The organism is Phytomonospora endophytica, assembly GCF_014202425.1.
Lineage (GTDB): Bacteria > Actinomycetota > Actinomycetes > Mycobacteriales > Micromonosporaceae > Phytomonospora > Phytomonospora endophytica.
In genome coordinates this window covers 123,772-352,719 of sequence record NZ_JACHGT010000004.1, presented here as the reverse complement: position 1 = coordinate 352,719, position 228,948 = coordinate 123,772, and the positions used below count along the sequence as shown (strand labels likewise).

Below are 228,948 nucleotides of genomic sequence, written 5' to 3'. Positions count from 1 at the left end.
CAATTCGGATGCCCCGCCCCATCCCGGTTCCTATCCTCAAGGAGACAGCGAACCGCCGTGAACAGGAAGAAGGACCGTGAACACGTCTCCAGCAGTCATCGCGCTCGGCACCCGGATCGAGGCGACCGTGGCCGCCGCGATCCGACGCGCCCTCCCCGGAACCGAGCCGATCGATCCGCTGGTCCGACGCGGCGAACGGACCGACTTCCAGGCGAACGCGGCCCTCGCGCTGGCCAGGTCCGCCGGACGGCCCCCACGCGAACTCGCCGCCGCCATCACCGCCGAGATCACCCCGGACGGCCCGATCGAGACCGCCGAGGTCTCCGGGCCGGCCTTTGTGAACCTGACCCTCGCCGACGCCGAACTGTGGCGCCAGACCGCCCTGCGCCTCGACGCCGGGCTAGGACTGCCCGCGCCCTACGCCGGAACCGTCACCGTCGTCGACTACTCCGCGCCGAACGTCGCCAAGCGGATGCACGTCGGGCACCTGCGGTCGACCGTCATCGGCGACACGCTCGTCAAGCTGCTGGAATCCCTCGGCGGCACGGTGATCCGGCAGAACCACATCGGCGACTGGGGCACCCAGTTCGGGATGCTCATCCAGTACCTGGACGAGCATCCCGGGACCGCGTGGCACGGCACCGCCGACATCGCCGTCCTCGACGGGCTGTACCGGTCGGCCGCCGCGCACTTCGCCGCCGACGCGGCCTTCGCCGACCGGGCCAGGTCGCGGGTGGTCGCCCTACAGGCCGGAGACGAGGCGACCCTAGCGGTCTGGCGCGACCTGGTGGCGGTGTCCCTGGCCGCCTTCAACAAGATCTACCGGCGACTCGACGTGAGTCTGTCCGATGTGGACCTTGACGGCGAGTCCGTCTACAACCCGCATCTCGACGACGTCGTCGCCGAACTGACCGACGCCGGCATCGCGGTGGAGTCGCAGGGCGCGCTGTGCGTCTTCGACGAGCGCTTCACCGGACCCGAGGGCAACCCGATCCCGCTGATCCTCCGCAAGAGCGACGGCGGATACGGGTACGCGACCACCGACATGGCCACCCTGCGGCACCGGGTCCGCGAGCTGAAGGCAACGCGGATGCTCTACCTGACCGACGCCCGCCAGGCCCTGCACTTCGCGCAGGTCTTCGCCGCCGGACGGCGGGCGGGCTGGATCGACGCGTCGCACGAGGTCGTCCACGTCCCCTTCGGGACCGTCCTCGGCGCCGACGGCAGGCCCTTCAAGACCCGCTCGGGCGACACCGTCGCCCTGACCGGTCTCCTCGACGCCGCCGTCGCCGGAGCGCGGGCCGTCGTCGCGGCGAAGAACCCGGATCTCGACGGTGCCGCACTCGACCGGATCGCCGCTTCCACCGGGATCGGGGCGGTGAAGTACGCCGACCTGTCGACCGCCCGCACCACCGACTACCGCTTCGACATCGAGCGGATGGTGTCCCTCAACGGCGACACCGGCGTCTACCTCCAGTACGCGCACGCCCGGCTCGCCTCAATCCTGCGCAAGGCGGGCGAGGGCGAGACGATCGTGGACGAGAAGGCCCCGGTGAACACGTCGGAGCGCGCGCTGGTCCTGCGCCTCGACGAGTACGCCGCCGTGCTCGCCGAGGCCGCCGCGCTCAACGAACCACACCGGATCGCCACCTATCTGTTCGGGCTGGCGAAGGTGTTCAGCTCCTTCTTCGACCGCAGTCCGGTGCTCAAGGCCGAGACGGCCGCGCTGCGCGGGAACCGTCTCGCGCTGGTGCGGCTCACCCGGCTGACCCTCCACCATGGACTGTCGCTGCTGGGGATCGACGCGCCGGAACGGATGTAGACGCACGCCCCGCCACGGCCTGCCCCGCGAAGACCACGAAACCCGGGAGCAGCACCGCCGTGGCCGGGACCAGCGTTCCGATCGCGGTGGCGACGCCCGCCGCCGCCACGGCGGCCGGCACGGTCCACCACGCGGTGGTCGCGATCCGCGCGCTCGCGCGGATCGCGTCCCGCCAGCGGCCGTCGTGGACGGCGACGGTGAGCAGTGCCAGGCCGGCGAAGGCCACGGCAATCCCCGCCGTCACCGCCGCCACGGCCTTCCCTCCGGGCAGGGCACCGCTTCCGGCGACCCGCAGATTCACGAACAGGAGCGCTTCCACCGCGAGGAACACCGCCACGGCGACCGCACCGGCCGGGACGCCTCGCGCGAAGGCGCGCACGAACCACCCGAGCGCCGGGTAGGTGCCGTGCTCCCGCCGGTGCCGGATCGCCGCGCCGGCGGTGGCCAGCGCGGATCCGGCGGTGACCACCGGCAGCGCGCACACCGTCACGGCGATGCCGACGAGCGCGAGGTCGGCGGCGTCGCGCAGGTGCTCGCGCCAGTCGGCGCGGGGTGGGGCGGCGGCGTCCATCGTCAGCCCTTCAGTCCGGTCGTGTTGATGCCCTGCACCAGGAAGCGCTGGAAGGCCAGGAAGAACAGGAACACCGGGGCCAGCGAGAGCACCGACATCGCCAGCATCGGCCCGATCGAGGTCTGCCCGCCGGAGTCGATGAACAGCCGCAGTCCGATGGGGACGGTGTAGCTGTCGGGGCTGGGCAGGTAGACCAGCTGGGTGAAGAAGTCGTTCCAGGTCCAGATGAAGGAGAAGATCGCCGTCGTGACCAGCGCCGGTCGCGACAGCGGCAGGATCACGTACCGGAACACCCCGAAGGGCGAGCACCCGTCGATGCGGGCGGCGTCGTCGAGGTCACGCGGGATGCCGCGCATGAACTGGACCATGAGGAACACGAAGAAGGCCTCGGTGGCCAGCAGTTTCGGCACGATCAGCGGCAGCGGCGAGTCGACCCAGCCGAAAGACTCGAACAGGACGTACTGCGGGATCACCAGGACGTGCCCGGGGAGCAGGAGCGTCGCGATCATGACGGAGAACCACACGCCCCGGCCGCGGAAGCGCAGGCGCGCGAAGGCGTACGCGGTGACCAGGCAGGAGGCGGCGTTGGCGACGACGGTGGCCAGCGCGATGAGGGTGCTGTTGAGGAAGAAGCGGCCGAAGCTCAGGCTCTCGCTGAAGTTCCAGCCCTCGGTGTAGTTGGCCCAGGTGACGTCGGTGGGCCACACCGAGATGTTGCTGGCCAGTTCGGTCGGGGACTTGAGCGAGGAGCCGAGGACCCACAGCAGCGGGTAGAGGACGACGGCGAGGACCGCGACGAGCACGGTGATGCGAACGGCTCCGGTGAGGCGGGGCGCGCGGGGTCCGGGCCGGCGGGCGGCTTCGGCGGTGGTGGCGGTCATCGTCCGTCTCCGTCGGCGTAGTGGACCCAGAAGCGGCCGGTGCTGAAGAACAGCGCGGTGATCGCGCCGATCGCGAGCAGGAAGACCCAGGCGAGCGCGGACGCGTAGCCCATCTTGAACTCGGTGAATCCCTGCGTGTAGAGGTGCAGGGTGTAGAGCATGGTCGCGCCGACCGGCCCGCCGGTGCCGTCGCTGACGACGTAGGCGGAGGTGAAGCCCTGGAAGCCGTTGATGGTCTCCAGGACGAGGTTGAAGAAGATGACCGGCGACAGCATGGGCAGCGTGATGTGCCAGAAGCGGCGGAGTGGTCCGGCGCCGTCGACCTCGGCGGCCTCGTAGAGCTCGGTGGGGACCTGTTTGAGTCCGGCGAGGAAGATGACCATGGGGGCGCCGAACTGCCAGATCGCCAGCACCATCAGGGTCTCCAGGGCCCAGTCGGGGTCGTTGACCCAGGGCTGCCCGGTGATGCCGAAGATGTCGAGGAAGGCGTTGAAGGACCCGTCGCGGCTGAAGATGGCGCGCCAGACGAGGGCGAGGGCGACGCTGCCGCCGAGGAGCGACGGCAGGTAGAACAGGGCGCGGAACAGCCCGGTGCCGCGGCGTTCCCGGTTGAGGAGCATCGCGACGCCGAGGGCGGCGGCGAGTTTGAGCGGGACGGCGACCAGCGCGAAGGTGAGGGTGACACCGACGGATTTCCAGAAGACGGGGTCCTGGGTGAACATCCGCTCGTAGTTGTCGAGGCCGACCCAGCTGATCTGGTCCCAGTCGGACAGGACGTCGAAGTTCGTGAAGCTGAGGTAGAGCGACAGCAGCATCGGGGCGGCGGTGATGGCCAGCAGCCCGAGGAGCCACGGGGTGAGGAAGACGTGGGCGGCGCGGCCTTCGGCGCGGCGGCGGGCGTCGGCCGGTTTCCGGCGGGCGGGGACGCTCGTCCGGGCACGGCCGGGCGGCGGGGCGGTGGAGACCGCCATGCGGGTGTCCTTTCGCAAGGGTCGGCGGGTCCCGGTCCGTCCACAGGGGATGGACCGGGACCCGTGGCCTCAGCCCGACAGGGCGGCGGTGGCCTCGGTGAAGAACTGCGCGGCGGCGTCGGCGGGCGTCGCCGTCCCGTAGGTCACCGATTCGGCGATGTCGCGCAGGGTGTTGCGCAGGCCGGAGTGGCCTTTCGGCGGCGGCGCGGGCGCCGGGCCGAACTTGTCGGCCATCCCGTTCTCGAAGACGAAGGTGGCCTTCGCGTAGGGGTCGGTCTGCGCGGACTCGACGGCGGCGCGGGTGGCCTTGTTGGGCGGCAGACCCCGGTCGGTGCCGAGGATGGCGCCGGCCTCCGGGTCGTTGGTGAGGAAGTTGATGATGTCGGCGACGACCTCGGGGTGGTCGGTGGCGCGCGAACCGGCCCAGTAGGTCGACGCGCGGGCCCACTGCCCCTTGAGGTCACCGGGGTAGGGCACCATGGCCAGCTCGTTCTCGGTGGCCTTGCCCAGCTCGGCGAGCTGGTTGGACCACATGAACGACGTCGCGGCCTTGCCGGACACGACGAGCTGGGTGTCGACGCTGCCGGTGACGGCCTCGTGGACGACGTCGGCGGGCGGCGTCGCGCCCTTCTCCCGGGCCTGCTGCCAGAGGGTGAACCAGGCGGTCAGGTCCTCCTGCGTGAAAGCGAGCTGGGTTCCGTTGTAGAACTCCTTGCCCTGCGCGCGGAGCCAGAGCCACAGCGCCTTGTAGTCGCTGCTGGGGTCCATCGTGCCGTAGTACTCGCCGCCGGACTTCTCGGTGACCGAGGCGGCCCAGGTGATGTACTCGTCGTAGGTCCAGCCCTCTTTCGGTTCGTCGACGCCGAGCTCGGCGAGCTTGGTCTTGTCGTAGATGACGGCCGGGGTGTTCTCGCCGGTGGCGACGGCGACCTGCTTGCCGTCGATCTGCCCGTAGGCGGTCAGGCCCTCGTAGTGGTTGGACAGGTCGAGCTTCTTGCTCGCGACGTAGGGGGTGAGGTCGAGGGTGACGTTGCGTCCGGCGTACTCGGCGAGGCCGTTGTCGTCGATCTGGAAGATGTCGGGGGCATTGCCGCCGCCCGCGATCGTGGCGAGCTTGTCGTAGTACCCGTCGAAGGTCTGCCAGGTGGCGTTGATCTTCACGTCGGGGTGCTTCGACTGGTAGAGGTCGAGCGCCTGCTGGGTCATGGTGGCGCGGGCGTCGCCGCCCCACCAGAAGAACTCGACGGTCGTGCCCTCGTCCTCGCCGGAGCAGGCGGCCGCGCCGAGAACCAGTGGCACGGCGACGATCGCGGCCGTTAAGGCCTGCCGGAGGCGTCGCCCCGGGGAGGTACGTTGGGCTGGCGCGGGCCGGGCGGCGCGCGGGTGGGGATCGGTGGACTGCATGGGGTCGGTAGCTCCTTGATCTAGGTCGCCGCCCCACCTCGCGGCTCGGCCGCGGCACCATCGGTGCCGTCCACGGCCGGGGGCGCGGCCGCATGGCCGTGCGGCGGCGTCCTCGGCGGTGGCGCGGAGGTGGAGTCTCGGACGATCAGTTCGGTCTGCAAGGACACTTGGGCGGTTGTCCGGCGGTCGTCGCCGTGCTGGAGAAGCATGTCGACGGCGGCCCGTCCGGCGGCCGCGGTGGGGGTGGCCACCGTGGTGAGGCGGGGGCGGGTCACGCGGCCGAGGATGGTGTCGTCGACCCCTATGACGCTGACGTCGGCGGGGACGCGGGTCCCTAGCCGGTCGAGGCCTTCGATGAGGCCGATCGCCATGAGGTCGTTGTAGGTGAGGACGGCGGTGGCACCGCTGCCGACGACGTGCTCGGCGGCGGCGATCCCGCCCTCCTCGGTGGGCTGGTTGGGTCCGGTGACGGTGAGGCGGACGCCGGAGCGGGCGGCGGCCTGGGTGGCGGCCCGCCGCTGTTCGCGGCTGGTCCACGACCCGCGCGGCCCGGTGAGCAGCGCGATGTCGCGGTGGCCGTCGGCGACGAGGTGGTCGATGGCCAGGCCGGCGCCCTGGGCGACGTCCATGGTCACCGAGGGCAGCCCCGGTACGCGGCGGTTGACGAGCACGAGCGGCACCTCGCGGGCGAGCTGCTCGATCGCGCCGTTGTTGAGGCGCGGGCTGCACAGGACGATCCCGTCGACCTGTTTGGACAGCGCCTGAACCAGTTCGGCCTCGACGAGGGGATCCTCGTCGGTCTCGGCGACGAACACGTGGTGGTCGCGCATCCGGGCCTGGCTCTCGGCGGCCTTGATGAGCGGTGGGAAGAAGGGGTTGGCGATGTCGGCGACGATCAGGCCGATGTTGTGCGTACGGCCGGTGATCAGGGCCCGCGCGGCCCGGTTGGGCCGGTAGCCGAGTTCCTCGGCGGTGCTGAGGACCTTGGCGCGGGTCTCGGCGTGCACCAGGTGCGGGGCGGAGAACGCGCGGGAGACGGTGGAGATGTGCACTCCCGCGGCGCGCGCCACGTCCCGGATGGTCACTGCCACGTCGCAGACCTGCTTCCTCGATGTCCCTTGTGGATGGTGGTGGTGGTGCTTCTGGAGACATTTATGCAAACGATTGCCGTCGTGTCAACAGGTTCGGTTACCGCGATGTTGCCGATCGAGACGCCAACAGCGGTGAAAAGCGATCGTTTCGGGCAATGGAATTCGACCTGTTGACTCGCTCCGGGGCCGCCGCTAGCTTTGGCTGCAAACGTTTGCCGTCCAACGGAGACGCCATGACCCCGCCGAAATCCACCGGGCGGCGCCGCTACGCCCTGGTGGGCACCGGATCCCGCGCGGAGATGTTCACCCGCTCCATCGCCGTCGACCACGCCGACTCCGCCGAGCTCGTCGGACTCGCCGACACCAACCCCGCGCGGCTCGCCGCGCACCACCGCCGCCTCGAAGGCCTCGGCGCGCCTCCGGCCGCGCTGTACCCGGCCGAGCGGTTCGCACGGATGCTCGACGAGACCCGCGCCGACGCGGTCGTCGTGACCACGGTGGACAGCACGCACGACGAGTACATCCTCGCCGCGCTGGCCGCCGGGCTCGACGTGGTCACCGAGAAGCCGATGACCGTCGACGCCGAACGCTGCCGCCGGATCCTCGCCGCCGACACCGGGGCGCGGGTGCGCGTGGCCTTCAACTACCGCTTCAACCCCGTCCACGAGCGCGTCCGGACCCTCCTCGCCGACGGTGTGATCGGCGAGATCGGCTCGGTGCACTTCGAGTGGCTGCTGGACGTCCGGCACGGCGCCGACTACTTCCGCCGCTGGCACCGCGACAAGGCCAGCTCCGGCGGACTGCTCGTGCACAAGTCGGGCCACCACTTCGACCTGGTCAACTGGTGGCTCGGCGCGCGACCGGAGCACGTCTACGCGCGCGGCCGCCTGTTCTTCTACGGAGAGAACGGTTCCAGGCGCGGCCTCGACCGCGGCTACGTGCGCGCCCACGGCGCGCCGGAGGCCGCCGGGGACCCCTTCGCGCTGCGCCTCGCCGAGAGCCCCGGCCTCGCCGCGCTGTACCTGGGCGCCGAGGAGCACGACGGGTATCTGCGCGACCGCAACGTCTTCGCGCCCGGAGTGTCCATCGAGGACGACATGTCCGTGCTGGTCGGCTACGACACCGGCGCGACCATGACCTACCACCTGACGGCCTACTCCCCCTGGGAGGGCTACCGGGTGATGTTCAACGGCAGCGCCGGGCGCCTCGAACTGGAGGTCGTGGAGAACGACCACGTGGACCCGGTCGCGGCCGGTGGTGTGAAGGGCGCGGCCTTGCACGGCGCCGAGGCGTCCGCCGAGGCCGGTGGCGCCCGCCTGACCCTGCACCGCTTCTGGCGCCCACCGGAGACCCTCGACCTGCCCGACCGCCCGCGCACCGGCCACGGCGGCGCCGACGCCCGCATGGCCGCCGTGCTCTTCGGCGGTGCCACCGACCCGCTGGACCGCTCGGCGACCTCCCGCGACGGCGCCGACGCGCTCCTGACCGGCCTGGCCGCCAACGCGTCCATCGCCTCCGGCGAGGCCGTGGCCGTCGCCGGACTGCTCGCCTGACGCCCCATCCCGAGGAGCCCGCATGCCCCACCCCGACCTGCTGTTCCCGCCCGACCGGGAAGTCCGCGCGATCGCCCGCGAGCTGTTCGCGCTCACCCGCGACCTGCCGCTGATCTGCCCCCACGGCCACGTCGACCCGGCCCTCATCGCCGACGACGCGCCTTTCGGCGATCCCGCGCGGTTGTTCGTCGTACCCGACCACTACGTGACCAGAATGCTGCTGAGCCAAGGCATCCCGCCCGCCGAACTGGGCGTCCCGAGCGTGGACGGCACGACCGTGCAGGCCGACGGCCGCAAGATCTGGCACCTGCTGGCGGCGAACTGGCACCTCTTCCGGGGCACGCCCTCGCGGCTGTGGCTGGAGCAGACCTTCGCCGACGTCTTCGGCGTCGAGACACCGCTGTCGCCCGACACCGCCGACGACGTCTACGACCTGCTCAGCGAGCGCCTCGCCGAACCCGCCTACCGGCCCCGGGCGCTGTTCACCCGCTTCGGCATCGAGACGCTCGCGACCACCGAGTCCCCTTTGGACGACCTGTCCGCGCACGCCCGGCTGGCGGCGGAGGGCTGGGGCGGACCGGGGGGCCGGGTCATCACGACCTTCCGCCCCGACGACGTCGTCGACCTGGAATGGGCGGGCTGGGCCGAACGGGTCGAGCGGCTGGGCGAGGTCGCCGGTGCGGACACCTCCACGTTCACCGGTTACCTCACGGCCCTCCGGTCGCGGCGGGAGGCCTTCATCGCCGCCGGTGCCACCTCCAGCGACCACGGGCACCCGACGGCCGCCACCGCCGACCTCGGCCCCGAGGGCGCCGCCGCCGTGTTCGAGCGGGGTCTGCACGGTACGGCCACCGCCGCCGACGCCGAGTCCTTCCGCGCACACATGATCCTGGAGTTCGCCCGGATGTCCATCGAGGACGGTCTGGTGATGCAGCTCCACCCCGGCTCCGTCCGCAACCACAACCGCTGGCTGCACGCCACGCACGGCCGCGACGTCGGCGGCGACATCCCCCAGGCCACCGACTACGTCCGCGGCCTGGAACCGCTGCTCTCCCGGCACGGCAACGATCCCCGCCTGCGCGTGGTCGTCTACACCCTCGACGAGACCACCTTCAGCCGCGAGATCGCGCCATTGGCCGGTGGCTACGCGTCCGTCTACATCGGAGCGCCGTGGTGGTTCCTGGACTCCCCCGACGGCCTGCGCCGCTTCCGGGAGGCCGTGACCGACACCGCCGGGTTCTACAACACCGCCGGGTTCGTCGACGACACCCGCGCCTTCTGCTCGATCCCCGTCCGCCACGCCATCGCCCGCCGTGTCGACGCCGCCCACTGCGCCCGCCTGGTCGCCGAGCACCGGCTCGACGCCGACGAGGCCGCCGAGACCGTCGTCGACCTCGCCTACCGCCTGCCCCGCCGCATCTTCCGCCTCGACAGGAGCGCCGCGTGACCACCCGCATCACCGCCGTCGACGTCCACGACGTCCGTTTCCCGACCGCCGCCGAGGCCGACGGGTCCGACGCGATCAACCGCGGCGACTACTCGGCGACCTACGTCGAGCTGCGCACCGACGGCGGGCCCACCGGCTCGGGCCTGACCTTCACCAACGGGCGCGGCAACGAACTCACCGTCGGCGCGGTGCGGGCACTGGCGCACCACGTCGAAGGCCGCACCGTCGAGGAGATATTCGCCGCGCCGGTGGACTTCTGGCGCTCCCTGACCGCCGACCCGCAACTGCGCTGGCTCGGCCCCGAGAAGGGCGTCATCCACATGGCCGCCGGGGCCGTCGTCAACGCCGTCTGGGACCTGCGCGCCCGCCTCGCCGAACGCCCGCTGTGGCGGCTGCTCGCCGAGATGCCCGCCGAGGAACTCGTGGCCGCGATCGACTTCCGGCACATCTCCGACGCGCTCACCCCGGCCGAGGCCCTCGCCATCCTCACCGAGGGCGAGAAGGGCCTCGACGAACGTCTCGATCAGCTGCGGAAGCAAGGATTCCCGGCGTACACGACCTCCGTCGGCTGGCTCGGCTACCCCGACGACAAGGTTCGCGAACTCACCCGCGCGGCCGTCGCCGAGGGCTGGACCGCGGTGAAGATGAAGGTCGGCGGCCCCGTCGACGACGACGTCCGCCGTGCCGGGATCATCCGCGCGGAGATCGGCCCCGACGCGCTGCTCATGATGGACGCCAACCAGGTCTGGGACGTCGACGAGGCGGTCGCCAACATGGCGCGCCTGCGGCCCTTCGACCCCTACTGGATCGAGGAGCCGACCCACGCCGACGACGTCCTCGGCCACGCCCGCGTCGCCGAGGCGGTCGCGCCGATCCGCGTCGCCACCGGCGAAGTGGCCGCCAACCGCGTCATCTTCAAGCAGCTCCTCCAGGCCGGCGCGATCGGCGTCTGCCAGGTCGACGCCTGCCGCGTCGGCGGCGTCAACGAGGTGCTGTCGATCCTGCTGCTCGCGGCGAAGTTCGGTGTCCCGGTGTGCCCGCACGCCGGCGGGGTCGGGCTGTGCGAGTACGTCCAGCACCTCGCGATCTTCGACTTCCTGCGCGTCGGGCGCTCCCTCGACGGCCGCATGATCGAGTACGTCGACCACCTGCACGAGCACTTCACCGACCCGGTCCGGGTGGAGGAAGGCCGCTACCGGCTGCCGGACAAGCCCGGCTACAGCGTCGAGATGCGCCCGGAATCGATCGCCCGCTTCGGCTTCCCGGACGGCCCGGCATGGCGGTGAACCGGCTCGGCCTCGCCGCGCTCGCCCGGATACCCGCCGAGGCCCGCCCCCGGGTGACCCCGGGCGACGCCGGCACCGGCATCGTCCACATCGGACTCGGCGCCTTCTACCGGGCGCACCAGGCCGTCTACACCGAGGCCGCGATGGCCGCGGCGGGCGGGGACTGGGGCACCGTCGCCGTAGCGCCCCGCTCGCGACCGGTCGCCGACGCCGTCAACGCCCAGGACGGCCTGTTCACCGTCACCGAGCTGTCGGCCGACGGCGAGCGCACCCGCGTGGTCGGGTCGGTCAACGCCGCCCGCCACCTGCCCGACGACCCGGACGGGATCGTCGCGCTGCTGGCCGACCCGGCCGTCGGGATCGTCACCTTGACCGTCACCGAGAAGGCCTACGGCGACCAGGCCGCGATCCCCGGTCTGCTGGCGCGCGGGCTCACCGCGCGCGCCCGGACCGGCGCGCCCCTGGCGGTCGTCAGCTGCGACAACCTGCCCGGCAACGGCGGGCGGCTGCGGGCGGCCGTGCTCCGGCGGCTCGCGCTGTCGGACGCCGCCGACCAGGTGCTGGACTGGATCGACGGGCACGTCGCCTTCCCCGCCACGGCCGTCGACCGGATCGTCCCCGCCTCGACCGAGGCGACCTACCGCCGCGTCGCCGACACCCTCGGCGTCACCGACGGCGCCGCCGTCGACGCCGAGCCCTACGCGCAGTGGGTCCTCCAGGACCGCTTCCCCGCCGGACGGCCCGCCTGGGAACTCGCCGGCGCCGTCCTCACCGACGACGTGACGCCCTGGGAGGACCTGAAGCTGCGCACCCTCAACGGCGTGCACTCCACCCTCGCCTACCTGGGGGCGCTGGCCGGGTGCGACACGATCGCCGAAACCCTTTCCCTGCCTGGGATGGAGGCGACGATGCGACGGTTGATCGCCGAGGACGTCGCGCCCGGCCTGACCCCGCCGCCCGGCGTGTCCGCCGTGGACTACGGCGAGGAGGTCCTGGCCCGCTTCGCCAACCCCGGCATCGCCCACCGGACCATCCAGATCGCCATGGACGGCAGCCAGAAGCTCCCGCAGCGGATCCTGCGCACGATCACGGAACGCCGGGCCACCGGCGGCCGGCCGGTGTGGGCGGCGCTGTCCGTCGCGGCCTGGATCCGTTACACCGCCGGCACCTCCGACACCGGTGAGCCGCTCGTCCTCGACGATCCCCTGGCCGGGGCGATCACCGACGCGCTCGCCTCGGCGAACGGCTCGACCGCCGCGGCGGTCGAGGCGGTGTTCGGCCTGCGCGAGATCTTCCCGGCCGCACTCGCCGAGGACTCCGAGGTCCGCGAGCTCGTCGCCGACTGGCTCGGCCGCCTCGCCCGGCACGGCGCCGCCGACGTGGTGCGGGGGTCGGCATGACCCTTCCCTCGATCGCCGTCATCGGCGCGGGCGGCCACGGGCTGTGGCACCGCCGCCGGATCGCCGCACGCGCGGACAGGATCCGCCTGGCGGGACTGTGCGACGTCGCGCCCGTCCGCGCCGAGCCCGACGCCCCGATCCCCGACGGGACACCGGTCTTCAGCGATCACCGCGAACTGCTGGAGTCCATCCGGCCCGACATCGTCGTGGTCTGCACGCCCCCGCACACGCATCTGGCCATCGCCGCCGACGCGCTGCGCGCGGGCGCCGACCTCCTGCTGGAGAAACCGCCGGTCACCTCGCTCGCCGAACACCGCGAACTGGCCGGGCTGCTCGCCGGGACCGGCCGCGCGTGCCAGGTGAACTTCCAGGCCCTCGGGTCGCCGGTGCCCGAGCTGCTGCGCGCGGCGGTCGCCGACGGCGGGCTCGGTGAGATCCGCTCGATCGGCGTGGCGGGCGCGTGGCGCCGGCCCGACGAGTACTACCGTCGCTCCCCGTGGGCGGGGAGGTCCACGATGGACGGTCGCCCGGCGCTCGACGGCGCGCTGGCCAATCCCTTCGCGCACGCGGTGATGCAGGCGCTGGCAGTCGGTGAGGCCGTCGCGGGCCCCGGTCTTCCCGTAGGCGTCGAGGTCGAGCGCTACCGGGCGCGCGAGATCGAGGTGGACGACACGGCCTGCCTGCGCCTGACCCTCCGCGGCGGGCCGACGATCACGGTCGCGGTCACCCTGTGCGGCGAGGAGGCCAAGATCGAAGGCGGCATCACCGTGCGCGGCACCGGCGGCGAGGCCTTCTACGAGTACCCGACCGACCGCCTCGCCCTCCCGGGCCGGCCGGCCGCGACCGTCGCGGGCCGCGTCGACCTGCTCGACGACCTGCTCGACCACCGCGCGAACGGAACCGCCCTGCGGGCTCCGTTCGCGCGCACCGAACCGTTCACGGCCGTCATCGAGTCCGTCGTCGCCGCGCCGGTCGTGCGGATCCCCGACGGATACGTCCGGCGGGACGGCCCCTACGTCACCGTCGACGGCGTCAACTCCGTCGTCGAGGCCGCCGCCGCGAACGCGGCGCTGTTCAGCGAACTCCCCGCCCCCTGGGCGATCCGTTAAGGAGGCAGCACATGCGCAGGTACAAACTGGCCGACCTCACCGGCAACGGCGACGGCCCCGTCTTCGCCCCCGTCGTCGCGGGGCACCTCGTCGAGCGCGGCGGGGTCAGCTCCTACGGCCACGGGGAGCGCACGCACCCCGAGGGCTTCCACACCCACGACGTGCCAGAGGTCTTCTGCGTGCTCCAGGGCAGCGGGCTGGTCGAGATCGACGGCGCCACCACCCCCTTCGAGGCCGGTGACGTGCTGGTGATCGAACCCGGCGAGGACCACCATCTGATCAGCCTCGGCGAGGTGCCGCTGGTCCACGCGTGGCTGCACCTGCGCGCGGCCTGAGCGGCCGGTGCAACACGGCGGTCCACATAAGACGGACATCGCGGGGTGAACCGGGAGCAAGACAGCCGGTCGGCCCGTCCCTGTCCGGATTCGCTGCAATAATCCTGCAAATGGGCACCATTGACACTATTTCGTCAGTATTACAACCTGGTCGCAGAGGACATCACACCCGAGAAGGGACGATTCCCATGACCACACGACGCAAACGCGTACCGGCGTTAATCGGCGCGGCGATCCTGGCCGCCTCCGGCATGTTCGTCTCCGCCGAGGCCGGCGCGCGGACGGTGGAACCGGCCGCCGTGACACCCATGGCCGAGACCAGCCCGACCGGCTGGGCGAGCCAGAACGGCGGCACCACCGGCGGTGCCGGCGGCTCCACGGTCACCGTGTCGACCGCGAGCGCGCTGACGGCGGCGCTCAAGCAGAGCGGCAGGCTCATCATCCGCGTGTCGGGAACGATCAACATCTCCGGCATGAACGACGTGACGAGCAACAAGAGCGTGCTCGGCAACAGCGGCGCCACGATCACCGGCGGCGGTCTCGACGTCGACGGCGCGAACAACGTCATCATCCGCAACATCACCTTCCGCGGCTGGGCCGACGACGCGATCAACGTCCAGGACGCCTCGAAGAACGTGTGGATCGACCACAACACGTTCACCGACGGCTATGACGGTGCCGTGGACATCAAGCGCGGCTCGGACTTCGCGACGGTGTCGTGGAACCGCGTCTACGACCACGACAAGACGATGCTGCTCGGCCACAGTGACGGCAACGGATCCCAGGACATCGGCCACCTGCGGGTCTCCTACCACCACAACTGGTTCGACGGCACGACCCAGCGGCACCCGCGCGTGCGCTTCGGCAACCCGGTGCACGTCTACAACAACTACTACTCCGGCAACAGCGGCTACGGCGTGGCGACCACCTGCAACGCGGGCGTCCTCGTCGAGGGCAACTACTTCGAGAACGTCGACGAGCCGACGCATGTCGGTGAGGGCAGCTCGCCCGACGGCAACCTCGTGTTCCGCAACAACACCTCGGTGAACTCCGGGGCGCCGGAGACGCGCGGCTCGGTCGCGTCGATCCCCTACGGCTACACGCTGGACCCCTCGGCGAACGTCAAGGGCATCGTCACCGGCGGCGCCGGCGCGAACAAGATCAGCGTCTAGCGGCCGGGCCGGCGCGGTTGGGCGCGGCGGGCCGGTGGAACCGGCCTCCTCTCGGGGAGGCCGGTTCCTCCGCGTCACAGCAGGGTGCGCCAGTAGTCCCAGAACTCGACGCCGACGAGCGCCACGATCAGCAGGTACCAGACGACGAGCACCAGACTGTGGAAGCGCGCGATGCCCTCCACCGCCCGGCGCCAGGAGGACGGCACCGGGATGACGCCGGTGGTGAGGTTGTGCAGGGTCGTGTACCAGAACACCGGGATCGTCACGGTCCACACGACCATGCAGTACGGGCACAGCGCCCCGATCCGGTACAGGCTCTGGAAGATCAGCCAGTGCACGAAGACGACGCCGAAGGTCGCGCCGAGCTGGAGACCGAGCATGAACCAGCGGGGCGGGCGGGCGCCCGCGAGCAGTACGACGCCGACGGTGAGGACCACGGCGAACCCGGCGACGCCCAGCAGCGGGTTGGGGAAACCGAAGACCTCGGCCTGCGGGGTCTTCATCACCGAACCGCAGGACAGGATCGGGTTGATGCTGCACGACGGGCTGTACGACGGGTCCTTGAGCAGTGCGATCTTCTCGACCGTCAGCACGAACGCGGCCAGCAGGCCGAGCGCTCCCCCGCCGGTCAGGACCCACGGCAGAGCCCGCGAGACCGGCCTCACGAGGCCAGCGCCTTGTCGATGCGTTCCTTCAGCGAGTCGTAGGACGGGCCGTCGACCGGCTCGCCGTTGAGGTAGACCGTCGGGGTCCGGTCGACGCCGAGCGAGATGCCGTCGTCCTGGTCCTTCTGCACGCGGGCCGCGGTCGCCGGGTCGGCGAAGGCCGTCTTGAAGGCGTCCATGTCGAGACCGAGTTCGGTGGCGAAGCCGAAGAAGACCTCGTCCTGCGGGGACTGCTGCTCGCCCCAGCTCGCCTGGGTCTCGAACATCCTGGTGTACATCTCCTCGAACCTCCCCTGCGCGGCGGCGGCCTCGACGGCCCGCGCGGCGGGTTCGCCGTTGGCGTGGCCGGGCAGCGGGAAGTAGCGGACGACGAAGGTGATGCGCCCGTCGTAGTCGGCCCGCAGCCGCTCCATCTCCGGGTACAGCGCCCCGCAGGCCTCGCACTCGAAGTCGAGGAACTCGACGAGCGTGGCCTTCCCGTCGGCGGCGGTGGAGAGCTTGTGGCTGTCGGGACGCACGAGACGCTCGTCCTGGGCGTCGGTCGCGGCCGCCGGGTTCTCACCGCTTCCCGACAGGTAGACGGTGACACCGATCGCCACGAGCGCGGCCACGATCAGGCCGATGGTCATCTTCAGGTTGGTGCTCATCCCCCGCTTCGGCGGCGGGGCCGGCGCCTTCGCGGGCGCGGGCGGACGGGTCCTCTTGCCACCCGCCGGGCGGGTGTTCCTGCTCTTCTTCTTAGCCATTGGCGTGCCTGTCTGTGAGCGCGGTCGGCCTACACCCGGCGGCGTCGGGCCGGCGGGCGCGCGAAGTGGAACAGGGTCGGCCTACGTCCGCCAGACGCACAGCACGGCGAGCAGGCGGCCGGTCTCGGCCGCGGTGAGCCGCTCGGCGGGCATCGGGACGGCCCGGACCGCGAAACGGTCGGGGCCTTCGGCGGTGTGCGCGTCGCCGTCGGCGAGATCGGCGCCGGTGAAGGCACCGCCGAGGGCCCGCGCGGAATGCTCGGGATAGTCGGGATGCGGCAGGCAGGGGGCGTCGGAGTCGGGCTGCGACGCCGACACGGTGGGCGCGGGGTGCGCCACGGCCTCGCCGGTGTGCACCGAACCGAGGACGACGGCCGCGAGCAGGGCCAGCAGCAGGACGGCAAGGCGAAGCGGCGACCCGCCGGTCGCTCGCGCGCCACGCCTGGTGCTCACGGCGGCAAGGTTACCGGGCCGGGCGGAGTAACGTCGCAGCCCGGTAACGTCGCCGTTCATGACCCTCGCGCGTTCGCTGCTGCTGTTCGTGCTCGCGGCCTTCCTGGAGATCGGCGGCGCGTGGCTGGTGTGGCAGGGGTGGCGGGAGCATCGCGGGCTGTGGTGGATCGCGGCGGGCGTCGCCGCGCTGGGGGCCTACGGGTTCGTGGCCGCGTTCCAGCCCGACGCGAACTTCGGGCGGATCCTCGCCGCCTACGGCGGGGTGTTCGTGGCCGGTTCGCTGGGGTGGGCGATGGTCGTCGACAGGTTCCGGCCGGACCGCTACGACGTGATCGGGGCCGCGATCTGCCTGGTCGGCGTCGTGGTGATCATGTACGCGCCGCGCGGCTGAGGGCCCCGGTGGATCGTCACCGGAACCCCCGTGACGGTGTCAGCAGCCGCGCACGCCGAAGGCGAGGAACTGCGCCTTCTCCCGGCTGTCGAAGTTGTCGTCGGCGGCGATCACCAGGCTGCACTCGCCCGTGAGCAGGCGCGGTCCCCAGGCCATGGCCTCCAGGTTCTGCTGCGGTCCGTCGAGGACGCCGAAGTCGTAGACGAGCCGCTTCGACACCGGCGTGTAGCCGCCGTCGGCGAGACTGTCGCGGTCGAGGACGTCGTCGGCGCCGCGCAGGTCGAACTCGTAGAGCTTCGTGCGGTAGTTCACGCCCTCGATCCAGGAGCGCTCAAGCGCGAGGAAGCGGTTCTCGTCGATGGAGAGGATCTCCGAGACGCCGCTGTCGGTGATACCGCCGCCCGGGATCGGCGCGGCGGGCAGGGCGTCGATCTCGTAGGCGTACTGCGCCCGGATCCGGTGGAAGCGGTCCCAGACGGTGATGCGCGTCGTCGCGCCCTTCTCGACGGTGGGCATGGGGCCGTCCTCGTAGACCGGGTCCTCGTTGGCGGCGACGATGCGCGTCGCGGTGAAGGTCAGGGCCTCGATGCCGGTGTTGCGGCGGGTGCCGCTGTCGGTCTCGGTGAGGTGGATGTTCTCCGGCAGCGGAAGCTCCGCGAGGTACCCGCCGGACTTCGTCGCCCACCGGATCGACTGCTGCGACAGGGGCAGCGTCGGGCGCGCCTCGTCGGGCCGGTCGCCCTCCTGCGCCCACAGCAGCTGCCGCGACCACGGGTCGAGGCGCAGCGACTCCGGGTCGACGGTGAACTCCTTGCCGAAGCCGGGGTAGGGCTCGCCCGCGGCGTCGAGGAAGGTCTTGACGTCCTCGACGCGCACGCCCTTGAACGCGCCGGTCAGGGGGTCGATGTCGACGCGGCCGGTGTAGAAGCGCGCGGGGTTGTAGCGCCAGCGGTCGTCGGAGATGAAGTACCAGGTGCCGGTCAGCGGGTCGCGGTCCATTCCGGAGAAACCGCCGACGACGGTCCCCTTCAGGTCGAGCTTGTGCGGGACGACGTGCTCACCGAGGAAGCGCGTGACGCGCAGGGCGGCCTCGGTCTCACCGGCGGTCGCGGGCGGTGCCTGGGCGCCCGCCACCGCCGTGGTCAAGCCGAGCAGCGCGGCGGCGGTCGCCACGGATTTCTTCCAGCACGAGGTCATGGGCATCCCGTTTCCGAAGTGGACGTATCGGTCGATCGACCGCAAGAATGAGACAGGATGCGTGCGCGAATGTCCAGTTTCATGACCTCGTGTCGCGTATGACCGTTCGAAGAGGTGATGGCGCGGGGGCCGCGAGGCGCGACGGCACAAACCCGCCGGCCACCGGCGAGCGGGCGCCGCCGCTCACCGCTCGGCGCGGCACCTGCCCGGATCACACCCCACCGCCCGCGCGCGGTCACCGCGTCTCGCCGCGCCCGGCGTGGGGTCCGCCCGGGCTCACGGCGCCGCCGCCCATGAGCTGTGAAAGCGCGCATCCGCCGGGTCGGCGAGCGGGCGTGCCGCTCATGACCGTTCGGCGACACCCACCACGCCTCACCGCGCGCCCGCACGCGTCCCCGGTCATCCGAAACCGTCCATTGCTCGCCGTTCAGCGCGGTCCCCCGCAACACCCTCCCGAGCCCGCGGCCCCGCCCTCGATCGAGGCCGCCGTTCGCTCCACCTCGCTGAGGATCCGCGCGCGCTCGACGGCGCCGATGAGTCGTCCGCGTGTCACGACGGCGTGGATCCGCCGGGTGTTGGCGATGTCGGCGAGCGGGTCGCCGTCGAGCACGACCAGGTCGGCGGCCCTGCCTTTGGCGATGGTGCCGAGGCGGTCGCCCAGCCCGAGGAAGCGGGCGGGCTCGACCGTCGCGGCCCGGATGGCCCGGAGCGGTGACAGTCCCGCCGCGACGAGTTCGGCGAGTTCGTCGTGGACGCCGAAGCCCGGGTAGACGTAGGGGACGTCGCCGCCGTCGGTTCCGGCCAGGATCGGCACGCCCGCCTCGGACATCGCGTGCACGAAGCGGCGGCGAAAGTCGAGCAGGCCGTGCCACTCGGCGGCCTCGGCGGGGGTGCGGGCGTCGACGAAGAGGTCGCGGAAGGCCTGGGCCCAGTAGGCCGTGAGCGCGGCGGGCAGGTACTTCAGGCGGGGGTCGGCGGTGTCGACCTCGGCCGGGCGGTCCATGACGCGGCTGACGACGAGGGTCGGGACCATGCGCGTTCCGCTTCGGCGAAGCCGCGAGAACAGCCGGGCCGCCTTCCCGTGGCTGTAGCTCGCGGCGGCGATCATCTCGGCTCGGTGGACGCGGCGGACCCAGCCGGGGAGGTCGCCCGGCTCCCCCGGCTCGGCGAGGACGCGCTCGATCTCCTCGGCGCGGGTGGCCGCCGGATAGGAGATCGAGTAGAAGTGCTCGACACTGCGCTGCCCGGACCAGGCGGCGTGGTCGAGGGGGACGGTGTCGGGACAGTGCCCGGCGAAGGGGATGCGCCGTCGGCGGGACTCGTCGGCGATGACGTCGAAGAGGTCCCGGGGCAGGCCGGAGTAGATCTTCACGAAGTCCGCGCCGCCGTCGGCGGCCTCGCGGACGGCGGCGCGCGCCTCGGCCTCGGTGGTGACGACGGTGAAGAAGTCGGGGTGGCCGGTGGTCGCGGCGCCGTCGACGATGCGGCTGGCGATGACCGATCTCGGGCCGAGCATCGCACCGGCCTCGATCCGCTCGCGCCACTCGTGGAGGTGGGGCATGCCGAACAGTTCGCGGACGGTGGTGACGCCGTTGGCGATGTTCAGCGCCGGTGAGATCCCCGGGTGCTCGCCGCTGTGGGCGTGGCTGTCGATGAGTCCGGGGATGACGTGTTTGCCGGTGGCGTCGAGGATCCGGGCGCCGCGCGGGACGCGGACCTCGGCGCGGCGGCCGACGGCGAGGACGCGGTCGCCCTGGAGGAGGAGGGTGCGGTCGGGAAGGGCGCCGGGGGCGATCCCGTCGATGAGGGTCGCGCCGGTGATGGCGAGGACGGGCGTGTCTGCGGCGGCCGCCGGGGGCGCGGTGGCGGCCAGCGCGGCGCCTCCGGCGATGACGGCACCGCGCAGAACGGTGCGGCGGGTCAGGTTGCTCACGAGGTCTCCTCCGTCGGGGGTGACTTCGATTCTTGGTTCCGGGAAGGCCGTCGGCGCCGTCCCGCCGCACGATCTTCGGACTACCACCGGGGACGTAGCGCGGGTGCGGCTACGTCCGCCGGCGTAGGCGAGCCCGGCCGGTGGGACCGGCCGGGCTCGCTCTCCGTGGGGCGAGACGTCAGTGGCTCGCGCCCGCGGCGGCCGGCTCGGCCGGGACCGTCTCCGCGGCCGGCCGTGGTCGACGGAGGGTCAGGGCGGCGATGACGGCTCCGGCGAGGGCGATTGCTCCGGCCACGACGAAGGCGGTGGTGAAGCCTTCGGTCAGCGCGGCCTTGTCGCCCAGTTCGGCGCCGCCGCGCGAGGTCGCGACGGCCGTCATGACCGCCAGGCCGAGCGCGGAGCCGACCTGGTAGGTCGTGTTCACGATCCCGGAGGCGAGCCCGCCCTCCTCGGGGGCGACGCCGCCGATCGCCGCGAGCATCGCCGGGATGAACACCAGGGACATCCCGACCGCCGAGACCAGAGAACCGGGCAGGACGTCGGCGAGGAAGGACCCGTTCGGGTCGGCCGTCGCGAGGATCCCGAGGCCCGCGGCGAGCGCGACGAGTCCGGTGACGATCAGCGGCTTGGTGCCGAAGCGGCCGATGAGGCGGCCGGTCACGGCCGTCATCAGCAGCATCATGAACGCGGTCATGGGGACCAGGGCGGCGCCCGAGGCGAAGGCCCCGAAGCCGAGGACCTGCTGGACGTAGAGGTTCAGGAAGTACCACATCGGGATCCAGGCGGCTCCGAGCAGCGCCATGGCGACGTTGGCCGCCGCCAGGTTCGGGGTGCGCCAGACCTTCAGCGGCATCAGGGGCGAGCGCACGAAGCGCTGGAGGAGCACGAAGCCGAGCAGCAGGACCAGCGCGGCGCCGAGCTGGACGAGCGTCGCCGAGGAGCCCCAGCCGCGTTCGGGGGCCTGGACGACGGCGTAGACGGCGAGGGCGAGTCCGGCGGTCACGGCGAGGGCGCCGGCGATGTCCATTCCGGTGCGGCGGCCGGGGACGCGGGGCAGGACCTTCGGGGTGACGAGCAGGGTGACGACGCCGATCGGCACGTAGATGATGAAGACCCAGGGCCAGCTGAGCCATTCGGTGATCACGCCGCCGAGGAACACCCCGGCCGTGCCGCCCGCCGGAGCCGCGGCTCCGTACCAGGCCATGGCCTTGGGCAGTTCGGACGGCTGCCCGGCGAACAGCACCATCAGCAGGGTCATCGCGGCGGGTGCGATGAGGGCGGCGCCGACGCCCTGGATCCCGCGTCCGATGATCTCGGCGACCGGGCCGGTGGCGGCCGCGGCGACGATCGATCCGGCGGTGAGGGCGATCCAGCCGGCGGCGAAGACGCGGCGGGCGCCCCACAGGTCGGAGAGCCGGCCGCCGAGGAGGAGCAGTCCGCCGAACACGACGGCGTAGGCGTTGAAGACCCACTGCAGGCCGCTCGGGGTGAACCCGAGTTCGCGCTGCATCTCGGGCAGGGCCACCGCGATGATCGAGGTGTCCATGATGACCATGAACTGGGCGAGCGCGAGCACGGCGAGTGCCAACCAGCGCCGGGGATCGGGGGACATGACGACTCCTTCGACTTGCGTTTCAGATACCCCTAGGGGGTAGTGCGCGATGGACCGTAACATACCCCCTGCGGGTATGCAAGGGACGCACCCCGGCCGCTTCCGGGAAACAAACCCGTACATAATGGACAGATGTCCGGCGACGTTCTCCCGAAACCCGAGCCCAGCGGCGGTATCGACCGGGGCCTCGTCGCCGCGGCGGCACTGGTGGTCGTCGTCGCCGGGATGAAGTCCGCGGCGGGCATCGTCGCGCCGGTCGCCCTGGCGCTGGTGCTGGTCGTGGCACTGAGTCCGGTGCAGAGCGCGCTGATCCGGCGCGGCTGGCCGTGGTGGCTCAGTTCACTGGTGCTGCTGCTGGTGATCTACGGCTGCTTCGGCGCCTGCGTCTACGTTCTCGTCGTCTCGGTGGGCCGGCTGTCCGACCTCGTCCCCGTCTACACCGAACGCGCCCAGGACCTCATCACCGCGACCACCACCTGGCTCGCCGAACAGGGCGTCGACGCCGACCAGCTCCAGACCGCGGTGTCCGGGCTCGACCCGAACCGTCTCGTCGACGTGTTCACGACGGTCGCCGGCTCGGCGGTGTCGGTCCTGTCGAACCTGCTGTTCATCCTCGGCCTGCTGCTGTTCATGGGCATCGACGCCGCCGGGTTCCCGACCCGCCTCGACCGCCTCGCGCCCGAACGCCCGGCACTGGTCACCGCCCTGCGCGAGTTCGCCCGCGGCACCCGCAAGTACCTGATCGTCGCCACCGTCTTCGGGTTGATCGTCGCCGTCCTCGACGGGCTGGCGCTGTGGGCGCTCGGGGTGCCGCTGCCGCTGCTGTGGGCGCTGGTCGCGTTCATCACCAACTACATCCCCAACATCGGCTTCATCATCGGCCTCGTCCCGCCCGCGCTGCTCGGCCTGCTCGACGGCGGCTGGCAGACGATGGTGTGGGTCGTGGTCCTCTACTCGCTGTTCAACTTCGTGATCCAGTCGGTGATCCAGCCGAAGGTCACCGGCGACAGCGTCGGACTGTCGGTGACGCTGACCTTCCTGGCGCTGGTGTTCTGGGCCTGGGTCATCGGCGGTCTCGGCGCGATCCTCGCCGTGCCGCTCACCCTGCTGGTCAAGGCCCTCCTCGTCGACGCGACGCCCTCCACGCGCTGGGCGAACCACCTTCTCGCGGCCCACCCGCTTCCGGACACCAAGGACTGACGCCCGCGGCGGTTATCGTTGCCCGACCTCTGGAGGAGCCCATGACCGCACGCACCCTCGACCTCGCCGGACACCGCGCCACCCGGATGGGTTTCGGCGCCATGCGCCTGCCGACCGAGCCCGGCGACACCCGCGCGGCCTCGATCGCGCTGCTCCGGCGGGTCGTCGAGCTGGGCGTGACGGTCGTCGACACCGCGCACATGTACGGGTGGGGCGCCAACGAGGAGCTGGTCGCCGAGGCTCTGCACCCTTACCCGGAAGGGCTGCTGGTGACCACGAAGACGGGTGTCGAGCGACGGCCCGACCTCCCCGACGGCGCGATCTACAACGGAAGCGAGCGCTTCCTGCGCGCCCAGGTCGACGAGGCCCTGCGCCGCCTGCGCGCCGAACGGATCGACCTCCTCCAGCTGCACCGGATCGACCCCGAAATCCCCGTGGCCGAACAGGCCGGAACCCTGCGCGACCTGCGCGACGAGGGCAAGATCGGCCACATCGGACTGTCCGAAGTCGACGTCGAGCAGCTCACCGAGGCGCGCGCGACCGTCGAGATCGCCAGTGTGCAGAACCGCTACAACGTCCTCGACCGCGAACACGAGGCCGTCCTCGACGCCTGCACCGCCGAAGGCATCGCCTTCCTCCCGTGGCGGCCCGTCGCGGCCGGGAACACCGGCGCCGCCGCGCCGATCGCCGAGGTCGCCGCCGAACTGGACGCCACCCCGACCCAGGTCAGCCTCGCCTGGCTGCTGCGGCACTCGCCGGTCATGCTCCCGATCCCCGGCACCGCCTCGCCGGCCCATCTGGCGGAGAACGTCGCGGCCGCCGACCTCGAACTGAGCGACGAGCAGTACCTGCGCCTCAGCGGAGTCGGATAACCCGCTGGCCCACCGGGGACGGTCCTGCCATCATCGCCGCATGACCGATCCCCTGATCACCGGCGCGCGCGAGCTGTGGACGGAGCTGGCCGGCGCGCCCGTGCGCTTCACCGCAGGCCGCGTCAACGTCGCCGTGTCACCGGATTCGCTGCTGTGCCCGCCCGGCTGGGCCGGTCTCGTGACCATCGGGGACGCCGCCGTCGCGACCGCCCCCGACGAGACGAGCGCCGCCCGGCTCGTCGCGAGCCTCGCCGCCCTGCCGCTCGCGTCGGTCACCGACGCCGCCGCGATCACCCGCGTCCTCGACGTCGCCGACGTGCTCGGCCCGGCCGCGCTCGCCTACACCGCGGCCGAGCCACCACCGTCCACCGTGGAGGAACTCGCGCCGGGCGATGCGGCCGTCGTCGCCCTCGAAGACCTCGCGGGGGACGACGAGGCCGGTGAGGCGAGCCTCGACGAGGTCACCTCGCCGGTCTTCGCCATCCGCCGCGACGGCGCCGTCGCCGCCGCCTCCGGCTACCGAGTCTGGGCCGGCCGCGCCGCGCACATCGGCGTGCTCACCGCCCCCGAGTGGCGCGGAAAGGGCCTGGCCAAAGCCGTCGGCGCCGCGTCGACCGCGCACGCGCTGGCCGCCGGGCTGCTCCCCCAGTGGCGCGCGCGGATCACGCCGTCGCGCCGGGTCGCCCTGGCCATCGGCTTCCGCGAACTCGGCACCCAGCTGAGCGTCCGGCTCGGTTCCGGCGCGCCCGGCGCCTAACATCGGCGGCATGACCGCATCCCGCGCCGCCGCCGAGCGCTTCCTGCACGCCGAGGCCCGCCTGATCGAGCGACGCCTGTTCGAGACGCACTTCCAGGGCGGGCCGCCGTCGGCGGTCGCCGACGCCCTGCGCGGATACCAGAACCCCGACGGCGGCTTCGGGCACGGACTCGAACCGGACACGCGCTGCCCGGCGAGTCTCCCGATCTACACCGAGGTGGCCCTGCGCACCCTCGCCGAGGCCGGCGCCGAGGCGCCCGAGCTCATCGGCCGCGCCTGCGACCACCTCGCCAGGGTCGCCGACGAGGAGGGCGCCGTCCCGCTCGCCTTCCCCGTCATCGAGGACTACCCGAGGGCCGATCACTGGTCGGAGTGGACCTACGCGCCCGACGTCAACCCGACCGCCGGACTCGCCGGCCAGCTGTACCGGCTCGGCGTCGAGCACCCGTGGCTCGACAAGGCCGCCGACTACACCCGGCGGCGCCTCGACGCGCCGCCTCCCGACGGCGTGCACTCGATCTGGGAACTGCTGATCTTCTGCGAGCACGCCCCCGACGTCGCCCCGGGCCGCGCCGAGACCCTCCTGGACCACCTCAGGAACCAGGACATGTTCCACCTCGACCCGGAGACCCCCGGCTACGGACTGTCCCCATTGGACATCGCCCCGAGTCCGGACTCCGCCTGGCACGAGGCCTTCACCGACGCGCAGATCGGCGGCCACCTCGACGCCCTCGCCGCCGGGCAGCAGGCCGACGGCGGCTGGCCGATCACCTGGACCGCGCCGAGCGAGGCGGCCCTCCTGGAGTGGCGCGGAGTCGTCACCCTCAACGCCCTGCGGGTGCTCGACGCGTACGGCCGCCTGTAGGACGCGACACGGCGAGCGCGACGTGTCCACAATGGAGGTACGGCGGGCCTTCCGCCGCCCGTCGCCGACGTTGAGGGCACGGTGTGGCGTGCAGGATCCCCACGCGACGTGCGCCTCGACCGGGCGCGCCGGGAACTCCTCGCCGCCGAACCGTTCGGCACCACCGTCACCGCCGTCGCACACCGGTGAGGCTTCGCCCGTCTGGAGGAGCGACCGCCGCTCCGTCACGGTCGACTACCTGAGGTGGTGACCGGGCCGCGTCAGCCCGCCAGGATCGCCGCGTGCTCGTCGTTGCCCAGCTCGCGGGCGATCTCCAGGGGCGTGCGGCCGGTCAGTCCCTCGCGGAAGCTCGCCGGGTCGGGCAGCCGCACCTCCCGGCCGGCACCGGCCTCCAGCAGCAGGCGGACCCGTTCGGGATCGTCCCCGGCGGCCGCGCAGTGCAGCGGGGCCACACCGTCGGCCGAGAGGACGTCGACGTCACGGGCGGCGGCGATCAGGAGCCGCAGGATCTCCACGCCGCCTTCGCCGGCGGCCTTGTGCAGCGGGGTGGGTTTCCTGGTTCCGGGAAGGTGCCCGTACGCGCAGCCGCGGCACGGATCGGCACCGGCGGCGAGCAGTGCGCGCACCACGTCGGCGCTTCCCTTGACCGCGCTCAGCAGCGGACTCCAACGGTCGGCGGGGTCGGGGTCGGCACCAGCGGCCAGAAGCTGCCCGACCACGTCGACGATCCCTTCCCCGTGCCGGTGTGAGACCCGGCCGAACGGGCTCCCGAATCCGGTTCGCGCGTTGGGGTTCGCCCCGGCCGCCAGCAGGACCCGGACGATCCCGGGAACGGCCGCCACGGTCTCCGGGAACGGGGACGAGAAGCCTTCGAGGGCGGCGGCCAGCGGCGTATCGCCCGCCATGAGGCGGAGGTACCGGAACCGTTCCCGTTCGCCGTAGCGGTGCAGCGCCGCCGCGTCCTGGTCCAGTGGCACCTCCAGACCGGCCCCCGCCTCGATCAGGAGACGCACCGCCTCAGGTGAACGCGACGCGAGAGCCGCGAGGTGCAGCGGCGTCGGCTCACCGGCCTTCACCGGCCACAACCACGCGCCGGCGGCGATTCCGGCCTTGACGGCCTCGACGTCGCCGGTGGCACAGGCGCGCGGGAAGTCGTACTTCTTCGGCAGCGGACGCTTCGACTTGAGCCCGGCGAGCCGCTCCGACAGCGGTTTCGCCCAGAACGGCCCGTTCCGGAAGCCCTTGCCCTCCCTGGCGATCACGGGGTCGTCGGTGCCGGCGGCCGCGTCCAGGTCGAGGATCCAGCGGGCACCGTATTCGAGGCGGGCGACGGCGAACCACGCCCGTTTCTCGCCGAACACCTCCGCATCGACCTCGGACGTTTCGGGGAGGCGCAGCGCGTACTCACCGGAATCCTTGGTGATCACGACATGCCCGGCCGGCCACTCGACGGCCGCCAGCGCCAGCACCGACGGCGGCAGCACGCGTGTCCCGAGCGGCGTCTCGACCTTCACGTCGGCGAGCTCGACGGCGATAGGCGGGCGGGCCTTCAGGCGGCGGAGCTCGGCGAGGACTGCGGCGGAGAGGTGGGGTGCGGCCATCCGCGCATCCTACGAGGCGGTATCCACAGTGGACTATCCGGCGACGCCCGTCAGCGCGAAGAACTCCTGCCGCGAGCGACCGTCCTCCCGGAGCGCGCCTTTCAGCGCCGAGGTGACCGTCCGCGATCCGGTGGCGCGCACCCCTCGCAGCGACATGCACATGTGCTCGGCCTCGATCACCACGCCGACGCCCACGGGGGCGAGGTACTCCTGGAGCCAGTCGGCGACCTGTTTCGTCAGGCGCTCCTGGACCTGGAAGTCGCGGGCGAACAACTCGACGACGCGCGCCAGCTTCGACAGGCCGAGGATGCGCTCGCCGGGCAGGTAGCCGACGTGCGCGACACCGTGGAACGGCAGCATGTGGTGCATGCACAAGGACTGCATCGGGATGTCGCGCGCGAGGACCAGCTCGTCGTAGCCCTCGTCGTTGGGGAAGGTCGTCAGGTTGAACTCGCGCGGGGTGAGCATCTCGGCGTAGGCGTCGGCGACGCGCCTTGGCGTGTCGGCGAGATGCTCGGAGCCCGGGTCGCGGCCGAGCGCGACGAGCAGGTCGGCGACCGCGCGCTGGGCGGCGGCGAAGTCGATGTCCTCGCGCCCGGCCCCGGGCGGCCGGGCGGTGGGGAGTTCGGAAACGCGCACGACGGGCTCCTTCTATAGACAACAGATGCTAACGTTAGAAGCCCATGGAGGATCCGGTCAAGGGAGTTGAGTCGCAGAACATGGCCGCCGAGTCCCGCACCGAGCGCGTCGCCGCCATCGCCGCGCTCGACGAACCCAACCGCCGCCGCCTCTACGACTACGTCGCCGGGCAGGACGGCCCGGTCGGCCGCGACGAGGCCGCCGAGGCGACGGGCCTGGCCCGCGCCACCGCGGCCTTCCACCTTGACCGCATGGTCACCGACGGTCTGCTCGACGTCGTCTACGAACGCCGCTCGGGACGCACCGGCCCCGGCGCCGGCCGCCCGGCGAAGCTCTACCGGCGCTCGCCGGAGGAGATCGCGGTGTCCCTCCCCGACCGCCGGTACCAGCTCGTCGGCAACCTGCTCGCCGACGCGATCGCCGAGGCCGAGACCGGTGGCGGCTCCCCTCGCGCGGCCCTCGACCGGCACGCCCACCGAGCGGGCGTCGCGTACGGCCTCGCCGCGCGCTCCAGCGGGACCGGTCCGGTCCCGATCGCCGAGGCGCTGGCCGGTCTGGGCTTCGAACCGCGAGCCGAGAACGACTCCATCGTGCTCGCGAACTGCCCCTTCCACGCCCTCGCCCAGCGCCACACCGCGATGGTCTGCGGCATGAACCTCCGCCTGCTCGACGGCGTCCTCGAAGGACTGTCCGCGACCGGCCTCGCCGCCCGGCTCGACCCCGGGCCGGGGCGCTGCTGCGTGCGGATCGGGCCGGGGGCGCCCGGCTAGGCGAGCACCGAGAACTCCCCGGCGGCCCAGCGCAGGAGGAAGTCCCAGGCGTCGTCGGGGATGCGGTGGCGAGGCACCCGCGCGATATCGGCGGGATCGAGCGCGCCCGCGGCGGACCGGCGGCGCAACCGGATGAGTTCCGCGGCGACTGAGGGCCTGATGAGGTCGGGATCCACGCGCTCGTTCTCGGCCGCCAGTTCGAGATACGGAAGCAGATAGACCAGTTGCGCGCCGAGCGGCGCACCCCCAAGGTTCACGAGACTTCTGAAATAGAACAGGAAGTACTCGAAAAAGTTGTACTCGGTGAGATCCCTTCGCTCCGGTTCGACCGACAGCCACGGTGTCGGCAGGCGCATGAAGGCGGTACGGAATGTCGTCGGGAACTGAGCGTGGAGTTCAATGACGCACGGCTCGGTGACCCCGAACTGTTCGCGCCATTGATACAGCGGCTCCGGACCGAACTCTCTGAGAATCTCGGCCGGGGGCTTGTGTGGAAGGAGAAGAACAGGATGCCGCCGCATCCAGGACGTATAGTTCGCGCGCTGTGAAGGAGACAGACCGTCGATGAGACGTCGGTGGATGTCACAGTCCAACGCCGAGTCGCTCAGCAGCCACAGGTAGAACCCATCGCCGGAGTCGACGCACGCGAGCACCCGCTCCATGACGCGTGCGCGGGCATACTCCTGATTGCCCTCCAGACTGTTCCTCAGGAGCAATGCGAGAGGCGAGTCGGCCTTGTTCGAGAGTGGACTGTAGAACGGAGTCCGGACCTCGATAGACCGTGAGGCCGAACATACGAGCGCCTCGTCGACCAGCCGTTTGATGAGGGCGGGCGAGGCGACGATCTCCCCGCAGACCCGGGCGGCGAAGGCGCACAACGCCACCTTGCCATCGGCGTCCTCGACCTCGGCGAGTTCCTCCAGGCAGAGCTCCAGGATCGCGTCGGCACCGCCGTCCCGGTTGCGTTCCATCAGCTGGACGGCCAGCGGCGCCACGACCGTCCACGGCCCGTCGTCGATGTGCGGGCGCAGCACCTTCCAGACCTCCTCCGGCGTGGTGTGATGTCGCACCAGGTACTCGGCGGCGAAGTACTCCATGAAGGTCCGGTGGGCGAAACCGTAGATCTGCTCGGTGCTCGTCGAGCCGACCGCCTCCAGGACCCAGGCGCGGCCGATGCAGAATTCCAGGAACTCCTCGGCGGTGTCGCGGGCGTCGTCCTCGTCGAGGCCCTTGCCGCGAAGGTGCTCGGCCAGGAGCGTCACCACCTCCCAATGCGGCAACTCCGAGGCGCCCTCACCGGTGAACATGTGCCACGCGAGGGCCTGGATCCCGCCCCGGACGCGCCCGTGGAACCGCCGCGGCGTGCCGCCGACACCGCGCATGCCGTCCCAGCGTTCGAAGACCATCAGGGCGCACTTCTCGTACACCTGGACGCGGTTCTGGGGAATGTACTGCTCGGCCGAGTACATCGCGCACAGCAGCGAGAGCAGTAAGGCGTTCCGGCGAAGGTCGGTGATGGACGCGCTCTCGGTCAAGAAGGCCGCCCGGACTCGGTCGCGATCACCGGGGAGGTGGCTCTCGTCGAGCGCGAACCAGTTCTCGGCGTAGGACTCCACATCGGCGTCGGAGAGCGGCTGGATCAGCAGGGTCTCGAACATCGTGTGCGACAGGGGCGCCTCGGTGTATCCGACCCGGCGCGAGGTGACCACGATCGGCACCGAGGGGTACAGCGTGGCGAAGGACTCCGCCAGCTGGACGACCCTCGACCGGATGGCCACGTCGGTGAGTTCGTCGAGCCCGTCGAGGATCACCAGTGCCCGGCCGTTGAGCAGCAGGTACTCGACGGACTCGGCGGTGATGTCCACATTGTACGGTTCGCGGGCGAGCGCGATCAGATGGTCGATCAGCCGGAGCTTCCCGCTCCGGAGGGACTCGGAAATGTCCCGCAGCACCAGCCGGAACGGCACCACCGGCGAGTCGGGCGAAGCCGCCAGGTCGTGGGCGAGTTTGGCGGTCAGCGTCGACTTCCCGGCCCCCGGGTCGCCGAGGACGACCGTCCGGCATCCCGGGTACAGCAGGTCCCGCACCGTCACCGGTTCCCGGTATTCGTCGTCGTCGGCCTTGGCCTGCAGCGACGGCTCCACGTACAACCGTTCCCAGGGAACGGATCTGTTCTCCCCGGTGTGCGGCAATCGCATGGTCTGGTGCAGCCCGGCGACCGAGGCCCGCAGCTTCCCGGCGACCCGGTGGATGTCGGCGAGTGGCCCCAGACCCGCCAGCAGTTCGCCGTTGCGGACGGCGGCGGCCGCGACGTGGGCCGCGGCGGAGAGCATGCCCGAGTCGCCGGGCAGCGACGGCACTCCGGCCATCGCCTCGTGGCAGGCCAGGGTCAGGGCGTCGCACACGATGTCGGTCAGCGCGAACACCTCGGCCGTGGGAAGCGCGAGGGCGTGCCGCAGCCCGTGGCGGATCTCGTCCCGGACCGCGGCCGCGGCTTCCGTCCGGTGCTTCGCGCTCTGCGTGAAGGCGACGGTCAGGTGCAGGGCGATCTGACCGAAGTCGGGCGAGGCGAGGTAGTCCGACAGGGCGACGGCTCGCGGACCGGCCAGGTCGGCGATCGCCTGTTCCGCCATGACGCGGTCGGCGAGCGCGCGGACGTCGTCGCGAAGCCGCTTACGGCGGTGGGCGACGGTGGCCCGCCTGCTCAGCCAGCCGATCGCGTTGCCCGCCGCCTTGTCGATCTGGCCATCGAGTCCCACGACCACGGCTCTCCCCCTGTCTCATGTGGACACCGGGGTCAAGGGTAGGCCGTGCCCGCCCTTACTCCACCCCCACCAGATGCCATCCCGAGGCCTGCCGCCGCTGCGCCCAGTACCGCGCGAAGTGGCCGCCCGCGTCGATCAGCGCGGCCGGGGCGCCGATCTCGCGGACCTTCCCGCCTTCGAGGAACACGACCTGGTCGGCGCCGATGATGGTGTCGAGCCGGTGGGCGATGATCACCGTCGCGCGGTGCCGGGCGGTGGACGCCAGCGCCGCCACGACCGCCTGTTCGTTGCCGGTGTCCAGGGCGCTGGTCACCTCGTCGAGCAGCAGCAGTGGCGCGTCCTTCAGCAGCGCGCGGGCCAGTCCGACGCGCTGGCGTTCGCCGCCCGACAGGGTGGCGCCGCCTTCGCCGACGCGTGTCGACCAGCCTTCGGGCAGGCGCGCGACGACCTCGTCGAGCCCCGCGCGGGTCGCCGCCGAGGCGAGCGCGTCGTCGTCGGCGTCGCGGCGGCCGAGGAGGACGTTGTCGCGCAGGGTCCCCTCGAAGAGGTAGACGTTCTGGTGGACGACGGCGTAGTGCCCGGCCAGGTCGAGCGGGTCGTGGGAGCGCACGGACCTCCCGTGGATCCGCACGGTCCCCGCATCGGTGTCGTGGAGGCGGGCGGCGAGGGCGAGCAGGGTGCTCTTGCCGGATCCGGACGGCCCGACGATGGCCGTGGTGCCGCCGCGCGCGACGGTGAAGGACACGCCGTCGACGGCCGGGCGGTCGGCGCCGTCGTAGGTGAAGGAGACGTCGTCGAAGGCGAGGACGGGCGCGTCGACGGCGGGCGCCGGGTCGTCGTCCACCGGCAGCACCGGCGCGTCGAGGACGCCGACGACGCGGTCGATCGTGCCGCGCAGGGACGAGACGGCCTGGGCGAGGTCGCCGAAGGTGGTGAAGGGTTCCAGGAAGCGGACCGCGACGACGATCAGCGCGACCAGTGCGGCCCCGGTCAGCGTCCCGTCGAGGAAAAGCGCGGCCGCGGTCGAGGCCAGCGCCAGCAGCGTCAGTTGCGAGGCCACGCCGAACAGCAGGTGCCCCGGGACGCCGAAACCCAGCAGCCGCAGGGCCGCCCGCCGCTGGCGGGCCAGTGCGCCGCCGAGCGCCGATCCGCTCGGCCCGGCGCGACCGGCGGCCCGCAGGGCGGCCTGGTGCTGGGCGAGTTCGACGATGCGGGTGGCGACCTCGTCGGAGGCGCGGGCGTAGGCGTCGTCGGCGGCCCGGGAGAAGGCGCCCGAGGCCCACAGCGCGCCGAGCAGGAGCGGGACGGCGAGCAGCGCGGCGGCGGCGAGGGGCCAGGCGACGAAGGCGAGCCCGGCACCGATCAGCAGCGGTGTGAGGAACGCGTTGGCCATGGGGGTGATGAGGTAGGCCATGCCCTGGCAGATCTCGCGCCCGGCGGAGGTGAGCGCGCGACGGGCCTCGACGCGGCGGTCGGCGTCGAGCCAGGTGAGCGGGACGCGTTCGAGGCGGTCGAGGACGCGCGTCTCGGCGGTGCGCAGGATCTTCATGCCGATGTCGAAACCGCTGCGGTAGAGGCGGATCTCGACGATCCAGCCGACCAGGATCGTCCCGCTGAGCAGCCCCAGCCACGGCAGCGCCTCGCGCGGTTCGCCGGAGAACAGGCCGGTCAGCAGGGGGATCAGCGTGAGGGTCGCCGCGGCCCGGAACACCGCGCCCAGGAACAGGAGCAGCAGGTGAACGGTGGTCGCGCGCCGGTCGCCGGCGAGGGTGATGAGACGTCGGATCACGCGTGGGCCTCCTGCTCGCGCGTCGCGCCCGCCGCCGTCCACAGCTCCCGGTAGAGGCCGGGACGGGCGACGAGCTCGGGGTGGGTGCCGTACTGGACGAGGCGGCCACCGTCGAGGACGGCGATCGCGTCGGCGTCGGTGACGGTGTGCAGCCGGTGGGCGATGACCAGGACCGTGCGCCCGGCGATGAGCCGGGACAGCGCGCGCTGGACCTGGAACTCCGACTCGGGGTCGGCGAAGGCGGTGGCCTCGTCGAGGACGAGGACCTTCGGGTCGGCGAGGATCGCGCGGGCGATCTGGAGCCGCTGCTCCTCCCCGCCCGACAGGCGGGCGGCGCGGCCGAGGACGGTGTCGTAGCCGTCGGGGAGACGCTCGACGCGTTCGTGGATGAGGGCGGCCCGCGCGGCGGCCTCGATCTCGGCGTCGGTGGCGCCGGGACGCGCGAGGGCGATGTTGTCGCGGACGCTGGCGTCGAGCACCGAGACCTGCTGGAAGACGAAGCCGACGGTCGCGTAGAGCTCCTCTGTGGACAGTGCCCGCAGGTCGGTGCCGTCGATCGTGATCGCGCCCGCGGTGACGTCGTGGAAACGGGCGAGCAGGGCGGCCAGCGTCGACTTGCCCGCGCCCGACGGGCCGACGAGGGCGGTGACGGTCCCGGGCCGCAGCTCGATGTCCACATCGGACACGACGGGATGTCCCGGCTTGTACGCGAAGGACACCGAGGCGAAGCGCACCGACCGTCCGCCACCGACCGCCGGGAGCACACCGGGTGTGTCTTCGGCGGCCAACTCGGGTTCGGTGAGGACGAGCCCGATGCGCCGGGCCGCCGCGACGGCCTCGCGCAGACTCCCCAGCCCGTAGCCGATGGCCAGGAGCTGGGTGCTGAAGGTGACGCCGAGCAGCAGGAACGGCAACAGGTCCACAGGGGACATCACGCCGGCGATGACCAGGCCGGTCCCGGCGGCGGCGATCACCAGCAGCGAGGTCGACGGACGGGTCACCAGGTCGGTGGCCGTCCGGCGGCCGAGAAGCGGGCGCTGCCAGCCTTCCAGGAAGGCGGCGTGCTTTTCGAGGGTGGCGCGGAGCCTCCCGCCGGGGCCGAGGTCGTAGGCGCGGACGACCGGCAGACCGTCAAGGTAGGCGATCGCCTCCGACCCGGCCCGCGCGGTCCACTCCACGGCCGCCGGGATCGCCGCCGAGGACGCCGAGACCATGCGGGCGGTGAGGATCCCGAAGACGGCGAGCGGGATCAGCAGGACCGTCGCCAGCAGCGGCTCGACGGCGAAGAGGTAGCCGAGAACGGCGAGCGGCGTGACGACCGCAGCGACGACGTCGAGGACGGCGTGGGTGACGAGGTAGTGGAGGTTCGCGGCGTCGTCGGCGACGGCCTGCTTGACCCGGCCCGAGGAGCGTTCGGTGAACCAGCCGAGCGGCAACCGCGGCAGTTTCGCCACGATGGCCGTGCGGACCTCGTGGCCGAAGCGCGCGTCGAGGACGTGCATGGCCGTGATGAGCAGCAGCGCGAGGACCGTCCCGGAGAGGAACAGGACGAGCGCGAGCAGGCCGAGCCCGCGAAGGGCGCGCTCGTCGGCGTCTCCCGACAGCACCCGGCGGCACAGTTCGACGAGGACGACGAAAGGCGCCAGCTGGAGCAACGACACGACCGCCTGCACGGCACCGGCCAGGATGAGGCGGCCTTTCAGCGGCGCGAGGAGGGTGGACCCGGCGCGGGAACGCCAGCCCTCGCGCGGCTTCGGGGTCTCGGCCGGGATCGCCTCGGTGCGCGGCGACGGAACGGCGGGCGTCTCGGCGTCGTGCTTCGTGCCCATCGCGCGGCCGCGCATCCAGTAGGCCTGCGCGTGGATCTCCGAACGCGGGAAACCGAACTCCTTGAGCCGGCCGCGGACCCGGCGGGTCGCCGCCGACTCGGCCGTCACCCACGCGTACCAGTTCGACCAGTCGCGCTCACCGAGCGCGTCGGCGAGGGCGGCGGGGTCGCCGGTCTGCGGGACCCACGTGACCCGCATGCCCGGGTGGGGCGTCATGGGGATGTCGACGTCGTCGTCGTGCGAGCGTTCGAGGAGCACCTCGACGGGCACGTCGTCGGGCAGGACCGCGAGAACGCTGTTGAGCGCCGGGATCGCGGCGGTGTCTCCGATGAGGACGTAGCCGTCGGGGACGGGATCGCCGACGGCGAACTTGGTGGACCCGTAGCGGCTGGCGGTGATCCGCTCGCCGGGCTCGACCGACGCCGCCCAGGTCACGGCGGGGCCCGACGCGTGCATGGCGAATTCGAGGGTGATCGTGCCGGCGGCCTCGTCGGGGGCGACGATCGTGTAGCCGCGCTGGTGGTGACGGCCGGGCTTGGCGGCGTCGGGCACCCACAGACGCAGGTACCCGGCCGTCTCGAAGGGCCGGTCGAAGAGGGTCGGCGCGGAGAACACGATCCGGCGGTAGTGGCGCGTGAGGTCCTCGACCGACAGGACTTCGAGGACGTGGTCGCCGGCGCCGAGGGCTTTGAGCATGGCGCCCTGGAACCCGCGCGCCATCAGGACTCCCGCCCGTCGGCGGCGGCACGGGCGGCGGTGATCACGTCGCCGAGCGGGCGCCCGGGCGGCAACGCGGTGACCAGCCCGTCGACGGTCGCGGTCAGGACGATCGCGAAGAACTCGCCGGGCCCGAGGACGGGCACGCCGACGTGCGCCTCCTTGAGCAGTGGGTCTGCCATGACGACCTCCGAGGTGTCGGCGGCCAGTTCGGCCGCGGCGTCGATGTCCTCGGCGTGCGCGAGGATCCCTTCCTCGCCCACCACGAGCCCGATCGCCACCGACGCGACGGAGCCGCACAGGCCCGCGGCCGCGCTCGGGTCGTAGCCGCGCGAGGTGAGCGCGACGACCTCGGCCGCCTGGAGCTTCGCGCCCGAGGGGCCGCGCGGGAAGCTCAGCTGGAGGTAGCGCGCGCTGCCGGGGTGGGCGAGCAGGAAGGCCCGCAGTCGCAGCGCGAAGGAGACGAGGTGCTCGCGCACCGAGTCGGCCGGGTCGTCGGGGAGCTCGCACCCGGCGAGGACGGCCTCGCCGATGAGCCGCTCAAGGGCGACGCGACCGGGGACGAGCCGGTAGACGGCGGCGGCGGAGACACCGAGCTCGTCGGCGAGGGCCTGGACACTGAGCCGATGAAGGCCGAGGGCGAGACCGGCGCGCACGATGTCGTCGAGGTCGAACTGGGGGCGCCGACCGCCAATGCGGGGATTGCCTGCCACTGCCACCTTGCACCTTCCCGGATAGGTTAGGCATGCCTTAGTTATGGCGCATAAGTTAGCACCGCCGCCGGGGAGCGGGGAAGGGGGTGGGCGGGGTGGGTGTTCGAGTTTTGCGACGCCCGTCCCGCACGCTCCCGCCGGGTCGCCGGGTCGCCGGGTCGCCGGGTCGCCGGGTCGCCGGGTCGCCGGGTCGCCGGGTCGCCGGGTCGCCGACGCACGCAACCATCCCCCACCCGGAATCGGCCTCACGTTCGCGCGGCGAAGTCGCGAGGGTGCGGCAGGACGAACGCGCGTTGCGGGCCTTTCGTCGTGGGCACCCCGGCCTCACCGCCGCATCTCGCACCTGAGACTCGGGAAACCGCGCTCACCTGCCGTCGCGCGGGCGGCCGCGGATCCGCCGGCCAACCGCGCGTTCGCCACTGAGCTTCGCCGTCGCACGAGCGTGAAGAGCCGGGCGGCTTCGCCGTTCCGCTTCGCCGTCGCACGAGCGCGAAGAGCCCGCCGGCCTCGTTCGGCCTCGTCCCGCCTCGCCCCATGCGCGGCGACCCCGGAGACGGAGCCGCACTTCCGGCCCCACGAAGCGCCCGCGAGTTCGCCACACCTCGCCGCCGCGGGAGGACGCGAACCCGGACGCGTCCGCACACGCGGTCGCCCCGCGCAAGTCCCCACCCCGCACGCCCCGTCGCCCCGCGCAAGTCCCCACCCCGCACGCCCCGTCGCCCCGTCGCCCCGCACGACCTCACCAGCCCAAACACCCCAATCCCTACCCCAACCCCCTCCCCTCAGGTGACGTTTAGCCCATATTCTTGACTCATTCCAAAAAATGGAGAAGACTGCCACTCGTGACCACGACTCTGGACTTCGAGCAGATGCTGCGTGGCGCGGCGCTGCGCGTCACCCGTCCACGGGTGGCGGTCCTGAGCGCCGTGCACGCGTTGTCGCACGCCGACACCGAGGCCATCATCGGCGTCGCGCGTCAGGACCTCCCGAAGGTCTCCCACCAGGCCGTCTACGACTCGCTCAACGCGCTGGCCGCCGCCGGCCTGGTCCGTCGCATCCAGCCGCCCGGCTCCGTCGCCCGCTACGAGGCGCGCGTCGGCGACAACCACCACCACGTCGTCTGCCGGTCCTGCGGGCGCATCGCCGACGTCGACTGCGCCGTCGGCCACGCGCCCTGCCTGACCGCTTCCGATGACGCCGGCTTCACCATCGACGAAGCCGAGGTCATCTACTGGGGGTACTGCTTCGACTGCTCCCCCGAAGGCAAGACCTGATCCGCACCAGATCCGTCAAGTCCCGGAAGGAAAACGATGTCCGAGAACCACGATGCCATCATCCACGACGCGGAGGCGGGCGCCGAGTCCCGCTGCCCCGTCGCGCACGGGCGAGCACCACTGCCGGTGCAGGGCGGCGGTAATCGCGGCTGGTGGCCGAACCAGCTCAACCTGAGGCTCCTGGCCAAGAACCCGGCCGTGGCCAACCCGCTCGGTGCGGACTTCGACTACGCCGCGGCCTTCAAGACCCTCGACCTCCCGACCGTCAAGCGGGACATCGCCGAGGTCCTGACGACCTCGCAGGACTGGTGGCCGGCCGACTTCGGTCACTACGGCCCCTTCATGATCCGCATGGCCTGGCACAGCGCAGGCACGTACCGCGTCCACGACGGCCGCGGCGGCGCCGGCGCCGGTCAGCAGCGCTTCGCGCCGCTGAACAGCTGGCCCGACAACGGCAACCTGGACAAGGCCCGCCGCCTGCTGTGGCCGGTCAAGCAGAAGTACGGCCAGGCGCTGTCCTGGGCCGACCTGATGGTCCTCGCCGGGAACGTGTCCCTTGAGTCGATGGGCTTCAAGACCTTCGGCTTCGCCGGCGGCCGCGCCGACGTGTGGGAGCCCGACGAGGACGTCTACTGGGGCCCGGAGACCACCTGGCTCGGCGACGCCCGTTACACCGGCGACCGCGAGCTGGAGAACCCCCTCGCCGCCGTCCAGATGGGCCTCATCTACGTCAACCCGGAGGGCCCGAACGGCAACCCGGACCCGATCGCGGCGGCCCGCGACATCCGCGAGACGTTCCGCCGCATGGCGATGAACGACGAGGAGACCGTCGCGCTGATCGCCGGCGGTCACACCTTCGGCAAGACGCACGGCGCCGGTCCGGCCGACAACGTCGGCGCCGAGCCCGAGGGCGCGTCGCTTGAGGAGCAGGGCCTGGGCTGGAAGAGCACCTACGGGACCGGCAAGGGCGGCGACGCCATCACCAGCGGCCTGGAAGGCATCTGGACGAACACGCCGATCACCTGGGACAACAGCTTCTTCGACATCCTCTTCGGCTACGAGTGGGAACTGTTCGAGAGCCCGGCGGGCGCCAGCCAGTGGCGCCCGAAGGACGGCGCGGGCGCTGGCACCGTCCCCGACGCGCACGACCCGTCGAAGACGCACGCGCCGACGATGCTCACCACCGACCTGTCGCTGCGTTTCGACCCGGCCTACGAGCAGATCTCGCGCCGTTTCCACGCCGACCCGCAGGCCTTCGCCGACGCCTTCGCCCGCGCGTGGTTCAAGCTGACCCACCGCGACATGGGCCCGATCAACCGCTACCTCGGCCCGGAGGTCCCGGCCGAGGAGCTCGTCTGGCAGGACCCGATCCCGGCCGCGACCGGTGAGGTCATCGACGCCGCCGACGTCGCCGACCTGAAGGCCCGCGTCCTCGCCACCGGCCTCACCACGGCCCAGCTGGTGAAGACGGCGTGGGCGGCGGCCTCCTCCTTCCGCGGCAGCGACAAGCGGGGCGGCGCCAACGGCGCACGCATCCGCCTCGAACCGCAGAACGGCTGGGAGGTCAACGAACCCGACGAGCTCGCCGTCGTACTGCGCGGCCTCGAAGGCGTCCGCGACGCCTTCAACGCCGCCGGCGGCCGCCAGGTCTCGCTCGCCGACCTGATCGTCCTCGCCGGTTCGGTGGCGGTCGAGCAGGCCGCCGCGAGCGCCGGACACGACGTCGAGGTCCCGTTCACGCCGGGCCGCACCGACGCCTCGCAGGAGCGGACCGACGTCGAGTCCTTCGCCGCGATGGAGCCGTCCGTCGACGGTTTCCGCAACTACCTCGGCAAGGGCCACACCGTTCCGGCGGAGTTCCTGCTCGTCGACAAGGCGAACCTGCTGACGCTGAGCGCGCCGGAGATGACCGTCCTCATCGGCGGTCTGCGCGTCCTCGGCGCCAACCACCAGGGTTCGCGCCTGGGCGTGCTGACCGACCGGCCCGGAACGCTGACCAACGACTTCTTCGTCAACCTGCTCGACATGGGCACGACGTGGAAGCCGGCCACCGAGGACGCGGAGACCTTCGAGGCCCGCGACGCCGGTGGTGACGTCAAGTGGACCGGCAGCCGCGTCGACCTCGTCTTCGGCTCGAACTCCGAGCTGCGGGCGGTCGCCGAGGTGTACGCCGCCGACGACGCCAAGGACAAGTTCGTCGCCGACTTCGTGGCGGCGTGGGTCAAGGTCATGGACCTCGACCGCTACGACCTGGTCTAGCCACACCCGACCCCGGCGGCCCGGGATCGTCCACAACGGACGGTCCCGGGCCGCCGCCGTCGTCCGTCATCGACGACGGGGCGACGTTCCACGGCCCCGTCTGACGGTGGCCGGGTCGTGATCCCTCTGGTGGATAGAACGTTCGGGGATCCGCCCGCGGGTGATGGGACGCGTCGATGGTCGAGGTTCTGGACAGCGCCGCCCCCGGCCGCGTCGGGCCGTTCCGGCTGACCGGGAGGCTCGGCCGGGGCACCATGGGCACCGTCTACCTGGGCCGCTCGCCCGGCGGGCGGCTCGTCGCGGTGAAGGTCGTGTCGCCCGGGCTCGCCGCGAACGCCGAATTCCGCCGCCGTTTCGCCCACGAGGTCGCCGCCACGCGGACGGTCGGCGGTTTCCACACCGCCGAGGTCGTCGGCGCCGAGGCCGAGGCCGAGATCCCCTGGCCGGCCACCGCCTACATTCCGGGCCCGACCCTCCAGCAGGCCGTCGAGACCCAAGGACCGCTCCCCCACCCGGCGGTCCTCGTCCTCGCCGCCGGGCTCGCCGAGGCCCTCGCCGCCGTCCACGCGCGCGGGGTCGTGCACGGGGATCTCAAGTCCACCAACGTGATCCTCGGCGAGGACGGGCCGCGCGTCGTCGACTTCGGCATCGCCAACGCCATGGAGACCACGAACCTCTCGACCACCCTGCACGACTCGGCGGTGTTCCTGTCCCCCGAGCAGATTCGCGGCCTGCCCGCCGGGCCCGCGACCGACGTGTTCTCCTTCGGTTGCGTCATCGCCTTCGCCGCCACCGGGCGCCACCCTTTCGGTACGGGCACACCGATCGAGGTCCTGCGCCGGGTCCTCACCGCCGAACCCGGCCTGTCCGGTCTCCCGGCTCCCCTCGCGCGGCTCGTGAAAGTCTGCCTGGCCGGGGAACCCGCCGCCCAGCCCGGCCTCGCCGCGATCCTTCGCGGCCTGTCGCGGCCGATCCCGCGAGGCGTTCCGTGGCTGCCGCCCAAGGTCGCCGAGATGGTCGCCGACCGCCGGGTCGCCTCCGCCCGGCGCGCCCCGGGACGGCGCGGGCTGCTCACCGCCGGTCTCGCCGTCGCGGCGGCGGCCGTGTCGGTGCCGCTGGGCGCCGCGCTCGCCTCGCGGCAGGCGGCGTCGCTCGTCCCCGGCACCGCGAAACCCGGCGGCCCCGCGCTGGTCCCCCTCGCCACCCTCGACCTGGACTCGCCGGACACCACGACCGCCCTCGCCTTCAGCCGCGACGGCAAGACGCTCGCCGTCAGCGTCGAGGAGGGCGTGAGCGTGTGGGACATCCCGTCCCGGACGAAGAAGGCCGTCCACCGGGTCACGGGCTCGCGCGGCCCCATCGGGACGGTCGCCTTCGCCCCCGACGGCACCCTCGCCGCCGGGTTCGGTGCCTTCGAGGGCCTCGCCATGGACATCGGCGCGATCGCGCTGTCGGACCCCTCCGGGGAACCGATCGCCATCCTCAAGACGGCCAGCGACGACAGGGTCTCCCTCGACCCGATGGGCGAGGTGTCGTTCAGCGCCGACGGCGGCCTCGTCGCCGGGGGCCGCAGCGGACCCGAAGGCATCGGCAAGGTGGTGGTCTGGGACGTCGCGACACACGAGCAGGTGCGGGAACTGATCGTCGGCGCCCACAAGGGCGGCGACACCGCGGCCGTGCGCAGCGCCGTCCTCAGCCCGGACGGCGGGACCCTCGTGGCGGGCTGGGGCGCCGGCCTGTTCGGCGGGCTCGCGTTCTGGGACCTGCCCTCCTACAAGGGCCTGGAAACCCCCGAAATGGACACCGGCGCCTTGGGGGCGACCGGGCTGTCGTTCACCGCCGACGGTACGAAACTCGCCGTCGCCTACGGCGGTGTCGGGGTCTGGGACGTCGCGGCCCGCACCCTCGCGGTCGAACTCTTCCCCGCCGGGAACATGACGACCCAGTACCAGTCGGTGAGCATCACGCCCGACGGGAAGACCGTCGCGGCCAGCTTCGCCGGCCGAGGCGGCGCCCTGGCACTGTGGGACGTGGCCTCCGGCGAGAGCCTCGGCACCTACACGGCGGGCCGCTCCGGCGGCGGCGAGCTCGCGTTCAGCCCGGACGGCCGGACCCTGGCCGGTCTCGCCGGCTCCGCCGAGCTGCGGCCGATCGTCGAGCTGTGGACGGTCGCGTGATGGAGGCGCTGGGCGCCGACGACCCTCGCGACGCCGGTCCGTATCCGCTGCTCGCGCGCCTCGGCCGGGGCGGCATGGGCCAGGTGTTCCTGGGACGGTCGCCGGGCGGGCGGCTGGTCGCGGTGAAGATCGTGCACCGGACCCTCGCGGGTGATCCGGAGTTCCGGCGGCGCTTCGCCCTCGAAGTCGACGCCGCCCGCAGGGTCGGCGGCTTCTACACCGCCCAGGTCGTCGACGCCGGGACCGACGCCGACCCGCCGTGGCTGGTGACGGCCTACATCCCGGGCCCGTCGCTCCAGGAGGCCGTGGCCGCACACGGCCCACTGCCGCCGGACGTGATCCGCGTGCTCGGTTCCGGCCTCGCCGAAGGTCTCGCGGCCGTGCACGCGAGCGCGATCGTGCACCGGGATCTCAAGCCCGCCAACGTCCTCATCGCCGAGGACGGCCCTCGCGTCATCGACTTCGGCATCGCACGCGCCCTCGACGCCGTGCACCACTCGACGCTCGTCAGCGGCACCGCCGGGTTCATGTCGCCCGAGCAGGCCCTCGGCGAAACGACCGGCCCGCCCGGCGACGTGTTCTCGCTCGGCTGCGTGCTGGCCTTCGCCGCGACCGGCCGCGGACCGTTCGGCACGGGCCGTCCCGCCGCGCTGGCCTACCGGGTCGTCTACCGGGAACCCGACCTGTCCGGCATGCCCGCCGAGCTGCTGCCGCTGATGCGCGAATGCCTGGCGAAGGATCCGGCCGCGCGGCCGTCGCTGGCCGATGTCCTCGCCCGTCTCGGCGGGGAAGACGCGATCTGGCCGCCGCCCGCCCTGGGCGCGATGATCAGCGAGCGGCGGCGGGTACCGGTCCCGGTCCGGCGCGGACCGTCCCGGGCCACGCGCGTCGCCGTCGCGCCGGCTCGCCGAGCGGCAGTCCGGTCGTCCGCGGTGACGAGCCCTGCGACGTCCTCGACGCCGAGGTCATCGACGCCAACAGGCTCGTCGACACCGGAACGCCCGGCGGCTTCGAGAACGACGGCGTCGCCGTCACGAGCTGCCGGTGGACCCCGGCGCAGTTCGGCGACAACGAGATGCGGTACACGCTCCTCTACGCCTCCGCCGAGGTCGAGGTCGTCTCCGGCCTGCACCCGTACACCACCGACCTCACCGGGCTCCCCGCTCAGACGAACGCGAAGACGAGCGCCGAGGAGTCGCTCTGCCTGATCTCGTGGCGGAACTCGCGCGGGGTGGTGCTGGTGCTCGCCGACCAGTGCGGCGCGAACTCGGGGAACATCTGCGACCTGGCGGCCGACTTCGCGCGCTCGGTCGCCGGGAAGGTGCCGCTGTAGTGGGGCCGCCCCGGCTTCACACCGGGGCGGCGGATCGGTCAGTAGTAGTCCCACACGACCGGCCGGGCCTTGTAGAAGCAGCCCGCCGGGCGCAGCTTGCGCTCGGCCCTGGCGTTTCCGGTGTAGAAGTCGACGACGTGCGTCTGGTACTTCTCCTGGCAACGCTGGGCCGGTGCGCCCATGCCGTTCGTCCGGCAGGGCCGCGTCTCGGCGACCTCGCCGCCCCGGTCGCCGACCGACTTCACGCAGGAGCCGCCCTTCGGGCCCCTGACGACCTTGAAGCGGGAGTCGCCGGCGTACTTGTCGAAGGTGTAGAGCCTGTTGTGGTCGGTGACCCAGAACCCGTGCCGCGCCGATCCGCGATCGGGTGCGAGGTCGTGGCCGCCCTGGAAGCCCTTGACGGTGAGCATCCTGCCGACCTTCCGCAAGTCGTCGACGAGGATGTCGTACTGGAACAGCCCGTTGTACCCGACCGCCCAGAGCCGGCCGTCGCTGTAGAGGACGCCGTGGGCGCTCGCCACCTTCTTGCACTTCGGCTTCTTGACGCCGACCGGGTAGTAGATGACGTATCCCTTGGAGTCCGCGACGACGTACTGGCCGCCGTCGCGCACGCCCGGCACGCGCGGGATGAGCTCGATGGAGTGCGGGTTGTGCTCCTTCCCGCAGCCGCTTCGGCGGGTGTCTGCCGACCACACGAGATCCCCGCCGGGGTAGGTGAACGCGCCGACCATGCCCCCGCCGGCGGAGACCAGGACGACCTGGTCGCCATTGGGCGCGATGCGCGTCTTGACGTCGGTGACATGCCCCCAGCCGTATTCGCCGGGGATGTCCAGCGTCCACGCCGCGGCGGCGTCGGTCCGCCAGTCGGCGTCTCGCTTGAGGAACTGGATCTTCTGTCCGTCGTACCCGTTGCCGCGCGGCCCCTGGTCGACCACGGCGATGAGGTCGACGGCCGCCTCGGGCACCGCCGTGGCGGGCGCCGGTCCTTCGGCGCGCACGGCGAGCGGGACGGTCAGTGTGGCCAGGACGAGTGCGGCCGTGGCGATGATCGGCCCGAACGCTTTCCTTCTCTGCATGGAGGATCCCTCCGGAGATCGGCGGCTCTCCCGGGACCCGGCGTGAGTGGTGAACCCTTTGCCCAGCCCCCGATGGCGCCACCGAGGTCCCGTGGCCGCGTGGGCTCACGCTAAGCCGGGCGGGCTTGATCGTGCCGCCCCACCGGACACAGTGGACGGACGACGCACGGGGGCGGAAACCGCCCGCGCGGCACGGTGAAGATCATCGCCTCTATGGTGTCGGCATGACGAAGGTGGCACTGGTGACGGGTTCGGCCTCGGGGATCGGCGCGGCGACCGCACGCAGGCTGGCCGCCGACGGGATGACCGTCGTGGTGCACTCAAGGTCGAGTCGCGAGGCCGGCGAGGCACTGGCCGCCGAACTCGGCGGCACCTACCTCCAGGCCGACCTCGCCGACGACGGCGAGGCCGCCGGGCTCGTCCCGCGCGCGCTCGACGCGCACGGCCGCCTCGACGTGCTGGTCAACAACGCCGGCATCAGCCGGCCCGTGCCGCACGCCGAACTCGGCGCCCTCGGCGCCGCCGACTGGCGCGAGATCCTCGACGTCAACCTGATCGCCCCCTGGCTGTTGTGCACGGCCGCCCTCCCGGCGTTGCGCGAGTCGCGGGGCTGCGTCGTCAACGTGACCAGTCACGCCGGCGTCCGCCCGAAAGGCAGCTCGGTCGCCTACGCGGCCAGTAAGGCCGCGCTGAACCACGTCACCAGGCTGCTCGCCGCCGCCCTGGGACCCGAGGTGCGCGTCAACGCCGTCGCCCCCGGCCTCGTCGACACGCCCATGACCGCCGACTGGACCGCCGCGCAGGAGCTGTGGAAGACCACGAGCCCGATGCGCCGGGCCGCGCGGCCCGGTGACGTCGCCGATCTGATCGCGATGCTCGTCGGCCACGACTACGTCACCGGCGAGGTCGTCCTCCTCGACGGCGGCCTCAACCTGCGCTAGCCCTCCGGTTTGAGCAGCCCCTGGTTGTAGGCCTCCGCGACCGCCGCCGCCCGGTCGGAGACGCCGAGTTTGGCGTAGATGTTGAGCAGGTGGCTCTTCACCGTCGCCTCGGTGATGAACAACCGGGCCGCCGCCTCGCGGTTGGTGTTGCCCGACGCGACGAGCCCGAGGACCTCCAGTTCGCGCGCGCTCAGCAGCCGCCGGGCGGGCGCCTTGACCCGGTTCATCAGCCACGACGCGACCGAGGGCGAGAGCACGGTCTCGCCCTTCGCGGCGGCCCGCGCGGCCCGCAGCAGCTCCTCGCGCGGCGAGTCCTTCAGCAGGTACCCGGTCGCTCCCGCCTCGATCGCGGGCAGCACGTGCGCGTCGGTGTCGTAGGTGGTCAGGACGAGCACGCGCGCGGTCACGCCGAGCCGGGCGAGTTCGTTGATCGCGGTGAGCCCGTCCATGCCGGGCATGCGCAGGTCCATCAGGATCACGTCGGGCGCCAGGGCGCGGGCCATGCGGACGGCCTCGGCGCCGTCGGCGGCCTCGCCGAGGACCTCGAAGCCGGGCGCGGAGGCGAACATGCCGCGCAGGCCGTCGCGAACGATCGGGTGATCGTCGGCGATGAGCAGGCGGATCGGGTGATCGTCGGTCATCGGTGGCTTCCGCTCGGCGAGGTGGGGATGTGGGCCGAGATCCCGGTGCCCGCCCCGGGCTCGGATTCCAGGAGAAGGGTTCCCGACAGGCCTTCGACACGTTGCCGCATGATCATCAGACCGTAGCCGCCGGGGCCGGTGCGGCCGGTCGCGGCGGGGTCGAAGCCGCGGCCGTCGTCGCGGACGTCGAGGGCGATCCCGTCCTCCAGGTAGGACAGGGTCACCCCGGCCCTGGTCGCACCGGCGTGCCTGGCGACGTTGGCGAGCGCCTCCTGCGCCGTCCGCAGCAGGACGGCCTCGGCGTCGGCGGTCATCGGGCGGACGGTGCCGGTCGTGGTCATCTGGACGTCGAGGCCGTGGAGAGCGGCGCAGCGGGCGGCGAGGCCGGCGAGCGCGTCGGCGAGCCGCGCGGTCTCCAGTTGCTCGGGGCGCAGGGCGTGGACGGAGCGCCGGGCCTCCGAGAGGCTCTCGCGTGCGAGGCCTTTGACGGCTTCGAAGGGGCCGTGCCATTCCTCGGGTACCTCGCGGGCGCCTTCGGCGGCCTGGAGCTGGGTGATGATACCGATGAGGCCCTGGGTGACGGTGTCGTGGATCTCGCGGGCCATGCGGCGGCGTTCGTCGAGGGCACCTGTCTCCCTGGCCTGGAGAAGGAGCCGGTCGTGCAGTTCGGCGTTCTCGGCGAGGGCGGCGGCGAGGAGGCGGTTCATGCGGCCGAGTTCGCCGCGTTCGCGCTCGTCGGCGCGCAGGAACCACGCCAGGCCGACCATGATGACGATGTTGCCGACGATGATGACGGCGTGGATCGCCGGTCCGGCCGGCCCGGGTTCGTCCACATTGGACGCCATGGCGAGTCCGGCGACGACGGCGACGGCCGCCACGGCGGGCATCCGCCACGGCCAGGGAAGTACGGCGAAGGCGCAGATGTAGGGCGCGGTGGTGAAGAAGCCGAAGGTGGGGTCGCGTGCCACCAGGACGGCGGTGAGGGCCAGGAGCCCGGCGAAGTACGCGCCCATGACCGCCGGGCGGTCCCACCAGCCGGGCCGCAGCGTGAACATGCCGAGCATCCACGCCGCCGTGAGCGCGCACAGGCCGAGGGAGGCGAGCGGCGAGGTGCCTTCGGGCGGGTTGATCACGGTGGTGAAGACCGCGAGAACGGCCAGCACGGTGTAGGGCACGACGGTGACCAGCAGGTGCGGCGGCCGTTCTCGCTGCTCTTCCACGTCGCTCACCTCACTGCCAACGGAACCAGCGGACGGAGACGGCCGCGCAGGCCACGGTATACGCGGCGAGGGTCAGCACGGGCTGCGCGGAGGGGAAACCGCCCTCGTAGGCCTCCTGGAACGCGCGCATTCCGGCACCGAGGGGCGTGTAGTGGCTCACGTCGCGCAGCCACGGCGGCATCTGGGTGATCGGGATCCACAGCCCGGCGAAGAACATCATCGGGAAGTACAGGACCGTCCCGAAGGCCGTGGCCTGGCTGCGGCCGGGTGCGAGGGCGGTCAGGACCAGGCCGATCGAGAGCAGGGCGGCGGTGACCAGCGCCCACCCGGCGAGGAAGGCCGGGAGGCTGCCGGGCAGTCGTACGCCGAAGGCGATCCCGGCGACGGCGAGCACCAGGACGGCGGCGGCGACGGCGATCGCCAGGTTGGCGGCGAGCTGGGCGGCCAGGACGCGGACGGGGCCGACGGGGGTGGTCCGCATCCGTCGCAGGACGCCGTTCTCGCGGTACCCGGCGAGGGCGTTGGGCATGGCGATGAGGGCGAGCACGGCGAGGTTGAACAAGACGATGACGGGGACGTAGATCTCGAAGGTCGACAGGCCTCCGTTGACCTCCTGCGGTTCGCGCAGGGAGGGCACGTTGCCCAGGACGACCAGGAGAACGAGCGGGAAACCCACGCCCCACAGCGGCCCGACCTTCTCGCGGAGGGCCAGTTTCAGTTCGATGGTGACGAGGCGCCAGGTGGCCACGGCCCTACTTCCCTTCGGTCTCGTGCCGGGTCAACGCGACGAAGGCGTCTTCCAGGCTCGCCTGCTCCACGCGCAGGCGCTGCGCGACGATGCCCTGACGCGCGAGGAGCGCGCTGACGGCGTTGAGCGCGTCCTCGTCGCCGTCGACGGTGATCCGCTCGCCGTCGCGGGTGACGGCCGCGACTTCGGGCAGGGCGGTGAGGAGGCGGTCGTCGAGCGGTGCCGACGGCCGGAAGCTGACGCGCTGGCCCATTCCGGCCCGCTCGGTGAGCCCGGCCGGGGTGTCGACGGTGACGACACGACCGGCGTCGATGAGCGCCAGGCGGTCGCAGAGCCGTTCGGCCTCCTCCATGAAGTGGGTGACCAGCACGATCGTCACGCCGCGGGCGCGCACGGCCTCGATGAGGTCCCAGGTGTCGCGGCGGGCCTGCGGGTCGAGGCCGGTGGTGAGCTCGTCGAGGACCGCGATCCGCGGGTTGCCGACGAGCGCCAGCGCGATCGACAGGCGCTGTTTCTGGCCGCCGGAGAGCTTCCCGTAGCGGGTCTTGGCCTTGGCGGTGAGGCCGAGCGAGTCCATCAGGCCGCGCCAGTCGGCGGCGGTGTCGTAGAAGGAGGCGTAGAGCTCCAGGGCCTCGGCGACCCGCAGGCGCTCGGGCAGCTGCCCGTCCTGGAGCTGGACGCCGACGCTCCGGGTCACCTCGGCCCGGTCGCGCGCCGGGTCGAGGCCGAGCACCCGGATGTCGCCCCCGTCGGGGGTGCGGATGCCTTCGAGGCATTCGACGGTGGTGGTCTTCCCGGCGCCGTTGGGGCCGAGGATCCCGAAGATCTCGCCCTCCTCGACGGACAGGGAGACGTCGTGGACGGCGACGTGGTCGCCGTAGCGCTTGTGGAGGTTGCGTACCTCGATGACGGACGGCATGACGTCCTCTCAGATCGGTCGGCTGGACAGGTTCCAGCCTCGCGATCCGGGCGCGGATCCGGCAGTCCCCGGCCGACGGGAACACCGCTTCGGGCGGTGGAGAGGCGTACTGCGCCGGGTGACGGCGGGGATCAGCCGATCGGCGGGTTCGACAAACGGGACAACGTCCCGTATCTTTGAACCGGGACACCGTCCCACTTACTGGAGAGGACGACCACCGTGCACACCATCGTTTCCGCCAGGCCCGTCGTACTGCCCTCCCCCGGCCGCGGCGAGGATCTCCAGGCGCGGGTCACCGCCCCCGTCACCGGCCGCGACCTGCCCGTCATCGTCTTCTCGCACGGCTTCGGCTGGTCGATGGACGGCTACGCCCCCTTGGCCGACCACTGGGCCGCGCACGGCTTCGCCGTGATCCAGCCGACCCACCTGGACTCGCGCACGCTGAACCTCGCTCCGGACGATCCCCGCACGCCCGAGATCTGGCGCTTCCGCGTCGACGACCTCATCGGCGCCATCGACGGGCTCGACGCGCTCGAAGCCGCCGTGCCCGGTCTCGCGGGCCGCCTCGACCCGACGCGTGTCGCCGTCGCCGGGCACTCCTGGGGCGGCCAGTCGGCGAGCATGCTCCTCGGCGCCCGCGTCGCCGGTGAACCCGGCGACCGCACCGACAAACGCGTCACGGCCGGCGTCCTGCTGGCCGCACCGGGAAGCGGCGACGAGCTCACTCCCTTCGCCACCGAGCACCTCCCCTTCATGAAGCCCGACTTCGCGCACATGACGACACCGGCCCTTGTCGTCGCCGGAGACCACGACCAGTCCCACCTCACGACCCGCGGCCCCGACTGGTTCACCGATCCCTACACCCTCGGCGCGGGCCCGAAGGCGCTGCTGACCCTGTTCGGGGCCGAACACTCCCTCGGCGGCATCGTCGGCACGACCGTCACCGAGACCACCGACGAGAACCCCGCCCGCGTGACCCTGCTGCAAAAGCTGACGACGGCCTACCTGCGGACCGCGCTGGGCGTCGACGAGGAGGCGTGGCCGACGGCCCGGAAGGAGCTGGCCGCCGAGACCGAACCGCTCGGGAGCATCACGGCGAAGTGACCGGGCCCGCGCGCTAGCCCTCGTCGGCCGCGTCGACCGCCAGCAGGGCCAGCTGCACCCGGTTGTTCAGCCCGAGCTTCATCAGTGAACGCGACACGTGCGCCTTCACCGTCGCCACGCTCATCCCGAGCCCCCGCGCGATCTCGGCGTTCGACTCGCCGCGGCCCACGGCCGCGGCGACGTCGCGTTCCCGGCCGGTGAGGGCGTCGAGCGCCGTGCGGGCACCGGTGCGCCTCGCGTCGCCGGGCTCGGCGTCGAGCCGGGCGATGAGGCGGCGGGTCACCGTCGGCGACAGCATCGGCTCCCCCGCCGCGACCCGCCGGATCGCGTCGACGATCCGCTCCGGCGGGGTGTCCTTGAGCAGGAAACCCCCCGCACCCGCCCGCAACGCGCGCAGGACGTGCTCGTCGGCGTCGAAGGTCGTCAAGACCAGGACCTCGGGCGCGCCGTCCCGCGACCGCAGCAGCTCGGTGGCGGCGAGCCCGTCGAGTCGCGGCATGCGGATGTCCATGAGCACGACGTCCGGCGCGAACTCGGCGACCGCACCCTCCACGCGGGTCCCGTCGGCGACCTCGCCGACCACCACGAAGTCGGGCACCACCGACAGGAGCATCGTCAGCGCACCCCGCACGAGCGGGTCGTCGTCGACGATGAGGACGCGCACGGGACTCATGACGGCCACGGTAGCCACACGTGGACGCGGAAATCGCCGTCGTCGGGACCATGGGCGAGTCGCCCGCCGGCCAGGAGCACGCGCTCGCCGAGCCCGACGAGTCCCGTACCGGTCCCGGGGATGGCGGTGACGGCGCCGGGAGCGGGCAGCGGGTTGCGGACCTCCACGGTCAGCCCGCTTCCGGCGCTCCCGTCGATGACGACCGCGACCGGGCGGCCCGGCGCGTGCTTCCGCGCGTTCGTCAAGGCCTCACGGACGACCTGGTACACCGCCCGCCCGGCGCGTTCCGGGACCGCCTCGGCGTCGATGACGCGGTCGTCGAGCCGCACCTCGGCGCCCGCCGACCGCGACTCCTCCACCAGCGTGGGGACGTCGGTGAGGCGCGGCTGGGCGGTGACGGCGTCCTCGTCGTGGTCGTCGCGCAGGACCACGATCACGTCCCGCAGGTCTTCGAGGGCCTGGTGCGCCCCGGCCCGGATCACCCGCGCGGCCCCCGACACGCTGTCGGCGGCGTCGGCCGACCCGTACTCCAGAGCGCCCGCCTGGAGGCTGAGCAGGGACAGGCGGTGGGCGAGCACGTCGTGCATCTCGCGGGCGATCCGCTCACGTTCCAGCCGGCGCACCCGCGCGGCCCGCTCCCGCTGTTCGGCCTCGGCGCGCCGGGCGCGCTCGGCGAGGGACAGCATGAGCTGCCGCCGCGCCCGCGCGAACATCCCCCACGCCAGCAGGGTCAGCGCGGCCAGCGCGTTCACCAGCACCCACGCCGTGAGCGGCAGGAAGGTCACCGGCCGCAGCAGGTGACGGACCGCCGCGGCGGGCACGGCGAGCGCGCAGACCGCGGCGGCGAGCGGGAAACGCCGGTACAGGGCGACGGTGTACATCGCGACGCCCGCCGCGATCGCCGCCGCCGGGGCGACGGCCGAGGCGAGGACGGTGACCACGCCGACCGGCACCGGCCACCCACGCCGGAACCAGAGGGCGGCGCAGGCCGCGGTCGCGCCCGCCGCGTCGGCCGCGAAAGCCCAGCCGGGCGCGGGCGGCACCGAGACGAGGTCGCCGGTGAGCGCGAGGACCGCGACGGCGGCGGCGACCACGAGGCAGCCGACGTCGAGGGCCCAGTCGCGGCTCGTGCGCGGGCCGGGCCCGCCTTCGCCGTCGGCGTCGAGCGGCGGCGCGAGCCACGGGTGATGGGCGGCGGTCATGATCGGACCCTAACCCCGCAGGGGCCCGCGCGACCCCCTACCAAAGTCGCTCGCGCGCCCGACTTAGGAGACGCCGCCGAGGGGCTTCCGGCGGACGCGGCCGGGCCCCTGAGCGGCCGAGACTCGGGACATGACCGCATCTTCACCCGGGCCCTTGCGGGGGGTCGTGGCGGCGCTGTTCACCAGCGTCGGACTGAGCGTGCTCTTCGCCGTGTCGACCGTCGTCTTCCACGACCGGATCACGGCCTTCCAGGTCGCGCGGGGCGCGGGTGAGGAGGCCGAGGTCTCGGCCTTCCAGGTCGCGCGGGGCGCGGGTGAGGAGGCCGAGGTCTCGGCCTCGATCTGGATCCGCGCGGGCCTCGTCGTCGTCCCGGCGCTGCTGTACCTGTGGATGGCGCGACGCCTGCGGCAGGGCAGCCGTCGCGCCTACCTGCGCGTGCGGGTGCTGGCGGCGGTGGGTGCGGTCGCCGTCGGCTACCTCATCGCCTCCGGGCAATACCCGGTCTGGCTGCGTGTCGTGCAGGCCGCCCAGTTCGCCGCGCTCCTGGCGCTGTTGTTCCTGGTGACCCGGCCGGAGGTGCGCGCACTGTTCCCGAAGCGGCCCCGGCCGCCGGGCGGCGACCGGCGGGCCGCGCTCGTCCTGGTGGTCCTCGCGCCGGTCGTCGCCGAGGTCACGCTCGGTTCGACGCCGGTGTCGAGGATCTGGCTGCTGCTGTTGTGGCTGCCCATCTACGGTGCGGGCGTCCTGCTCATCCGCGAACTCGCGCGGCGGTCGGGCACCGGGTGGGCCGGGATCCTCGTCCTCGGTCTCGCCTACGGGATCGTCGAGGAGGGCATCGCTCTCCAGGCGCTGTCGAGCCCGACGCTGTACGGCGCCGGCGACTGGGCGCCCCGGCTGCTCGGCCTCAACAGCGCGTACACCGAGGTCATGCTCCCGTACCACGCCGTGTTCAGCGTCGCGATCCCGATCCTGCTGACCGAGCTGATGTTCCCGGCGTCCCGGTCGGCCCCCTACCTGCGCCGGGGCGGTCTCATCGCCACGGCGGTCACGGCCGTCCTCGGCGTCGGTCTCCTGCGGCTGGCGGTGCCGCCGAGCGAGGATCCCGGCTACACGATCCCCGCGCCGGTACTGATCGGCTGCGTCCTGGCCGTCGCCGCCCTCGGCCTGCTCGCGCTGGCCGTGCTCCCCCGTCGCGCGCCTCGGCCGCCGTCGCCCGGCCGTGCCCCGGGACCGTGGTGGCTCGCCGCCTTCGGCCTCGTCTCGGTCCTCGGTTTCCTCGTTCTGCTCTACCCCTTCGCCGGTGCCGGGCGCTCCGCCTTCACCCACGGCGACTGGACCTACCTGCCCATGGCGGCCGCCGCGCTCCTGGCCGTCGTCGCGGCTCTGCTGATCGGCCGCTGGTCGCGTACACGCGACTGGAACGACCGCCACAGCCTCGCCCTGGCGGCCGGTGCGCTCGTCGCGCACACCGCCTTCGGCGCCGTCACCATCCCCGACACGACCCTCGACCTGCTCGGCCTCATCGCCCTCGGCGCGGCCATGGTCGCCGGGCTCGTGTCACTCGCACGCACGATCACCAGGAGGAAGCACATGTTCGGACGCGGGAAGAACAAGAACGAGGCCTGGACCGGTGTGGTCGCGGAGAAGAAGCGCTCCTCGCCCGACGGCCAGAACATGTACCACCACGTGCTGGTCCGCACCGACGACGGGCAGGTCAAGGACGTGCGGGTCAAGGGCAGGCTGTGGCGGACCCTGGAGGTCGGCGACCGGCTCCGCAAGGTCGCGGGCGAGACCCAGCCGGGCAAGGCCTAGGCGTTGCCGACACTCTCGCGGTAGGCCTCCGCCCAGTCGAAGAGGATCTTGTGCCAGTCGTCCGGCGAGTTCGACGAGTACCAGTGGCCGGTCAGGACGACGCCGGCGAGCCGGGCCATCCCGATCGCGGTGAGCCGGTCCTCGACGTAGCCGCCGAGCGAGTACTCGGCCGCCGGGGGTTTCCGGTGCGGGCTGTTCGGGTCGAGGTCGAGGGGGATGCCGGGCGCGGTCTGGGCGAGCTCGCGCGTGACCTGGGCGGCGCGGTCCTGGTTCCTGATCCACTTCGACCACATGTGGCGTTCGATGATGCGCGCGACGTCCTCGGCCGAGCGCATCATGCTGATGCCCGAGGAGGTGCGTTCGAGGTCCTTGAAGTGGCGCTCGTAGGCCGCTTCCTGGGACTTCGGATCGAAGGAGGTCCACGCCTCCGGGGCCATGGCGTCGAGTCCGGCGCGCCTTCTGCCGAAGGCGCCTTCGATGCCCTGGCGTTTGGCGGCGAGGGCTTCGAGGTTGCTCGTCAGGAAGGCGACCGGGCTGGTGATCGCCGCCGGTCCCGCGGAGCCCTCGGCGGCCTCCGGGCTCGCGCCGGGGCCGCCCGCCGGGGCGGGGGTGTCGGGAAGTTTCCCGCTCTTCGCCGTCTCGGCGGCCCGGTTCGTCGCGTAGACGTTGGCGCTGCCTTGCGCGGCGGTGTTCAGCGGGTTCTCGGCGACCTCGACGAACCGCTCGATCTTCGAGGTCGAGACGCCCAGGGCGCCGAGCCCTTTCGTCAGCGCCCATTCGAGACCGGCGGAGACGCCGACGGTGGCCATGAGCATCATGACCTGGACGGCCAGGGCGTCGGCCTGGGCCTGTTCCTGCTGGGCGGTGGTGAAGCCGGTGGTGGCGGCCTCGATGCCGCCGCTCATGCGGTGGATGACCTGCTCGTAGTCGGCGAACTTCTCGCCGAAGCGGGCGCGCCAGCGCGCGTCGACCTCCAGGGCCGCGACGCGCTTGGCCTGGACGGCCTGCTGCTGGGCGAGCGCGGCCTGCTGCTGTTCGACGGCGGCGAGGCGGTCGCCGACGCTCGGTTTCTTCGGCGCACGCTGGACACGCAGCGGTACCGCGACTCCCGCCGACGGCTGAAGGCCGCCCGCGTTGATGAGGGCGGTGACGGCCCGGTTCCCGGCCGTGCGCTGGAGATCGAGCACCGTCGGCGGTGCCGGCTCGGAGGACTTCGGCGCCTTGGACGACGCGGGCACCTTCGCCGCGACGGGCCGCGAACTCGCCGGGGCCACGGCCCGCGTCCGACTTTTGAGCAAGGTCATGACGATCCCCACCTCCACGCACGTGCGCCGCGTCCCACCACCGCGCACGTCCCGGACACCGGTGAGGCCCGTCACGTCACCGGATCCGACAGGCCCCCGTCGAGAATGGAACGCCCGGAGACGACGCGCCGGAGCGTACGGGCGGTCGCACGGGCAACGCGGACTGCCCGAAAGGGCAGGGGACGAGCGAAAGGCGGTGGCGCCCGTCTCCGGCGCCCGGGACGATATCGCGGTGGACGATGTCGCGCGGCGGCTCCGGGCCTGTGAGCTGCGCTGGAACCTCGAAGGCTCGCGGGGCTTGGACGGGGGATGCCGCGCGGACGTCTTCGCCGCCGGGGTGGCCGGCGGTGGTGGCGGTGAGGTCGTGGTCAAGCTGGTGAATCCGCCGACGGAGGCGCGGGCGGAGGCGGCGGCGCTGTCCGCGTTCGCGCAGACAGGAGCCGTCGTGCGTCTCATCGACGGCGACTTCACCGTCGGAGCGCTGCTGCTGGAGCGAATCCGGCCGGGAACGCCGCTGCCGGCCGGCAACGACGAGGAGGCCACCGAGGTCGCGGCCGACCTGCTGACGAAGCTGCATCGGGCCGCCGTGCCCACGTCGTTCCCGTTCGCCACCCTCGCGGAGACCTACCCCGCGCGTGAGGCGCAGGCACTCACCGACAACGCCTTCGAACGACGAGCCAGAGCCGAACCCGAGCGCGGAAAGGCCGGGCTCGTGCGGCTCGCCGCCGCCGGGTCCACCGCCATGGAACTCTGCGCCGGCACGGACCGGCCCGTGCTGCTCCACGGCGACTTCGTCGACAAGAACATCCTCCGGACCCGAGACGGCCACCTGGCCGTCGACCCGTCGCCCCAGACCGGCGACCCGCACTGCGACATCGGCTTCTTCGCGGCCTACCACCCACCCGCGACCGCGATCCTCCAGCGCGCCGGCGCGATCGCCGCACGGATGGGACTGGACGGCCACCGCGCCCGGCGGTGGGCGTCGGTCTGGACGGTCCACCAAAGCTGCCAGGCATGGCGGGTGGACCAAGGGGCGCTGGACGCGGCGTTGGACGGCGGCCGCTTCGACGGCTTCCTATGACGGGGGCCCGAACCCGGCGCGCTCCACGTCCGTCTCGATCCGGCGAAGAATCCCCGCGCGAAAGGCCTTCGGGACAGCGGGCCACACCGGCGTCGATCCACAGTAGACGTCATTCCGGCCCCTCCACCCGGCCGGGATCCGCACGCCGGCCCGCCCGGCCTTCCAGGCGGGTTCGCCAGGCCACCGGCCCCGACCGTCTCCCCCGAAACCCGGCGACGCCGACACACCTGCTCGCCGACCGCCACACACCGACCGGGTCACCCCGGCAAGCCACTCGCGAAACGACGAAACCGCCTCGACATCGCATCCAGCGACGTCGGGGCGGTCATATGTTCGTGCAGGTCAGGGCGTATTGGTGAGTAGGGTGGGCGGGACTCGAACCCGCGACCCAAGGATTATGAGTCCTCTGCTCTAACCAGCTGAGCTACCACCCCTGGCGAAATGGCAGTGTCTCATAGCGGCGAGGGGCACCGCGCCGAGGCGCCGTCGACCCGCGAACTCGCTGGTCGCGCGGGGGTGTGGTCTGTCGATCCGCGCTTTTCACGTTCGCGCATGCCGTGTACCTCGTGCATTGACCAGCACGATGATCACCGTCGCGATCGCTGAGGCGGCCGCTGCGGCGAGGAACGTCGCGCCCAGGCCGGCCCTGGCTCCGATCAGGCCTCCGACGCTCGCGCCGAGGACTCCGCCGGCGGCGCGGGTGGCCAGGAAGACGCTCGTCCCGTACCCGATCCTCGGGCCGGCGAGATCCTGTACGAGCGCCATGCCGACGCCGACAACGGATGCGATGACGAAGGCGCCCGCCAGCTGAAGCAACGCCAGCTGCCAGAGCCGGTCGGCGACCGCCAGCAGCAGCATCTCGACGACGGCCACGACGGCCCCGGCCGCGACGACCCGGCCGGTCCCCCAGCGCCCCGCTGCCACCCCGCACAGCGGCATCAGCACGAGTTCGGCGACAGGCGCTATCGCCAGGACAGCGATCATGTGCGCGAGCGGAATCGCCAGGTCTTCGGTGGCACGCAGCAACAGGAACGATCCGCGGACGACCGGAGCCGTCGTCACCAGGATCAGCGCCGCGGCGATCCAGTACAGGTGGCTTGGGCGTGGTGGGGCCGGTGCCACGTTCTTGGGCGCGTCGGGCCGGCCGTCTCCGGGCGCCCGCGTCGGCGTCGATCGCCGTCGGCGTACGTATGCGAGCGCCGATGCGAGGTACAGGACACCGAAGGCGGTGATGCTGAGCCTGGTGTCGACGAGCGCGAGCAGGCCGGCGACCACGACCGGGCCGACTATGTATCCGAAGGAGTAGGCGGTGCGCAGCGTCGAAACGATGGCGGGCCGAGCGGAGTCCGGCAGGCCGGTGACGGCTTCACGTCCGTAGGCGAGCAGCTGTGCGTTGGTCGTGTCCACGAAGGTGAAGAAGGCCACGCCGACGATGAGCAGGCCGGCGAAGTCGCCGACGAACTGCACCGCCACGAAACCGATGAACACCCAGACGGTGGCGAGTACGGCGAACGGTCTCCGGTCGGCGAACTGGTCGGTGACGCGACCGGCGACCAGGCCGATCGGGATCGATATCAGAGTGACGACGGTGACATAGACGCCGACGTCGGCGGTGTCGGCACGCAATTCCCTGACGGCGAATACCGGAATGAGAGAAACCAGTGCCGAAACGGCACTCCCCGCGAGTAACAGCCCTCCGAACAGGCCCCTGAGGCTCCTTTGCCGCCAAACAACGTTGAAATGCTCGACGAGCTGCCGCATGAAGGTCCGGTCTACTTGTTCGACTGTCACGCCGCTGTTCCCCCCGTTTGTCATCGACCAACGAACCATCGAGTTCGAGCTCGGCGCAGTTTGCCATGGCGCCTTGAAGGGCACAACCGCCGAGACCGGATCCGGCCATCCTCAACGGCGACCACGGGGTGTTCGGTCGAGATCCGATCAGTGCTCAGAACCATCGAGAGACAACTCAGGTGATCTACAACACATCGTTCACGGGAGGTTCATGTTCTACGATGGCTGCTCAACTTTCGCGTGCCCGTGCCCATTTTGGAGTGCCCTTTGCCTATGTCAGAAGCAGAGCACGATGTGAACTGTGCACATCCGCGAACGAATGTCCGCGCCCGGCGCCCAACGTGGCGCGTCGGCCATTCATGCGATTTAACGATACGGCAGCAACTCATCATCCGAATGCTCGCGCGGGACTGGACTGATCGACGTATAGCCGGTGGACTCGGCATCAGCGATCGTCAGGTTCGCCGGGACATCAACACCCTTTGCCGCCTGTTCGGCGCTACCGGGCGCATCCAGCTGGTGGGCAAGGCGGTCCTGTTCGGCGCGGTCCCGCCGACGGTGTTCGTCACCTGATCAACGAAAGTGGGAGAACATGAACGACACCCCGATGCACAGCGTCGCCATGGTCGGCGTCGTTGAACGGGACGGACGTGTGCTCTGCATCGAGCGCATGGACAACGGTCGCTGGGAGCCGCCCGCGGGGGTCCTCGAACTCGACGAGACCTTCGAGACAGGTGTGGAACGCGAGGTCCTGGAAGAGACCGGCGTGGCGGTGAAAGCCCTGTGGATCACCGGCGTCCACAAGGAGTTCGGGCACCCCAAGCGGCCGGTGACCATGATCTGGAGGTGCGAGTACGTCGGCGGCGAGGCCACGCCGACGGAAGAGGCCAGGACCGCGGCGTGGCTGACCCGCGACGAAGTCCAGCGCCTCGTCCGTCCGGCCCACGCCATCCGCATCCTTGACGCCCTGGAAGCTCCAGGCCAGGCCGGTCCCCGCATCGTTTACCACGACGGGAACCGGCCGCTGGAGGATCCCGTGCCGCGGTGAGCCGCGGTGGCGGACGGTCAGCCGTCCGCCACCGCCAACGGCGGCACGAGTCCGGAGCGAACCCGGGACTTTCGGGCGTAGTCGGCGCCCAGGGACAGGCCTCGTCCAAGCCAGCCGACGTTCGCGTCGCCGAGCCGGTCGAGCGTTCGCACGGGAAGAGTCCGCTTGAGTGCGCCGACCAGCAGTGAGCGCAGGGCCAACTCGACGACTTCTCCATCCACGCGCGGCGCACGCCCATAGGAGGCGAAGACCTCGTACCCGGAGAACACCGCCGTGAGCCACGCATGGAACAGATGGGCCGGCGACAGGTCGCGGCGAAGCTCGACCACTTCGGAGAAGACCTCGTCCATGAACCTTTCGGACATCGTCTCCCTGGTCTCTTCGAGCACACGCAGGCAGTCAACGCCGCTCCGCAGTTCGAACTCCGCGATCCCGGGTCTCGGCGCGGCCACGGCCGAGGACAGCGTCTCCAGCGGCAGGTAGGGGAGGCACCCGAAGCGCACCACGTCGACGTTCGTGAGTGACTCGGCCGACACCTTTCCGGGATACACCGCCGCCCGCCGGGGTCCCTGGTCGAGGTTTCTCCGCCACAGGCTGTCGACCATCGGCTCGTCATGCTGGACGAGGCACGGCACGGTCGTCAACGCGACCTCCCCGCGCATCCTGAGGAACTCGAACAGCGCCCCGGAGTCGCGGTCGTCGGGGTGCCGCGGCAGGTAGTCGAGGAAGTCGGCGATCATCGCCGTCGGCATCACCACGGCCACGGCGACCACCGACCGGTCCGAGACGGGAGCCCAGTCCGCCTCGGAGTAGGCCGCGAGCCGGATCGCGGCGCCGCTCCGGTTGGTCCACTCGTTCCACACGTTGAAGACGCGTTCGGGCTGGAGCCGCACGGCCGCGGTCAGAGCCTCCTCGAACCCGTCGGGGACGGTGATGTCGTCCTGTACGACCAGGTGGTGCGTCGCCGACGGGTCATGCGCACGCCAGGCGAGGCGAGCGGTTCGCATCGCCGACGGTGGCGCGTCCGGTTCGGGATCGAACACGACCCGCGCGTCGAAGCAGGCGAGCCGTTCGGCGACCCGCTCGGCGGCGTCCTTGCGGCTCGGATGGGCCATGACGGCCACCGAGATCACCGGAGAGGCCGGGTTCTCAGCACTCATCACAGCACCTCCACCGCTGTACCGGCGCGCATTTTGTTCCGGCTGTCGAGAACGTATTCGGCGTGCGTGGACACCACATCCAGGTCGAAGCTGTCGTGGTCGGTCAGCAGTATCACGGCATCGGCGGCCGCGATCTCCCCGGCGCTGAAGTCGGTGCGGCGGGTTCCGTCGTCCTGCGGGAGTTCGTCCACGTGCGGATCGATGATCCTGACTTCAGCGCCCATCGCGACGAGCCGTTCGGCGATCCGCAGCGACGGCGATTCCCGCGCGTCGCCGGTGTTCTTCTTGTATGCCATGCCGAGCAGCAGGATCCGTGATCCCTTCACCGGTTTCCCGCGGCTGTTCAGTCCGGTGGTCAGGCGGCTGACGAGGTAGTCGGGCATCTGCCGGTTGATCTCGCTGGCGAGCTCCACCAACCGAAAGGCCCTGCCGGTGGACCTCCGCACGCTCCAGGACAGGTAGGTCGGGTCGACCGGAATGCAATGTCCGCCGACGCCCGGACCGGGCACGAAGCGCGTGAAGCCGTAGGGCTTGGTCGCCGCGGCGTCGATGGCCTCCCAGACGTCGACGCCGAGGTCGCGGGTGAAGGTGGCGAGTTCGTTGACCAGGGCGATGTTGACCAGCCGGAAGGTGTTCTCCAGCAGCTTCGCCAGCTCGGCGACACGGGGCGAGGCCACCGAGACGGTCTTGTGCACGATCGTGTCGTAGAACGCCTGGATCGCCTGGAGGGACGACTCGTTCACGCCCGAGACGATTTTGGGAGTGTTCTCGAACTGCCAGCTCGCGTTACCGGGATCGATGCGCTCGGGGCTGTGCCCGAGATGAAAATCGTGCCCCGCCCGGCAACCGGAGATCCGTTCCAGCAGGGGCGCGACGATGTCGTCGGTCGTGCCCGGGTAGGTCGTCGACTCCAGGACCACCGTCGCGCCGGGCCGCAAATGCTCGCCGAGCATCGAAGTCGCGTGCTCGACGAAGGTCAGGTCGGGTACTCCTGCACGCAGCGGGGTCGGCACGGTGATGACGGCGATGTCGAAACCGGCCGCCGCACCTGAGTCGGCGCTGGGCTCGAACCGGCCGGAGGCCAGTGCCGCGGCCAGTCGCTCCGCTGGGACGTCTTCGATGTAGGACTCGCCTGCCCGCAGGCGAGTCACGCGTGTCTCGTTGATGTCGTAGCCGATGACGTGATAGCCCGCCTCCACGGCGCGTACGGCCAGAGGCAGTCCCACATACCCTTGCCCGACGATGAGGACACGCCTGGGTTCTTTCATTCTTTCCCCCATAAGATCGTTGTGAGTGCCGTCGAGCGGGGTTCAGGACTCGCGGAGCGAGTCGGCGACGCGCCGAACGATCGTCGGCAGGTCCGTGGCCGGTTCCCATCCGGTTAGTTCACGGACCAGGTCGATGGACGGCTGCCGGCGCATGAAGTCGACGTAGTCGGTGGCATGCGCTTCGCGGTATCCGATCCGGCGGATCCGCGCCGCCGTGCCGGCCCCTTTCACCGCGGCCTCGGCGAGTTCGTTGATGGACACCGGTAGACGGCTGCCGACGTTGACGATCAGCGGTTCGCCGTTCTTGAGCGCGCCCAAGCGGACCATCGCGTCGGCGGCCTCGCCCACGTCGCAGAAGGTGCGGGTCTGCTCGCCGGTCCCGTAAACGGTCACGTCCTCGCCCGAGAGGGCCTGTTTGACCAGGCTCGGCATGACCATCCCGATCGTGTCGAGCTGACGCGGTCCGGCGATGTTGAACAGCCGCACGATCACCGGCGCGGGCCACGTCCCGGACGACTGCTCCAAGCAGTAGAGCTCGCTCAGGCGCTTGCTGCGCGGATAGCTGTCCCGTGCTTCTTCCCCGGAGAACTCCGGGATGGGCAGGCCCTCATGCTGCGGGCTCGCGGCTTCGCGCCCGTAGACCTCCGAGGTGCTGACCAGTACGAGCCGTGCCTTGGCGCTCACAGCGGCATCGACGACGTTGCGGCCGCCCACCCAGTTGGTCTCCATGGTCCCGGCCGGATCGCGTAGCACACGAGGCACACCGACGACGGCGGCGAGGTGGTAGACCGCTTCGGACTCGGCCGCCAGGCGATGCACCAACGACTCGTCGAGAACGGAGCCCTTGAGGAACCGGAAGCGCTCATGCCCGGTGAGGCCGTCGAGGTTGGACCGCCGCCCGCAGGACAGGTCGTCCAACGCCGTCACGTCCGCACCGGAAGCGACCAGTGCTTCGCACAGGTGCGAGCCGATGAAGCCAGCGCCGCCGGTGACGAGTACGCGCGCGCTCGATACCGACTCCACCGAGCCGTGTGCCTGCTGTCCCATGAATCCCCCGGCCTTCGTCGTTGTCGTGCTACAGCTTCACGACTCAGAGTGTTGAAGAACAAGGCTTTCGGCCGGATCCGGCCCCCGATGTCCCGATGTGGACGATGATCCTGACCGTTCTGGCCGGTGGGTGCGCTGAGCCGACCGCCGGTCTCCACCTGCCCGCCGAGTTCGTTGTTCGGAAGCACGCGAGCACTTCTCCGGCGGACGCGGTCGCCCGGCGAGGGTTGCGGACGGCCGCCGTCGGCGTCCGCAACCGGTGCCGGCGGGCGTCTCGTCGGCGTGTCGGATCCCGGACTTTTCCCTTGTCGGGCCCCCACCGCGTGTCATACGTGATTCTGAGGGACCGTGGGGTCCGGGACGCGGGGGTTCGTGATGCGCGGCAAGTCGAAGAGCGCGTGGCTCGGCTGGACGCAGGCGCTTGAGGCGGCCGCGGACTGGATCGAGTCCGCCTACCTGGAGGAGCCCGCCAGCTGGCCGACGTACGCCGGCTCGCCGCATCCGTCGGTCTGGGGCGGCACCGTCGACGGGGTCCGCGCCTACGTCGCCTTAAACAAGGTCGATGATCCCCAGGTCCACATGCGCGCGGTGGATCCTTCGCGGGCCATCGACTGGATCATGTCGCAGCAGTTGCCGGACGGCAGTTTCCCCAGCGTCGAGTTCCAGTTCGCCGGGGTGGAGTCCACGGCGTGGCCGCTGATCCTGTTCCGCGAGTGCCGCCTCCAGAAGCACCGGCCCGACGTCACCAGCGCGCTGACGTACCTGGAGGGGTGCGTGCAGCTCCAGGAGGGCGGCTGGGTCTCGACCACACCGAAGGACGGCACCTTCCCGCGTGTCATGCCGACGGCGTTGTGCCTGTGGGCCTTCTCCGTCTGGGGCCACGAGGAGAAGATGCGCCTCAAGATGATCGAGTACCTCTTCAGCATCCAGGACACCAAGTCACACGGCTGGGGCGTCTCGGCGAACTCCGTCCCGACCCCGGCGTCGACGGCGCAGGTGATCTGCGCCCTGCGCGCGGCGAACGTGCCGGTCTCCTTGCTGGAGAGCGCGATCGAGTACCTGATCGACGAGCAGGGCGGCGACGGCGGCTGGCCCGTCAGCGTCGACGAATGGCACACGACGACGGCACCGGGCACCATCCGCTGCTACAACGCCGGCACCGCCTGGGGTCTCTACGCTCTCGCCGGTCTGCCGCTGCGAAAGACGAAGGTCGCGTGCGCCAAGGCCGCCGACCACCTCGCGCGCACCCAGACGGCCTGGCCGGACGGCGACGCCGCCGACCGTGGCTCCTGGTCACTGAACAACGGCTCGAACGTTCGCCACATCTGGCTCGCCTCGCAGAACGTCCTGGCCTTCGACCGCTGGATCAGCAGTCTCGGTCACGGCGCCGCCACCGCCGAGATCGACCGGCTCTACAACGGGCTCTACCTCATCACGCGATGGTCGATCAACAGCGCCGCGACGATCGTCACGGCCGGTCTCGCCGTCATCGTCCTCGCGCCCTATCTCCAGGACGTCGTCACCGCGATCGGCATCAACTGGGACTCCGTCCGCGACAACCTCGTGGCCGGCGGGCTGATCGCGATCGCCACCGGCGTCCTGTCGTGGATCGCCCGTATCGTCGGCGACCGGATCGCGCGGCGACGCTGACCCGCTGAGCGCCGCGCGCGGACTCGCGCACGGCGCTCAGGGGCCCGTCAGTGCGCGTAGACCTCGAACTCGGAGATCTGGGCGGCGGGCCAGCCCGTGTTGCCGGTGAAGGTCAAGACCAGTTCGCGGGCGGAGACGGCCGAAAACGTGATGGTGACGGCGTTTCCGGTCGCGGGGTCGAAGCTGTGGTCGGTGGCCGCCAACAGAGGCGTGCCGTCGACGGTGAGGGCGATCGTCTGTGTGCGGGTTCCCCAGCCGTCCGGGAGTTTCAGCACGATACGGCCGACGGTGAAGTCCCGGCCGAGGTCGACGCCGAGGGTCTGCGGGAAGGCCCCGTTGGCGCTCTCGAAGTAGGTGCCCTGGTCACCGTCGACGACGTTCGACGGCGGCAGCCACCAGCCCGCCGTGGAACTCGCCGTGGCGGTGCGGCCCAGGGCGAGGTTGCCGTCGGGGTCGAAGCCGATCCCGGTGAGGCCGACGACGTAGGGACCGGCCGGTGAGGTCGTTTCGAGGACCATGCGGCCCTGGAAGAACCCCGCGGTGACCGGCGCGAATCCGATGAGGACGGTGCAGTTCGCGCCGACCGCGATGGTCGGGCAGGTGCCGCCGAGGACGGTGAAGCCCGCCGGTGGGCGGATCGCGGTGACCTCGACGGGATCGGGGCCGGGGTTGGTGACCGTCAGCGGCAAGGTCGCCGACTCGCCGAGAGAGTGGAAGCCGAAGTCGAGCCCCGCGGCCGGGGCGAGTTCCAGCTGCCCGGCGGCGGGAAGACCGCACGTGCTCGTGCCCCAGCCGATGTTGCCCTTGCCGCGGGTGAGGGCGAAGCCGTCGCCGCAGGTGTGGACGCCCGCCTCGCCGAGACCCCCGGCCACGACGCGGCTGAAGCTCGCCGCGCCCGTCGCCTGGACCTGGACGGCGAAGGAGCCCGCCCCGAGGATTGCCACGCGATCGACGGTGACGCCGGTGATGTCGCCACCGTAGAACTGCACGCCCGCGTAGGAGGAGTCGATCAGGCGCTCGCCTTCGACGCGGATCGCGCCGGTCATGGGCGCGTCGGCGGCCCAGAACCAGATCGCGCCGATCTGGACGGGGTCGTTGGGCACGAGCGATCCGGCGCGCACCAACAGGTTCCACGACAGCGTCGTGGTACCGGCCAGGGGCACCGAACCGAAGCGGTTGGCGACGTGGATCCCGCCGCCCTGCGTGACGCTGTCGGCGGCGATGTTGCCGGTCACGATGTTGTCGTGGCCGCCATAGACGGCGAAGGCGTTGGCCAGCAGGGGAAGTACCACGGTGTTGCGGGTGAAGGCGTTGTGGTGGTCGGCGTTGCGGTCCGACCACATCGCCATGCCGTCGTCGCCGGTGTTGCGCACGAAGGTGTCGCGGATCGTGGTCCGGCTCACTCCATTGTGGAGGTTGATGCCGTCGGCCCAGACGTTCTTGATGCGCGCGCGGCTGACCGTGAGCCCTTCCGAGGGCCCGTCGAACCACATGCCGACCTTGGTGTGCTCGATCCACACGTTGTCGATCGTGGACGCACCGCCGAAGGATCCGCCGAAACCGCTGTCGGCGATCGTGTCGTCCCGAACGGTCGTCTCGCCGAACACGGCGAAGTCCGACAGGTGCACGTTCGTGCTCGGGTCGGGGGCGTCGGTGCCGAAGACGCCGACGCCCGGCCCGGTCAGCACCGTCCGCCACGGTCCGGCGCCGCGCACGGTCACCTCGTCGACGCGGAGTTTGCCTCCGACGCGGTACCTCCCGGGCGGGATCCACAGCCCTGTCGCGCTGTCGCGGGCGGCGTCGATCGCGGCCTGGATCGCCTGCAGGGACTCGGTTCCGCCGCTCGGGTCGGCGCCGAAGTCGGTCGCGTCCAGGTAGCCGGCGGGCTGCGACGGCGCCGGGCCGACGGTCTCGAAGTCGGCGAGGTCCAGCACGGTCGGCGCTACCGCCTCGAAGCGAACGCGGGTCCCGGCAGGGAGTGTGCGGGGGAACATCACGCGCGCGTCGTCGAAGAAGTGGTGAGCCCCGCCGTCGGCCGGGTCGTTGGTGAAGGGGAACAGTCCGTAGGCGTGCGCGTAGGCCGACGTCAAGGCCAGGCCGGGACCGGCGCGCCCGTCGATCCGCGTGCGCAGCGTCGTCTCCCGGCCGTCCTGAATGGAGTAACGCACGTCGACGGCATCGGCCGTGCGGGCGAGGACGAACTCGACGTACTCGCCCGGGTCGAGCGCGACCGCGCGGCGGCCGGAGGCCTCGGCGGCGAGGTGGGTGTAGGCGCGGTCCGGGCCGAGGACGGCACCGGTCGTCCGCGCGTGTTCGGCCTCGTACTCGGTGAAGGGGACGGCGGCGCCGACGTCGGCGGGCAGTGGCAGGGCCGTGCCCGGAAGGCTGGGAATCGTGACGCGCGGGGGCGCGGCGTCGGCCGTCGCGGGGACGGCGGCGAGCGCGGCGCTCACCGCCGCCACCGCGGCGAGGCGGGCGAGGGTTCGGTTTCGCATGTGGGCTCCGTAAGGGCGTGCGGATGCCGGGCGCCCCCGGTGGGAGGGCGCCCGGGACGCGGTCACCAGCCGGTGTTGCCTGGTCCGCGGTCGATCGTGTAGCCGGTCTGGTTGTTGAGGCCGCCAGAGACGGCGCCGGTGACGGTGACGTACTCGAAGCGGGCGCCGCCGCTCGCGCGAATGTCGATGCCGTAGGTCCCCGCGCCGGTCACGGTCACGCGCTGGAAGGTGACGTTGGTGATCGTCCGGTCGCGTTCGAGGAGGATCGCCTGGTAGGTGCTGTCGTTGACGACGAGGTCCCGGATCACGATCGGTGCGGTCATGTCCCTCGCCTCGGCGTAGATCCAGACCGCGCCGAGGTTACGGTTCCAGTCGTTGTTGCGGCCTCCGGTGCGGGTCAGCGTGTTGCGCTGGACCGTCGTCGTCCCGGCGAAGGGCAGTGCGGCGTGCCAGGTGCTGACGATGACGCCCGAGGCGGTGTAGACGGTGTCGGAGAACAGGTTGTCCTCGATGCGGTTGTCGGTGCCGCCGTAGATCGCCGACGTGTTCGCCAGCATCGGCAGTGTCGCGGTGTTGAAGGTGAAGGCGGTGTTGACGACCGGCGCCGACTGCGACCACATCGCCAGCGCGTCATCGCCGGTGTTGCGCAGGACGCTCTGCTCGACCCGGCTGTCGCGGACACCGTTGTTGAGGTTGACGCCGTCGGCGAAGGTGTCGCGGATCCGCACGGCCGCCAGGTAGAGGCCGTTGGTGTTCCCCCTGGCCCACAGGCCGACCTTGGAGTGTTCGATCCACACGTTGTGGATCAGTGAGCCCGAGCCGAACTCGCCCTCCATGGCCGCGTCGGTGGTGACCACGCCGTCGGGGTCGCGGTGGCGGACGTCGCCGGCGAAGGTGAAGTCGGCGAGCTGGACGTTGCCGCCGACGGCGTAGAACCCGCCACGGCCGTTGTTGCCGCGCAGGGTCGCGTGCCACATGCCGGCGCCGCGGATCGCGACGTTGTCGACGTCGACGCGCGCGGTCAGATCGAAGGTCCCGGAAGGGATCCAGACGCTCTTGCCCTGCGACCTGGCGGCGCTGATCGCCGAACGGATCGCGCCGGTGTCGTCGCCTCCGCCGGAGACGGCGCCGTAGGCGGTGATGTCGAGGGCGCCCGCGGGCGGTGTGTAGGCGGCTTCGACGGTCTCGGTGTCGAGGAGGTCGACGGTGATCGGCGTCGCGGTTTCGTTCTGGAGCCGAAAGACCGTCCCGATCGGGTACGTGGCGGCCAGTTTGGCGCGGGTCTCGTCGTAGAAGCGGTGGGCCCCGCCGAGGCCGGGGTCGTTGGGGAAGGGGTAGTCGCCGTAGACCCAGCTGTAGGCGGAGGTGAGCTGGAGGTCCGTGACCTTGGTTCCGTTGGCGTACAGGGCGAGTGGCGCGGTGATCCCGGTCCCGGCGGCGTTGTCGGGGATGGAGTGGCGCACGACGACGGAGTTGGCGGGGGCGGTGAGGGTGAACTGGGTGTACTTCCCGGCGTTGTCGAGGCGGACCGCGCGGCGGCCGGAGGACTCCGAGGCGATGGTGCGGTACGTACGGTCCGGGCCGATGAGCGTGCCGTTGGTGGATCCGTTCTCGGCCTCGTACTCGGTGTACGGGACGGTGGCGCCTCGCGCGGCGAGCGCGGCACCGCCCGCGACGGTCACGTTGTCGAGCGCGACACCGCCGCTGTCGCCGCTGTCGTACTGGAAGGCGACGAGGTTGACGCCCGAGCGCAGGGCGAGGTTCTGGCTCGCGGTGAGCCAGCCGGTGCCCGCGGGAAGGACGATCTGGCCGGTCTTGCGGCCGTTGACGTGGACGCTGAGGGTCTTGGCCGAGCCGGTCGTGTTGCCGTACCGGACGGTCACGGCCGTGGTCTTCGCGCCGGGAACGTTGACGGTGCGGATGACGCGGGCGCCGACCGTGGTGAAGCCGGTGACGTAGCCCGAGCCGCCGTAGCCGCCGATGGAGGTCGCGACCGCCGGGCCGCCCGCGCGGAAGGCGGTTTCGAGTTCGTAGACCTGCCCGCCGGGCGGCGGTTCGCTCGGGCTGGGCGAGCCGGTGGGGCTCGGTGCGTCGGCGACGACGGTGATGTTGTCGAGGTTGACGTTGCCGGAGTCGGTGGTGTCGAAGCGGTAGGCGATCGTGTTGGCGCCGGAGGTTAGGGAGACCGTCTCGGCGGCGGTCCCCCAAGTGTCCCAATGGGACGTCGGCGGGAGGAGGATCTGCCGGGCGCGTGTTCCGTTGACGTACAGCGACAGCGTCATCGTGGCGCCGGTTCCGTTGGCGTAGCGCAAGGTCGTGGTCGCCTGACCGGCGACGGCGCTCACGGTGAAGGTCGTGGCGGCCGCGCCCTTGTTGCCGTCGGTGTATCCGCCGACGAAGCCGCTTCCGGTGTAGCCGGGGTGATCGGTGGCGACGACGGCGCCGCCGGACAGGGACGCCGATTCGGCCTCGTGGGTTCCGGCCGGTGGTGCGGCGATGTCGGTGACGGTGAGGCTGTCGAGGTTGACGTTGCCGGAGTCGCCGGAATCGAAGCGATAGGCGACGCTGCCGCGGCCGGCCGGGAGGGTGACGGTCTCGTCGCGGGCGGCCCAGGTGTCCCAGTTCGCCGTGGCGGGAAGTGCGACCTGTCGGACGCGGGTTCCGTTGACGTACAGGGAAAGCGACATCTGCGCGGTCGTGCCGTTGGCGTAGCGCAGGGACAGCCGGTGTGAACCGGCGGCCGCGGTGCTGACGGCGAAGGTCGTGGCCGCGGCACCCCGGTTGGCGTCGGTGTATCCACCGACGAAGCCGCTCCCGCTGTAGCCGGAGTGGTCGGAGGCGACGACGGCGCCGCCGGACAGGGACGCCGATTCGGCCTGGTACACCGTCGATCCGGCGAGGGCCGTGTTGGCGACGAGGAGGGCGCCGGCGGTGACGGCCGCTAAAGCGGCGGCCGCGAGGACGAACCGGGTGCGCCGGGCGGGTGGGGTCGGGGTGGGGCGAAGGTCGGTCGATGCCTTGCCGCTGCTCATGTGCGGTCCCTTCGGTGCACGCCGACGTCGGCGAAACGGCCGTTGCGTCCTTGTTTCGCATGAGTTGCGCGGGCGTCACGGCCATGCGGCGTTGGCAGAAGGATAGGGAGAGTAGGGCAGGAAGTCCAGAACCGATTGCAAGAAAGCTACTTGATGGAGTCTGGTTTCTAGCAGTCGCCTGAAATTCAGGCATTCGAGCGCGGTGGCGGACCGGTCGTCTCGCGGACGATGAGTTCCGGCTCGAAGAGGAGTCCACCCGCCTGATCGCCGCGGCCCGCGAGCAGGCCGGCCAGCGCCGCCACGGCGGCCGAGGCGATCGCGGCGACCGGCTGCCGCAGCGTCGTCAAGGGCGGATCGGTGACGGGCATGTACGCGGAGTCGTCGAAGCCGATGACCGACACGTCGCGCGGGACGTCGAGGCCGCGCCGGCGGACGGCGCGGATCGCGCCGAGCGCGAGCGCGTCGCTGGCGCACACCAGGGCCGTGACCCGCGCGTCGAGGAGTCGCGCGGCGGTCGCGCGGCCGCCTTCGGCGGTGAACATCGCGTGCGCGACGGGCATGCCGGGCAGGCGGGCGGTGAAGGCGGCGACCTTGCGGTCGGAGGGGGCGTGGCCGTCAGGTCCGGCGACGAGGCCGATCCGCCGGTGCCCCAGGTCGGCGAGGTGGGCGAGGGCCCTGCCGACGGCGTCGGCGTCGTCCACGGCGACCGTCGCCGCGCCGGAGTGGCCGTCGGCGGCGTTGACCAGCACCACGGGCATCCCGCGGTCGGTCAGGGTGCGGCGATGCTCCGGACCGGCGTCGGCGAGGCTGCCGCCGATGAAGATGACGCCGCCGGTGCCGTGCGCGAGCAGCAGCTCGATGTGGTCGGCCTCGGAGATGCCGTCGGGGGTGCGGGCGCACAGCAACGGAACCAGGCCGCGCCGGACGAGCGCGGCCGCGATGAGGTCGGCGAATGCGGGAAAGATCGGGTTGCGCAGGTCGGGGACGACCAGGCCGATGAGGCTTCCCGGCTCGGCGCGGGCGGCGGCGGGACGCCGGTACCCGAGCACGTCGAGGGCGGTCAGCACGGCGTCGCGGCTCCGGGCGGAGGTGCCGGTCCGTCCATTGAGGACACGACTCACGGTCGCGCTGCTGACGCCCGCGAGCTCGGCCACCTCTTCGAGTCGTGTCGTCATGCGCAGAGCCTAGCCGTCTTCGCAAAAACCGAACAGGGCATGCAAAGTTTTGGACAGAATGGCTAGACTGCCGCCATGGCAAGCAATCTGGCCGCTGTCGCCGCTCGCGCGGGGGTCAGCCAGTCGACGGTCTCGCGGGTCCTCAACGCCCGGCCGGGCATCTCACCGACGACGCGGGCCGCGGTCCTGGCCGCCCTCGCCGATCTCGGCTACGAGCGGCCGGTCAAGCTGCGCGAGGGGCGCGCGCGGCTCGTCGGCCTCGTCCTGCCCGCGCTCAGCGCCCCGGCGGCGGCGTTGACCGAGGTCGTCTCCGGGGCCCTCGCCCGGCGCGGTTTCGCGCCCGTCCTGTGCACCGGCGCGGGCGAGACCTTGAGCGAGGAGGCCTACACCGAGCTGCTGTTCGCCCAGGCGGTGTCGGGCGCGGTGTTCCTCGGCGGCGGTTACCAGTTCGCCGACGGCCGCGACGAGCCCTACCGGCGACTCGCCGAGCGCGGCCTGCCCACCGTGCTGCTCAACGCCGGTGACCTCGCCGTGCCGCTGCCTCATGTGTCCATTGAGGACGGTCACGCGGCCGGGCTCGCCCGGGAACACCTGACGGCGCTCGGACACCGCGACATCGGCCTCCTGCTCGGCCCCGAGACCCACCTGCCGTCACGACGGTGGCTGGCCGCGCACCGGGCCGCCTTCAGCGGTGCGGCCTGGCCGGAACTGGTGACCCGGACCGAACTCACCGCCGAGGACGGGCAGGCCGCCGCCACGCGTCTGGTCGCGGCGGGGGCCACCGCGCTGGTCTGCGCCGATCACGCGCTCACGATGGGCGCCGTCCGCGCGGCCCGCCGGCTCGGCCTGTCCGTGCCCCGCGACGTCTCGCTGATCGGCTTCGACGACGACCCGGCGCTGACCCACACCGAGCCGCCGTTGACGACCCTGCGCCGGCCGGTGGAGGCCATGGGCCGGGCGGTGGTATCGCTGCTCCTCGAACGGATCGGCGGTCTGCGCGGCGGTACCGAGGAGATGCTGTTCGACGCCGAACTGGTGGTCCGGGCGTCGACGGGGGCGCCGCGGCGGGCGAGCGACTGAACGGCCGCTTCGTCCACTGTGGATCGACGGTGTCAGCTGTCGCCGTCGTCTTCCCACCGGTCGATGCGGTCGGTGAGCGAAGGCAGTCCGCCGGGCTTGTCGGCCCAGCCGTCCGGGTCGCCGCAAACCCCTGCCGCACAAGCCCCACGGCACGCGACGAGGGTCCATCCCCGGTCTTCACCCACGGCGACCTCGTCGGCGCGGCCGTCACGGACGTCACGCCGGCAGCCGACGCACATCAGTCCGTAGGCCATCTCTTCGGTGAGGGTGGCCGGCACCGCCGTGGGGCGCGTGAGCATGGGCTTCGTTCTTCCGTGCGAGGAAGCGGGGTTGAGCCGAAGTCTCGCACAGCGGGATCGGCGTTGTCAGCCCTCAGATGTCGCGGTCCGTTCTCAGGTGGGTCACGTTATGAGCAGGAGTGCGCCGATCACCGGCATCCCCGCGCCCGTCGCCTGCGGCGCTCGGCCCGGCCGCGCGTGACGCCCCTGTCCCGCCGCGTCAGTAGGCTCCGTTCTCGATCGCCTTGTCGACGTTGGCCTGGTGCTCGGCCTCGGTGACCGCGAAGGCCGAGTTGCCCTCCTTGTCGATCTTCACGAAGTAGAGCCAGGGACCGTCCTCGGGCGCGAAGGCGGCGTCGAGGGCGGCCTTGCCGGGGTTGCCGATCGGGCCCGGGGGCAGGCCGAGGTTCCCGTAGGTCTGGTACGGGTTGTCGGGGTCGTGGTTCTCCTCGTCGGTGAGGTTGTCCTTGCGTTTCTCACCGTTGAGCTCGCGCCAGTAGTTGGTGGTCGAGTCCATGTTGAGGAAGGGCGGGTCCCAGATCTCGGGGTCGAGGCGGTTCCAGATGACCCGGGAGATCTTGCCGAAGTCCTTCTCGATCCCCTCGCCCTGGATGATCGAGGCGATGATCAGGGCCTCGTAGGGGGCGACGTTCTTCTCCTCGGCGAGGTCGCGCAGGCCGTCGGCGTCGGCGACGGCCATGAACTTGGTGACCATCTCCCGCAGCATCTCGGCCGGTTTCATGTCCTCGTTGAGCTCGTAGGTCGCCGGGTAGAGGAAGCCCTCAAGGCCCTTGGCGGCCTTCTTGCCGTCGGCCCGGGTGTACCAGGAGGGGTCGATGCCCAGCTCCTCGGTGTCCTTGGCGGCGTCCTCGAAGTCCTCGACGGGGATGTCGAACTTCTTCGACAGCTCCTTGTAGATCCGGAAGGTCTGCCAGCCCTCCTTGACGATGAACCCGTCGACGACACGGCTCTCGGGTTTCAAGAGGAGGTCGAGCGCGGCCTTCCCCGACATCTGCTTGCGCAGCTTGTACGTGCCCGGGCCGATACTCGTCGCCTGAGGGTTGCTCATCGTGGCGTTGACGAAGGCGCCGGGACTCTTGACCACGTCGTTCTCGAAGAGGACGTCGGCGATGTCGCTGAGGTTCGCGTCGGGCTCGACGGTCACCAGCACCTCGCCGGTGCCTTCACCCTCGTAGTCGGGCGCGGTGTCGGTGAGCTTGCCGTAGACGACCCAGCCACCGACGAGGAGACCGGCGCCCAGTACGAGGACCAGGGTCAGGATCAGTCCCGTACGGCGCTTCTTCTTACGGCGGTGGCCACGCGGCCGTCGCTCGCCCGGTCGCGGGCGCCGAGAGTCGCCGTGCACGGACATGATGTCCTCCCCAGTGTGCGCGCGATGCTTCGACCGCCGAGGCCGCTTCGCCCCTGTCGGAAAACTCGCCAACACCGTACTCCGCCGGCGCCTGTACGGGGGCGACTACTTTCCGCCCGCTCAGGTCCGCGCGCGGGGACGGTCCCGGCCGGTTCGGTGGAACCGGCCGGGACCGCCGGTGTCAGCCGACCTTGGTGAGTTTCCACCGCTGGTTGGCCCCGGTGCCGCAGGTCCACTGGATGAGCTGGACGGCGTCGGCGGTGGAGCCGCCGGGGACGTCCAGGCACTTGCCGCTGTTGACCGACACGACACGGTAGACGCCCGCCGTGCCGGTCGCCTCGAACTTCCACTTCTGGTTGTTCGCGCCGGACGCGCAGGTCCATTGCGCGATGAGCGCGTTGTCGGCGGTCGAGGCGCCCGTGACGTCGAGGCACTTGCCGCTGTGCTGGGCCGTCACGGTGAAGGTGCCGTTGCCGGCGTCGGTCAGTTTCCACTTCTGGTTGGCGCCACCGGTCGCGGGCCACTGGACGACCTGCGCGCCGTCGGCCGAGGAGTTCCCGGAGACGTCGGCGAGCTTGCCGCTGTGCTCGGCGGTCAGCGTGTAGACGCCGCCGTTCTGCGGGCCGCCGCTACCCGGCACGCCGACACCGGCGCCGTTGAAGGTGAAGGAGTCCAGGTCGAAGGGCGATCCGCCCGAGGACTTGAACACGGCGTAGAGGGTGCCGCTGACGCCCGGGTCGGTGATCGGTACGGAGGGCAGGGTGACGTAGTTGTCCCAGCCGCCCGTACTGGGGATCGTCTGGCTCGCGACCAGCGTTCCGGTGGGCGAGCCGGCGCGCAGTTCGATCGAACCGGCGTTGTTGTTGGGCGTGGACACCCGGAACGCCACGGAGGTGATGTTCTTGAGGTTCACCGGGTTGACGGCGATCCAGTCGTTGTTGGAGATGTCGCCGATGCGTTTGCCGTTCTCGGCGCCGCTCTGCTCCACGACGCGGATGCCGGACTGGGCGGAGAAGTACTCGGCCTGTTTGTGCTTGGGCTGGAGGGTGATCGTCGTGGTGCCCTGGAGGCCGCCGTTGTCGGTGTAGTCGGCGGAGATGACGTAGTAGGTGTTGGCGTCGGCGTCGTGCCCGGATGCGCTGGTCGGGACCGTGCCGGTGCAGCCGGTGAACTGGCCGGTGTCGTGGCTGTGGCTGTCGTGGCCCAGCGCGGTGGTGACCTTCACGCGGGAGCAGTCGACCGTGCCGTCCTCGGGGTCGGTGACGTTCACCGTGTAGGTCAGGTTGTCGCCGAAGGTGAGGAAGCCGCCGTTGGGCGGGTTGGCGAAGGTCACGCTGGGACGCGTGTTGCCGACGGTGATGGGAACGGTCATGCTGCCCGTCTTGCCGCCGGGGTCCTTGACGGTCAGCCGGGCCGTGTAGTTGCCGTTGGCGGTGTAGGTGTGCGCGGGGTTGGCGCTGGTCGAGGTGCCGCCGTCACCGAAGTCCCACGCGTAGGTGAGCGGGTCGCCGTCGGGATCGCCGGAGCCCGCGGAGGAGAAGGTGACGGGCAGCGGCGCCTTGCCCGAGTCCGGACTCGCGGCCGCCCTGGCCAGTGGGGCGCGGTTGCCCGCGACGTAGTCGATCCGGTAGATCCCGTCGTCGGTGTTGGAGTGGCCGTAGCCGATTCCCCATTCGGCGAGGTACATGGCGCCGTCGGGACCGAACTTCATGTCGATCGGCGCGCGCAGGTTCAGCTGCGGCACGAAGGGGTTGATCTTCAGCAGACCGCCGCCCGCGTCGAGCTTGAACTCCTTGACGTAGTTGCGGCTCCATTCGTAGTAGAACGGGGTCTTGTCGAAGTAGGCCGGGAACTTCCGCTCCGAGGAGCTGGCCGCGTCGTAGTGGTAGAACGGGCCGCCCATCGGCGCCGACCCGCCGCCGCCGTCGAGTTCGGGGAACTCCGCCGAGGCGTGGTAGGTGTACCAGGTCGTCGCGGGTTTGGCCGCCGGGAGGCTGGTCAGTCCGGTGTTGTTGGGCGAGTTGTTGACCGGCGCGGTGCAGTTGAACTTGGCGCCCGAGACGCCGGTGGCGAAGTCGTAGTCGTTGAAGGGCGTATTGGCGCCGACGCAGTACGGCCAGCCGAAGAAGCCGGGTCCCTTGATGAGGTTCCATTCGACGGTGCCTTCGGGCCCGCGGTTCGGGTTGGGGCCGCCGGCGTCGGGTCCGTAGTCGCCGAGCGAGATCCAGCCGGTGGTCTTGTCGACGGAGAAGCGGAAGGGGTTGCGGAAGCCCATCGCGTAGATCTCGGGACGGGTCTTCGCCGTGCCCGGCGCGAAGAGGTTGCCCGACGGGACGGTGTACGTGCCGTCGGCCTGCGGGTGAATCCGCAGGATCTTGCCGCGCAGGTCGTTGGTGTTGGCCGAGGAGCGCTGGGCGTCGAAGTGCTCGCGGCCGGGCCGCTCGTCGATCGGCGCGTACCCGTCGGAGGCGAAGGGGTTGGTGTCGTCGCCGGGTCCGATGTAGAGGTTCCCGGCGGGACCGAAGGCGAGATAGCCGCCGGTGTGGCCGGGCTCGTCGACGTTCCGGTAGGCCGGGATGTCGATGACCTTCTTCTCGCTGGCCATGTCGAGGGTGTCGTCGGTCTTGACGGTGAAGCGCGAGACCCGGTTGACCTCGGCGGTGCCGGCCGGTGAGTAGCTCACGTAGACCCAGCGGTTGGTGGTGAACGCGGGGTCGAGCGCGATCCCGATGCCGCCGTCCTCACCGCCGTCGTAGACGTTCAGCACGGCGGCGGTGTGCGTCTCCGGCACACCGGCGTGGTCGTGGATGACGTGCACCGAACCCGATCGCGAGATGTAGAAGACCTTCCCGTCGGGCGCGACGTCGAGGGCCATCGGCTGGTCGGGGGCGCCGTCGAGGGTCACCTTCTGGAAGCGGCTGGCGACCGTGCCGCCGCAGTCGCCGGCCTCGTTACCGGCGGCCCACTTGATGCCGCCGAGCACGTGCTTCTTGAAGCCGTCCTCGGTGTAGGACGCCGCCTCGTGGCCCATCGCCGTGGCCCAGACCTTGCCGCCCTCGGCGTTGCGGCACCAGGAGATCGGGTGGTCGGCGCCCATTTTGGACGGTCCGGCGTCATAGGTGGTCTCGTCGGCGGTGACCAGCACGTGCGCGTCCCCGCGGAAGTTCCGGTCGAAGTTGTACCACTCCTCGGTCCGCACCCAGCGGTCCGGCAGATCCCTTGTGGACGGATGCGCCCTGTCGGCGACCTTCGCCGTTCCCTGGAGGGTCGAGGAGTGCGCGGTCATGTGCGCGCCGCCCATGAGGATCTGGTCCCACCACGGGAACTGGGACTCGATGTTCATGTCGGTGGTGTTGTGGATCGCGACGATCCCGCGGCCACCGCGCACGTAGGCCTGGGCGGCGGCGCGCTGGGCGTCGGTGTCCCAGACCATGCCGGAGTTCTGCATCATGACGATCGCGTCGAAGGACGCCAGGCCCGCGGTGCTGAAGATCGCCGAGTCCTCGCTCTTGACGACCTCGAAGTTGCTGGCCGCCGCGAGCTGCTCGACCATGGTGATCCCGGCCGGGATCGAGGTGTGCCGGTATGCGCCGGCGGCGGTCTTGGTGAACAGCAGCACCTTGAACGCGGGCGCCGCCTGGGCGGGGGTCGCGGGGAGGAACAGCAGTGCCAGCAGCAGCGCCGCCGCCGTGGACAGGACTCTGCTGGCTAAAGGTCTGCGCATGGGGTGGATTCCTTTCGGGGGACGGGTTCGCCGTCCCGGTCGAGAACGTCTCGACCGGGAGGGCGGGCCGCTAGGGTGGCGGCATGAAAATCAGCCTCGGGCGGGCCCTGTCGTGGCGGATGGGACGGCATTTCCTGCTCGGCGGAGCCACGTCGGCCGAGGAGGCCGTCGGCAGGCTCGGCGCCGTGGGCGCCCACTCCGGCGACCCGGAACTCGCCGTGCGGAGAAGGCTCGCCGACTCCACACCGGGTGAGGTCGAGCGGGCGCTGGATGCGGGCCGGCTGATGAAGACCTTCGCCTTCCGCGGTGCCACCCACCTGATGGCGCCACAGGACGCCGGTCGCTACCTGGCCCTGCGGGCCGCCGGGCGGCAGTGGGAACTCCCGAGCTGGGTGGACCACTACAAGGTCGAGCCTCGGCAGTGGCCCGCGCTGCGCGAGATCGTCCGCGGCCTGGTCGCCGACGGTCCGATCACCGTCGGTGAACTCGCCGACGGGGTCGCCGGGCATGCCGCCTTCGCGCACCTCGGCCCGGAGTTCACCGCGCCGAGCCAGACCTTCCTCAAACCCTTCGCCTGGCAGGGCGACCTCTGCTTCGGGCCGGTCCGGAACGGACACGCGACCTTCCAGTCGCCGAACGCGAGCCCACACTGGAGCGGTGTCCCCGAGCTCGACGAGGCAGGCCGGTACGCCGTCGCCGCCTACTTCGACGCCTACGGACCCGCGACCCGCGAGCACGTGCACTACTGGCTCGGCGGCGGTCTGAGCGCCGGGCGCAAACGGATCGACCGCTGGCTCGACGAACTCAAGGCCGAGCTCGCCGACATCACCGTCGACGGCGAGTCGATGCTGTTCCCCGTCCGGCACCTCGACGCCCTCTCCGGGCAGGCCGCGACCACGGCCGTGACGCTCCTCCCCGGCCACGACCAGTGGGTGCTCGGTTCCGGCACCGCCGACGAGCGGATCGTGCCCGCCGGGCGCCGGGCCGTGGTGACGCGCGGAGCCGGCCTCGTCCTGTCCGCCGGTGTCGTCAGCGGTACCTGGAAGGGCCGTGCGGGCACCCTCACCGTGTCCTGGTTCGCCGAGGCGGGCGAACCGCCCGGGACCGCGATCGAGGCGGAGGCGGACCGGCTCGCGGGACTCCTCGGCGGACGGCTCGACCTCGGTGTCGACGTCGTCTGAGATGGCTGGAACGGGCCTGCTCCCCGGGTTCACCGCGGAAGCGCGCGTCGGCCGCCGTCGGCGCCGACCTTCGTGGATTCGCATGCTCATGGCTTCAGAGGCGGGGACGCCGAAGGTTCCGGTCCCGCCCGCGTCGCGGGCGGGACCGGATCACTAGGGCAGCGTCCAGCGCTGGCCGGCCGCGGCCGCGCAGGTCGAGATCACCAGCTGGGTGCCGTCGGCGGTGGCGCCCCCGGCGGCGGTGAGGCAGCGACCGGACTGCGGGTTGCGCAGGGTCCCGTCGGCCTGGACCGCCCAGTTCTGCGCGCCGGTTCCGTTGCAGGTCCACAGCTGCACCTTCGTGCCTTCGGCGGTGGCGCCGCCGGCGACGTCGAGGCACTTGCCGACGGCCGTGAGCGCCTGGCCGGTCACGGTCCACCGCTGGGCGGCCGAACCGTTGCAGGTCCACAGCTGGATCTTCGTCCCGTCGGCGGTGGCACCGGCGTTGACGTCGACGCATTTGCCGCCGACGCCGACGATCGGTCCCGGCCCGCCGCCGGGCGGGGAGCCGCGCACGAGGGTCAGGTCGTCGACGTCGAAGGTGCCGCCCGTGAAGACCAGGTACAGGTTCTGCACGCCCGCCGGGACGCCCGACAGGTTCGCGGTCACGTCCTGATAGGACTCCCAGCCGCCGGTGTTGCCGACGGTCGCGGTGCCGAGCAGCGTCCCGGTCGGCGAACCGATCCGGACCTGCACGCCGCCACCGGCCGTCGCACCCGGCGACGCGACCCGCAACCGCACCCGGTTCACGCCGGTCAGGTCGACGCCGTTGTAGGCCGCCCAGTCACCGGGATCGACGTAACCGAGCACCATTCCGTTGTGCGCCGGGGTGTGCGGGTAGGTCTGCACACCGCTCGCCGCCGACCAGTTCTCGGCCTGGACCGTCACGTCGGCGGCGCCGCCGAGCTCCTTGAGCCGGATATTGCGGAACTGCGCGTCGTCACCGGTCCCGTGGTTCTGGATGCCGACGTGGCCCTGCTGGAGCGAGCGCACCGGGTCGGTGTTGGTGAAGTCGTTGATCCGCACGCCGTTGAGGAACACCTGGAGGCGCTCGCCTTCGACGAGGATCTCGAAGGTGTTCCACTCCCCCGGCGGGTTGAGCGCGGCGTCGCGGGCGGCGATGTCGGCGGCCTTGAAGCCGTAGACGGATCCGGTGGTCCGGTCGGGGCTGTCGGTGGCGTCGATCTGGATCTCGTAGCCGTTGCCGACCGCCGAGTTCGGATCCGACGAGGCCGGAAAGCCCACGAAGACGCCGGAGTTGTCGTCGCCGGGCAGCCGCCAGTCGAGTTTCAGCGAGTACGCACGCAGCTCTTTGGCGCTGTACCAGAGCATTCCCATCCCGCCGGTCGCGGTGAGCGTGCCGTCGGTGTTGGTGAAGGAGCCCGGCCCGGCCTGCGACCAGCCGGTCGTCGCACCGTTGTAGAGGGTGGTGTAGCCGTTCTCCGGACGGCAGTCGGCCTTCGCCCGGCCGGAGGCGTAGCGCAGGCCGCCGAGCAGGAGCTGCCGGAACGCGGGTTCGGCGTAGGAGGCCTGGGTGTGGCCGCCGCCGGTGTAGAACGAGCGGCCGCCCTGGTAGGTCTTGCACCACACGTGCGGGTGATCGGCGCCCATGGAGCCGCCGCCGTAGGAGGATTCGTCCAATGTGGCCAGTACGCGGGCGGAGCCGCGCGGGTTGGTCTGGAAGTTGTACCACTCGTCGGTGCGCGCCAGGCTCGCGCCGAGGTGCGCCGTCGCCGGGTGCGCACGGTTCTCGACCCTGGTCGTCGCCTGCTGGATCGCCGGATGGGAGGCGAACCAGGCGCCGACGAGTTCGCCGTAGAACGGCCACGAGTACTCGGTGTCGGCGGCGGCGTGCACGCCGACATAGCCGCCGCCCGCTCGGATGTAGCCCTCGAACGCGCTCTGCTGCGCCGCGTCGAGGACGTCGCCGGTGGTGTTGAGGAAGACGACGGCCTCGTACCCGGCGAGGTTCGCGGCCGTGAACCGGGCGGCGTCCTCGGTCGCGGTGACGGTGAAGTTGTTCGCGGCCCCCAGATCACGGACGGCCTGGGTCCCGACCGCGATCGAGTCGTGCCGGAAACCGGCCGTCTTGCTGAAGACCAGCACGTCATAGGCCGGATCGGCGGCCCGCGCGGCGGAGGGCACGGTGAGCACGGCGAAGGCCGTGATCGCGGTGGTCAGGATGCGAAGCGGGGTTCTCACGGCATGCTCCATTTCTGGTTGGCGTTGCCGGTGCAGTCCCAGATGGCGAGCTGGGTGCCGTTGGCGGTGTTGCTTCCGGGCACGTCGAGGCAGCGGCCGGACTGCGGGTTGCGAAGGGTGCCGTCGGCTTGGGCGACCCAGTTCTGGGCGCCGGTTCCGTTGCAGGTCCACAGCTGCACCTTGGTGCCGTTGGCGGTGGCGCCGCCGGCGACGTCCATGCATTTGCCGAGGGCCTTGAGGGTCTGGCCGGTGACGGTCCACTGTTGCGCGCCGGTGCCGTTGCAGTCGTAGAGCTGCACCTTCGTGCCGTCGGCGGTGGCGGCGCCGGCGACGTCGACGCACTTGGCGGCCAGCCCCTTGATCGGGCCGGTCCCGCCGCTGCCGCCGCCGAAGGTGAAGGAGTCGACGTCGAACAGGGCGCCGGTGCCTCCGGTGAACACCAGATAGAGGGTCGTGGTTCCGGCCGGGACGTTCGACAGCGTCCCGGTGACGTTGGTGAACACCTCCCAGCCGCCGGTGACCGGAACGGCCGCCGACCCGATCAGCGTCCCCGTCGGGGATCCGGCGCGCAGTTGCAGCGTGCCGCCGACACCGCCGGAGGAGACCCGGGCGCTGAAGGCCGTGCCGTTGGTCAGGGCGTAGGGGCTGAACGAGACCCAGTCGCCGTTGTGGATGTCGCCGACGGTCTGGCCTCCCTCGGCGGTCGCCTTGGTGATCCGGCTGACGCCGTTCGAGGCGCCGTAGTGCTCGGCCTGCCGGTGCCGCGTCTGGGTGATGTGCTGGGTGTGGGTGGTCAGCGGCGGCTGTCCGTTGGCGCCGTTGTCGGTGTACTCGGCGTCCCAGACGCCGAAGATGTTCGCGGCGGAGTCGTGCTCGCCGTCGACCGGGACCGTGATGGATCCGGTGCAGCCGTTCTTGGAGCTGATCGGGTGACCGTGCTGGTCGTGGCCGAGGATGTAGGTCATCTTGACCCGTGCGCAGTCGATCGACGTGTCCTCTGGATCGGTCACGGTGATGGAGTACGGGACGGTGTCGCCGAAGGAGAAGGGCGCTCCGTTGGCCGGGAGGTTCACCTTGACCGTCGGGGCGGTGTTGCCGACCGTGATGATCACGTTCGCCGAACCGGTGTTCCCGGCGGGATCGCGGACGGTGAGGGTCGCGGTGTACTGGCCGTTGGCGGTGTAGGTCTTCGACGGGTTCGCCGCCGTGGAACTCGTGCCGTCGCCGAAGGTCCACGCGTAGGTGAGTGCCCCGCCCTCGGGGTCGGCCGAACCGGCCGAGGAGAAGGTGACGGCGAGCGGGCCGATGCCGGATGTCTTGCTGGCCGAGGCTTTCGCGACGGGGGCGCGGTCGGCGCCGGCGATGTACTCGATCCGGTAGAGCGCGGAGTTCTGGTCGCCGTTGAAGTAGCCGGTGCCGTAGTCGAGGACGTACAGGGCTCCGTCGGGACCGAAGGCGCTGTCGATGATCTGTGTGCCGGACCAGGGGAAGCTCGCGATCTCGCCGGGCGAGCCGTCGGCCTGCACGTCGATCGGTTTGATCCATTTGCGGCCGAACTCCGTGGCGAAGAAGTGCCCGTCGAGGTCGGCGGGAAACTTCACCGGGGAGGTGGAGGCCGCGTCGTGGCGGTAGACCGGTCCCGCCATGGGCGACTCGGATCCGCCGCCGAACTCGGGTGGCGAACCGGCGTCCCCGCCGTAGCGGATCCACGAGGGTTTCGCGGCCGGGAGTGTCGCGGCGCCGGTGTTGCGGAAGGAGTTGTTGGCCGGGCCGCCGGCGCAGTTGAACTTCGGGCCGGTGGTGCCGGTGGCGAAGTTCCACTCGTTGTAGACCTCGGCCGCGGAGTTCGTGCCGGTGCAGTAGGGCCAGCCGTAGTTCCCGGTGGAGGTCACCCGGTCGAACTCGACCTGCCCGGACGGGCCGCGGTTGGCGTCGCTCGCCCCGGCGTCGGGTCCGTAGTCTCCGATGTAGACGGTGCCGGTGGCCTTGTCGACGCTCATCCGGAACGGGTTGCGGAAGCCCATCGCGTAGATCTCGGGGCGGGTCTTGGCGGTGCCCGGCGCGAAGAGGTTGCCCGCCGGGATGCCGTAGGTGCCGTCGGCGTTGACCTTGATGCGCAGCAGTTTCCCGCGCAGGTCGTTGGTGTTGCCGGCGGAGCGCTGGGCCTCGTAGGCCGGGTTGCGGTTGGTGCGCTCGTCGATCGGGGCGTAGCCGGCCGAGTCGAAGGGGTTGGTGTCGTCGCCGGTGGTCAGGTAGAGGTTCCCGGCGGCGTCGAAGTCGATGTCGCCGCCGACGTGGCAGCACATGCCGCGGTCGGTCGGGACGGACAGGACGATCTTCTCGCTGCCGGTGTTGAGGGTCCAGTCGGCGTTGAGGGTGAAGCGGCTGAGCCTGTTGTGTCCCTGCCACGCCGACCAGTCGGTGCCGGTCGCCGGGGCGTCACCGGCCGGTGTGGACAGTGGCGGGGCGTAGAACAGGTACACGGCACGGTTGGTGGCGAAGCCGGGGTCGACGCCGACGCCTTGCAGGCCTTCCTCGTCGTGCGTGTACACCGGGAGGGTGCCGATCGTGGTGGTCGTGCCGGCGGCGTCGGTGCGGCGGAGTTTTCCGTCGCGGGCCGTGTGCAGGACGGACCGGTCGGGGAGCACGGCCATCGACATCGGCTCGCCCATCTCGGCGACGCCGCGGGCCAGCTCGACCTGCTGGTAGTCGGCGGGGTCGATGACCTCGTGCGCCTGGGCGGGTCCGGGTCCGGCCACGGCGACCGTGGCGGCGAACGCGACGACCGCCGCTGTGGCTAAGCGCCGGCGGGGGAATGGAGACATGGAGGGGACCTCATCTCTTGGGGCGTTGCAGTGGCCGGTCAGGACCACTGTTCGAACGTGATCTCGCTGGCCAGCACGGCCGCTCCCGCGACACCGGCCCGGGGGCCGAGTTCGGACAGGATGACCGGCAGGTTGCCGGTGGCGAGGGGCAGCGAACGGCGGTAGACGACGCTGCGGATCTCGGCGAGGAGGATGTGGCCGAGCTGGGCGAGTCCCCCGCCGATGACGATCATCGACGGGTTGGCGAAGCTGACGAGCCCGGCGAGGACGGAGCCGACGAGGCGGCCGCCTTCGCGGATGAGCTGGACGCAGGCGGCGTCGCCTTCGGTGGCGCCGTCGGCGACGTCGCGGGCGGTGACCGCGCCGTGGGCGGCCAGTCGTTCGGCGAGCGCGGGCGAGTTGCCCGACCGTGCCGCGGCGGTGGCCGCCGCGGCGAGCGCGGCGCCGCCGAACAGGGCCTCCAGGCAGCCGACGTTGCCGCACCGGCAGGTGGGTCCGTGGGCGGTGACCTGGATGTGGCCGATGTCGCCGGCGCAGCCGTCGATGCCGCGGTAGACGTCGCCGCCGATGATGATGCCGCAGCCGATGCCGGTGCCGAGCTTGACGAAGAACATGTCGTCGACGGAGTCGGCGACGCCGCCGTGGCGTTCGCCGATGGCCATGATGTTGACGTCGTTGTCGACGACGGCCGGGCAGCCGTGTTCGCGGGCGAGGAGTTCGCGGACGGGGTAGCCGTCCCAGCCGGGCATGATCGGCGGTGAGACCGGGACGCCGTCGCGGAAACTGACCGGGCCGGGGACGCCGAGTCCGACGCCGTCGAGGTGTTCGTAGACGCCGTCGGATCTGGCTTTGGCGAGGAGTTCGCCGATCCGGGCGAGGACGGGCTTGGGGCCTTTGCGGAGGTCGGCGGCCTCGGTGTAGGCGGCGACGGGTTCGAGGCGGCCGTTGGTGATCTCGATGTCGAGGGAGGTCGCGCCGAGGTCGACGGCGGCGAAGCGTAACCGCGGGTTGAGTTCCACGAGGGTGGATCGCCTGCCGCCGCGGGACTTCGCCGGTCCGGCCTCGGTGATCTGTTCGGCGGCGATCAGGCGGTTGAGTTCGCCGAGCAGTCGCGGGCGGGGGACTTCGAGGCGGTCGGCGAGCTGCGCGCGGGACAGGGGGCCGGAGTCGCGCAGTTGCCTTAAGACGCGGACGTGCAGGGGGTCCCAGAGGTGCCGGGCGGTGCTCATGGGGATCTCCGACCTTTGTGGGCGGTCAGGTGTCACGGGGTTGTGACGGAGATGTTACGAGCTTTGAAAGATCGACACCATGGCTTCGCGAAGAATCGCGAGAACTTTTGTCGGGACGGACAGAAGTGGGGTCATGTCGCGCGCGGACAGCCGAGTAGAAGACGGCGAGGACGGCGGCGTCGCCGAGGCCCGTCGTCGCCGGTGGGGGTCGGTCGAGTCCCGGCCGATCGACGCTGATCTCCTGCCCGGCCGACTGGCCCGGAGTACGTCAGGTCGTGACGCGCCCGCACACCCAGCCCTCGACTCGCAGCCGCTGTCCGGCGCGGACGCCGTGCGGTAGGTCGCCGTGGGCGGCGACGACGTCGAAGTCGCCGCCGAGCCCGGCCATGGTGATGTGATGGAAGGGGACGCCGAAGAGCCGGGTGCGGCGGACCTCCGCGCTCGTCACGGTTCCGGTGGCGAGGACGGAGGCCGTCGGCGGGTCGGAGAACTGTCCGATGGGGATGAGGGCCCGGTCGGCGAGCGGGAACGCGTCGTCGGGGTCGGGGTCCGTCTCGACGCTCTCCGCCACGAAGGTCAGGTGGGCGGTCGACGGTTCGCCGAGGCGATGCGCGTACGGCCGGGAGGCCGCCACGAGAAGGGGGTAGATCATCTCCCCTTCCTCGTGCACTTCGATGGCCAGGAGGTCGCAGCCGGGGCACTCGGCGTCGGGGACGACGGCCGTGGGCACGACCGTCTGGGTGCCGCCTCCGGTGAACTGCGGTGTGGCGCAGGGTTCGCGGCGGCGGCCGAAGCGGCTGCGGACCATCAGGTCGACGCCCGCGCCGCTCGGGTCGCGCCAGTTCGCCGTGCGGGTGCCGCGACCGGAGCGGGTCCAGTCGCGAGCCTCGGCGAACACACGGGCCAGGGTCGCCGCGAAGGTCTCCCCGTTGCCCGCTGGAAGGCCCATCGCGGTGAAGTGGTCGCCCATGTCGCTCCTCGTGATCGCCGGTCCGGCGTCGGAGTCTACGGCGCCCGCTCCCCCACCGTCACATGGTTATCACCACGTTCCCCCGCGCGCGGTGCGTCAGCATCCGCGCGACCGCGGCGGGCGTCTCGTCGAGGGGGTAGACGCCGTCGACGACGGCTTTGACGGCTCCGGTGCCGAGCAGTTCGGCGACCGCCGCGAGGTGGTCGCGGCCCATTCCGGTGTGCACCGGGCGGACGTCGGTGCGGCCCATACCGATAAGGCTGGCCCTGGCGATGCGGGGCAGGCCGGCGAGGACCGCGTTGCCGGTGTCGCCGACGCTGTTGGGGAGCAGCCGCCCGCCCGGAGCGAGGGCCTTGGCGGTGCGGGAGGGCGGATGGTTGAGGACGTTGTCGAGGATGACGTCGTACTTCCCGGATCCCCGCGTGAAGTCGGTCGCGGTGTAGTCGATCGTGTCGTCGGCGCCGAGGGAGCGGACGAAGTCGGTGTTCTTCGGCCCGCACACGGCGGTGACGTGGCCGCCGAGGTGCTTGGCGATCTGCACGGCGAAGGTGCCGACGCCGCCGGAGGCCCCGTTGATGAGCACGCGCGTCCCCTCGCCGACACCGCCGACGTCGCGCATGGCGGTCAGCGCGGTCAGTCCCGACATGACCGAGGCGGCGGCCTCCTCGAAGGTCACACCGGCGGGCTTGGGCACGAAGGCGCTCGCCGGGGCGACGGTGTACTCGGCGAATGCTCCGTGCTTCACCGCGAGGTTCCCGTTCCACAGCGACCCGAAGACCTCGTCGCCGGGCGCGAGTGCGGTGACGCCTTCGCCGACGGCCTCGACGACGCCCGCGACGTCGCTGCCGCGGACGGGCGTCCCGGGCCCGCGCAGCCCGGATTTCAGGCGGAGCACGTAGGGCACTCCGGTGACGGTGAGCCAATCGGGGGTGTTGACGCTGCTGGCGCGCATCCGGACGAGCACCTGGCCGGGCTCGGGTTCGGGCCGTGGCGTCGTGCTGATGGTGAGCACGTCCTCGGGAGCTCCGTAGCGGCTCTGGACGACGGCTCGCATGGTCGGGGCGTGGGTGGGCATGTGGGCGGCCCTCCTAGATGATCCTTATCTTGTAAGGTGACTAATTGCAAGACTAGCCTTAGCTTGTAAGGCTGTCAATGGGCGCGACGGGGCACGACCCGGTGATCAAGGAGGTCAGGCGGTGCGGAGGCGTTCCAGGCCGTCGAGGATCAGGTCGAGACCGAACTCGAACTCCGCCTGGCCGTCACACCAGCCGAGCGTGGATCCGGGATCCTCGTGCGCGATCTCCGACAGCATCCCCGCCAGGTACGGCAGTTCGGCGGCCATCGGCCCGAGCTGGTCGGCGTCGGCGGGCGCGGGCCCGCCGTCGGGCTCGAACAGCTCCTGGGCGAAACCGAGCGCCCGGCTCCCGAGCGTGTGCAGCGCCCGGTGGACCAGGTCGTAGGAACAGCCGCCGCGGCGCATGATCCCGGCGACCTCGTCGAGGTAGCGGATCACCGCCGGGTCGGCCGACCGGCGCGACGCGAAGACCTGCGGCGCCCAGGGATGCCGGAGCATGACCTGCCGGGCGGCCAGCACCTTCCCCCGCAGCGCGGCCCGCCAGTCCTCCTCGGCGGGCGGCCCGTCGAGGGCGGCGACGGTGTCGCGGACCTCCCCCATGACGACCTCGACGACACCGTCGAGCAGGGCCTCCTTGTTGGCGACGTGGTGGTACAGCGACATCGCCTCGACCCCGAAGAGTTCGGCCAGCCGGCGCATCGTCAGTGACTCCAGCCCGGCCGCGTCGGCCAGGCCGACGGCCGCGCGCAGCACCCGCTCCCTGCTCAGCGGGACCGGCTCGGCACCCGCCGCGGTCCGTTTCGCCACTGCGCCCACTCCTTCACCCCGGCCTGTCGGTACACGGTAAGTCTCGCCGAGGCCGGGCCGCGACCGTTCGGCCGCCTCGGCGGAAGCGGGGCGGGCCGTAGTAGACGCCGTCGGGGAGTTCGGCGAGGGCGGGGCGCACCGGGTCGCGGTGAGCGCGCCCGGGTGAGCATGGGCTCAAGCCCGGCGCGCGGGTCGGCGCCGACGAGAGCGCCTCCGGGCTCGTGCCCGTCGGCCAGGGCGGTGATCGAGCCCCACGAACTCGGCCGCCGCGGACGGCCCGCGACGAAGGTCGCGGGCCGTCCGGTGCCTACTTCAGGCCGTAGGAACGGATGGCGGTCTGGACGGAGGTGTTCCCGTCGGCGTCGACCGTGCTGATACGCGTCGACACACCGGTCGCGCCCCTGGGGTGCACCAGCGCCGACACGGCGGTGTCGCCGAAGAGCTTCGACGGCACCTTCTTCCAGGTCTTCCCGTCGTCGTAGGAGACCTCGAAGGTCAGCGACTTCACGGCGGGCTGGCCGGGGTTGTTCGGCTGGATCCTCATCGACACCACCTGCGGCAGCTTCGCCTTGGCGTAGCCGTCACGGACCCCGGAGGCGTTGAGCCGCACCAGGTTGACGGACGGATCCAGCCGCTCGCCGACCGGCGCCCCGCTGAACCCGAACTCCACGGTGGACTTCGTGCCGATGTCGCTCCAGGGGACGTCCCGCTCCATCTCGCAGGTGAAGGTGAAGTCTCCCGACAGTCCCGGCGGGATCTCGAAACGGTTGGTCCCGGCGTACGGGGTGTCGAGCACCGTCTCACCGTTGGCGGACAGGACGATACGGCTGTCCGGGAAGCCGTTCCAGTAGGCCGTCCCCAGGTCCGGGCCGCTGAACATGCCCAGGTCGACGTAGATGAACTGCCTCGACATCCGCACGCCGAGCTCGGAACCGAAGCCGGCCCCGAGCGGCGCCTTGTTCCAGTTCATCACCGAGGACGTTCCGGCGGTCACCACGTGCGTCTGGTTCTGCTCCTCCCAGGTCAGGAAGTCGGAGCTGTGGAAACTCAGCCCGGATCCCCATTGGCCCGGCGTGTAATGGATCCGGTAGGTCCCGGGAGCCGTTCGCAGCGTCCGGATGCCGCTCCCGTTACGGCCCGACCCCAGGTACACCTCGGACTTCTCCGCGCCCTGGCCGTGGATCACGTGCTCGACGACGCCCAGATCGGACTCGTCGTAGGACAGCGCCAGACCGTCGGGCAGCGGGCCCTCACGCCTTTCCGCGAGGTAGAACTCGCCCTCATCGGCGGCGAAGAGCTGCCACACGTCCAGCCTGGTCGACAGGTTCGACGAACCCGGCAGCAAGCGGATCCGGAACTCGCCGAGCGACATGTTCGCGCCGATCCCGCTGTGCGGGTCCTCGGTCGCGCCAAGCCTCAACTCGACGTCGGCGGCCTCCTGCACCTCGCCCTCGGCGAAGGTGACGTCGGTGGTCACCTCTCCGGCGGAGGCGGCGTCGAAGGCCACCGTCATGTCGGCGTGGACCTCCGCCGCCTTGTCGGTGAAGGAGGCGATCGGTGTGTCGGTGCCGTCGGAGCTCAGGGTCACGTAGGCGAACGCGTAACGACCCGGGGTCAGCCGCGCGTACGGCGTCCCGTCCGGCCGGTAGTCCCAGGTGCTGCCCCGCTCGTCGGTGTCGAGGTTCCAGTAGGTGACGTCGCCGTATTCGAGCGTCTCGCCGTCGGCGAGGGTGGACGGGAAGTCGACCGTGTACAGCTCCGGCTCGGTGCTGGCACCCACGGCGGTCCGCAGGGTCGCGGTCCCGTCGGTGGCGACCAGTTCGGCGCCGAAGTTGCCGTAACCGCGTGCGGGGTCGGGGTCGTAGGACACCGACACCGTCGCGTTTCCGCCCGCCGGGACCGTCACCTGTGGACGGTCGACGGTGAAGCCCTCGGCACCCGTGAGGGTGACCGCGAGTGTGACGTCGGCGTCGCCGTCGTTGGTGTAGGTGACGTCCTTGACGACCGTCTCCTGGTCCTGCGGGTGCTTGAACAGCCCGAAGGACAGCGAACCGTCGGCATAGACCTCCTGGGCGACACCGCGGCCGACGTCAAGCCGTCCCGCGCCCTCCTGGAAGGAGTCGAGGGCGTCAAGGCCCTTGGCGGAGCCGACGAGCGCGTCCTTCAGCCGTTCGGCCGTCCAGTCCGGGTGCCGCTGCTTGAGCAGCGCGACCGCGCCCGTCACGTGCGGGGTCGCCATGGACGTGCCGTCGTAGGCGACGTAGAGCTCGCCCTCGGCACCGGTTCCGGCGGCCTGGGCGGCGGTGATCGCGCTGCCCGGGGCGACCAGGTCGGGCTTCATCGTGTAGTCGTAGGCCGGGCCCTGGCTGGAGAAGTCCGAGAACTCGTCGGACTTGGTCACGCTGCCAACGGTCAGCGCCGACGGTGACACACCGGGGCTGTCGATGCCGCCGCCGTAGTTGTTGCCGGCGGCGATCACGAACAGGGTCCCGGTCTCGGCGGTGAGGCGTTCGACGGCCTCCACGGTGGGGTCGCCCTCGAAGGGCGATCCGCCGATGCTGATGTTGACCACGGACGCGCCCTGGGCCGCGGCCCATTCCATGCCCTCGATCATGTCGCTGTAGGTGCAGTAACCGTCGCTGGTGCAGACCTTGCCGACGATCACGTTCGCGCCGGGCGCGACGCCCTTGTACCTGCCCGCCGACCCGGCGCCGGTGCCCGCCGCGATCGAGGTGACGTGCGTGCCGTGCCCGGCGCGGTCGACGGCGTCGGCCTCGTCGGTGAAGTTCTCGGCCTTGGTGACCCGGTCGACGAGGTCGGGGTGGGTGGGATCCCAGCCGCTGTCGAGGACCGCGATGGTCACGCCGGTGCCGTCGTACCCGGCCTCCCACGCGGCGGGCGCACCGATCTGCGGCACGCTCTGGTCGAGGGTCAGCCGCGCCTTGCCGTCCAGGACGATCCTGGTCGCGCCCGAGCGGGCTCCGGCGCCGCTCATCGAGCTCCACAGCGCCGGGAGCTCGGCCCCCGCGACCACCGAGGCGGTCGCGTCGACGCTGTCCAGGCGGGTGCCCCCGGCGAGGGCCGAACGCGAGGCCGCGCCCCCGGAGACGATGAGGGGCAGTTCGTCGCGATCGGCGTAGCCGTCGCGGATCAGGCCCGTGACGTCGAACAGCCGACGGTCGACGCGCCCGTCGCGCATCGCCTCGACGGCGTCGTTCGGGACGACGTACAACGCATCGCCGTCGGCGAACCGCCGGTGGCCGATGTTCTCGCGGCCTGTCGCCGCGGCGAAGTCCGTCGTCCCGTCGGCGGCGACGGTCACCCGGTCGCCGGTCACGAGGGTGACGATGTGGCCGCGCCCGTCGGCGGGCGGTACGGCGCTGGTGGCGCCGCCCGGGTCGCCGGGATCGGCGATCACCGCCGGGGCCGTGCTCAACAGCAGCGCGGCCGTGGCCGCGCCGCCGACGATCAGTCGCATGGTTCTTCTCACGTCGATCCAACTCCCGCTGGTCCGGTGTGTCCTATGCGGACAGACCTCTGTGGACAGTCCAGAGGCCTGTCCCGAATACGAGTCCGGACGGGCGAAAGGTTACGGCGGAGACCGAAACCGAAGTGGCGGGTTCCGGCCACGACGCCTTCGGACAGGCGCTCACACGTGGGTCTCGGAGACGTCGATCCGCTGGTCGAAGGCCACGGCCTCGGTCGCCGGAGTCCAGTTCCGGTAGGAGATCCGGCCTTCGGCGTCGCGCGGGGGATCGCCGCCCGCGACGGGCCGCAGGGTCGACTCGCCCGACAACTCGACCAGCAGCGCCCGCGTCCGGCCGGGGTGAAGGCCGATCTCGAAGGTCACCGGCACCGCCGGTTCCGGTGCACCGCCGGCGATCGCGACCTCCGGCGGCAGGACGGCGACGGTGTGACGGCCGGGCGGCAGCCGGTACCACCAGGTCGCCCACGACGCCCTGTGGGCGTGACCGTCGATGCGCGGCCTCGGCGGGCCTAGCCAGGCGTGCGGGTTCCCGGCGAGGGCCTCCCCGGTACGGATGCCGTGCCGGAGCCGGAAACGCAGGAGGAGGCCGCCGTGTTCGGGTCCGGGATCGGGGAGGTCGCCTGGGGTGTCGCCGAGGAACCAGCCGTCGGTGAACCGGTGAGGCGCGCCCGCCAGGCAGGCGCGGTACCGCCGGTCGGCTCGCGCGCGGTATCGGTTCCACACCGGGGGAAGCGCGACCGCGACCGCGACGAGGGCGAGCGGGGTCCACCCGTCCGGCGGGTACCCGGCGCGGGTGAAGGCCGCCAGGGCCGCCATGAGCCCGCCGAACGCGAGCAGCCACGGCCGGGTGGTGGCGCCGACCTCGCGAACCGGCGCGGGCCCGAAGGTCCCGACGGTGCCCCAGTTGCGGGGTGCGGCGTATTCGAGTTCGACGACCGTTCCGGCCGCCACGTGCGCGATACGGGCGCCCTCGGCGCGTTCCTCGCGGACCTCGACGAGATGCGCGCCCGGCTCGACGACGGCGATCATCCGCCCCCAACCGTGCCAGAGCGGCCGTCCGTCGACGCCGACGTTGCGCGCCGGCTCGGGGTACCGGCGGTCCCAGCGGCCGCCGTAGCGCGTCCGCACGGCGATGCCGCCCTTCCCCGCCGGGAGTCGCGGCGCCGGACGGTCCTCGGGCCACTCCAGGACCGGGACCGCCGGGTCGGCGAAAGGCGCGGCGGGGTCGACGCCGGCGAACCTCACCGGCCGGGATCCAGGCCGTTTTCGATGTCCTCACCGGACATGCCGCTCCCCGGCGTGCCGATGTCGTTGACACCGGCGGCACCGACGGTCCCCGCCATGGGCATGTAGTTCTTCCAGTCTTTGAGCCACCTGCCGAGGGCCTTGCCCATGTCGCCGACGTCGGGGGTCTTGAGTGCCGAGATCGCCCGGTAGTTCTTGGCGACGTTGTCCTTGACGAACCCGGGCAGGACTTCGCGCAGGACCCGGCCGATCCTGTTGAGGAACTCCACGACGCGGTCGATGATCCGCACGGCCCGCGAGCAGTTCGTGGTGGCGTGCAGCGTCGTCACCGTCGCGGCACCGGCGGTCGAGCCGCCGAAGGTGACTCCGGCGGCGGCCAGCGCCGCCGTCCAGGTGATGATCAGCCACTCCACGAACTGCGCGATGAGGCCGATGATGATCTGCTGGGCCGCGCTCATCAGCGAGGCGAGGATGTTGAGCAGCGAGGAGACCTTCACGGCCTCACCCCCGCTGGCCTCGATGGCCTCGCCGAACTCTTCGAGGCGGGCCTTGGCGGCGTCGGCGTCCTTGCCCTCCCAGCCGATCAGCCCGTCGGCGGCCGCCTGCCGCACGGCCTCGCCGAGCGGGACCAGCGCGGCACCGATCCGGTTCCACCTCCCGGTGAACTCGCCCATGCGCTCGTAGTTGCCGGTGACCAAGCTCAACGCGTCTTCGAGGGGCTGGATCACGTCGATGAGGAACGCCAGGCCCGCCGACAGCAGCCAGTTGACGGGGTCGCCCGCGAAGGCGACGGCGTTGCCGCCGAACTCGGCGACGCCCATGGTCAGGGCCTTGATGTCGCCGTCGACGGCGCCGTCGTACATGTTCGTCGCGGCGCCCGACAGCGGGATGTTGCCGGCGTAGTTGGAATCCCAGGCGTCGGTGACGCCGAGATTCCCGTGGTAGGTGCCGTCGGCGGCGGGATCGTCGCCGACGTACGCGTCGTCTTCGTCGCCCATCATCTTCCGTTCAGGTCGTCGAGGAAGCGTTCGAAGGCCGCGGCCATCTCCTGGTCGAGCCGCTCATAGTTCTCCGCGGCGTTCGTGACGACGCGGGCCTGGCTCTCCAGGGCGTCGCCGATCATGCGGATGTGCTCGCGGGCCTCCTCGGCCTTCGGGTCGTAGCAGAGCTTGAGGATCCGCCCAAGGCCGACGCCCCACACGTCAAGGCCGGGATCGGCCTGCTCAGCGAGGCGCTCGATGTCGGCGGCGCTGTTCTTCAAGGTCTGGAGCACCTCGCCGACGGCCTTGATCTCGCCGGGCGGTGCGGTGATGCCGTCCCCCATGTGGTCCTCCCTGAGGTGCCGCGTGCGCGGCCGGTCGTGGTGGGTTCGCGGATCAGGAGCGGGGGTGGTCGCGATCGTCGGCCGCGTCCCGCAGCTCGGCCGGGATCGACTCGCCGACCAAGGCCCTGACGTCGAAGGAGTGTTCGATCCTCGCGGCGATGTCGGCCGTCTTCAGCGCGTGCGCGGCCTGGGCCCGGTGAATCGCCGAGACGATGGACCGGCCGAGCCGCGACGGGGAGCGCGTCGCGCCGTCGTCGAAGTCGAGCTTCACGACCACTCCGGCGTCGTCGATCTCGGCGCGGACCGAGCCGTCCTCGGAGCGGCCCTCCGACGTGCGGTCGCCGGCCTCTTCGCGGGCGGCGGCGTAGACGGCGAGGATCTCGTCGTTGCGGGCGCGCATCCTCTCCAGGTGCGCGAGCATCGCGTCGACGTCGGGCCACTGCCGCAGCGGCCGCCGGTGGCCCTCCGGCGGTCCCGTCACGGCGTCTCCCCGCGGTTCTCCGCGCGCATGCGGCGGATCTCGTCGAGAGAGGGCAGCGCGGAGGTGTCGGCGACGGGAACGCCGCCCATGAGTTCGGCCAGGCTCTCCCGCAGCTCGCGGCTCATCCGCGCCGAGGCCGTCCGCAAGCACTCGACGACCAGCTCGCCGAGTTCGGCGGCGGAGTACCTCGCGGCCCGGCCGGTGATGTCGACGTCGTGTACGGCGCCGTTGGGCCCCACCGTCACCTTGACCGCGAAGTCCTCACTGGACAGTTCCGTGCGCGCCTCGGTCACCAGCCGGCGGACCTGCTCGGCACGAGCGGAGACGTCGTCACCGAAGCCGCTCACGGGCGCTCACCATCCTCTCGTGCCATCCACCATGGACCTGCCCTTCGGCAGGCGGACCGGGACCTGGAATCGCTGTGTCCGATGTGGACCTGTGGCATGCGGGCACCTTCGATCGACGGTCCGCGACCTGTCTCGCGGAAACCGTGCCGACCAGACTTCCCGGCTCACCTGTCTCGACCCTGCCGGTCGCTTCCCCACCTTGTCAACGGCGAGGAGGAGACCCTGACGCGATCCTTACGCGGTCGGCGCTTCCCCGGTCAGGAGCAGTGCCGCACCCGCCGGGATCACCGAGCCCGGCATGGTTCCGGTCACCGGCAGCGACGGGACCGGAGGCGCGCCGGCGGGCGGGTTGGGCGGATTCCCCGGCGGCGGGGGCGACGCGAGCGGCGGCCGGTGGTCCTCGACCTCACCGCCGCCGCCGGACACCTGCGGCGTCGTCGACGAGATCCCGCGCGGACCGTCCCGGCACCCGGACTCGCCCGCTCGTGAACAAAAGCCACCCAACGGACATATCCTGACCGTAGGAGCACCTGGATCCGGTGCCGCCGGTCCGGCGACGCCGACGAGCGGGAGGAACGGGCCGATGAGCGGAGAGAACACGGCACGCGGCTGGTCGATCGGCGGCATGGCCCTCGGCGCGAGCCTCATGCTCATGATCGGCGCGTGGCAGGCCCTCGCGGGCATCGCCGCGATCGCCGAGGACGACGTCTTCGTCCAGGTCGAGGACTACGTCTTCCGCTTCGACCTGACCACCTGGGGCTGGATCCACCTGATCGTCGGCGTGCTGGTCATCGCGACCGCCGCCTTCGTCCTCATCGGACAGTCCTGGGCGCGGTGGGTCGCGATCGGGCTGGCCGTCGTCTCGGCGACGGCACAGTTCCTCTGGCTGCCTTACCAGCCGGCCTGGTCGATGGTCATCATCGCCATCGACGTGTTCGTGATCTGGTCGCTGATCCAGGTCGAGAGCGACTCCCTTGACACCCGTGGCACGCGCGGGACGGCGTGGTCGGAGGTCGACCCGCAGGCCACGACGGCCGGGCACACCAACCCCCGCCACGCGGGTGCGACGACGGCGGCCCCCGAGCGGACCGAGAGCGAGGCCTAGGCGCCCCAGTCCCAGCCGGTGATCGTGTCGCGCATCAACCGCGCGGCGGTCGACAGGTGCGCGCCCGTCGCCCATTGCAGCGTCAGGACGCGACGGCATGCGGGATCGTCGACGGCGATCCACGCGACGAGCGAGCGGGTGTCGGTGCGGCGGGCCATGTCGGGGATGAGGCCGACGCCGATCCCCGCGGCGATCATGTAGGCGACGGCACCCGGTTCGTCGCCTTCGCAGACGATCCTCGGCATCAGGTCCCGGCTGGCGAAGAGCCGGTCGAGGACCCGCCGCTGCCAGTGCCCCACGCGGGAACTGACGAAGGACAGCCCGGCGAGCTCCTCGACGGCCACCGAGGTGCGGGCGGCGATCGGATGGTCGTGCGGCGCGCAGAGCCACACCGGCTCGTCCATCAACTGCACCCCTTCCAGGCCCTCGCCGGGGATCGGCTGGGAGGCGATGCACAGGTCGACGTCCTGCGCCCGCAGCGCGCGTCCCATCTCCTCTCCGGTCATCTGGTGCAGCACGACGTCACCGGCGGGATGGGCGCGTTTGTAGGCGGTGAGCGGCCCGGCGATGGTGAAGAGGGTCTCCGAGGCCAGCCGCACGGTGCCGATCCCTTCACCGACGGCCTCGGTGACGGCCCGCCGTCCCGCGTCGAGCTCGCCGAGGGAGCGTTCGACGTGCCCGCGGAAGAGCCGCCCGGCCTCGTTGAGGCGGAGCCGCCCGCCGCGGTCGAAGAGTGGTGCGCCGAGCTCGTTCTCCAGCCTGGCGATGGTGCGGCTCAGGGACGGCTGGGCGACGCGCAGTTCCTCGGCGGCGCGGCTGAGGTGCTCCAGGCGCGCGACCACGAGGAACTGCCGGAGGGAGTGCAGGTCCATCATGCCTCCCAAGACATAACAGCATTGCGATATTGGTCTTCGACACGATAGCCCACCGGTCATAGCATCGGGGCGTTCGGCAATCGAGGAGTAGGGAGAACGCCCCATGGTCACCGCGGTGAACGACACCCGCGCGGCCGCGACCCGTCCCGCACCGCGGACGCGGCCGTCCGGTTGGGTCCTTCGGTCCCTGACCGCCGCCCATCTGCTCGCCATCGTGGGACAGCCGGTCTTCGCCGGCGTGTACCTCAGCGGCGACTTCGACGGCCTTCGCCTGCACGCGCTCGGCGCCGACGTCGTGTTCTACATCGGCATCGCGCAGCTCATCGCGGCGATCGTGGTCTGGGTCCGGCTCGGCCTCGCCTGGCCTTTCGCCGCCTCGCTGGTGGTGCTGGCGGCCGAGACCGTGCAGTACCTCGCCGGGATGGAGGGCGCGCTGTGGCTGCACCTCCCGCTCGGTGTGCTGACCGTCGCCGGGATCGCGCTGCTGTTCGTCGCGGTGTGGCGGCGGCCGCTGGCCCGCCCGGTGAAGCCGGAGGCGGGCGATGAGTGAGGGCCGTGGACTGTCGCGGCGTCGCGTGCTGGGCATCGGCGGCGCGCTCGGGCTGACGGCGGCGGGCTGGCTCGGCGCCTCGGCGGCGCTGTCGAACCGCCCGCCGGTGACCGGCGGGGAACTGCGCAGCGCCGTACCGCTGCCGCCCGCTTTTCAGGTGCCCCTGCCCATCCCCCGCGTGCTGACGCCGGTCGACACCGCCGGCGGGGTCGACCGTTACGCCATCACGCAGCGCGCCACGACGGCCGAGATCCTGCCGGGCGTCTCCACTCCACTGTGGACCTACGAGGGGACCTTCCCCGGCCCGACGATCGAGTCGCGTCGCGGCCGCCCGGTCACCGTGACCCACCGCAACCTGCTGCCCGTGCCGACGGTCGTGCACCTCCACGGCGGACACACCCCCGCCGACTCCGACGGCTATCCCACCGACCTGGTGATCCCCGAGAGCTGGGGGAACTCCGTCCACACCGGACACGACGGGCACGTCATGCACGACCCGCGGGCCGTCACCAGCGACCTGACCCGCGACTACACCTTCCCGATGAACCAGCGGCCGACGCTGCTCTGGTACCACGACCACCGGATGGACTTCACCGCTCCGGCGATCTGGCGCGGCCTCGCCGGGATGCACATCGTGCGCGACGACGCCGAGGACGCGCTCGGACTGCCCGCCGGGCCGCGCGAGCTGCCGCTGATGATCGCCGACCGCGCCTTCGCCGCCGACGGAAGCCTCGACTACCCGTCGATCGACCGCACCCTGCGCACGAAGCCCGGCGTCGAGGACCCGTACGTCGCGGGCGTGCTCGGCGACGTCATCCTCGTCAACGGCGCGCCCTGGCCGGTGTGCGAGGTCGACGCGGCCCGCTACCGGCTGCGGATCCTCAACGCCTCCAACGCCCGGCACTACGAACTGGAGGCGGTCACCGAGGACGGGCGGCGGCTGGACCTCGTCCAGATCGGCGCCGATCAGGGCCTGCTCGCCGCGCCGATCACCCACGCGACCCTGCCCATGGCGCCCGCCGAACGCCACGACCTGGTCGTGGACTTCGCCGGAGTGCCGGTCGGCGGTCTCGTCAGGCTCGTCAACCGGCTGGGTTCGGGCCGGACCGCCGAGGTGATGGCCTTCCGGGTCGCACGCGAGGCCGCCGACGACAGCCGCGTCCCGGACGTACTGTCCACCGACCTCCCGGAGTGGAACCGGTCGCAGGCCGTGCGAGTGCGCGACCTGTCCTTCCGCGCGGGGCGGATGGGCGACGGCCACGGCTGGCTGATCGACGGGCGGCCCTTCGACCCCGCCCGCACCGACGTCACCGTCCGGCTCGGCGACGTCGAGGTGTGGCGGCTCATCGCCGACGTGCACCACCCGGTCCACCTGCACCTGGTCGGCTTCCGTGTGCTGTCGCGCGGCGGCGGGGCGCCCCTGCCGCACGACGCGGGCCTGAAGGACACGGTCTCGCTGCGGCCCGGCGAGTCGGCCGAGATCATCACCCGCTTCGACGGGTACCGCGGCCGCTTCCTGTTCCACTGCCACAACGCCGAACACGAGGACATGGGGATGATGGCCAACCTCGAAGTGGTCTGAGGACGGCGTCGAGGCCGCGCCGACCCGATCGGCACGGCCTCGCCACATCCCGCGGCTAACCCACTCCGGTGAACAGCCGCTCCAGCTTCCGCGACATCCACTCCCCCGCGACGACCGCCTCGCCGCCGCCCTCGACCGGCTTGATCACGGCGTCGTGGTCGGGCAGGTAGAAGAACGGGATCGACACCCGCGACGAGGCGGCGTGCTCCGGCGGCGGGTTGACGACCCGGTGCATCGTCGACACCCAGCGCCCGCCGGTCCACAGCGCCATCAGGTCGCCGATGTTGACCACGAAACTGCCCGGGATCGCCGCCACGTCACGCCATTCACCCGCGGCGCCGCGCACCTGGAGCCCCGAGCGGTCGTCCTCCTGGTACAGCACGGTGAGGCCGCCGAAGTCGGTGTGCGGGCCGCGCCGCAACTGTCCCGGAAGCGGCGGGCGGGTCTGCGGGTAGTAGTAGTTCGCGGCGACCGAGGAGCCGTGGCGGCCGAAGCTCGACGCGAAGAACTCCTCGTCGAGCCCGAGCGCCAGCGCCGACAGGCGCATCAGGTCGGCGGCGAGCGCGGTGACGGCGTCCATGTACTCCCACCACACGTCCTTGAACTCCGCCGAGGGCCAGACGTTGGCCAGCGTCCAGGTCGCCCAGGCGTCGCCGAGCGCGGCGCGTTCGGCGTCGGGGAGTTCGCCGGTGACGTGCGCGGCGAAGACCTCGCACAGGTCGGGTGGGGTGTCCTCGCCGATGCTGGCGGCGGTGCTGCCGCCGAGGCGCCGGAAGCCCGAGACGCCGGGCCGGTTGGCGACGAGATCCTTGCCGGCGTCGGGCAGCAGGAAGAAGGACCGGGTCACGGTGTACATGCGGGTGACGAGTTCGGCGGCCACGCCGTGGCCGACGATGACGTAGAAGCCGGAGGTCGCGCAGGCTTCGCCGATGGTGGCGGCGAGCGCGGCACGGCCTTCGGGGGTGTCGCGTGTGGACAGGTCGATGACGGGGACGTAGTTGGGCATGGGTGTCTCCTCAGGAACGGGTGTTGCGGGACAGTGCGGTGACGGCGAGCGCGGCGGCGGTGAGGACGCCGGTGGCGGCCCACATCGCGACGGCGTAGCCGTCGACGGTCGCTGCGGTGGGTGCGGCGCCGTCGTCGAGCCGGGCGGCGGTGACGCCGAGGGCGATGGAGTTGAGTAGGGCGGTGCCGAGCGCGGCGCCGAGTTGCTGGACGGCGTTGTAGGCGGCCGAGGCGATTCCGGCGTCTTCGGGGCCGGCGACGTCGGCGGTGACGAGGTTCGTCGCGGCGGCGAGGAGGCAGCCGAGGCCGAGGCCGGTGAGGACCTGGGCGGGGAGGAGCCGGGTGGCGAAGGCGCCGGTGCCGTCGGCGCCCAGGCGGGTGAGGACGAGGGTTCCGGCGGCGGCGAGGAGGAGGCTGCCGGTGATGAGCGTGGCCGGGGCGAGGCGGATCCGGGCGAGGAGGGTGGATCCGGCGATGGCGGCGACGGCGTTGACGAGGAGCGTCAGTCCGGCCTGCACGGCGGTGTAGCCGAGGATCGTCTGCGTGTAATAGCTGACGAAGAGGTAGAAGCCGAACATCGCGAGGAACATCAGCGCCACCGACACCAGTGCCGTCGCGCGGGCGCGGTGGGCGGGGATGCGGGGTGGGAGGAGGGGGTGCCGTGTCTTTCGCTGCACGACGGCGAAGGCCGCGAGGAGCGCGACGCCTCCGGCGAGCAGGGCGAGGACGGGCGGGTCGGTCCAGCCGCGGGCTTCGGCACGGGTGAAGCCGTAGACGAGGGCGACGAAGCCGGTCGCGCTGAGCACGACGCCGGGCACGTCGAGGTTCCGGAGGCTTCCGGCGGGCCGGTCGCGGGCGATGAGCGGTGTCCCGAGGAGCGCGAGCGCGGCCATGGGGACGTTGATGTAGAGGCACCAGCGCCAGTCGGCGTACTGGGTGAGCAGTCCTCCGGCGACGACGCCTAGTGCGGCTCCGCCCGCGCCGACGCCGGCGAAGACCCCGAAGGCGCGGCCGCGTTCGCGGGCGGTGGTGAAGGTGAGGGTCAGCAGGGAGAGGGCGGCGGGGGCGAGGAGGGCGGCGAAGACGCCCTGGGCGGCGCGGGCGGCGATGAGGGTTCCGGCGTTCCCGGCGGCGCCGCCGAGTCCGGAGGCGAGGGCGAAGCCGATGAGCCCGAGAGTGAAGGCGCGGCGGTGGCCGAGGGCGGCGCAGACGCGGCCGCCGAGGAGGAGCAGGCCGCCGAAGGCGAGGGCGTAGGCGGTGACGACCCAGTGCCGGTCGGCGTCGGCCATGCCGAGTTCGTGCTGGGCCGAGGGCAGCGCGATGTTCACGATCGTGGCGTCGAGCACGACCATGAGCTGGGCGAGGCCGACGACGGGGAGGGTCCACCAGCGGCGGGCGGTGGCCGGGGGCGGTGCTGCGGTCAACACGCGAGACCTTTCTCGAACATTGGTCTAGTGACTCGAACGTTGTTCTAGAAAGGGGAAGCTAGCACACCCGCGGGCGCCGGCCCGGGCTCCGCGAGCCCCGCCCCGGTCGCTTTCCGGGCCCTAGAACCGGGCTTTCACCAGCACTTTCAGGCATCGGTGAGACCTGGGACACAGCGGAACGCCGACCGGGTCGCGCGCCGGGCCGGTGATACCTTGGCCTCGTCCGGAGGCGATCACGGCAGCGCGGAGGTGAAGGCCATCGCCGGCAACGACTCCCCCACGGCCGTCGGCGCCGTCTGGCTGCGTCCCGCGCGCGGACGCAAGGGCGAACCGCCGCTGACGCGCGCGCGGATCGTCGAGGCCGCCGTCGCCCTCCTCGACGAGGAGGGCATCGAGCGGCTGACGATGCGGCGGCTCGGCGAACGCCTCGACGCCGGCGCGACGACCCTCTACTGGCACGTCGCGACCAAGGACGACGTCGTCGACCTCGCCGTCGACGCGATCTTCGACGAGGCCCGGGTTCCCGAGCCGACCGGCGGGCCGCGCGAGGACATCACCGCGCTGCTCGGCGCATGGCGCGCGGCGCTGCTGCGGCACCCGTGGTCGGCGGGCCTGCCCGCGCGGCGGCGGCCGCTGATCGGCCCGAACTTCCTGGCCTGGATGGAGTTCCTCCAGTCGGCGCTGCTGCGCACCGGACTGTCCACCGTGGACCTCAACGCCGCGACGTGGGCGCTGTACAACCACGTCATGGGTTCGGCCTCGACGCAGGCGAGCCTGCGACTGTCCCCCGAGGAGATCGCGGCGGGACGGGAATACCTGGCCGCCGAGGCCGGGCGCTTCCCGACCGTCGCCGCCCACGACTACATCGCCGACGTCGACTGGGACGGCGCCTTCACCGCCGGTCTGGACTTTCTCCTCGACGGGATCGGGGCGCGGGCGCGGGGCTAGCCCGTGACCTGCGGGACGACGTTTCCGGTGATCACCTGTACGGATGACCCCGCGCGCCTCACCGCCGAACGGACATCGCGCCGGCCCGCCGAACCCGGTAACGTCGGCTGCGCGACGGCTTGCCATTCGCAAGCGCGGCATGGGGGCCGTCGTCCGCGCAGGGCCGGTCGCTGGAAGAATCGGGGCATGGTGATGAACGAGGGGTTGCCGACCATCGGTGAAGTGGCGCTCGACGAGAGCGGCCTCAACAAGGTCTACGAAGTCCGCGGCCACGACCTCGGCCGCGTCGAGATCTACCGCATCGGATCCCTCGGTTTCCCGCTCCACGTCGCGACCGTGGAAGGCGTCGACGCCAAGCCCGAGTGGTCCGTCCACAACGGCTACCCGCTCTCACCGGCCGACCGCGACGAACTGCTGACCAAGACCGCCGAACTCTGGCGCAAGACCCGGGACTGACGGCGGCCGCCGGGGTCCACAGGGGACGCCGACGGCCGGTGCGCGCGGCTCAGCCGCGCAGGCGCACGGGCAGGGCGTCGAGCCGGCGTCCCTGGATCCCGCCGATGCCCGACACCCGCAGCTCGCCGTAGGGACCGTCGAGCCGGGCCTTCGGATGGTCGGCGGCGAGCACCGCCGCGACCGCGTTCAGCTCCAGTACGGCCAGCCGCGCACCGACGCAGAAGTGCGGTCCCGCGCCGAAGGTGAGGTCCGGGCCGGAGCCGGGCACCGCGTTGACGCCCTGGATGTCCACCAGGACCGGGGATCGCGCGGGGATCGGCACGCCTCCGAGCTCGACGTCGTCGGCCGTGTAACGCCACAGCGTGTAGGGCGCCGGCGGATGGTCGCGCAGGGTCGCCTCCGCCAGACCCGCCGTCTCCACGGGATCGGGGCCGAGCAGGCGGGCGACGTGGAAACCCAGCGAGGCGTCGGTCGTGAGCTGCCCGGCGAAGATCAGCCCGAACAGGTGATAGTGCAGCTGCTGCGGGGTGGTGCCCTCCGGCACGCGTTCGCGCAGTTCGGCGGCGAAGCCGTCGGCGTCGCCGCCCAGTCCCGCCGCCGCGAGTTCGGCGAGGGCGCCGATCGCGGCCGCCTGGCCGCCGGGCTCCGTGGAGAACATGCGGCGGCAGCCGTCGACCGCCCGGTCGACGAGGTCGAGCGGAATCCCGAGCAGGTCGAGCAGCACCGTCAGCGGATAGCGGGTGGTGAACCCGGCCATCAGGTCGACGACGGGCTCCCCTTCGGCGAGTTCGGCCAGGAGCCGCCGGGCGATGGCGTGGACGCGGCCGGACCACGCCTCCATCCGCCGCATCGACAGCAAAGGCGCGTGGGCCTTGCGCAATGCACCGTGCTCAGATCCGTCCAATGTGGTTAGTGAGGGCTGGTCGGCGGCGGTCGCCTCCAGTCCCGCCGTGACCGGATCCCAGCGCGGGGGCGCGAAGGCGGGATCCTTGACCAGCCGCGAGTCGGTCAGGACGCGGCGGGCCAGGGCGGGATCGGTAACGATCCAGGCCGGTCCCCCGGCCGGGGTCTCGGCCCGCACGAGCGGCCCGGCGGCGCGCATGGCGTCGCGGACATGGTCGGGCTCGGTGAGGCCGCGCACGGTCGGGGCGAAAGGCCGGAGGTGACTGACGTCAGGTGCCTGCACTGCTTCTCCTCGGGAGTCAAGTGGGGAACCCCCGAACTGTGCCGGTAGAAGCGGCCACCGGCTGTCCGCTTCTCATGATGGAATCACGCCATGGCGGACACCTCGGGACGGCTGCTGCTCCTGCTGTCGCTGCTCCAGTCACGGCGGGACTGGCCCGGACCGGCGCTCGCCGAGCGGCTCGGCGTGAGCGCCCGGACCATGCGGCGCGACGTCGACCGGTTGCGCGAACTCGGCTATCCCGTGAGCGTCCGCAAGGGACCCGGCGGCCACTACCGGCTCGACGCCGGTGCCCGCCTGCCGCCGCTGCTCTTCGACGACGAGCAGGCCGTCGCGATCGCGCTGGCCCTCCAGACCGCGCCGACGACCGTCGCGGGGACCGCCGAGGCCGCCGCCCGCGCCCTGGCCACGATTCGGCAGGTGCTGCCGCCGAGGCTGCGGCGGCGGACCGAGGCGATCGCGGTCACCGCGCTGTGGAACCCCTGGGACCTCGCCGGACCCGAGGTCGACGCCGGCGTGCTGCTCGCCCTCGGTGAGGCCGTGCGCGGCAGGCAGGTCGTGCGCCTCGACGAGGGCCCGCACCGGTGGCGCGTCGAGCCGCATCACCTGGTGGTGTGGAAGGGGCGCTGGCACCTGCTGGCCTTCGACCTCGACGGCGGGGAGTGGCGGACCTTCCGCGTCGACCGGCTGGTCCCGTGTCTCCCCACCGGGCCGGGTTTCGGCGAGCGCGCGGTGCCCGGCGGCGACCTCGGCGGGTTCCTCGCCGCGCGGGCCGATCCCGGTGACCCGCCGGAGCACTGGCCGTGCCGTGGCGAGGTGCTGCTCGACGCGCCCGCCGCGCTGATCGCGCGCTGGGCACCGGGCGGGGCGGTCGTGGAGGCGCTGGGGCCACGGCGATGCAGGCTGATACTCGGCGCGTGGTCGTGGGCCGGGCTGGCGGGACTGATCGGCACCTTCGATCGCGCGATCGAGGTGGTCGGGCCGCCGGAGCTCGCGGAGGCCTTCGGCGTACTGGGCCGCCGTTTCACGGCCGCGGGGACGGCACCGTGACGGCGCCGTCCCCGGCCGGGATCAGCCGACGGCGACCGGTTCCGGCCTCTCCTCGGCGACCGTGGCGCGGCGGCGGCGCAGCCCGAGCGTCACCAGTAGCCCGACGACCATTCCGGCGGCGGTGAGCAGGACGACGAAGGCCTGCCCGTCGGCGGTCGCCGTACGCAGCGCCTCGCCGGTGCGGCCCTCGGTGCCGAGGTCGGCGAGGACGGTGAACACCGCGAGGCCGATGGCGTTGCCGATGTTGAGGGTGGTCGAGGCGATCCCGTTGGCGACGCCCTGTTCGTGGGCGGCGGTGCCGGTCGCGGCGGCGATCCACATCCCCGTCCACACGATGCCCTGCCCGACACCGCCGACGACGAGTCCCGGCACGAGCGAGCCGTAACCGGCGCCGGCGTCGAAACCGAAGGCCGTCACGACCGTGCCGACGGCGCCGACCCCGAAGCCGAGGAGCAGCGTCGCGCGTGTCCCGAGGCGGGCGGTGAGGCGCTCGCCGAGCTGGGTGCCCGCCGCGATCGCCAGTGACGGCACGAGGAAGGCCATTCCGGTTTCCAGGGCGCTGTATCCGTGGACGCCCTGCATGAGCATGGTCAGGAAGTAGGGCAGGACGCCGAAGGTCGCCATGAAGACGAAGGTGACGGTCATGCCGACCGTCAGGTTCGGGTTGCCGAAGAGGCGGAAGGGCATCACCGGGTCGGCGCTGCGGGACTCGATGAGCGCGAAGACCGCGAGCAGCGCCACCGACAGCGCGAAGGCGCCGAGGATCAGCGGGCTCCCCCAGCCCAGTTCGGGTCCTTCGACGAGACCGAAGACCAGGAGGGTCGCGCCCCCGGTGACGGTGAGGGTCCCGGGCAGGTCGAAGCGGCGGCGGGCGGCGCGGGCCGGGTCGCGCGGGATGATCAAGAGCGCGACCAGCGCGGCGATCCCGGCGACGGGCACGTTGACGAAGAACACCGCGGGCCAGCCGAAGTGCTCGGTGAGCATGCCGCCGAGCAGTGCGCCGATCGTCAGGCCGCTGGCGCCCGCGCCTCCCCAGACCGCCAGCGCGCGGTTGCGTCGCGGGCCCTCCTCGAAGAGCGTGTTGATCAGCGACAGGGTCGCCGGGAGCAGCAGCGCTCCGCCGAGGCCCTGCACGGCCCTGGCGATGATGATCAGGGCCGGGTCGCCGGCCAGGCCGCCCGCGAGGGACGAGACGGCGTAGAGCGCGAGCGCGGCGACGAAGACGCGGCGGCGGCCGAGGAGGTCGGCGGCACGCCCGCCGAAGAGGAGGAAGCCGCCGGCGAAGACGACGTAGACGCTGACGACGAGCTGGCGGGTCTGACCGGGGAAGCCCAGATCGGCGCCGATCTCGGGGAGCGCGACGAAGACGATGTTGAGGTCGAGGGCGTAGATCAGCTGGGCGAGGGCGAGCAGCGCGAGTACCCGGCCGAGGCGGCGGGGCGGGGTGGCGGTAGGCACGAGAGGACTCCGGTTCCTGAGGATGATCGTACGTATCTTTACGTACAGTCGTACCGTCCGGCAAGCGCGCCGCCCCGTAACGAGCGTCACGAGGGGATCGTCAGAGCACGTCAGGGGTCATTGTTGGAATGTCGCGGTACATTGGCGGCATGACCTTCCGCCACCCGGAGCGCGACCAGATCTCCGTTGAGGGAGTCCTGTCGGCGCTGAGCAACCCCACGCGCCTGGCCGCCGTCGGGATCCTCGACGGCGGAGGCGAGCTCAACTGCGGCGAGGTGCTGAAGATCCTCGGTGTCTCGGCGAAGTCGACGATGACCCACCACTGGCGGGTCCTGCGCGACAGCGGCGTCATCTGGCAGCGCCCGTCGGGCCGCGAGTACCTGCTGACGCTGCGACGGGAAGACCTCGACGCCCGCTACCCGGGACTGCTCGACATCGTCCTGGCCGGCGCGCGGACCGACGCGGGCTAGACCCCGCGCGGCTCGCAGTGGTCGCGCAGGGCGGGTGCGGCGAGGGCGCGGAAGAGGAAGACGCCGACGATCGCCGGGGGAAGCGAGCCGAGCAGCCAGGAGCCGACGCTCGGGAGAACGTAGGAGAGGTTCCAGCGCGGGGTACCGACCACGTTGAGCAGGTCGGTGAGGTCGAGAAGTCCGTAGAACGCCGAGAGGACCACGAAACCGGCGTAACCGAAGGAGGCGAGCCGGGCCCGGGCCGACCCGCGACGGACCCCGCGCGCCAGCAGGAGCAGCAGCACGGTGAACACCAGTCCGGCGAGGGCATGGACCGCGAAGCCCACGACCTCGTCCTTGAGCACCACCGGGACCCGCGTACCCAGCAACAGCCAGGCGATCCCGAGGAATCCCAGCGCCTCCATCCCCGCCAGAACCCGCAGCAGGACCGGCGCGGTACCCGGCACGGCAGTGGTCGCCGGCGGGTCGAGACCGGGTTCGGGTTCGAAGGACACGACGAGCTCGGACATGGGCGCTCCAGGACGGGCGGTGCGGGCCGGGCAAAGCTACCAGCGCAAGATCATCACTCCGCGCGATACCCTTGCGCAGGCAGTCCACTGTGGATCATGACGAGGGCGGCGGTCCCCCTGAAGAGTGACGGCCACACCCCCGCTGAGCCGGGTAAACGCTTACATCCGGGTTTCGGCGCACCCTTTCGGCCATCACCCGCCGCAGCGTCTTGTGATCAATCGGTCGACGTTATGTAATGGGCCGAGGTGGGTCTTCGCGTAAGGGGTGGCAATCGTGACGACGACTCCGGCGCAGACGTTCGTGCTCGGCCGTTTGGTGGAACAGGCCGCGATCGGCGAACTTCTCGGCGCCCCGCACCGGGGCCCGTCGGGGCTGATCCTGTCCGGAGAGGCGGGGATCGGCAAGACGACGCTGTGGAATCTCGCCGTCGACCGCGCCCGCGCCGCCGGACTGCGCGTCCTCGCCGCCCGGCCCGGCGCCGCCGAGGGGCAACTGTCCTTCGCGGGCCTCTTCGACCTCCTCGACCCCTGCTGGGACGAGGTCCGCGGCTCGCTCCCCGCGCCACAGCGGGACGCCCTCGACGTGGTCCTGCTGCGCTCGGGCCCGCGCGAGACGCCGGTCGATCCGCGCACGGTCGGCGTCGCCTCCCTGTCGGTCCTGCGGACCCTGACCCAGCGCGGGCCGACGGTCCTCGCCGTCGACGACCTCCAGTGGCTCGACCGGTCGAGCCTCCAGGCCATCGAGTATGCGCTGCGCCGGGTGTCCACCGAGCCGCTGATCCTGCTCGCCTCGGTGCGGGCCGCGACACCCGACGCCGCCCCCATCGGCCTGTCCGACACGCGCTTCGACCTGACCCGCATCCAGCTCGGGCCGCTCGGCCTCGCCGAACTGCACCGCCTCGTCCGGCTGCGCGCCGGGCTGGAACTGTCGCGGCCGGTACTCACCCACATGCACCAGATCTGCGGCGGGAACCCGCTCTTCGCGCTGGAGACCGCGGCCCGCCTGCGCAGGGAGGCCCCGTCCTCCCCCGCCGCGCGGCTCCCGGCGCCCCGGAGCGTCACCGACCTCATCGGCGAGCGGGTCGCGGCCCTGCCCGCCGACACGCGTGCGGCGCTGCTCTACGTCGCCGCCCTCGCGCAACCGTCCACGAGGGACGTCCGGGCGGCGATGGCCGTGCCCGACGGGGAGATCTCCCCGCTCGCCGCCGCCGAGGAGGCCGGGCTCATCGAGGCCCGCGACGGCCGCGTCGCCTTCAGCCACCCCCTGTTCGCCACCGCCGTCTACGCCGAGGCGTCCAGTGAACGGGTGCAGGACGTCCACCGGCGACTGTCCGACGTGGTCGCCGACGACGAGGCCCGCGCCTGGCATCTCGCGCTGGCCGCCGACGGCTTCGACGAGTCCCTGGCCGCGCCCCTCGACAAGGCCGCCGAGCGCGCCCTGGCCAGAGGCGCGCCCGCCAGAGCGGCGCAGCTGTGGGAGATGGCCGCCTTCCACACCCCCGCACGCGACGAACCGACCCGGCAGCGGCGCCTCACCCAGCAGGCCCGCTGCCTCTTCACGGCGGGCGACACCGGCACCGCCCGCGGGATCCTGGAACGCGCGGTCACCGGGATGCCGCCGGGCCGTGTGAAGGCCGGCGCCCTGTCGGCCCTCGCCGAGATCCTCTTCTACGAGGGCAGCACCGTCGAGGCCGCCTCGACCTGCCGTGAGGCCCTCGACGTCACCGGCGGCGACCCCGTCATGGAGGCCACGCTGCACCTGCGGCTCGCGTGGTTCAGCACCCACGACTCGGCGACCCAGACCACCAGCTCCCGTAAGGCACTGGCGATCCTGCGCGAACAGGGCCCGGCCGCCGACCCGGAACTGCTGGCGCTGGCGCTGGCCGTCACGGCCATGTACCGCATGATGAGCGGCGGCGGCCTGTCGCACGAGGACGTCACCGAGGCCGCCCGGCTGTTTCCGGTCTCCTCCCCACGCACCTGGGCCGGTTCGTGGGCGTGGACCGCGATCGCCGACTGGGCCCGCTACTTCCACCCCCACCGCGCCCGCGAACTCTTCGAGGCCCGCTACCACTGGACCGCCGAACGCGGCGACGAGCAGCAGGGCCACATGCTGATGCTGCTGTCGGAACTCGACTGCTGGCTCGGCGACTGGCGCTCGGCCCGCGAACGCGCGGTGACCGCGCTGGAGCTGCTGGAGCAGACCGGGCAACGCCGCTGGTGCGGGTTCTGCCTCTACGCGCTGGCCCTCATCGAGGCGCACCTCGGCGACGTCCCGGCCGCCCGCGGGCACGCCTCGCGCGGCCTGGCGCTCGCCGACGCCGGCGACGACCCCTATGTCGCCGTCCTGCACCTCCAGGTCCTGGGTTTCATCGAGCTGTCGACGGGCCAGGCCGCGCAGGCCGTGACCTATCTCGACCGGGCGGGCGGCCTGGTCGCGCGCATGGGCATCGCCGACCCGGCCCGCTTCTCCTTCCACGGCGACCAGGTCGAGGCGCTGATCGCCACCGGCGAGCTCGACACCGCCGCCGCCCGGCTGCGCGAACTGGCCGACCGGCACGCCGCCGCGCCCCGGCCCGCGCTGACCATCGCGCTGGGCCGCTCGCGGGCGCTGCTGCTGCTCGCCACCGGTGACGCGCCCGCCGCCGAGGCGGCGATCGAGGCGACCCTCGCCGAGCAGGCGGGCGTCCCGATGCCCTTCGAGCTGGCGCGCAGCCTGCTGGTCAAAGGCTGCGTCCTGCGCGCCCGCAAGCAGAAGAAGGCCGCGCGGGAGGCGCTGCTGTCGGCGCAGGAGATCTTCACCCGCCTCGGGGCGGTGCTGTGGTCGCGGCGGACCGCCGACGAGCTGAGCCGCTGCGGGCAGCGCCACTTCCCGCCACTGGAACTGACCCCGACCGAGGCGCGGATCGCCGCGCTGGTGATCGGCGGGATGACCAACCGGGAGGTCGCGGCGACCGCGCACGTCAGCGTCAAGACCGTCGAGGCGAACCTGAGCAGCGTCTACCGCAAACTCGGCATCCGCGGCCGGGTCGAGCTGATCACGCACGAGCGCGCCCCCGCGGTGGACCGCCGCCCTTGACGCGGCAGACCCTAGGGTTATCCCCGATTCCTCGCCCCCGCCGAGGGTGTTGCCTGGTGATGACGGGTCACGGTGGTGCCGGAACCTCATCACCGTGGCCCGTCTTCGAAGCCGGATCGCTTGGGGAGGCGGGCATGCGCGGGGCCGACGTGACACGACGCGCCCGCGCTCGCACGTCGACGTGGCTGCACGGCGGCCTGCACCCCGACCGCACCGGCTACCACCCGGCCGCGGCCCCGCTGGCGCCACCGCGACTGCCCGACGACCTGACCCCGGGCGAGCGGCGCCTCGTCATCGGGCTCCTCGACGGGCGGCTGCTGCGCACCGAGGTCTACGGCGACGACGGCGGCGACCGGGCCGCGCTGCCGTACCTGATCACCGAGCACCGCTACGGCGTCACGCGCGGGCCGGACGGCGTCCCCCGGGTCCACCCGCTGGAGACGGTCACGACCCACGTGGAACGCGCGGGCGCCGACCCCGATCCCCGCGTGGTGCACGATCTCGTCCTCGCCGTCGACGAGCACGGCACGGTCGTGTCCTCGGCCCGGATCGGCTATCCGCGGCTCATCCCGAAACAGCCCGGGCAGGAGACCCTGCACGTCCTGCTCACCGAGAACCGGCCCGCCGAGGACGGGCAGGGCCCGCTCGCCGAGACCCTCCGCTTCGAACTGACCGGCCTGCGCCCGCCGCCGGGGCGCCGCTTCACCGTCGCCGAACTGCGCGAGGCCGCCGCGTCGGCCGCCTTCGTGCCCTTCGAGGGCACGGCCCGGCCCGACCGCGCGCGGCTGCGGCTGATCGGGCACCGCCGGATCCGCTACTGGAACGACGACTTCACCGGACCGCTCCCGCTCGGCCACGCCGGGTCGGCCGCCCTCGTCCACGGGGTGTGGGACCTCGCGCTGACGCCCGGACTGCTGACCGGCGTGTTCGGCGGCCGCGTCGACGTCGCGGACCTCGACGCGGCCGGCTACCTCCACGACGACGCCGGCTGCTGGATCCCCTCGGACGCCGACGCCCCCGGCCGGCCCGGCCGGGACGCCCCGCTCGCATCGGGTACGCGGGTCGACCACGACCCGCTCGGCCGGGTCGTGCGCACCGAACACCCCGACGGCACCGTGTCCGAAGTGGACCACCACGCCTGGCGCCGCGAACACTGGGACGCCTGCGACACCGTGCTCGCCTCACGCTGGTACGCCGACCGGGGCGCGCCCGACCCCCTCACCGACGAACCGGCCAACCCCGAGGTGCGCGCCGCCTGGCTCGCCGCCCACCACGCCGACACCCCGTCGACCACGCACCTCGACCCGCTGGGCCGCGCGGTGATCGAGGTCGTCGACGCCGACGGACTCGACCAGTTCGCCACGCACCTGCGCCTCGACGCCAACGGGCACGTCCGCGATGTCGTCGACGCGCGCGGGGTGACCGCCCTGACCAGGGATGTGGACCTCCTCGGCCGTGAACTGCGGGTCGTCACCCCTGACACCGGTGAAAGACTCACCTTCCCGGACGCCGCGGGCCGCCCCGCTCAGACCTGGTACGGCGGCACCATGGTCCGGCGCGTCTTCGACGCCGACGGACGCCGGCGCGCGACCTGGGTCCACCGTGGCGCGACGGCCGTGCTCGCCGAGTTCTTCGTGCACGCCGACGGCGACCACCGCGACCGTCCGCTGTTCGTCTTCGACGGCGCCGGGATGGTCCGGCTCGGCCCACACGGCTTCACTCGCAGACTCACCGCCGACCACCGGGCCCCACCCGACTGGAGCGTCCTCGACGGGCTGCCCGCCGCCGAGGTCGAACGGGCCGCCGAAGAACTGCTCGACCCCCACGCGTACGCGCTGGAAACGATTCAGGACGGCCGTGCGCTGCGGATCCGCTGCCCGGACGGCACCCTCATCGACCGGCGCCGGGACGAGTCCGGGCGCCTGCTGTCGGTCACCCGGACCCCGCCGGAGCACGACCTGCCGGTGCCGGTCCTGACCGGGATCACCCGCGACCCCGCCGGGCGCCCGGTGCTCATCGCCTACGGCGACGGGACGGTCGTCCGCCGCGCCTACGACCCGCTCGGCGCGCTCGTCGCCGACGGTTCCGCCCGCTACGGCTACGACGCCCTCGGCCGCCTGCTGCGCGCCGAGTCGCCCGCCGGGATCCTCTGCCGCTCCTACGATCCGGTCGGCAATCCACTGTCGACCGTGCACACCGGGCCCCTCGGCGGGGCGCCCCGGATCGTGCGTTTCCACCATGCCGAGGACCCCGAGACCGGCGACCCGCTGTCCAACCGGGTCGTCGCGCACAGCTCCCCCGCCGACCCGGAGGGCGTCTTCTCCGCGCTCTTCGAGTACGACGACCGCGGCAACATGACCGAGCTGCCGCACCTGCCGGGCGCGGTCGTGTCCTGGGACCACGACGGGTATCCGGAGCGGATCGACTTCGCCGACGGGCGCGTCGCCCACTACGCCCACGATCCCGACGGAACGAGGGTTCGCGCCACCGTCGAGCACCCCGACGGCACCCTCGACGAACGCGTCCACATCGGAGACTGGACCCTCCGCCGCACCACCCGCGACGGGGTCCTCGTCGCCGAGAGCCGCCGCCTCGACCTCGTCGACGGCGACGATCACTTCGGAGTGGTCGAACTCACCGACGGCGCCGTCGCGCCCGAAGGCCGCGTGGCCGACCCGGAGACCGGTCTGGAGTACAGGGGCTGCCGCCTGCTCGCGCCCTGGCTCGGCCGGAGCCTCTCCCCCGGCTACGCGCACACCGGTCCGGTCGCCCCCGCCTGGCCACCGGGCCGGTGAGCGGGGCGGCCTCGTGCCGCCCCGCTCCACCTCCGCCGCGCTAAACCAGCGCGGCGAAGAACTTCCGCACGTCCCCGACCAGCAGCTCCGGCACCTCCAGCGCGGCGAAGTGCCCGCCGTCGGCGAACTCCGACCAGTGCCGCAGCATCGGCTGCGCCTTCCGTGACACCGACTCCACCGGGAGGATGATGTCGTGGGCGAAGACGGCCATGCCCAGCGGCGCCGGGCACGGCACCGTCCCGGCCGGTCCGCCCGACTCGAAGGTCAGGCGCGCCGAGGAGCCACCCGTGCCGAAGAACCAGTGCATCGACACCAGTGTCAGCAGAGTGTCGTCGGACAGCGGCGTCCGCGGGTCGGTCCAGTCCTTGACCTTGTCGGCGATCCAGGTCAGCTGCCCGACCGGCGAGTCGGCGAGGCTGTAGCCGATCGTCTGCGGGCGGGTGGCCTGGAGCCGCATGTAGCCGGGGAAGGCCGCGACGAACGCGCGGATGTGCTCGACCCGGCGGATCTCCTCGGCGGTGAAGCCGTCGGTGTCGTCGACCGGCCGGTGCGGCAGGTAGTTGACGTGCACGCCGATCACCGCGTCGGGAGCGGTGACGGCGAGCAGCTGCGAGATGCCCGAGCCCCAGTCGCCGCCCTGCGCGCCGTAGCGCTCGTACCCGAGCCGCGACATCAGCTCGGCGAAGGCACCGGCGACGCGGGCGTTGCTCCAGCCGCGCTCGCGGGTCGGGCCGGACGGACCGAACCCGGGGATGGACGGGATGACCAGGTGGAAGGCGGGCGCGTCCGTGCCGCCGTGGGCGCGGGGATCGGACAGTGGGCCGATGACGTCGAGGAACTCCACGATCGAACCGGGCCAGCCGTGGGTCAGGATCAGGGGCGTGGCGTCCGGCTCGGGCGAACGGACGTGCAGGAAGTGGACGGTGGCGCCGTCGATCTCGGTGACGAACTGGGGATGGGCGTTGACGCGGGCCTCCTGGGCGCGCCAGTCGTATCCGTCGGCCCAGTACTCCGCGAGACGGCGGGCGGTCGCGAGGCCGATGCCGTAGTCGTCACCGGCGTCGTCGACCTCGTCGGTCCAGCGTGTGCGTGCGAGGCGGGCGCGCAGCTCGTCGATGTCGGCCTGGGGAATCTCGATGCGGTAGGGGCGGATCTCGGGGTGGGTCACGGCGTCCTCCATTATTGTTGGCATGGCCAACGATAACAGCAGTCGTTGGCCATGCCAACGATCAATAGACTGGATCCCATGGACTCCACCGACGACACCCCGCCGGCCTCCCTGCGCCGCCTCTCGTCGTGGCTGGTCAGCCAGACCGCCGCGCAGGCACAGCGCATCATCAACGAGAGGCTGGCCACGGCCGGCGCACGGCGGTACCACTACTCGGTGCTCTCCGCCCTCGCCGAGTACGGCGCGATGAGCCAGGCAGCGCTCGGCCGCCACTGCCACCTCGACCGCAGCGACGTCGCCGCGCTCGTCGCCGAACTCGGCGGACAGGGCCGCATCGACCGCGAACCCGACCCCGCCGACCGCCGCCGCAACATCGTGACGATCACCGCGGCGGGCGAGCGCTTCCTCGCCGAACTCGCCGCGCTGGTCGCCGAAGGCCAGGACGAGCTGCTCGCACCCTTGGACGCCGGGGAGCGCGAGCAGTTGTCGGGACTTCTGGGCAGGGTGGTGACCCACCACGCCGAACAGCGGGGGTACGGCTGGTAGGGGATCCCTACGAGACCGCGTCCGCGACCTTGCGCGCCAGCGACTCGTGCTGCGCGTAGGCGTCGGGGAAGGCCGAGATCTGCACGGCCTGCGCGGCGTAGGTCAGGGCCATGTCCTCCCAGCCCGCCACGCCCTTGAGGCCGTCGTAGAAGGCCCGCGCCGAACTCTCCGGCGTCATGATCTCCTCGACGGTGCCCCAGGTGCCCGAGGCGCGCTGCTGGAACAGCCCGACCGAGTCGTGGTCGGCGCCGGTGCCCTGGTGGGGGTAGTCGAGCGACTCGGGCACGACGTAGCTGGCCAGGTTGAGCAGCCGGGACTCCTGCATCGCCGTCATCACCGCGATGATCCACGCCCGCTTCGGCAGGCCCATGTCCTGCCCGACGCGGACGATGGTCACCGCGTTCTTCATCTGCTTCGCGCTGAGCCCGGCGACCGGCGACGGCACCTTCTGCTTGTCGTCAGCCTTCTTCGGTGTGGGGGTCGGCGCCTTCGTCGTCGGGTCCGCGGGCTCTTCACGGGGCGCCGAGCGCGAGGCCTCGTCGAGGATCGTCGCGATGTCCTGCGCCGACAGGCGCGCGGTCTGCGCGGCGGGCGTGGTCGCCGCGAGGGCGGGCACGTGGACGACGCCGGTGGCGGCGACGACGACCGCTCCGGTCATCGCGAGGTGCGCGATCCGGCGGCGCTGGTCGAGCGCGGTGTCCACACCGATCGCGAAGGCGCCGCGGGCGTACTCGGCCGGATTGGTCCACCACCGTTCGTCGTTGGCCCGGTGACGTCCCGCCGCCGCGCGATGGCGGCCCGGGGCGGGACGGGGGTGGTCACCGGCTGTCCCGCTGTCGGCGAACTGGAGCCGTCGGGGGCCGGTTCCGTTGTCTCTGGCGTTTGACACCGCCCCAACCTAGGCGGTGGAAACGCAGGTCACAGGGACAGGAAGTGCGACACAGATATTGATGATTCTCTATGTGTCCTGCTAGTCGGCCGCGAGTCGGGAATGTCGGGCCTCACGTGTTTCACCCCTTCGAGTGCCCGTCGCGTGACGGCTCGACTGCTTTGTGTTCCCACGTACGAGTGACGGCGCCGGTACTTTCGGCCAATACCTTTCGGCGCATGAGCCCTATGTGATCCGGGCCACACCGAGGGGGCGGAACCCCCATCCGGGTCCCCGGGCGCTCCGTATCGTCGTGATCATGCGCCTCAGCACCGTCATCCTCCCGATCCACCGCTGGACCGAGGGCCGCGCGGTCTGGCGCCGCGCCGAGGAGCTCGGCTTTCACGCCGCCTACACCTACGACCACCTCTCCTGGCGGAGCTTCGTCGACGGCCCCTGGTTCGGCACGATCCCGACCCTCACCGCCGCGGCCACCGCCACCGAGCGGATCCGGCTGGGCACGATGGTCGCCTCGCCGAACTTCCGCCACCCGGTCACCTTCGCCAAAGACCTCATGACCCTCGACGACGTCTCCGGCGGCCGCCTCACCCTCGGCATCGGCGCGGGCGGCACCGGCTTCGACGCCACCGTCCTCGGCCAGAGCGAATGGACCCCGCGCGAACGCGCCGACCGCTTCGCCGAGTTCCTCGCGCTGACCGACACGCTCCTCACCCGCGACACCACGACCTACCAGGGCGGCTTCTACTCCGCCGTCGACGCGCGCATGCTCCCCGGCTGCGTCCAGCGGCCGCGCGTCCCCTTCCACATCGCCGCGACCGGCCCGCGCGGGCTGCGCCTGGCCGCCGAGTACGGCCAGGGCTGGATCACCTACGGCGACCCGAAGGGCGCCGCCGACGACACCGTGGCGACCGCGCAGGCCGCCGTCGAGTCGCAGCTGACACGCCTCGCCGACGCCTGCGAGGAACGCGGCCGCGACGTCGCCGAACTGCACAAGGTCCTGCTGCACTCGTCGTCGAGCCCCGAACGTCCCCTCGACTCCCTCGACGCCTTCGTCGACTACGCCGGCCGCTACCGCGAACTCGGCGTCACCGAGATCATCCTGCACTGGCCGGTCCCCGACTCGATCTTCGCCGCCGACGTCGCCGTCTTCGAGCGCATCGCCAACGAAGGCCTCGCGCGACTCGGCTGATCACCAGGGCTCTCCCGTACGCCGCCCGGCCCGTCCCGTAGGCGAAACGTCGTAGACCCGGTTACTCCCGCCGTGCGACGACCCGGCGGCGGTATGTGGCGAGGGTGAAAGGCATGCAGCTCTCGCGAAAGACCCGCCGTTTCGTCGTCGTCGTCCACTCCGTCGCCTCATCCGTCTGGCTCGGCCTGACCGCCGGGCTGCTCGCGCTCGGGATCAAGGCCTACACGTCCGGCTCGCCCGACGTCGCGACCTTCGCCTACCGCGCGATGGACGTGTTCGGCGACTATGTCCTGGTTCCGGTGTCGCTGGCGACGCTGATCAGCGGGGTCGTGCTGTCGCTCGGGACACCGTGGGGGCTGATCCGCTACAAGTGGGTGGCCTGGAAGTTCGTGCTGACGCTGATCACGGTCGGCCTGGTCCTGTTCTCGCTGGCTCCCGGGCTGAGCGAGAACGCCGAACTGGCGATGGCCGGACAGCCGGTGATCGACGTGAACCTGATCGTGGTCCCGACCGTGGCGTCGAGCGCCTACGTGTTCATGCTCGCGCTGTCGATCCTCAAGCCCTGGGGGATGACGCCGCACGGGCGCCGGGTGAAGGCCGCGCAGGCGGAGGAGGCGAAGGCGGCGCGGAGGGCGAAGACGGGGCAGGGGGTCTGAGGTGGTCGGATCTGCTCGCGGGTGAGACCGGTGGTGGGGGCGGCGGGCCGGGACTTCCGGATCTCGGCCCCCTGACACGACTATGCCCCCTCCATCGGAGGGGGCGGTCGATGTCGCTGCTAACCGATGGCGCCCGCGCCGAGCCCGAGCCCGACCGCCACGATCACCGGAACCAGGTAGAGCATCGGGTACGCGATGTGCCCGTAGGCCTTCGCCCGCACGATCGTCACGATCGCGCCGAGGAAGTACAGCACCAGGCCGATCGCGGCGGCGAGGCCGAGCGGCCAGAAGAACAGCCCGGCGATCAGCCCGAGCGTGCCGGCCGCCTTCGCGGTCGCGAGCCAGGGCCACCAGGAGGCGGGGACACCGTAGTCGGCGAGCGGCTCGACGACCCACGGCGCCTTCTTGTACATCGAGAAGGCCGAGAAGGCGACCCAGAGCGCGGCGGCGACGGTGACGATGTTGTACGCGACGTTCATGTCGAACTCCTTGAGGGGATGCTTTTTCGTTGTTCACCCCCTCGACCCGGCGCGACGGGAAGCTGTGACCGGAAGTGACCGGCGTCACGCATTGACAAAAGAGTCAAAGATCATTGACACTTACCGCGTGCCCGAACCCGAGCTCACCGCCTCAGCCGCGCAGTACAAGGCCCTGGCCCACCCCTTGCGCCAGCGCCTCCTGTTCACCCTCGACGAACTCGACGAGGCGACGATCAGCCAGCTCGCCGCCCACCTCGACACCCTCAAGGGCAACATCGCGCACCACCTGAAGGTCCTGGAGCAGGCCGGGCTCGTCGTCGTCTCCCGCACCAACACCGTGCGCGGCGGCACCGAGCGCTACTTCACCCGCGCCACCCGGCGCATCCACATCCCCCGCGAGACGGTCGACTCGATCCCCGGCGGCGCCGCCGGGATCATCCGGGCCGTCGCCGACGAGATGGCGACCGCGACCGAGGCGCCGGCCTTCCTCGGCGTCCGGCACGTCCGCCTCACCGAGGCCCAGGTCGAGGCCCTGCGCGAGGTGCTCAAGCACGTCGCCGACCCCGAGGACCTGCCCGACGCCGGTCCCGAGGGCCGCCGCTACGCCATCGCCCTGACCGTCTTCCCCACCCCATAGCCCCGGAGGACATCATCCGCCCCGCCATCAGAGCGGGGGTCCTGGTCATCGCGCTCGCCGCCGTGACCGCGCCCCTCGCCGCCCACGCGAGTCCACCCGCCCTCACCGAGCCCGCCTCGACCGTCCTGCGCATCGTCGAGTTCTCCGACACCGCCCGCGCCGCCACCGCCCTCGACACCACCGCCGCCCTGCGCGGCCTGTACGTCGAGGAGGTCCGCCGATACGACACCCTCTTCTCCGGCATGGCCGTGAGCGTCGACGCCTCCCGCGCCGACGAACTCGCCTCGCTGCCGGGCGTCGCGGCCGTCCACCCGGTCAACACCTACGCCGTGCCGACCGCCGACACCCTTCCCCCGCTGCCGAAGGACGCCGCGACGACCCGCGAGAACGTCACGGTCACCGACCTGACCGGCGTGCCCGAGGCGCACCGGGACGGCGCGACCGGCGCGGGGATCACCGTCGGGATCATCGACTCCGGCGTCGCCTACGACCATCCCGCCCTCGGCGGCGGTGGTTTCCCCAACGCCAAGGTGACCGGCGGCTACGACGTCGTCGACGGTGACGCCGACCCCTACGACTCCCCCAGCCTCGCCTCGGGCCACGGCACGCACGTCGCCGGCATCGTCGCCGGGAACGGCGCCGACCTCGTCGGCGTGGCCCCCGACGCGACGATCCACGCCTACCGGGTCTTCGGCGACTCGCGCCCGACCACCGACGACGTGATCCTGGAGGCCCTGGAACGGGCCGTCGAGGACGGTGTCGACGTGGTCAATCTCAGCCTCGGCCAGTCCCAGTTCGAGGTGCGGCAGGACGCCCTGCTGCCCATGGCCCTCGACGCGGTGGCCGCCCACGGCGTGGTCCCGGTCGTCGCGATCGGCAACGGCTTCGCCGGGCCGTTCAAGCCGGGGAGCCCCGGCATCGCCAAGAACGCGATCACCGTCGGCAGCGTCTACTCGACGCAGTACTCCTACCTGGCCTTCACCACCGGCGACGGCACGAAGGTCCCGTTCAACACGTTCAGCACCGGCCCGGCGGCGCCGTCGGCGGGCACGGTGTCCATCGTGGACGGCGGGCAGGTCTGCGCACCCGCCGCCCCCGGCTCCTTCGCGGGCAGGTGGGTGCTGTCCACCTCCGGCTTCTACCCGTGCACCCCGACGAACATGGTCGCCAACGCGACCGCCGGCGGCGCTGCGGGCGTCCTCTACTTCGACGACTCCGAGTGGGCCGAACCCGACGCGATCCCCACCGCCGACTTCTGGGGCGTGGCCGGAACGATCCCGGCCGTGGCGATCACGCAGAACCAGGCCCGCGCGATCCGCGCCGACCTGGCCGCGGGCACCGGGGCCACCGCGACCTGGGGCTCCTACTGGGGCCTCGACGTCAAGGACGAGTTCAAGGGTCTTCCCGACGCCTCCAGTTCCTGGGGCCCGAGCCACGAACTCGACTACAAGCCCGACCTGGTCGCGCCCGGCGGCTACGTCTTCTCCGCCCTGCCTCCCGGCGACGGCTACTACGGCGTCAAGTCGGGGACCTCGATGGCCGGCCCGCACGTGGCCGGGGCCGTCGCCGTCATCTTCGGCGAGCGCGGCACCATGAGCTCGACGCGGGTCCGCGACCTGCTCCAGTCGACGGCAAAGCCGACCCGCCTCAGCGGCGATCCCGACGGCGGCCTGCACCAGGTCGCGCAGCAGGGCGCCGGGCTCATCGACCTGCCGGCGGCGCTGGCGGCGACGACCGTCGTGACTCCCGCGAAGCTCCCACTCGGGGAGCTGGAGGGCAGGGCGGTGTCCCGGACGGTGACGCTGACCAACACCTCCCGCCACGCCGTGACCTATCGGGTGTCCACTCAGGACGGTCTCGGTGCCGCTCCGCCCTACACCGCGGAGTACCTGACCGTCGAGGCCGACGCGCGCGTCGAGGTCTCCCGGGACAAGGTGGCCGTCCCGCCGCGCAAGTCGGTGAAGGTGACGATCACCGTCCGGCAGCCGAAGAAGGCCGCCGACGGCACCGTCTTCGGCGGCTGGGTGACGTTCACGCCGAAACAGCACCACAAGGGACAGCCGGTGCGCGTGTCCTACCTGGGCATCGCCGGGGACTGGCACAGGGTCTCGGCGATCAACCCGACCTTCACCGATGTGAACTCCACATTGGACAATCCCGCGCTTCGCCCGGCGTATTTCAGCTTCGGGAAGAACGAGGCGCTCACCGTCACCGACCCCGCGGCGGGCGCGTGGGTGATGCTCTCGCACGGTTTCCCGACCCTGCGGGAACTGCGCATGGAGATCCTCGACGCGAGCGGAAACGTTATCGCCACACCACTTCGTGAAACCTGGCTGGTGCGAAACTCCGGCGCCGGAACGGGCGTGGACTTCTACGGCTGGGACACGACCCTGGCCGACGGAACGGCCGCGCCGAACGGCGTCTACCGGATCCGTCTCGTCTTCGACAAGATCCTCGCCACCGGACGCCCGGAGACCTGGACCTCGCCGGAGGTCACCCTCAGCCGGTGAGCACGCGTCGCACCGGAAAGTGCGACATCGCGCCATTACGTGATCGACGGCCCGTCCGCACAGCCGCGGACGGGCCACTTATTCAGTGACAGCACTGTCTTCAATACGTTTTGCGGCGGCGACATTCATTTTCAAAGATCGCTTGACCTCGCCCTTCACCATCGGGCCGCGCCGATTCATGCGAGCGCACGTAGGCAAGCCCTCGCGTCCCACTGAATAACCGGCGCACACGGAGATCGGATTTTCTGGTTGGCTTTCGAGCGCCGCAACAGCGGCGTCATCAAAGGAGCCCCCTATGTTAAAGAAAATGGTGACGGCCGGGACGTCCCTGGCACTCGTCGCCGGTATGACGGTCGCCCTGACCGCCACACCAGCAATGGCAGCCGAAACGGCCACCGCCGATCCGCTGTCCCTCGCGGTCGCGGCCGCCGACCGGGCCGTCACGAGCGGGCTGGACGAACTGACCCGCGGAAACTTCGAGCAGTACGACCGGCAGCAGGTCGTGCCCTGGGTCGACAACCTCTACTCGGTCAGCTACGAGCGCACCTACCGCGGCCTGCCCGTGGTCGGCGGTGACGCGGTCGTGCTCGCCGACGGCGAAGGCCGTGTGCTGGAGACCAACACCGCGTCGAGCGCGTCCATCGACGTGACGACCACCGCGAAGATCACCGGCGCCAAGGCCGAGAAGACCGCCAGGGGCGAACTGTCCAAGGTGGACTCGGTCGACTCGCGCCAGCTCGTCGTGCACATCGAGAGCGACAAGCCGAGGCTCGCCTGGGAGACGGTCCTCAGCGGTCGCGCGGACGGCGCGCCCAGCCACAAGGCGGTCTACGTCGACGCCGCCACCGGCAAGATCCTGGCGACGCGGGAAGACGTCCGCTACGGCTCGGGCACCGGCAAGTGGAACGGCCCGAACCCGCTGACGATCACCACCAGCCAGTCCGGCAGCACGTACTACATGCGCGACACGACCCGCTCGGGCCTGTCCTGCGCGCCCTACAACGGAAGCGTCTACTCCGGCCCCGACGACAACTGGGGCAACGGCGTCGGCACCTCCACCGAGACCGGCTGCGTCGACGCACTGTACGGGGCGCAGACCGAGTGGAACATGCTCAGCCAATGGCTCGGACGCACCGGCCACAACGGCAACAACGGCTCCTGGCCCGTCGAGGTCGGCCTCAACGAGCAGAACGCCTACTGGGACGGCTCCGGCGTCACCATCGGCAAGAACTCCGCCGGTGAGTGGATCTCGTCCATGGACGTCATCGGCCACGAGTACGGCCACGGCATCGACCAGTTCACGCCCGGCGGCGCCGGCCAGCAGGCCGGTCTCGGCGAGGCGACCGGCGACATCTTCGGCGCCCTGACCGAGCACTTCGCCAACCAGGCCGCCGCCTACGACCCGCCCGACTACCTGGTCGGCGAGGAGATCAACCTCGTCGGCACCGGCCCGATCCGGAACATGTACCAGCCCTCGCTGGTCAACAACGACCCGAACTGCTACTCCTCGGCCGTTCCCGGCATGGAGACGCACAAGGCGGCCGGGCCCTTCAACCACTGGTTCTACCTGCTCGCCGAGGGCACCGCGCCCGGTGGCGGCAAGCCCAACAGCCCGACCTGCAACAGCACCACGCTGACCGGCGTCGGCATCCAGACCGCGGGCAAGATCTTCTACGGCGGCATGCTGCTCAAGACCTCCGGCATGACCTACGTGAAGTACCGCTCGGCCACCCTCCAGTCGGCCAAGACCCTGGACTCCACCTGCGGCCTGTTCAACAAGACGAAGGCCGCGTGGGACGCCATCACGGTTCCGGCGCAGACCGCCGACCCGACCTGCACCAGCCCGGGCAACGACTTCTCCATCGCCCTGAACCCGGCCTCCGGCACCATCAACGCCGGCGCGACCGGCTCCAGCTCGATCACCACCACCGCCATCGGCACCCCGATGACGGTCAACCTGTCCGCGACCGTCGCGGGCGGCACCGGCGTCACCGCCAGCGTCAACCCGACCTCGGTCACCGCCGGCGGTTCGGCGACGCTGAACATCTCCGTCGCCGCGGGCTCGTCGGGCACCAGGACCATCACGGTCACCGGTACCGGCGCGACGACCCACTCGGTCACCTACAACCTGACGATCGGCGGCACCAACCCCGGCGGACCGCCGGACATCAGCGTCGACAACGTCAAGGCCCACCTCCAGCAGCTGCAGACCATCGCGTCCAACAACGGCGGCAACCGCCGCGCGGGCAGCGCCGGTTACACCCAGTCGGTGGCCTACATCAAGCAGAAGCTCCAGGCGGCCGGATACACCGTGTCCGAGCAGGCCTGCCCGAGCGGAAGCTGCACCTACCCGTCGAACAACCTGATCGCCGAATGGCCCCAGGGTGACGCCAACAACGTGTACATGCTCGGCGCGCACCTCGACGGCGTCTCGGCCGGTCCCGGCATCAACGACAACGGCTCCGGTTCGGCCGCCCTCCTTGAGGTCGCGCTGACCCTGGCCCAGAAGAACCCGACCCTGTCGAAGCGGATCCGCTTCGCCTGGTGGACCGACGAGGAGCAGGGCCTCAACGGCTCCGACTACTACGTCAACGCCATCGGCGCGACCGAGCGCGCGAAGATCAAGTCGTACCTGAACTTCGACATGATCGGCTCGACCAACGGCGGGTACTTCATCAACCACGTCAACAGCGCCACCGCGACCTACCTGAAGGAGTACTGGACGACGCTCGGCCTCGCACCCGAGGAGAACACCGAGGGCGCCGGCCGCTCCGACGACTACTCCTTCGAGCAGGCGGGCATCCCCACCAGCGGTTACGCCGCCGGTGCCAGCGCCCGCAAGACCTCGGCGCAGGCGCAGAAGTGGGGCGGCACGGCCAACGCGGCCTTCGACCCCTGCTACCACTCGTCCTGCGACTCCTACCCGAGCAACATCAACAGCACGCTGCTCGACCGGGCGTCGGACGGCATCGCCTACTCCATCTGGAAGGCCGCGGTCACCGACACCCCGCCCCCGAACGACTTCTCGATCGGCGTGAACCCGGGCTCCGGCTCGGCCAACGCCGGTGCGTCGGTCACGACGACCGTCAGCACCGCCACGACCAGTGGTTCGGCGCAGACGGTCAACCTGACCTACAGCGCGCCCTCGGGCATCACCGTGTCGTTCAACCCGGCGTCGGTCACCTCCGGCGGCAGCTCCACCGCGACGATCTCCGTCGCGGCCGGAACCGCCTCCGGGCCGTACTCGGTGACCATCACCGGTAACGGCGCCGTGTCGCACAGCACGACGTACTCGCTGACCGTCAACGGGACCGGCGGCTGCTCCAACGGCGGCAACAAGGTCGTCAACGGCGGCTTCGAGTCGGGCACCACGCCGTGGACCGGCAGCACCGGCGCCATCGGCAACTGGAGCTCCTACGGACAGCCGGCGCACGGCGGAACGCGCTCGGCCTACCTCGGCGGCTACGGCTACACCGCGACCGACACCATCAACCAGTCGGTGGCGGTCCCGGCGGGCTGCACCACCTCCTCGCTGTCGCTGTGGATCCACATCGACACCGACGAGACCGAGTCGGTCGTCTACGACCGCTTCACCGTCACCGTCGGTGGCACGGTCGTCAAGACCCTGTCCAACGTGGACGCCGCCTCCGGCTACGTCCAGGTGACGTTGCCGCTCGGCTCCTACGCGGGCCAGTCGGTGACCATCACGCTGAAGGGTGCCGAGGACGCGTCGCTGCAGACCAGCTTCGTGGTCGACGACGTGACCTTCACCGTCAGCTAGTGGCATAGAGCAAGGAGACGGGGCGCGTCCGTGCAGGACGCGCCCCGTTCGCTTCGCGCTAGAACCGCGGCCCCAGGAACATCCCGCCCGTCGCGTCGACGGTGTTGCCGGTGATCCAGCGGGCGTCGTCGGAGGCGAGGAAGGCGACGGCGGCGGCGATGTCCTCGGGCTCGCCCATGCGGTCGAGGGCGGTGGCCTTGGCGGTGCCCTCGACGACCTCGGGGATCTGGAACATCGGGTGACCGGTGTCGACCGGGCCGGGCGCGACGGTGTTGACGGTGATGCCGCGCTTGCCGGTGGCGTAGGAGTTGGCCAGGTTGCGGCTCATGGTCTCCACCGCGCCCTTGGTCATCGCGTAGACGGTCTCGGGCAGGGCGATGCGCGTGACACCCGAACTCACGTTGATGACGCGGCCGCCGTCGCGCATGTTCGGCAGCAGGCGCTGGATCAGGAAGAACGGCGCCTTGACGTTGACGGCGAACATCCGGTCGAAGTAGTCCGGCGTCGAGTTCTCCAGATCCGTCCCACCGGCCAGGGCCGCGTTGTTGACCAGGATGTCCAGGCCCGTGCCGCCGAGACCCGCGTCGAGCCCGGTGAGCAGGGCGTCGATGTCGCCCTCGGTCCCGAAGTCGGCGCCGACGGCGAAGGCACGGCCGCCCGCCGCCTGAATGGCGGCGACGGTCTCGTCGGCGGCGGCCTTGTTCGATCCGTAGTGGACGGCGACCAGGGCGCCCTCGGCGGCGAGGCGGGCGGCGATGGCGCGGCCGATGCCGCGCGAGGCGCCGGTGACCAGGGCGGTCTTGCCGATCAGCGTGCTCATGTCGAACTCCGTTTCGGTGGGGTCTCCCTTACCGCCGAAGCTTCGCCGGGACCACTGACCGGGCGCTGACCGTCGCCTGACCCGCCAGGCCGGTGGGCTTACCGCAGTCCGCGAAGGACGGCGACCGCCTCGCCGCGCGAGAGCGCGGCCATGGGGTCGTGGGCGGCGGCGTAGTCGGCCTCGCCCAGTTCACCGCGGACCGCCGACTCGACGTCACCGTCGTCGTCGAAGCCCTTCGGCATGGGCCCGGCGAGCGCCTCCCCCAGCCCGAGCAGGCCGGCCGCCTCCCGCCACCGCCCCGTACCCGCGTTGATCGCCGCCCAGGTGCGGGCGGCCTCACCGAGGGCGGGCAGGAACCAGTGGTTCAGCAGGATCTCGACGGCCTCGTCGAGCCGCACGAGCGCGCGCTCGTGGTCACCGCCGTCGCCGAGCGCGCGGGCCAGCCCGACGAGGAGGCGGCCGTGTTCCAGGTCGGCGACGAACGCGCCCGCCGAGATCTCGTCCAGCGCGCGCTCGTAGCAGGCGATCGCCGCGACCGGGTCGCCCGACCGGTGCGCCAGCGCGCCCCGGCTCCGGTGGACCCCGGCGAGGACGGCGGAGTTGCCGCTGCGGCGGGCCAGGTCGAGCGCCGCCCGGAACTCCGCGTCGGCGCGCTCGGGTCCGTGCAGGACGAACAGGACCTCCGCGCGCGAGCAGCGGCGGGCGGCGGAGTCGGCGACCGTGCCGAGCTCCTCGGAGAGGCGGACGGCCTCGTCGAAGAGGTCGAGCGCGCGCCTCGCGTCGCCCCGGGCGCCGGCCCGATGCCCCAGCTCGTCGAGGGTCTCGCCGCAGCCCCAGCGGTCGCCGACGGCGCGGAAGCCTTCCAGCGCGGCCTCAAGGTGGTCGTCGGCGGGCCCGGGGAGGGCCGTGTACGGCATGACCATCGCGTGGCCGAGCTCGGCGAGGGCCCGCGACCAGGGGTCCTCACCGAAGGGGTAATCCGCGGGCGGCGCGTCGAGGTTGTCGCCGTCGGGTCCGGTGGTCATGGCCCAGATGACGGTGGTGAACGAACGCTTCAGCGGCTCCTTGAGAGCGGCCATGATTCCCGTGGCGCGCGCGAGGTCCGCGGTGGAGGCCGCACCGATCGAAGCCGCCGAGGAGACGCACAGGACGAAGGACTCGTCCTCGGTGTCCTCGGGGAGCGCGCGCAGCAGGTCGCGGGCGGCGGGGCCGCCTTCGGCGTAGTCGCCGCGCAGCCACCAGTACGTCGCGAGGGTGGTGGTGAGGTCCAGGGCGAGGCGCGGGTCGGCCGTCACGGCCCAGCGCACGGCGGCGTGGAAGTTGCCGCCTTCGGCGTTGAGGGCGGCCATCGCGTCGAGCTGGCCGTGGCCGAGGAGCGCCGGTTCGGCCTCGCGGGCGAGGGCGAGGAAGTACTCGGCGTGGGCGCGCTGGAGACGGTCGTGCTCGCCCGGGTGCAGGCTCTCGGCGGCGAACGCGCGGACGGTCTCCAGGAGGCGGGCGCGGCCGTCGGCGAGCTGGACGAGGGACTTGTCGGCGAGATCGACGAGCAGTTCCTCGGTCTCGCCCGCGGAGAGTCCGGCGAGGTGGGCGACGGCGTCGACCCCGGCGGCGCCGGTGAAGACCGCGAGGCGGCCGAGGAGTTCGCGTTCGGCGGGCGAGAGCAGGTCCCAGCTCCACTCGACGACGGCGCGGAGGGTCTGGTGGCGGGGCGCGGCGACGCGTTCGCCGCGCGAGAGGAGCCGGAAACGGTCGCCGAGGCGGTCGGCGATCTCGGTGACGCCGAGCAGGCGCAGGCGGGCGGCGGCGAGCTCGACGGCGAGGGGCAGGCCGTCGAGGGCGGCGCAGATGCGGCGGACGTCGTCGGCGTTGGTCTCGTCGACGGTGAACCCGGCCCGGACGGCGGCGGCGCGGGCGGCGAAGAGGCGGACGGCGTCGTCGTCGACGGACAGGGGCGTCAGGGGGTAGAGCGCCTCGCCGGTGATGCCGAGGGCCTCGCGGCTGGTGGCGAGGACACGCAGGCCGGGTGCGGCGCCGAGCAGCCGGTGCGCGAGGTGGGCGACGGCGTCGACGACGTGCTCGCAGTTGTCGAGGATGAGCAGGACGTCCTCGCCGGTGAGTGCGGCGGTGAGCTGCGCGACGGGGTCGGCGGGGCCGAGCAGCCCGGCTTGGCGGACGCCGAGGGCGGTGGAGATCGCGCCGGGCACCTCCTCGGGCTTGGCGACGGCGGCGAGGTCGACGAAGCAGGCGTCGCGGGCGGCTTCGACGGCCAGGCGGGTCTTGCCGACACCGCCGGGGCCGGTGACCGTGACCAGCCGTGACGTGGTGAGGAGCCCTTCGACGGCGGCGACGTCCGCACGGCGGCCGACGAAGCTGGTGAACTGGGCCGGGACGCCGACGCGCGCGCCACCGACGACCGGGCGGGCGCGGAGGATGGCGGTGTGGGTCGCCGTGAGCTCGGCCGAAGGGTCGGCGCCGAGTTCGTCGGCGAGCAGTTCGCGGGTCTCCTCGAAGACGCGCAGGGCCTCGGCCTGACGTCCTTCGGCGGCCAGCGCGCGCATGTGGAGGGCGCGGAGGCGTTCGCGGAGGGGGTCGGCGGCGGTGAGGGCGGCGAGTTCGGCGGTGAGTCCGGCGGCGCGGCCGAGGGCGATGTCGGCTTCGGCGCGGTCCTCGACGGCGGCCTGCCGGGCGCCTTCGAGGCGGGTGGCATGGGCCTCGGCCTGGGCGGAGGCGTCGACGTCGGCGAGCGCCGGTCCGCGCCACAGGCCGAGGGCCTCGTGGAGGAGGGCGGAGGCGCGGGCGTGGTCGCCTGCGGTGAGGGCGCGGCGGCCGTCGGCGGCCAGGCGGGTGAAGCGGAGGGCGTCGACGTCGTCGGGGTCGACGGCGAGGCGGTATCCGGCGGGGTGGAACTCGATCGGGGCGCCGAGAATCCGCCGGCGCAGGCGGGAGACCTGCGACTGGAGGGCGTTGGCGGCGCCCTCCGGCGGGTGGTCGCCGTAGAGGCCGTCGAGGAGCCGTTCGGTCGGGACGACGTGGCCGGCGTCGAGGAGCAGCAGCGCGAGGAGCGTGCGTGGACGCGGGCCGCCGACGGCGACGGGGGCGCCGTCGTCGTCGCGGACGTCGAGGGGTCCGAGAAGGGCGTAATGCACGTGGGGAGTGTAGGCCTCCGTCAGCGTCCTAGCCCGTGCCGGAAGTCGGTGAGGTCGAGCCGCGTCGGGACCGTCGCGATGAGCCACTCGACGAAGGGCTCGCCGTGCTCCGCGCGGGCCATGCCGATCAGCGCGTCGGGATCGGCCGGCGGCGTGAGCCCGAAGGTCGCGGCGAGCCAGGCGACATAGTCGCCGTGGTGGTCGGAGGACAGGTCGTTCCCGTCGGCCGCCCCGAGCATCTCGTCGTCGAGGGCGAGCAGCCGGAAGAGGTCGCGAAGTCCGGCCCCGACGACGTCGAGATCACCTTCGTCACCGAAGAAGACGACGGGCAGCGTCGCCAGATCCGCACGGTCGTCACAACGCCAGAGCGCGTAGAAGGAGCCGCCACCCGTCGCCTGCGCGAAAGGCATGAGCCCGTCGAGGAAGACTCCGACGCCCGGCTCGTCGCCCTTCATGTCGAACCACTCGACGAGACCCGCGTCGGGCCGGTCGAAGTCGTAGAACTCGAAGCCCTCGGAGAAGTAGGGGTGGGCTTCGGCGAAGTCGTGGAGGAGGTTGAGCTCGGGAATCGGCGAGTAGGGCATGCGGGAAGGGTAGGGGTGGGGTGTGACGGGCTATGTCAACCCCGCCCCCAACTCCCGCACCACCGCCACGGTGTAGTCGATGTCCTCCGCCGTCGTGCGCCAGTTGACGATCGCGGGCCGCAGGACTGTCCGTCCCTTGTAGACCGACGTGCCCATGAACACCCGGCCGTCGTCGATGATGGCCTGGCCGAGGCGTTTGTTGAGCTCGTCGAGCTCGGCTTCGCCGACGCCTTCGGGGTGCAGGCGGAAGCAGACGATGTTCAGGGTGACCGGCGCGAACAGTTCCAGTTCCGGTGCCGCTTCGACGGCGTCGCCGAAGCGGCGGGCGAGGTCGAGATGGCGTTCGACCATGGCGCGGTGGCCTTCGCGGCCATAGGCGCGCAGGGTCGCCCAGATCGGAAGGGCGCGCGCCCGTCGCGACGACTCGGGGCCGAGCTGGTTGTAGTCCACGGCGTCGTCGTCGGCGGGGGCCAGGTAGGCCGCGCCCCAGCTGCCGAAGGCCTGGCGGAGAACCTCGGGATCCTTGACGAACGCGAAGCCCGACTCGTAGGGCACGTTGAGCCACTTGTGCCCGTCGGAGGCGATCGAGTCGGCCCGTTCGATGCCCTTGACCAGGTGCTTCGTGCGCGGCGAGGTCGCGGCGAACAGCCCGAAGGCGCCGTCGACGTGCAGCCAGGCGCCGTACCGGTGGGCGAGGTCGGCGAGGTGCTCAATCGGGTCGAAGTCACCGGCGTTGACCTCGCCGGCGTTGGCGATGATGACGGCCGGACCGGACTCCCGCAGCGCGTTCTCCATGCCGACGAGGTCGACGCGACCGGCGTCGTCGCGAGTGAGGATCCGCGCGCTGTCGCGGCCGAGTCCGAGGATCTGCAGGGCCTTGCGGCTGCTCACGTGCAGGTAACCGCTCGACAGGACGGGCATGCGCGGCAGCCCGGCGAGCCCGTCGGCGACGACGTCGACGCCGTGCTTCTCCGCCCACCACGCGCGGGCGGCGGCCAAGCCGGTCAGGTTCGCGAAGGTCGCCGACGGCGTGAGCACACCGCCGTGCGAGGCGGGCAGGCCGAAGAGGTCCTTCAGCCAGCCGAGGACGACCGTCTCGGCGTGCGCGGCGAAAGGTGAGGCCGCTTCGAGCCCGGCGACCTGGTCGAGCAGCGACGTGAGCCAGTCGGCGCCCTGCGCGGCCGGCGTCGAGCCACCGCAGACGAAGTGGAAGAAGCGCGGCCCGGTCGACCGCGTCGACGCCGCCGTCCCGACCTCGACGAGCTTCGCGAGCGCGTCGAGGGTCCCGTCGCCCTCCTCGGGCAGCGGACCGTCGAGTGCCTTGAGCAGGCCGTGGATCCCGGCGTCCTGCACCGGCGCGCCGGGGAGCGCGTCCAGGTACGCCGGAGCGGCGTCGGCGATCAGACGGAGGGCGGCGGGAGCGTGGTGGGCTTCGGTGCGGGGATCGCTCATGGGGGAAGGAGATCACGACGGGGAGGGCGGTGGAAGGCCAAAAGTGTCGGAAGTGGCCTGTAGGGTCCGCGCGTCGACGACAGAGGGATGTTGTGATGGGGGCGTCCGGCTGGGACCACATCGTGCCGTACCGGGAGGACTTCTCCGCCGCGCTGCACGAGCTGCGGGAGAAGGCACTTGCCGACGGCGACTATTACTGGCCGCACGACCTCCCGCGCCCGAAGACGCTCGCCGACATCGAGAGGATCGAGGAGGAGTCGGTGTGGGAGACCGGCTTCCACTCCATCCTTGATGTCACCAAGGTGACCACGGTCGAGCCGAAGGACCCCTACGACATCAGGGTCTACCACGCCGCCCGCCCGGTCACCCCCGCCGAACTGGCCGGGCTGCACATCGACAAGCCGGTCCAGACCGACATCGCCGACCTCAACACCCTCGCCACCGTCCGCTCCTGCGGCCGCCTCGCCGTCATCCACGACGACGAGGGCATCCCCACCCACCTCTACTTCTTCGGCCACTCCGGTGACTGATCACCCCAGCACCCCCTCCCCCACCCACCCTCCTTCCCCGCAGCCCGGCGGCACGGCGAACACCGCCGACCCGATCGGCGTCACCCACTTGTTGAGCAGGTCGGCGTCGGACAGGGCTCGCTGGATCGGCGTGAACTGCCGCTCGACGTCGGCCTGGTAGGACGCGAAGATCAGGCCCGTGTCGGGTTTCCCCTCGGCCGACGGCCCCTCGTCGTAGTTGTACGGCCGCCGCAGGATCCGCTTGTCGTCGGCGCCGACGCGGGCGAGCCGGACGTGCGAGCTCGGGTGGATCACGGGAATCCCCAGCTCGTCGCGGGCGGCGAAGTCGGGCTCGTCGTGCTCGGCGAGCCCGGTGAGGGGTGCGCCGGTGTCGAGGCGGCGGCCCACCGACATTTCGCGAACCGTGCGGTCGACGGCGGCCCAGTCGTCCAGCTCGGCGCGGATCCGGCGCACGACGAGCGTCGTCGACCCGTCGGGCCTCCACACGGCCGTGTCGAAGGCGGACGTCCCGGCGGCGGGGTTCCCCGTCCCGTCGAGCTGCCCGAGGATGTTGCGCTGGGTGCCCTTCGTACCGGACGCGGCCCGGAAGCCGCGCTGGGTCCAGCGCACCGAGGCGAAGGCCCGGGCGTCCTTGACGAGCATGCGCTGGGCGTGGGCGACGGTCAGCGCGTCGTCGCCGCAGATCTGGACCAGGAGGTCGCCGCCGGACCAGCGCGCTTCGAGGCGGTCGACGGCGAACCCCGGCAGCGCGGCGACCGGCGAGGCCAGCCCGGCCGCCGCGTACAGGCCGGGCCCGAAGCCGAAGGTCACCGTCAGCCGCGCCGGGGAGGTCGCCAGCTCGGGCTCGGTGTCGGCGAGCGCGGCGGTGCCGCGGGTGAGGCGGGCGGCGTCGTCACTGAGCAGCCGCATGAGCCGGGCGGTGGCGTCGCGGTCGGTGCCCTCGCGCAGGTCGAGGGCGCAGAAGACGCCGTGGGCCTGCGGTTCGGTGGCGATCCCGGCCTGCCTCGGACCGTGGAACGCCTCGACGGTGACCGGCTCCGGCGGCGGCTCCGGGCCGTCCACGAGGGAGCGTCCGGCGGCGATCCCCGCGGCGGCCGCTCCGGCGCCGACGGCGCCGCCGAGGAGGAGTCCCCGGCGGCTGACCTTCGTCACGAGTGGTCCATGCCGGGCTCGTAGCTCTCGTCGGCACCGCTGAAGTCCTTGACGACGGCGGTGAACGCGACCGTGCTCCCGTCGGACAGCGTCAGCGTCACGGCGATCTCGTCGCCGGGCCCTAGGGGCGCGGCGAGGTCCATCAGCATGATGTGGTCCCCGCCGGGTTCGAGGACGTGCGTGGCGCCCGCGGCGACGGCGAAGCCGCCCTCCTTGGGCCGCATGATCATCTCGCCGTCCTGCTCGACGACCTCGTGCAGTTCCAGCGGGGAGATCTCGGCGGTGGCCGAGACGACGGCCAGGTCGGTGGTGCTGTGGTTGACGAGCGAGCCGAAGATCGCCGACATGCCCTTCTCGGCGGCCTTGGCCCAGGGATCGGTGACGGTGATGGTGGCCTTCTCGGCGGGCGCGTCCTCGGCGGCGGCGTCCTTGCCGCAGCCGGTGAGGACGGCGACGGCGAGCAGGAGGAGACCGGTGACGGCGGCGAGCCCGCGCGGGTTGGGTTTCATGCCTGCACGGTCGAGTGTGGACGGGTCCTGGTTCCCGCCTGTCGATCTCGTGACAGGCGGGAACCAAGACGATGATCAAGACGACAGGACCGCGCGCAACCGGTCGTAGGTGGGCGCGAGTTCACGCAGTCCGCGCGCGACGGTGGCGTCGTCGTTCATGACGACCGGGTACTGGAGGGCGCCGACGAGCCGCGCCTGCTCGCGCAGGATCGCCGAGGCGTCGTCCAGGTCGAGGCGGGCCAGGCAGGTGGCGGCGTCGTCGAGGCGGCGGGCGCCGACGCGCACGGCGAAGTGCGCGAGGTGGCCGCGCAGTCCGTCGTCGGGCCCGGCCTCCCACAGGGCCGCGAGCCCTTCGGCGGCCTCGCCGTTACCGACGGTGCCGGGCGGGACGACGACGTCGTCGCGCAGGTGCAGCCAGGACGTCGCCGTCTTCAGGCCGGCGCGCAGGGCGTCGAGGTCAGCGACCTCGCCGACGCGCTCGAACCCGGTCCGGAGGGTGTAGGGCTCGCCGTAGGCGACGGACTCCTTCGCCCACGCCGTCATGAAGTCGGCGAGGGGAAGGGTCGCGTAGGGATATCCCTGCGGGTCGTGCATCAGCACGGTGTCGTCGTCGACGCCGAGGACGACGACGTAGTGGTCGGCGCCGATCGCGCCGGTCATGCCGGGCTGGTGGTGCAGGTGGCCCATCTCGACGGGACCGACCCACACCGGCCCGTTCGCGACCGCCGCGCGCAGCCGTTCCAGGGCCTCGTCGGCCGTGCCGCGGCTGGAGACCTCCGAGGTCCAGCCCAGCGAGGTCAGCACGTTGTCGAAGCCCTCGCTCGGGTCCCAGCCGAAGGGGTCGAAGAAGGGGAGTCTCCCGGCCAGCAGCTGCATCCCGAAAGGCCCGCCGGTCAGGGTCTCGATGACGGCCGTGGATGGGGCGTGTTCGCCCATGAGCATCGCGAAGGAGTTGGAGTAGCAGTACGGGCCGGAGCCCACGTAGGGGATGTGCACGGGGGTGCCTTTCGGGATCAGGGTTCGGTGACGGGGTAGACGACGTCGAAGCGGGCACCGGTGCCCGGCCAGACCTCGAAGCAGGTGTCGGCGCATTCGACGCCGGGACGCTCGTCGATCCAGGACTCGACGGCGTCGTAGAGCCGCAGGACGAGGGGGAAGTCCTCGTGGTCGGGCGGCGCCGGGAGGAAGGCCTCCGACTGGGCCGGTGACACGCGGATACGCAGGTCGGCGGTCGGTTCGACGCTGCCCTCGTAGGCGACGGCGACCTCGACGAGGCCTTCGCTGTCGGGCGTGACCAGGTCGTGGAAGTAGACGCGGGTCGGGCCTTCGCCGGGCAGCCCGGCCGCGCGCAGGTGCGCGCGGATCCGGGCGTCGGCCTCGGCGACGAAGGCGTCGAGGGAGTCGGTGTGGAGCAGGCGCTGGCGGCTCAGGAGTTTCGTCTCCGCGGCCGCCCGCACGCGCACGGCGGCGGCCAGTTCCGGCGACTCGGCGCCACCCCGGGTGATCGCGTCGATGATCACCGCGTGCCGCCCGATCTCCTCCTGCCGCGCCCGCAGCCACGCCCGCAGCTCCGACTCCCGGGCCTCGGGCGTCAGGTCCAGCAGGACCGCGATGCGCGCCAGCGGCAGGTCGAGCCGCCGCAGCCGCGAGATCAGCCGCGCCCGGTGCACCTGCGCCGGGTGGTAGTAGCGGTAACCCGTCGACGGATCGACGCGGGCGGGGACCAGCAGGCCCTGTTCGGCGTAGAGCCGGAGGGCCTTCGGCGACAGGCGGGTGGCGGCGCCGAAACGGCCCGCCAGCAGGTGCGGTTCGTGCATGCCGCAAGTCTGCGGCCCGCCCTTGGGGCGAGGTCAACTTTCGGGGGGATCGGGGGTGCCGATCCAGCCGAATCAGCCGAGAACGGGCCTAACTCCCGCGCAACTGGAACAGATACGCCGACGCCGTCTCCGTGTACGGCACCGACCGCGCCGACTTCAGGATGTCGTCGCGCGAGGGATGCGGCGGGCGCCGGGGCCGCAGGTAGCGGTCGAGGCCGCCGGTGCTCAAGGTCCCGTCCAAGCCGACGACGGCGCTCAGCCGCAGGTGCGGATCCGTGCAGGCCAGACCCGCGTCGGCGTGGCTGTTGTTCGCCAGCAGGTAACCGCCCGGCTTCAGGCAGCGCGTGGCGTGCTCCGAGACGAGCCCGGCCGACAGCGAGATGACCAGGTCCCAGCTCGCGGCGGGCAGCTCCGGCAGCGTCCGCGTGTAGTCGCCGGGGATGTAGGCGATCAGCGGATCACCGGGGTACCGCTTGTGCCGCACGGCCAGCGACAGCGGGACCTCGGCGTCGGCGAACATGCGCGTGGCGCGGTCGTCGGCGTCGAGGTAGGTGACGTCGGGCCACACGTAGGAGGGCGCGATGTCGAGGTAGCTGCCGGGGTACAGAACGCGCCGGGCGCCGGTGTGGGCGGCGATCTCCAGATAGAGGCGGCTGCGGTCGCCGGTGGTGTCGAGATAGGACGTGAAGTCGCTTGCGCTCATGAGTGGGCTCCGTCGCAGCGGGTGTCGCTGTCACCAGCTTCGCACACGTGCGCCACTGTGGACGGACGCCGCCGCCGCGCACGAGGTTCGTAGCATGTCGATCATGCAGCCCCCTCCCCATGCGCCGTACTACTACAACCCGGGCGGCTTCGCGCCCCGGCCACCGCGGCCCGCGAGGCTGACCGTCGCCGCGGTCGTGCTCGCCGCCGACGCGGCCGTCCTGTTCGGCCTGACCCTGCTGATCCTGGTGCACGCGGCCACCTACGAGTTCGAGCCGCTGATCGAACTGCCGCTGCTGGTGCTGCTGCCGGCGTGCGTCTGGCTGTCCTTCCTGGTCCCGGCCGTCGGGCTCGGGAAGCCCTGGGCACGGCTGGCGACCTCGGTGACCGTCCCCATCCAGGTCCTCTTCTTCGTCATGTTCATCGCGGTCATGGCACCGGCCGTCATTGATCCGGCCAACCCCGAAAGCTCCTGGACGGCCATGCGCGAGTGGGCCTTCGGGCTCTGCATCGCGGGCGTGCCCCTCGCCCTGACCGCCCCCCTCGTCCTCATCGGCGACGACGTGCGCGCCTACCTGCAACGCCCCCGCTGACAACGAAAGGCCCCGGACCGCCTGGCCCGGGGCCTTCGCGCGCCTAGACCGTGGCCGCCACCTCGGCCTTCGCCACCGCGCGGGACCGGCGGATCAGCAGCGCCGAGGCCGCCAGCATCAGGCCCGACACCAGCCACGCCACCGGCGTGGAGGTCGCCGCGACCAGGATCGGCAGCCCGACGACCCCGAGCGACCCACCGGCCTGCATCGCCAGGGACTGGATCGAGACGACCGTCGCCCGTTCGCTCGCCGAGACCTCGTTGTGCACCAGCTCCGAGCGCAGCGGACCGGTCACGCCCAGCCCGAAGAACATCAGCGCGTAGCCCGCGCCCGTCCCGACCAGGCCCGCCGTGCCGGCCAGTCCCCCGGTCCCCGCGAGGACCAGCAGCCCGCCGCCGCCGACGACCGCGCCGATCGCCGCCGCCCGGACCGGGTTCCCGCCGGCCCAGGTGGTGATGCGGCTCGCCAGACCGGAACCGAGGGCGTTGGCCACGAAACCGATCATGGTGATCACGCCGTACCCGCTCGCCGCGGCGGCCTCGCCGCCGAGCAGGTCGGCCATGCGGCCCGGGGTGAGCAGCTCGACGGAGTCGAGGGCGATGCCGACAATGGCCATGCACGCGATGACCTGGGCGAGGAGCCGATTGCGCAGCCCCAGTCGCACACCGGAGACGATGGTGCCGGGGACGGCCTTGAACAGCTCCCCGAACTTCGGCCGGGCGACCTCGCGGGCCGGTTCGGGCATGCCCAGCAGCGAGACGAGCAGCAGTCCTCCGTAACCGAGGGCGCCCAGCAGGATCGGCACCGACAGCGCCGGAATCGGGGACGACGCGGGGATCACCAGCGGGATCACACCGCCCACGACGGTGCCGACGCCGAGCGTGATCGACCCGATGGAGCTGCCGTAGGACAGGCCCTTGCGGATGTCGCCCTCGCGGTCCACGGCGTGCACGGCGTCGACGTACCAGGCCTCGGCGGGTCCGGACGACAAGGCCCGCGCCACCCCGCGGATCGCGGTGATCGCGACGAACTCCCAGGCCGAGCCCGCGAAGGCCATCCAGGCCAGCCCGCCCACACCCAACGCCGCCGACGTGGCCAGCACGCCACGGCGCCCGATGACGTCGGCGAGCCCGCCGGTGGGCAGCTCCAAAGCGGTCACGACGATCCCGTGCACCAGGAACACCATGCCGATGGTGGCGATGTCGAGCCCCTTGGAACTCATCTGCAGGACCATCACGGGGATGACGAGGCTCGTGCCGAGCCAGCCGAGGCCGGAGATCAGCAGGTAGCGGCGACGCAACGCGGACAGGTCGTTGAGGGACATTTCAGGCTCCATGGGGGTGGTGAAGGGCGGCGTTCATCGCGCGCGGTCGCACCGCGCGTCCTCAGGTGTGGTGGGCCGGTCTAGTTCATGTCGTCATCGACCGGGAAGAGTGCGACGAACAGGCGCACCATCTCGGTGCCCGCCGGTTCGGGACGGCGATCGTGGTACTCGTGGACCAGGGCGGTGATCCGGTCCCGCAGCTCCTGAGCCTCGTCCGGCGTGAGCCGCACGGCGTGGTCGCCGTGCCCGGACACCTCCGCCCACTCGTCGCCCCAGCGCGCCTTCTCGCCCTCGTAGACCGCGGTGGCCTCGACGACGTTGTTGAGCTGCCGACGGTTCATCTCCCGGACGGCCTCGCCGAGCGCGGGGTTCTTCGCCGCCTCGACGTTGCTCCAGCCGGTGTACATGTGCAGGGCCCGCCAGCGCTTGTCGCGCGCGTTGGGCTGCTCGGGGTCGAGTTCGATGAAGCCGAACTTCTCCAGCAGCCGCAGGTGGTAACTGGTCGTGCCCGAACTCTCGCCGAAACGGCGGCCGAGCTCGGAGGCGGTCGCGGGGCCGTCGACGCGCAGCGAGCCGAGCATGCGCGCCCGAAGCGGGTGCGTGACGGCCCTGAGCGCGGCGGCGTCCCCGACGCGGACGGTGGTCGGCTTCTCCATACCGTCAAGGTACACCGCAGAGAGTTTTCTGCAAAGAGAATTCTGCAAAATTCTTTCTGCGATCACGGGCCGGACACGACTGTCAAGATCACGTCAAGATGCGCAACGGCCACGTAGCGAACCCGTCAGCTCCCCTGTACGCGGGCGGGACGGCGACGTTCACTCGCAGACGCGCCCCTCACCGGGGACGCTCCGATCCCCTCGTAGGAGAAGGCGATGCCCGACCTCGTGTACCTGGCCATCACAGCCGTGGGCTTCATAGTCCTGGCGCTCGTGGTGAAGGCGGTGGAGAAGCTGTGAGCGCCGTCAACCTCATCGGCGGGATCATCGCCGTCGGTCTCGCCGCGTTCTGCGTGGCGGCCCTGATCTGGCCGGAGAGATTCTGATGAGCTCGACCACCGCCGGCATCATCTTCATCGTCGCGATGATCGCCGCGATCGTCGCGGTCCACAAGCCGCTCGGCGACTACATGCACCGCGTCGTGACCCGCGAGAAGGACCGCGCCGTCGAGCGCTGGATCTACAAGCTCGTCGGCGTCAAGTCCGACGTCGAGCAGACCTGGGGCGGCTACGCCCGCAGCGTCCTCGCCTTCTCCGCGATCTCGATCTTCTTCCTCTACGGCTTCCAGCGCCTCCAGGAGCACCTGCCCCTGAGCAACGACATGGTCGGCGTCCCCGCCGCCCTCGCCTGGAACACCTCGGTCAGCTTCACCACCAACACCAACTGGCAGGCGTACTCCGGCGAGGCCGCCATGGGCCACCTCGTCCAGATGGCCGGCCTCGCGGTGCAGAACTTCGTGTCCGCGGCCGTCGGCATCGCCGTGGCCGTCGTGCTCGTGCGCGGTTTCGCCCGCAAGCTCACCGACAAGCTCGGCAACTTCTGGGTCGACATCGTCCGCATCTCCATCTGGGTGCTCCTGCCGATCTCGATCATCGCGGCAGCCGTGCTGATCATCGGCGGCGCCGTCCAGAACCTCGACGCGGGCACCGCGAGCGACACGCTCAACGGCGCCGGGCAGACGATCACCGGCGGCCCCGTGGCCAGCCAGGAGGTCATCAAGGAGCTGGGCACCAACGGCGGCGGTTTCTACAACGTCAACAGCGCCCACCCCTTCGAGAACCCGACCTCGTGGACGAACTTCATCGAGATCTTCCTGATCCTGTGCATCCCCTTCTCGATGCCGCGCCTGTTCGGCCGACTCGTCGGCGACAAGCGCCAGGGCCTCGCGATCGCCGCCGTCATGGCCGTCATGGCGATCATCAGCGTCGGACTGATCTTCGGCTTCGAGAACTGGGCGGACGGCACCGTCCCCTCCGCCGTCAGCGCGGCCATGGAGGGCAAGGACGTCCGTTTCGGGATCCCCAACTCCGCGACCTTCGGCGCCATCACGACGCTGACCTCGACCGGGGCGGTGAACTCCTTCCACGACTCCTACACCGCCATGGGCGGCGGCATGACGATGATCAACATGATGCTCGGCGAGGTCGCGCCCGGCGGCGTCGGAGCGGGCCTCTACGGCATGCTCATCCTCGCCGTGATGACCGTGTTCATCGCCGGTCTCATGGTCGGCCGCACCCCCGAGTACCTCGGCAAGAAGATCGGCGCCCGCGAGATGAAACTCGCCTCGCTGTACTTCCTGACCACACCGTTCCTGGTGCTGGTGGGCACGGCGACGTCGATGTCGTTCACCGAGAACCGCGAGTCCATGCAGGAGGCGGGCCCGCACGGCCTGTCGGAGATGCTCTACGCCTTCACCTCGGCGAGCAACAACAACGGCTCGGCCTTCGGCGGCTTCAACGCCAACACCGACTGGTACAACACCGCCCTCGGCCTGTGCATGCTCTTCGGCCGCTTCCTGCCGATCATCCTCGTCCTCGCCCTCGCCGGCTCCCTGGCCAAGCAGCGCCGCATACCGGCATCGGCGGGCACACTCCCGACGCACAAACCCCTGTTCGTCGGAATGGTCGTGTTCACGACCCTCATCCTGGTCGCCCTGACCTTCCTGCCCGTACTGGCGCTCGGCCCCATCGCCGAAGCACTCTTCTAAGGACTCACCGGATGTCAAACCTGGCAACGGTCGCGCCGAAGACCCGCAACGGGCTGCTCGACCCCAAGCAATGGCTCAAGTCCACTCCCGACGCGCTGCGCAAGCTCAACCCCAAGACCCTGTGGCGCAACCCCGTCATGTTCATCGTCGAGATCGGTGCGCTCTTCACCACCGTCCTGGCGATCGTCGAACCCAGCACCTTCGCCTGGATCATCACCGTCTGGCTGTGGCTGACGGTCCTGTTCGCCAACGCCGCCGAGGCGATCGCCGAAGGGCGCGGCAAGGCGCAGGCCGACAGCCTCCGCAAGGCCAAGACGGACACCGTCGCCTACCGCCTGACCGCACAGAAGGAGGAGGTCACCTCACCCGGCGCGGCGGTCACCGAGGTCGCGGCACCGCAGCTCAAACGCGGCGACCGGGTCCTGGTCAAGGCCGGGCAGGTCATCCCCGGCGACGGCGACGTCGTCACGGGCATCGCCAGCGTCGACGAGTCGGCGATCACCGGGGAGTCCGCGCCGGTGATCCGCGAGTCCGGAGGCGACCGATCGGCCGTCATGGGCGGCACGAAGGTCCTGTCGGACTGGGTCGTCGTCGAGATCACCCAGAAGCCCGGCGAGAGCTTCCTGGACCGCATGATCGCCCTCGTGGAAGGCGCCAACCGGCGCAAGACCCCCAACGAGATCGCGCTGAACATCCTGCTGGCGGCACTGACGATCATCTTCCTGATGGCCGTGGTGACGATGCAGCCGCTGGCCATCTTCTCCAAGGAGTACATGGCCGCCGCGCGCGACAGCGCCGTCATCGACGGCGACGGCGTCACCGGGATCGTGCTGATCTCGCTGCTGGTGTGCCTCATCCCGACCACGATCGGCGCGCTCCTGTCGGCGATCGGCATCGCGGGCATGGACCGCCTCGTCCAGCGCAACGTGCTCGCCATGTCGGGCCGGGCCGTCGAGGCCGCCGGGGACGTCAACACGTTGCTGCTCGACAAGACGGGCACGGTCACCTACGGGAACCGGCGCGCGAGCGAGTTCCTCTCGGTCCCCGGCGTCGCCGCCGGGCACCTGGCCGACGCGGCGCAGCTGTCCAGCCTCGCCGACGAGACCCCCGAGGGCCGCTCGATCGTCGTGTTCGCCAAGGACACCTACGGCCTGCGCGAGCGTTCGGCTGGCGAACTGTCGCACGCGACCTGGATCGAGTTCACGGCGCAAACGCGGATGTCGGGCGTCGACCTCGCCGAGGAGCAGGGCCTCCACCGCATCCGCAAGGGCGCGGCGGGCTCGGTCGTCGACTGGGTCACCGAGAACGGCGGCGCCTCGGGCGACCGCGTCCAAGAGCTGGTCGACCGCATCTCCAACGCCGGCGGCACACCCCTGCTGGTCGCCGAGCACAAGGCCGGTCACGCCGCCGAGGTCCTCGGGGTCATCCACCTCAAGGACATCGTCAAGGAGGGCATGACCGAGCGCTTCGCCAAGCTGCGCGAGATGGGCATCCGCACGGTGATGATCACCGGCGACAACCCCCTCACCGCGGCCGCGATCGCCAAGGAGGCCGGCGTCGACGACTTCCTCGCCGAGGCCAAGCCCGAGGACAAGCTCGACCTGATCAAGTCCGAGCAGGAGGGCGGCCGCCTCGTCGCCATGACCGGTGACGGCACCAACGACGCGCCCGCGCTCGCGCAGGCCGACGTCGGGGTGGCGATGAACAGCGGCACCTCGGCGGCCAAAGAGGCCGGGAACATGGTCGACCTCGACTCCGACCCGACCAAGCTCATCGAGATCGTGGCCATCGGCAAACAGCTGCTGATGACCCGCGGCGCCCTGACCACGTTCTCCATCGCCAACGACATCGCGAAGTACTTCGCGATCATCCCGGCGATCTTCGCCGCGCTCTACCCGGGCCTGGACGCGCTGAACATCATGCGTCTGGCCAGCCCGGAGTCGGCGATCATCTCGGCGGTCATCTTCAACGCGATCATCATCGTGCTGCTGGTGCCGCTGGCGCTGAAGGGCGTCGCGTACAAACCGGGCGGCGCCTCCTCGCTGCTCCGGCGCAACCTCCTGATCTACGGCGTCGGCGGCATCATCGCCCCCTTCATCGGGATCAAGCTGATCGACCTGCTCGTCTCTCTCATCCCCGGGATTTCGTGATGCGCCTACCGAACTGGATCTCATCCCACCTCGCCGCTCTACGAGCGATCCTCGTGTTCACCGTCCTGCTCGGCCTGGCCTACCCGCTGCTCATGGTCGCGGTCGGCAAGATCCCGGGCCTGTCCGACAAGGCGAACGGCTCGCTCATCGAGCGGGACGGAACAGTCATCGGGTCGAGCCTCATCGGGCAGTCCTTCACCGACACCGACGGCGACCCGCTCGTGCGGTACTTCCAGTCCCGCCCGTCGGCGGCCGGCGACGGCTACGACCCGCTGTCGACCTCGGCGAGCAACCTGGGCCCGGAGAGCATCGTCGACGAGCTGCCCGACCCGGCCGATCCGGAGTCGGGTTCGGCGAGCCTGCTCACCGACGTCTGCTCGCGCAGCCTCGCCGTCGGCGAGCTGGAGGGTGTCGACGGGTCCCGTCCGTACTGCACGCCCGGCGGTGTCGGGGCGGTCCTCGGGGTGTTCTATTCCGACGGCCTGACCGGTGACGTCACCCGCGTGGTGAGCCTGAACGAGGACTGCGCGACGACGCCGACCCCGTTCACGGCGACCTTCGAGGGTGTGGCGGTCGAGTGCGCGAGGTTCGGTGAGGACTACGCCGAGGCGATCCTGACCCCGGTCAGGGGCGACGCGCCGGACGACCCGGCCGTGCCCGCCGACGCGGTGACGGCCAGCGCCAGTGGCCTCGACCCGGACATCTCCCCCGCCTACGCCGAGCTCCAGATCCCGCGCATCGCCCGCGAGCGCGGGACCGACGAGGCGACGGTCAGATCACTGGTCGACGAGCACACCACGGGCCGTTTCCTCGGCTTCATGGGCGAGCCCGCGGTCAACGTCCTCGAACTGAACCTCGCGCTCGACGAGACGTTCGGCGAGAAGTAGCGACCGGCACAACCGGCATGTACGCACGCGGCCCCGGGACGAAGTGGAGGACCATCATGGGCATGGCTCGTGGTCAGCTTCGCATCTATCTCGGGGCCGCTCCCGGCGTCGGAAAGACCTTCGCCGCGCTCGAAGAGGCGCACCGGCGCGCCGGGCGCGGCACCGACGTGGTGATCGGGTTCGTGGAGACGCACGGCCGGGAGGCGACGGCGGCGCTGGTCGAGGGACTGCCGGTCGTTTCGCGCAAGACGGTCGAGTACCGGGGCGTGGAGTTCAGCGAGTTCGACCTGGAGGCGACGCTCGCGCGGTCGCCGCAGGTGGTCCTCGTCGACGAGCTCGCGCACACCAACGTGCCCGGCGGCGCGCACGAGAAGCGCTGGCAGGACGTCGACGTCCTCCTCGACAACGGCATCGACGTGCTGTCGACGGTCAACGTGCAGCACCTGGAGTCCCTCAACGACGTCGTCGCGCAGATCACCGGCGTGCCGCAGCAGGAGACCGTGCCCGACGAGGTCGTCCGCCGTGCCGACCAGGTGGAACTGGTCGACATGACGCCGGAGGCGCTGCGGCGGAGGATGACGCACGGGAACGTGTATCCGCCGGAGAAGATCGACGCGGCCCTGTCGAACTACTTCCGGATCGGGAACCTCACCGCGCTGCGGGAGATCGCGCTGCTGTGGCTGGCCGACAAGGTCGAGGAGCAGCTGGCGAAGTACCGGCACGACAAGGACATCAGCGACACCTGGGAGTCGCGCGAGCGGGTCGTGGTGGCGCTGTCGGGCGGGCCGGAGGGCGACACGCTGATCCGGCGGGCCGCGCGGATCGCCGCGCGGTCGAGCGCCGAGCTGCGGGCGGTGTACGTCGCCGGGGGCGACGGGCTGGTCGGGACGGGCAGCTCCAAGTACCTCCAGCGGCAGCGGCTGCTCATCGAGAGCCTCGGCGGGACCTACCACCAGGTCGTCGGGAACGACATCCCGCAGGCGATGCTCGACTTCGCGCGCGGGGTGAACGCCACGCAGCTGGTCCTGGGCGCCTCGCGGCGGGGCCGGTTCGCGCAGATCTTCTCGCGCGGTGTCGGGACGACCGTGACGGCGGCGTCGGGGAAGATCGACGTGCACCTGGTGACCCACGAGAAGGTGGGCAGCGGGCGGCGGCGGTCGGCGGCGCAGACGGCGCTGCCGTGGCGGCGGCGGCTGTTCGGGTACATCCTGGCGCTCGCCGGGATGCCGCTGCTGACGACGGCTCTGCTGCCCTTCCGCAACGATCTCTCGCTGACCAGCGACGTGCTGATCTTCCTCAGCGCGACGCTGCTGATCGCGCTCGTCGGCGGGTTCTGGCCGGCGGTGATCGCGGCCGTCGGCGGGTTCACGCTGCTCGACTTCTTCTTCGTGGCGCCGACCGGGACGCTGACGATCGCGACCCGGGAGCACATCTTCGCGTTGCTGGTCTTCGTGCTGATGGCGATCATGGTCGCCACGATCGTCGGGGTCTCGGCGCGCCGGACGGTCCAGGCGACGCAGGCGCGCGCGGAGGCGCAGACTCTGGCGACGCTCGCCGGGTCGGTGCTGCGCGGCCGCAACCCGCTTCAGGCGCTGCTGCACCAGATGAAGGAGGCTTTCGGGCTGACGTCGGTGACGCTGCTGGAGCACGGCGAGGAGAAGGGCGTCGGGCCCGACGAGCGCCGCTCGCCCGGGGACTGGCACGTCGTGGCCTCGGTCGGCGAGCCCTGCCGGAGTCCGGGGGCCGCCGAGACCGACATCCCGATCGGTGAGGACCTGTCGCTGGCCCTGTGCGGGCGGACGCTCCCGGCCGCCGACCGGCGCATCGTCGAGGCCTTCGCGCTCCAGGCCGCGGTCGCGTTGCGGCAGGAGCGGCTGTCGGCCGAGGCGGCGGCGGTGCGGCCGCTGGCCGACGCCGACAAGATGCGCACGGCCCTGCTCGCGGCGGTGTCGCACGACCTGCGGACGCCGCTGGCGTCGGCGAAGGCGGCCGTCGCGGGGCTGCGCAACAGCGAGGCCGTGTTCAGCGAGCCCGAGCGTGAGGAGCTGCTCGCCACCGCCGACGAGTCCCTCGATCGGCTTGGGCGCCTGGTCGCGAACCTGCTGGACATGAGCAGGCTCCAGGCGGGCGTGCTCGGGTCGCTGCCGGTGCCGATCTGGCTGGAGGAGGCCGTGCCGCCCGCGCTGGACGAACTGGGTGAGGCCGCGGCCGGGGTCGGGCTGCGGATCGCCGGGGATCTTCCGGCGGTGCTGGCCGATCCGGGACTGCTGGAGCGCATCCTGGTGAACGTGATCGGCAACGCCCTGCGCTACAGCCCGCCCGAGCGGCCGCCCATGGTGACGGCGAGCGCGTACGCCGGGCACGTCGAGCTGCGGGTGATCGATCACGGGCCGGGTGTGCCGGAGGAGGCGCAGGAGCAGATGTTCACGCCCTTCCAGCGGCTCGGCGATCGCGACAACAGCACCGGTGTCGGCCTGGGGCTGGCGCTGGCGCGTGGACTGGCCGAAGCGATGGGCGGGACGTTGCTGCCCGAGGACACTCCCGGAGGGGGACTGACGATGGTGCTGACTCTGCCGGAGGCGACGGTCGGGGCGGAGGAGTCGTGATCAAGGTGCTGGTCGTCGATGACGAACCCCAGATCCTGCGGGCCCTGCGGATCAATCTGAGCGCGCACGGTTATGACGTGCAGGTCGCCGCCGACGGCGCCGCCGCGCTGCGGTCGGCGGCCGCGGCCGTGCCGGACCTGGTCGTGCTCGACCTGGGGTTGCCGGACATGGACGGGACGGAGGTCATCGGCGGGCTGCGTGGCTGGACCGACGTGCCGATCCTGGTGCTGTCGGGCCGGGCCGGAAGCCCCGACAAGGTCCGCGCCCTCGACGCCGGCGCCGACGACTACGTCACCAAGCCCTTCGACATCGGTGAGCTCCTGGCGCGAGTACGGGCGGTGACCCGCCGTCGCGGCACCTCCGACGAGACGCCGACGGTGTCGATCGGCGACGCGGTCGTCGACCTGGTGTCGCACACCGTGACCCGCGACGGGAAGGAGGTGCGGCTGACACCGACCGAGTGGCACCTGCTGGAGGTGCTGCTGAGGAACCCGGGGAAGCTGGTGAGCCAGCGCCAGCTGCTGCACGACGTGTGGGGTCCTACGTACGAGCGGGAGACGAACTACCTGCGGCAGTACCTCGCGCAGTTGCGGCGGAAGCTGGAGACGGACCCGGCGCGACCGCGGCACCTGTTGACGGAGCCGGGGATGGGGTATCGGTTTCGGCCTTAGGTGGGCGTGGGGCCCTGGAAGTTGTGCTGTGCCGTTGAAAACTGCGCACAGCACAACTTCGGACGGACATGGCAGCGCGAAGAACACCTGAAGGGTCAGCCGAGGAGATCGCCGAACTCCACGAGCGTTTTGGAGGCCGCGTTCGGCATGCAACGCCGCCGAGTCTCGACGGACGCTGCCAACCCTAAGCAGGCTGCTCCACGGACTCGAAGCAGATGGTGAGCCTGCGGTCGAACGCCGTGGCGAGGCGCGACAGCACCGGCAATGTGGGAGTGGTGCCGCCCAGCTCCATGCGGGCAACGGCGGACTGGGTCATCTCGGCACGCTCAGCGAGCTGCGACTGGCTCCAACCGTGCTCAAGGCGGAGGCGGCGGACCTCGATACCGAGCTCGTAGGCGAGTTGCGCGGCGCGGTATCCCTCCTGCGTTTTCGGGTCGGTCATCGCACGGTCACGGACGTCCTCCCACCTGCTGTGTTCAGCCATGCACCGACTCCTCATCCACCGTGTGTCCTTCACGTTGACACTTTTCCAACGCGCGTATCGCCCGTTCGACTTCGGCTGTTTCTCGGCGGGCCTGCTTCCGAAACACCGTCAGCAAGATGATCCTGCGTCCGGTTGCGATCCAATATGTGACTCGGACGTCGCCCGTCACGAGACAGAAGCGGAGTTCCCGCAGCTTTCCCGCGAGCTGCTTGCTGTGCGGCTCACCCAGCAGGACCCCTTCCGCCACGAGACGCTCGAAGTGGAAGATCACTCGTCCCCGCTCGTGGGGCGGCAATGCGAGAAACCATGCTTCAACCTCGGGTTCGAGTTCAAGAGTACCCCAATCCATACCGTCAACGCTATAGATCCACACGGCCCGCACCCGCCCCGCCACACCCGAACAACTGTCCGAAAGCAGACTCCCCACCCCACCGTGCAACCCTCTCCCCATGCCCCACTCCCAACCCAAGCGCGACCTCACCCCCGAGCAGTTCGCCGCCGTGCTCGGCGACATGCGCCCCACGTCCGTGGTCCCGGTCGACGCGGGCTCGTACAACACGCTCCACATCGTGACCCTCACCGACGGCACCCGCGTCGTCGTCAAGGTCCCGCCGGATCCGGCGCTGCCGTGCCTGCGTTACGAGCGGGGCATCCTGCGCGGCGAGGCCGACTTCTACCGCCACGCCGCCGCCGTCGGCGTCCCCGTGCCCGACGTCGTCCGCGCCGACCTCGACCACGGCACGCTCCCCGGTGGGTACCTCGTCATGTCCGAGATCCCCGGCGTGTCCTGGGACCGGGCGGAGGTCACCACCGAGGAGCGCCCGGCGCTGCGTCGCGAGCTCGCCGCCCATGTCGCGGCCCTGCACACCGTGACCGGCCCGGCCTACGGCTACCCCGGCGAGGGCAGCGGCCCACTCGCGGCGAGCTGGCGCGAGGCCTTCACCGCCATGATCGCGGCGATCCTCGCCGACGCCGCCGACCACGCCGCCCCGCTCCCCCTGCCGCTCGACGAGATCCGCGCGGCCTTCGACGGCAACGCGTCCCTCCTCGACGCCGTCACCCGCCCGGCCCTCGTCCACTTCGACCTGTGGGACGGCAACATCCTCGTCCACGACGGCGGCATCGCCGGCCTCATCGACGGCGAGCGCATGTTCTGGGGCGACCCGCTGGCCGACTTCGCGTCCCTGGCGCTGTTCGGCGACATCGAGGACGACGCCGACTTCCTCGCCGGGTACGCCGAGGCGGGCGGTGCCGTCCGCATCGGACCGGGCGAGCGTCGCCGTCTCGCGCTCTATCGCGCCTACCTGTACCTGCTGATACTCGTCGAGTCGGTGCCGCGCGGCTATCCCGAGGCGGACGCCGAGGGCATGCGCGAGTTCATGAACCCGCACCTGGTCAAGGCACTGGACGCGTTCAGGTGAGGGCGCCGGCGACGTAGGCCGCGGCCTCGGCGAGCAACGCCTGGTCGTAGGCCGCGTCCCGGGTCTCCCTGCTCGTCATGATCCCGATGACCAGCGGCTCCCCCGACGGCGGCCACGCGACGGCGAAGTCGTTGGCGGTCCCGTAGTCGCCGGTCCCGGTCTTGTCGGCGACGATCCAGTCATCGGGCAGTCCGGCGCGGATGCGTTCGTCACCGGTCAGGTTGCGTTTGAGCAGATCCACCAGGAAACCGCGCTTGTCGACGGGGAGGGCCTCCCCCAGCACGATCCGCCGCAGGTCGCCGGCGTAGGCGCGCGGTGAGGTCGTGTCGCGCGGGTCGCCGGGGGTCGCCTCGGTGATGTCGGGCTCGGTCCGGTCCATCCGGAAGACCTCGTCGCCGAGGCCGCGCACATAGGCGGTCAACTCGGCCGGGCCGCCGAGGTCGCGTAGCAGGAGGTTGCCGGCGGTGCCGTCGCTGTAGCGGACCGCGGCGTCGCACAGGTCGCGGATCGTCATCCCGGTGGAGACGTGCTTCGCGGTGATCGGGGCGTGCTTCATCAGGTCGGCCTCGCCGTACTTGACGACCGTCTCCAGGTGCGACAGGGGATTGCGCGCCAGCACGGCCGCTGCGGCGAGGGCCTTGAAGGTCGAGCAGAAGGCGAAGCGCTCGTCGGCCCGGTGCTCGACGACCGCGCCCGACCCGATGGCGAGGGCGTGGACGCCGAGGCGCGCGCCGAACCTCTCCTCCAGCGCGCTCAGGTTCGGATCGGGAGGGGCGGCCGACGCCGACGCCGATACCGGCCGCTCGGGTTTCCCGTTCTTCGCGCATCCCGCCAAGGGGAGCAGCACGGCGGCACCGAGGAGCGCGCGTCGGGTGATGATCGGTCGCATCGTCGTCATCTTCGTTTTCTACCCGAATCGGCGCGAAAAGTGGGCAAGCGCGACGGTGATCCGGTCCTCGGCGAGGATCACGTGCCCGTTCCGTCCACTAGGGACAACGGTCGTGGCGGGGAGGCGTCATCATGCCCCTCATGACGACCAGTGTCGCCGACCGCCCCGCCCCGCCTCCGTTCGCCGCACGGCCCGTCCTCGCCGTGGCCGCCGTGCTCGCCGTTGTGCTCACCGCCCTGTCGGGGCGTTACGGCTTCCATCGTGACGAGCTGTACTTCCTCGCCGCGGGAAAGCATCCCGCCTGGGGCTATGTCGACCAGCCGCCGCTCACGCCGATGCTCGCCCGCGCGTCGACCTGGATCTTCGGCGAGACTCCCCAGGGCCTTCGCGTCACCGCCACCCTCGCCTGCGCCCTGATGGTCGTGCTCACCGCGCTCCTGGCCCGCGAGTTCGGCGGCGACCGTCCCCAGCAGACCTTCGCGGCGGTCGCCGCCGCCGTGTCGGGCTTCGTGATCGCCGTCGGCCACATGGTCTCCACCAGCACCTTCGACCTGCTGTTGTGGCTGGTGCTGATCTGGATCGCGGTCCGGCTGCTGCGCGGCGGCGACGGGCGCTGGTGGCTCGCGGCGGGTGCGGTCGCCGGGATCGGCGTGCTCAACAAGTACCTGATCGCGCTGCTGGTCCTCGCGCTGCTCGCCGGAATCCTCGTGACCGGACCGCGCCGGGTACTGCGCGGCCCGTGGATCGTCGCCGGGGTCGCCGTGGCGGCGCTGATCGCGGCCCCGAACCTGTGGTGGCAGGCGGCCCACGACTGGCCCCAGCTGACGGTCGCCTCCGGGATCGGCTCCGACGACGGCGCGGAGAACCGGATCATGTTCGTCCCGCTCCAGTTCCTCTACCTGTCACCGCTTCTCGTGCCGGTCTGGATCGCCGGTCTCGTACGGCTCTGGCGCGCACCAACACTGCGCTGGGCCCGGCCGGTCGCCGTCGCCTACCCGGTGATGTTCGCCCTCACGCTCGCCGGGGGCGGCAAGGGCTACTACGTCCTGCCGATCCTGCTGGCCCTCACCGCCGCCGGAGCCGCGCCCGCCCTCGCCTGGGTGAAGAACACCGGACGACGCGCGTCGCTCACCGCCGCCGTGGTCGTCGCCGGGGCCTCCTCGGCCGTGGTCTCGCTGCCGGTGCTGCCGCCCGCCGCGCTCGGCGCCGTCAACGGGATCAACGCCGAACAGGGCGAGCAGGTCGGCTGGCGCGAGCTGGCCGAGGCGACCGCGGAGGTCTGGTCGCGCTCGAAACCGCCGGTGGTGTTCACCCAGAACTACGGTCAGGCGGGCGCGATCGCCCGGTACGGTCCCGAACTGGGTCTTCCCGAGCCCTATTCGGGCCACATGTCCTTCTATGACTGGGGTCCACCGCCCGACGCCGCCGGCGGCGTGGTGATCCTCCGCCAGAAAGGCGGCGACACGGCCGCGTTCGCCCCGTTCTTCACCGGCTGCGTCCTGGCCGCGACCTTCGACAACGGCTTCGGTGTCGACAACGAGGAACAGGGCGCCGAACTGTGGACCTGCACGGGCACCACGCGACCGTGGTCGGTGATCTGGCCGGAACTCCGACGCTATTACTGAGCCGAAAAGGCTCGTGTCAAGGCCCGTTTCGATGCTTGCCTACCGCCGGAGCGCTTGGAATAGTAGGAATCCTTCACCCAGTTCTCATCTCCCGTTAGGAAGCCACATGAGCAAGTCCGTGTCCCGGCGTGTGGTGCTCGCCGCCGGCCTGGCCGCCGCGGCGTCCACTGTGGCCGTTCCCGGCGTCGCCGCCGCCGACGGCGCCGACCACGAGCCGCCGGACAACCCCGTCGACTTCCGCGCGTGGAGTTCGGTCGCCGACTGGCACCGCGGCCGCACCGACGGCGTCAAGGCCTCGGGCCACGGCCGCGACGGCATCCGCCTCGGCCGGCCCGCCGGGACGGTCGACTACACCGATCCCCACACCGGCACCACCGCCGCCTGGGAGTACGGGACGTGGACCGGTCCCTGGCACGAGCTGCGCTTCGGCGCCAGCGAGCTGGTCCCGTCGTGGAACGCCGACACGCCCGCGGGCACGTGGATCCAGGTCGAGCTGCTCGGCCGCTACCAGGACGGCGGGCTGACCCCCTGGTACGTGATGGGCCGCTGGGCCGCCGGGGACGCCGACATCCGGCGCACCTCCGTGGACGGCCAGGGCGACCCGCGCAGCACGGTCTACACCGACACCTTCTCCATCGACGACCCCGACGCCAACCGGCTCACCGCCTACCGCCTGCGCGTCACGCTCTACCGCAGGCCCGGGGCCGAGGCGTCGCCGAAGGTGTGGCGCGTCGGCGCGATGGCGTCCCACGTGGAGGATCGCTTCGAGGTGCCCGCCTCCGCTCCCGGTGAGGCACGCGGGATCGAACTGGCCGTGCCGCGTTTCTCGCAGAACACGCACATCGGGCAGTACCCCGAGTACGACAACGGCGGGCAGGCCTGGTGCAGCCCGACGTCGTCGACGATGATCCTCGGTTACTGGGACCGCTACCCCACCGCCGAGGACACGTCGTGGGTCAACCCCGACTTCGACGACCCCGAGGTCTGCCACGCGGCCCGCTTCACCTACGACTACCAGTACGAGGGCTGCGGGAACTGGCCCTTCAACGCCGCCTACGCCGCCACCTACGAGGACATGGACGCGATCGTCACGCGACTGCGTTCGCTGTCCGATGTGGAGCGGTTGATCAAGGCCGGCATCCCGGTGATCACCTCGCAGTCCTTCCTCAAGGAGGAACTCGACGGCGCCGGTTACGGCACCGCCGGGCACCTGATGACCGTCATCGGCTTCACCGCCGAGGGCGACGTCATCGCCAACGACCCGGCCTCGCCGAGCAACGAGGCCGTCCGGCACGTGTACAAGCGGCGCCAGTTCGAGAACATCTGGCTGCGCACGAAGCGCTACAACAGTTCCGGCGGCGTCAGCAGCGGCTCGGGCGGTGTCGTCTACCTGTACAAGCCGACCCGCGAGAAGTGGCCGAAGCTCACCGACCGGCACGCCGAGGTCTGGGGCGACTAGCCGTGCACCGGCGGCCGTCGCCTCAGCGGCGGCCGCCCGGCGCGGTGTCTCACATCGTGTTGACGATCAGGCCGATGTGCGTGAAGTAGTTCAGCGCGCCGAAGAGCAGGAACGCCAGGCCCGTCAGCGTCCAGCACAGCCAGACGAGCTTGACCAGGCCCGCGCTCCATTTGCGCAGCGCGAAGGGCAGCAGGACCGCGCCGAGGCCGACGACGAAATACAGGCCGGAGATGAAGACGGCCTCGATCATCGGGTAGTCGGCGAACTCGCCGGAGATCGGTTCCTCCGGCGGCGCGGCGAAGAGCTTGTACTTCACGCCCGCCGCGGCGATCCCGAAGCAGGCGAGGCCCATGCCGAGGACGAAGACCGACAGCGGCCCGGCGAGACGCCGGACGTGACCGATCCGGTCGGGCGATTCGGCCAGGGCCATGCCCCGTTTCCACAGGTACAGCGCGGCCGCCAGCAGCATGACGCCGAAGGCGAGGGCCGGTTCCCCGAAGATGACGTTGTCGAAGGGGAAGCCCCCGGCGGCCAGCGGCCACGTCAAGGTCATGTGCAGGCCCGTGCCGGTGAGGATCGCCCCGACGACGCCGAAGGCCAGCGCGAAACCCTCGACCGGCAGGGCGGTCTCGGTGTCGGCGAGCCGCCGGCCGAACGCCGCGACCAGGAGCAGTCCCGCCCCGGCCGCGACGGCCATGACGGTGTTGTACGTGGGCATCGACGCCCAGTCGATCTTGAGACCTTCGGCAAGCATGACGTCCCCCCGTCGTTCAAGCCGATCTTGCCGAAACCCGCCGCCGCGCGACGGGCTTCGGCGAGATCGGGTCAGTCGTCCCAGGCCGCGGGCACGTCCCAGGTGGACGGATCACCGCTGGTTCTGGAGTCGTTCTCGACCGTTTCGGTCACGCGCTTGGTGATCGACGTGACCGACGCCGGTCCCGGCCGCGCCGGGTGCTTGAAGTAGACGCCGTACCCGGCCAGCGTGTCGATGATCGCCCGGTCGCCGCCGGGGTAGTCGCCGCCGAGCGCGGCGGCGATCTGGCGGGTGGTCCGCGGCCTGCCGGTGCGCTGATCGTCGGCGTAGAACCGGACCAGGTACTTCAGCAGCAGGTACTCGTGCTCGGGTAGTTGCGCGCTCATGCCTAGATCGTGCGCCGAGAACGCGCCTTACGGGAGCGTTTCGGCGCAGAAGGGGTGGTTAGTTACGTTTCCGGGACGCACCGAGAGGTACGGGCGGTCCGGGAGGATCGCCGGCGGGAAGAGGCGGGAGCTCGCGGCCCGGCGTACGTCCAGCTCACGCGCGCTCGCCGCCTCCGGGACACGAAAACCCCACCGGCCACAAGCCTTCATGAAAAAGCTCACCGAACAGCCCGAATACTTGTCGTACAGCGTACGTAATGCGTACCCTTCCCCTCCCGTGACGAAAGGACGGTGGCATTGCCGCCCAAGCTGCTCCAGGCGACCTTCCTGCCCGACCGCACCGACCCCTCCCGCGGCCGCATGGCCTGGTGGGGCGGTGACGACACCGCCGAACTCGCCCGCCGCCGGGGACTGCCCGAGGGTGAGCCCGGCTGGATCGCACTCGCACTTCCCGACGGCCCCGCGCGCACTCTGGCGCGGCTCGTCCCGCTGCTTCAGGCGGTGCCCGCGCTGGCCGCGCTGGCGACCGGCAAGCAGGTCTCCGACTCGGCGCTCGTGTGGCGGGCCGCCGCGCTCGGCGCGCTCGGCGAGGACTCCGCTCTCGACGGCCTGGCGCCGCTGATGCCGCCGGCCGCGCACGCCGTCACCCTCGACGGGGACACGGTCTGGTCGGCCGCGGAGCTGCTCGCGGCCTTCCGCCACGCCGTCCACGGCACCTACGCGTCCCCCTCGAAGATCCCCGACGCGCTGCTCGCGGCCCGCGAGCGCATGGCCGAGCGGGTCCCGGTCGAGGCCGTCCCGCGTCCCTACCAGCGCCACGGCATCGCCTGGCTCGGCGCGGTCGCCGAGCACCGGACGGGCGCGATCCTCGCCGACGACATGGGCCTCGGCAAGACGCTCCAGACGATCGCGCTGCTGGCCGGGCGCTCCACCACGCGCCCGCACCTCGTGGTGTGCCCGACCTCGGTCGTCGGCAACTGGGCGCGCGAGATCGCGCGCTTCGCCCCGGGGCTGCGGATCGTCCGCCACCACGGTCCCGGCCGTGCGAGCGAGGCCACCGCCTTCGCGCCGGGTGCCGTCGTGATCACCAGCTACAGCCTGCTCCTCCGCGACCTGGCGCTGCTGTCCGATGTGGACTGGGAGGTGCTGGTCCTCGACGAGGCCCAGCAGATCAAGAACCACACCGGCCAGACCGCGAAGGCCGCGCGCGCCGTCCCGGCGCGCGCCCGGATCGCCCTGACCGGCACACCGGTGGAGAACCGCCTCGCCGAACTGTGGTCCATCATGGACTTCGCCAACCCCGGCCTGCTCGGCCCGCACAAGCGCTTCGCGAAACGCTTCGCCGAGCCCATCGAGCTGCGCCGCGACCCCGGCGCGACCGCGCGGCTCCGCGAACTCATCGCGCCCTACCTGTTGCGGCGGCTCAAGAGCGAGGTCGCCACCGACCTGCCCGCGAAGCTGGAGTCCACCGTGGCCTGCACGCTCACCCGCGAGCAGGCGAAGCTCTACCGGAAGACCGTCAAAGGCGCCCTCGACGTCGGCCTCGGCGACGGCTTCGAGCGCCACGGCCGCGTCCTGGCGCTGCTGACCGCCCTCAAGCAGATCTGCAACCACCCCGCGCAGTTCCTCGGCGAGACCGAAGGACCACTCACCGGTCGCTCCGGGAAGCTCGACCGCGTCACCGAGATGCTCGGCGAGATCGTCGACTCCGGGGACCGCGCGCTGGTCTTCACGCAGTACCGCAAGATGGGCGAGCTGCTGGCCGGGCACCTGTCGGCCGAACTGGACCTGCCGCGCGTGCCCTTCCTGCACGGCGGCGTGTCCGGCACCGGCCGCGAGGCGATGGTCGACGCCTTCCAGGACGGTTCGGCGCCGCCGATCCTGCTGGTCAGCCTCAAGGCCGGCGGCACCGGCCTGAACCTGACCGCCGCCAACCACGTCGTGCACTACGACCGGTGGTGGAACCCGGCCGTCGAGGACCAGGCGACCGACCGCGCCCACCGGATCGGCCAGACCAGGCGCGTCGACGTGCACAAACTCGTCACCGGCGGAACGCTCGAAGAACGCGTCGCCGAACTGCTGGAGCGCAAGCGATCCCTCGCCGACGCGATCGTCGGGACCGGCGAGGAGTGGATCACCCGCCTCGACGACGCGGGGCTGCGCGCGCTGGTCGAACTGTCCGAAGTGGAGGTGGGCGAATGAGCACCCAGAAGACCTGGTGGGGCAAACGCTGGCCGCGCACGCTCGAAGCGCTCGGACTGTCCTATCCGGACAGCCGGATCGTGCGCGCCCGCGCGCTCATCCGCTCCGGGGCCGTCGACGACCTGCTCGTCGAACCCGGCTCGATCACCGCCTGGATCGACCAGCCCGGCCGCGCCTACGGCGTGACGATCCGGATCCCACCCCTCGGCGAAGCACAGTGGACGGTCGCGGCCGGCGCGCTCGCCGGCCGCACCCGCAGCCTCGCCGACCTGCTCGACGACCGGCTTCCCGAGGACGTCGACCGCGTGCTCGCCACCGTCGGACTGTCCCTGTTCCCGCGCGACGGTGAACTCAGCATCGAGTGCCCGTGCAGCGCGCGCGGCCTGTGCGTGCACGTCATCACCGTGTCGCACGCCTTCGCCGACCGCTTCGACGACGACCCCTTCCTGCTGCCGTTCCTGCGCGGCGGCGACCGCGCGCGGCTCCTGTCGGACGTTCGCGCGGCGATGTCGTCGATCGCGCCGCCGCCACCCCCGGCGCCCGTCGGCGTGGCGGCGGGATCCCTGTCGGCGAAAGGGTTCTACGCCGTCGAGGACGCACGCGACGCCCTGACCGCCTGGGCCGGTTAACCGTCGAATGGCTCGGTGGCGACCTCCCAGAGCTCGCCGAACCACTCACCGCGCCTTCGCACCCAGTCCGGCTGGAGCACGAGCCGGGTGGCGACGATGATCGGCCCGTCGTCGCCCGTCTCGGCCGCCGGGGTGGTCTCGTAACTGACCGTCTCGTCGAAGATGATGATGTCGCGCATCGGCCCGTGCACCTCGTCCCGGTCGGCCGGGTTGAGGATGCGCACGTCGATGCCGAGTTCGCGCTGTTGCCGGCACACCTCGCGCAGTTCCTCGCCGTGCGCGTCGGCGGCGTCGAGGACGTGGATGCGCCGGACGCGCACACCGCGGTCGCAGAGCCTGGCCTGCTCGGCCAGATAACGGCGGCCGAGATCGGTGGTCAGGAAGTGATGCCGGCCGACGTCGACGTTGTAGAGGGACACCGCCTCGATCGAGTGGTGCGAGCCGGAGGTCAGCGACAGCAGCCAGTCGCGGTCCTCGCCCTCGTAGGTGACCTCGCCGCTGGTCGCGAGCGCCTCGAAGAAGGTGCTCACGCGCGCCAGTTCCGTCGTGGCCAGCCGGAAGGCCAGCGCGGGAATGGCGTCGCGGTCGACCTTGGTGACGCTGTCGATGAGGCGCCGCACGAGTTCCGGCGGCAGCCCTAAGCCTTCGTTCTCCTCGTGTGGACGAACCATTGGTCTACTCCCCCGGGTCGTGGCGCGCTGGACGCCGTCGGACGTCTGCTGCCATCCTGCCAGCGTCGGTGACCGGCGTCTCGCCCCGAGAGGCTTGACCTCAAGCGTCGTTGAGGCTCTAGCGTCAAGGTCATGATCGACACCGAGACCGACGCGCGGCTCCTCGCCCAGCCCATCGGCTTCTGGTCCGCGCAGACGCACCGGGCCGTGGCGGCCCATGTTCGCGGAAAATTCGCCGAACTCGACGTGACCCAGCCGCTGTGGTGGGTGCTGTCCCACACCGAGGCCGCCGGCGGGATGGACCGGGACGCGCTGGCGGCCAAACTGCGGGACATCACCGCAGACGACTCGACGATCCCCTACGCCGTCGAGGAGGCCCGCAGCCGTGGCTGGCTGGTGCAGAGCGACGCCGGACGCCTGACCCTGACCGGCGCGGGAAGGGCCGCGCACGCCCGGATCGGCGAAGTGGCCGGGAGCGTGCGCGGCGAACTCCACAAGGGAGTGTCCGATGAGGACTATCTACTCGTAGTGAAGACCCTGCGGCGGATCATCGCCAACGCCGGCGGCGAGGCCGTCTACCCCGAGCGCTAGGGGTTGAACTTCGACGGTTCCTCGAACTCCCAGCGCAGACGCTGACCGCCGACGATCTCCACGACCCCGGTGACGTCCACGTCGACCATCCGCTTCGCGCCCGGCACGCTCGCCGCGCGTTCGGGATCCCAGTCGGTGCGGGCGTCGCCGGTGACGTGCAGGGCACGGCCGCCCTCGAAGTCCCAGAACAGCAGACCGCAGCGGGCGTCGAGTTCCAGGTTGCCCAGGGTCATGTACATCGAATTGCCCTGGTAGTCGGGAAAGGACAGCCGCCGGTCCCCCTCCACCGCCACGAATCCCGGTGCCCCACCGCGATGGGACACGTCGGCGCCCTGGCCCGCCGCGGCCGTGGCGATGAAGAAGGTGTCGGCCCGCGCGATGAGACCGGCCTGCTCCGCCGAGAGCCCGGTCCCGCGCACGGCCGCGCCCTCCTCCGCCAGGTAGAGACCGGTGCTCCGGCGACCCTGGATGTACTTGGGGCAGTTCGAATAGACCTGCTGTGTGTGCACCACGAGCCGCTCGCCGTCGCGCACCGCCCGCCCGTTGATCCGCATCCGCCGCCGGGTCTGCGGCTCGATCGCGATCATCCCGAGATCGCGTTCGCGCTCGAAGAGCCCGGCGAGCGGATCGGCCTCGTCCGGCACGGCCTCGATCACGACGGTCCGGTCGTCGGGCGCCGTCACGAAACCCGGCCACCCGTACAGCGCGCTCGCCCAGAGCGCACCCGCGTCGTCGGCCGCGCCGACGACGATCATCGGCTGCTCCGACAGGAAATCGGCGGCCACCGGCGGGATGTCGGCGCCGACGCGGGCCGAGCCCATCTTCGGCGCGCGCACGCCCGCCCGGCGCTGCACCGCGACCTCACCTTCGTGGATCACCGCTCCCCCTAGAAGAACCCGCAGGTGGGGGCGCTGCCCGTCGGGGCGGGGGCTTCACCGCCGACCTCGGGCGCGAAGATCTCCAGCCGCACGCCGTCGGGGTCGGTGAAGAACACGCCGCCCGAGGTGCCCTGTTCGCCGTGGCGGACGATCCCGTCGTGGACGAGGGTCGCGCCCAGGTCGCGCAGGATCTCCTCGGCGCGCTCGACGGCGGCCCGGTCGGGCACCTCGAAGGAGAGGTGGTGCAGGCCGGGGCGGTCGGTGGCGAACTCTCCGCTGCTCTGCTGCCAGAGCGTCAGCATGAGCGTCCTGTCGCGGCCCAGCATGGCGTAGCGGCGGCCGTCGGCGTCGCGCTCGGCGAAGACGGTCAGGTCGAGGACCTTTTGGTAGAAGGCGATCGAGCGGGTCAGATCGGTGACGTTCAGGCCGACGTGCCCGGTTTTGAGGGCGTTCACGATCACGTCCATTCTCATGGCTAGTGGCTCATCTATCCATGAGAATCCTGCCACGCACTTCTCACGGATGCAAGGGCGGGCTACCGTTAGACCGTGACCGGAGCACTTCCCCTGGCGATCGAGCTGGCCAACACGACCTACGCCGTGCGCGGAGTCGTGCAGGACGGCCTGCGCACCCGCGAGGACCTGACCGCGTGGCTGGCGCGCCTCTCCCCCCGCCTGCCGGGCGGCCACTCCGATGTCGGGGACGGGGACCTCACCGCCGCCCGCGCCCTGCGGGACGCCATCCGCGGCCTCGCGCGGTCCCTTGAGGACGGTGCGGCCCCGGACTCCGCCGAGATCGCCACCGTCAACCGCGCCGCCCGCGCCGCCCCGCATTGGACCGAGTTGCGTCCCACCGGCCCGCCGCGCGCCGAACGGCACCGCGAGACCGCCGGCGTCACCGCCGCCCTCGCCGAAGTCGCCGAGAACGCCGTCTCACTCTTCGCCGGCGAGGAGGGCGGACGCGTGCGCCTCTGCGGACGGCCCGGCTGCGTCCTGCTGTTCGTCAAAGACCATCCCCGCCGCGAATGGTGCTCCAACAAGTGCGGCAACAAGGTCCGCGCCGCCCGCCACTACCAACGGACGAAGGAGGGCTAGGACCCGAAAGCCGCCGGTGGCACGGGGACCAGTCCCCGTCCTCGCGCGTTTCCATGGAACCGGACGGCTCCCACCCGGGGCCGCCGGCGAAGGGAGGCGCGATGTCCACGAGATCCGGTGCCGTCAACGTCACCGCCGCGGTGGTCACCCCGATCATCGTCGTGATCTGCTGCATCGGCGTGATGAGCAGGGGCGGGAAGACCGAGGAGCCCATCGCCACCGCCGATCCGGCGGAGGTCGCCGCCCGGCTGGTCGTCCGCCTCGACACGGCCACCGCGGAACTGGACCTGCCGATGGACGCCCTCGTCGCGCACACCGGCTTCTGCGACGCCCCCAACTTCGAGGTGCCGCCCAAGGACCGCTACGTCGTCGTCACCGGATACCGCTACACGCCGGGGGTCTCGGCGCAGAACGACCACATCATCGCCCTCTACGAACGCTGGGGCGAGCTGGGCTGGCAGGCCGAGATCGACTTCGACTCCTACACCGGGATGGCCGATACCGAGGCCTCCGACGCCGGAGACGGCTTCTCGGCCTTCACCGACTGGCGGGAGCTGACGGTCTCGGTGACCTCGCCCTGCTACCTGTTCGAGGGTGAACCCGTCTGGGGCGAGATCACCCCGGCACCGGCGCTCTAGCGCGACAGGTGCCGCAGGGCCCGGCCGGGCAGCGCGTCGGTGTCCTCACCGTCGGCGAGTACCGCGACACCGTTGACGAAGACGTGGCGGATCCCTTCGGGGGCACCGAAGGGATCGTCGTAGGTGGCGGTGTCGGCGACCGTTTCCGGATCGAAGAGGACCAGGTCTGCGGCGTATCCGGTGCGCACGAGCCCGCGGTCGCGCAGGCCGAGACGGCGCGCGGCCCGGCCGCTCAGATGGGCGACACAGTCCTCAAGGGACAGTACGCGGAGTTCGCGGACGTAGTGCCCGAGGTAGCGCGGGAAGGTCCCGAAGGCACGTGGATGCGGTTTCGCGCCGGGGTAGAGCCCGTCGCTCCCGGCGGTGTGCGCGCGGTGGCGCATGATCGCGCGGACGTTGTCCTCGTCGCCGACGTGCTGCCGGATCGTCGTGCCGAGCCGGTCGTCGCGCAGGAGCCCGGCGAAGACCTCGAAGGGCGGCCGGTTCCGCTCGGCGGCGAGGGCGGCGATGGTGCGCCCGACGGCCCAGGACTGGCCGTCGTCGGCGACGCCGGCGATCTCGACGGTGTCCCAGTCGACGGGGACGCCGTGGCAGCCGTCGGATCCGGTCACCTCAAGGTCATGGGCGATCTTCTCGCGCAGACCCGCGTCGCCGAGACGTTCCAGGATCGCCGTCGGCCCGCCGGACGCCGACCAGCTCGGCAGCAGCGCCGCCAGGGTCGTCGACCCGGCGAGATAGGGGTAGGTGTCGAAGGTCAGGTCCAGTCCGGAGTCGAGCGCGGCGTCGAGCAGCGCCAGCAGATCCGGCCCACGGCCGCGGTTCGGCGGGAAGTTCATCGTGGCGTGCGCCAGGTGCAGCGGGCAGCCGGAACGGCGGGAGATCTCGATCATCTCCTCGTAGGCCGCGAGGGCCCCGGCCCCGTACGAGCGGTGGTGAGTGTCGTGGAAGCCGCCGAAGGACGCGACCGTCTGGCACAGCGCGGTCAGTTCCCCGGCGTCGGCGTACATCCCTGGCACGTAGGTCAGGCCCGTCGACATGCCGAAGGCGCCCTGCCGCATGCCTTCGGCGAGCAGCCGGCGCATCGTGTCGAGCTCGGCGGGGGTGGCCGCGCGGGCGCCGAAGCCGAGCGCCATGGCGCGGATGTTGCCGTGCGGAACGAGGTAACAGACGTTGGCGCGCGAGCCGGTGTCGAAGTGGTCGAGGTAGGCGCCGACGCTCGGCCAGGCCGGTACGTCCACGCCGTGCCAGCCGGTGATCAGCCCGCGCACACCCTCCGATGTGGACTCGTCGAGGGGCGCGAAGGACAGGCCGTCCTGACCGACGACCTCACAGGTGACGCCCTGCCGCGACTTCGCGGTGAAGGCGGGGTCGGTCAGCCGCGCCTCGGAGTGGGAGTGCATGTCCACGAATCCCGGCGACAGCACCAGTCCGGCGGCGTCGATACCCGGGCCGTCGAGCTCGCCGGGCCGCCCGATCTCGGCGATCCGGCCGTCGTGGACGCGCACGTCGCCGTCAAAGGCGGGCGCGCCGGTACCGTCCACGATGGACGCCCGGCGGACGACGAGGCCGCCCATCAGAAGTACGTCCGGATCGCGTCGACCACGGTGCCTTCGGCGTCGCAGACGGGGATGAGGTTCCACTTGTCGAAGGCCGTGCACGGGTGGGAGATCCCGAGCCGGACCTTGTCGCCGACCGCGACGCCGTCGATCTCGCCGGTGAGGAAGGCGTGCTGGTCGTTGAGCTGCACGATCGAGGCGCCCGGCAGGTCGAGCGGGACGGGCAGCCCGGCGTCGAAGGGCACGTCGCGGCGGCCGATGTCGAGGATCGCCAGATCCGTTTCGGGGCGCGAGATGACGCGCCCGAAGGCGCGCAGGGCCGGGCGCGGGACGGGACCGGAACGGCCGCGCAGCCCGGGGCTCAGTTCGACGTAGGTGCCGTCGTCGTGGGTGATGTAGGAGCCCGCGCGCACGACCACCCGGGCGTCGTCGAGGTCGGCGAGGTTCTCGGCGACCTGGTCGAAGTAGGCGCTGCCGCCCGCGGTCACGACGGGCACGTCGGTCTCGTACTTCAGGCTCTCGTGCAGCGAACGGAGTTCGGCGAGCAGGGCGTCGACCTTCGCGAGGTCGCCGGGGGTCGCGTCGTGGGCGACGCCGCCGTCCCAGCCACTGACGCCGGCCAGCCGCAGTCGCGACGAACGCTGCACGGCTTCGGCGACCTCCCTCGCGGCATCGAGTCCGCGGGCCCCGGCGCGGGCTCCGGGGGCGCCCAGTTCGACGCACACGTCGAGCGGTCCGGCCGAGTCGCGCAGGGCGTCGTCCATAAGGGACACTCCCGCGACGGAGTCGACGAGGCAGCGGATCTCGGCGCCTTCGGCCGCCCATCCGGCCAGCCAGTCCAGCGCCGCCGGGTCGGACAGTTCGTTGGCGAGCAGGACGCTGGAGACGCCGAAGGCGCGCGCCACCCGCAGCTGCGGGACGGTGGCCAGCGAGATCGCGACCGCGCCGGCGTCGAACTGCCGCTTCCACAGCGCCGGCGCCATCGTGGTCTTGCCGTGCGGCGCGTGCGCCACCCCGGCCGAGGCGCACCAGTCGGCCATCGCGGAGATGTTGTGCGCCAGGGCGTCGGCGTCGAGCGTCATCAGCGGAGTGCCGAGATCGGACAGGCGCGGGCCGGTGGCCAGCCACTCGTCGAGGGTGCTCCCGTGCGCGCTCGGCGGCAGGGCCTTGAAACGCCAGTCGAGCCGTTCGCCACGGGCGGCGTCGAGCGCACGTCCGTCCAGCCGGGCCTGCTCGCGCATCGCCGCCTCCTCAATGATCACGAGAGATGTAAGTTACCCGCATGGCCGACAAGACCGCGATCCGTACCGATGCCGCCCCCGCCCCCGCGCACACCTTCTCACAGGGTGTCCGCAAGGGCCCGCTCCTCCAGGTCTCCGGGCAGGGCCCCGTCGACCCCGCCACCGGCGAGTACCTCCACCCCGGCGACGTCAAGGCGCAGACCCTGCGCACGCTGGCCAACGTCGAGGCGATCCTCCAGGCCGGGGGCGCGAGCCTCGACGACGTGATCATGCTGCGCGTCTACCTCACGACCCGCGACGACTTCGCGGCGATGAACGACGCATACGGCGAGTTCGTCTCCGCGCGTGTCCCCTCGGGCGTCCTGCCGTGCCGCACGACGGTCATGACGGGCCTGCCGCGCGAGGAGATGCTGGTCGAGATCGACGCGCTGGCCGTCGTCACCGGCTAGGCCGGACCGTCCGCCGCGAGATCCGCTCCCGCAGCCGCGCGCGGCCCCACACCACCCGCAGCACGATCAGCGTCGCCAGCCCGGCGACGATCATCCCGCCGAGGTTGACGCCCAGCTGCACCAGCGAGGGCGTCACCTCCGCCCAGTGCGCCACGGCGAGGGCGACGGCGATGTACCCGGCGGCGGGGACGGTCGTGACGGAGATGAAGACGCCGACGAGGGCCGTGGACTTGTCGGAGGTCATCGACAGCATCCCGGCGGCACCGGCGAGCAGCGCGACGATGAAGGACCAGCGGTCAGGTTTGACGATGAACTGGGTCTCGCGGCCGACGCCGTCGAGCCAGGTCCCGTCGATCCAGCCGATCTTGTAGGACACGAAGGCGCACAGCCAGGTGATCGCGATCGCCACCGCGAAACCGATGACCAGGGTCTTGATCGAGCACCAGATGAGGCCGGGTCTGCGGCGCAGCAGCCCGAAGCAGATCGCGGCGATGGGCCCGAACTCCGGGCCGAGGACCATGGCGCCGACGATGAGGATCGGCGAGTCGACGAGGATGCCGATCGCGGCGATCTGCACGGCGATGGCCAGGAAGGCCACGAAAGACCAGGTGAGCAGGCTGCTGTCGTCGACGCGGCGGCCGAACTCCTCCCACACGACGGCGTCGTCGCCATGGCCGGGCGCGAGTTCCTTGGCGTTCTCGGCGCGGTCGGAGATGGCCAGGTCGACGCGTTCGACGGCGATGGAGCCGTCGTGGTCGATGCCGAGTTCGTCGAGGCCTTCGAGGATCTCGTTGGCGGCCTCGCGCGCGACGTCGCACAGGACGACGTCGCCGGCGGGGCTGCGCGCGGCACCGGGGAGGACCACGAGGTTGGTGACGGCCGGGTGCTCGGTCAGCAGCTCGGTGACGACCTCGGTGCGGTCGTCGGGGGTGATGATTCGCAGGTGCAGCACGGTTGCCACCGTACGGGACGGCGGCCGCCTCAGACGTGATGGTCGCGCTGGTCGCGCAGCTCTCCCAGGCGGTTGGCGGCCGGTTCGTACTCGGTGCACGGACCGGCGATGCGGCAGGTGGGACACCGGCCGCTGAAGGGGTCGGGGGCGTGCGCCATCAGCGCCGCCTCCGCGTCGCGGATGAGCAGTCGCAGTTCCTCCGCCATCGAATCCCCCTTGTCCTGCTGCTCCATGGTTCAAATATTGCAGCGTCGGGGGGTGGTTGGGGTGTTACAGCGTTCGGCGATTGATTTTGTGACGGGTCGGCCGAGCGGGCTCCGTTTTGTCCTTGATCCGACAGTCGGGCGTTCAGGCTTCGAGATGCCCGCCCCGGTAACCGTCGAAGACCCGGAATCCGGGCAGCCGCCGATGGGCCATCGACCGGTAGAAACCGTGCGCGTCCTCGTCGGCGAGCAGGTCCATGCGCCCGACGCCGGTACGCGCGAAAGCCTCGTCGGCGAGTGCCCGCGCGACGCCTCGCCGCCGGTGCGTCGCGGCCGTGACCAGCAGCGCGAGGTACGAGGTGAGGACGCCGTCGGTGAGGATCTGGGCGAAGCCGACGGTCTCCTCCCCGTCGAGGGCGACGAGCGCGAGGCACCCGGCGGCACCGAGCGCGCGGCGGACGCGGCCGGGGTCCGACCAGCCCGGCCAGCCCTCGGCGGCGCACATGGCGAGGACGGCGGCGAGGTCACGCCCGGGCTCGAAGAGGTCGACTCGCATGCGCGTCACGTTGCCATGGGCGGCCGGGCGAGCGCACGTGGATCGCAACCGCGTGGCCGCCGACGGTGTTCACCACTCCATGACCGACTCACTGCGCGCCCTGCGCGCCTTCTTCGCCGCCGAGGCCGACTACCTGACCGCCGGCGGTCCCGGCAATGCCTCCTTCGACGGGATGGCCGAGCACCTGCACCCGAACGTCGTCATGCATCAGGCCGAAGCACTCCCCTACGGCGGCCGCTGGAGCGGGCCGGAAGGCATCGAGGCGTTCATGTCGGCGATGAGCGCGGCATGGTCCTCGCTGGCGTTCACCGAGCAGTATCTGGCCGCCGACGGCCCCGTCGCCGTCGCGCGCAGCCGCGGCGTCCTGCGCTCCCGCGCGACCGGCCGGGAGCTGGACACGTGGGTGATGCAGTGGTTCACCTTCGACGAGGGCCGCATCAGTGAGATCCGGCCCTTCTACCTCGACACGGCGGCCGTCCTCGACGTTCTGCGATCCTGATCCGGGCAAAAAAATGAGGCCCTCGACACGGGTCGGGGGCCTTCGCCTCGCTGCTCCCTGTGATGGACTCGAACCATCAACCTGCCGGTTAACAGCCGGCTGCTCTGCCAATTGAGCTAACAGGGATCGGCGCCGCTTGCGGCGCCTGACATAGAGTACAGCACCCCCGACGGCCCCATCCAACCGGATATCCCGCCACCCGATCGGGCCCTCTTCCTGCCAAGACGCATGATCCCCGGCAAAATGGGCACCCTATGAGTCAGTGGCTTCGACGAAAGGGGTGACCCATGCGCAAAATGGCGTTCGTGGCGGGGTTCGCGGTCGGCTACGTGCTAGGCACCAAGGCCGGACGGGAGCGCTACGAGCAGCTTCTGCGGGCGGCCAAGCGTGTCCGCGAGAACCCCACCGTGCAGAGCGCGGCCGGACTCGTGCAGGCGCAGGTCGGCCGGATCGCCGGGAAGGGCAAGGACGCCCTGTCCCGCACGAAGGTCGGCGCGGCGGTCCTCGGTGAGAGCGAAGAGTACAAGCCGGCCCGCTTCGAGACCCCCGACCACCTGCCTCAGGGCTTCTGACCCGCGGGCGACACGGGCACCGGTTCGTCCCGGTCCCGGGTCGCCGTCCGCGAGACGGCGATCACGCCGCCGACGACGATCGCGCCGACCCACAGCACGAAGGACACGACATAGGGCCACGACGGCGCGGCCATCTCGGCCCGGACCAGCACGGGCGCGCCGGTGCCGCTCGCCCACCACAGTCCGCCCCGGATCATCTTCACGAAGTCGCCCTCGCCCCAGGCGTCGTAGTCGTTGCCCATCGACGTGACCATCACCCGGCCGCTCCCGGCGTCGCGCGCCCACGCGGTCGTGACGGTGACCTCGCCGCTCTGGTAGGAGGCGATGTCGGTCGTCCCGTCGATGTCGGCCGGATCCACCACCGGCGCGTACCAGCGGTCGTTCATGTCCCAGTTCGTCGACGCGTCCTTCGCCGCCGGGTGCTCGGCGACCAGCGTCACGTCCTTCTTCTCGGCGCCGCCGGTGTCGGCGATCACCCTCGGCGCGACGGTCTCGGCGTACCAGGCCCAGTCGGGTTCGGCGTTGACGGTCGCCGCGCTCGCCGCGACGAAACCGCCGCCGCCTTCGACGTAGGCGGTCAGCGCGGCCTGCCCGGCCTCGTCGACGACGTCGCCGGTCACGCCTGCCCACAGGACCGCCTGGTAGGAGGCGAGGCGGCCGGCGTTCATCGCGGCCGGGTCGTGGGTGATGTCGACGCGCACGCCGTAGGCGCGGCCCATGATCCCCATGGCCTGTTCGGCCTTCTCGACAGCGGCGTCCCCGTCGGGCGGCGTGAACATCAGCACGGAGAACACCGGCGGTTCCTCCGCCGTCGCCGGACCGGCCGGTCCGGCGACGGCGAACACCGTCAGGAGTGCCGCCGTGAGTGTCGCCGCCGCCCGTCGAGCCATGGCGTCAACCTACCGGTCTGCGGAGAAGGCCGCGTCGAAGGACGCCGCCGGAGGCGTGATCGCGTTGAGGTCGCGGACGAAGTCGAGGGCCTCGGGCGCGCCGTGGAGGCGGTCCATGCCCGCGTCCTCCCATTCGATGGAGATCGGGCCGTCGTATCCGATGGAGTTGAGGGCGCGGAAACAGTCCTCCCACGGCACGTCGCCGCGGCCGGTCGACACGAAGTCCCAGCCCCTGCGCGGGTCGCCCCACGACAGGTGCGAGGACAGGCGTCCGCGCCTGCCGTCGCCGACGCGGACGCGGGTGTCCTTGCAGTCGACGTGGTAGATGCGGTCGGGGAAGTCGAGGATGAAACCGGCGGGATCGAGGTCCTGCCAGACCATGTGCGACGGGTCCCAGTTGAGGCCGAAGGCCGGTCGGCGGCCGATCGCGTCGAGGGTCTTGACCGTCGAGTAGTAGTCGTAGGCGATCTCGCTGGGATGCACCTCGTGGGCGAAGCGGACGCCGGCGTCGTCGAAGGCGTCGAGGATGGGGTTCCAGCGGTCGGCGAACTCGCGGTATCCGGCCTCGATCGTCTCCTCCGGCACCGGCGGGAACATCGCGACGTAATGCCAGATCGGTGAGCCGGTAAAACCGACCACTGTGGACACGCCGAGGGCGGCGGCCGCGTGGGCGGTGGCCTGCATCCGTTCGGCGGCACGAGTCCGGACGCCTTCGGGGTCGCCGTCGCCGTAGACCTCGGGGTGCAGGATCGACTTGTGCCGGTCGTCGATGGGGTGGTCGCAGACGGCCTGTCCGGTGAGGTGGTTGGAGATCGCCCACACGCCGAGGCCGTGCTTTTCGAGAAGGTCGCGCTTCTCGGCGATGTAGGAGTCGCTCTCCAGTGCCTTCACGACGTCGAAGTGGTCGCCCCAGCAGCAGATCTCCAGGCCGTCGTAGCCCCATTCGGAGGCCAGGCGGCACACCTCGGCGAAAGGCAGGTCGGCCCACTGGCCGGTGAAGAGGGTGACGGGTCGGCGCTGGGCGGGGAGGTCGGTCACGTCGGCTCCTGACGGGGTGGGGTGCGGATCAGGGTGCGTTGGTTTCGCGACGAGCCTAGACCTTCCGGGGTGTAAGTGAACGGGGGATCTTGGCGTGGATACCGGCCACCGGCCTATGCGGACTCTTCGCCCGCCCCCACCCCCGCCGCCACGTTCAGCGCGGCCCGCAGCCCCGGTTCGTACGGGGCGGGCAGCTCGGCGGAGAGGGCGCGCCAGTGCCCCACGGCCGCGGTGGCCGCGGCTCGTGCCTCGCCGTACTCGCCCGCCGCCGCCAGTCGCCGGGCGTGCTCGGTCAGCGCGTGAGCGAGGTCTTCGCGCAGGTCGGGATCCTCGGCGTGGGCGTCCCGCAGGAGGGTGACGGCCCGCGCCGACATGGCCAGGGGCTCCTCAGGTGCCACACCCATCGCGGCGAGCCACTTCGCGCGCTGTGACAGCGACCAGGCGAGATCGGTGGTCGCGCCGAGTTCCTCCCACATGGGGACGGCCTCGGCCGCGCTCACCAGGGCCTCGGCGTGCCGTCCGGTCTCGGCGAGGGTCTCGGCGTAGGCGTCGATCGCGTTGGCGAGGTCGTGCGGGCCGCCGAGCCCGCGCGACAGGGTGAGGCATTCGGCCGCCGGCTCGACGGCCTCGGCGGCGCGGCCGTTCTCGACGAGGACCTGGACGAACGCCGACAGCGATTCGCGCAGCTGGAGGTCATTGGTGGCGCGCGCGAGCGCGACGGAGTCGAGGGCGGGCCCGACGGCCCCCGCCCGGTCCCCGGCCAGGAGCCGGAGCCTGGCGAGGTCGCGGTGGAGGGTGACGATCTCGGGAGCGAGTTCCGGGCCGCCGGTGAGGTCCTCGGCGAGCCGGAGGGCCTCCTCGGCGATCGTGGCGGCGCGGGCCGGATCACCGAGTTCACCGCGTGTCCAGGCGATCCAGGCGATGGCACGGGCGGCCGTCTGACGCAGGCCGGGGGCCAGCGCGACGGCCTCGCGCCAGGTGCGCAGTGCCTCCTCGGCGGCCGCCGCGGCCTCCGGGCGGCGTCCGGCGAGGCCGAGGTGGTGGACCTCGGTGTCGCGCAGTTCGGCGAGGCGTCCGAGGTGCCGGGAACGGTCGGCGTCGACGAGTTCGGTGCACAGCGCGATGGCGCGCCGCACATGGTCGAGCGCTTCGCCGGGCCGGTCGTCGTCGGACAGGAAGGCGGCGTGGTTCTCGATGGCGCGGGTGGCGAGTCCGCCGTAGACGGCCGGGTCGGTGGCGGCGAGATCGACCGCGAAGGCCACCGTCCGCGCCGAGTGGCCGAGCCCGTCGGCGGTGTGCGCGACCAGGTCGCGCGCGAGGTCGGTGAGGAGGCCGAGCAGAACATGGCCCGCGTCGGGGTCGCCGTCGGCGGCGTGCTCTTCGCCGATCGCGAGGGCGCGCAGGGAGTGCGTCATGCCCTCCTCGGCGCGCCCCAGGCCGAGCAGGCGTCCGGCGTGTTCGGCGTGCGTGAAGGCGCGCGACCACCAGTCGACGTCGTCCCGGTCGAGCAGCCGCACGGCCTCGGCGGAGCAGGCGACGGCCTCGGTCGCGCGACCGGTGCCGTCCAGGAGGGTGGCATGGCGGGCCAGGGACTCGGCCGCGGTCCGCCGGAGGCGTTCGCGGTCGGACGCCAGAAGCTCGGTGTAGAGGGCCTGGGCGCGCGTGGACCGTGCCAGTGCCTCGCTGGCGCGGCCTTCGGCCCACAGCGCGCGGGCGTGCAGGTCGAGCGCTCCGGCCAGCTCGGCGCGGGCGTCGAGCTCGGTGTACAGGTTCACGGCCTCGGCGGCGTGACACTCCATGCGCGTGGTCTCGTCCAGGATTTCCAGGTCGGCGCAGTGGGCGGTCAGCGCCTTGCCCAGGGCAGGGCGGAGGGAGGTGTCGCCGTGGACGGCTCTCTCCAGCCGGCGCACCGCCGTTTCGGAGCACTCCCGCGCCTCGTGGTGGGCCCCGTTCCGCAGCCAGAGGACGCGCTGGTTCATCAGCGCGATCGCGAGGTCGGCGGGAGCCTCGCCGACGCCGTCGGCGTCGAGCTCCAGCCAGGCGTCGACCGCCCGGCGTGACCAGTCGGCGGCCTCGGCGTGGCCGGCGTTGATCAGCTTCGCCGCCGCGTCGCTCAGGGAGTAGGCCGTCTCCAATGGACTGTCACCGTGTTCGGCGGCCTCGACCGCGCCGAAGGCGACGGCGATGGCCTCCTCTTCGCGGCCGAGGGTCAGCAGGCGGTTCGAGTGGAAGCGCAGCAGCCCGGGCAGCCGCGGGAAGGGGTACGGCCGCACCGACTCGGCGAGCGCGATCGCGCGTTCGGAAGCGGCGAACGACTCCTCAGGACGCGCGGCCAGGCCGAGAAGGTGGGCGTGACGGTCGTGGAGGATGGCGGCGTCGCCGGGGTCGGCGCCGGGCACCAGGCCGTAGCGGTCCCGGAGGCGGTGCGAGTGGCCGATGGCCTCGTCGAGGCGGTCGGCGGCGAGGAGCCGGGCGATCTGGCCGTCGACGACGCGTTCGGCGAAGGCGTAGCGCGCGAGGTCGCCGGTTCGGGCGAGGAGGTCTTCGACGGCCGTGACGATACGGGCGTCCACATCGGACCCGTCCCGGTCGGCGGCCTCGGCGAGGCTCGTCACGAGCGCTCGCAGGGCTTTCGGCCGCCGCTCGTCGGCGTCGGGAAGTCCGGCGACGACCACCGTCCACACGTCGGCGGCCGCCGCGAACTCACCGTTGCGGGAGAACCAGCCCGCCAGGGACTCCAGTGCCGAGGTGGGCGCGCCGTCGGCCGGGAAGCCCCGTGCGGCGGATCGCAGGAACGCGGCGGCCAGCGCGGTCGGGGCCCGGGACTGGCCGAGTTCTTCGGCCGAGCGCGCCAACTCCGGGTCGTCGCCGTGGCGCCGCAGCGTCTCGGCGAGGACGGCGGCGGCCTGGTCACCGTCCCCGGCCCCGGCGGCCCCGATCGCGTCGGCGAGGTCGGTGAGAGCGCGGCCGTGGTCGCTGGAGTCCATGCGAGGCAAGGTATGCCGCCGGGTGGGGAAAACCTTGAAGGAACCTTGAGCGGCTACTTCCCTTTCCTGCGCAGCACTCCACGGCGGGGTTTGCGTTTCGTGGCGCCTTTCGCCTCGGGCGCGGGCAGTTCGACCCACGCGCCGGTCTCGGTGCTGCGCTGGACGGCGTCGAGGACGCGCTGGACGCGCAGGCCGTCGGCGAAGTCCGGGCTGGCGGGGGTGGCGTCGATGACGGCGCGGATGAAGTCGTGCGCCTGGTGCGTGAACGGCTGCTGGTAGCCGATGGTGTGCCCGGGCGGCCACCACACGTCGAAGTAGGGGTGCGTCTTCTCGGTGACGAGGATGCGGCGGAAGCCCTGTTCGGCGGCGGGCGCGTCGGTCTCGTAGAACATCAGCTCGTTGGGCCGTTCGAGCTCGAAGACCGCCGAGGCCTTGCTGCCGTTGAGTTCCAGGCGCAGGCCGTTCTTGCGGCCGGTGGCGAAGCGGCTGGCCTCGAAGGTCGCGACGGCGCCCCCGTCGAGGCGGGCGAGGAAGGAGGCGGTGTCGTCGACGGTGACCTCGCCGGTGCCGTCGTCGTCGGACAGGGGCCGCTCGGTCACGAAGGTCTCGGTGTCGGCGACGAGCCGCGTGATGTGCTGGCCGGTGACGTAGGCGGCCATGTCGACGATGTGGGCGCCGATGTCGCCGAGGGCGCCCGATCCGGCCTTGTCCTTGTCGAGGCGCCAGGTCCAGGGCGCGTCGGCGTCGGCGAGCCAGTCCTGGAGGTAGACGGCGCGGACGTGCCGCAGCCTCCCGAATCGTCCACTTTGGACGAGGTGGCGCAGGAAGGTCACGGCGGGCACGCGGCGGTAGGTGAAGCCGACCATCGCGACGAGGCCGGGTGACTCCGCGGCGACGGCCGCCATGCGCTCGGCCTCCTCGACGGTGTTGGCCATCGGCTTCTCACACAGCACGTGCTTCCCGGCGCGCAACGCGGCGATGGCGATCTCGGCGTGGGTGTCGCCGGGGGTGCTGATGTCGACGATGTCGATGTCCTCGGCCTCGACGACGGCGCGCCAGTCGGTCTCGGCGCGGCTCCAGCCGTACTGGCGGGCGGCGGCGGTGACCATCTCGGTGCTACGGCCGCACAGGGCCGTCAGCTGGACCGAGACCGGCAGGTCGGCGTACACCGGGTTCACGTCGCGCCAGGCCGCCGAGTGCGCCTGGCCCATGAACGCGTAGCCGATCATGCCGACGCGCAGCGTCGTCACGGGCGGTCCGGAGTCGTCGTTGGTGCCCATGTAGGTGCACCTTAGTCGAGCGGACCGACGAAAGGCTCCGCCGGACCGTCTTCGTCGGGCTTCCGACCGGCTGCGTTCGACACCCTGCCTGGTCGAAGGTCAAGGCCCCGCCTGGTCTTTCAGGCATTCCCGGCGGGCGCCGCGGTCCATAGCGTCCACCGCCATGAACCAGCTCAGAACGCACCTCGCGCGCGGCCTCGGCGCCGTCGCCGTGCTCGCCGTCGCCGTCGCCGTCACCGCCTGGCTGTCACCCGGCGGTGTCGGCACGAACGAACTCGCGATGGTCACCGACGGCGCCTCGGCGTCGCTGTACCGCGCGCTGTCCGACGTCCCGCCCGCCGGCCTGGCCACCGCACTGGAGATCCTCACCCTCACCTGTCTCGCCGTGCTCGGTCTGTGGACGGCGTTCACGTGGCTGGCGGCCGTCCGGCGGCGGGACCACGTCCGCTCGGCGGCGGGCGTGGTCGCGGGCGTCGGGACCGTCGCCGCCTACGGGCTCAGCGAGGCCTGGAAGCTCGCCGTCGACGAGGAGCGGCCGTGCCGGGCGGTGCCGGGCGCCTCGGCGATCGCGGAGTGTCCCGAACCGGGCGACTGGTCCTTCCCCAGCAACCACGCGACCGTCGCGATGGGCGTCGCGGTCGCGCTGATGATCCTGCGGCCGCGGCTGACGGCCGTCGCGCTTCCGCTCGCGGCGGCGGTGGCGGTGCTGCGCGTGGTCGTCGGCGTGCACTACCCGCACGACGTGCTCGCGGGCGCGGTCCTGGGCGCGGGTGGCGTCGTCGCCGCTCATCTGGCGCTGACGCGGTTCGGGTCAGTGCTCGTGCGGCGGTTCCGCCGGGACGATTCCGGCCTCGTGGGCGACGACGGCCGCGGCGGCCCGGTTCTCCACGCCGAGACGCGACAGGATCGCGCTCACGTGGAACTTCACCGTCCCCTCGACCACGCCCAGCCGGCGGGCGATGCGGCCGTTGGCCCATCCGGCGCCGAGGTACGACAGCACCTCCCGTTCCCTGGGGCTCAGCGCGCCGACCCGCGCGCGGGCGTCCGCGCGACGGGTCGCGCGCGTCCCGTCGCCCCCGGCGGCGAGATGCGCGACCACCCTGGCGGCGACCTTCGGTGACAGGAAGGCGGCGCCGTCGGCGACCGCACGGACCCCGGCGATGAGCTCGTCGGGGTCGCCGGACTTGACCAGGAAGCCGGTGGCGCCGGCCCCGAGCGCGCGGAGGATGTAGTCGTCCTCGCCGAAGGTCGTCAGCATGACCACGCCGGTGTCCGGGAGGGTGCGGCGGATCTCGGTGGCGGCGGCGATCCCGTCGGTGCCGGGCATGCGGATGTCGAGGACGGCGACGTCGGGCCGGTGGCGCCGGGCGAGCTCGACGGCGGTGTGGCCGTCGGCGGCCTCGGCGACGATCTCGATGCCGTGGCCGGCAGACAGGACCGCGCGCACCCCGGCGCGGACCATGGGTTCGTCGTCGGCGATCAGGACGCGGATCATGCGCCGGGCTCCTCGGAGACGATGTCGGCGGACAGCAGGATGGTGCCGGCGAAGCAGAGGCGGTAGGCGTCGCCGGAGCGGTCGTCGAAGGGGTCGGAGGTGATCTCGTAGTACTCGCAGGCGGTGCCGGGTGGTTCGGGCGCCTCCGGGTGGGCCGGTGTCTCGGTGGTGGGCAGAAGGTGCGCGAAGTCGCCGCGTTCCTGGCCTGGGCGCAGGCCCGCGAAGACCTCGGCGTCGAGGACCGAGCCGCGCGCCGACAGCAGTTCCCAGCCGCGCAGTCCCGCACCGACGACGGCGAAGGTGACCAGGGGGACGAGGACGGCGGCGGCGATGGTGAGCCGGATCCGGCGGCGGGCACTGCGGTGGCGAGGTGGGGCGGGGTCGTGAGGGGCGCGCGTTCAGGCAGGCGGGCGCCCTCCCGGCCGGCATCGGCGAGGAACCGCCCGGCGAACCACGGCACCATCGTCTCGGCGAGCAGCAGCGCGAGGAAGCGGAAGCCGTGCGGGATCCACGCCGGTTCGAGCGCCAGCGCGGTCACGGCCGCGGCGAGCGCACCGACGGTGACGAGCACGGTCGCCCGGGCCAGGCCGGGCAGCCGTCCCGCGACGAAGGCGAGCAGGACGGTCGGGATCGCCCACCACGGGCTCCACACGCTCAGGGCCGCGAAGACCAGGGCGAACCCGACGGCGACGGGGCCGAGGCGGGCGAGGTCGACGGGTCGGTTCACCGTGGCGACGATACGTCGCGGTTGCGAGCGGGTGGGACGTGCCGGTGGCGTGGCATACGGTCGGCGGGTGACGGAGAAGGCGGGCTCGGAGCGTGCCGGGCGAGAAGGCGGTGACGCCGACCGGCGGCTGATCGCGGCCGTGGCCGATGGCGACGACGCGGCCGTCGAGGGCGCGCTCGCCGGAGGCGCCGACCCGGATGTGCTCGTGACGCGCTGGCGGCGGTCGGTGCTCGTGGCGGCCGCGTCCGCGGGCCGGGCCGACATCGCGCGGCGGCTGCTGGACGCGGGCGCGAGTGTCACGCGGGTCGGTGGCTTCGGGGCCTCGCCGTTGCGCGCGGCCGTGACGGCGTCGGCGCCCGCCGTCGTCCGCCTGCTGCTGGAGCGGGGCGCGCTCACGACGGAGCCGGGCGTCTTGGCCCAAGCGGTCGGACGGCCGACCCACCGTCCGGCACCGGGCGGCCTGGAGGTCTTGGCCCACCTGCTCGCCGAGGGCGCCGAGTCCGGGCCCGACGAGGAGGCGGCCTTGGTCGTCGCGGTCACGGCGTCGGCCGCTCCGGCGGTGCTGCGGGTGCTGCTCGCGCACGGCGCCGACCCGGACCGGCGGCGTTCCGACGGCACGCCCGTCATCGTCCTGGCCGCGCGGCGGGGTGATCACGCGGCGCTCGACGTCCTCGTGGGCGCCGGGGCGGACGTGGAGGCGGCCGACGCGATGGGCCGTACGGCGTTGATGCACGCCGTCGAGCGTGACCACAAGAAGGCCGCGGGCGTCCTGCTGCTGGCAGGTGCCGACCCCGGTGCCGTGAGCCCCGACGGGACGACGGCGTCGCGGCTCGCCCGCGGGTGGGGTCTGCAGAATATCCGCTTCCGGCTCGGCGAGGACGTCGTCGGCCGCGAGGTCGCGGTGATCGAACGGACCACGCTGCGCCTGCGCCCGACGGGCGTGCGCATCGACGGGGATCCGGCGATGTTCGGGTTCCTCGCCGACGTCGTCGCGATCGTGCTCGGCGATCTCGGTGACGCCGAGTGGGCGACGCGCACGGGCCTGTCCGCCGCGGACGCCCGGGCCTTCGCCGTGCGGCTGCGCACCGACGCCGTCGCGGCCGAACAGGGTTCGTGGTTCGAGGTGGGCGCTTCGATGACGGAGCTGGCGACGGTGCGCTCGGCCCTCGTCGAAATGGCTTACGGCACGACGAGGACGACGCCGGTGGGGACGACGCGCGTCGACGTCGAGGACCTGCTCCGCGAGCTCGAACTCCGGCTCGCGGGCTGACGGCGGCGGCGAAAAACGCTCGACCGTCCGCGTCCTCGTCGCGATCATGTCCCCATGTCTCGCGTTGTGCTCGTGACCGGTCTCCAGGCCGCCGGGAAGTCGACCGTCGCCGCGGCCCTGGCCCGGCGGATCTCACCCCTGGCGGCGCATTTCGACGGTGACGTCCTCTATCACGCGGTGGTGTCCGGTCACGTCGACATGACGCCGGATCCGGATCCGGCGGCGGTGCGGGAGCTGCGGCTTCGGTACGCGGGGTCGGCTCTGCTGGCCTCGCATTACGCGGGCGGCGGCGTCGACTTCGTGTGCAGCGACATCATCATGGGTGAGGACGTGTCCACATGGATGGACGACGTCCGGGACGCCGAACGGCATCTGGTGGTGCTGTGGCCGTCCACGGAGGCGGTCGTGCGCCGGGAGATCGGACGCGGGTCGAACTCCTACCGCGACTGGGGTTCCGACCTGACGGCCGCCGTCGACGCGATGCGCGCCGACTTCGCGACGACGCCGAGGCGCGGACTGTGGCTCGACTCCAGCGATCTGACCGTCGACGAGACCGTCGACCGGATCCTGGCCGACGACATGCGGGCCTCACGCTACTGACGCCGGCGGGGTCGCTCCGCGTCGATTATGACGATCGGTCTATTCTCTTCCCATGGCCACCAAGGGCGATGAGACGAGAGCACGGCTGATCACGGCGACGCGCGCGCTGATCGAGGCCAAGGGCTACCACGGCACCGGCCTCAACGAGGTCATCGCGACCTCCGGCGCGCCCCGCGGCTCGATCTACCACCACTTCCCCGGCGGCAAGGACCAGCTCGTCACCGAGGCCCTGGCCGCCGCCGGGCGCGAGGTCGACGGCATGGTCGCCGAGGCGGCCGCGACGACGCGCGACTCCCGCGACCTCGTCATGGGACTACTCGGCGCCCTCACCGACCGCATGGTCGCCGCCGACTACGCCAAAGGCTGCCCGGTGGCCACCGTCGCACTGGAGGTCGCCGCCTCCAACGACGCCCTTGCGGCGGTCTGCGACGGCATCTACACGAGCTGGCGACGCGCCCTCGCCGGGGCGCTGCTCGCCGACGGCCACCCCACCGCCGACGTGGACGACCTCGCCGCGACGGTCCTCGCGCTCATCGAAGGCGCCCTCCTGCTCGCCCGCACGGCCCGCAGCCGCACACCCGTCGACCAGGCCGGTCGCCACATCGCCAGACTCCTGACAACCGGCTGAACACGGTCCGAGCGGCGGGAACGCCGCCGAGAAGGTAAGTCCCCGCTCCATTCGAAGGTCACATCCGCCCGCACGACGCACGATCGTCGACTCAGATTATGCAGATCGGTCTAGAGAGGAACATCATGACCGCACCCCTCCCCGACACGGCCGTCTTCGGCGCCACCGGGCTCATCGGCCGCTGGTTGCTGCTTCACCTCCTCGCCGAGGGCCGCGCCGTCGCCGCCGTGCTCCGCGACCCGGCCCGCTCCGAGGAGGACCTTCGGACCTGGCTGCGCGAGCACGACACCCCCGACGACCGGCTCACCGTCGTCACCGGAGACGTCACCGGCGGCCCGAGCCTGGGCCTCACCCCGGCCGACGACGTGCTGCTCACCGGCGTCCGCGACGTCCACAACACCGCCGGCCTGTACCGCTTCGGGCTCGGCCGCGAGGAGGCCCGGGCCGCCAACGTCGACGGCGCCCTCAACGTGCTCCACTGGGCCGCGACCCGCACGGACCTGCGCCGCCTCGTGCACGTCTCCGGCTACCGCGTCGGCCTCGATCCCGAGCCGCGATACCCGATCCCCGAGCCCGAACTGAGCCGCCTGTACCGCGAAAAAGGCGCCTACGAGGGCTCGAAGACCGAGAGCGACGCGGCCGTGCGCGTGCTCGCCGCCGAACTCGGCGTGCCGTTGACGGTGGTCAACCCCAGCACCGTCATCGGCCACTCCGCGACCGGCGAGGCGGGCCAGTACATCGGGCTCGCCGACCTGGTGCGCGACATCTGGCGCGGCAGGCTCCCCGCACTGCCCGGCGATGCCCGCACCTTCGTGCCCGTGACCACCGTCGACCACCTGGCACGGTTCATGGCCATGACACCCGTCCATGATCATGAACCCGGTGGCGCCCACTGGATCCTGAATCCGGATACACCCGAGCTCCCCGGACTCGTCCGGCTTCTCGCCGGGCACCTCGGCGTCAAGGCACCGAAACGCCACATCCCCGTGTCACTGCTGCGGCGGCTTCCGGCCTGGCTCACCGGCGCAGACCCGGAGACCCTGGGGTTCCTGACCGACGAGCGCTACGACACCGCCTCGGCCGAGCGCCTCGCCGCCACCGCAGGGCTGGCGATGCCGCCCGTCGAGGAATCGCTGCTCCGGTGGGCCGACCGCCTCGTCGCCGACGGCTTCGGCGACTCCCCCACCACGACGCCCGGCGGATTCCACGACGTGGCCGGTGCGCGGACCTACCTCGCGGGCGACCGGGTCGCGCCCGCTTTCGTTCTGCTGCACGGGCTCCCGCTCGACGGCGAGTCCTGGCGCGGGGTCCTCGGCGAGCTCGGCGAGGAGCGCGTGCTGGTCGCGGACCTGCCCGGGCTCGGACGTTCGGCGCCATCCACGGCGGGGCCCGCGGAGTGGCTCGCGGACCTGCTGGCGCCCGTGCGGTCGCGGCCGGTGATCGTCGCGCATTCGGCGGCGAGCGGGCCCGCGATCCGTTACGCGGCCGCGCATCCCGATCGGATCGGCGGGCTGGTGCTGGTGTCGCCGTACTTCCTGCAGAAGCGCGCGTCGTGGCCGCTGCGGACGCCCCTGCTGGCCGGTCCGGTGTTGCGCCGGATGTCCGCCGACCGGCTCACCGCGACGCTCGTCGGAGCCGACGCCACGGGAGGGGCGCGCGTCGCCGTCGCGAGCGCCGCCGCCCAACTTCGGCGGCCCGGTGTCGCGCGGAGGACCGCGCGTTTCCTGCGCGATGCTCAGCGGACCGGCGAGCGCGCCGGACTTCTGGCGCTGCTGGGGGGATTCGAACGCGGACGCGTCCACCTCATCGCCGGTGAGGAGGATCCGCTGGTCGGCGATCCGGGACCCGTCGCGGTCACGGTGATCCCCGGTGCCGGTCATGATCCGCAGTTGACCCACGCGGCGGCCGTGGCGAAAGCGCTACGAGACATGCCCTCGCGTGCTGGCCTGCGGAGCACGCGTGCGTCCACAATGGTGAAGTGACCGTCGCATCCCTTGCTCGCCAGGGGATGTGGTGGCCGACCGCCAGATTCACCGGTTACGCAGGGGGTGCGGTGGAAGTCAGGTTCACGGTGGCCTCGTCGTCGCGTCAGCTCGACGGCGAGGATCTCTACCGGGCGCTGGCCCGGACACCACGGGTCGCGACCGAGGCGCGGCTGACCCGGATCTACGGATCCGGCGCGGAAGGCCAGCTGGGCGGGGTGCTGGAGACGATCCTCGCGGTGGCGAACACCGCCGCCGCGGTCGGTGGTGCGGTCGCGGCGACCGGCGCGTGGCTCACGTCGCGGCGCACGGTCGCGCGGCAGCAGGACCGGCCGCTGGAGATCACCGTCGAATGTGGAGCCCGGCGGGTGGTGCTCAGTGCCGGTACGCCCGAGGAGGTCCGCGGCGCGCTCGGCGTTCTCGGCCTGCTCGAAGGGGAGTCGCCGGAGTGACGGGGCTGCCCGGCTCGGAGGGTTCGCGGGTCGTGCTGATCGGCGTGCCCAAGTACCGCGAGGACGTCTTCGCCGACATCCCCGGTGTGGCCAACAACGTCGCCGAACTGCGGCGGCTGCTCGCCGACCCGCTCGTGTGGGGGATCCCCGAGGAGAACATCTGCCGCGTCGACGAGCAGGCGGGCCCCTCCGAGGTGCTGGACCGCATCCACACCTCCGCCGTCGAGGCCACCGAGGCGCTCATCGTCTACTTCGCCGGACACGGACTCGCCGACCGCGACGGGCTGCGGCTCATGCTGTCCGGCTCGTCGCCGGGCCGCCGCTGGACGGCACTGTCCTATCGCGACATCCGGGATCTGTTGCTGGACCACGGATCCCAGGCGGCGTGGAAGACGGTCATCCTCGACTGCTGCTTCGCCGGCGCGGCCTTCGACGGCACGCTCAGCGCCGCCGACCAGATCACCGACCTCGCCGCGATCCGCGGCACCTGCGTCCTGACCGCCTGCGGTGAGACCGAGTTCGCGTGGGCGCCGCCGGAGGACCGGTACACCGCCTTCAGTGGAGAACTCATCCGCCTGCTCGGCCAGGGGGTCACCGGCGGACCGGAGTTCCTGGACGTGGAGGCGATCTACCACCGTGCCCGCAGCGGCCTGCGCGCGATCGGCGGCCCCGAACCGCAGTGGCGCGTCCACGAGGACGGTGCCCGGGCCGTACTCGCCCGCAACAGGGCCTGGCGGGCCGCGAGTCCGGCGAAGACCGCGACGGCGAGTTCACCGCCTCCGCCCCGGCTGCGGCGCGAAGGCATCGACGTCCACATCCGCCTCAAGAAGGACGGCTGCTTCGGGATCGCCGGTGACACCGCCTACTTCGAGACCGAGCGCGCGCTGATCGGGATCGACCTGCGCGGAGGCGCCGTGGCCTGGGCGAGGCCGCTCGGTGAGGACGACCAGGTCGTCGACTACAACAACTGCCTCCAGATCATCGACGAGACCGGTACCTCGCTGCTCGACCCGGCGACCGGCGCCGTCTCCTTCCGCCGGGCGGACGGCGGCGTTCACCTGGCCATGATCAGCGTGTCGGGAACGACCATGATGGTCGGCTTCGACGACGACGGCGACACCGTCCAGCGCCTGAGCGGGGTGTCGGCCGAGGACGGCTCCCTGATCTGGGAGTACGAAGGTGACTTCAACGATCCCAGCGGCTTCATCGCCGACGGGCTCGGTCGTACGTGGGAGCTCGCCACGGCCGACGGCACGGGCCGGCTCATCCGGCTCGAACTGCGCGGGGGCGTGCGGCACGAGACCGGGATCGAGGCCGTCGACAGCGCTTCCGGGGACATCACCAGCGACGGGCTCATGTGGGTCCTCACCCGTGCGGAGGACCGCGCCTCGCTCACCGTGAAGTCCCTTGTGGACGGATCGACGCGGCTCTCGCTCACCGACTTCACGGTGCCGGGGCTGGACACGACCCTGTCCTGGCGCAATCGCGGCGAACTGTCCCGGCTGCTGAAGTCCCCGCAGACGCACGAGCTGGTCATCGCCGACGAACGGTCCAAGGCGGCGGCGATCTGGCTCGGCGCCCGTGGTCTGAGCACCGCCGCCCTCTGGGCACCCGACGACCTCATCGAGAACCTCGGGACCTACCGGGCCATGCTCGGACGCGCCGACGGCCACACCATGACCCGGATCCACGACCGCGACGGCCGTCTCGTCTCCAGTCACGACCGCCACTTCTGGCGAGTCGACGAGTTCACCGCCATCAGCGCGCCGAGGATCCCGGCCGACGACGGCGTCCCCGTCACCTCCCGAGTCGCGCTCCTCGACGTCCCCACCGGCCGCGTCACCGAACTCGGCTCCGTCACGACCTTCGGCGGCGCCGTCTGGTCGCGCACGCACCTGGCCGCGCCGACGCCCGACGGGGTGCGGATCTGGCGCTACCGCGACTGACCGCGGCAGCGCCGGTCCGGCACTACTTGTAGAGCACCCGCGACAGCCGCCGCGACGCGAAGGCCAGGCACACCGCCGCCACCGCGACCAGGTAGGCCGCGTGCACGAGCATCCACGGCGACAGCTCACCCAGCGTGCAGGCCCGCAGGAGCTCGATCCCGTGGTACAGCGGCGAAGCGTGCACGATCCACTGGAGGGGCTCGGGGTAGTTCTCGATCGGCGCGAAAGACCCGGAGAACAGGAACATCACGAAGATGAACGCCATCATCCAGTCGAAGTCCGGCCAGTTGCGGAAGTACGTCGTGGCCAGCAGCCCGATCCCGGAGAAGGCCAGCCCGACGAGTACCGAACCGGGCAGCGCCAGCAGCGACCACCACGTCTCGGTCAGCCCGAGCCCGGCCATCACGACCAGGAAGGCCGTGCTGTAGATCCCACCGCGGATCAGCGCCCACGAGATCTCGCCCGCGGCGACGTCGCGCGGCCGCATCGGCGTGGCGAGCACGCCGTCGTAGAGCTTCATCCACTTGAGCTTGCCGAACACGTTGAAGGTCGTCTCGGCGACCGCGGCGTTCATGGCCGCGCTGGCCAGCATCGCGGGGGCGACGAAGACCGCGTAGTCGACCATCCGGCCGTCGGGCAGTTCGATCTGCTTGACGAGCGCGCCGACCCCGACACCGAGGGAGAACAGGTAGAACAGCGACTCCAGCAGTCCGGTGAGGATCACCAGCCAGCCGTGTTTGTGGACCGCGTAGTTGCGCTCGACCATCGCGCCGGGGCGCAGGCCCTTCTGGCGGATGGCGAGCGTGGTCATGACCGTCATGTGGTTCCTCCTCTCAGACCTTCAGTCGCTTCGCGAGAGCGGCGCGGGCGAACATCCAGCCGCCGACCGCCCAGACCACGAGCACCGCCAGGTGCGCGAGCCAGGGCCAGGGCGGGGCGACGCCCAGCGTCGACGCGCGGGACAGCTCGACGCCGTGCCACACCGGCGAGATCCAGGCGAGTGGCCGGATCGCCAGTGGAAGCTGGTCGAGCGGGAAGAACACCGCCGAGAACAAGGTGAGCGGCAGGATCCCGAAGCGGTGCACGATCGACAGCGCCGACTCGTTCTTCACCGACATCGAGATCGCGTACACCGCGCCGATGGAGGCGAGCGCGGTGAGCATCGCCGCGAGGATCGCCAGCGGTGCGAGGGGCGAGTCGAGCAGCCCGAAGGCGGCCATGACGAGGAAGAAGACGACGGCGGAGACGGCCGCGCGGAACAGCGCGTAGAGCAGGTGGCCGTTGAGGATGTCGTCGTTGGTCAGCGGTGAGGCCTGCATGGCCTTGTACTGGCTGCCCCAGCGGGTGGCGGCGTAGACGGGCCAGGTCAGTTCGCCGGTGGCGATCTGGAAGGCCGTCGAGGCGAGCAGGCCGGGGGCGATGAAGGCGACGTAGTCGGCGCCGCCGATGGCGTCGGAACCGTTGACGTAGCCGCCGACGGCCATGCCGAGTCCGAGGATGAACAGGAGGGGCAGGAGGAAGCCGGAGAACACCGAGCCGTGCCAGGTCCGGCGGTAGTTGAGCAGCCAGTGCTCGAAGGCGTGGAGGGCTCCCGATCCGGTCGCGCGGGAGGGCGACTCCACGTTTTCGGAGACGGTGGTCATCAGTCGACCAGCGTCCGGCCGGTGAGGCGGAGGAAGACGTCTTCCAGGGTCGCGCGGCGTTCGAGGACGCTGGCGGGCTGGAGGCCGCGGCCGTGGACCTCGGCGACGGTGGATTCGCCGTCGTCGGTGTAGAGGAGGACGCGGTCGGGGAGGACTTCGACGCGTTGCGCGGTGCCGTCGAGCTTCTCGGCGATGGTGCCGTGGTCTTCGGTGTTGAAGCGCAGTTCGACGACTTCGCGGGTCACGTGCGCCTCGATGAGCTGGCGGGGCGTGCCCTCGGCGGCGATGCGGCCGCCGTCCATGACGACGAGACGGTCGCAGAGTTGTTCGGCCTCGTCCATGTAGTGGGTGGTGAGGACGAGGGTGACACCGCGCTGCTTGAGGCGGAAGAGGCGTTCCCACACCAGGTGGCGGGCCTGCGGGTCGAGGCCGGTGGTCGGCTCGTCGAGCATGACCAGTTCGGGTTCGTTGATCAGTGAACGGGCGATCGTCAGCCGCCGGCGCATGCCGCCGGAGAGGTCTTCGACCTTCGACTCGGCGCGGTCGGACAGCTGGACGAAGTCGAGCAGTTCACGGGCCCGTTCGCGGGCGACCTTGTACCTGATGCCGAAGTAGCGGGCGTAGATGACGAGGTTCTCCAGGAGGTTCAGCTCGGTGTCGAGCGTGTCGTCCTGGGGAACGACGCCGAGGCGGGCCCGGATCCTGGCACCGTCGGTCGCGGCGTCCATGCCGAGGATGCGCAGCTCGCCCGCCGTGGGCGGCGAGACGCAGCCGATCATGCGCATGGTCGTGGACTTGCCCGCGCCGTTGGGGCCCAGGAAGCCGAACGCCTGGCCTTTGGGGACGTTGATGTCGATGCCGTCGACGGCGGTGTGGTCGCCATAGCGCTTGATGAGGCCGCGGGCGGAGATCATGTCTTGCACGCGGCGACGGTACAGCGGGGGTGTGACGGAGTCCAACCGTATTCGCCGCCCGTTCCCGGGCGGGGCCGCGCGCCGTTCCCGGCGCGCGGCCCGAAAGGTCCGGATCACACGTACCCGTCGAACTCCACGATCGACCACCAGCTGCTCGCAGCGCCCGTCTGCACGACCCTCACGTAACGTGCCGCCCGAGCCGGGAAACCGACCGTGACCAGCGCACCCGTGCCCGATCCCGTCGCAACCGGGTTACCCCAGTTCGTCCCGTCCGTCGACAGGTAGACCTGGTAGCCGCGCGCGTAGTCGCCGCCGTAGCCGCCGGAGTCCATGGTGATCTGGCGGAGATTGTGCGCCGCCTTCATGTCCACGACGATCCACTGGCCGTTCGCCATCGGCGTCCCGCTGCTCCAGCGGGTTCCCGTCCCGTCGAGCATGTTGCCGGGGACGTCGGCGCCGGCGGTGGCCGAGGCGGTGGCGGTCCAGCCGGTGCGGGCGAGCTTCTGCGGGCCGGGCGCGGTGCCGCCGCCGTAGGAGGCGAGGTAGGCGGGGACGGTGGCGGTCCCCTGGGCGGGACCGCCGGTGTCGTTGATGACGTGCCGGATCGTCCCGTTACCGCCGAGCGACACCGCGAGCAGGTTGCGGAACTCGACGCCGGCGGTGTTCGGGGCCTCGAAGCCCCGGTCGGCGACGATGCTCGGGTCGACGTTGAAGTAGCAGTAGCTCCCGACGCCCCACGCCTGGTGGGCGGTGACGCCGTCGGCGACCTTGTAGGCGGCGTAGCCGTTGGCGCCGGTCCGCCAGGCCGCCTGGTTCGGCGGGTCGTAGGGCATCTCGTTCTGGAAGAACACCGTCCGGCCGCGCTGTCCGTTCCAGATCACCTGGTACTTCTGGTAATGCTCGACGAACAGCCCATAGGCGATGACGTCGGCGCCGTTGACGATCACGCCGGTGTCGGCCGGGTTGGTGGTCCACCCGACCCCGGCGCCGTGGTCGGCGCGCCAGGCCCAGATGTGGTCGATGATCACGTCGCGGCTGTTGACGACCAGGCTCGTCGTCGCCGCGCCCGGGCCGGGCCCGCCGATCCGGAAGTAGACGTCCTGCACGGTCGTCGGGTCGGCGGCGTGCGAGGCGCCCGCGCCCGACGGGCCGACCTGGAGCAGAACCGGCGAGCGGACCGTCCCGGCGTCGAAGAGCAGCCCGGCGAGGCGCACGCCGTCCACATCGGACACCGTCATCGCGGTGATCCCGTTGTCGGGGATCAGGCTGGCGTAGCCGATGCCGAGCACGACGGTTCCCGCGCGGGTGACGTTGAGCGTCTGGTTCAGGTGGTAGATCCCCGGCGTGAACAGCAGGTGCTTGCCCGCCGCGAGCGCGGCGTTGAGGGTCGCCGCGCCGACGCCGGGCGTGGCCACGTGGAAGGACGACAGCGGCAGCGACGTGCCGGGCGTCGGGCCGCTCGCCCAGGTCGTGCCCTGCGAGTTGCGTCGCAGCGCGGGCAGGAAGACCTGGTACTGGCCGGAACCGTCGATGTGGAGGTAGGGCTTCTCGCGGGTCACCGGACTGGTCGGCAGGACCGTGTACGGCGGGTTCGGGAAACTCGCGGCGGGCGCGCCCGCCACACCGGAGAAGACCATGTTCCACACGCCGTTGAGCCAGCCGCCGATCCGGCTGTCGCGGGTGAGCCACTGCTGCTGGGAGTAGGGCTGCGCGACCCGGTCGATGAGGCTGTCGGCGATGTACCCGCCGCTGGCCCAGCCGTAGCCGCTCGGCGCGAGGTTCAGGTCGCCGCGGACGTGGACCCGCCGCATGGGTGCGGCCTGGGAGACGGCCCAGCGGTTGAAGCCGGGCGGTGGGGCGATGGCGAGGTTCTCCACCGAGCGCCAGAAGTTCTGGGTGGCGTTGCCGCCGAACCAGCCGGCGTCGACGGTCACACCGTTGAGGGTGACGTCGTCGGGATTGCGCCCGAGGCCCGCGATGGAGGTGTGGAAGCCCACGTTGGCGTTGACGTCGTACGTGCCGGGCTTGAACAGGAGGGCATAGCGCTGGGGCCCGAACTGGTTGCTCTCCTGTTCGGCGAAGACGGCGTCGAGGCGGCTCTGGATGCTCGCGGCCGACATGGAGGGGTCGAAGACGAAGGTGTTGGGACCGAGGACGGGGTCGGCCGCGGCGGCCGGTGCCGCGGTCACCCCGGCGATTAACGGGGAGGTCACGGTGGCCGCGGCGATGCCGAGGACGTGGCGTCTGCGCATGGAGGGCTCCTTGGGGCCGTGGTGTCACATGCAGTGGGAGAGCGCTCTCCCGCGACGCTAGTGAGCCGAATCGCCTACTGTCAAGGTTTCCCGGGCGTTTCGGACGCGTGACGTCTCGCGGGCCCGAGCCGGAAATGTCGGCACCGAGCGGATGACCTGCCGTTTCACCGGCATACCAAGGGAAAGCGCTCTCCACCGGCGTCCGTCAGATGGGACGATTCGCCGAGCCCGCCCACCGTCGGACAAGATCCCCCCATGGCCTTCACTCTTCGCCCGGCCGAACCCGGCGACAGCGCGTTCATCACCGACATGCTCGTCGAGGCCGGCGACTGGGGACACACCGGCGCGACGAGCCCCGAACGCGTCGCCCGCATCCTCGCCGACGTCAAGGCCGCCCGCTACGTCACCGGCTGGCAACGGCCCGGCGACATCGGTGTCGTCGCCGCCGACGAGGACGGCGCACCGATCGGCGCGTGCTGGTCGCGGCTGTTCACCCCCGAGGAGCCCGCCTACGGCTTCGTCGCCGCCGACGTGCCCGAACTCGCCATCGGCGTCGTGCGTCCCTGGCGCGGCAAGGGAATCGGCCGGACACTGCTGCGCGAGCTCCTGGACCGCGCCCACGCGGCCGGGCACGCCCGGATCTCGCTCGGCGTCGACCTCGACAACCCCGCCCGGCGACTCTACGAGGCCGAGGGTTTCATCACCGTCGACACCCGCCCGACGGCCGTGACCATGGTCCGGTCGCTCTAGACCGCCCGGCTCGCCTGCTCCCGCAGGCTCCGCGCGTGCTGTTCGAGCGAGATCAGCTCACCGAACAGCTTCATGTACAGGTCCTTCTCCTCGACCGGGTTGACCCGCTGGAGACGCGACTTGATCGCGTTGACCTGCTCGGTCACCAGAGGCAACTGCACCCGCGCGAGCGTCAGCTCGACGTAGCGCGGCTCCGGCTCGCCCATCACCCGCAACGGCTCGACGGCCAGCTCGCCGACGAGCGCCTGCGCGCCCAGATCGGCGCAGGAGTCGGTGACCGCCGAGATCCACACCGGCCCGCCCGAGGCGACCGAGGCGCCGCCCGCGGCCGCGATGGCCTTGCGGATCTCGGCGTGCAGGGGATGCCCGTAGTGCGAGTCGTCGACGGCGTCGAAGTACGGTCCGGCCAGCGCCGGCGACTGGATCGCCAGCTTCAGGGCCTCACGCTCGACCAGCCAGCGCGGGTTGTCCGCGGCGAGGACCTGCGGCCGGCGCGGCGGCTCCACGCGCTCGCCCTTGACGGTCGCCACGGCCCGGCGGACGCGTTCGACCTCCATGCCGAGACGGCCCGCGAGATGGTTGACGTAGCCGGGGATCAGCGAGCGGTCCTTGATCTTGGCGATCATCGGCGCCGTCGCGCGCAGCCCGGCGACCTGCCCTTCGACGGTGTCGAGGTCGTGGCGGGCGAGCACGCTGCGCAGCGCGAAGGCGATCAGCGGCTCGCGGGTGGCGACCAGGTCGCGGACGGCCTCGTCGCCTTTGGCCAGGCGCAGGTCACAGGGGTCCATGCCGTCGGCGGCGACGGCGATGAAGGTCTGCGCGACGAACTTCTGCTCGTCCTCGAAGGCCCGCAGCGCGGCCTTCTGCCCGGCGGCGTCGCCGTCGAAGGTGAAGACGATCTCACCGCCGAACTCGTCCGAGTCCATCAGCATCCGCCGCAGCACGTTGATGTGCTCCGACCCGAAGGCCGTCCCACACGTCGCCACGGCCGTCGGCACGCCCGCGACGTGGCAGGCCATGACGTCGGTGTAGCCCTCGACGATGACCGCCCGGCTCTGCTTGGCGATCTCCCTTTTGGCGTGGTTGATGCCGTAGAGGACCTGACTCTTCTTGTACAGCGGCGTCTCGGGGGTGTTGAGGTACTTCGGCCCGTCCTCCTCCTCGGCGAGCTTGCGCGCGCCGAAGCCGATGACGTCGCCCGCCAGGTCGGTGATCGGCCACAGCAGGCGGTTGCGGAAGCGGTCGATGAGCCGCCCCGAGCGCGCCGGTTTGGCCAGGCCCGCGTCGACGAGCTCGTTCGACGAGAAGCCCTTCTGCTGGAGGTGCTTGGTCAGCGCGTCCCAGGCGTCGGGGGCGAAACCACAGTGATAGGTCTCGGCGGCCGTCCGGTCGAAGCCGCGCTGGTTGAGGAACTCGCGCGCGATCAGCGCCTCGGGACGGGCGAGCTGCTCGCGGTAGTAGACGGCGGCCTCGGTGTGGGCGGCGAGCAGACGCTGTTTGACGCCCTGTTTGGGACGCATGATGGTGCTTCCACCGGCGTCCTCGTAACGCAGCTGGTAACCGGCCTTGGACGCCAGCCGCTCCACCGACTCGGCGAAGCTGAGGTGTTCCAGGCGCATCAGGAAGCTGATCGCGTCGCCGCCGACGCCACAGCCGTGACAGAAGTAGAAGCCGCGGGAGGGCGTGACGTGGAAGCTCGGGCTCTTCTCGTCGTGGAAGGGGCACAGACCCTTGAGGTTGCCGCTGCCCGCGGGTTTGAGGGTCACGTGCTCGGCGACGATGTCGTCGATCGCGGTGCGTTCTCGCACTGCTGCGATGTCCTCATCGCGGATCCGGCCGGCCACGCGGCAACCTTACCCGTCCCACGCGGGGGGCCAGGTAGGCGCGACTTCACCGGTCGAGGGCCCGGGGTGATGCGCTAGAGTCCGAGGCCATGTCCCCACAGCGACCGTCTCCGCGCCACCGCGAGCGCGCCTGTGACCCATCGGGAACGCGGTTCGCCCGGCTTCGGGCAAAGGTCTCGTTCGAGTAGTCTGCCCTGCGAGTGCGAACCGCCCACGCCTGCGAAGTGATCGCGAGTGCCGCCCAGCTGTCGTCCATGAGGGAAACAGAGAATCACCGATGAGGCCCCCAATGGTTCCCAATCCTGAATCCGGTCCCGCCGAGCCAGAACAGCAGGCGGCGCCGCAGCCTCCGCCTCCGCCGACGAAGACGCTGGCGCCGGAGACCCACGGCCGCGGTGTCCGGATGGCGATCTACCTGTCGGGTGTGGCGATCATGCTCGCGCTGATCGGATGGATCGTGTTCCTGCCGCCGGACTCGCCCGGTCCCGGTGGGGGCGCCGGGGACGACGCCTCGCCGAGCGCGTCGGCGCCGCCGGAGGCTCCCGACCCGCTGCTCGCCGCCGACGGGACCATCGATCCCGCCGCGTATGTGGACATGGCGGGCAAACTGGCCACCGACGAGGGCCTGAACTGGCGGATGGGCCCCGACTGGCACAAGTATCACGGCAAGACCGACTTCGACGGCCTGACCACCGCGCCGAAGGTCGACGACAAGCCGCTCAACCTGCCGCTCGGCAACGTCGACCGGCAGTGGCAGCTCGGCTCGACGCCCCCGCCCAGCCTCGATTCGCTGCGGAACATCCAGGGGCAGGTCGGCTACGTCCCGAAGGAGGAGCAGCTGCCGGGTGTCGACCACATCACCTCGGTCGAGACGACGACCACCACCGTCGGTTACGCCCCCCGCGAGGGCGGGCGCCTGTCGACCGACGGCCATCCGGAGGTCGAGCTCGCCAACGGCGAGGCCGGTCAATGCGCCAGTGACGCCGACATCCCGATCGGAGATCTGGTCGACATGGCCCGCGCCGACGGGCTCGACGGCGCCGCGCACGCGGTCATGGTCTTCAACAAGGGCCTGATCGCCACGGCCGGGACGAGCGGCACGCAGGGCGGCCAGTGCCTGAAGCTGCCGAAGAACCTCGTGCCGACGGCCGTCGCGGTCACACCGGGCAACGAGTTCGCGCTGATCACGGTCTGGGACACCAAGAAGATCCAGGGCGGCGTGGCCGTGGTGGCGCTGACCGGTAAGCAGCAGAACACCCGCGCCGACTTCGCGACCCCCTTCCCGGCGCTGCCGAACTCCGGCTTCACCGTCGGGATGAAGCTCCTCGGTGTCGTGCCGCTGCCCGAGCTGGTCGCACCGACCGGGATCGGCGTGACCACCGACTACCACGGCAACACCGAACTGGACCGCCGCGGGGAGTGGCTGACGACACCGGAGGGCCGCGCGGCCACCGCGCAGAACGTCGCGCACAACGGCAGGGCCGTGATCGTATCGGCGGCCGAGCGCAAGGCCGTCACGGTCGACTTGACGCCGCTGTTCACCGCCACCAACGACGCGTACTTCGGCGAGACGGTGACCGGTCCCCCGCTGACCGGTGACGGCAAGAAGGAATGGCCCTACACCTTCAGCGGCAAGAAGGGCATGACGCCGACCGTCGGCAACGTCGTCGCGCTGCCGTCCTCGCCGAACGCGGCGAGCCTGGCCTGGGACGGCAAGTACGGCTATGTCGCCACCCGCGACGGCATGCTGCGGGTCCTGTCGCTGGAGAACCCGGCGCAGGTCGCCGAGGTCGGGCAGATCCCGGTGGGCGCCAACCCCACCTGCGTGACGCACACCCGCGACGGTTCGCAGTTGCTCGTGACCTCGCGCGGCGACCGCGCCGTGAAGTGGGTGCAGCTGGAGGGCACGGGTGGTTCCGTCGCCCGGAGCCTGACCGACTCGCGCCTCGCCGACCCGGTCTGCGCCGAGGACCTGGGCTCGATGCTCCAGCCGGGCGAGACGGGCGTGCAGGTCACGACCGCGCCGGTGCTGGCGATCGCCGACTTCGGCGGCGGCCTGGTGCACAACTTCCGCATCGGCGAGGCCGTCTTCGCCGACGGTTCGCGCGCCGAGATCCCCGCCGAGGGCTTCGAGTACGGCGGCGCCTACGACCCGAAGGGCAAGCCCTTCCGGGTGTCGGTCACCCTCGACCGCCCCGCCTGACGCACGACACGCCGAAGGGCCGGGAGACCTCTGGTCTCCCGGCCCTTTCGCGTCTCTAGGAGAACAGTCCCGCGTTCTCCCGGCCCCACTGCGCGAAGGTCCGCGCGGGCCTGCCGGTGACGCGCTCGACGGTGTCGACGACCGTGTAGCCGATCTCGGGGGTGTTCTTGCGGACGTCGACCATCCACGCCGCCGAACCCTCGTCCCAGCCCTCGGCGAGCAGCTGCGCGAGGACCTGTTCCTCGGTGAGCTCGACGAGGGTGAGGTCGCGGCCGAGCGCCTCGGCGAGGACGGTGACCTTGTCGCGGATCGTCAGGGCCTCGGGGCCGGTGATCGTGTAGGTCTGCCCGGCGTGCCCGTCCTGGGTGAGGGCGGCGACCCCGACGGCGGCGATGTCGGCCTCGTGGACGAGCGCGCTCAGGGACTCGGGGAAGCCTTCGCGGACCTCGCCGCTCTCCCGGATCCGGTCGGCCCATTCCCGGTGGTTCGACATGAACTCGACCGGGGTCAGCATCGTCCAGTCGATTCCGCTCGCCTGGACGGTCTCCAGGAAGGCGTCGTCGCCGGGCCCGCGCAGGATCGTGACCTTCCCGACGCCGGCCTCCCGGGCCAGTTCCATGATGCGCTGGCCGGTCGTGAGGCTCTCGTAGTCGCCGCCGAAGGTGATGAGGTGCGCGGCCGTCACGCCGTCGAAGACGCCTGTGAGGGTGTCCGGGTCGGTCAGGTCGCCCGCGACGACCTCGACGCCCTCGGGCAGCGTGGCCTTGGCGGGGTCGCGGGTGAGCGCGCGGACCGCGTGGCCGGCCTCGTGCAGCTGGCGGACGATCTGGCCGCCGACGGTTCCGGTCGCTCCGGTGACGAGGATGGTCATGGTGGTTCTCCGTTTCGCTCATGTGCTGGTACCCGAAGGCTATGAGCGATTGCGGACAGCTTCGGTCCTCAAGGCGAGACCGTGCGAGATTCCCCGACAGACGGACGCGCGTCGGCGATCCGAGCCGCCCGGTTCACTGCTCCCGCGGCGTCAGCACACAGAACTCGTTCCCCTCGGGGTCGGCGAGCACGACCCAGCCGACCTCTTGCTGGCCGATGTCGACGTGGCGGGCGCCCATGTCGACCAGCCGCTCGACCTCGGCGGCCTGGTCGTCGGGGTTGAGGTCGATGTGCAGGCGGTTCTTGACCGACTTGGGGTCGGTCACCGACACGAAGCAGAGTCCGGGGTGGCCGTTGTCCTTGGCGCCGATGACGGCCTCGTCGGAGGCCTCGTAGAGGAGTTCGTAGCCGAGCACCTCTCCCCACCAGCGCGCGAGCCGGGCCGGATCCGCCGCGTCGATCACGATCGTGTACCACCGGCTGCCCACAATGGACTCCCCTCGTTGGGATCGGGTGCCTCGATACTGCTGCGTCACCGCACGGTGGTCAAGGGGTCGGCGTGCGGCAACCTGTTCGCCATCCGGTGGGCACGGACCGACCGGACGTGAGGCGCGCGCGGGGAAACGGAACCGGGCCCCGCCGAAGCGGGGCCCAGGTCGACGGGGTGGGTTTACTCGGCGGCCTTGGGACGGTAGGTGGCGATGATCAGGCCCGTGGGGTTGATCTTGGTGTCCAGCAGCTCGAAGCTCGCCTTGAAGCCCTTGAGCGGCGCCGACACGCTGTCGCCCCCTTCGATGACGGGGTGGATCCACAGGCGGACCTCGTCGACGAGGCCGGCCTCGATGAGCGCGGTGGTGACCGTCCCGAAGCCGTACTGCAGGATGTCCTTGCCCTCGGACGCCTTGAGCTTGGCGACGGCCTCGACCAGGTCGCCTTCGAGGACCTCGGTGTTGTTCCACGACGGGTCGGTCAGGGTCGTGGAGGCCACGTACTTCTTGACGCTGTTGAAGTAGGCCGCACCGGTGCTCGGGTCGCTCTCGTCCATCGTCGGCCACACCGCGGCGAAGCCGTCGTAGGTCTCGCGGCCCATCAGCAGCGCGTCGGCGTTGCTCGTCTGCGACTCGGCGAACTCGGCGTCGAAGTACGGCATGGTCCACATCGGGTTCTCGATGACGCCGTCGAGGGTGATGTAGGTCGAGTTGATGAGCTTGCGCATTGTCTTCTCCTGTTTTCGTTCCCGGTCTCGCTGACAAGGAGAACTCTGCCGGAGGGGCCTTACGGTTTTCTTCAGGTCGCCTGACGCGCCTCCCGGCGAGCCGTAAGCGCGGCTCGGGCCGGGTGAGTGCTGCGTCACCGTCCGGAATGGACGGACGGCGCGGGTCGTTGTGCCGGTTGAACGGACTTCATGACCCCCCTGGGAAGGAACAATGACCACTCGATCGCCGATCCATCCGGGCGGCCGCCCCGCGCTCCCGGTCCACGACCGAGTGGACGACGAGGACTTCGCGCCTCTCGTCGACGACGGTGACCCCTGGGAGGCGTTCTTCGCCGCCGAGGACACCGCACCCGCGGCGGGCGATTCCCTGCCGCTCGCCGCCTAGCCCGCTGTTATCGGGCACTTCCGGCCGATTGATACCGCGCCGTCCCGGGTACACGAAGGTATGGACATCGCAGCGGCCATCATTCTCGTCGCGCTCGGCGTCGCCCTGGGTCTAGGTGTCTACATCTGGAGCCGCCGGGCCTCGCACGAGCACGACCACCCGGACATCACCATCGACGAACGGCACGAGCCACGCACGCGCAGGCTCGTGCACTCCACCGCCGACCGGCCCCCGTTCAACTACTGGGGACATCCCTACCAGCGGTGAGTTCGCACGTGAAGGTCCCCTCCGGCCGCGGCCGGAGGGGACCTTCACGTCGTGGTCAGCGGCTGTCGACGTGTTCGGCGCCGGCCGCGCGCTCTTCGAGGACCGCCTGCCCGGCGGCTAGCCGCGCGATCGGCACCCGGAACGGCGAGCAGGACACGTAGTCGAGCCCCGCGCGGTGCAGGAAACGCACCGACTCGGGGTCGCCGCCGTGCTCGCCGCAGACCCCGAGGTGCAGGCCGGGACGGGTTTCCCGGCCGCGTTTCACGGCGATCTCGACGAGTTCGCCGACACCGGAGGCGTCGAGGGTCTCGAAAGGCGAGGCCGGGAAGACGCCCAGTTCCAGGTAGCGGCCGAAGAAGGCGCCTTCGACGTCGTCACGGGAGAAGCCCCAGCCGAGCTGCGTGAGGTCGTTGGTGCCGAAGGAGAAGAAGTCGGCCTCCGCCGCGATCCGGTCCGCGGTCAGGGCCGCGCGCGGGATCTCGATCATCGTGCCGATCGGGACGTCCCCCGACCCCTCGACCTCGGCGAGGACCTGCTCGGTCTGCGCGCGGATCACGGCGAGCTCCCGCACGTCGCCGACGAGCGGGACCATGATCTCCGGGCGCGGGTCGAGGCCCTCGGCGCGCAGGGCCGCGGCGGCCTCGGCGATGGCGCGGACCTGCATGTCGTAGAGGCCGGGGAGGGTCAGGCCGAGCCGGACGCCGCGCAGCCCGAGCATCGGGTTCTGCTCGTGGATGCGCCGGACGGCGGCCAGCAACCGCACCTCCCGCGCGTGCTCCTCGCTGTCGTCGCCGCGTTCGTCGGCGAGCGCGACGGACACCGCGAGGTCTTCGAGCGAGGGCAGGAACTCGTGGAGGGGCGGGTCGAGGAGGCGGATGGTGACGGGGAGGCCGTCCATGGCGCGGAGGATGTCGCCGAAGTCGGCGCGCTGGAGTTCGAGGAGCTGGTCGAGGACGGGGGCGCGTTCGTCCGGGCCGGAGGCGAGGACGAGGCGTTCGACGAGGACGCGCCGCTCGCCGAGGAACATGTGCTCGGTGCGGCACAGGCCGATGCCGGCGGCCCCGAAGCGCCGGGCGCGGGCGGCGTCCTCGCCGGTGTCGGCGTTGGCGCGCACGCCGAGGCGGCGGGTGTCGTCGGCGTGGCCCATGAGGCGGGCGACGGCGGCGATGAGCGGGTCGCCGTCGGGTACCTCACCGGTCTCGAAGTACTCCACGACCGGCGAGGGCCGCACGGCGACCTCGCCGAGGTAGACGGCGCCGGTGGAGCCGTCGACGGAGATGATGTCGCCTTCGGTGATGACGGTCTCGGTGCCGTCGGCGGCGGTGACGACGGCCCGGTCGGCCTCCACGCCGAGGGTGTCGGCGCCGCACACGCAGGTCTTGCCCATCCCCCGGGCCACGACGGCGGCGTGGGAGGTCTTGCCGCCGCGGGCGGTGAGGATGCCCTTGGCGGCGAGCATGCCGGGCAGGTCGTCGGGGTTGGTCTCCTTGCGCACCAGGATGACCGGGGCGCCGGTGGCGGCGCGCGCGGCGGCGCGGTGGGCGTCGAAGACGGCGGCGCCGACGGCCGCGCCGGGTGAGGCGGGGACACCGACGGCGACCTTCGGGGTGTCGTCGCCGACCTCGCCGAAGGTCGGGAACATCAGCTGCGCGAGCTGCGCACCGGTGACCCGCCCGAGCGCGGTGTCGACGTCGATGAGGCCGTCGTCGACGAGGGAGGCCGCGATCGTGAAGGCCGCGGCGGCCGTCCGCTTGCCCACGCGCGTCTGGAGCAGCCACAACCGCCCGCGCTCGATGGTGAACTCGATGTCGCATAGGTCGCGGTAGTGGTCTTCGAGGATCCGCGCCGAACGCATCAGCTCGTCGTAGCCCGCCTTGTCGATGCGCGCGAGCTCGCTGATCGCGACGGTGTTGCGGATACCGGCGACGACGTCCTCGCCCTGGGCGTTGGGCAGGTAGTCGCCGTAGACGCCCTGTTCGCCGGTCGCGGGATCGCGGGTGAAGGCCACACCGGTGCCGGAGTCCGCGCCGAGGTTGCCGAAGACCATGGCGACGATGTTGACGGCGGTGCCGATGTCGTCCGGGATGCGCTCGGTGCGGCGGTAGAGGACCGCGCGCTCGCCCTGCCAGGAGGAGAACACCGCGCGGATGGCCAGGCGCAGCTGCTCGGCGGGCTCCTGCGGGAAGTCGCTGCCGGTGTGCTTGAGGACGATCGCCTTGAAGGAGTCGACGACGCCTTTGAGGTCTTCGGCGTCGAGGTCGACGTCGTCGTCGACCCCCTTGGCCGTCTTCGCCTCGGCGAGGGCCTCCTCGAAGGGGTCGCCGGGGACGTCGAGGACGGTCTTGCCGAACATCTGGATGAGGCGCCGGTAGGAGTCCTGGGCGAAACGCTCGCTGCCGCTCTGCGCGGCGAGGCCGTCGACGCTGCGGTCGGAAAGGCCGACGTTGAGGACGGTGTCCATCATGCCGGGCATGGAGAACTTCGCGCCGCTGCGGACGGACACCAGGAGGGGGTCGGCGGCGTCGCCGAACTTACGTCCCATGGACTCTTCGAGAGCGGCCAGATGCGCGGCCACCTCCTCGTCGAGTGTGGACGGGACGTCCCCGTCGGCGAGATAGGCGCGGCAGGCCTCGGTGGTGATCGTGAACCCCGGCGGGACGGGCAGCCCGATCCGGGTCATCTCCGCGAGGTTGGCTCCTTTTCCTCCGAGCAGGTCGCGCTGGTCTTTATTTCCTTCGGTGAAATCGAAGACGAACCTTTGCATTTCGGCCTCCCGACTGCGCGGCCGCGTCGTTGCGGCGGGTGGTCGTGGAGGCTAACGGCTCCGCGTGGTGATCGTAAGTCCACAGTGGGAAATCGCACTCCACGCCGCGTATACGCGCTCATTTCCACCCTGTCACACACACCGACACTCAGCCAGACAAGTGACGTTAAGCGATTGACGGCCCCGCGCGGGCCGTTTCCGCAGGGTTGATACCCACCTCCGCGCGCGGTCATACGATCCCTGCGAGGCCATAGCGAACACGGGGGGTGCGCGGGCAATGACGTCTTTCTCGCTGGACGGCAAGACGGTCGTGGTGACCGGTGGGGCACGCGGTCTGGGAGCGGCGTTCGCGACCGCGATCGTGGAAGGCGGCGGCAGTGTCGTCATCGCCGACGTCCTCGACGACGAGGGCGGCGCGCTCGCCGGGCTGCTCGGCGACGCCGCGGTGTTCGCGCACCTCGACGTGACCGACGAGGCGCAGTGGGCGTCGGCCGTCGCGACGGCCACCGACACCTTCGGCGGCCTGCACGGACTGGTCAACAACGCCGGCATCTCCACCGGCCAGTTCATCGAGAAGGAACCCCTCGACCACTTCGAGCGGGTCCTGCGGATCAACCTCACCGGCGTGTTCATCGGCATGAAGGCCGCGATCGCGCCGATGCGCGCGGCCGGCGGCGGGTCGATCGTCAACATCTCCTCGGCCGCGGGCCTGATGGGCCTCGCCCTGACCGCCGGGTACGGAGCCTCCAAATGGGGCGTGCGCGGGCTGACGAAGGTCGCCGCCGTCGAGCTCGGCACCGACCGGATCCGCGTCAACTCGGTGCACCCGGGCATGACCTACACGCCGATGACCTCGGCCACCGGCATCCAGACCGGCGAGGGCAACTACCCCAACACGCCCATGGGCCGCGTCGGGCTGCCCGAGGAACTGGCCGGAGCGGTCGTGTACCTCCTGTCCGACGCCGCGTCCTATGTGACCGGCGCCGAGCTCGCCGTCGACGGCGGCTGGACGACCGGGCCGACGGTCCGCTATGTCATGGGTCAGTGACAGTCACTGACTAATACCCCGTTATTCAAGGGTTTTCCCTACTGGCGCCGGTTAGGCACCTTTCAATACCGTCTGAAAGGTCCTCACGGACACCGCGAGGCGACAGCGACGGTGTCCGTCGGCCCACCCGCGACCCGGCACGGTCGCGTACCCAAGGGAGACCCCCGTGTTATCCAAGAGAGCGCTCCGTCTTCTCGTCGGCACCCTCACCTTCGTGCTCGCCCTGGCCGGCGCCCAGTTCGCCACCCAGTCGGCGGCCGTGGCCGACCAGAGCGTCAACGTCCGCACGGTCTACTACACGGCGTACGCCTACAGCTCCCAGTCGAGCCAGGCCGCCTCGATCTGGAACAGCGCGGCGCCGAACGTGCGCATGGTCAGCTCCGGCAGCGGCAGCATCCGCATCTACGGCACGACCGGCGGCGGCTCCCGCGCCTACGTGTGCGGCCTGGGTTGCGCCACGATCTACATCGACAGCCGTGACATCGCCGCCGGCCACAACGCGCTGCGCATCGTCGCCCACGAGATCGGGCACGGCCTCGGCCTGCCCGACACCTACAACGGCATCTGCTCGTACCTGATGTCGGGCGGCAGCGCCGGCACCGGCTGCTCGAACCCGTACCCGAACGCCGGTGAGGCCAACCGGGTCAACCAGCTGTTCAGGTCCGCGGCGACGTCGTCGGTCGGTCCGTTCGTGTCCGACGTGTACGACCCCTCGCTCGTTCGCGCCACGGTGTGATCGATCGTGGCCGGCCCGTCGTTCCCCGGGCGGGCCGGCCACCTCTGAGCAGGACGAACTGGATCGTCACCGACAGCGTCGGCGCCAGCCACACCCCGGGCAGGCCGAGCGGGACCGACAACCCGAACGCCAGGGGGACCTGGAGGAGGGTCCCGGTGAGCGTGACGGCGAAGAGTCTCCCGCCCGCGCCCTCGCCGAGCCGCACGCCCGTCGAGGCGATGAGGCAGGCCAGGACGAGCAGGTAGGGCGCCATCCAGCGCAGGTAGGAGACCCCGGCGGCGACGACCTGCGCGTCGTCGGTGAACACCCGCATCGCCCACGGGCCCGCGACGAAGGCGGCGACGGCCGCGACGGTCCCGGCGCCGAGGCCGATGAGCAGGGTTTCCCGCGCGATCGCGTCGGTCCCGCCGCCCGCACCCCGCGTGTGGGAGGTGTGGATGGTGGCGGCCTGGCGGATCGCGTAGAAGCCCATGGTCGCCGTGTACATCGCCTTCGTGCCGATGCCGTAGGCGGCGACCGCGACCGGCCCGAAGCGGGCGACGGCCGCGACCATCACCAGCGCGCCCACCATCCGGGTGGCGAACTCGGCGGCCATCGACACCCCCGTGGCGGCGATCCGGCGCGCGTCGGCCCAGACCTCGCCGAGTGGGGCGGAGGCTCGGGTTCTCGCGCGCAGCAAAAGTAGTCCGGCGGCCAGGGCGATGAGCCGCCCGGTGACCGTCGCGACCGCGGCGCCCGCGACGCCGAGGCGGGGAAACCCGGCGAGGCCGTAGATGAGCAGCGGGTCGAGGACGAGCAGGACGGCGTTGCCGAGGACGGCCAGCCGCATGGGCGTGCGCGTGTCGCCGAGTCCTTTGAAGATCCCGTTGACGGTGAGCTGGGCGAAGTACACCGCGATGCCCGGGAGACCGACGGCGAGGAAGGCGACGGTCATCTCGCGGGCCTCGCCGGGCGCGGCGAAGACCGCCCCGATGTGGTCGCGGGCGAGCCACCCGCCCACCGCGACGACGGGTGTGACGAGCGCGAACAGCAGCCAGGTCGCGCGGATCGCCGTGCGCACGCCGGCGTCGTCGCCGGCGCCTCTGCGGCGGGCGATGAGGACGGTCGCGCCGAGTTCGACGACGAGGATCACGCCCATCAGCGCGTTCTCGACGTTGGTGGCCACCGCGACGGCGGCCACGGCACCGGCGCCGAGCCGGGCGACCCAGGCGATGTCGATGACGCCGGCGACGACCCCGGCGAGCAGTTCGAGGTAGACGGGACCGGCGAGGGAGAGGAGTCGGCGGCGGTGCATGAGGGGCGCTCCAATAACTCGAATCGTGTTACCTCGAATCGAGGTGCCTCGGAACGATATAGCCTGGGAGCCCGGTCGACAAGTGGATGGAGTGCGCGTGCTGACGCTGGCGATCCTGGGTTTCCTCTACGAGGAGCCGCTGCACGGCTATGAGCTGAAGTCGCGGATCTCGGCGCTGACCGGGCACGTCAAGCCCGTCAGCGACGGCGCCCTCTACCCGGCGATCGCACGCCTGGAGAAGGGCGGGCTCCTCGACCGGCGGACCGAGTCGGGCACGGGGGCCGCGCCCCGGCAGGTTCTGACCCTCACCGACGGGGGCCGCGCCGAGCTGCTGCGGCGACTGCGGGAGCCGTCGCCGGTCGACATCACCGACCGGAACAGGTTCTTCACCGTGCTCGCGTTCCTGCGCCACCTGCCGTCGGCCGGGGACCAGGCCGCCGTGCTGCGCCGCCGCCTGGAGTTCATCGAGGCCCCGGCCGGGTTCTTCGTGCGCGACGGCTCGCGTGTGCGCAGCGGCGACGTCGCCGACCCCTTCCGCAAGGGCATGGTCGAGGTCGCCCGCGCGACCTCGAAGGCCGAACGCGAATGGCTGTCGAGGACCATCGCCGAACTGGCGTCTTGACAGTGACTAGATGGCGGGCTAGCCTCAGCATGACAGTAACTTGACACTGACTAGATAGGATCACGCGGTCATGCTGGACGACACCGGACGCATCCTCGCCGGAATCATGCTGCTCACCATCGTCACCATCGAGTTCGGCGGCTATTTCATGACCAAGATCGTGCGCGGGCAGGTCCCGATGACCGACTTCCAGAAGTCCTTCGCCCGTGCCGGCCACGCCCACGCCGGAGTGCTGGTCATCCTCGGCCTCGTCGTCCAGCTGCTCATGCCGTCGACGACCCTCACCGGCCCCGCCGCCTGGGTCGCCCGCCTCGGCGTGCCCCTCGCCGCGATCCTCATGTCCGGCGGCTTCTTCGCCGCCTCGGCCGGTAAGGACCGCACGCGACCCAACAAGGCGATCGCGATCCTCGGCCTCGGCGCGCTGTCGCTCGCGGCGGGCGTGGTGACGCTGGGGGTCGGGTTGCTGGTGGCCTAGCTCGCGCCATGCCACGACTGACCGGAACCTTCGACCTGACCGGCTGGGAGCCGACGACCGTAGACGACAGTCCCGGCGCCCAGCTCGGCCGGGCGCGCATCACCAAGGCCTTCCACGGAGACCTCGAAGGCGGCACCAGTCTCACCGAGATCCTCACCTTCGCCAACGCCGCCGAGACGCTGCGGACCTACGTCGGCCTGGAGAAGTTCACCGGCACGATCGACGGCCGCACGGGCTCCTTCGTCCTCCAGCACGAGGCCCGCGCCGACGGCGACGACGCGTCCCTGACCTGGCGCATCGTGGCCGGCTCCGGCGCCGACGGCCTGGAGGGGATCAGCGGCGAGGGGACGATCGAGATCAGCGACGGGGTGCACCGGTTCACGCTGGAGTGCGAGTTCTAGACGCGGGCGACTCCATGTACCATCTGGTACATGGAGTTCACCGCCACCACCACCTCCACCGCTTCCAAGGCCGCGTGCTGGGCCGTCCTCACCGACATCGCCGACTGGCCGAACTGGACCGCCTCGATCACCGCCATCGCGCCCGTCGACGCCCCCGAGCTGGCCGTCGGCCGCCGCTACCGCCTCACCCAGCCCGGCATGCCCGTCCTGACCTGGACGGTCACGAAGCTTGACGAGGGCGAGTCCTTCGACTGGGAGGCCCGCTCCCCCGGCGTGCGCACCCTCGGCTGGCATCGCATCAGCCCCGACGGCGAGGGCACCCGCATCGACATCGGCGTGCGCCAGACCGGGCCCCTCGCCTGGCTCTTCGGGTTGCTCGGGGGCGCGAAGACCCGCCGCTTCATGACGATGGAGGCCGCCGGACTGAAGGCCGCCGGTGAGTCCCGCTGAGGCCCTGCTCGACCGTTGCGTCGAGTACCTGCGCGCCAACGGCTTCCGCGACCACAGCCTCCGGCAGATGGCCGCCGCCGTCGGCACCAGCCACCGCATGCTCATCTACCACTTCGGTTCGCGCGAGGGGCTGCTCGCCGAAGTCGTCGCCCGCGTCGAGGCCGAACAGCGCGCCGCCCTGGCGTCGCTGAAGGACCAGATCGACCCGGTCGAGGCGTCGCGGGCCTTCTGGCGCGGCATCACCGCCCCCGGCCTCGCCCCCGCCGAACGTCTCTTCTTCGAGGTCTACGCGCTGGCCCTGCACTCCCCCGGCTGGAGCACCGACTTCGCCAAGACCGTCATCGACGCCTGGCTCACGCCCCTGACGGAGCTGCTCGTCGCACACGGCGTCCCGGAGGCCGCCGCGACCGCACGGGCCCGCCTGGCCATCGCGACCGCGCGCGGCCTGCTCCTCGACCTGCTCCTGACCGGCGACCGGGACGGGGTGGAGGCGGCGGCGGAGGCGTTCCAGGGGATGTTGTTCGGGGACCGTTGAGCACGCGTGATGCGGCACGAGGCGCAGGGGACCGGCGCGGCCGTCCCGGCTCCGGGAAGGCCGCACCGGTCCTGGTCATTCACCCGGCCTCATCGCGGATCCGCGCGAGCGTCCGTCCGCTCGCGATGTGCACCCAGGCGGTCCATCCGTCGTACTTCGAGCCGATGAGCTCCGCACAGGCCTTCGAGGGCGTCGCGAATCGACGGCCGTCGGCGAGTCCGGTCGAACAGACGCCTCCAAGCGATGTTGTTCCCCCCACCCTGACCTGCGCCGGACCCTCCCCGCCGGTGCGCCCGCGCGCGTCCGGTGTGTCATCCTCGAAGACGTGATCGCTCCCCTGACTCTCGGCAAATACACCGTTGACCCGCCCGTGGTGCTCGCGCCCATGGCCGGGATCACCAACGTCGCCTTCCGTCAGCTGTGCGCCGAGCAGGGGGCCGGCATCTACACCTGCGAGATGGTCATGACGCGCGCGCTCATCGAGCGCAACCCGAAGACCACCCGCATGGTCGCCTTCGGCCCGAACGAGTCGCCGCGCAGTCTCCAGCTCTACGGAGTGGACCCCGTCACGGTCCGCAAGGCCGTCGAGATGATCGTCGACGAGGACCTCGCCGACCACATCGACATGAACTTCGGCTGTCCCGTCCCGCGCGTCACCAAGAAGGGCGGCGGCTCGGCGATCCCCTACAAGCGCCGCCTGTTCGAGCAGATCGTGCGCGCCGCCGTCGGCGCCGCCGGCGACATCCCCGTCACCGTCAAGATGCGCAAGGGCATCGACGACGACCTGCTCACCTACCTCGACGCCGGCCGCATCGCCCAGGACGCGGGTGTGGCGTGGGTCGCCCTGCACGCGCGCACGGCCGCGCAGCGCTACTCCGGCGAGGCCGACTGGACGGCCATCGCCGCCCTCAAACAGCACCTCGACGTCCCGGTCCTCGGCAACGGCGACATCTGGGAGGCGACCGACGCCCTGCGCATGGTCGACGAGACCGGCTGCGACGGCGTCGTCGTCGGCCGCGGCTGCCTCGGCCGCCCGTGGCTGTTCGCCGACCTCGCCGCAGCGTTCAAAGCCCGCGCCGAAGGCCGCGAACCCCGCGACGACGAGCGCGTCCTCCCCCACCTCGACGAGGTCGCGCGCATCATGCGCCGCCACGCCGAACTCCTCGTCGCCTGGTACACCGACGCCGGTGAACCCGCCGACGAGGGCACGACGCTGCGCCCCGAGAAGCGCCGCAGAATCGGCGCCGAGGAGCACGGCTGCACCGACTTCCGCAAGCACGTCGCCTGGTATCTCAAGGGTTTCAGCGTCGGCAGCGACACCCGCCGCGCCCTGGCCATGATCTCCTCGCTGACCGAACTCGACGACCTGCTCGGCGGCCTCGACACCGACCAGCCCTTCCCGACGTCGATCCTCGGCCAGTCCCGCGGCCGCACGAACTCCCCCGCGCGGGTCCAGCTCCCCGAGGGCTGGCTCGACGACCCCGACGACGACACGGTCCCGTCGGGCGCCGACCTGGAGCACTCCGGCGGCTGAGGCCTAGCTGCCCCGCTTCGCCACCGACCAGTCGCTGATCTTGGGGCTCGCGAGCATGACCAGGGCCAGAATCCCGAGGAAGCCCCCAAGGACCACCGGGGCGATGCGGATCCAGAACTCGTTGGGGTAGATGCCGCTGTTCTCGTCGAACAGGGCCAGCATGATCTCGCGCCAGCCCCCGGCGGCCTCCCAGATGCCCGCACCGGCGGCCGCGGCGGCGAACACGCGACCGAAGTCGGGGTTGACGAACGCGAGGACGGCCGCGCCCGCCGCGCCGAGACCCATGACGATGAGGAAGACCCCGCGGACGTTCGTGATCGACGAGAAGGGCGCGCCGCGCGGCACGATGTCGGCGAACTCCATGATCGCGCCGACCAGGAAGAGCAGCGCGAGCCCGCCGAGGGCGACGCCCGCGACCGTCGCGCCCGTCGGACGCGTCCCCGCGACCGGCCGGACCGGCATCGGGCCGGCCATCTGCGGCGGGGGCGGAGGCGGGCCCATCCGGCCGGGCGGGCCGGGCGGCGGGTAGGCCTGCGACGGCGGATATCCCGGGGCAGGTGGTTGCATGCTCATGGCGCGTGATCCTAACCGGCTCGGCCTCCGGCGACCTTGAGCGGATCTTGAGCGGGCCTGACCCGGCGGCACCGTAGGATGGTCGTCGTCTCCCGAGCCCGCCCCTCCAGGAGCCGCCACCGTGCTGATCCGCCTCATCGGTCCCGTCACGATCGCCGCCGTGGACAGCACCACGCGGATCGGCGCGCCCAAACGCGCCTGCGTCCTCGCGGTACTGGCGGCCGAGCCGGGCGTCCCGGTCTCGCAGCGCGACCTCATCGACCGCGTCTGGAACGGCGAGCCGCCCGAGACCGTCACGAGCGTCCTGTACAGCTACATCGCCCGCCTGCGCGCCGAGCTGCGCCCCGCCGGGGCCACCATCGACCGGGCCGGGCAGGGCTACCTCCTCGCCGCCGACGCCGACGCCGTCGACCTCCATCGCCTGCGCGCCCTGGCCGCCAAGGCCGCGACCGCCGACGGTGAGGCCCTCGAACTGTGGCGGCGCGCGTGCGCGCTCGCCCAGGGCGAACCGCTCGCCGGGATCGGCGGGCGCTGGGCAGAGGAGTTCCGCGCGACCTTCGACCGGGAGCGCTCGGGACTGTTCGCCTCCCGCTACGCCGCCGAACTGGCCGCCGGCCGGCACGCCGCCGTCGTCGACGAGCTCGCTGCCCTGGTCGCCGACCGTCCGCTCGCGGAGCCGCTGGTCGGGCATCTGATGCTCGCCCTGTACCGCTCCGGTCGCCCGGCCGAGGCGCTGCATCGCTTCGAGGCCACGCGGATCCGCCTGCGCGACGAGCTGGGCGCCGACCCGTCGCCGGAGCTTCGGGGACTGCACAAGCGCGTCCTCGGGCAGGATCTGGGACTGTCCACAAGGGCCGGTGGCGCTTCGGTCGCGCCCGCCCAGCTGCCCGCCGACATCGCCACCTATACCGGCCGCGACGCGGACCTGGCCGCGCTCTCCTCGGCCGCCGCACGCGGTCGCACGATCCTCGTGACCGGCCAGGCGGGCGCGGGCAAGACCGCGCTGTCCGTCCACTGGGGACATGCGAACCGCGCGAGCTTCCCCGACGGGCAGCTCTACATCAACCTGCGCGGCTTCGATCGCGGTGACACCGTCACGCCCGGGGACGCGCTGGCCCGCCTGCTGCACGCCGTCGGAGTGACCGACGTCCCCGCCGACGTCGACCACGCCGCCGAAGTGTTCCGCGCCCACACGAACGGGCGGCGGATGCTCGTCGTCCTCGACAACGCCGGCACCGCCGCGCAGGTCCGCCCGCTGATGCCGGGAACGGGCTGCCTCACCGTGGTCACCAGCCGCGACAGGCTCCCCGGCCTCGTCGCCGTCGACGACGCGGTGGCCGTCGCGCTGGGCGTGCTCGCCCGGCCGGACTCGATCCGGCTGCTGCGCCGGATCCTCGGCGAGGTCGGCGACGCCGACGCCGACGGGCTCGCCGGACTCTGCGGCGACCTGCCCCTCGCGCTGCGCATCGCGGCGGCGAACGTGGCGGGCGGCGTCACCGGCGGGATCGGCCCGTACGTCAGGGATCTCGCGGACCGCGACCGCCTCGCGCTGCTGTCCGTGGACGGTGACCCGGATGCGACCGTGACCGCCGCGCTCGACCAGTCGTACGCCGCCCTCGACCCGGCGGCCCGGGCGCTGTTCTGCCGGATCGGCGCGACACCCGGCGAGGACGCCTCCGTCGACCTGATCGCCGCCGTATCGGGTGAACCGACCGAGACGGCCGAGCGCCTCCTGCGCCGGCTCGTCCAAGCCCACCTCGTCGACGAGTACCGGCCCGGACGCTACCGCACCCATGACCTGGTGCGGTTGTACGCCGCCGCCCGCGCGGAGGCCGAACTCGGTGAAGCCGGTGTCGCCGCCGTCGCCGACATGTTCATCGACTGGCACTTCGCGCATCGGCTGGACAACGCCGTGGCCGAGGAGGCCAACCTCTTCCGCGCCTGCGACACCCTCCGGGAACACCCGCGGGTGTGGAACCTGGTCAGCCGCTTCATGGACGCCGTCGATGCGGGCCGCTTCCTCGACCGCGTCGACGAACTGGCAACGCTGGGGCTGCGCAGTGCCGTGCGCGCCGACGACGCCCACGGCGTCTTCCAGATGCAGAGCCTGCGCGCGAACTGGCTGCGCACCCGGGGCGAGAGCGCCGCCGCCATCGAACTCGGCAGGCACATCATCGACCTAGCGGCCGATCTCACCGATCTCCAGATGATGGTGGCCGTGGGCAACCAGGGCCGCCGGCACAAGGAGGCGGGTAAATTCCCGGAAGCCGTCCGGTTGCTCAGCGAGGGCATCGAACTCGCCGCCCAGGTCGGCAGACCGTACAACGAGGTCTCCTTCACCTGCACGCTCGTCCAGGTACTCGTCCGGCGCGGCGAGGTCGACCGGGCCCGGAAACACGTCGATCGCATCGAAGCGATCGACATCACCGGTGGCCCGGGGAGCTTCCTCGTCCAGCGCCTTCTCGCCCGGGCCGAAGTGGAAATCGCGTCCGGTGACGTAGTCGCCGCGCTGGACGTGCTCGGCGAGGTGATCGCCACGGCCGAGTCCGCGTCACCCCCGTACCACCAGCGCTGGTGTTACTTCCTCGGAACGCTTCTCGTCCGTGCCGGCCGCGCGGACCTGGCGCGGACCGTCTACGAGGCCAACCTCGCCTACCTGCGCTCGATGCCGACGAACATGGCGCACCTGCCGGGAACCCTGTGCTATTACGCCGAGGCGCTCAACGAACTCGGGGAGCACACGCGTGCCCTTGAACTGGTGGCCGAGGCCGAGGGCCTGTGGCAGCTGAAACCGCCGTACGCGGGACCGTTGACGGACCTGGTCCTCGCCAAGGCACACAACGGTCTCGGTGAGCACGAGCGGGCGCTCCCGCACGCGCGATCGGCGGCGGCCGCGTACGGCGCGATGCCCGCGCTCGATCAGGAGGCCGAGTCGCTGCGAGCCGTGGAGACCGCGCGCGCCGGGCTCGCGGCATGGGCGCGCGAGCATCCCGCCGCGGTTTCTTGAGCCGACCTTGAGCCGACCTTGAAGCGACGGGCCGTCCGGCGTTTCCGCTGTTAGCGTGGCCGCGATCGCTTGTACCGCACGTCAAACGGATCGGAAGCAAAGCCCCATGCACCCCCTCGCGCGCGTTTTCCAGATCGTGCTGCTCGTCGCCGGAATCTTCTTCGTCATCGTCGGCTACAGCATCTTCTACGAGGACTACGACCAGGTCGGCACCGACGTCACCGGCGGCTGGAGCTGCTCGGCCGAGAACGAGAAACAGGTCTGCACGACCGACGGCCTCACGCTGACGTCCAAGACCAAGGACGAGGCGCACATCAACATCGGTGCCGGGCTGGCCCTGATCCTGGGCAGCGTCGGGGTCGCCGCCGGCGGCAGGCGCAAGGCCGAGGCCAAGCCCCCGGTCGGCGTTCCGCCGCAGCAGCCGATGTTCCCGCAGGGTCCGCCGCCGCAGGGGCCGCCGCCCCCGCCGCACGGCGCTCCCCAGCAGTACTGAGAACCGGGGGATTCCCTCGTGCACACGGGGGCACGAGGGAATCCCGTTCGCCGTCAGGTGACGGTGAATCCGTCGAACTCCACCGCGCCCCGGGCGCCGGACCCGCCGTTGGCGGCCGTCATGAACAGCCCGGCATCGAGCGGAACCCCTGCGGGCACGACGAACGAGCCCGCGTCCGTCCACTTCGTACCGTCGGCGCTGCACGAGCCCGTCACGGTGTCACCGACGCGGGTCAGCCTGACCCACAGGGGAGCCGAGAAGCCCGGCGCCTGCAGGTTGCGGTCGATGGTCCCGTCGTTGTTGGAGTCGTGGGCGAAGACGCAACCCTTGTCCGGTGTCAGCGCGATGTTGGCGAAGCCGCGGCTGATGTTCCCGGACAGGTCGGTGCCGATGATCAGTCCCGAGCGCGCCCACGGACCGGTGCGGTCCTGGCTCACCACCCGCGTCGTGATCGTCGTGCCGTCGGTGAGCACCCCGTCGCGGTAGATCGCCCCGAAGTGCTTCGTCGTGCCCCACAGGTCGTTGCCGCCGCCGTCGATGAGATAGCGGTCGCCGACCTGCCCGAAGACCGAGCTGTTGGTGGTGCGCGTGAGGTTCGGCGCCTCGACGGTGGTGACACGCACGACCCGGACCTTGTTCACCGACGTGCCGGTCGACGCGGTGGCCGTGACCGTCATCCGCGCCAGCGGCGTGTCCGCCGCCTCGGTCGCGTCGACGGTGAAGGTCACCGTCGCCGAACCGCCGGGGGCGAGGTCGGGCACGTCCACCGTCGGCTGACGGACGTGCAGTCCCGACCCCTCCGGGACGGTCAGCGTCGCCGATCCACCGGTCGCGGTGGCGAACGGTTCGGTGTTGCGGACGGTCGCGGTGACCGTGGCGGTCGACCCGTCGGGGACGGTGCCCGGGCTGACCGTCGCCGTCGAGGTGAGCGGTTCGGGGTTGGCGCGCAACAGATCCAGGATCCGTTCCGCGATGGCGTGGACGTCCCCGCGCGGTTTCATGGCGAGCCGGCCGTGCTCGGCGGACCAGTCGGTGCCCACGGCGTACCAGTGGAAGGCCTTCGGGGCGCGGTCCTCGGCGAGGGCCGCCGACAACTCGTCGAAGTAGGCCCGCCAGCGCGGCAGGTAGTACGTGCCGATCAGGCCCGACCATTCCCGGTTCGCGTAGTCGGCGAGCCCGGCGTTGAAGCCGTCGCGGGTTCCCCAGACCGTGAGGAGGGTGCGGGCGCTGGTCTCCAGGGCGTCGGCCTGCTCCCGGTTCTCGCCCCACGAGCGCGCGTCGGCGAGCCAGGGACCGAGCATGGTCTGGCTGTTGGTGGCCGCGAGGGCCTCCATCAGTTCCATGGAACGGATCCAGAGTCCCGACAGGCGCTCGAACTCGGCGGCGTCCTCGCGGTCGAAGGCGCCCTTGATCTGCGGCAGCAGCGTGCGGCTGCGGTTGGACAGGACCTGCCGGGCGACGTCGACGAGGTCGTAGCGGTAGGCGGAGCTGTCGCGGAGATCCTCGTCGACGTCGAGCATCGCGGGGAGGGCCGCGGCGAAGGCGGTGGGGTTGTAGCGCATCTTCTTGGGCGACCAGATCGACGGCGTGTCGGTGGTCAGTGAGGGCTGTGCGCTGAACAGTCCGCTTTGCGGCTGGGTGAAGCCGTCGGGGGGCATGGCGTAGGCCGTGGCGCCGATGGCCCGCCAGGCCGCCTTCGCCGAGGCGTCGCCGCCGCCGTAGCGGCGGGCCGCCCAGTCGGCGAACCAGTCGGCGGGCGCGACGGGTCCGTCCCGCCAGGCGAGTCCGGTGATGTAGTCGAAGGCCGCGGGGTTGTTGTCGCTGGCTTCGGGGATGAGGGCGATGCCGTCGAGGGTGCTGCCGGATTCGGCGCGCCAGCGCCAGAAGCGGTCCTCCCAGACGGCGGTGTTGGCGCCCATCGTGGTGTGGCCGCCGTAGTTCCAGATCGCACCGAAGGCCCAGGTGCTGTCGGGCCAGTCGCGGTTGCGGTCGGTGTCGGTGTAACGGTCGGAGAGGCCGTCGACGATGAAGATGCGGGAGCGGTCGATGGCGGCGAGGGTGTCGGGGCGCGGGTTGCTCTGCCAGCCGAGGAAGACCCAGATCCCGCCGGGGCGCGCGGTTTCGAGCGCGTCCTGGACGGCCTTGCTGGCCGGGCCGACCGGTACCGGGCCGGGCGTACCGCCTTCGTGCAGGAGGTCCATCTTGTAGTGCGTCGTGGCGCCGAAGAGCCGCTTCGAGCTGTCGTAGAAGGCTTCGGCGACACGGGCGAAGGCCGGGCTGGTCGGGTCGAGCCAGTCGGGGCGGTCGAAGCCGACCCATTTACCCTGCGGCACCGTGCGCGCGTCGGGCACCTTGGTGGTGAAACCCGGTGGCACGGTACCGAAGTAGCCGGGCAGGACCGGGGTCATCCCGAGTTCGCGCAGCCGCTCGACGATGCGGGCGCCGAGTTCGGCGCGCTCCTCGACGAGCTCGGCGGTGACGGCGCTGGGGAAGCCCGACATGTTCTGCAGCAGCCACCAGGGCTGGTGGGTCGGCTGCGGGATCCACGCGCGCAGTTCCTCGGCGGTGTAACCGAAGCGCTGGAAGGCATCGAGGTAGACCGCCTCGGCGCCGACCGGGACGAAGACCTGGTTGATGCCGTGCAGCGCGAGGACGTCGATCTCGCGCTCCCAGTCCTTCCAGGTGCGGTAGGCGCCGGTGTAGCCGTCGTCGGTGTCGTTGAGGCCGAAGCGGTTGGCGACGCTCGCCTCCTGCCGGATCTCGCTGTCGGGCAGGGGAAGCCGACGCGGAAGCCGGTCGAGGGAGTCGCCGTTCCAGGACACGTCGACGCCGGCGACGCGGTCGAGGTAGGCGTTGACGCCGGACAGGAGCGCGCTCGGTGTCGTCGCGGCCACCTGGACGCGCTGCCGCGAACGGCCGATGACGAAGCGCTCGGTGCCGTCGGCCGGCAGCGCGCGAAGCGTGAACTGGTCGGCCTTGCGGTCGCCGAGGACGCGTTCGAGCAGGTCCTCGACCGGGTCGGTGTCCCAGGCGTCGTGGTGCGGAGGGTCGGCGGCTACGGGGACGGCGGCCGCCGCGACGGAGACGAAGGCCATGACGACGGGAACGATCACACGTAACAGGAAGCGCACAGAATCCACCTCAGTCCAAAGTTACGAACCAATCGTTACTAAGCTAGGGATCGGGGGTGTGGGAGTCAAGGGCGTGTTGGTCCGGAATCGTTGTGGCCCAAGGTTTCTCGCGCCACCCGACCCGCGAACCCCAAGGGCCGGGGCGGCGTCGGGCGCGGGCGGATCCGTCAGACTCCGGATCCGCCCGCGCCGCCGTGGCCGGTGGTCGATCTCGCCGCCGGGCGACTACGCCCACGTGCTGCCTGCACAGAACCGAACCCGGCCTCACCCGTTGGTCATCGTGTACCAGGTCGGGGCGAACGCCAGCAGGATCAGCGCGGTGACGACCGCGGCCGAGGCGAGCACGCGGGCCGTGGTCAGCGGCCTGGGCTCGACGGGCCTCAGGCTCCAGCGTCCGACCGTCGTGAACACCGCGATCCCCGCGAGGACGACGTTGGCGGGGAGCAGCGAGTACTCGCCGCGCATGATGTGGAACCCGGCGGCGAGGATCATCGTCAGCGCCAGCCCGGCACCGGCGAGCGGCGTCAGTCTCGGCAGGACCCGGGTCATCGCCGGCAGGATCAGGCCGATGCCGCCGAGGACCTCGACGAGGCCGATGAACACGATGAGCGGCTGCGACACCGCCGCGTACCAGGCCACGGCATCGGGCGCCGACGCGTACAGGGCGTCGTCGTACAGCAGGACCTTCCCGAAGCCGCTGCCGGCGAAGAAGAAGCCGCCGACCACCTGCACGACCCACAGTGAGCCGTTCAGGGTGAATCGCCGGCGGCGGGCCTCGGGACGCCGCTCGGTTTCGGCGGTGACGAGAGGTGCGGTGCTGGTGTGGGCGTTCATGGCTTGCGGTCCCTTCTTCGAGTCGCTCCCGGCGAGCCGTTCGCTCACCCGGACCTCGTGACGGGAGTCAGTCGACCACCGGGGCCAGGGAACACGCACCTCTCGTGGGACACCCTGGGACACGCCGAACGCGGCCTGGCTGCGTGAACGGCGGCCTGTTCCACCGCGATGCGCTGGGACGACCCGCCGCTCCTCGGCGTTGGTCCGGGCCGGTCAGGCCGCGGTGTCCTTCGCCAGCCGCCGTTCGGCGCTGTCGAGGGCCATCCGGACCGCGCCCAGCGCCACGCCCTGTTCGCGTAGGGCCGAGACGCGCAGCTCGACCGGGACGAGCAGCAGCCGCCGCAGGTGCCGCCGGACGGCGTCGAAGAGCACCGTCCCGGCCCGCGAGACGCCCCCACCGACGACGACCAGACCCGGGTCGAGGATGAGCAGCTGCGCGGCGAGACCACGTGCGAAGCGGGCCGCGACGACATCGACGGTGGCCACCGCATCGGCGTCGCCGCCTTCGGCGGCCGTGAAGAGGGGCGCGATGTCGCCGTGCTCCAACGCGGCCCGCAGACCGGCGCAGCGTTCCACGGCCAGACCGAGGATCGCCCGCGCGCCGACGAGCCGCTCGAAGGAGCCGAGACCGTCGCTGGCCTGCGGCGGCTCGGCGTCGATCGGCGTCACCAGGTCCAGGAAGCCCAGTTCACCGGAGGCGGAGTTGGCGCCCCGGTAGGGCTTTCCGCCGATGACGATCCCCGAGCCGATCCGCTCGCCCCACTGCACGAACAGCAGGTTGTCGCTGGTCTCACCGCGCCAGCGTTCGGCGACGACGGCGAGGTTGACGTCGTTGTCGATGTGCACCGGACAGCCGAGCCACTCCCGCAGTTCCGCGAGCAGCGAGACACCCGCCCAGCCCGGGATGCTCGGCGCCAGCACGACCTCGCCGCGCTCATGGTCGACGACACCGGGCGTGCCGACACCGACGGCCCACAGATCGCCCGGCGCGACACCGGCCTCGTCGGCGGCCTCGACCAGCGTCGTACGCAGCAGTCCGGCCAGTTCGGGACCGGTCTGCGCGGGCGGTCCGACCACCCGGTGCTGCGCGCGGACGTTCCCGGCGAGGTCGGTGATCATGACGAGCACCTTGTGCGGGCCGACGTCGATCCCGGCGACGTGGCCGAGTTCGGCGCGGAAGCGCGCCCGCACGGCCGGTCGCCCGACCCGCGAGTCGTTGCCCTCGAAGAACTCCACGATCCCGGCGTCGGCGAGCAGCCCCAGCGCCCGCGTCACCGCCGGACGGGACAGTCCCGTGGCGCCCATCAGGTCGGCGACCCGGGCGGTGCCCCCCGCCGAGGCGCGCAGCGCGCCGAGCACGGCGGTCGCGTTCATTCGCCGCAGCACGTGCGGCCCGGTCGCGGCGAACCCCGACATCCCACTCCCTCCACGGCGCCGTCCGGCGCGGTGTCGAACATACCGCCGTTTCAAACGGTTCGTTAGTAAGGCCGCCCCGGCATGCCTCCATCCTGTGTGGACCGTCCACATAGCTCTTCGGTCGGGCGGTCCCTAACCTGGCCGTAATCCGGGCGAAACGGCCCGGGTCACGTCTTAAGGTTCGGAGCTCCACCATGACCATCAGACGCCTGCTCCCCGCTCTGGCGAGCCTCCTCGTGCTCATCACGGCGACGATCCTCGTCACGGCCGCCCCGGCACGGGCCGCGACGCTGCGACCGGTCGCCTCCTTCGGATCCAACCCCGGCAACCTCGCGATGTACTCCTACGTGCCCGAGGGTCTGCCGGAAGGCGCGCCGCTCGTCGTCGTCCTGCACGGTTGCACCCAGACCGCCGCTGCCTACCACGCCGCTTCCGGGTGGCAGAAGTTCGCCGACGCGTGGCGGTTCGCGCTGGTGTACGCCGAACAGAAGACCGCCAACAACGCCAACCGCTGCTTCAACTGGTTCCTCCCCGGTGACACCGCGCGGGGCCAGGGCGAGGCACTCTCCATCCGGCAGATGGTGACGCAGGCGATCGCGGGCAACAAAAGCGATCCGGCCCGCGTGCACGTCACCGGCCTGTCCGCGGGCGGCGCCATGAGCGCCGTCATGCTCGCGGCCTACCCCGACACCTTCGCCGCGGGCTCGGTCATCGGCGGCATCCCCTACCGGTGCGCGGCCGACGTCGTCAGCGCCTATTCCTGTATGAGTCCCGGCGCCGACAAGACCCCGGCCGCCTGGGGCGACCTCGCCCGCAACGCATACCCCGGCTACACCGGGCCACGGCCCAAGGTCGCGATCTGGCACGGGACCGCCGACTACACCGTCGCCGTCCGCAACGCCGAGGAGTCAAGGGATCAGTGGACCGACGTCGCCGGAGTCCCCGCGACGCCGACCGCGACGACTCAACTGCCCGCCGGCACCACGATGGAGACCTACGGCGGCGACAGGGTCCGCCGCTACCTCGTCTCCGGCATGGGCCACGGCACGCCCGTCGATCCCGGCGCCGCCGACGAACAGTGCGGAACCGCCGCCGCGTACTTCCTCGACACCATCTGCTCGACGTACCACGACGCCGTCTACTTCGGACTCAAGACCGGCGGCACGACCCCCACGATGCCCCCGAGCGCGACCCCGACTCCCGCACCCGTCTGCGAGACGGCGAGCAACTACGCCCACACCGTCGCCGGCCGCGCCTACCAGGCCGGCGGACGGGCCTACGCCCTTGGTTCGGGGCAGGACATGGGGCTGTGGAACGTCTTCACGGTCACGTCGCTGCGGCTCGTGCGAGCCGGGTACTGGACCGTCGGCTGCTGAGCTAGAACAGCCCTTCCTCCGCCACCTCGAACTCCGGGTACGACACCGGCCGCCGCTCGGCCTCCGGCCTCGCCAGCTCCTCGGCGAGGCCGCGGGCGGCGAGCCGGTCGGCGCGCTCGTTGCCTTCGTTGCCCGCGTGCCCCTTCACCCACAGCCAGGTGACGTCGTGCTCCTTGACGGCGGCGTCGAGGGCACGCCAGAGCTCGGCGTTCTTGACCGGCTTCTTTCCCCTGGTACGCCAGAAGTTCGAGCGCCACCGCTCGATCCAGCCGGTGATGCCGTCGCGGACGTACTGCGAGTCGGTGTGGATGACGACGGTGCTCCGCCGCTTCAGGCCGCGCAGCGCCTCGATCGGAGCGGTGAGCTCCATGCGGTTGTTCGTCGTCGGCCCGACGTCGCCACCGCAGAGCTCCTTCTCGTGCTCTCCACAGAGAAGCAGGGCACCCCAGCCGCCCGGGCCGGGATTGCCCTCGCAGGCGCCGTCGGTGTAGATGTGCACGATGTCGTCGTCGGTCACAACGGGACGATAGCGGCCGACGACGCCGGCACGTCCTTCCCCGTCAGCGAGTCAGCCGGAAATGCGCGAGCTCCAGACCCGGCGCGGGCGAGCTGATGCCGGTCGGTGTGAAGCCACCACGGGTGTAGAGCGTCACCGCCGGAACGTTGGCCGCGCCGGTGGAGACGACGGCGTCGGCGGTGGGGTTGGCCTCCAGCAGGTGGGTGAGCAGCGTGCGCGCGAGACCTTTGCGGAACCAGCCGGGATCGACGCAGAGGCGGTCGATGTCGATCGTGCCGTCGGCCTCGAACCGATAGGCGATGAAGGCGACGGGCAGGCCGGTCACCGGATCGCCGACCCCCAGCCATCGCAGCGGTTCGGCCCGCATGTCCACAAGGGACTCGTGCAGGGCCGGAATGCCGTCGAAGGCGATGATCTCGGCCTCGACGGCATAGGAACGCCGGCCGACGGTGTGAACCGCCTCGGCGACGCGGTCGTCGCTCAGATCGAGCGGGGTGGGCTGCATCGGGTCACCGTAACCTGATCTTCAGCGGGTCGTCCATGGAAATGGAACCGGCCCGGCGTGCCCTACGCCCCGGCCACCGCCGCCACCCGGTGCCTCCCCAGCGGGATCACCATCGGCGTACCGCTTCGCGGGCAGGGCATCACGTCGCACTGGAGTTTGAAGACGTCCTCGACGACCTCCGAGGTGATGACCTCGCAGGGGTCGCCTTCGGTGACGATGGCGCCCTGTTTCATCGCGATGACGTGGTCGGCGTAGCGGCAGGCGAGGTTGAGTTCGTGCAGCACCATCACGATCGTGGTTCCGGTGCGGTTGTTGAGATCGGTGAGCAGGTCGAGCACCTCGACCTGGTAGTTGATGTCGAGGTACGTCGTCGGCTCGTCGAGAAGCAGGATGTCGGTGCCCTGCGCCAGGGCCATGGCGATCCAGACGCGCTGGCGCTGCCCACCGGAGAGCTGGGTCAGCTTGCGGTCGACGAGTTCGGCGGTGCCGGTCGACTCCAGGGCGTCGGCGACGGCCTTGTCGTCTTCGGCGCTCCAGCGCGCGAACCAGCCCTGGTGGGGGTAGCGGCCACGGCTGACGAGGTCGCCGACGGTGATCGACTCCGGCGCGACGGGCGACTGCGGGAGCAGGCCGATGATCTTCGCGACGTCGAGGCTGCGCATGTCGTGCACTGCCTTGCCGTCGAGCACGACGGATCCCGCGCGGGGCTTGAGAAGGCGGGCGACACCGCGCAGGAGGGTCGACTTCCCGGAGGCGTTGGCGCCGATGATCGCGGTGATCTTCCCGGTCGGGATCCTCGTGCTGACGGCCTTGACGATGTCCTTGTCCTCGTATCCGAGGGTCAGGCCGGCGACGTCGAGGGTGTGGAGGTCGGTCATCACGCTGCTCCGCTTCTGTTGGCACGGATGATGATCCACGCGATGTAGGGCGCACCGACGAAGCCGGTCACGATGCCCGTCGAGATCGGCGTGGCGAGAACGTGCTGTGCGGCCAGGTCGGCGAACTGCACGATGAGCGCGCCGACGGCGGCGGCCCGGAAGATGCTCTCGTCGGCGCGTCCGGAGATGCGCGTGGCGATCGGGCCGGCCATCAGCGCCACGAAGGCGATCGGGCCGGCGGCGGCGGTCGCGAGCGCGACCAGGACGACGGCGGCGAGCATGAGCAGGGCGCGGTCGACGCGGGTGTTCGCGCCGAGGGCGGTCGCGGTCCCGTCGCCGAGTTCCAGTACCCGCAGGCGTTTCCCGAGCATCGCCGACGCGGGCAACAGAACGGCCAGCGCGATCGCGAGCGCGATGATGTCGCTGGTCTTGGCCATCCCGACCGAGCCGATGAGCCAGGTCATGGCGGCGCGGGCGTCGTTGAGGGTGGCGCGGGCGAGCAGGTACGACGTCAGCGACGCCATCAGCGCCGAGACCCCGATGCCGACGAGGATGAAGCGGTAGCCGCTGATCCCGCCGCGTCCGGCGAGGAAGTAGATCGCCGCGGCGGTGGCGAATCCGCCGAGGATGGCCGCGAGCGACAGCTGGTAGCCGGTGAGGTTCCACAGCACGAACCCGGCGACGACGGCGACGTTGGCGCCCGAGGAGACGCCGAGGAAGTCCGGTGAGGCCAGGGGGTTTCGCAGCAGGCGTTGGAAGATCGCGCCGGAGGCGCCGAGCGCGAGGCCGACCACGACGGCCGTGACGGCCCGCGGCAGCCGCAGTTCGTAGATGATGAAGGTGTGCCACTTCTCCGTCGGCGAGCCGATCGTGGCGAGCACGACGTCGATGGGTGCGACGGTGACGCTGCCGAAGGTCATCGAGAGGATGAAGACGACGGCGACGGCGATCGTGAGTCCGGCCGACAGCGCCAGGCCCCAGCGGGCGCGGTTGCGGCGGTGGGCCCGGAAGGAGCGCGTGGGTTCGATCGTCTTGGTCACAGCTGCACCAGCCTGCGGAATCGGGCCAGGGCGATGAAGGCGGGTGCGCCGACGATGCCGATGACGACGCCGACCTGTAGTTCGCCGGGGGCGGTGACGACGCGGCCGGTGATGTCGCAGGCGAGCAGCAGGACGGGCCCGAGCAGCGCCGAGTACGGCAGGATCCAGCGGTAGTCGGGACCGCAGATGAAGCGGGCGATGTGCGGGACCATGAGGCCGAGGAAGGCGATCGGCCCGGCGGCGGCGGTCGCGGCTCCACATAGGACGGCGATGATCGCGAAGAGGATCGAACGGGTCAGCGCGACGGGCTGGCCGAGCGCGCGGGCGACGTCGTCGCCGAGGGCGAGGGTGTTCAGGGGCCGCCCGGCGAACAGCGCGAGCGCCGAGCCGGCGATGAGGAAGGGCGCGAGCTGCCAGAACACGGGCATGAAGCGGCCCGACAGCGCGCCGACCTGCCAGAAGCGCATCTCGTTGAGGGCGTCGACGTTGGCCAGCACGACCGCGGAGGTCACCGAGCTGAACACGGCGGTGACGGCGGCGCCGGCGAGCGCGAGTTTGACCGGTGTGGCGCCTTCGCGGCCGGTCGCGGCCAGTCCGTAGACGAGGACGGTCGAGATTCCGGCGCCGATGAAGGCGAACCAGACGTAGCCGCCGGCGGACTGGACGCCGATGAGCATGATGGCCGTGACGATGGCGAGCGCGGCGCCGGCGTTGATGCCCATGACGCCGGGGTCGGCGAGGGGGTTGCGGGCGACACCCTGCAGGAGGGTTCCGCCGAGGGCGAGGGCGGCGCCGACGGCGATCGCCAGCAGCGTTCGGGGAACGCGCATGTCGCGGATGACGGTGAGGTCGGGCGAAATGGCGCTCGGGTCGAAGAAGGCGTCGAAGACGGTGCCGATGGTGATCGAGCGCGAGCCGAGGGCGATGCTGAAGAACGCGAGGACCGCCAGCGCGCCGAGGGCGAGCAGGAGGCCGCCGCCCAGCCCGATCCGTTTGGCGATCGAGACTTTGGGCGGCGTCGTGGTGGTGGGGGCCGCCGTGGCGGACGGCCTCCCGGTGGCGACCATGGCTACTCGCCGGTGTTCTCGTCGGCGGACTCGATGAACGTGGTCAGCTTGTCGAGCTGGGCGGTGTAGTCGGTGTAGGTGTGCAGCCAGTACGCGGGCCAGTTGGTCATGGCGCCGGCGGCGTAGGCCTTGATGTTCGCGGCGATGGGCTGCGAGGCGAGCTTCTCCTGGCCGCCGGGGGCGTTGCGGTCGTCGAAGAGGAGGACGTCGGGCTGGTACTTGTCGGCGTTTTCGAAGCTGAGCGACTCCCAGTACGGGAACTCGGGGTCCGGGGTCTCGGGGTCGATGACCTTCAGGCCCCACTTCTGGAAGTCGAGGAGCTCCGGCGCGTACTTCGGCACGGCGACGGCGTAGACGTCGTCGTAGGGGCTGATGGCCAGCGCGGTGAGGTTCGGTTTGGCGGCCGTGGCGGCCTGGAAGCGCGCGACGGCCTCGTCGAACGTCGCCTTCGCGCTGTCGATGGCGGCGGCGTCGGCGCCGAGGGACTTGGCGAGGGTCGCGTAGCCCTCGATGACACCGACGATCGAGTCGCCCTGGGCGGGGCCGACGACGTCGGCGAGTTCGGAGAGCTTCTTGGCGGAGTCCTCGACGCCCTCTTCCTGGCCGCTGTAGACCCCCTCGGCGGGCCACCAGTCGGCGACGATGAGGTCGGGGGCGAGGGTGACGGCCTTCTCGGCGTCGATCTTGCCCCACTCCTCGCCGAGGATCTCGATGCCGGTGAAGTCGACGCCCTGGAGGCCGACGTCCTCGGCGACCTTGCCGTCGGCGTAGATTCCGACGGGCTTGATGCCGAATTCCATGAGCGCCTTGGCGGCGTAGGCGTGCGCGATGATGCGCGTGGGGGTCTTGTCGGCGGTGTAGGTCTTGCCGTCGCCGGCGGTGTAGGACCAGGCCCCGCCGGCCGAGGAGGCGTCGTCTTTCGCGTCGGCGCCGCAGCCGGCGAGGACCAGTGCGGCTGCGGTGAGCGCGGTGAGGGAGCTGAGGACGGTACGGCGGCGCATGGGGGTGGTCTTCCGGTCGACGATTAAGGGCAGGCTCACCTTACCGGAGGGATCTTCGGGCATCCACCGGCGTTTCGGGTGGTGGTGGATTCGGGGTCGCTTGGCGGATTTGCTCCGCGATGGCCGCCGCCGCGACCCAACGGTTATCAAACGGTCCGGTCATCTGGCGTCGCTACTCTCGCGAAATGGCGGCCCCACCAGGGGAAACACCGCCGATCCGACGCATGCGGAGGCACCGGAATGCCCGTCGGCGACCGTGTTCAGGAAGGCCCGTCCCTCGGCTTCGAGGAGTTCACCGAGAAGTTGCGCAAGCTCACCGTCCGGGCACTGTCGCCCGACCGGAGTGTGCGCGCGATTCTCGACAGTACGGGCAAACGTGTCGAATTCGGCTATGACGGCAGCGGCGGGCACACCGAGCGGACCCTCGGCGAGCAGGTCACGGCCGCGCTTCAGGCGATCGAGCAGGGGTATCAGCGGGCCATGTCGATCCTGCTGTCCCACGCCACCGGGGAGCCCGAACCGCTGGCCGGAACGCCGGTGCTCGACGCCCGCGGTCGCGCCTACGCGCAACGCGTCGGCGGCATCGACGTGCGGGTGGAGTCGCCACGCGGCGCCGTGGCGATCCGGCGGTCGGCGCGGCCTTCGGGCACCGAGGTGAGGATCCGGCCCAACACACTGGGCGGCCTCGGGATGAGCGACGAGCAACTCGTGGGCGAGCTCAACGCCGCGATCGCGGCCGCCGACTCCGAGTACGAGCGGCGTTTCAGCGCCGTCCAGGAGCAATACCGTTGGGAGGCAAGGGGATGAGCGCCACCGAGGTCGTCGCCGATCCCGAGGAGATGCGACGGGCGGGCATGACCCTGCTGCCCCGGATCGCCGGGCAGTACGGGGCCGCGACGGCGAAGATCGCCGCCGCGCCGACCGGACTGGCGGGCCCGTCGGGCTGGGATCTGGTCAACTTCGCCTACGTCGTACAGGAAACGCTGGCCACAACCGCTGACGCCGTCTACGACTCCGGTGTCGGGCTGTGCAAGATGGCGGCCGGTTACCAGGTCACCGACAACGTGAACGCCGAACAGTTGCCGCGCCCGGTCGACATCGACTTCCCGACCCGGCTCGATCCGAAACTGCGGACGCTCTAGGAGGAGCCGTGGGACTCTCGTCGATCACGCCGAAGGTCGCGACGATGAAGAACGAGGCGTGGAAGGCCTACGCGAAGTGGGTCGAGACGCACTCGCGGGCGTCGGTGAGTCCGCCGTCGCCACTGGTCACGCAGTACGCCAACGAGATGTACGCCAAGATCGACCAGGCCTTCCTGTACTGGACGGCGACGCTGCCCGAGCCCGACCAGTACGACGAGGCCCTCGACGCACTGTCGACTGTGGACCATCTGATCACCGGCCCGGACGTGCGCGGCACCCTGGTGACGCTCAACGACCTGTCGCAGGACTGGAAGGGCGACGGGAACACCAACTTCCAGGAGAACTTCCTCGACAAGCTGCCCGGCATGACCGACCGGCACTCGAAGATGGTGCTGGCGCTGCACAACGCCTACAAGCTCGCCAAGGACATCGTCGAGACGAGCGAGAAGGACGCCAACAAGCTGGCCGACGAGGCGATCGCGGTCTTCAAGAAGCAGGCGGCCGCCGACGACGGGGTGAGCGCGTCGGACGCGAAGATCCTGCTCGACATGGTCGCGCTGGCGGCGGGCATCGCCAGCGCGGCGGCGACCGGTGGGGCGACGCTGGTGCTCGCCGGAATCGCGGGTGTGGCGAGCTTCGCGTCGAACCGGATCGAGGGCGCCGACGAGCCGGTGACGCTGAAAGGCGACTACGCGCTGGAGGTCGCCGACTCGATCGCCACGGAGGCGCACCGCATCAAGAACGAGACCGAGGAGGCCGCGGTCGGTCTGTCGCAACTGATCGGCCACGACATCCAGAAGATCAGCGAGTTCAACGACCACTACGTGCCGATGCGCCCGAACATCGCCGGACCGGTGTGACCGGGACCGGGACCGCGTCCCCCTCGCGCGGCTCCGGTCCCCCGCACCGTCGCCCGGGCGGGAGCCCGCGCGCGGGGGTGTCCACACCTTGCCCACGGGCACTACGCTCCTCCGCAAGCCGACCGAAGGACACGCCGATGAACGTCTCGCCCGACCCGCGTCCGCGGCCCGCCGTACTCGCGCTGCTCACCTTGTGGCGGATGGGCGTCGCGGCCTGCGGCCTCACCGGTGTCTATCTCGTCGTTTCCGAAGTCGACGACTTCTACTACCTCAGCCAGCTCGGCAGCCTCGCCGTCGGCGTCGTCTACATCGGACTCGCGCTCGTCCCGGTGTTCACCATGGGCCGGCGGCACGAACCGGGCTCCTCCTGGCTGCGCGGGTCCCTCGCGGTCGTGATGTCGCTGATCGCGGTGACCTCGATCCTGCTGCTCGACCCGGCCCTCGACCAGACGGGCTTCCTGCTGGAGCACCTCGTCACGCCGCTCGTCGTGGTCGCCGACTTCGTGCTCGTCGGCAGGGGCCAGTTCCGCACCCGCCCATGGGAACCGCTGACCTGGGTCGCGCTGCCGCTGGTGTACTTCGCCTTCCTGCTCGCCACGGGAGTCCAGGCCTACCAGAGCATCTTCGACCCGGACAGCCCCGAGTTCGTCCCGATCGTGCTCGGCTTCTTCGGCGCGCTCATCGTCTGCGGCTACGTGCTCTTCGGACTCGCCCGGCTGGTCGGCGCGATCCGGGCTCCGGCGCCCGCCGGACCGGTCGCCTCCACCCCCTGGTGACCCCCTGACCTGGGGCTATTGCCCGACTTCAGGGCAGCGCCCGTACCACGGCCGCCCGCTCGACATCCGCCGTTAACCTTCCGTCCGCCGCCGGCCGATAGACACACGTCGTGCGAATCCCCCTCGTCCGCCTGCTCGCCGGTGCCACCGGCCTCGCAGCGGCCTCCATCGTGCCCCTGTCCGCCCCCGCCGGGGCCGAGGAGTCGTCGGTGTTCCAGCGCACGGCGACCTTCCCGGTCTACCTGAACACCTCCGCCGAGGAGGAGACCGCCGCCGAGATCTCCGCGGTCACCGACGACGGCGAGACCCTGGTCTACACCGACAGCCCCGGTGAGCGCCTCGGCTTCGTCGACATCTCCGACCCGGCCGCGCCCAAGGCCGCCGGGATCCTGCCGCTCGACGGGGAACCGACCTCGGTCGCCGTCGCCGGGAACCGGATCCTCGCCGTCGTCAACACCAGTGCGGACTTCGTCGACACCTCCGGACGGCTCGTCGTGCTCGACGCGGACTCCCGCGAGGTCATCACGACCGTCGAGCTGGGCGGGCAGCCCGACTCCATCGCCGTCGACGGCGGGGACGACTTCGCGGCGATCGCCATCGAGAACGAGCGCGACGAGGACGTCGACGACGGCGACCTCCCGCAGGCCCCGGCCGGTTTCCTGGCGGTCGTCGACCTCGCCGACTACTCGGTGCGCGACGTCGCGCTGACCGGCATCGCCGACGTGGCAGCCGATGACCCCGAGCCGGAGTACGTCGCGATCAACGCGCGCGGCCAGGCCGTGGTCACCCTGCAGGAGAACAACCACATCGTGTTCGTCGACGTCGCGAGCGCGACGGTGACCGGCGACTTCTCCGCCGGTACGGCCACTGTGGACGGTGTGGACACCGTCGAGGACGGGATCATCGACCCGACGGGCTCCGTCACCGCCCCACGCGAGCCCGACGCGGTGGCCTGGGTCGGCGACGACCTGATCGCCACCGCCAACGAGGGCGACTGGAAGGGCGGCAGCCGCGGCTGGACCGTCTTCGGCACCGACGGCCGTGTCGTGGCCGACGCCGGGAACTCCTTCGAGCACCTCGCGATCACGCACGGCCTCTATCCCGAGCATCGCTCGGAGAACGCCGGCGCCGAGCCGGAAGGCCTGACCTACGGCGTCTACGACGGCGTCCCGTACATGTTCGTGGCCGCCGAGCGCGGCAACTTCGTCGCCGTCTACGACATGACCGACCCGGCGAAACCGCGCTTCACCCAGATCCTGCCGGTCACCAACGGGCCCGAGGGCCTGATCGCGGTGCCGTCGCGCGGGCTGTTCATCGTCTCCAGCGAAGAGGACCTCGCCGACGACGGGATCCGCTCCTCGGTGGCGCTCTTCAAGCTGGGCAGGGGATCGGCGTCGTTCCCGACGATCGTGTCCGACGCGCCGAACGGCGCCCCGATCCCGTGGGGCACGCTGTCGGGACTCACGGCCGACCCGGCCGACGCCGACGGGCTCTTCGCCGTGACGGACTCCGCCTACGCGCAGACCCGCCTGCTCGGCATCGACGTGTCGGGCGAGCCCGCGCGCATCACCTCGTCGATCCCGGTGACCAGGAACGGTTCGCCGGTCGGCTACGACGGCGAGGGGATCTTCGCGCGTCCCGGCGGCGGCTACTGGCTGGCCGCCGAAGGCAAGCCGAGTAAGGACGTCCCGAACCTGCTGGTGCGTCTCGACGGCAACGCCGTGGTGCAGCAGGAGATCCCGCTGCCGGCCGAGGTCGCCGCGGGGATGTCCGACAACGGCCTCGAAGGCGTCACCGCGACCGGGACCGGCGCCGACGAGGTCGTCTGGGTCGCCGTCCAGCGCCCGGTCGACGGTGAGGACACCGCCCGCCTCGGCCGCTACGCCGTCGCGACGGGCGAGTGGACGTGGCTGTCGTACAAGCTCGAATCCGCGCCCGAAGGCGTGACCGTCGGGCTGAGCGAGATCGTCGCCGTCGACGGCAAGACCCTCGCGGTCGTTGAACGCGACAACCAGCGCGGCACGAACGCGGCCGTCAAACGGGTGTACACGGTGGACGTCTCCGGCGTGACCGCCACCGCGACCGGCACTCCCCCGCTCGCCGCGAAGAAGTCCGCGATCGACGTCCTGCCCGTCCTCACCGCCGGACACGGCTGGACGCAGGACAAGCTCGAAGGACTGGCGATCGCCGGCAACGGCCGCGTCTACGCCGTCACCGACAACGACGCCGTCGAGGACGCCACCGGCGAGACGGTCTTCGCCGACCTCGGCAAGGCCACCGACCTCTTCGGCGGCAAGGGCGGCGGGGACGGCGACGGTCTCGCGACCACGGGCGCGAACGTGCCGATGATCCTCGCGGTCGCGGCGGCCGTCGCGGTTCTGGGCGGCGGGTTGTTCGTCTTCGCGCGCAGGCGGAAGGCGACGTTGTTCTGGTAGGACTCGGCGAAACGGAGGGCCCGGCCGTGGGCGGCCGGGCCCTCCTTCCTCGTCCGCCGGTGTCGGCCGCCGCCTATCCGAGCAGACCGAGAACTCCCGCGACGATTCCGCAGACCCCCGTCAACCCCTGGGCCCACCGGGTGAACGTGCTCTCCGTCCGGCGACTGATGAGGGCGAACAGCAGCAGCATCACGCCGCCGAGGATGAAGGCCCATGAGCCGAACACGCCGAGAAGATGCGCCATGAGCCGTCCCCTTGTCCCTTCGGGATGCCGTTTCCGCGCACGCTAGCCGATCCGGGATGGGTCGTGGGGACTCGATCCCGGCGCAGCCGACGCCCGGTGACGCGGCGGTCTATCCGAACGCCGCGACGACCTCCGCGAACAGCGGCTGCTTCCACCGGGGCGCAAGCCCGAGGTGATACAGACTCAACCGCCGTGCGCCCGCCGCGACGAGGCGTTCGACGTGCGGGAGGACTTCGTCCTCGGCGGCGGGTGAAAGCACCGTGACGTAGGCGTCGACGGGGATGCCGAGGCGGGCCGCGTCGGCGATCGCGTCGGCGGTCGCCGCGATCGTCGGCCAGGCGGGCACCAGCAGGGCGTCCACTTCGGACAGTGCCGCCGGGGTGATGCCCGGCGAGGGGCCGGTGGCCCACGGGTCGGGATTGGCGTGCAGCGTCACGGGGATGTCCGGGGTCACCTCGCGGATCGCGGCGAGGACCTGGGCGCGAAGCCGGTCGGCGGAGGCGTGACGTCCGCCCAGGATCTGCGCCTCGACGGCCGCGTCGAGGGGCTCGGGCGCGCCGACGGCCTCACCGTGGACGGCGGCGCGCAGGGCCGCGGTGACCTCGGCCGGATCGAGTCCCCGGCCCGACCACGCCGCCGCGCAGGCGGCGCAGCAGCAGACCGACAGCGACCGCGCGGCTTCTGGAGTCCAGGCGCCGTCGGTCTTCTCGTGGTGGCTCAGGTGAGTGACGCCCAGCTGGCCGCAGGCCTCCAGGGACACGGCGTCGGCGGGGGCGTCGCGGATCGCCTCGGCGGCGAGAGTGGCGGCGTAGTCGCGGACTTCCTCCTGTGCCGGGCAGAGGGCGTAGGGGTAGCGCTCGCCGAAGCAGTTGACGACGGTGAGTTCGGGGAAGGCGGTGCCGAGCCTGGTGTTGTGGGTCAGCACGATCCAGGCGGCGACGGACAGACCCGCGGTGTGGAGCTCCTCGGCGGCCCGGCCGTAGGGGTCTGCGGCGTCCATCCACTGTAGAGCGCGCGGACGCAGGCGCCTGCCATGCCAGACGGACTCGCGCACGGGCCGGTAGAGGGCGGCGAAGGACGCGTCGACGATCTGGTGATCCGGGTGAAGTGGCGTCGCCGCCCGCGTCGAGTGGTAGGACGCCGCCAGGGTCACCGCCGGGATGCCGTGCGCGGCGACCCGGGCGGTGAAGTCGGGATCGCCGAGGACGTCCCAGGGGTAGGCGTGCCCGGAGAACGTCACCATCGTGGCCTCTTGCGCTCGTAGGCCGGGTCGATCGACCGCATGTACCCGGTGTCGTTCCGCTCGGTGACGCCGCAGCGCAGGTAGTCGGCGTGCATCCGGGCGAGAGCGTCACGGTCGAGGGCCACACCGAGCCCCGGGCCGGTCGGCACTGCCACGGAACCGTCCACAAAGGTCAACGTTTCGGCGACGACGTCGGCGCCGCATTGCCACGGCGTGTGGGTGTCGGCGGCGTAGCTCAGGTTCGGCACGGCGGCGCCGAGGTGGACCATCGCGGCGAGGCTGATCCCCAGATGACTGTTGGAGTGCATGGACACGCCGATACCGAAGGTGCGGCAGATCGCGGCCAGTTCCGCCGATGCGCGCAACCCGCCCCAGTAGTGGTGATCGGACAGCACGACGCCGACCGAGCCCCGCCGGACCGACTCGGCGATGTCGCCGAACCCGATGACGCACATGTTGGTGGCCAGGGGCATCGAGGCCGAGCGGGCGACCTCCGCCATCCCCGCGAGGCCCTCGGTCGGGTCCTCCAGGTATTCGAGGAGACCCGTGGTGCGCTCGGCGACCCGCCGGGACGTCGCGGGAGTCCAGGCGCAGTTCGGATCGAGCCGCAACGGGTGTTCGGGGAATGCCTCTCGCAGCGCCTCGATCGCCGCGATCTCCTCGTCCGGGTGGAATACGCCGCCTTTGAGCTTGATGGAACCGAAACCGTAACGGTCGATCATCCCGCGGGCCTGCCGCACGATGCCCTCGGCGTCGAGCGCCTCGCCCCACTCGTCGGGTTCGGCGCCCGGATGGGCCGCCCACTTGTAGAACAGGTACGCCGAGAACGGGACCCGGTCACGGATGCGGCCCCCGAGCAGGTCGGCGACAGGCCGTTCGGTGGCGTGGCCCTGCACGTCGAGGCAGGCGACCTCGAAAGGCGAGACGACGCGCGCGAGGGTCTTCTCGGCGCTCGACGCACCGGTCAGGCCGTGACGATCGGGGGCGTCGACGACACCGATCGCGGCCGCGACGCGGCTGCGCAGATCGTTGAGGTTGAACGCGTCCAGGCCGATCAGGGCGCCTGCGGCCTTCTCCACGAGGACCAGATGCGCCGCGTCGCCGTAGGTCTCGCCGAGCCCGACCAGTCCCCCGTCGGCGTAGACCTCCACGATCGTGCGCAATGCCCACGGCTCGTGCACTCCGGCGGCGTTGAGCAACGGCGGATCCGGGAACGCGATCGGCGTGACGACGATGTGGCGAACGTCGAGCCTGCTCACTGCGCCTCCACGGTGGACACTCGGCCGGCCTCGATCCCCGCGAGCGCGGCGCGCCCGTCGGCGATGATCGCGGCGAGGCGGTCGACGTGGTCGGGCGAGGGGTCGACCAGTGGTGGGCGCACGCCGCCCATCGGCAGCCCGGCCAGTCGTGCACCCGCCTTCACCAGGGAGACAGCGTAACCGGGCACCTGGGCGCGGAGTGCCGCGAACGGGAGATAGAAGCGGGCGAGGAGGGTGCGGGTGGCGGTGTCGTCGCCGTCGGCGAAGGCGCGGTAGAAGGCGCCGGCGATGTCGGGGGCGAAGCACAGGACGGCCGAGGAGTAGCCCTCGACGCCGATCGCGCGGTAGGCCTGTGCGGACAGTTCGGCGGTAGGGAGTCCGTTGAGGAAACCGAACTCCCCGGCGCGGGCGTGACCGCTGGTGCGGACGGCGGTGACGAGCCGGAGCATGGCGTCGACGTCGCCGCGGCCGTCCTTGATCCCGGCGACGGTGGGGACGTCGAGCAGCGCGACGGCCGTCTCGGGGTCGAGGACGGCGTTGGCGCGCTGGTAGACGGTGATGGGCAGGCGCGCCGGTTCGGCGACGTAGCGGATGTGGCGCAACAGTCCGGCGGGCGTCGACTCGACCAGATAGGGCGGCAGCAGCAGGGCTCCGTCGGCTCCGCATTCGGCGGCGGCCGCGGCGAACTCGCGCGCGATGGCCGGTCCGCCGCCGATCCCGGCGTAGACCGGGAGGCGGCCCGCGGCGACCTTCACCGCCCTTCGCACGACCATGCGGAACTCGGCCATCGACAGCGCGGTGAACTCGCCGGTGCCGCAGGCGACGAACAGGCCGGAGGGCCCGGCCTCGATCTGGGCGGCGAGGTGGTCGGCGTAGACGGCGAGGTCGACGGTGTCGTCGGCGGCGAAAGGCGTGAGCGGGAAGGAGAGCAAGCCGTGCGGATGCATCGTGGTCGGGTCCAATCTGGAGGGACGGGGGGTCAGCCTTTGACCGCGCCCGCGGTCAGGCCTTTCATGAACTGCCGTTGCAGGGCGAGGAAGGCGATGACGGACGGCAGCAGGGCCAGGAGCGAGGCGGCCAGGAGCACGCCGAGTCCGACTTCTTCGTCGGACCGGAGGTTGCGCAGGGCGAGCGGGAGGGTGAACTGGCCGGCGTCCCGCGCGACGAGCAGCGGGAGCAGGTACTGGTCCCAGATCATGGTGAAGCCGAAGATGCCGATGACGCCAAGAGCCGGCCGGCACAGGGGAAGCACGATCGC

General features: G+C 71.5%; 197 protein-coding genes, 2 tRNA genes and 1 pseudogene (1 of these 200 only partly in view). 88 read left to right on the top strand and 112 right to left on the bottom strand.

The features are described from left to right. The first annotated feature begins 76 nt into the window (after positions 1-76). Positions 77-1,822, top strand: a complete 1,746-nt coding sequence (gene argS / locus HNR73_RS10830; protein WP_184787223.1) for an arginine--tRNA ligase — start codon at positions 77-79, stop codon at positions 1,820-1,822. Here argS and HNR73_RS10825 read toward each other — a convergent pair. The 5 genes from HNR73_RS10825 to HNR73_RS10805 form a co-directional block, all read right to left on the bottom strand. Next, complete coding sequence (locus HNR73_RS10825; RefSeq protein WP_184787222.1) at positions 1,758-2,393, bottom strand: hypothetical protein; 636 nt, start codon at positions 2,391-2,393, stop codon at positions 1,758-1,760. The two genes, argS and HNR73_RS10825, sit on opposite strands and share 65 nt — an antisense overlap. Before the next feature lie 2 nt (positions 2,394-2,395). Next, complete coding sequence (locus tag HNR73_RS10820) at positions 2,396-3,274, bottom strand: carbohydrate ABC transporter permease (protein WP_184787221.1); 879 nt, start codon at positions 3,272-3,274, stop codon at positions 2,396-2,398. Next, positions 3,271-4,245, bottom strand: coding sequence for a carbohydrate ABC transporter permease (locus tag HNR73_RS10815; protein ID WP_184787220.1), 975 nt, complete (start codon positions 4,243-4,245; stop codon positions 3,271-3,273). Before HNR73_RS10815 ends, HNR73_RS10820 begins: the two co-directional genes overlap by 4 nt. Before the next feature lie 69 nt (positions 4,246-4,314). Further along, on the bottom strand, positions 4,315-5,649 hold the full coding sequence (locus tag HNR73_RS10810; RefSeq protein WP_184787219.1) for an ABC transporter substrate-binding protein: 1,335 nt from the start codon (positions 5,647-5,649) through the stop codon (positions 4,315-4,317). A gap of 20 nt (positions 5,650-5,669) precedes the next feature. Next, positions 5,670-6,740: a LacI family DNA-binding transcriptional regulator gene (locus HNR73_RS10805; RefSeq protein ID WP_184787218.1), complete on the bottom strand. Its 1,071-nt coding sequence runs from the start codon at positions 6,738-6,740 to the stop codon at positions 5,670-5,672. Positions 6,741-6,973: 233 nt separating this feature from the next. On the opposite strand from HNR73_RS10805, the gene HNR73_RS10800 reads away from it, so the two are divergent. From HNR73_RS10800 to HNR73_RS10770, 7 genes are all read left to right on the top strand, one after another. Beyond that, positions 6,974-8,293 carry a Gfo/Idh/MocA family protein gene (locus tag HNR73_RS10800; RefSeq protein ID WP_184787217.1) on the top strand — a complete coding sequence of 440 codons (1,320 nt, stop codon included), beginning with the start codon at positions 6,974-6,976 and terminating at the stop codon, positions 8,291-8,293. Positions 8,294-8,315: 22 nt separating this feature from the next. Then, a complete protein-coding gene (gene uxaC / locus HNR73_RS10795) occupies positions 8,316-9,740 on the top strand; it encodes a glucuronate isomerase (protein WP_184787216.1) in 1,425 nt (474 codons plus the stop codon). Next, positions 9,737-11,026 (top strand): enolase C-terminal domain-like protein, encoded by a 1,290-nt coding sequence (locus tag HNR73_RS10790; RefSeq protein ID WP_184787215.1) that lies wholly within the window; start codon positions 9,737-9,739, stop codon positions 11,024-11,026. Before uxaC ends, HNR73_RS10790 begins: the two co-directional genes overlap by 4 nt. Next, complete coding sequence (locus tag HNR73_RS10785; RefSeq protein WP_184787214.1) at positions 11,017-12,426, top strand: mannitol dehydrogenase family protein; 1,410 nt, start codon at positions 11,017-11,019, stop codon at positions 12,424-12,426. The genes HNR73_RS10790 and HNR73_RS10785 overlap by 10 nt, the downstream gene beginning before the upstream one ends. Then, the gene (locus tag HNR73_RS10780; RefSeq protein ID WP_184787213.1) at positions 12,423-13,535 is read left to right on the top strand and encodes a Gfo/Idh/MocA family protein; all 1,113 of its coding nucleotides are present in this window, start codon (positions 12,423-12,425) and stop codon (positions 13,533-13,535) included. Before HNR73_RS10785 ends, HNR73_RS10780 begins: the two co-directional genes overlap by 4 nt. A gap of 11 nt (positions 13,536-13,546) precedes the next feature. Continuing rightward, entirely contained in the window at positions 13,547-13,870 is a 324-nt protein-coding gene (locus HNR73_RS10775) for a cupin domain-containing protein (RefSeq protein ID WP_184787212.1), read from the top strand. Positions 13,871-14,058: 188 nt separating this feature from the next. Next, the gene (locus HNR73_RS10770; RefSeq protein ID WP_184787211.1) at positions 14,059-15,042 is read left to right on the top strand and encodes a pectate lyase family protein; all 984 of its coding nucleotides are present in this window, start codon (positions 14,059-14,061) and stop codon (positions 15,040-15,042) included. A gap of 74 nt (positions 15,043-15,116) precedes the next feature. On the opposite strand, the gene HNR73_RS10765 is transcribed toward HNR73_RS10770, so the two are convergent. The 3 genes from HNR73_RS10765 to HNR73_RS10755 all read right to left on the bottom strand — a co-directional run bounded on the left by HNR73_RS10765 (position 15,117) and on the right by HNR73_RS10755 (position 16,906). Beyond that, positions 15,117-15,707, bottom strand: a complete 591-nt coding sequence (locus HNR73_RS10765; RefSeq protein WP_184787210.1) for a vitamin K epoxide reductase family protein — start codon at positions 15,705-15,707, stop codon at positions 15,117-15,119. Then, entirely contained in the window at positions 15,704-16,354 is a 651-nt protein-coding gene (locus HNR73_RS10760; RefSeq protein ID WP_184787209.1) for a DsbA family protein, read from the bottom strand. The genes HNR73_RS10765 and HNR73_RS10760 overlap by 4 nt, the downstream gene beginning before the upstream one ends. A 180-nt stretch (positions 16,355-16,534) precedes the next feature. Next, the gene (locus tag HNR73_RS10755) at positions 16,535-16,906 is read right to left on the bottom strand and encodes a hypothetical protein (protein WP_184787208.1); all 372 of its coding nucleotides are present in this window, start codon (positions 16,904-16,906) and stop codon (positions 16,535-16,537) included. 58 nt (positions 16,907-16,964) lie between these two features. Here HNR73_RS10755 and HNR73_RS10750 point away from each other — a divergent pair, with 58 nt between their 5' ends. Next, positions 16,965-17,297, top strand: a complete 333-nt coding sequence (locus tag HNR73_RS10750) for a YnfA family protein (RefSeq protein WP_184787207.1) — start codon at positions 16,965-16,967, stop codon at positions 17,295-17,297. A 39-nt stretch (positions 17,298-17,336) separates the two neighbouring features. Here the strand turns inward: HNR73_RS10750 and HNR73_RS10745 are convergent, their stop codons facing one another. The 3 genes from HNR73_RS10745 to HNR73_RS10735 form a co-directional block, all read right to left on the bottom strand. Next, positions 17,337-18,500, bottom strand: coding sequence for an esterase-like activity of phytase family protein (locus HNR73_RS10745; RefSeq protein WP_203686176.1), 1,164 nt, complete (start codon positions 18,498-18,500; stop codon positions 17,337-17,339). 421 nt (positions 18,501-18,921) lie between these two features. Continuing rightward, entirely contained in the window at positions 18,922-20,427 is a 1,506-nt protein-coding gene (locus HNR73_RS10740) for an amidohydrolase family protein (protein ID WP_184787206.1), read from the bottom strand. A gap of 178 nt (positions 20,428-20,605) precedes the next feature. Continuing rightward, positions 20,606-22,039 (bottom strand): MFS transporter, encoded by a 1,434-nt coding sequence (locus HNR73_RS10735; protein WP_184787205.1) that lies wholly within the window; start codon positions 22,037-22,039, stop codon positions 20,606-20,608. Between the two features lie 132 nt (positions 22,040-22,171). Between HNR73_RS10735 and HNR73_RS10730 the strand changes: the two genes are divergently transcribed. The 4 genes from HNR73_RS10730 to HNR73_RS10715 are packed head-to-tail and all read left to right on the top strand — an operon-like array spanning position 22,172 to position 25,733. Beyond that, a complete protein-coding gene (locus HNR73_RS10730) occupies positions 22,172-23,239 on the top strand; it encodes an AI-2E family transporter (protein ID WP_184787204.1) in 1,068 nt (355 codons plus the stop codon). Positions 23,240-23,280: 41 nt separating this feature from the next. Next, positions 23,281-24,111, top strand: coding sequence for an aldo/keto reductase (locus HNR73_RS10725; protein WP_184787203.1), 831 nt, complete (start codon positions 23,281-23,283; stop codon positions 24,109-24,111). A 40-nt stretch (positions 24,112-24,151) separates the two neighbouring features. Beyond that, on the top strand, positions 24,152-24,868 hold the full coding sequence (locus HNR73_RS10720) for a GNAT family N-acetyltransferase (RefSeq protein ID WP_184787202.1): 717 nt from the start codon (positions 24,152-24,154) through the stop codon (positions 24,866-24,868). A gap of 10 nt (positions 24,869-24,878) precedes the next feature. Beyond that, positions 24,879-25,733 (top strand): hypothetical protein, encoded by an 855-nt coding sequence (locus tag HNR73_RS10715; RefSeq protein ID WP_184787201.1) that lies wholly within the window; start codon positions 24,879-24,881, stop codon positions 25,731-25,733. Between the two features lie 260 nt (positions 25,734-25,993). Here the strand turns inward: HNR73_RS10715 and HNR73_RS10710 are convergent, their stop codons facing one another. Both HNR73_RS10710 and folE read right to left on the bottom strand, forming a co-directional pair. Further along, positions 25,994-27,334, bottom strand: coding sequence for an ankyrin repeat domain-containing protein (locus tag HNR73_RS10710; RefSeq protein WP_184787200.1), 1,341 nt, complete (start codon positions 27,332-27,334; stop codon positions 25,994-25,996). Positions 27,335-27,367: 33 nt separating this feature from the next. After that, a complete protein-coding gene (gene folE, locus HNR73_RS10705) occupies positions 27,368-27,973 on the bottom strand; it encodes a GTP cyclohydrolase I FolE (protein WP_184787199.1) in 606 nt (201 codons plus the stop codon). Between the two features lie 44 nt (positions 27,974-28,017). On the opposite strand from folE, the gene HNR73_RS10700 reads away from it, so the two are divergent. Next, entirely contained in the window at positions 28,018-28,743 is a 726-nt protein-coding gene (locus tag HNR73_RS10700; protein ID WP_239122122.1) for a helix-turn-helix transcriptional regulator, read from the top strand. On the opposite strand, the gene HNR73_RS10695 is transcribed toward HNR73_RS10700, so the two are convergent. From HNR73_RS10695 to HNR73_RS10680, 4 genes are all read right to left on the bottom strand, one after another. Beyond that, positions 28,740-31,502 (bottom strand): NACHT domain-containing protein, encoded by a 2,763-nt coding sequence (locus HNR73_RS10695; protein ID WP_184787198.1) that lies wholly within the window; start codon positions 31,500-31,502, stop codon positions 28,740-28,742. The two genes, HNR73_RS10700 and HNR73_RS10695, sit on opposite strands and share 4 nt — an antisense overlap. A gap of 61 nt (positions 31,503-31,563) precedes the next feature. Then, positions 31,564-33,297: an ABC transporter ATP-binding protein gene (locus HNR73_RS10690; protein WP_184787197.1), complete on the bottom strand. Its 1,734-nt coding sequence runs from the start codon at positions 33,295-33,297 to the stop codon at positions 31,564-31,566. Next, a complete protein-coding gene (locus HNR73_RS10685) occupies positions 33,294-35,846 on the bottom strand; it encodes an ABC transporter ATP-binding protein/permease (RefSeq protein ID WP_184787196.1) in 2,553 nt (850 codons plus the stop codon). The genes HNR73_RS10690 and HNR73_RS10685 overlap by 4 nt, the downstream gene beginning before the upstream one ends. After that, a complete protein-coding gene (locus HNR73_RS10680) occupies positions 35,846-36,556 on the bottom strand; it encodes a TetR/AcrR family transcriptional regulator (RefSeq protein ID WP_184787195.1) in 711 nt (236 codons plus the stop codon). The genes HNR73_RS10685 and HNR73_RS10680 overlap by 1 nt, the downstream gene beginning before the upstream one ends. 869 nt (positions 36,557-37,425) lie before the next feature. On the opposite strand from HNR73_RS10680, the gene HNR73_RS10675 reads away from it, so the two are divergent. The 4 genes from HNR73_RS10675 to HNR73_RS10660 all read left to right on the top strand — a co-directional run bounded on the left by HNR73_RS10675 (position 37,426) and on the right by HNR73_RS10660 (position 43,474). Beyond that, positions 37,426-37,830: a Fur family transcriptional regulator gene (locus tag HNR73_RS10675; protein WP_221330859.1), complete on the top strand. Its 405-nt coding sequence runs from the start codon at positions 37,426-37,428 to the stop codon at positions 37,828-37,830. A 36-nt stretch (positions 37,831-37,866) separates the two neighbouring features. Then, positions 37,867-40,089, top strand: coding sequence for a catalase/peroxidase HPI (gene katG / locus HNR73_RS10670; protein ID WP_184787193.1), 2,223 nt, complete (start codon positions 37,867-37,869; stop codon positions 40,087-40,089). A 176-nt stretch (positions 40,090-40,265) separates the two neighbouring features. After that, a complete protein-coding gene (locus HNR73_RS10665; protein ID WP_184787192.1) occupies positions 40,266-42,266 on the top strand; it encodes a serine/threonine-protein kinase in 2,001 nt (666 codons plus the stop codon). After that, positions 42,251-43,474 carry a serine/threonine-protein kinase gene (locus HNR73_RS10660; RefSeq protein WP_203686174.1) on the top strand — a complete coding sequence of 408 codons (1,224 nt, stop codon included), beginning with the start codon at positions 42,251-42,253 and terminating at the stop codon, positions 43,472-43,474. Before HNR73_RS10665 ends, HNR73_RS10660 begins: the two co-directional genes overlap by 16 nt. 163 nt (positions 43,475-43,637) lie before the next feature. Here the strand turns inward: HNR73_RS10660 and HNR73_RS10655 are convergent, their stop codons facing one another. Then, positions 43,638-44,675, bottom strand: coding sequence for a hypothetical protein (locus tag HNR73_RS10655; protein WP_184787191.1), 1,038 nt, complete (start codon positions 44,673-44,675; stop codon positions 43,638-43,640). Between the two features lie 224 nt (positions 44,676-44,899). On the opposite strand from HNR73_RS10655, the gene HNR73_RS10650 reads away from it, so the two are divergent. Next, positions 44,900-45,616 (top strand): SDR family NAD(P)-dependent oxidoreductase, encoded by a 717-nt coding sequence (locus HNR73_RS10650; RefSeq protein WP_184787190.1) that lies wholly within the window; start codon positions 44,900-44,902, stop codon positions 45,614-45,616. On the opposite strand, the gene HNR73_RS10645 is transcribed toward HNR73_RS10650, so the two are convergent. From HNR73_RS10645 to HNR73_RS10630, 4 genes are read right to left on the bottom strand one after another with little or no spacing between them, the layout of a single operon-like run. After that, positions 45,613-46,257 carry a response regulator transcription factor gene (locus HNR73_RS10645; protein ID WP_184787189.1) on the bottom strand — a complete coding sequence of 215 codons (645 nt, stop codon included), beginning with the start codon at positions 46,255-46,257 and terminating at the stop codon, positions 45,613-45,615. The two genes, HNR73_RS10650 and HNR73_RS10645, sit on opposite strands and share 4 nt — an antisense overlap. Further along, positions 46,254-47,477: a sensor histidine kinase gene (locus HNR73_RS10640; protein ID WP_239122121.1), complete on the bottom strand. Its 1,224-nt coding sequence runs from the start codon at positions 47,475-47,477 to the stop codon at positions 46,254-46,256. The genes HNR73_RS10645 and HNR73_RS10640 overlap by 4 nt, the downstream gene beginning before the upstream one ends. A 10-nt stretch (positions 47,478-47,487) precedes the next feature. Further along, positions 47,488-48,225, bottom strand: coding sequence for an ABC transporter permease (locus tag HNR73_RS10635; protein ID WP_184787188.1), 738 nt, complete (start codon positions 48,223-48,225; stop codon positions 47,488-47,490). 4 nt (positions 48,226-48,229) lie between these two features. Continuing rightward, positions 48,230-49,144 carry an ABC transporter ATP-binding protein gene (locus HNR73_RS10630; RefSeq protein WP_184787187.1) on the bottom strand — a complete coding sequence of 305 codons (915 nt, stop codon included), beginning with the start codon at positions 49,142-49,144 and terminating at the stop codon, positions 48,230-48,232. 219 nt (positions 49,145-49,363) lie between these two features. Here HNR73_RS10630 and HNR73_RS10625 point away from each other — a divergent pair, with 219 nt between their 5' ends. Beyond that, the gene (locus HNR73_RS10625; protein ID WP_203686170.1) at positions 49,364-50,248 is read left to right on the top strand and encodes an alpha/beta hydrolase family protein; all 885 of its coding nucleotides are present in this window, start codon (positions 49,364-49,366) and stop codon (positions 50,246-50,248) included. Positions 50,249-50,261: 13 nt separating this feature from the next. On the opposite strand, the gene HNR73_RS10620 is transcribed toward HNR73_RS10625, so the two are convergent. Together HNR73_RS10620 and HNR73_RS10615 are read right to left on the bottom strand one after the other, a co-directional pair. Next, complete coding sequence (locus HNR73_RS10620; RefSeq protein WP_184787186.1) at positions 50,262-50,921, bottom strand: response regulator; 660 nt, start codon at positions 50,919-50,921, stop codon at positions 50,262-50,264. Continuing rightward, positions 50,918-52,123, bottom strand: coding sequence for a sensor histidine kinase (locus HNR73_RS10615; RefSeq protein ID WP_184787185.1), 1,206 nt, complete (start codon positions 52,121-52,123; stop codon positions 50,918-50,920). The genes HNR73_RS10620 and HNR73_RS10615 overlap by 4 nt, the downstream gene beginning before the upstream one ends. A 130-nt stretch (positions 52,124-52,253) precedes the next feature. On the opposite strand from HNR73_RS10615, the gene HNR73_RS39025 reads away from it, so the two are divergent. After that, on the top strand, positions 52,254-53,936 hold the full coding sequence (locus HNR73_RS39025) for an AF_0692 family protein (protein ID WP_203686168.1): 1,683 nt from the start codon (positions 52,254-52,256) through the stop codon (positions 53,934-53,936). Here HNR73_RS39025 and HNR73_RS10605 read toward each other — a convergent pair. Then, positions 53,933-55,240: a hypothetical protein gene (locus HNR73_RS10605; protein ID WP_184787184.1), complete on the bottom strand. Its 1,308-nt coding sequence runs from the start codon at positions 55,238-55,240 to the stop codon at positions 53,933-53,935. The two genes, HNR73_RS39025 and HNR73_RS10605, sit on opposite strands and share 4 nt — an antisense overlap. A gap of 232 nt (positions 55,241-55,472) precedes the next feature. Here HNR73_RS10605 and HNR73_RS10600 point away from each other — a divergent pair, with 232 nt between their 5' ends. Then, on the top strand, positions 55,473-56,321 hold the full coding sequence (locus tag HNR73_RS10600) for a phosphotransferase (RefSeq protein ID WP_184787183.1): 849 nt from the start codon (positions 55,473-55,475) through the stop codon (positions 56,319-56,321). A 360-nt stretch (positions 56,322-56,681) separates the two neighbouring features. Here HNR73_RS10600 and HNR73_RS10595 read toward each other — a convergent pair. Together HNR73_RS10595 and HNR73_RS10590 are read right to left on the bottom strand one after the other, a co-directional pair. Further along, a tRNA-Ile gene (locus tag HNR73_RS10595) sits at positions 56,682-56,755 on the bottom strand. A gap of 106 nt (positions 56,756-56,861) precedes the next feature. Next, positions 56,862-58,196, bottom strand: coding sequence for an MFS transporter (locus tag HNR73_RS10590; RefSeq protein WP_184787182.1), 1,335 nt, complete (start codon positions 58,194-58,196; stop codon positions 56,862-56,864). A 189-nt stretch (positions 58,197-58,385) separates the two neighbouring features. Here HNR73_RS10590 and HNR73_RS10585 point away from each other — a divergent pair, with 189 nt between their 5' ends. Together HNR73_RS10585 and HNR73_RS10580 are read left to right on the top strand one after the other, a co-directional pair. After that, positions 58,386-58,685, top strand: coding sequence for a helix-turn-helix domain-containing protein (locus tag HNR73_RS10585; RefSeq protein ID WP_184787181.1), 300 nt, complete (start codon positions 58,386-58,388; stop codon positions 58,683-58,685). A 19-nt stretch (positions 58,686-58,704) separates the two neighbouring features. Beyond that, a complete protein-coding gene (locus HNR73_RS10580; protein WP_184787180.1) occupies positions 58,705-59,160 on the top strand; it encodes an NUDIX hydrolase in 456 nt (151 codons plus the stop codon). 17 nt (positions 59,161-59,177) lie between these two features. Here the strand turns inward: HNR73_RS10580 and HNR73_RS10575 are convergent, their stop codons facing one another. Genes HNR73_RS10575 through HNR73_RS10565 form a run of 3 tightly spaced genes read right to left on the bottom strand, consistent with a single transcriptional unit; the run spans position 59,178 to position 62,635 of the window. Then, positions 59,178-60,320 (bottom strand): hypothetical protein, encoded by a 1,143-nt coding sequence (locus HNR73_RS10575; RefSeq protein ID WP_184787179.1) that lies wholly within the window; start codon positions 60,318-60,320, stop codon positions 59,178-59,180. Beyond that, positions 60,320-61,588: a nucleotide sugar dehydrogenase gene (locus HNR73_RS10570; protein WP_184787178.1), complete on the bottom strand. Its 1,269-nt coding sequence runs from the start codon at positions 61,586-61,588 to the stop codon at positions 60,320-60,322. Before HNR73_RS10570 ends, HNR73_RS10575 begins: the two co-directional genes overlap by 1 nt. Before the next feature lie 42 nt (positions 61,589-61,630). Beyond that, on the bottom strand, positions 61,631-62,635 hold the full coding sequence (locus HNR73_RS10565) for an NAD-dependent epimerase/dehydratase family protein (RefSeq protein WP_184787177.1): 1,005 nt from the start codon (positions 62,633-62,635) through the stop codon (positions 61,631-61,633). 375 nt (positions 62,636-63,010) lie between these two features. On the opposite strand from HNR73_RS10565, the gene HNR73_RS10560 reads away from it, so the two are divergent. Then, positions 63,011-64,285 (top strand): prenyltransferase/squalene oxidase repeat-containing protein, encoded by a 1,275-nt coding sequence (locus HNR73_RS10560; RefSeq protein WP_184787176.1) that lies wholly within the window; start codon positions 63,011-63,013, stop codon positions 64,283-64,285. A 47-nt stretch (positions 64,286-64,332) separates the two neighbouring features. Here HNR73_RS10560 and HNR73_RS10555 read toward each other — a convergent pair whose 3' ends face one another. The 3 genes from HNR73_RS10555 to HNR73_RS10545 all read right to left on the bottom strand — a co-directional run bounded on the left by HNR73_RS10555 (position 64,333) and on the right by HNR73_RS10545 (position 70,987). Then, the gene (locus HNR73_RS10555) at positions 64,333-66,780 is read right to left on the bottom strand and encodes a choice-of-anchor D domain-containing protein (RefSeq protein ID WP_184787175.1); all 2,448 of its coding nucleotides are present in this window, start codon (positions 66,778-66,780) and stop codon (positions 64,333-64,335) included. A gap of 62 nt (positions 66,781-66,842) precedes the next feature. Next, positions 66,843-69,812 carry a CBM35 domain-containing protein gene (locus HNR73_RS10550; protein ID WP_184787174.1) on the bottom strand — a complete coding sequence of 990 codons (2,970 nt, stop codon included), beginning with the start codon at positions 69,810-69,812 and terminating at the stop codon, positions 66,843-66,845. 185 nt (positions 69,813-69,997) lie between these two features. Continuing rightward, on the bottom strand, positions 69,998-70,987 hold the full coding sequence (locus HNR73_RS10545) for a LacI family DNA-binding transcriptional regulator (protein WP_184787173.1): 990 nt from the start codon (positions 70,985-70,987) through the stop codon (positions 69,998-70,000). 75 nt (positions 70,988-71,062) lie between these two features. Between HNR73_RS10545 and HNR73_RS10540 the strand changes: the two genes are divergently transcribed. Next, positions 71,063-72,067, top strand: coding sequence for a LacI family DNA-binding transcriptional regulator (locus HNR73_RS10540; RefSeq protein WP_184787172.1), 1,005 nt, complete (start codon positions 71,063-71,065; stop codon positions 72,065-72,067). Between the two features lie 32 nt (positions 72,068-72,099). On the opposite strand, the gene HNR73_RS10535 is transcribed toward HNR73_RS10540, so the two are convergent. The 3 genes from HNR73_RS10535 to HNR73_RS10525 form a co-directional block, all read right to left on the bottom strand. Then, the gene (locus tag HNR73_RS10535; RefSeq protein ID WP_184787171.1) at positions 72,100-72,366 is read right to left on the bottom strand and encodes a hypothetical protein; all 267 of its coding nucleotides are present in this window, start codon (positions 72,364-72,366) and stop codon (positions 72,100-72,102) included. A gap of 199 nt (positions 72,367-72,565) precedes the next feature. Further along, positions 72,566-73,717 carry an endolytic transglycosylase MltG gene (gene mltG / locus HNR73_RS10530; RefSeq protein WP_184787170.1) on the bottom strand — a complete coding sequence of 384 codons (1,152 nt, stop codon included), beginning with the start codon at positions 73,715-73,717 and terminating at the stop codon, positions 72,566-72,568. A gap of 181 nt (positions 73,718-73,898) precedes the next feature. Further along, complete coding sequence (locus HNR73_RS10525) at positions 73,899-77,441, bottom strand: ThuA domain-containing protein (RefSeq protein ID WP_184787169.1); 3,543 nt, start codon at positions 77,439-77,441, stop codon at positions 73,899-73,901. 83 nt (positions 77,442-77,524) lie between these two features. On the opposite strand from HNR73_RS10525, the gene HNR73_RS10520 reads away from it, so the two are divergent. Next, the gene (locus tag HNR73_RS10520; RefSeq protein WP_184787168.1) at positions 77,525-78,622 is read left to right on the top strand and encodes a DNA glycosylase AlkZ-like family protein; all 1,098 of its coding nucleotides are present in this window, start codon (positions 77,525-77,527) and stop codon (positions 78,620-78,622) included. A 153-nt stretch (positions 78,623-78,775) separates the two neighbouring features. Here HNR73_RS10520 and HNR73_RS10515 read toward each other — a convergent pair whose 3' ends face one another. The 12 genes from HNR73_RS10515 to HNR73_RS10460 form a co-directional block, all read right to left on the bottom strand. Beyond that, positions 78,776-80,875: a ThuA domain-containing protein gene (locus HNR73_RS10515; RefSeq protein ID WP_184787167.1), complete on the bottom strand. Its 2,100-nt coding sequence runs from the start codon at positions 80,873-80,875 to the stop codon at positions 78,776-78,778. Continuing rightward, on the bottom strand, positions 80,860-83,688 hold the full coding sequence (locus tag HNR73_RS10510; RefSeq protein WP_184787166.1) for a PQQ-dependent sugar dehydrogenase: 2,829 nt from the start codon (positions 83,686-83,688) through the stop codon (positions 80,860-80,862). Before HNR73_RS10510 ends, HNR73_RS10515 begins: the two co-directional genes overlap by 16 nt. 38 nt (positions 83,689-83,726) lie before the next feature. Continuing rightward, a complete protein-coding gene (locus HNR73_RS10505; protein WP_184787165.1) occupies positions 83,727-84,917 on the bottom strand; it encodes an ROK family transcriptional regulator in 1,191 nt (396 codons plus the stop codon). Between the two features lie 268 nt (positions 84,918-85,185). After that, on the bottom strand, positions 85,186-85,887 hold the full coding sequence (locus tag HNR73_RS10500) for a hypothetical protein (protein ID WP_184787164.1): 702 nt from the start codon (positions 85,885-85,887) through the stop codon (positions 85,186-85,188). A 58-nt stretch (positions 85,888-85,945) separates the two neighbouring features. Beyond that, positions 85,946-86,962, bottom strand: a complete 1,017-nt coding sequence (locus HNR73_RS10495; protein WP_203686166.1) for an NAD(P)-dependent alcohol dehydrogenase — start codon at positions 86,960-86,962, stop codon at positions 85,946-85,948. Between the two features lie 114 nt (positions 86,963-87,076). Continuing rightward, the gene (locus tag HNR73_RS10490) at positions 87,077-87,769 is read right to left on the bottom strand and encodes a TetR/AcrR family transcriptional regulator C-terminal domain-containing protein (RefSeq protein WP_239122120.1); all 693 of its coding nucleotides are present in this window, start codon (positions 87,767-87,769) and stop codon (positions 87,077-87,079) included. A gap of 307 nt (positions 87,770-88,076) precedes the next feature. Further along, positions 88,077-91,247 (bottom strand): S8 family peptidase, encoded by a 3,171-nt coding sequence (locus HNR73_RS10485; protein WP_184787163.1) that lies wholly within the window; start codon positions 91,245-91,247, stop codon positions 88,077-88,079. Between the two features lie 171 nt (positions 91,248-91,418). Then, complete coding sequence (locus tag HNR73_RS10480; RefSeq protein ID WP_184787162.1) at positions 91,419-92,501, bottom strand: hypothetical protein; 1,083 nt, start codon at positions 92,499-92,501, stop codon at positions 91,419-91,421. Continuing rightward, positions 92,498-93,499 carry a hypothetical protein gene (locus HNR73_RS10475; RefSeq protein WP_184787161.1) on the bottom strand — a complete coding sequence of 334 codons (1,002 nt, stop codon included), beginning with the start codon at positions 93,497-93,499 and terminating at the stop codon, positions 92,498-92,500. The genes HNR73_RS10480 and HNR73_RS10475 overlap by 4 nt, the downstream gene beginning before the upstream one ends. After that, complete coding sequence (locus HNR73_RS10470) at positions 93,499-93,825, bottom strand: hypothetical protein (RefSeq protein ID WP_184787160.1); 327 nt, start codon at positions 93,823-93,825, stop codon at positions 93,499-93,501. The genes HNR73_RS10475 and HNR73_RS10470 overlap by 1 nt, the downstream gene beginning before the upstream one ends. Before the next feature lie 52 nt (positions 93,826-93,877). Further along, complete coding sequence (locus HNR73_RS10465; RefSeq protein ID WP_184787159.1) at positions 93,878-94,306, bottom strand: YbaB/EbfC family nucleoid-associated protein; 429 nt, start codon at positions 94,304-94,306, stop codon at positions 93,878-93,880. Beyond that, positions 94,303-94,653, bottom strand: coding sequence for a YbaB/EbfC family nucleoid-associated protein (locus tag HNR73_RS10460; RefSeq protein WP_184787158.1), 351 nt, complete (start codon positions 94,651-94,653; stop codon positions 94,303-94,305). Before HNR73_RS10460 ends, HNR73_RS10465 begins: the two co-directional genes overlap by 4 nt. Before the next feature lie 583 nt (positions 94,654-95,236). Between HNR73_RS10460 and HNR73_RS10455 the strand changes: the two genes are divergently transcribed. Next, positions 95,237-95,758, top strand: a complete 522-nt coding sequence (locus HNR73_RS10455) for a DUF7144 family membrane protein (RefSeq protein ID WP_184787157.1) — start codon at positions 95,237-95,239, stop codon at positions 95,756-95,758. Here the strand turns inward: HNR73_RS10455 and HNR73_RS10450 are convergent. Beyond that, positions 95,755-96,630: a LysR family transcriptional regulator gene (locus tag HNR73_RS10450; RefSeq protein ID WP_184787156.1), complete on the bottom strand. Its 876-nt coding sequence runs from the start codon at positions 96,628-96,630 to the stop codon at positions 95,755-95,757. The genes HNR73_RS10455 and HNR73_RS10450 overlap by 4 nt on opposite strands. Positions 96,631-96,736: 106 nt before the next feature. On the opposite strand from HNR73_RS10450, the gene HNR73_RS10445 reads away from it, so the two are divergent. Further along, the gene (locus tag HNR73_RS10445; RefSeq protein WP_221330833.1) at positions 96,737-97,183 is read left to right on the top strand and encodes a hypothetical protein; all 447 of its coding nucleotides are present in this window, start codon (positions 96,737-96,739) and stop codon (positions 97,181-97,183) included. Further along, entirely contained in the window at positions 97,176-98,765 is a 1,590-nt protein-coding gene (locus HNR73_RS10440) for a multicopper oxidase family protein (RefSeq protein ID WP_184787155.1), read from the top strand. The genes HNR73_RS10445 and HNR73_RS10440 overlap by 8 nt, the downstream gene beginning before the upstream one ends. A 55-nt stretch (positions 98,766-98,820) precedes the next feature. Here HNR73_RS10440 and HNR73_RS10435 read toward each other — a convergent pair whose 3' ends face one another. Next, complete coding sequence (locus tag HNR73_RS10435; protein ID WP_184787154.1) at positions 98,821-99,771, bottom strand: isopenicillin N synthase family dioxygenase; 951 nt, start codon at positions 99,769-99,771, stop codon at positions 98,821-98,823. 10 nt (positions 99,772-99,781) lie between these two features. Further along, positions 99,782-101,197: an MFS transporter gene (locus HNR73_RS10430; RefSeq protein WP_203686164.1), complete on the bottom strand. Its 1,416-nt coding sequence runs from the start codon at positions 101,195-101,197 to the stop codon at positions 99,782-99,784. Positions 101,198-101,410: 213 nt separating this feature from the next. On the opposite strand from HNR73_RS10430, the gene HNR73_RS10425 reads away from it, so the two are divergent. Together HNR73_RS10425 and HNR73_RS10420 are read left to right on the top strand one after the other, a co-directional pair. Further along, positions 101,411-102,145: a TetR/AcrR family transcriptional regulator gene (locus HNR73_RS10425; RefSeq protein ID WP_203686162.1), complete on the top strand. Its 735-nt coding sequence runs from the start codon at positions 101,411-101,413 to the stop codon at positions 102,143-102,145. 186 nt (positions 102,146-102,331) lie between these two features. Beyond that, entirely contained in the window at positions 102,332-102,601 is a 270-nt protein-coding gene (locus tag HNR73_RS10420) for a hypothetical protein (RefSeq protein WP_184787153.1), read from the top strand. Between the two features lie 49 nt (positions 102,602-102,650). Here HNR73_RS10420 and HNR73_RS10415 read toward each other — a convergent pair whose 3' ends face one another. Beyond that, entirely contained in the window at positions 102,651-103,787 is a 1,137-nt protein-coding gene (locus HNR73_RS10415) for a cytochrome P450 family protein (RefSeq protein WP_184787152.1), read from the bottom strand. A gap of 90 nt (positions 103,788-103,877) precedes the next feature. On the opposite strand from HNR73_RS10415, the gene HNR73_RS10410 reads away from it, so the two are divergent. Beyond that, positions 103,878-104,834: a helix-turn-helix transcriptional regulator gene (locus tag HNR73_RS10410; RefSeq protein ID WP_184787151.1), complete on the top strand. Its 957-nt coding sequence runs from the start codon at positions 103,878-103,880 to the stop codon at positions 104,832-104,834. Positions 104,835-104,855: 21 nt separating this feature from the next. On the opposite strand, the gene HNR73_RS10405 is transcribed toward HNR73_RS10410, so the two are convergent. Continuing rightward, entirely contained in the window at positions 104,856-106,292 is a 1,437-nt protein-coding gene (locus HNR73_RS10405) for an MFS transporter (protein ID WP_184787150.1), read from the bottom strand. Positions 106,293-106,441: 149 nt separating this feature from the next. Here HNR73_RS10405 and HNR73_RS10400 point away from each other — a divergent pair, with 149 nt between their 5' ends. After that, on the top strand, positions 106,442-106,762 hold the full coding sequence (locus HNR73_RS10400; protein WP_184787149.1) for an ArsR/SmtB family transcription factor: 321 nt from the start codon (positions 106,442-106,444) through the stop codon (positions 106,760-106,762). On the opposite strand, the gene HNR73_RS10395 is transcribed toward HNR73_RS10400, so the two are convergent. Continuing rightward, positions 106,759-107,271, bottom strand: coding sequence for a hypothetical protein (locus HNR73_RS10395; protein WP_184787148.1), 513 nt, complete (start codon positions 107,269-107,271; stop codon positions 106,759-106,761). The genes HNR73_RS10400 and HNR73_RS10395 overlap by 4 nt on opposite strands. A 274-nt stretch (positions 107,272-107,545) precedes the next feature. Here HNR73_RS10395 and HNR73_RS10390 point away from each other — a divergent pair, with 274 nt between their 5' ends. Both HNR73_RS10390 and HNR73_RS10385 read left to right on the top strand, forming a co-directional pair. Beyond that, the gene (locus HNR73_RS10390) at positions 107,546-110,350 is read left to right on the top strand and encodes a helix-turn-helix transcriptional regulator (protein ID WP_184787147.1); all 2,805 of its coding nucleotides are present in this window, start codon (positions 107,546-107,548) and stop codon (positions 110,348-110,350) included. Between the two features lie 134 nt (positions 110,351-110,484). After that, entirely contained in the window at positions 110,485-113,145 is a 2,661-nt protein-coding gene (locus HNR73_RS10385; RefSeq protein WP_184787146.1) for a toxin TcdB middle/C-terminal domain-containing protein, read from the top strand. A gap of 40 nt (positions 113,146-113,185) precedes the next feature. On the opposite strand, the gene HNR73_RS10380 is transcribed toward HNR73_RS10385, so the two are convergent. Beyond that, complete coding sequence (locus HNR73_RS10380) at positions 113,186-114,298, bottom strand: epoxide hydrolase family protein (RefSeq protein ID WP_203686195.1); 1,113 nt, start codon at positions 114,296-114,298, stop codon at positions 113,186-113,188. A 93-nt stretch (positions 114,299-114,391) separates the two neighbouring features. Here HNR73_RS10380 and HNR73_RS10375 point away from each other — a divergent pair, with 93 nt between their 5' ends. After that, complete coding sequence (locus HNR73_RS10375) at positions 114,392-114,859, top strand: MarR family winged helix-turn-helix transcriptional regulator (protein WP_184787145.1); 468 nt, start codon at positions 114,392-114,394, stop codon at positions 114,857-114,859. A gap of 7 nt (positions 114,860-114,866) precedes the next feature. On the opposite strand, the gene HNR73_RS10370 is transcribed toward HNR73_RS10375, so the two are convergent. Further along, complete coding sequence (locus HNR73_RS10370; protein ID WP_184787144.1) at positions 114,867-115,748, bottom strand: hypothetical protein; 882 nt, start codon at positions 115,746-115,748, stop codon at positions 114,867-114,869. 298 nt (positions 115,749-116,046) lie between these two features. On the opposite strand from HNR73_RS10370, the gene HNR73_RS10365 reads away from it, so the two are divergent. Together HNR73_RS10365 and HNR73_RS10360 are read left to right on the top strand one after the other, a co-directional pair. Further along, positions 116,047-116,937 (top strand): LLM class flavin-dependent oxidoreductase, encoded by an 891-nt coding sequence (locus HNR73_RS10365; protein ID WP_184787143.1) that lies wholly within the window; start codon positions 116,047-116,049, stop codon positions 116,935-116,937. A gap of 113 nt (positions 116,938-117,050) precedes the next feature. Further along, positions 117,051-117,593: a DUF2269 domain-containing protein gene (locus tag HNR73_RS10360; RefSeq protein WP_184787142.1), complete on the top strand. Its 543-nt coding sequence runs from the start codon at positions 117,051-117,053 to the stop codon at positions 117,591-117,593. Between the two features lie 119 nt (positions 117,594-117,712). Here HNR73_RS10360 and HNR73_RS10355 read toward each other — a convergent pair whose 3' ends face one another. After that, the gene (locus tag HNR73_RS10355) at positions 117,713-118,072 is read right to left on the bottom strand and encodes a DoxX family protein (protein ID WP_184787141.1); all 360 of its coding nucleotides are present in this window, start codon (positions 118,070-118,072) and stop codon (positions 117,713-117,715) included. Positions 118,073-118,199: 127 nt separating this feature from the next. On the opposite strand from HNR73_RS10355, the gene HNR73_RS10350 reads away from it, so the two are divergent. The 3 genes from HNR73_RS10350 to HNR73_RS10340 all read left to right on the top strand — a co-directional run bounded on the left by HNR73_RS10350 (position 118,200) and on the right by HNR73_RS10340 (position 125,000). Then, positions 118,200-118,709, top strand: coding sequence for an ArsR/SmtB family transcription factor (locus tag HNR73_RS10350; protein ID WP_239122119.1), 510 nt, complete (start codon positions 118,200-118,202; stop codon positions 118,707-118,709). A 62-nt stretch (positions 118,710-118,771) separates the two neighbouring features. Then, complete coding sequence (locus tag HNR73_RS10345) at positions 118,772-121,219, top strand: S8 family serine peptidase (RefSeq protein WP_184787139.1); 2,448 nt, start codon at positions 118,772-118,774, stop codon at positions 121,217-121,219. A 295-nt stretch (positions 121,220-121,514) separates the two neighbouring features. Beyond that, positions 121,515-125,000 carry a M20/M25/M40 family metallo-hydrolase gene (locus HNR73_RS10340; RefSeq protein ID WP_184787138.1) on the top strand — a complete coding sequence of 1,162 codons (3,486 nt, stop codon included), beginning with the start codon at positions 121,515-121,517 and terminating at the stop codon, positions 124,998-125,000. A gap of 58 nt (positions 125,001-125,058) precedes the next feature. Here the strand turns inward: HNR73_RS10340 and HNR73_RS10335 are convergent, their stop codons facing one another. The 4 genes from HNR73_RS10335 to HNR73_RS10320 all read right to left on the bottom strand — a co-directional run bounded on the left by HNR73_RS10335 (position 125,059) and on the right by HNR73_RS10320 (position 131,002). After that, positions 125,059-125,820: an SDR family oxidoreductase gene (locus tag HNR73_RS10335; protein ID WP_184787137.1), complete on the bottom strand. Its 762-nt coding sequence runs from the start codon at positions 125,818-125,820 to the stop codon at positions 125,059-125,061. A 98-nt stretch (positions 125,821-125,918) separates the two neighbouring features. Then, positions 125,919-128,966, bottom strand: coding sequence for an AfsR/SARP family transcriptional regulator (locus HNR73_RS10330; RefSeq protein ID WP_184787136.1), 3,048 nt, complete (start codon positions 128,964-128,966; stop codon positions 125,919-125,921). Positions 128,967-128,986: 20 nt separating this feature from the next. Further along, positions 128,987-129,550, bottom strand: coding sequence for a hypothetical protein (locus HNR73_RS10325; protein ID WP_184787135.1), 564 nt, complete (start codon positions 129,548-129,550; stop codon positions 128,987-128,989). A gap of 30 nt (positions 129,551-129,580) precedes the next feature. Then, positions 129,581-131,002 (bottom strand): pyridoxal phosphate-dependent decarboxylase family protein, encoded by a 1,422-nt coding sequence (locus tag HNR73_RS10320; RefSeq protein WP_184787134.1) that lies wholly within the window; start codon positions 131,000-131,002, stop codon positions 129,581-129,583. A gap of 95 nt (positions 131,003-131,097) precedes the next feature. On the opposite strand from HNR73_RS10320, the gene HNR73_RS10315 reads away from it, so the two are divergent. Further along, positions 131,098-131,532 carry a hypothetical protein gene (locus HNR73_RS10315; protein WP_184787133.1) on the top strand — a complete coding sequence of 145 codons (435 nt, stop codon included), beginning with the start codon at positions 131,098-131,100 and terminating at the stop codon, positions 131,530-131,532. Here HNR73_RS10315 and HNR73_RS10310 read toward each other — a convergent pair whose 3' ends face one another. From HNR73_RS10310 to HNR73_RS10290, 5 genes are all read right to left on the bottom strand, one after another. Continuing rightward, the gene (locus HNR73_RS10310) at positions 131,533-132,684 is read right to left on the bottom strand and encodes a Dyp-type peroxidase (RefSeq protein ID WP_184787132.1); all 1,152 of its coding nucleotides are present in this window, start codon (positions 132,682-132,684) and stop codon (positions 131,533-131,535) included. Then, positions 132,681-133,193 (bottom strand): copper chaperone PCu(A)C, encoded by a 513-nt coding sequence (locus tag HNR73_RS10305; protein ID WP_184787131.1) that lies wholly within the window; start codon positions 133,191-133,193, stop codon positions 132,681-132,683. The genes HNR73_RS10310 and HNR73_RS10305 overlap by 4 nt, the downstream gene beginning before the upstream one ends. A gap of 75 nt (positions 133,194-133,268) precedes the next feature. Next, positions 133,269-134,189, bottom strand: coding sequence for a YobF C-terminal domain-containing protein (locus HNR73_RS10300; protein ID WP_203686160.1), 921 nt, complete (start codon positions 134,187-134,189; stop codon positions 133,269-133,271). A 17-nt stretch (positions 134,190-134,206) separates the two neighbouring features. Further along, positions 134,207-135,010, bottom strand: coding sequence for a MerR family transcriptional regulator (locus HNR73_RS10295; RefSeq protein WP_184787130.1), 804 nt, complete (start codon positions 135,008-135,010; stop codon positions 134,207-134,209). 88 nt (positions 135,011-135,098) lie between these two features. Beyond that, on the bottom strand, positions 135,099-135,713 hold the full coding sequence (locus HNR73_RS10290) for a hypothetical protein (protein WP_184787129.1): 615 nt from the start codon (positions 135,711-135,713) through the stop codon (positions 135,099-135,101). 103 nt (positions 135,714-135,816) lie between these two features. Between HNR73_RS10290 and HNR73_RS10285 the strand changes: the two genes are divergently transcribed. Then, positions 135,817-136,305, top strand: a complete 489-nt coding sequence (locus tag HNR73_RS10285) for a hypothetical protein (RefSeq protein ID WP_184787128.1) — start codon at positions 135,817-135,819, stop codon at positions 136,303-136,305. Positions 136,306-136,348: 43 nt separating this feature from the next. Here the strand turns inward: HNR73_RS10285 and HNR73_RS10280 are convergent, their stop codons facing one another. Together HNR73_RS10280 and HNR73_RS10275 are read right to left on the bottom strand one after the other, a co-directional pair. Further along, on the bottom strand, positions 136,349-137,629 hold the full coding sequence (locus HNR73_RS10280) for an MFS transporter (RefSeq protein ID WP_184787127.1): 1,281 nt from the start codon (positions 137,627-137,629) through the stop codon (positions 136,349-136,351). Positions 137,630-137,709: 80 nt separating this feature from the next. Continuing rightward, positions 137,710-138,285, bottom strand: a complete 576-nt coding sequence (locus HNR73_RS10275) for a winged helix-turn-helix domain-containing protein (protein WP_184787126.1) — start codon at positions 138,283-138,285, stop codon at positions 137,710-137,712. Positions 138,286-138,581: 296 nt separating this feature from the next. Between HNR73_RS10275 and kdpF the strand changes: the two genes are divergently transcribed. The 6 genes from kdpF to HNR73_RS10245 all read left to right on the top strand — a co-directional run bounded on the left by kdpF (position 138,582) and on the right by HNR73_RS10245 (position 146,646). Further along, positions 138,582-138,671 (top strand): K(+)-transporting ATPase subunit F, encoded by a 90-nt coding sequence (gene kdpF, locus HNR73_RS10270; RefSeq protein ID WP_184787125.1) that lies wholly within the window; start codon positions 138,582-138,584, stop codon positions 138,669-138,671. After that, complete coding sequence (kdpA, locus tag HNR73_RS10265) at positions 138,671-140,332, top strand: potassium-transporting ATPase subunit KdpA (protein WP_184787124.1); 1,662 nt, start codon at positions 138,671-138,673, stop codon at positions 140,330-140,332. The genes kdpF and kdpA overlap by 1 nt, the downstream gene beginning before the upstream one ends. Before the next feature lie 11 nt (positions 140,333-140,343). Continuing rightward, positions 140,344-142,482, top strand: coding sequence for a potassium-transporting ATPase subunit KdpB (gene kdpB, locus HNR73_RS10260; RefSeq protein ID WP_184787123.1), 2,139 nt, complete (start codon positions 140,344-140,346; stop codon positions 142,480-142,482). After that, positions 142,482-143,369, top strand: coding sequence for a potassium-transporting ATPase subunit C (locus HNR73_RS10255; protein ID WP_184787122.1), 888 nt, complete (start codon positions 142,482-142,484; stop codon positions 143,367-143,369). Before kdpB ends, HNR73_RS10255 begins: the two co-directional genes overlap by 1 nt. Positions 143,370-143,431: 62 nt before the next feature. Next, positions 143,432-145,975, top strand: a complete 2,544-nt coding sequence (locus HNR73_RS10250; RefSeq protein ID WP_184787121.1) for an ATP-binding protein — start codon at positions 143,432-143,434, stop codon at positions 145,973-145,975. Beyond that, positions 145,972-146,646 carry a response regulator gene (locus tag HNR73_RS10245; protein WP_184787120.1) on the top strand — a complete coding sequence of 225 codons (675 nt, stop codon included), beginning with the start codon at positions 145,972-145,974 and terminating at the stop codon, positions 146,644-146,646. The genes HNR73_RS10250 and HNR73_RS10245 overlap by 4 nt, the downstream gene beginning before the upstream one ends. 184 nt (positions 146,647-146,830) lie before the next feature. On the opposite strand, the gene HNR73_RS10240 is transcribed toward HNR73_RS10245, so the two are convergent. Both HNR73_RS10240 and HNR73_RS10235 read right to left on the bottom strand, forming a co-directional pair. Beyond that, a complete protein-coding gene (locus HNR73_RS10240) occupies positions 146,831-147,130 on the bottom strand; it encodes a helix-turn-helix domain-containing protein (protein ID WP_184787119.1) in 300 nt (99 codons plus the stop codon). After that, positions 147,123-147,479 (bottom strand): type II toxin-antitoxin system RelE/ParE family toxin, encoded by a 357-nt coding sequence (locus tag HNR73_RS10235; RefSeq protein ID WP_184787118.1) that lies wholly within the window; start codon positions 147,477-147,479, stop codon positions 147,123-147,125. The genes HNR73_RS10240 and HNR73_RS10235 overlap by 8 nt, the downstream gene beginning before the upstream one ends. 100 nt (positions 147,480-147,579) lie before the next feature. On the opposite strand from HNR73_RS10235, the gene HNR73_RS10230 reads away from it, so the two are divergent. Beyond that, a complete protein-coding gene (locus HNR73_RS10230; RefSeq protein WP_203686158.1) occupies positions 147,580-148,551 on the top strand; it encodes a phosphotransferase family protein in 972 nt (323 codons plus the stop codon). On the opposite strand, the gene bla is transcribed toward HNR73_RS10230, so the two are convergent. Continuing rightward, positions 148,544-149,440, bottom strand: coding sequence for a class A beta-lactamase (gene bla, locus HNR73_RS10225; protein ID WP_373316611.1), 897 nt, complete (start codon positions 149,438-149,440; stop codon positions 148,544-148,546). The genes HNR73_RS10230 and bla overlap by 8 nt on opposite strands. 140 nt (positions 149,441-149,580) lie before the next feature. Here bla and HNR73_RS10220 point away from each other — a divergent pair, with 140 nt between their 5' ends. Then, a complete protein-coding gene (locus HNR73_RS10220) occupies positions 149,581-151,065 on the top strand; it encodes an ArnT family glycosyltransferase (protein WP_184787116.1) in 1,485 nt (494 codons plus the stop codon). Between the two features lie 106 nt (positions 151,066-151,171). Further along, on the top strand, positions 151,172-152,524 hold the full coding sequence (locus HNR73_RS10215; RefSeq protein WP_184787115.1) for a C39 family peptidase: 1,353 nt from the start codon (positions 151,172-151,174) through the stop codon (positions 152,522-152,524). A gap of 49 nt (positions 152,525-152,573) precedes the next feature. Here the strand turns inward: HNR73_RS10215 and HNR73_RS10210 are convergent, their stop codons facing one another. Together HNR73_RS10210 and HNR73_RS10205 are read right to left on the bottom strand one after the other, a co-directional pair. Then, a complete protein-coding gene (locus tag HNR73_RS10210; protein ID WP_184787114.1) occupies positions 152,574-153,278 on the bottom strand; it encodes a DUF981 family protein in 705 nt (234 codons plus the stop codon). Between the two features lie 71 nt (positions 153,279-153,349). After that, positions 153,350-153,664 carry a hypothetical protein gene (locus HNR73_RS10205; RefSeq protein ID WP_184787113.1) on the bottom strand — a complete coding sequence of 105 codons (315 nt, stop codon included), beginning with the start codon at positions 153,662-153,664 and terminating at the stop codon, positions 153,350-153,352. A gap of 291 nt (positions 153,665-153,955) precedes the next feature. Here HNR73_RS10205 and HNR73_RS10200 point away from each other — a divergent pair, with 291 nt between their 5' ends. Both HNR73_RS10200 and HNR73_RS10195 read left to right on the top strand, forming a co-directional pair. Then, on the top strand, positions 153,956-155,866 hold the full coding sequence (locus HNR73_RS10200; protein ID WP_203686156.1) for a DEAD/DEAH box helicase: 1,911 nt from the start codon (positions 153,956-153,958) through the stop codon (positions 155,864-155,866). Then, positions 155,863-156,495: an SWIM zinc finger family protein gene (locus HNR73_RS10195; protein WP_184787112.1), complete on the top strand. Its 633-nt coding sequence runs from the start codon at positions 155,863-155,865 to the stop codon at positions 156,493-156,495. The genes HNR73_RS10200 and HNR73_RS10195 overlap by 4 nt, the downstream gene beginning before the upstream one ends. Here HNR73_RS10195 and HNR73_RS10190 read toward each other — a convergent pair. Then, the gene (locus HNR73_RS10190; protein ID WP_184787111.1) at positions 156,492-157,166 is read right to left on the bottom strand and encodes a DUF6879 family protein; all 675 of its coding nucleotides are present in this window, start codon (positions 157,164-157,166) and stop codon (positions 156,492-156,494) included. The two genes, HNR73_RS10195 and HNR73_RS10190, sit on opposite strands and share 4 nt — an antisense overlap. Positions 157,167-157,298: 132 nt before the next feature. Between HNR73_RS10190 and HNR73_RS10185 the strand changes: the two genes are divergently transcribed. Next, entirely contained in the window at positions 157,299-157,757 is a 459-nt protein-coding gene (locus tag HNR73_RS10185) for a winged helix DNA-binding protein (RefSeq protein ID WP_184787110.1), read from the top strand. Here the strand turns inward: HNR73_RS10185 and HNR73_RS40665 are convergent. Both HNR73_RS40665 and HNR73_RS10175 read right to left on the bottom strand, forming a co-directional pair. Beyond that, on the bottom strand, positions 157,754-158,635 hold the full coding sequence (locus HNR73_RS40665) for a pyridoxamine 5'-phosphate oxidase family protein (protein ID WP_203686154.1): 882 nt from the start codon (positions 158,633-158,635) through the stop codon (positions 157,754-157,756). The genes HNR73_RS10185 and HNR73_RS40665 overlap by 4 nt on opposite strands. Before the next feature lie 8 nt (positions 158,636-158,643). Next, the gene (locus HNR73_RS10175) at positions 158,644-159,090 is read right to left on the bottom strand and encodes a VOC family protein (RefSeq protein ID WP_239122118.1); all 447 of its coding nucleotides are present in this window, start codon (positions 159,088-159,090) and stop codon (positions 158,644-158,646) included. A 93-nt stretch (positions 159,091-159,183) separates the two neighbouring features. On the opposite strand from HNR73_RS10175, the gene HNR73_RS39680 reads away from it, so the two are divergent. Together HNR73_RS39680 and HNR73_RS10165 are read left to right on the top strand one after the other, a co-directional pair. Next, entirely contained in the window at positions 159,184-159,729 is a 546-nt protein-coding gene (locus HNR73_RS39680; protein ID WP_184787109.1) for a CGNR zinc finger domain-containing protein, read from the top strand. A 101-nt stretch (positions 159,730-159,830) separates the two neighbouring features. Beyond that, positions 159,831-160,367 carry a hypothetical protein gene (locus tag HNR73_RS10165; RefSeq protein ID WP_184787108.1) on the top strand — a complete coding sequence of 179 codons (537 nt, stop codon included), beginning with the start codon at positions 159,831-159,833 and terminating at the stop codon, positions 160,365-160,367. On the opposite strand, the gene HNR73_RS10160 is transcribed toward HNR73_RS10165, so the two are convergent. Both HNR73_RS10160 and HNR73_RS10155 read right to left on the bottom strand, forming a co-directional pair. Continuing rightward, on the bottom strand, positions 160,364-161,941 hold the full coding sequence (locus HNR73_RS10160; RefSeq protein ID WP_184787107.1) for an N-acyl-D-amino-acid deacylase family protein: 1,578 nt from the start codon (positions 161,939-161,941) through the stop codon (positions 160,364-160,366). The genes HNR73_RS10165 and HNR73_RS10160 overlap by 4 nt on opposite strands. Continuing rightward, positions 161,941-163,164, bottom strand: coding sequence for an alanine racemase (locus HNR73_RS10155; RefSeq protein WP_184787106.1), 1,224 nt, complete (start codon positions 163,162-163,164; stop codon positions 161,941-161,943). The genes HNR73_RS10160 and HNR73_RS10155 overlap by 1 nt, the downstream gene beginning before the upstream one ends. A 41-nt stretch (positions 163,165-163,205) precedes the next feature. Here HNR73_RS10155 and HNR73_RS10150 point away from each other — a divergent pair, with 41 nt between their 5' ends. Next, a complete protein-coding gene (locus HNR73_RS10150; RefSeq protein ID WP_184787105.1) occupies positions 163,206-163,613 on the top strand; it encodes a RidA family protein in 408 nt (135 codons plus the stop codon). Here the strand turns inward: HNR73_RS10150 and HNR73_RS10145 are convergent. From HNR73_RS10145 to HNR73_RS10135, 3 genes are all read right to left on the bottom strand, one after another. Then, positions 163,603-164,565, bottom strand: coding sequence for a DUF389 domain-containing protein (locus tag HNR73_RS10145; protein WP_184787104.1), 963 nt, complete (start codon positions 164,563-164,565; stop codon positions 163,603-163,605). The two genes, HNR73_RS10150 and HNR73_RS10145, sit on opposite strands and share 11 nt — an antisense overlap. 29 nt (positions 164,566-164,594) lie before the next feature. Further along, positions 164,595-164,798 carry a hypothetical protein gene (locus HNR73_RS10140; RefSeq protein WP_184787103.1) on the bottom strand — a complete coding sequence of 68 codons (204 nt, stop codon included), beginning with the start codon at positions 164,796-164,798 and terminating at the stop codon, positions 164,595-164,597. 115 nt (positions 164,799-164,913) lie between these two features. Continuing rightward, entirely contained in the window at positions 164,914-165,324 is a 411-nt protein-coding gene (locus HNR73_RS10135; protein WP_184787102.1) for a GNAT family N-acetyltransferase, read from the bottom strand. A gap of 37 nt (positions 165,325-165,361) precedes the next feature. On the opposite strand from HNR73_RS10135, the gene HNR73_RS10130 reads away from it, so the two are divergent. Then, positions 165,362-165,823 carry a nuclear transport factor 2 family protein gene (locus HNR73_RS10130; protein ID WP_203686150.1) on the top strand — a complete coding sequence of 154 codons (462 nt, stop codon included), beginning with the start codon at positions 165,362-165,364 and terminating at the stop codon, positions 165,821-165,823. A 53-nt stretch (positions 165,824-165,876) separates the two neighbouring features. Here the strand turns inward: HNR73_RS10130 and HNR73_RS10125 are convergent. Then, a tRNA-Asn gene (locus HNR73_RS10125) sits at positions 165,877-165,949 on the bottom strand. Positions 165,950-166,110: 161 nt separating this feature from the next. On the opposite strand from HNR73_RS10125, the gene HNR73_RS10120 reads away from it, so the two are divergent. Beyond that, on the top strand, positions 166,111-166,395 hold the full coding sequence (locus tag HNR73_RS10120) for a hypothetical protein (protein WP_184787101.1): 285 nt from the start codon (positions 166,111-166,113) through the stop codon (positions 166,393-166,395). On the opposite strand, the gene HNR73_RS10115 is transcribed toward HNR73_RS10120, so the two are convergent. From HNR73_RS10115 to HNR73_RS10100, 4 genes are all read right to left on the bottom strand, one after another. After that, the gene (locus tag HNR73_RS10115) at positions 166,383-167,285 is read right to left on the bottom strand and encodes a ThuA domain-containing protein (RefSeq protein WP_184787100.1); all 903 of its coding nucleotides are present in this window, start codon (positions 167,283-167,285) and stop codon (positions 166,383-166,385) included. The two genes, HNR73_RS10120 and HNR73_RS10115, sit on opposite strands and share 13 nt — an antisense overlap. A 9-nt stretch (positions 167,286-167,294) precedes the next feature. After that, positions 167,295-168,323, bottom strand: a complete 1,029-nt coding sequence (locus HNR73_RS10110) for a sugar phosphate isomerase/epimerase family protein (RefSeq protein ID WP_184787099.1) — start codon at positions 168,321-168,323, stop codon at positions 167,295-167,297. A gap of 113 nt (positions 168,324-168,436) precedes the next feature. Beyond that, complete coding sequence (locus HNR73_RS10105; protein ID WP_184787098.1) at positions 168,437-171,310, bottom strand: hypothetical protein; 2,874 nt, start codon at positions 171,308-171,310, stop codon at positions 168,437-168,439. 53 nt (positions 171,311-171,363) lie between these two features. Beyond that, positions 171,364-172,590 carry a Gfo/Idh/MocA family protein gene (locus HNR73_RS10100; RefSeq protein WP_184787097.1) on the bottom strand — a complete coding sequence of 409 codons (1,227 nt, stop codon included), beginning with the start codon at positions 172,588-172,590 and terminating at the stop codon, positions 171,364-171,366. Positions 172,591-172,753: 163 nt separating this feature from the next. On the opposite strand from HNR73_RS10100, the pseudogene HNR73_RS39015 reads away from it, so the two are divergent. Continuing rightward, positions 172,754-173,323 (top strand): annotated as a pseudogene (locus HNR73_RS39015) (phosphatase PAP2 family protein); the annotation flags it as partial. Positions 173,324-173,401: 78 nt separating this feature from the next. Here HNR73_RS39015 and HNR73_RS39010 read toward each other — a convergent pair. Continuing rightward, entirely contained in the window at positions 173,402-174,085 is a 684-nt protein-coding gene (locus HNR73_RS39010; RefSeq protein ID WP_203686148.1) for a response regulator transcription factor, read from the bottom strand. Between the two features lie 794 nt (positions 174,086-174,879). Here HNR73_RS39010 and HNR73_RS40660 point away from each other — a divergent pair. The 6 genes from HNR73_RS40660 to HNR73_RS10065 all read left to right on the top strand — a co-directional run bounded on the left by HNR73_RS40660 (position 174,880) and on the right by HNR73_RS10065 (position 181,690). Beyond that, positions 174,880-176,082, top strand: a complete 1,203-nt coding sequence (locus tag HNR73_RS40660) for an ankyrin repeat domain-containing protein (RefSeq protein WP_184787095.1) — start codon at positions 174,880-174,882, stop codon at positions 176,080-176,082. A gap of 54 nt (positions 176,083-176,136) precedes the next feature. Beyond that, entirely contained in the window at positions 176,137-176,682 is a 546-nt protein-coding gene (locus HNR73_RS10085; protein ID WP_184787094.1) for a phosphotransferase-like protein, read from the top strand. 52 nt (positions 176,683-176,734) lie between these two features. Beyond that, a complete protein-coding gene (locus tag HNR73_RS10080) occupies positions 176,735-177,310 on the top strand; it encodes a TetR/AcrR family transcriptional regulator (RefSeq protein WP_184787093.1) in 576 nt (191 codons plus the stop codon). A 125-nt stretch (positions 177,311-177,435) separates the two neighbouring features. Continuing rightward, on the top strand, positions 177,436-179,292 hold the full coding sequence (locus HNR73_RS10075; protein ID WP_184787092.1) for an alpha/beta fold hydrolase: 1,857 nt from the start codon (positions 177,436-177,438) through the stop codon (positions 179,290-179,292). A gap of 71 nt (positions 179,293-179,363) precedes the next feature. Then, positions 179,364-179,744, top strand: coding sequence for an effector-associated constant component EACC1 (locus HNR73_RS10070; protein ID WP_184787091.1), 381 nt, complete (start codon positions 179,364-179,366; stop codon positions 179,742-179,744). Then, positions 179,741-181,690, top strand: a complete 1,950-nt coding sequence (locus tag HNR73_RS10065) for a caspase, EACC1-associated type (protein ID WP_184787090.1) — start codon at positions 179,741-179,743, stop codon at positions 181,688-181,690. Before HNR73_RS10070 ends, HNR73_RS10065 begins: the two co-directional genes overlap by 4 nt. Positions 181,691-181,712: 22 nt before the next feature. Here HNR73_RS10065 and HNR73_RS10060 read toward each other — a convergent pair whose 3' ends face one another. From HNR73_RS10060 to HNR73_RS10045, 4 genes are all read right to left on the bottom strand, one after another. Next, on the bottom strand, positions 181,713-182,510 hold the full coding sequence (locus tag HNR73_RS10060; RefSeq protein ID WP_184787089.1) for an ABC transporter permease: 798 nt from the start codon (positions 182,508-182,510) through the stop codon (positions 181,713-181,715). A gap of 13 nt (positions 182,511-182,523) precedes the next feature. Then, the gene (locus HNR73_RS10055; RefSeq protein WP_184787088.1) at positions 182,524-183,333 is read right to left on the bottom strand and encodes an ABC transporter permease; all 810 of its coding nucleotides are present in this window, start codon (positions 183,331-183,333) and stop codon (positions 182,524-182,526) included. Beyond that, positions 183,333-184,247, bottom strand: a complete 915-nt coding sequence (locus tag HNR73_RS10050; RefSeq protein ID WP_184787421.1) for an ABC transporter ATP-binding protein — start codon at positions 184,245-184,247, stop codon at positions 183,333-183,335. The genes HNR73_RS10055 and HNR73_RS10050 overlap by 1 nt, the downstream gene beginning before the upstream one ends. A 113-nt stretch (positions 184,248-184,360) precedes the next feature. Next, complete coding sequence (locus HNR73_RS10045) at positions 184,361-186,499, bottom strand: discoidin domain-containing protein (RefSeq protein ID WP_184787087.1); 2,139 nt, start codon at positions 186,497-186,499, stop codon at positions 184,361-184,363. A gap of 255 nt (positions 186,500-186,754) precedes the next feature. On the opposite strand from HNR73_RS10045, the gene HNR73_RS10040 reads away from it, so the two are divergent. Next, positions 186,755-187,249: a GNAT family N-acetyltransferase gene (locus HNR73_RS10040; protein WP_184787086.1), complete on the top strand. Its 495-nt coding sequence runs from the start codon at positions 186,755-186,757 to the stop codon at positions 187,247-187,249. Here HNR73_RS10040 and dnaG read toward each other — a convergent pair. After that, positions 187,246-189,093 carry a DNA primase gene (gene dnaG, locus HNR73_RS10035; RefSeq protein ID WP_184787085.1) on the bottom strand — a complete coding sequence of 616 codons (1,848 nt, stop codon included), beginning with the start codon at positions 189,091-189,093 and terminating at the stop codon, positions 187,246-187,248. The two genes, HNR73_RS10040 and dnaG, sit on opposite strands and share 4 nt — an antisense overlap. A gap of 289 nt (positions 189,094-189,382) precedes the next feature. Here dnaG and HNR73_RS10030 point away from each other — a divergent pair, with 289 nt between their 5' ends. Continuing rightward, a complete protein-coding gene (locus HNR73_RS10030) occupies positions 189,383-191,296 on the top strand; it encodes a YncE family protein (protein ID WP_184787084.1) in 1,914 nt (637 codons plus the stop codon). Between the two features lie 55 nt (positions 191,297-191,351). Here the strand turns inward: HNR73_RS10030 and HNR73_RS10025 are convergent, their stop codons facing one another. The 3 genes from HNR73_RS10025 to HNR73_RS10015 form a co-directional block, all read right to left on the bottom strand. Next, positions 191,352-192,167, bottom strand: a complete 816-nt coding sequence (locus tag HNR73_RS10025) for an NAD(P)H-binding protein (protein ID WP_184787083.1) — start codon at positions 192,165-192,167, stop codon at positions 191,352-191,354. A 133-nt stretch (positions 192,168-192,300) separates the two neighbouring features. Continuing rightward, on the bottom strand, positions 192,301-192,654 hold the full coding sequence (locus HNR73_RS10020; protein WP_184787082.1) for a VOC family protein: 354 nt from the start codon (positions 192,652-192,654) through the stop codon (positions 192,301-192,303). A gap of 182 nt (positions 192,655-192,836) precedes the next feature. Beyond that, a complete protein-coding gene (locus HNR73_RS10015; protein ID WP_184787081.1) occupies positions 192,837-193,382 on the bottom strand; it encodes a dihydrofolate reductase family protein in 546 nt (181 codons plus the stop codon). Positions 193,383-193,593: 211 nt separating this feature from the next. Here HNR73_RS10015 and HNR73_RS10010 point away from each other — a divergent pair, with 211 nt between their 5' ends. After that, positions 193,594-193,767: a hypothetical protein gene (locus HNR73_RS10010; protein ID WP_184787080.1), complete on the top strand. Its 174-nt coding sequence runs from the start codon at positions 193,594-193,596 to the stop codon at positions 193,765-193,767. A 60-nt stretch (positions 193,768-193,827) separates the two neighbouring features. Continuing rightward, positions 193,828-194,034: a hypothetical protein gene (locus HNR73_RS10005; protein ID WP_184787079.1), complete on the top strand. Its 207-nt coding sequence runs from the start codon at positions 193,828-193,830 to the stop codon at positions 194,032-194,034. Between the two features lie 55 nt (positions 194,035-194,089). On the opposite strand, the gene ppdK is transcribed toward HNR73_RS10005, so the two are convergent. Then, positions 194,090-196,798 carry a pyruvate, phosphate dikinase gene (ppdK, locus tag HNR73_RS10000; protein WP_184787078.1) on the bottom strand — a complete coding sequence of 903 codons (2,709 nt, stop codon included), beginning with the start codon at positions 196,796-196,798 and terminating at the stop codon, positions 194,090-194,092. Positions 196,799-197,075: 277 nt separating this feature from the next. On the opposite strand from ppdK, the gene HNR73_RS09995 reads away from it, so the two are divergent. Continuing rightward, the gene (locus HNR73_RS09995; RefSeq protein ID WP_184787077.1) at positions 197,076-197,846 is read left to right on the top strand and encodes a glucose 1-dehydrogenase; all 771 of its coding nucleotides are present in this window, start codon (positions 197,076-197,078) and stop codon (positions 197,844-197,846) included. Between the two features lie 166 nt (positions 197,847-198,012). Further along, a complete protein-coding gene (locus HNR73_RS09990) occupies positions 198,013-198,582 on the top strand; it encodes a snapalysin family zinc-dependent metalloprotease (protein ID WP_203686146.1) in 570 nt (189 codons plus the stop codon). Here the strand turns inward: HNR73_RS09990 and HNR73_RS09985 are convergent. Further along, positions 198,503-199,876, bottom strand: coding sequence for an MATE family efflux transporter (locus HNR73_RS09985; protein ID WP_184787076.1), 1,374 nt, complete (start codon positions 199,874-199,876; stop codon positions 198,503-198,505). The genes HNR73_RS09990 and HNR73_RS09985 overlap by 80 nt on opposite strands. 97 nt (positions 199,877-199,973) lie before the next feature. Here HNR73_RS09985 and HNR73_RS09980 point away from each other — a divergent pair, with 97 nt between their 5' ends. From HNR73_RS09980 to dusB, 6 genes are all read left to right on the top strand, one after another. Continuing rightward, positions 199,974-200,498: a PadR family transcriptional regulator gene (locus HNR73_RS09980; protein ID WP_184787075.1), complete on the top strand. Its 525-nt coding sequence runs from the start codon at positions 199,974-199,976 to the stop codon at positions 200,496-200,498. A gap of 70 nt (positions 200,499-200,568) precedes the next feature. Further along, entirely contained in the window at positions 200,569-200,973 is a 405-nt protein-coding gene (locus tag HNR73_RS09975; RefSeq protein ID WP_184787074.1) for a hypothetical protein, read from the top strand. Positions 200,974-200,981: 8 nt separating this feature from the next. After that, the gene (locus tag HNR73_RS09970; protein ID WP_184787073.1) at positions 200,982-201,374 is read left to right on the top strand and encodes a DUF3224 domain-containing protein; all 393 of its coding nucleotides are present in this window, start codon (positions 200,982-200,984) and stop codon (positions 201,372-201,374) included. A gap of 30 nt (positions 201,375-201,404) precedes the next feature. Continuing rightward, positions 201,405-201,824, top strand: coding sequence for an SRPBCC family protein (locus HNR73_RS09965; protein WP_184787072.1), 420 nt, complete (start codon positions 201,405-201,407; stop codon positions 201,822-201,824). Next, positions 201,811-202,359: a TetR/AcrR family transcriptional regulator gene (locus tag HNR73_RS09960; protein WP_184787071.1), complete on the top strand. Its 549-nt coding sequence runs from the start codon at positions 201,811-201,813 to the stop codon at positions 202,357-202,359. Before HNR73_RS09965 ends, HNR73_RS09960 begins: the two co-directional genes overlap by 14 nt. A 385-nt stretch (positions 202,360-202,744) precedes the next feature. Then, positions 202,745-203,893, top strand: coding sequence for a tRNA dihydrouridine synthase DusB (dusB, locus tag HNR73_RS09955; protein ID WP_221330852.1), 1,149 nt, complete (start codon positions 202,745-202,747; stop codon positions 203,891-203,893). A gap of 3 nt (positions 203,894-203,896) precedes the next feature. Here the strand turns inward: dusB and HNR73_RS09950 are convergent, their stop codons facing one another. Next, positions 203,897-204,466 (bottom strand): hypothetical protein, encoded by a 570-nt coding sequence (locus tag HNR73_RS09950; RefSeq protein ID WP_184787069.1) that lies wholly within the window; start codon positions 204,464-204,466, stop codon positions 203,897-203,899. 121 nt (positions 204,467-204,587) lie between these two features. Here HNR73_RS09950 and HNR73_RS09945 point away from each other — a divergent pair, with 121 nt between their 5' ends. Further along, a complete protein-coding gene (locus HNR73_RS09945) occupies positions 204,588-207,473 on the top strand; it encodes an AfsR/SARP family transcriptional regulator (RefSeq protein ID WP_184787068.1) in 2,886 nt (961 codons plus the stop codon). A gap of 106 nt (positions 207,474-207,579) precedes the next feature. Next, positions 207,580-207,966 carry a hypothetical protein gene (locus HNR73_RS09940; RefSeq protein ID WP_184787067.1) on the top strand — a complete coding sequence of 129 codons (387 nt, stop codon included), beginning with the start codon at positions 207,580-207,582 and terminating at the stop codon, positions 207,964-207,966. Positions 207,967-208,019: 53 nt separating this feature from the next. On the opposite strand, the gene HNR73_RS09935 is transcribed toward HNR73_RS09940, so the two are convergent. The 3 genes from HNR73_RS09935 to HNR73_RS09925 all read right to left on the bottom strand — a co-directional run bounded on the left by HNR73_RS09935 (position 208,020) and on the right by HNR73_RS09925 (position 213,347). Beyond that, positions 208,020-211,097 carry an alpha-N-acetylglucosaminidase gene (locus tag HNR73_RS09935; RefSeq protein ID WP_184787066.1) on the bottom strand — a complete coding sequence of 1,026 codons (3,078 nt, stop codon included), beginning with the start codon at positions 211,095-211,097 and terminating at the stop codon, positions 208,020-208,022. A 264-nt stretch (positions 211,098-211,361) separates the two neighbouring features. Further along, positions 211,362-211,979, bottom strand: coding sequence for a DoxX family protein (locus tag HNR73_RS09930; protein WP_239122117.1), 618 nt, complete (start codon positions 211,977-211,979; stop codon positions 211,362-211,364). Positions 211,980-212,144: 165 nt separating this feature from the next. Further along, positions 212,145-213,347, bottom strand: a complete 1,203-nt coding sequence (locus tag HNR73_RS09925) for an ROK family transcriptional regulator (protein ID WP_184787065.1) — start codon at positions 213,345-213,347, stop codon at positions 212,145-212,147. Positions 213,348-213,541: 194 nt separating this feature from the next. Here HNR73_RS09925 and HNR73_RS09920 point away from each other — a divergent pair, with 194 nt between their 5' ends. Beyond that, positions 213,542-214,723: an extracellular catalytic domain type 1 short-chain-length polyhydroxyalkanoate depolymerase gene (locus tag HNR73_RS09920; protein WP_184787064.1), complete on the top strand. Its 1,182-nt coding sequence runs from the start codon at positions 213,542-213,544 to the stop codon at positions 214,721-214,723. 1 nt (position 214,724) lies between these two features. Here HNR73_RS09920 and rnhA read toward each other — a convergent pair whose 3' ends face one another. The 6 genes from rnhA to HNR73_RS09890 all read right to left on the bottom strand — a co-directional run bounded on the left by rnhA (position 214,725) and on the right by HNR73_RS09890 (position 219,770). Next, positions 214,725-215,240, bottom strand: a complete 516-nt coding sequence (gene rnhA / locus HNR73_RS09915; protein ID WP_184787063.1) for a ribonuclease HI — start codon at positions 215,238-215,240, stop codon at positions 214,725-214,727. 43 nt (positions 215,241-215,283) lie between these two features. After that, a complete protein-coding gene (locus HNR73_RS09910) occupies positions 215,284-215,745 on the bottom strand; it encodes a GNAT family N-acetyltransferase (RefSeq protein ID WP_184787062.1) in 462 nt (153 codons plus the stop codon). Positions 215,746-215,807: 62 nt separating this feature from the next. Next, positions 215,808-216,623 carry an ABC transporter ATP-binding protein gene (locus tag HNR73_RS09905; RefSeq protein WP_184787061.1) on the bottom strand — a complete coding sequence of 272 codons (816 nt, stop codon included), beginning with the start codon at positions 216,621-216,623 and terminating at the stop codon, positions 215,808-215,810. Further along, positions 216,623-217,663, bottom strand: a complete 1,041-nt coding sequence (locus tag HNR73_RS09900) for a FecCD family ABC transporter permease (protein WP_184787060.1) — start codon at positions 217,661-217,663, stop codon at positions 216,623-216,625. Before HNR73_RS09900 ends, HNR73_RS09905 begins: the two co-directional genes overlap by 1 nt. After that, the gene (locus HNR73_RS09895; protein WP_184787059.1) at positions 217,660-218,730 is read right to left on the bottom strand and encodes a FecCD family ABC transporter permease; all 1,071 of its coding nucleotides are present in this window, start codon (positions 218,728-218,730) and stop codon (positions 217,660-217,662) included. Before HNR73_RS09895 ends, HNR73_RS09900 begins: the two co-directional genes overlap by 4 nt. Positions 218,731-218,732: 2 nt before the next feature. Continuing rightward, positions 218,733-219,770 carry an ABC transporter substrate-binding protein gene (locus HNR73_RS09890; RefSeq protein ID WP_184787058.1) on the bottom strand — a complete coding sequence of 346 codons (1,038 nt, stop codon included), beginning with the start codon at positions 219,768-219,770 and terminating at the stop codon, positions 218,733-218,735. A gap of 201 nt (positions 219,771-219,971) precedes the next feature. On the opposite strand from HNR73_RS09890, the gene HNR73_RS09885 reads away from it, so the two are divergent. From HNR73_RS09885 to HNR73_RS09865, 5 genes are all read left to right on the top strand, one after another. Continuing rightward, positions 219,972-220,538, top strand: a complete 567-nt coding sequence (locus HNR73_RS09885; RefSeq protein ID WP_184787057.1) for a hypothetical protein — start codon at positions 219,972-219,974, stop codon at positions 220,536-220,538. Further along, a complete protein-coding gene (locus HNR73_RS09880; RefSeq protein ID WP_184787056.1) occupies positions 220,535-220,873 on the top strand; it encodes a hypothetical protein in 339 nt (112 codons plus the stop codon). The genes HNR73_RS09885 and HNR73_RS09880 overlap by 4 nt, the downstream gene beginning before the upstream one ends. Before the next feature lie 8 nt (positions 220,874-220,881). Then, entirely contained in the window at positions 220,882-221,733 is an 852-nt protein-coding gene (locus tag HNR73_RS09875) for a hypothetical protein (protein WP_184787055.1), read from the top strand. Positions 221,734-221,870: 137 nt separating this feature from the next. Continuing rightward, on the top strand, positions 221,871-222,509 hold the full coding sequence (locus HNR73_RS09870; RefSeq protein ID WP_184787054.1) for a hypothetical protein: 639 nt from the start codon (positions 221,871-221,873) through the stop codon (positions 222,507-222,509). Between the two features lie 110 nt (positions 222,510-222,619). Further along, positions 222,620-224,944: an esterase-like activity of phytase family protein gene (locus HNR73_RS09865; RefSeq protein ID WP_184787053.1), complete on the top strand. Its 2,325-nt coding sequence runs from the start codon at positions 222,620-222,622 to the stop codon at positions 224,942-224,944. A gap of 73 nt (positions 224,945-225,017) precedes the next feature. Here the strand turns inward: HNR73_RS09865 and HNR73_RS09860 are convergent, their stop codons facing one another. From HNR73_RS09860 to HNR73_RS09840, 5 genes are all read right to left on the bottom strand, one after another. Then, complete coding sequence (locus HNR73_RS09860; RefSeq protein ID WP_184787052.1) at positions 225,018-225,188, bottom strand: hypothetical protein; 171 nt, start codon at positions 225,186-225,188, stop codon at positions 225,018-225,020. 109 nt (positions 225,189-225,297) lie between these two features. Beyond that, on the bottom strand, positions 225,298-226,431 hold the full coding sequence (locus HNR73_RS09855; protein ID WP_184787051.1) for a hypothetical protein: 1,134 nt from the start codon (positions 226,429-226,431) through the stop codon (positions 225,298-225,300). Further along, a complete protein-coding gene (locus HNR73_RS09850; protein ID WP_203686144.1) occupies positions 226,425-227,690 on the bottom strand; it encodes a glucarate dehydratase family protein in 1,266 nt (421 codons plus the stop codon). The genes HNR73_RS09855 and HNR73_RS09850 overlap by 7 nt, the downstream gene beginning before the upstream one ends. Continuing rightward, a complete protein-coding gene (locus tag HNR73_RS09845; protein ID WP_184787050.1) occupies positions 227,687-228,637 on the bottom strand; it encodes a 5-dehydro-4-deoxyglucarate dehydratase in 951 nt (316 codons plus the stop codon). The genes HNR73_RS09850 and HNR73_RS09845 overlap by 4 nt, the downstream gene beginning before the upstream one ends. A gap of 32 nt (positions 228,638-228,669) precedes the next feature. Then, positions 228,670-228,948, bottom strand: the end of a protein-coding gene (locus tag HNR73_RS09840; protein ID WP_184787049.1) for a carbohydrate ABC transporter permease. The gene runs 594 nt beyond the window's last position; 279 of the gene's 873 nt are visible here — the last part of the coding sequence; its start codon lies off the right edge, out of view; it ends in the stop codon at positions 228,670-228,672.

Bases quoted from the DNA above. Each gene is read 5' to 3' on its own strand.
- HNR73_RS10825 (WP_184787222.1), bottom strand. From the start codon at position 2,393: ATGGACGCCGCCGCCCCACCCCGCGCCGACTGGCGCGAGCACCTGCGC.
- HNR73_RS10820 (WP_184787221.1), bottom strand. From the start codon at position 3,274: ATGACCGCCACCACCGCCGAAGCCGCCCGCCGGCCCGGACCCCGCGCG.
- HNR73_RS10815 (WP_184787220.1), bottom strand. From the start codon at position 4,245: ATGGCGGTCTCCACCGCCCCGCCGCCCGGCCGTGCCCGGACGAGCGTC.
- HNR73_RS10810 (WP_184787219.1), bottom strand. From the start codon at position 5,649: ATGCAGTCCACCGATCCCCACCCGCGCGCCGCCCGGCCCGCGCCAGCC.
- HNR73_RS10800 (WP_184787217.1), top strand. From the start codon at position 6,974: ATGACCCCGCCGAAATCCACCGGGCGGCGCCGCTACGCCCTGGTGGGC.
- uxaC (WP_184787216.1), top strand. From the start codon at position 8,316: ATGCCCCACCCCGACCTGCTGTTCCCGCCCGACCGGGAAGTCCGCGCG.
- HNR73_RS10785 (WP_184787214.1), top strand. From the start codon at position 11,017: ATGGCGGTGAACCGGCTCGGCCTCGCCGCGCTCGCCCGGATACCCGCC.
- HNR73_RS10780 (WP_184787213.1), top strand. From the start codon at position 12,423: ATGACCCTTCCCTCGATCGCCGTCATCGGCGCGGGCGGCCACGGGCTG.
- HNR73_RS10775 (WP_184787212.1), top strand. From the start codon at position 13,547: ATGCGCAGGTACAAACTGGCCGACCTCACCGGCAACGGCGACGGCCCC.
- HNR73_RS10770 (WP_184787211.1), top strand. From the start codon at position 14,059: ATGACCACACGACGCAAACGCGTACCGGCGTTAATCGGCGCGGCGATC.
- HNR73_RS10760 (WP_184787209.1), bottom strand. From the start codon at position 16,354: ATGAGCACCAACCTGAAGATGACCATCGGCCTGATCGTGGCCGCGCTC.
- HNR73_RS10750 (WP_184787207.1), top strand. From the start codon at position 16,965: ATGACCCTCGCGCGTTCGCTGCTGCTGTTCGTGCTCGCGGCCTTCCTG.
- HNR73_RS10745 (WP_203686176.1), bottom strand. From the start codon at position 18,500: ATGCCCATGACCTCGTGCTGGAAGAAATCCGTGGCGACCGCCGCCGCG.
- HNR73_RS10735 (WP_184787205.1), bottom strand. From the start codon at position 22,039: ATGTCCCCCGATCCCCGGCGCTGGTTGGCACTCGCCGTGCTCGCGCTC.
- HNR73_RS10730 (WP_184787204.1), top strand. From the start codon at position 22,172: ATGTCCGGCGACGTTCTCCCGAAACCCGAGCCCAGCGGCGGTATCGAC.
- HNR73_RS10725 (WP_184787203.1), top strand. From the start codon at position 23,281: ATGACCGCACGCACCCTCGACCTCGCCGGACACCGCGCCACCCGGATG.
- HNR73_RS10720 (WP_184787202.1), top strand. From the start codon at position 24,152: ATGACCGATCCCCTGATCACCGGCGCGCGCGAGCTGTGGACGGAGCTG.
- HNR73_RS10715 (WP_184787201.1), top strand. From the start codon at position 24,879: ATGACCGCATCCCGCGCCGCCGCCGAGCGCTTCCTGCACGCCGAGGCC.
- HNR73_RS10710 (WP_184787200.1), bottom strand. From the start codon at position 27,334: ATGGCCGCACCCCACCTCTCCGCCGCAGTCCTCGCCGAGCTCCGCCGC.
- HNR73_RS10700 (WP_239122122.1), top strand. From the start codon at position 28,018: ATGGAGGATCCGGTCAAGGGAGTTGAGTCGCAGAACATGGCCGCCGAG.
- HNR73_RS10685 (WP_184787196.1), bottom strand. From the start codon at position 35,846: ATGGCGCGCGGGTTCCAGGGCGCCATGCTCAAAGCCCTCGGCGCCGGC.
- HNR73_RS10675 (WP_221330859.1), top strand. From the start codon at position 37,426: ATGCTGCGTGGCGCGGCGCTGCGCGTCACCCGTCCACGGGTGGCGGTC.
- katG (WP_184787193.1), top strand. From the start codon at position 37,867: ATGTCCGAGAACCACGATGCCATCATCCACGACGCGGAGGCGGGCGCC.
- HNR73_RS10665 (WP_184787192.1), top strand. From the start codon at position 40,266: ATGGTCGAGGTTCTGGACAGCGCCGCCCCCGGCCGCGTCGGGCCGTTC.
- HNR73_RS10655 (WP_184787191.1), bottom strand. From the start codon at position 44,675: ATGCAGAGAAGGAAAGCGTTCGGGCCGATCATCGCCACGGCCGCACTC.
- HNR73_RS10650 (WP_184787190.1), top strand. From the start codon at position 44,900: ATGACGAAGGTGGCACTGGTGACGGGTTCGGCCTCGGGGATCGGCGCG.
- HNR73_RS10645 (WP_184787189.1), bottom strand. From the start codon at position 46,257: ATGACCGACGATCACCCGATCCGCCTGCTCATCGCCGACGATCACCCG.
- HNR73_RS10630 (WP_184787187.1), bottom strand. From the start codon at position 49,144: ATGCCGTCCGTCATCGAGGTACGCAACCTCCACAAGCGCTACGGCGAC.
- HNR73_RS10620 (WP_184787186.1), bottom strand. From the start codon at position 50,921: ATGAGTCCCGTGCGCGTCCTCATCGTCGACGACGACCCGCTCGTGCGG.
- HNR73_RS10615 (WP_184787185.1), bottom strand. From the start codon at position 52,123: ATGACCGCCGCCCATCACCCGTGGCTCGCGCCGCCGCTCGACGCCGAC.
- HNR73_RS39025 (WP_203686168.1), top strand. From the start codon at position 52,254: ATGACCGCATCTTCACCCGGGCCCTTGCGGGGGGTCGTGGCGGCGCTG.
- HNR73_RS10605 (WP_184787184.1), bottom strand. From the start codon at position 55,240: ATGACCTTGCTCAAAAGTCGGACGCGGGCCGTGGCCCCGGCGAGTTCG.
- HNR73_RS10585 (WP_184787181.1), top strand. From the start codon at position 58,386: ATGTCAGAAGCAGAGCACGATGTGAACTGTGCACATCCGCGAACGAAT.
- HNR73_RS10580 (WP_184787180.1), top strand. From the start codon at position 58,705: ATGAACGACACCCCGATGCACAGCGTCGCCATGGTCGGCGTCGTTGAA.
- HNR73_RS10575 (WP_184787179.1), bottom strand. From the start codon at position 60,320: ATGAGTGCTGAGAACCCGGCCTCTCCGGTGATCTCGGTGGCCGTCATG.
- HNR73_RS10570 (WP_184787178.1), bottom strand. From the start codon at position 61,588: ATGAAAGAACCCAGGCGTGTCCTCATCGTCGGGCAAGGGTATGTGGGA.
- HNR73_RS10565 (WP_184787177.1), bottom strand. From the start codon at position 62,635: ATGGGACAGCAGGCACACGGCTCGGTGGAGTCGGTATCGAGCGCGCGC.
- HNR73_RS10560 (WP_184787176.1), top strand. From the start codon at position 63,011: ATGCGCGGCAAGTCGAAGAGCGCGTGGCTCGGCTGGACGCAGGCGCTT.
- HNR73_RS10555 (WP_184787175.1), bottom strand. From the start codon at position 66,780: ATGCGAAACCGAACCCTCGCCCGCCTCGCCGCGGTGGCGGCGGTGAGC.
- HNR73_RS10550 (WP_184787174.1), bottom strand. From the start codon at position 69,812: ATGAGCAGCGGCAAGGCATCGACCGACCTTCGCCCCACCCCGACCCCA.
- HNR73_RS10545 (WP_184787173.1), bottom strand. From the start codon at position 70,987: ATGACGACACGACTCGAAGAGGTGGCCGAGCTCGCGGGCGTCAGCAGC.
- HNR73_RS10540 (WP_184787172.1), top strand. From the start codon at position 71,063: ATGGCAAGCAATCTGGCCGCTGTCGCCGCTCGCGCGGGGGTCAGCCAG.
- HNR73_RS10535 (WP_184787171.1), bottom strand. From the start codon at position 72,366: ATGCTCACGCGCCCCACGGCGGTGCCGGCCACCCTCACCGAAGAGATG.
- mltG (WP_184787170.1), bottom strand. From the start codon at position 73,717: ATGTCCGTGCACGGCGACTCTCGGCGCCCGCGACCGGGCGAGCGACGG.
- HNR73_RS10525 (WP_184787169.1), bottom strand. From the start codon at position 77,441: ATGCGCAGACCTTTAGCCAGCAGAGTCCTGTCCACGGCGGCGGCGCTG.
- HNR73_RS10520 (WP_184787168.1), top strand. From the start codon at position 77,525: ATGAAAATCAGCCTCGGGCGGGCCCTGTCGTGGCGGATGGGACGGCAT.
- HNR73_RS10515 (WP_184787167.1), bottom strand. From the start codon at position 80,875: ATGGAGCATGCCGTGAGAACCCCGCTTCGCATCCTGACCACCGCGATC.
- HNR73_RS10510 (WP_184787166.1), bottom strand. From the start codon at position 83,688: ATGTCTCCATTCCCCCGCCGGCGCTTAGCCACAGCGGCGGTCGTCGCG.
- HNR73_RS10505 (WP_184787165.1), bottom strand. From the start codon at position 84,917: ATGAGCACCGCCCGGCACCTCTGGGACCCCCTGCACGTCCGCGTCTTA.
- HNR73_RS10500 (WP_184787164.1), bottom strand. From the start codon at position 85,887: ATGGGCGACCACTTCACCGCGATGGGCCTTCCAGCGGGCAACGGGGAG.
- HNR73_RS10495 (WP_203686166.1), bottom strand. From the start codon at position 86,962: ATGCCCACCCACGCCCCGACCATGCGAGCCGTCGTCCAGAGCCGCTAC.
- HNR73_RS10485 (WP_184787163.1), bottom strand. From the start codon at position 91,247: ATGCGACTGATCGTCGGCGGCGCGGCCACGGCCGCGCTGCTGTTGAGC.
- HNR73_RS10475 (WP_184787161.1), bottom strand. From the start codon at position 93,499: ATGGGCGACGAAGACGACGCGTACGTCGGCGACGATCCCGCCGCCGAC.
- HNR73_RS10470 (WP_184787160.1), bottom strand. From the start codon at position 93,825: ATGGGGGACGGCATCACCGCACCGCCCGGCGAGATCAAGGCCGTCGGC.
- HNR73_RS10455 (WP_184787157.1), top strand. From the start codon at position 95,237: ATGAGCGGAGAGAACACGGCACGCGGCTGGTCGATCGGCGGCATGGCC.
- HNR73_RS10450 (WP_184787156.1), bottom strand. From the start codon at position 96,630: ATGGACCTGCACTCCCTCCGGCAGTTCCTCGTGGTCGCGCGCCTGGAG.
- HNR73_RS10445 (WP_221330833.1), top strand. From the start codon at position 96,737: ATGGTCACCGCGGTGAACGACACCCGCGCGGCCGCGACCCGTCCCGCA.
- HNR73_RS10440 (WP_184787155.1), top strand. From the start codon at position 97,176: ATGAGTGAGGGCCGTGGACTGTCGCGGCGTCGCGTGCTGGGCATCGGC.
- HNR73_RS10435 (WP_184787154.1), bottom strand. From the start codon at position 99,771: ATGCCCAACTACGTCCCCGTCATCGACCTGTCCACACGCGACACCCCC.
- HNR73_RS10420 (WP_184787153.1), top strand. From the start codon at position 102,332: ATGGTGATGAACGAGGGGTTGCCGACCATCGGTGAAGTGGCGCTCGAC.
- HNR73_RS10410 (WP_184787151.1), top strand. From the start codon at position 103,878: ATGGCGGACACCTCGGGACGGCTGCTGCTCCTGCTGTCGCTGCTCCAG.
- HNR73_RS10400 (WP_184787149.1), top strand. From the start codon at position 106,442: ATGACCTTCCGCCACCCGGAGCGCGACCAGATCTCCGTTGAGGGAGTC.
- HNR73_RS10395 (WP_184787148.1), bottom strand. From the start codon at position 107,271: ATGTCCGAGCTCGTCGTGTCCTTCGAACCCGAACCCGGTCTCGACCCG.
- HNR73_RS10385 (WP_184787146.1), top strand. From the start codon at position 110,485: ATGCGCGGGGCCGACGTGACACGACGCGCCCGCGCTCGCACGTCGACG.
- HNR73_RS10375 (WP_184787145.1), top strand. From the start codon at position 114,392: ATGGACTCCACCGACGACACCCCGCCGGCCTCCCTGCGCCGCCTCTCG.
- HNR73_RS10365 (WP_184787143.1), top strand. From the start codon at position 116,047: ATGCGCCTCAGCACCGTCATCCTCCCGATCCACCGCTGGACCGAGGGC.
- HNR73_RS10360 (WP_184787142.1), top strand. From the start codon at position 117,051: ATGCAGCTCTCGCGAAAGACCCGCCGTTTCGTCGTCGTCGTCCACTCC.
- HNR73_RS10355 (WP_184787141.1), bottom strand. From the start codon at position 118,072: ATGAACGTCGCGTACAACATCGTCACCGTCGCCGCCGCGCTCTGGGTC.
- HNR73_RS10340 (WP_184787138.1), top strand. From the start codon at position 121,515: ATGTTAAAGAAAATGGTGACGGCCGGGACGTCCCTGGCACTCGTCGCC.
- HNR73_RS10335 (WP_184787137.1), bottom strand. From the start codon at position 125,820: ATGAGCACGCTGATCGGCAAGACCGCCCTGGTCACCGGCGCCTCGCGC.
- HNR73_RS10325 (WP_184787135.1), bottom strand. From the start codon at position 129,550: ATGCCCTACTCGCCGATTCCCGAGCTCAACCTCCTCCACGACTTCGCC.
- HNR73_RS10320 (WP_184787134.1), bottom strand. From the start codon at position 131,002: ATGAGCGATCCCCGCACCGAAGCCCACCACGCTCCCGCCGCCCTCCGT.
- HNR73_RS10315 (WP_184787133.1), top strand. From the start codon at position 131,098: ATGGGGGCGTCCGGCTGGGACCACATCGTGCCGTACCGGGAGGACTTC.
- HNR73_RS10305 (WP_184787131.1), bottom strand. From the start codon at position 133,193: ATGAAACCCAACCCGCGCGGGCTCGCCGCCGTCACCGGTCTCCTCCTG.
- HNR73_RS10295 (WP_184787130.1), bottom strand. From the start codon at position 135,010: ATGCACGAACCGCACCTGCTGGCGGGCCGTTTCGGCGCCGCCACCCGC.
- HNR73_RS10290 (WP_184787129.1), bottom strand. From the start codon at position 135,713: ATGAGCGCAAGCGACTTCACGTCCTATCTCGACACCACCGGCGACCGC.
- HNR73_RS10285 (WP_184787128.1), top strand. From the start codon at position 135,817: ATGCAGCCCCCTCCCCATGCGCCGTACTACTACAACCCGGGCGGCTTC.
- HNR73_RS10280 (WP_184787127.1), bottom strand. From the start codon at position 137,629: ATGTCCCTCAACGACCTGTCCGCGTTGCGTCGCCGCTACCTGCTGATC.
- HNR73_RS10275 (WP_184787126.1), bottom strand. From the start codon at position 138,285: ATGGAGAAGCCGACCACCGTCCGCGTCGGGGACGCCGCCGCGCTCAGG.
- kdpA (WP_184787124.1), top strand. From the start codon at position 138,671: ATGAGCTCGACCACCGCCGGCATCATCTTCATCGTCGCGATGATCGCC.
- kdpB (WP_184787123.1), top strand. From the start codon at position 140,344: ATGTCAAACCTGGCAACGGTCGCGCCGAAGACCCGCAACGGGCTGCTC.
- HNR73_RS10255 (WP_184787122.1), top strand. From the start codon at position 142,482: ATGCGCCTACCGAACTGGATCTCATCCCACCTCGCCGCTCTACGAGCG.
- HNR73_RS10250 (WP_184787121.1), top strand. From the start codon at position 143,432: ATGGCTCGTGGTCAGCTTCGCATCTATCTCGGGGCCGCTCCCGGCGTC.
- HNR73_RS10240 (WP_184787119.1), bottom strand. From the start codon at position 147,130: ATGGCTGAACACAGCAGGTGGGAGGACGTCCGTGACCGTGCGATGACC.
- HNR73_RS10235 (WP_184787118.1), bottom strand. From the start codon at position 147,479: ATGGATTGGGGTACTCTTGAACTCGAACCCGAGGTTGAAGCATGGTTT.
- HNR73_RS10230 (WP_203686158.1), top strand. From the start codon at position 147,580: ATGCCCCACTCCCAACCCAAGCGCGACCTCACCCCCGAGCAGTTCGCC.
- bla (WP_373316611.1), bottom strand. From the start codon at position 149,440: ATGCGACCGATCATCACCCGACGCGCGCTCCTCGGTGCCGCCGTGCTG.
- HNR73_RS10220 (WP_184787116.1), top strand. From the start codon at position 149,581: ATGACGACCAGTGTCGCCGACCGCCCCGCCCCGCCTCCGTTCGCCGCA.
- HNR73_RS10215 (WP_184787115.1), top strand. From the start codon at position 151,172: ATGAGCAAGTCCGTGTCCCGGCGTGTGGTGCTCGCCGCCGGCCTGGCC.
- HNR73_RS10210 (WP_184787114.1), bottom strand. From the start codon at position 153,278: ATGCTTGCCGAAGGTCTCAAGATCGACTGGGCGTCGATGCCCACGTAC.
- HNR73_RS10205 (WP_184787113.1), bottom strand. From the start codon at position 153,664: ATGAGCGCGCAACTACCCGAGCACGAGTACCTGCTGCTGAAGTACCTG.
- HNR73_RS10195 (WP_184787112.1), top strand. From the start codon at position 155,863: ATGAGCACCCAGAAGACCTGGTGGGGCAAACGCTGGCCGCGCACGCTC.
- HNR73_RS10190 (WP_184787111.1), bottom strand. From the start codon at position 157,166: ATGGTTCGTCCACACGAGGAGAACGAAGGCTTAGGGCTGCCGCCGGAA.
- HNR73_RS10185 (WP_184787110.1), top strand. From the start codon at position 157,299: ATGATCGACACCGAGACCGACGCGCGGCTCCTCGCCCAGCCCATCGGC.
- HNR73_RS10165 (WP_184787108.1), top strand. From the start codon at position 159,831: ATGTCCACGAGATCCGGTGCCGTCAACGTCACCGCCGCGGTGGTCACC.
- HNR73_RS10160 (WP_184787107.1), bottom strand. From the start codon at position 161,941: ATGGGCGGCCTCGTCGTCCGCCGGGCGTCCATCGTGGACGGTACCGGC.
- HNR73_RS10155 (WP_184787106.1), bottom strand. From the start codon at position 163,164: ATGCGCGAGCAGGCCCGGCTGGACGGACGTGCGCTCGACGCCGCCCGT.
- HNR73_RS10150 (WP_184787105.1), top strand. From the start codon at position 163,206: ATGGCCGACAAGACCGCGATCCGTACCGATGCCGCCCCCGCCCCCGCG.
- HNR73_RS10140 (WP_184787103.1), bottom strand. From the start codon at position 164,798: ATGGAGCAGCAGGACAAGGGGGATTCGATGGCGGAGGAACTGCGACTG.
- HNR73_RS10135 (WP_184787102.1), bottom strand. From the start codon at position 165,324: ATGCGAGTCGACCTCTTCGAGCCCGGGCGTGACCTCGCCGCCGTCCTC.
- HNR73_RS10120 (WP_184787101.1), top strand. From the start codon at position 166,111: ATGCGCAAAATGGCGTTCGTGGCGGGGTTCGCGGTCGGCTACGTGCTA.
- HNR73_RS10115 (WP_184787100.1), bottom strand. From the start codon at position 167,285: ATGGCTCGACGGGCGGCGGCGACACTCACGGCGGCACTCCTGACGGTG.
- HNR73_RS10105 (WP_184787098.1), bottom strand. From the start codon at position 171,310: ATGGACTCCAGCGACCACGGCCGCGCTCTCACCGACCTCGCCGACGCG.
- HNR73_RS10100 (WP_184787097.1), bottom strand. From the start codon at position 172,590: ATGGGCACCAACGACGACTCCGGACCGCCCGTGACGACGCTGCGCGTC.
- HNR73_RS39010 (WP_203686148.1), bottom strand. From the start codon at position 174,085: ATGATCCGCGTCCTGATCGCCGACGACGAACCCATGGTCCGCGCCGGG.
- HNR73_RS10085 (WP_184787094.1), top strand. From the start codon at position 176,137: ATGTCTCGCGTTGTGCTCGTGACCGGTCTCCAGGCCGCCGGGAAGTCG.
- HNR73_RS10080 (WP_184787093.1), top strand. From the start codon at position 176,735: ATGGCCACCAAGGGCGATGAGACGAGAGCACGGCTGATCACGGCGACG.
- HNR73_RS10075 (WP_184787092.1), top strand. From the start codon at position 177,436: ATGACCGCACCCCTCCCCGACACGGCCGTCTTCGGCGCCACCGGGCTC.
- HNR73_RS10060 (WP_184787089.1), bottom strand. From the start codon at position 182,510: ATGACGGTCATGACCACGCTCGCCATCCGCCAGAAGGGCCTGCGCCCC.
- HNR73_RS10055 (WP_184787088.1), bottom strand. From the start codon at position 183,333: ATGACCACCGTCTCCGAAAACGTGGAGTCGCCCTCCCGCGCGACCGGA.
- HNR73_RS10050 (WP_184787421.1), bottom strand. From the start codon at position 184,247: ATGATCTCCGCCCGCGGCCTCATCAAGCGCTATGGCGACCACACCGCC.
- HNR73_RS10045 (WP_184787087.1), bottom strand. From the start codon at position 186,499: ATGCGCAGACGCCACGTCCTCGGCATCGCCGCGGCCACCGTGACCTCC.
- HNR73_RS10040 (WP_184787086.1), top strand. From the start codon at position 186,755: ATGGCCTTCACTCTTCGCCCGGCCGAACCCGGCGACAGCGCGTTCATC.
- HNR73_RS10030 (WP_184787084.1), top strand. From the start codon at position 189,383: ATGGTTCCCAATCCTGAATCCGGTCCCGCCGAGCCAGAACAGCAGGCG.
- HNR73_RS10025 (WP_184787083.1), bottom strand. From the start codon at position 192,167: ATGACCATCCTCGTCACCGGAGCGACCGGAACCGTCGGCGGCCAGATC.
- HNR73_RS10015 (WP_184787081.1), bottom strand. From the start codon at position 193,382: ATGCGCAAGCTCATCAACTCGACCTACATCACCCTCGACGGCGTCATC.
- HNR73_RS10010 (WP_184787080.1), top strand. From the start codon at position 193,594: ATGACCACTCGATCGCCGATCCATCCGGGCGGCCGCCCCGCGCTCCCG.
- HNR73_RS10005 (WP_184787079.1), top strand. From the start codon at position 193,828: ATGGACATCGCAGCGGCCATCATTCTCGTCGCGCTCGGCGTCGCCCTG.
- ppdK (WP_184787078.1), bottom strand. From the start codon at position 196,798: ATGCAAAGGTTCGTCTTCGATTTCACCGAAGGAAATAAAGACCAGCGC.
- HNR73_RS09995 (WP_184787077.1), top strand. From the start codon at position 197,076: ATGACGTCTTTCTCGCTGGACGGCAAGACGGTCGTGGTGACCGGTGGG.
- HNR73_RS09985 (WP_184787076.1), bottom strand. From the start codon at position 199,876: ATGCACCGCCGCCGACTCCTCTCCCTCGCCGGTCCCGTCTACCTCGAA.
- HNR73_RS09975 (WP_184787074.1), top strand. From the start codon at position 200,569: ATGCTGGACGACACCGGACGCATCCTCGCCGGAATCATGCTGCTCACC.
- HNR73_RS09970 (WP_184787073.1), top strand. From the start codon at position 200,982: ATGCCACGACTGACCGGAACCTTCGACCTGACCGGCTGGGAGCCGACG.
- HNR73_RS09965 (WP_184787072.1), top strand. From the start codon at position 201,405: ATGGAGTTCACCGCCACCACCACCTCCACCGCTTCCAAGGCCGCGTGC.
- dusB (WP_221330852.1), top strand. From the start codon at position 202,745: ATGGCCGGGATCACCAACGTCGCCTTCCGTCAGCTGTGCGCCGAGCAG.
- HNR73_RS09950 (WP_184787069.1), bottom strand. From the start codon at position 204,466: ATGAGCATGCAACCACCTGCCCCGGGATATCCGCCGTCGCAGGCCTAC.
- HNR73_RS09940 (WP_184787067.1), top strand. From the start codon at position 207,580: ATGCACCCCCTCGCGCGCGTTTTCCAGATCGTGCTGCTCGTCGCCGGA.
- HNR73_RS09925 (WP_184787065.1), bottom strand. From the start codon at position 213,347: ATGTCGGGGTTCGCCGCGACCGGGCCGCACGTGCTGCGGCGAATGAAC.
- HNR73_RS09920 (WP_184787064.1), top strand. From the start codon at position 213,542: ATGACCATCAGACGCCTGCTCCCCGCTCTGGCGAGCCTCCTCGTGCTC.
- HNR73_RS09910 (WP_184787062.1), bottom strand. From the start codon at position 215,745: ATGCAGCCCACCCCGCTCGATCTGAGCGACGACCGCGTCGCCGAGGCG.
- HNR73_RS09905 (WP_184787061.1), bottom strand. From the start codon at position 216,623: ATGACCGACCTCCACACCCTCGACGTCGCCGGCCTGACCCTCGGATAC.
- HNR73_RS09895 (WP_184787059.1), bottom strand. From the start codon at position 218,730: ATGGTCGCCACCGGGAGGCCGTCCGCCACGGCGGCCCCCACCACCACG.
- HNR73_RS09885 (WP_184787057.1), top strand. From the start codon at position 219,972: ATGCCCGTCGGCGACCGTGTTCAGGAAGGCCCGTCCCTCGGCTTCGAG.
- HNR73_RS09880 (WP_184787056.1), top strand. From the start codon at position 220,535: ATGAGCGCCACCGAGGTCGTCGCCGATCCCGAGGAGATGCGACGGGCG.
- HNR73_RS09870 (WP_184787054.1), top strand. From the start codon at position 221,871: ATGAACGTCTCGCCCGACCCGCGTCCGCGGCCCGCCGTACTCGCGCTG.
- HNR73_RS09860 (WP_184787052.1), bottom strand. From the start codon at position 225,188: ATGGCGCATCTTCTCGGCGTGTTCGGCTCATGGGCCTTCATCCTCGGC.
- HNR73_RS09855 (WP_184787051.1), bottom strand. From the start codon at position 226,431: ATGGTGACGTTCTCCGGGCACGCCTACCCCTGGGACGTCCTCGGCGAT.
- HNR73_RS09845 (WP_184787050.1), bottom strand. From the start codon at position 228,637: ATGCATCCGCACGGCTTGCTCTCCTTCCCGCTCACGCCTTTCGCCGCC.